This window comes from Mesorhizobium sp. BR115XR7A (assembly GCF_020165315.1).
In the GTDB taxonomy this organism is placed as follows: domain Bacteria; phylum Pseudomonadota; class Alphaproteobacteria; order Rhizobiales; family Rhizobiaceae; genus Mesorhizobium; species Mesorhizobium australicum.
In genome coordinates, this window is the sequence record NZ_JAIUHW010000008.1 from 112,545 (window position 1) to 343,230 (window position 230,686).

Below are 230,686 nucleotides of genomic sequence, written 5' to 3' on the forward strand. Positions count from 1 at the left end.
GATCACCAGCAGTCCGAGATTGGCGAAGCTGACGCTCTTGGCCGCCAGGGCCTGGGTACCCACAACCACCGCGACCTGACCGCTCCGCAGCCGCTCCTTCACCGCTCTCGCCTCCGCCGCTCCGACCATTCTCGAGAGGTGGGCGACGTCGAGGCCGGTTCCCGCAAATCTTCTGCTGAACGTCTCGTAGTGCTGACGTGCCAACACCGTTGTCGGCGCTATCACCGCCACCTGCTTCCCGCAGAGGGCCGCGGCGGCGCAAGCCCGCAGGGCCACCTCTGTCTTGCCGAAGCCGACGTCGCCGCAGACAAGGCGATTCATTGTTCTCCCCGACGACAGGTCGCCGAGCACGTCGCGGATGGCGGCAGCCTGGTCGGGAGTCTCGGTATAGGGAAACCGCGCCGCGAACCGGGCAAGGTCGGCGCGAGAGGGTTTTATGATCGCGGCAGGCTGGCTGGACCTGGCATTGGCAAGGTCCCTCAAGCGCTTGGCCAGCCTGTCGATATCGCGCAGCGCCGCCTTGCGTCGGTTGAGCCACCCATCGCTGTTCAAGCGATCGAGCGGCACTGCAGCGGGTTCCGAGCCGTAGCGCCATATCCGCCCAAACTCATCGACCGGGACCAGCAAGGAAGCTCCGTCCTGATATTCCAGCCTGACGACATCCTGCTGCTGACCGGCCAACTCGACCTGTTCGACCGCCACCAGCGTGGCCAGGCCATGGTCCTCATGGACGACGACGTCGCCAATGCGCAACTCGGGTTCGAGCATGCTGGTGGCCGCGCTGCCGTTTGCTTTCAAGGCGTGGCCAAACAGGTCGGCCGCGGCCACCACCGCGATGCCAGATTGCTCGTCGACAAAGCCTTCGTCGAGAACGATCTCGGCCTTGAGAAGAGAGCCCCTTGGGGCCGAACGGATCCGCGGCCAGTCCGCCACTTCCCCCATTCGCCGACCAAGCTTCCGATCGAGCAGACGATCGGCTCGCTGCAGTTCGGAGGCCTCGCCCGCGAATGCCACGGTGACACCCGACCTTGTCTGCCTTTCCGCAAATTCGGCGAACCGATGCCCGGATCGCGCCTGCTGGAAGAATTTGGGAACTCGCGCGGCAGAAACGGCGAGACTCGTGCCGTGGCGTTTACGGACCGCGACGTCCCATTCTTGACGCGACAGGTAAAACTGTTCCGGCAAGGGTTTGGCGGGCGCGGCAACCTCCTGCCTCGCACCACGAGCATCTTCGATCAGGCCCAGGAAGCGGTCGAGCGGCGCGCCTTCGAGAGCTTCCGCGATGGAGACACAGGCGCCGGATGCCACATCGAAGACCGACGGCATGCTGCCGTACAACGCGACGAGGCGTTCTTCCATCGACGTCGCGCGCATCGCTGCCAACTCAGGATGATCCCCCGTTGCGAAAATCAGCTCGGATGCTGGCCCAACCGTGACCGACTCGCGCGACTGTTCGCTAAGCTGGCTGATGGGGTCATAGGTCTTGAGTTCCCGGATGCAGCTATCTGTACCGATGACGACGCGAACCGGGTGATCGGCGCCAGCAGGGAATATGTCCATGAGGTCGCCCCGAAAGGCTATCTCGCCCGGTTCGTCGACCCTTTCGTCGACACCGTATCCAATCGCCTCTGCTCTCGTTCGGAAACCATCCGGGTCGAACTCTTGTCCGAGTTCCAGAATTGTAAAACCGCCAGCAATGACTGGTGCGGGCGGCACCCGCTGGAGAGTAGTCTCGATCGACAGAACCACGATGCGCGGACGTTTTGGCTCGCTCGCGATCTCACGCAGAGCGCGAAGCCTCCGCCCCATATTGGCGCGTGTCGGCCATACCCTGTCGTAAGGCAGGCAATCCCAGGACGGCAGGAAGATGACGTCCGCGCTCGGCAGAAACTGACGCAAAGCCGCAGCGGTCTCTTCGGCACTGCGTTCCGAGGCGGCTATATGGACAATATGCTTGTTTGGACCGCTCTCAAGGGAGTCGGCCAGCGCCGCCGCGATTGCGGCGGAAGGCGAGGCGCCCTGATCTCTCGCGAGGTCCCTGTCATTCGACGGGTGATCCATTTCTTCGATGATTTCCGTCCGCGAAATGGGTCTGTTCACTGAGGTCTCACCTTGCCACCGTCGAGAACGTCAGTGGGACCACTCCGTTCCTGAGGCGCGGATTAAAGTGTTGCAGGCAGTTGGCAGCGCGCGCGGTCTTGCGTTCTATGGAGCAACGCGCCAACGATGCGGCTCTCGATGAGCCGCTTCTGTTGGAAACGGTCACCGCCGCCGACGATGGCCGTTTAGCCGGCCATGCTTCCAGAATCTCCACAACTTTGAACGAGCTCGTAATGACGCGGGCGCTACGTGTCAGCCTTTCCGACCAGCGGGCTAGAATGGCCGCCTTGCTCGGAGACCTGGTTAGAATTCGTTTGGAAATCAGAGACGCCGCCGCCGTCCACGCTCATATAAGAGGCACCGTGGGCCTGTGGCTTCAGGAGCTTCGCTTCCCGGACCAAGGACGACCAATTGAGCCCTAGCAGGGCTATCAGTTCGCGGGCGTCTTTTTCGCTGACGCTGGTTTCCTTGATCAGGCGATCAATGAAAGCTGTCTTAGGCTCATCCATGGCGAACTCCCCGAAGAGTCCGACGTAACCGCGAATGCCTACCCTACGTTCCGGCGGAGCGGCGTTAGGTATGAAAACGTACAAAGCCGTGGGTGCGTTTGTTCCGTGGGCTGCGGTTTTGATCGCGCCTTTGGCAAACCAGGTTCTGCTCATTCGGATTTCACCGCCATCCGGAACTTTTGGCTGGGATAAAAGTTCGGTGGGCAACATCAGCTAGGTAGCCATTTTGTCCCCCTCTTCGTCCTCGGATGTACTTATCCGCAAGCTTCAGACCATCTCGGACATTCGAGAAGCCGAAATCGCGGTTTTGAAAAGCATACCGATTCAGGAGAAAGATTTTTCGGCCAACCACGACCTGGTGCGTGAGGGTGACCATCCTGTTTACTCGTTTGTCGTCCTGGATGGTTTGGTCGGGTCCACCAAATACACAAGCGAAGGAAAGCGACAGATCACGTCTTTCTTCGTGGCCGGGGACATTCCCGATCTGCACGGGCTGCATCTGTCGGTCATGGATTGTAATTTCTCGACCATGACGCCGGCCCGAGTGGGCTTCATGCGACACGATGTTCTACGCAGCATCTGTGACCAGCACCCTCGCATCGCCACCGCTTTCTGGCGGTCGACGCTGATCGACGCCGCGATGTACAGGGAGTGGGTCACCAACGTTGGAAGACGTGAGGCTTACACCCGCATGGCTCACATTTTGTGCGAACTCATATTTCGCTTGCGGGCGGTGGGACGCATTCAGGATCACATTGCGGATATTCCCATAACCCAAGCCGCACTTGGCGACGCATTGGGTTTGTCGACGGTCCACGTCAACCGAATGCTTCAGGAACTACGACGTGAAGGCCTGATCGCCACCACGGGGTCGAGAATGCATGCAATCGACTGGCCCGGCCTCACTCACGCAGGGGATTTCGACACGACTTACCTGCATCAAAAGAACCCGGCAGATTAGTGGTGACGGAAGCTCTCCCATGGCACGATTTTTCTTTGACACCGGCGATCGCGATTTGGTCTTGCAGGATGAGATAGGTGTCGAATGCGCTGGCCTAGAAGAGGTGCGCCGAGTCGGATTCGAGGGCCTTATCGATCTTACGAGAGACGCATTGAAAAGCGTCGACGGCCAGAAATTGTTTGTCGAGGTGCGTGATGAAAATGGCGACAAGGTTCTGCGGCTAAGCCTCTCGCTTCAGATCAAATTGATGAGATGAATTCGGCCGATTTTCGCGCCATTATCGGATCAGCCCCCCACCCAACCAGCTTCAACATGGCCATCGGACTGCATCGAGCGAGAACTCTCGAAGGGCCGCGAGCCATAGGATGACTCAGGGCTCGGTCATGGAGTGGATCCATCGATGCAAGCGGGTGGGCGCTTTAATCTATGTAAGTGCGCCTAGTCGGCGACCGGATTAATTGGGTCTGTGCGTGCCGGGGGACAATGCACCCTTGCTCGCACGCAGGACCCTGCTGATGACGGGCCCGAGTATCAGCCTGGAGCAAAACATGACAATTGTCGCTTCTTGGACCCTTCACCCCACCAGATCAGACCGACACGAACCAGGTCCCATGTCCCTGGAGGATCGGTGTGATGGCTGACCACCGTCGCAAGCTCAACGAGTCCGATCCGGCGCTTGCGGAGCAGACACAGCCCGCTACCGACCCTGGCGGATCGTCCTTGCCAGGTTCTGGCGAACAGACGAACCTGGTCGACCTTGTTCCCGCATTGCGGGCATTCGCACGTTCGCTCAGCGGCAGCATCGACGAAGCTGACAATCTTGTCCGAGAAACACTGGTCAAAGGGATTGCAGATCTCGATGGTCTTGACGGAAGCCGGGTAAAGCCCTGGATCTTCGCCACCATGCGTAGGGCTTCCTTGGCCAGGCTTGAAGGCACAGCCCCCCAGCCTCGAGGACCGGCGAGCTGCCTGTCAGAACCTTTTGCCACGGACACACAGGAACAGATGGAAGCCGGCCCCAGGGTGGCGCGTGCCATTGACCTCCTGGCGGATCCGGAGCGGCAGGCCATCGTTCTGGTTTGCATGCTCGGACTGTCCTATGAAGACGCCGCCGACATCTGCGATTGCGACACAGCCACCATCAAGGGCCGGATACAGGATGCGAGGACAAGAATGGCTGTCCTGTCGGGTGTCCCGGCGGAAGCCACGCCTGAAATATCGAATTGATGGTGAGCAAAGCGCGGCAGTGTTCAACGCAAAAATTCGGAATGCCTGTCAGGCAGCCACGCACCACTTGCCCTGAGATAGCCTATAGCTCAACCGCCGGTTTGTTATCCATGACAGGGAACCATGAGGGGATCCGCCGAGTTCGACCCTCGGACAAGCTCGGGTTCCCAACATGGAAGAAATCGGCAAGGCGCAACAGAAGGCCATAGCCCGTCTCATACGTCAGTGGATTGCATCGGACGCCAGCCGTCGCCAGCTTCGCCAGTTGCTGGACTTACCGACAGACGCTGACATGCCGCGCGAGCATCGGTCATTGCTCGACGAACTCGACCGAAAGCTCGACGAATAAGTGCATGCTTGCCGAGACACGGACGCTCAGTCGTCATCTTCCCAGCGGCTGCCGGGACAGCTGTTCAAGCTCGTTCTCGTCCGTGATCCCGGCTTGGTAGTAAGCAAGGATGCGCGATGCGCGCCGTTCTCTCTCGGCTTCAGTCTCGTTCTTGAGATTGCTGCGTGCAAGGACACGGCTCAGTACGGCAAGTTCCGATGGGGTATAGGCATCCCTATGCATTTCATCCCGCCCATGCACTGCAAGAAACCTACAATAAGGATTCTCCGGCGCGCCCTAACGCTGGTCGGGACAGAATGTTCCATGGGTTTTCGTGGAAGGAGAAAAAGCTTATCAGCGCTAGATGTGAGTTTCTGGGGCTTGCCGAGCGTTTAAAAGCTGCGAAACGGCGGTTATGATTTGCGGCAGAAAGAAGGGCTTGGTGATCATAATGCTGTTGGGCACTCCTTCCGCGCCCCAGTGTACCGCGCTGTCGCCGCTCATATAGACAACTGGGATGGTCGAGTTGGACCTACGCAAATGCCGGGCGATCTCCCACCCGGATTGTCCCGGCCCCAAACGGATGTCGGTGAGCACGGCCTTGAACCTGGTGGGATCGGGGTCGAAGGCCGCCAGCGCCTCGGCAGCATTTCGAACGCCGACGACCTGAAAGCCAGCCTCTTCCAAAGCTGACTCGAGGTCGAGCAGTATCATCGTCTCATCTTCGACGATCAGAACAACGCCATCGCTCATCCGGGATATCCCCAAGTCGCCACCGCTACTACGATCTCGGCGTCAACTTGGTTCCATATGACACGCATCGGCCTGTTGTCACCGCGACCTCGCGGCGGAGTCATGAGAAACCCGCCTCGGAAAGCCGAGACGGGCTGAAGCTGCTTCGACAGCCTCGAAGGCCAAGACAAGGGAGGATTGTAGGCCCGCGACCGAACCTTGAAGTGCAGCGAATGTTCCTCTGGATGTAGGCTCTTATTCGATTAGCCTCCGCGGCAGCCCGCCTCCAATGCGGGGCATTTCGTTTTTGCTCAAGATTTCTCCTGATCTCCAGAAGCTTGCTGGATTTCCGTCATCACCTGCCGGGGATCGACATTCTCGGCCAGTTGCGGCAGCTCCTGATCGGCCGGTGTGGAGACATTGAGGCGCTCCGTCAAAGCAGCCACCATTTCGATGAGCCTCGTGGTTTCGTGCTCGTTGAGAAGGCTGATCTGCAGATCCAGCTCCGCTCGGCGCTCGCTGTGTTCGGCCATTCTGTTTTGGTTGATCAGCACGAAGGTGGACAGGAAGATCGCCTCGACCGAAGCCACCATGGCCAGGATCACAAAAGTTGGGTCCCAGGCTGGGACGGCCGGTATCAGGCCAAGGTTCGCAAGGATCCAGGCGATCAGAATTGCGAGATGCAAATAGACAAAAGGCATGCTTCCCGCGAAGCGCGAAATGATGCCGGCAATTCGCACCTGAACGCCTTGGTGCTCCTCCTGTTGTCGCCTGTGGTCGACCAGAGCCTGTATGTTCTGCTGAAGGACCGACTGCATGTCGGCGGGATGCTGATCGTTCATCTTTGAAAGCCCGGTTTGGCGGCCAATGTCATCCGAGCGTTGCTCATCGCCCGCCTGGCACGTCCGGCGAGGCTGCACCGCCTGAACTCGCGGGCTCATGGCCGCCGGTCTCTTCAGACGAGGAGTGCCGTCCTGCAATCGTGTCCACCATGGCGATCACCGCCCCCGGGGCGCTCTGATGAACCATATGGCCGGCGCCCTCAACGACGTCGAGGAGGGACCCACCGACCTCCGCATGCAGGCGTCGTGCCTCCCCCTCGGCGTCGAACAGCCGGTCTCCAGAACCCGCCAGGATGCCGGTCGGGACGGCAATGTCCGTGTAGCTGGCCTTCGTCAGCAGGGCCGCCGCCAGCATCGATGCCGATTCCGAACACACCGCCCGCAGTTGGGAAGGGCGGCTGGCGATATCTTTTGCGAGAACGGCGAAGTCGGCAGCGACATCCGCTGGGTGGAAGATCTTCTGCATCGTCCAAGGCCAGGCAAGCCTCACAAGCACCGGCAGCAAGGTGTGGCGAAACGCGGTGCCGACGAATGGCAGAGCCGGGAGGGCGGCCAGCGCAAGACCAAGCCGCGGCGGCGGATAGTAATAGCCGGAGACCAGCACGACGCCGGCAACCGAAGGAGAATGCCTGCGCGCCAATTCGAGGGCTACCCAAGCGCCCCACGAATGTCCAAGCACGATGTAGTTCTCGATACCCAGCCTGCCGGCGGCGGCATGTATGAGATCGGCTTGGTCGCGGGCAGACCACCGCCGGCCGCGCGACCGCGTGCTTCGCCCGAAGCCCGGCCGATCAAATGCGAGTACCCGATAGGTTTTTGCCGCCTGATCGAAGATGCCGCTCGACTTGAAATCCTGTGCCATGGATCCGTTTCCATGCAGCAGAATGAGCGGCATGCCGGTGCCGGCTTCGATAAAATGCAGGCGAAGACCGTCAACCTCCATGACATGGCCGTGCGCCCGGCCAACAAGCGCACGTTTGGCGCGGGCGTGATTGTACCCGGCAAGTGCCGATAATGCGGCGATGAGCAGCACGGTCGATAGCTTCGGTCCATCCCTGTCGAACGCCATGCCCATGCCTGCCAGCAACTGCCCTGCCCGGTGCCCTGCCTGCCCAAACCTTCGGAGTGGCGGCTTGTTCCGCTGGACAAAGACGACGCTTTGTAGCCGGCTCAAACGGCCTAGGCGGTAAGCTCTCTATGGGCATGGGACGCGGCGATGGCAGCTTGTCCAAACGCGACCGCAATCTGATTCAGCGCTTTCACAACGTCGCCGATGGCGTACATGCCGGCGACGGAAGTCTGCTGGTGCTCATCGACCGTGACGTAGCCCTCGGCGCAACATCTCGCGCCGACGGCCAGGGCGAGGTGCGAGCGCACCTTGCATCCCAAGGCCGCGTAGACTGCATCGAAGCGGCAGGTCGCTCCATCCTGCAAAATCGCCGCACAACCGTCAACAGCCGGGCTGAGCCTGTCGAGAGTGTGACGGATGACTATCCCTCTTTCGCCCGCCGCGCGACGCGTGCTGGTTGAAAAGTCCGATGCGTGGGTCCCCAGCATCGTTACGTGTGGTGTGAATCGGCTGAGGAAAATGGCCTCGTGCAAGGCGCTGTCACCCTGCCCCACGACCGCTATCTTCCGGTCGATCACCTCATATCCGTCGCACACCGGACAAAGCCGAACGACACCGGCCGCAATTGCCTCCGCCAAGCGGGGCAATTCGGGTGTCGTGTCGACAATCCCGGTCGACAGGAAAACCTTACGCGCGCGGATTGCGCCGATCGAGGTCTCAGCATCAAAGCCTCCCTCGCCAGCGGCCAGCGAAAACACCTGCCCCCGCATCAAGGTTGCTCCGTACAAGCTCGCGTGGCGGCCAAGCCGATCGAGAAGGTCGGGGCCAGTTATCCCTTCGGGAAAGCCCGGACAGTTATGGCTTTTCGGGATCAGAGCGGCACGGGGCTGGCCGGCATCGACCACCAGCACGCGATGGCGAAAACGGGCGAGATATTGGGCCGCAGTCAGTCCCGCTGGCCCGCCTCCGACGATCAGCACATCTTCAGCGTCGGCGAGCGGGTGACCGGCATGGCTTTCACCGCAGGTTTGCTCCATCAGCGGCGAACTATCTGGTTCGTTCGATGTTCCAGCACGACACGCGGAGAGACCGCATAAGCCCGGCCGGCTTCAGCCGCAGCCAGAGAGCTTCGATCTCGTTGTCACACCGGTCCTGCTCGGCGTCGAAACCTTCTTACCGCTTCGGGGTTAATCCTGACGGACGAGGTGAGCACCTGCGAAACACAACCGCTGACCTCGTCCTCAAACGACGTCGGGCGGCTGGCAGGCCATGAATGATATGAGTGAAGAGCTGAGGCCGCCGACAAAGGACGATGCCGAACTCGCTCAAACGGGGAGCGCCATTTTATGAATGGATGCCTCAAGGCTTCAGATGATCCGGGTCGCTACCTTTAACGTAAACGGCGTCAACGGTCGATTGCCGGTTCTGCTCAAATGGCTGGGTGAGACGCACTACGACATCATCTGTCTCCAGGAATTGAAAACATCGGACGAAAAGTTTCCTGCCGATGCCATCAGCAACGCCGGCTACGGGGCGATATGGCACGGACAGAAGTCGTACAACGGCGTAGCCATTCTCGCTCGGGGCAAGCAGCCGCATGAGCGTCGGCGCGGGTTGCCCGGTGACGCCGATGACACGCATAGCCGTTACATCGAGGCGGAGATCGACGGTCTCGTCGTTGGTTGCCTATACCTGCCCAACGGCAACCCGGCGCCTGGTCCGAAGTTCGACTATAAGCTCCGCTGGTTCGAGCGGCTGATCGACTACGGACGGCTCCTGATCAAGGACGCGCCCGCCAGCCTGCTTTGCGGCGACTACAACGTGGTGCCGGCGCCGATCGACGCCGCGGTTCCGGCACGATGGCTGGGCGACGCCGTCTACTTCCCGGAGAGCCGACAGGCTTACGCCGACCTGCTTGCCGATGGCTGGACCGACGCCGTCAGGCTGATCCGTCCCGAGAGAGGCGTCTATACCTACTGGAATTTTTCCTATCGGGGCGGTTACGACCGCAGTTCCGGCCTTCGCATGGACCATCTTCTCGTGAGCCCCTCGCTCACGAACAGGCTGGCCGGCGCGGGCGTGGATGAGACGGTACGGGGATGGGACAAGCCAAGCGATCACGCGCCAGCCTGGATCGAACTCGACTGGCCCCGGTGAACCGAGACATCGGGCTTCAGCCAGACCGCATGACGCCAGGTTCGTCCGCCTCTCTTAATCGTTGCGAATCCTCGGGGGCGGCGACCAGATCCTGGAATCCAAGTGTGACGACGAGATAACCCGCCTCGTCGTAGACTTTCGTCACCCAGTTGGTCGGGTCCGCGCCATCGATAATTCCGTCAAGCATGGCCTCCTTGGCTGCGCGCTTCGCCTCTTTGATGGCCTCATCCCGATCAGCCATGTCGGCGAAGATTGCAGGCTGGGACATGCCTTCGATAAACTCGAAGCGAAATTTCGGCATCGATCCCTCCTGTCGGTGGTGATAACGGATCGGCCATTGCTGGCAGGGTGACGGTCAACGCCACCGTTTCGAAAAGGATGCACCGATTGTGCGTGCCTGAACCGGAGGTCAGGCAGCGTTGCTGGCTTCCGTTTGCCAGTCGTCCTGCCAACGCGCGCGCACGGCAATCATCAGCATGGCCGATTCCGTGATCCCGGTCTGGAACAGCCTGATCAGCTCTCTCGCGATGGAGTGAGCCGCCGCGGTGTCCGGCAAAATGGCAAACTCCTGGCACATCGCGTCGAAGACCGCGCGAAGCGTGTCCAGGTCATTCGGGTAGAGGGTATCCGTGCGAATGGGTCGGTCAAGCATCAAGCGTCTCCAAACGAGCGAGAGTGCGATGGTCTCCCAAGCAGCGGAGCCCGTTACATGCCCGCTGACCTCTCGCTTATGCGGCACAGCGCACGACGTGTCGCTAACCTATGATGGACCGAGGCAAGTTCGCGCACAAAAGATCCAATTGCGTATAGCGACGCGGCTAGCGCCACGCCCAATGGAAGCCGCACGACCGTTGGAGCCGCGAGTGTTCTAAAGTTCAAGGCGACCAAAGGGACATCGTAGATGTTTCTTGCCGTTCAAGCCGCGTCTCGTCGTGTGTCACTCAAGGTGTTCGCGCGAACCGCCGGCCTGCCCGTCAAAGAAGCGTGCGGGCCGCAATGGAACTCTTGGCCGTCAACTGCATTATCCAGTCCGGGCAAAACGGGGGCGATATGGGGGTCACTTCAGGCGATCGTCAATCTGAACTGCAGCGCTTCGAGCTGTTGGCGGCGCTGGGCGACCGGATTCGCGAGATTACTGATCCTGCCGAACTGGCCCACGCTGCCGCGGAACTGGTAGGGAGACATTTCGATGTCAGCCGAGCCGGATACGGCACGATCGATCTTGAGAAAGAAACCATCACGATCGAGAGGGATTGGAACGCGCCAGGCATCAAAAGCCTGGCTGGGACCCTGAATTTCAGGAACTACGGCTCGTATATCGAGGACTTGAAGCGGGGCGACACCGTTGTCTTCGAAAATGCCGAGACAGACCCGCGAACAAGGGATCATGCAGAGGCTCTCAAAGCCATCAGCGCCCAATCCGTCATCAACATGCCGGTTACCGAGCATGGCGGTTTGGTGGCGCTGCTATACCTGAACCACTCCGCGCCCAGACGCTGGGCCAAGGAGGAGGTTGCCCTTATTTCGGAAGTGGCGGACCGGACGCGTACCGCCATCGAGCGGCTTCGCGCTGAGCGAGCGCTGCGTGAGAACGCCGAACGCCTGGCTTTTCTCGACCGTCTTGGAAGGGAGATTGCCCTCGCGGCCGACGCCGACGCCGTCATGGCGATCACCACTCGTCTGTTGGGCGAACATCTTGCCGTCTCGATTTGCGCCTACGCCGACATGGAGCAGGATCAGGACCATTTCACCATCCGTGGCGACTGGAGCGCACCCGGCTCGCCCAGCATCAGAGGGTATTACAGTCTTACCGATTTTGGTCGCCTGGCGGTCACCAATCTCAGCGCCAATCGGCCGCTCATCATCAACAACAACCTCGAGGAAATTGCACCCGAGGAGGCAAAGACCTTTCAGGACATCGGCATAACGGCAACCATCTGCATGCCCTTGGTAAAACAGGGCCGGCTGACCGCCCTGATGGCCATTCACGACAAGCAGCCCCGCGTCTGGTCACAGCGCGAACTGTCCTTGCTGACGGAGGTGACGGAGCGGTCCTGGGCTCACATCGAGCGCGTTCGCTCGGAACAGGCGGCCCGGGCCAGTGAGGAGCGCCTCCGGCTCGCCACGGACGCAGCCGCTATCGGGACCTGGGACTACGATCCCGTCACCAAGGCGCTGCGGTGGGATGACCGGTGCAAAGCCCTTTTCGGCCTCCCGCCAGACGCGGAGGTAACATATGAAAGCGCGTTCCTGGCGGGTATTCATCCAGAAGATCGGGCCCGCGCCGACGAGGCCGTACGCCAGGCGCTCGCGCCGGGCACGTCTTCCCGCTACGACATCGAATATCGGACGGTCGGCTTGCACGACGGCAAGGAACGCTGGATTGCGGCAGCGGGCGAGTCGCTTTTCCAGTCAGGGCGCGCGGTCCGCTTCATTGGTACCGTCATGGATATCACCGCGCGAAAGCGGGTGGAGCATCAGCTTCAGATGATGAACGTCACCGCTGCCGCGGTAGCGGCCGAGCTCGACGTGGAGCGGATTGTTCAAACGGTAACTGATGCCGGCGTAGCGCTGTCGGGCGCACAATTCGGAGCTTTCTTCTACAATGTGATCGACGACAAGGGCGACAGCTACATGCTCTACGCCCTGTCGGGCGCACCTCGCTCCGCGTTCGAAAAATTTCCAATGCCTCGCAACACGGCGGTGTTCGACCCCACTTTCCGCGGGACAAGCGTGGTGCGCTCCGACGACATCCTCGCCGACCCCCGCTACGGCAAGAACTGGCCCCGCAAGGGAATGCCGGAGGGCCATCTGCCAGTGCGTTCCTATCTTGCGGTACCGGTCGTCTCGCGTTCGGGAGAGGTGCTGGGCGGCCTCTTCTTTGGTCATGCAGAGATCGGCGTCTTCGCCGAACAGCAAGAGAAGGCCTTGCTGGGGCTTGCGGGCCATGCCGCGACGGCAATCGACAATTCTCGACTGTTCAAGGCGCTGCAGACGCTCAATGGCACCCTTGAACAACGTGTCATGGACGAAGTCGCCGAACGCACCAGAGCAGAAGAGCACCTGCGGCAGGCCCAGAAGATGGAAGCTGTCGGACAGCTTACCGGTGGCATCGCGCACGACTTCAACAATATGCTGGCTGTCATCATCGGCGGACTGAACCTTGTGCAGCGCAAGCTCAGAAACGGCGATACCAACGTCCACCAGTTCGTGACCGGCGCGATCGATGGAGCCCAACGTGCTGCAGAACTTACCAAGCGGCTGCTTGCCTTCTCTCGCCAGCAACCTCTGGCGCCCAAGCGCCTGAATCCAAATCGCCTCGTCTCGGATATGAGTGAATTGCTGAGCCGGACGCTTGGGGAGACAATCCAAATCGAGACCGTGCTCGCCGCGGGACTTTGGCATGTGGAAGTCGACGCAGGGCAGCTGGAAAGCGCGTTGCTCAACCTTTGCGTCAACGCGCGGGATGCCATGCCCGCTGGTGGAAGGCTGACCATCGAGACATCCAATGCCCATGTCGACGACCGGTATGCGAGAGAAAACGCAATACCCTCCGGCCAGTATGTGATGATAGCTGTCACGGACACCGGAACCGGCATGACCGCTGACGTGTTGGCCAGAGCCTTCGATCCGTTCTTCACCACAAAGGGGGTTGGCAAAGGCACCGGGCTGGGGCTCAGCCAGGTTTATGGATTTGTTCGCCAGTCCGGCGGCAGCGTCAAGATCTATTCCGAGCAGGGTATCGGAACCACTTTGAAAATCTATCTGCCACGCTCGCACGGCGACGTGGTCGACAGCCCGGCCGAGTCCGTGGCGGGCGAGCACCCCGGCAGTGAGGACGAGATCATCATGGTTGTCGAGGATGAAGATCGCGTCCGGCTGATGGCTGCGGAGGCGCTGCGGGAACTGGGCTATTCCGTGTTGGAAATGCAAGGGCCGCGGGACGCGCTGGCGGCCGTCGCAAGCGGGCAAGTGCCGTCGCTTCTGTTCACTGACGTCGTCATGCCGGAGATGTCCGGCCGGGAACTGGTGGATCAGGTCAAGAGCATGCACCCGTCGCTAAAAGTGCTCTACACCACCGGCTACACACGAAACGCGATTGTCCACAACGGCACACTTGATTTTGGAACGGAGCTTTTAACCAAGCCCTACACGATTGACGAATTGGCAGAGAAGATCCGTAAGGTGCTGGATCGCAAGTGAATGGTCACTGTCCGAGGCACACCAATCCCTCTCCGCTTCAGTTACTTTACGGGACGCCGCGCTTGGGCGGAATTGATGCCTTCGGCAAGACAACTGCCGTAGCGCAGAGGCTATTGGGGCTTCGTGCACCCAACAGTGAAACCTTTTCCCTACTCGCAGCTTGTTTGCGACACCGGAGGAAACGATCGTGTCAAGGCGAGATGGAGAAATGGGGGATCAACCGACCAAGAGGCGTCGTACACGTCCCTTGAAGGGCGAGGACGCGGAGGTCCGGCATGTCGTCGAAACGCATGACCTGTCGCCCGCTCAGGCAAGGGAGCTGGTACGTCGCCACGGCAACGATTGGCGCAAGATCGATGAGGCGGCGAAGTCATACAAGGACAGCACCTGACGGAAGCCTCCAGGTCTCTCGGGAAGACGCTAAATCCTATTTACAGCAGCGGCTCATCTCGCCTGACAGGCTTGTTCGAGAGCCCGCGATTTCCAATTGAAAAAGAAAGCCCACTGCCTCGGGGGAGTGCAGCGGGCGATCGGCTAGGAGTTGAGGGGACATCTCCACGCTGGGTAAACAACAGATCAACAGCGGATCGGTTCCAACGCTGCGCCCGTGGCAAGGAAACCCGACGCCTAATCTCTTTCCGTGCCTTGTTCATCATCAGAATGATCGATGAATTCCCCCTCTTGCAAGCTCATAACCGGGTATCAACCGTAAACCCAGGCAAGCCATGCTCCCGGCGTATTTGAATGCACCAGCAGCGGATCAGGACCATCACCAGGATTCTCGGCCCTCCCGCAGATGGATAGACGTCCCGGCCTACGCCCTGGATCAAGGTGGCCCGGCGCTGCGCCTTCATCAGAAGTTGGGCCCGGCATTTGCAGATGTCGGGATTGCCGATCAGCTCAAGAAAGTCACGGCCCAATATTCCGAAAAAGCCGCTGTGCATGACGGCGTGAATCAACTGTCGTACTTCGAGCTTGCAACTGCCGTCGAAGTCCTGTCCCGCCGGATCGCTGCCGTCGTTCCCGTGGGGCAGCCGATCGGAATTTATCAACCAAACTCCGTCTGGTACATCGTTGCTGTCCTGGCGAGCATGGCGGCGGGAAGGATTTCGGTTCCCCTCAACGCCCGGGACCCAATCGCCCGTGTCAACGAGATTGTCGGCGTCGCGCGGCTCCGCGCCATTCTTGGCGTTGGACACCGGCATGCGGGTTTACCCGAGGACATCCGGTGGATCGATGTGACTGCCAGCCCCGAGTCGACGGCGCCGCTGTCATCGACGCAATTGCCTGCCGTATCCGTCGATGCACCGGCGATGGTTCTTTACACGTCTGGCAGCACCGGATCTCCAAAGGGCATAGTCAACAGCCAGCGCAGCCTGCTCTGGCGGGTGCACCAATATGCCGATGCGTGTCACATCAATTCCGACGATGTCTTCCTCCCCTTGACCGGGCCGGCCACCATAGCCGGATGTCGAGAAATCCTGACTTCGGTCCTGTGCGGCGCCACTTTGCATATGGTCGACGTGGAAGCGATCGGCCTGCGTGCGGTTCGCGAGCGAATGCAGCAGGTTGGCGCGACGCTTACTTACCTCGTGCCCGCGCTGCTTCGCGCCCTCATGGCCAATGCCCCCGCCGATGCGTTCGGATCGCTCAGGGTGGTCCGCGTCGGCGGCGAGAAAGTGCTTTGGACCGACATTGCCCTTTTGCGAAAGGCGATTCCTGCTCATTGCCTCGTACAGATCGGCTACTCGTCAACCGAGACGACCGGGTCACAATGGTTTCTGCCTCGCGTTCAACCAAAGAACCAAACGTCCGTGCCGGTCGGCCGGCTCTTGCCAGGAATAGCTTTTGCGATCGTCAACGAGGACGGTGACAGCGTACCGCGGGGCGGAAGCGGGGAACTCGTCATCAAGAGCCCCTATGTCTTGCTCGGCCACTGGGAAAACGGCACCGTCATCCCTGCCGAGGCGGATCCCGATGATCCAAGTCAACGGATATTCGCGACCGGCGATCTCGTCCAATTGGACAATCGGGGCCTGCTGAGGATCGTCGGCCGCAAGGGGCGGCAGATAAAGATCAACGGTCGGCGCATCGAGCCGGCCGAAGTCGAGAGGATCCTGCGCTCCGCCTCGTCAGTCGAGGATGCGGTGACGATCGTGACCGAGGCCAACGAACTGGTCGCTTTCGCGATCCCCAGGAATTCCGCCGGTCCGGCCTTCGCCGACGACCTTCGCCAGCTGCTTGCAAAGACGCTGCCGCCGCCACTGCGGCCGCTGCGGCTCCACAGGGTAGAGGACATTCCGCGCCTGGCGGGCGGAAAAATAGATGTGGCGAAACTCGGGAAAATGGATCTTCTGGCCAAGAAGCCTACCCAAGTTGCCGATCCACCGATTTCAGGCAGCAATCTCAAGGCCCATCAAGCAGTGCAGAATGCCTGGACCAGGGTCCTCAACACGCGGGCAGCCGTCGGGCGATGGGATGAAGCGGGAGGGGACTCGCTGAAGCTGCTCCACTGCGTCATGGAGATCGAGAACGAAATCGGCCAGGAACTGGATCTTGAGGCATTTACCGTCGGGATGAGTGCCGAGGCGATGGTCAACGCGGTCGCGTCCGCACAAGCCGGCAATGCGCCCGGTCATGTGCTGGAGCATGATCGGCCTTTTCTCTTTCTGTTTCCCGGCTCCGTGGGCTATGGGCCTAGTCTTGCAGCCTTCGCCTCAGCCATGGGCAAAGTCGCAACGGTCCGTCCGATAAGATATCCCAACCTCGCGACCATTCTCAGCGGCCAGAACGATCTTGCCGCCATGGTGGACGCCGCGCTTGAACAGATCAACCGCATCCAGCCGTCAGGCCATGTAAGGCTACTCGGCCACTCGCTCGGCGGAGCCGTCGCATTCGAAGTTGCCGTGCGCCTGCTGAAGGAGGGAAGGTCCGTGAAGTTTGTCGGTATCCTCGACACCAGCCTGGCTGGCGAGCGGAGCCGTCCCTGGGAGACAATCACCCGCACCTTGCGCCGGGTCCGATCCAACCGCATGTCACCCTATCGAATGGCTTGCCGTGTTTTGGCGAAGCTCACGGTCAAGGTCGGCCAGGAAGCTCGTCTTGCCCAAGCCATCGACCACTTTTCCCGAGGACAATTCAACGCAACCAGCTTCCGCATCAAGCTGGAGCTGCAGGAAGTCTTGCGTGCGCAGGCCTTCTTCCGTTGGTTGGAGCAGCCAAGAACGGTGCTCCCGATCACCGGAACGCTGTTCCGTTGCGCGCGACCGGGAATGCCTCTTGCCATCGGATGGGATCGGGTGTTCGCGGACCTGCAGGTCATCCCGATTGCCGGCAACCACATTGATCTGGTCGTCGAGCCTCACATCGGCGTCAATCGTCCGCTGATCGAGGAGGCGGTCGCTCGCACTTATTCGCCGGCCGAGTCTTCAACCATGAAAGGCAGCTTCGCGTGACTTCGCGGTTCGGCAAGGATGTTCTGGCACTGGATGCGGCCGCGGAGGTCGACCGCATCGTAGCATCCGTGCGCGAGCAGGTATTGGTCACGCTCCGCCGGCGCGGAGTGGTGGTCGGGCTCTCAGGCGGCATCGACAGTTCGGTGGTCGCGTCGTTGTGCGTGGCTGCCTTCGGCAAGGACAGGGTACTCGGGATCTTCATGCCGGAGCGTGACTCGTCCGGGGACTCGCTGAGGCTGGGGCGCGTTATCGCCGGTCAGCTGGGCATCGACACCATCGCCGAGGACATTGCGCCGGCGCTCGACGCCATCGGTGCCTATAGCCGGCAGATAGAGGCCATTCGCACCGTTGTTCCGGACTACGGCGAAGGGTGGAAATGCAAGCTGGTGCTGACCTCGGTGCTGGAGAGCAAAGGCCTCAATATCACCCGTCTCACCGTTCAGGACCCCCAGGGGAAGATCGATACCGTGCGCCTGTCAGGAGCGGCCTATCTGCAGATAGTGGCCGCGACCAATTACAAGCAGCGCATTCGCAAGATGACTGAGTACTATCACGCGGACCGACTCGGCTATGCGGTGGCGGGCACGCCTAACCGGCTCGAATATGATCAGGGTTTTTTCGTCAAGCAAGGCGACGGAATCGCTGACCTGATGCCGATCGTCCACCTCTACAAGACGCAGGTCTATCAACTGGCGGAATATCTCGGTGTGGACGGGGAGATCCGGCGCAGGCCGCCGACGACCGACACCTTCTCCATGGCGCAGAGCCAGGAGGAGTTCTACTTCGCCCTGCCCTATCATCAGACGGACCTATGCCTCTACGGCGTGAACCATGGCATCTGCGCCGATGATGTCGCTGATGTTGCCGGGTTGTCACCAGACGAGGTCCAGAAGGTCTTCAAGGATATCGAAGCCAAGCGTCGAGCGGCGCGCTATCTGCACGCCCAGCCTTTGCCTTCGGTGCCAATGACGGTGGACTGACGGATGTGCGGGATCGCCGGAATTGTCGCGCTGAGCGCCACTGCCTCACCTCCGTCGCGGGAAGCGCTGTTGCGTATGGTGGGCGCGCTCGCACACCGCGGACCCGACGAGCGGGGGCTGTACCGCGACCGACGCGCGGGTTTGGCGCATGCCCGCCTGTCCGTGGTCGACCTGCTGCACGGCCAGCAGCCACTCGCCGACGTCAGCGGCCTGACATGGATCGTCTTCAACGGTGAAATCTTCAACTACGTCGAATTGCGCGACAAGTTGATCGCGCTTGGTCACCGCTTCCGCACGCATAGCGACACGGAAGTCGTGCTCCACGCTTACCAGGCCTGGGGCCAGGCCGCCTTTGAACGGATGAATGGTCAATGGGCAGTCGCGATATGGGACTCTGCTGCCGGCCGCCTGATCCTGTCGCGTGACCGCTACGGCATCTGCCCGCTGTATTATTGCGAGCACGGCGGCCGCGTCTTCTTTGCAAGCGAAGTCAAAGCCATTTTCGCTGCGGAAACAGCGATTCCTCGCGCCTTTGATCCGACAGGAATCGATCAGACGTTTACATTCTGGACGGTGATCCCGCCGCAGAGCGTCTTCGAAGGCGTCAAGGAACTGCAGCCTGGACATATCCGGCTCTATGAGGGTGGCGTGGCCCGGGAGACGGCTTTCTGGGAGCCGCATTATCCGCGAATTTCCGGTTCCGAGCCTGAATGGTTCACCGGCTCGTGCGACGATGCCGTCGAGGCGGTCCGCGGTGCGCTCGAAGCCGCGACGGCGCTGCGGATGGTGCAGGCCGACGTGCCGGTGGGCTGCTATTTGTCCGGTGGGCTCGACAGCTCACTTGTCGCGGCGCTTGGGAGACGTTTCGCGGGGGAGCGCTTCCAGACATTCTCCTTGCGTTTTGCCGACGAGGAATACGACGAGACCTATTTCCAGCGCCTGGTTGCCGCCGCGACCGCGAGCGAGCACCACGAGGTGGTGATTTCCCGCCGCGACATTGCAGCGGTTTTTCCCGAGGTCGTCTACCATACCGAGCGGCCAATCCTGAGGACGGCCCCGGCACCGCTCTTCCTTCTGTCCAAGTTGGTCCGCGAGCGCGGCATCAAGGTTGTGCTGACAGGGGAAGGCGCCGACGAGATGTTCGCCGGCTACGACCTTTTCCGCGAAGGCAAGGTTCGCCGCTTCTGGGGGCGTCAACCTGCTTCGAGCCGGCGTGCGCGACTGCTCGAGCGTCTCTACCCCTATCTGTCGCGCTCACCGGTGCACCAACAGGCCATGGCGCGACAGTTCTTCGGGCGCGATCTTCATGCCTGCGACAGGCCCGGCTTTGCACATGACACGCGCTGGCGCACCACAAGCGCCATCAAGCGCCTATTCTGCCCCGACATGCGCGGCGCCTCGCAGCACCGCAATGCGGTCTCCGAACTGCTCGCCCCTCTCCCCGCCGAATTTTCGCGATGGAGCTTCCTTGCCCAGGACCAGTATCTCGAAATCCGAACGCTGATGTCGGGCTACCTGCTCTCCTCGCAGGGCGACAGGATGCTGATGGCACACTCGGTCGAGGGGCGCTTCCCCTATCTCGACGACGATGTCGTGGCGCTCGCGAATTCGCTTCCGGATGCTTACAAGCTGCGCGTCCTCGACGAAAAGCACGTGCTCAAGCGAGTGGCGCAGCCGATCGTGCCACCGCAAGTCGTTGCCCGCACGAAGCAGCCCTACAGGGCGCCAAACGCGCTTAGTTTCGTTGGTCATGATGCACCAGATTACATTCGCGAAGCACTGTCGGACACGGCATTGCGCGCGGCAAATGTCTTCGATCCGAAATCGGTGGCTTTCCTGCTTGGAAAGTGCCGGTCCAAGGCCGGCGACGGCGATCTCTCCAACTCCGACAACATGGCACTGGTCGGCGTGTTGTCGACCCAGCTTCTGCATCAGCAGTTCATCGCGAGCCGCCCACGCGGAGCGGACAAAGCCGAGCTCAGGATCGACGTTGATCACGAACAGCGGGAAAGGGTCCTGGCATGATCCACGGCGCCGTACCACTCCTGCAGGACTACCTCATCCATTCCGCCGGCCGGCTTGGCGGCAAGGTCGCGTTGGTGGCCGGCAAGCAACGCGTCACCTACGCGGAGATCGATGAGCGCTCCGACAGGATCGCGCATTTCCTGGCCGCGGCCGGCGTCGAGCGCGGCGACCGCGTCATGATCTTCGCCGACAATACGGTCGAAACCGTCGTCAGCTTCTGGGCGGTGCTCAAGGCGAACGCCGTGGTCTGCATCGTCAACCCGCTTACGAAAAGCGAGAAGCTTCATTACCTGCTCAACGATTGCCTGCCAGCGGCGCTGATCACGGACAGCCATCTGCACTCGATATTCTCCCAGCCGTCGCGCGACTGTCACTCGCTGCGGGCGGTGATTGTCTCTGGGCCGGTCGACGAGGCCGAGTTCAACCGATTGCCGCACGCCGTGCGTTGGGACACGATCATCGAAGGACCTTCTGTTGCGCCGCCGCGCAAATCGATCGACATCGATCTCGCCGCCATCGTCTACACCTCCGGATCCACCGGCGAACCCAAGGGGGTCATGTTGACGCACGGCAACATGACTGCCGCGTGCGCATCGATCGCCTCCTATCTGGAGCTGCGTGAGGATGAGGTGATCCTCAACGTTCTGCCCCTCGCCTTCGACTACGGGCTCTATCAGATGATCATGGCCTTTCGCACCGGCGCACGGCTCGTCCTCGAGCGCTCCTTCGCCTTTCCGGCGCAGATCCTTCAGGTCATCAAGGACGAGCAGATCACAGGTTTTCCGGGCGTGCCCACGATCTTCGCGGCCCTTGCGGAACTCAGATCGCTGAAGAGCAACGATTTCGCGAGCATCCGCTATGTCACCAATACCGCGGCCGCCCTGCCGCTCAAGCAGATTGCCATGCTCAGGGAGCTGTTTTCGGGCGCACGCATCTATTCTATGTACGGCCTCACCGAATGCAAACGCTGCAGCTATCTGCCGCCCGACGATCTCGGGCGAAAGCCCCTCAGCGTAGGCATTGCCATTCCCAACACAGAAGTGTGGATCGTCGACGAGGGTGGCAGGCGGGTCGGTCCGGGCGTCGTTGGCCAACTTGTAGTCCGCGGCGCAACGGTGATGAAAGGCTATTGGGGCAAGCCCGAGGCAACTGCAAGGAAGCTGAAGCCGGGGCCGCTGCCGGGCGAGCAGGTCCTCTACACGGGCGACTACTGCCGGATGGACGCTGAAGGCTATTTGTACTTCGTCGGCCGTGGTGACGAGATCATAAAATCACGAGGCGAAAAGGTCGCTCCCAAAGAGGTGGAAAGCGTGCTGATGGACGTCCCTGGGGTGAAGGAAGCCGCGGTCATCGGTGTTCCCGACGACCTCCTCGGGCAAGCGGTCAAAGCATTCGTCGTCATCGAGCAGGGAAGAATTGTCGGCGAAAGGCAGCTCCTGATGGAGTGCCGGAAACGGCTGGAGAGTTTCATGGTGCCAAAGACCATCGTCATCGTGCCCAGCCTGCCGATGACCGATACCGGAAAACTCAAGAAAGCGGCCCTGTCGTAGATTGTTTCAGAAGCGCGATCGCAAGTCGCCTTTGCAACGGAGGATGGATTAGATGGATTCCATGATATCGGCCGCGGAAAGCGACGACATTCATATCAACCAGATCCGCAGCTTCCTGGCCTCGAATTTCTACATCGCGGACGTCAAGGCGCTATCCCTCACCGCATCATTGCTCGATCAGGGGATCGTCGACTCGACCGGAGTGCTCGAGGTGATCGGGTTCATCGAAGAGACTTTCGGCATCACAGTGGAAGACAGTGAACTCCTGCCGGAAAACCTCGATTCGATTCAAGGAATCGCGCGGTTCATCGTTCGCAAGAAGAAATGATCTGGCGCAAGAAGCAATGATCTGGACGGTCGGCCCGATACCGGCCGAACGCGGTCATGCCTGCCGCCTGGCCCCTGCCAGGACCACCCGCACTTCACCGGCATGGTTGGCGAAGGTGCGTATCTGCTCGTAGCCCTTGCTGCGCTCCAGAAGACTTATGACCTGGCGGTCCTGACCAAGCCCCACCTCGAACAGCAGGACGCCGCCTGGTCGGAGGTAGCGCAGCGCGTCCTTGACGACCCGCATATGAATGCTGAGCCCATAAGGACCGGCCGCGAATGCCTCTCGCGGCTCAAGCACGACCAGATGGCGGCGATCACCCTCGAGCCGCTTCTCCGAAATGTAGGGCGGATTGCAGACGATGGCATCAAGCGTGCCGTTGAGCTCCAGTCCGGACACGCCTTCGAACAAATCACCCTGATGCACTGAAATCCGGTCAGTCAAGCCATGATGAACGACATTTCGCCGCGCCGCGTCGATACAGCCGTCGGTAAGATCGCAGGCCCAAACTCGGGCGGATTGGATATGGCTAGCGATCGCGCAGGCCAGGTTGCCGGCGCCACAGCACATGTCGACGACACGCGGCGCCGGCAGGTCCATTGCGCGCAGGACATCTACGGCAACGGAGCCGAGCAGCTCTGTTTCCGGCCGCGGCACCAGTGCACCGGGCGCAACCAGGATCTTCATTCCCATGAAGATGATGCTGCCTTTGTTGTAAGCGCCGGCGACGCTGATCTCTTCGCTCACGACCGTTCTCGCAACGACATCGAAGATATTGCCGCTACCGGCGACGCCGGCAGCGATTGTCTATTGCACCGCCGCGTTTTCGAGCGCGCTGCTGAACCTGACCTCGATCGTATCACCCGGCGCCACCGCGGTATCCTGGTCGGCCGGCTGCTTGCGCCATTGCGCATCGACGGAGCGGATGATCGTCACCTGGGCCCGCACGGTTTCGCCGCCGATCGGCTGCGGCAAGGCGGATGCTCCCTGCGGCTGCAATTTCTGGCTGACCGCGTGCAGCCTTGCGGTGATGTCGGCAAGGCGCGCCTGTGTATCCCGCAACTCGTTCAACAAACCGGCACGCCTCTGGTTGTCATTGCGCTCGATCTGCCTTGCAAGATCATCCTGTTGGCGCCGAGCCCTCATGAGTTCGACCGAAGTTTCAAGCGCACGGCTCGAGGACAGAAGCACCGCGCGCCGGACATCGGCGAGCCGGTTGTTGGTCAGGTTGCCAGCCTTGAAGAGCTTGGTCACCTGCGCCAAATCCTCTTCATCGGCCTTGACTCCATCGGCTTCGTCCTGCTCGCGCTGGAGCAACGCCTGGACCTGGGTCGCTGCATCCTTGGCGCCCTTCTCCAGAAAGCTCTGCTCCTGCCCGAAATTGTCCAGCGAGAGCTTCAGCCCTTCTGCCTCGGCCTGCGCGATTTCGGTTGCGAGGGAAGAAGACAGCGGAAAGCCCTGGGGGGCCTTCATGTCGAAATCGGGCTGCTTTTGAAGTTCGGCACGTATGCGCGCACTGTGGAAATAGTCCTTGATGTATTCTCCCCAGATCGTCTCATAATCGCGCTGCAGGTCCGTTGGGTCCGGCCCAGCCTGGTTCGCCCGTGCACGCAAGAGGCTGAAGCCGCCGGCGACGGCTATCGCCTGCCGAACCGTCATGAGCGGACGAAAGGCTTGCTGCCCAGGAGCGAGCACTTCGCCAGTCACGTAGATTGGACGGTATTCAGCGATGATCGCCGTCACGTCGCCGGGCCTGACGACCGCCACCTGCTCACGGCCGTCCGGCATGCGTATGTGGTAGATCTTGGTCGGCAGGATCGCCTGCAAGCGCGTCTGAAGTTCGGACGGGGTCAGGCCGGCGACAGGCACCGTGCCTGCCTCGGCGAGAACGATGGTGCCGTCCATCTGCACCACCGCACGCTGCGTCCGCTCGGGAAGCGAGGTGATTGCGATCTCGATGGTGTCTCCGGGCGAAATTCGATAGATCGTCGCATCGGCTGCCGCAGCCATCGGCAGGGCGCAAAGCATCGCAAGTGTCGCAAGGAAGAATCGGCTAAGGTTGACCATTCGCGACAATCTCCTTCTTGTCCTGGTTTTCGGGCCAGTCGACGCGGGTGACGAAGTCGTAAACCGGTCCACCGGCCACGCCCCAATTGCTGGACCAGATCACCTGTGTGCCGTCCGGCGAAGGTGACGCATGCGTCTCGCTCCAGTAGTCGAAGGGCGCGTTGCGGGTCTGCACGATGCGCCGAACTTCGCCGCTGCCGTCGATGCGCAACGCGATGACTTCCCGTGCATATGGTGCCCAGCCTGGATTGGCCGATATCTCTTCCGGGTTGCCGCCATAGGTCAGGAAGACCCAGCCGGGCCGCTTCAGAGCACGCGACGATGCATGCTCTGCTTCGCCGTATCCGGTCAGGGAGGTCACCTTCCCATCGGACAATCTTCGCTTGATCACGTGATACTTGTCGGGGCCGGATTTGCTGATGCCAACATAGACCTCGCTGCCGTCGTCATCGAGCGTAAGGTCTCCGTGGCCGGGGCGGTGATGGTCCGTCCACCTCTGTCGCAAGGTGCCATCGACACTGAAAATGGCCCTCTGCTCGGTGCCGTCGGCCAGGTTTTGAAAGCAAAGGATGTTCGTCCCGAGCGGGGAGATGGTGCAGGAGCTGGTGGTCCCAGGAACCTGAGCGAGATCGATGTCCGGGAATTTGAATCGATCCGCGAGATCGAAGGCGAACACCACGGCTTTTCCATCCGCGCGGACAGCGCGGACGGCTATACGTTTGCCGTCACGGCTTGGATTGCCCTTCGACGGCCCGAACTGCAGATCGTGGTATTGAGCCGTGACGAAGACAACGTCTTCGTGGTTTGTCCTTGGCGCCCATGTCGAGATCTTCCGATCCTCAACGCAGATCATCACGTCAGCGTTTCGAGGATTCCATTCGCATTCACCGCCTTTGTCGCGGTGGAATAGCGGAGCATATGTCTTGCCGTCGAGGAAGCACAGCCCGTTGCAGCCATTGGCCAGCACGAGCAGGCTCTGGTCCGCATTCCAGGCTTGAGCGCTCGAATAGCGATGACTGCAATATTTCGTCCCACACACGACACCTCCCCCAAGTGCGCCGGGTTTGGTGATGCGCATGAAATTCGTGCCGAATGCCGGATCTGTCGCGGGATGCAGATAATCTGGGAGATCCATCGGCATTGGCGCGACGAACGTCGTGGACATGCTGTTTCCCTGGCTGTCGGCCGCCCGCAGCAGGACGGCAAAGGCGATCAGGAGCAGTGCCAATGGAAATGGGTAAAACCTCATGTCATGTAGCTCATTTCGCGACGTACCCGACCTTCGCCGAGGCGCGCCCGCCACCAATCGATGGTTCTGGCCAAGCCGTGGCGCAAACTCGTTTGCGCAGTCCATCCGGTTTCACGTTCGAGCCGTGATGAATCGGCCAGCAGAGCGCGAACTTCGGAGTTTTGCGGCCGCAATCGACTCTCGTCGCGGTGAACGGGCTTCTTGCAGTTGCTCAGTTCGCGCACGAGATCGAGCACGTCCGATATGGTCACGGCACGCTGGCTTCCAGCATTGTAGGCATGGCCGAATTCGAGTGTGGCTGAACCCGCGCTCAGGAAGGCAGCCGCTGTGTCCTCGACGAAGGTCAGGTCGCGGACCGGGCTGGTATCTCCCACCATGATCGAAACACATTTTGGATCGAGCGCCTGCCGGATGATTGTCGGTATTATGGCTCGTTCGCTTTGCCGCGGCCCGAATGTATTGAACGGCCGGAGGATCACGACGGGCAGGTCGAACGATCTGGCATAGGACTGCGCCATCATGTCGGCGCCGATCTTGGACGCCGAATATGGCGATTGTCCCTGAAGAGGATGGGACTCGCTGATCGGCATGCTGAGCGCCGTGCCGTAAACCTCACTGGTCGAGGTGTGAATGATCCGTTCCGTCTCCCATTGGCGGGCCGCTTCAAGGACATTCAGCGTCCCCATGATATTGGTTTCCACATAGGACTGGGCGGCCGCGTATGAGTACGGGATCGCGATAAGCGCAGCGAGATGAAACACGACGGCTTGGCCGCGCACGATCCGGTTCAGGAATGCACCGTCGCGTACATCGCCTCGAACGAGTTTCAGATGACCTCGGATGTCGTCTGGCAGATCATCCAGCCATCCATGACTGTCGAACGAATTATAGAGGGCCAATGCGGTCACCTCGGCACCGTTGCGGACGAGTGCCTCGGTCAGGTGCGATCCAATGAACCCATCCGCGCCAGTGACCAGAACTCTCTTGCCATTGTAGCTCATAACCAGGTGTTCCTTCTTTCACCTGAAGCGCTCCGGTTGCCGAGCGCGCACACAGAAACAGCCTTCAACGCCTGAGTAGCCCGACAGGCACCCAGCCGATTACCGCCAGAAAACCGAGGATCATCCACACAACATCCGAAGCGATGGTTCGTCGGGGATAATAGGAAAGATCGAACTTGGCTTTGATCGGAAACAGCGCCTCCCTGTAGAAGGACGACAGGTCTCCTGAGGCCGGGTAGAGAGAGGCTTCGTGACGGAAAAGAACTTGCGTCGGGCCGACCAAGCCGGGTTTATATCTTAGGACCGCCTCGAAGCCGCCATGGAAGCAGTCAGCAAAGGCGAGGCTTTCCGGCCGTGGCCCGACGATGGCCATGTCGCCTCTGAGCACGTTCCAGAGTTGCGGCAACTCATCCAGTTTGGTGCTGGCCAAAATGCGCCCGATCTTCGTCAGCCGATGGTCGCCTATGCTGGTCAACGCAGGACCCTGAGGATCACACAGAACCTCGAATTTGCGGAATTTATAGATATGAAACATGCGGCCCCCTGCACCGATGCGAGGCTGCCGGAAAAGCACGGGGCGTCCGCCCTCGAGAAATAGGGCAAATGCAATCAGCAACATCAGCGGCGCGAAAACGATCGCGGCCAAGGATGCGGCCACGACATCCATCGCCCGTCTGCCAAAACCATGGCTCACGCCTGACACGACGGGCGGGTGTATGGACAGATCAAACGCGTTCATGCGGCGGTTCCCGCGTGGATGCCGCTATTGAGCGCGGTCGCCAGGACGTCCACCACGGCTTCAACCGCGGGCGCGGTAATCTGAGGATGCAGCGGAATGGTCAACTCGCGTTCCGCGAAATCCTCGGTGCGCGGCAGGTGGGTACCCGGGTAAAGCTCACGGTAGAGGGTCATCTGATGAACGGGCGGGTAATGGACCGTGGTTTGTATGTCCTGCGCCCGCAGCTCATCGACGACATGCTGCCTGTTGACGTAGCGCGGCAAGAGGATCGGCATGATGTGGTAAGCCGAGGCTCGCGGTTCTTCGAAGGGTATTGTGACTGCCGGACAACGCAACGCGATGAGGCGCCGGTACAACACGACAAGAATGCGCCGTATCTCGTTCCACTCCTGCAGGTTCTGGAGCTGAACCAAGCCGATCGCGGCCCGCATTTCATCCATTCGGTAGTTAAAGCCGAGCATGGTCACATCGTAGTGCGCGGTGCGGCTGTTTAGTCGCTGGCGTGTTCCGGTGGTCATGCCGTGCGCGCGAGCCTGGCGAATCCTGTCCAGCAGTTGGGGGTCCCGGGCAATTACGGCCCCACCCTCCGCCGTCGTCATGTTCTTGTTGCCGTAGAAGCTGAAGGCGGCGCCCGCACCAAAGGTGCCAACCGCTTTTAGGCCGGGAGCATGTGCCGCATCCTCGATGATCGAGAGCCCGCGTGCGCTGGCGAATGCTTGCCAGGCGTCCTTGTCGGCAAGATAGCCGGCGAAATGAACCAGGATCACGGCCCTGGTGCGAGGGCTGCAGCGTGCTTCTGCTTCTTTGAGCGACATCAGAGGGACGTCTGCCGATTCTATGTCGACAAAGACAGGAGTGGCGCCGACATAGAGCACTGCGTTCGCGGTAGCCACGAAGGTCAGCGAAGGAACCAGCACCTCGTCGCCCGGACCAATCCCCAATCCGTGAAGGATAAGATGAAGGGCTGCGGTGCAGGAACTAACCGCTACGCAGTCCTCTGCCTCGTGCATCAAGGCAAACGCCTCTTCGAAAGCCCGGACCCGTTCACCCATCGTCAGCCAACCGCTGTCGATCACTTTCGCCAAAGCCGCTTTTTCTGGCACTCCCAGGACCGGGGAACTTACCAAGAGCATCGTCACCTCCTCGATGATCCTCGCGCCTGGCCGTTACGCTGCCGCGGCGGCCACTTCGATGGACGCCGACTGCTCTTCCCAGGAAACTGTCTGCGCGTTCTGGAAGTCCTCGACGCGTCCGATGTCGAGCCAAAGACCTTCGTGCTTGTAGACATGCACGACGCGTCCGGCCTGGAGCATCTGCAGCATGAGGTCGTCGAACCCAAACGGTATCCCGGATGGGATGAAGTCGAGGACGTCCGGGTTCATGCAGTAGATGCCCATGCTTACCAGATGCGACAGCGCAGGCTTCTCGCGGAAGACCTGGACGGTGTTGTCAACCTCGTCGATCACACCGAAATCCATCTTGGTAAGCCGCAGCGAAGTCGCTATCGTGACGGAGTCTTTGTGCAGGCGGTGCGCCGCGGTAAACCGGCTGATGCTCAGGTCGGTCAGCACATCGCCGTTCAGGACAATGAAAGGCTCATTCAATTCGTCTCTGATCAAGGAAAGCGGCCCGATCGTTCCGAGCGGTTCCATTTCCTGCGTGTAGCGGATCCTCAGATTCCACTGCGAGCCGTCGCCGCACACGCTCCGGATCAGGTGCCCGAGATAGCCGGTAGTGACGTAGACGTCTTCGATTCCGCTACGCCGCAGCCATTTCAGCAGCAACTCGAGGACTGGCCGCGCGCCAATTGGCATCAGCGGCTTCGGCAAAACCGATGTAAATGGCCGAAGGCGCGTTCCCATGCCACCGCATTGAATTACCGCTTTCATTCGATCCTCCCTACGCACATGGCCAGAGTTGGCCTTGACGGCTGAAACTGCATCCGAAGCCAAGACGGCGAACCGCCTCGCGCAGCAGGGTTTCAGTTGTCCGAACCTGCGAGAGATTAGGGAGCCAACCGGGATATTGTCGTCGTGCGTTTGAATGGCACGGACGAATTTCTCTGATCCCGGAACCGTAGGGGACGAAACATATCCCGCGGACCTGACGGGAGTGGCCGAGACGCGCAACAGACCAAGGTCCCACTTGAATTACGATCGAAGGTAAACATTTTCCTAAAACCGAGCTACATTAGCGTACGGTAATTAGCAGGACGGGGTTGTAGGACGTCGGGGTCCACCTTTCTGGACGTACCGGCGCTCCTACAAGGCGCGGCCAGGTAGTGCGGGTTGTTTGTGCGTGGGGGTTTCTATGTACAAGATCGTCATAGCCGATGATCATGGCCTTTATCGACGTGGCTTGCGCATGGCGCTGACAGCCGGAATCCCTGGTGTCGAAATAATCGAGGCGACCTGTTTTGATGCCGTGGTTGGGCTCCTGGCCGAACACGAAACAATTGATCTTGCGATCCTGGACCTGAACATGCCCGGGCTGCTCACCCAGGAAGTGCTCGGCGACGTTCTCGCCGCCTATCCCAAAAGCAGGTTTGCGATTGTGTCAGGAAACGATTCACGATCGGAAATTTTGTTGGCCCTTTCAGTTGGCCTCCACGGCTACATCGTGAAGTCGCAGCCGGATGAGGAGGTGGTGCTGGCCGTCAAAGAGATCTTGTCAGGCCGCATCTATGTACCAGCCCTCCTGTCGCGAAGCTCTGGCGCAGCCGCGCCTCAGACGCATAGATCTCCCGTGGAGGCTTCGCACCAGGCCTTGGCCAGCCCAGGTTCTCTGGGAAGGCTCACGTCAAGGCAAAAGGACGTGCTCAAGCTTATGGCCGAAGGTTATTCGAACAAGGAGATCGCCCGCGATCTCGACATCGCCGAGGCCACGACGAAGATCCATGCCGCCGCAATCTTGCGTGAACTGGGAGTCCGAAACCGCACCGAGGTCGCTGTTTTGATGAGGACATGGCTTGGAACGATCTAAGTTAAGGCTGAATCTCGCCCTGGGATAGGCGTAGCTGATATCGCAATCCACCAGCCGACATTTCCAGTTTCGAAGAGTGACCGACCAAGGGCGTTCCATCGGCGCCAAGGACAATCGACCCAAAACCTTTCCGCAGGACAGGCTTGGCATTTCGGCCGCCTCGTTCGATCCAGTCGAACACGATGTCGCCGTCCGAGCCCTCGGGTGCGACGCCCCACCTTACCTCCACCTGGCCTTGGGAGTTCCCGAGCACCCCGTGCTTGACCGAATTTGTCGTGAGTTCGTGGACGACCATTGCGAAACTTTCCGCAGCGCCTCCGACGATTCTGACATGAGGCCCTGTGATCGTTGCTCTGTGTGCCTCCGCGTAGGGGCGAAGCGCATGTGCGACAATATCGCGGATCGTAGATGATAACTCTGCATTGTTGATCAACAGCAGGTGCGTGGATTCGAGCGCCCGAATTCGCTCTAAAAGATCTCCTCTGTACTTGGAAATATCCTGGTCTGAAGCAGGGATCATTTTCACGACAGCCGTGATCACGGCAAACAGATTACTGAGCCGGTGCCGCTGTTCAAGTATAAGCCGCTCCTGTCTTCTCACCGCAGCCCGCAACAGTGTCGTCTGCCGCCGCTCGGTAAGGTCAGCCGCGATCCCGAACCGCTGATGATAGCCATCGCGGATGTCCTCACGGCCGCGCAGGGCAATCCAGCGGAACTGTCCGTCCGACCGCCGAACTCGGACCTCTGCGTCGTAGTTGGCGGTTGCCGCGATGAATTCTGAATGGGCCCCGAGTTTTGGCCAGTCCGCCGTATGAATGATCGCCGACAGCTCGTCCAGAGGACGGGAAGCGGCTGGCGGCAAACCAAGAATTTCCCAAAATTGATCTGAACCGGAGACAATTCTCTCCTTGTAGTCCACGCGCCATGTGCCAAGCCTTCCGGCGAGCAGCGCAAGGTCCAGCCATTCCTTTTGGCTCAAGAGCGCTTCGCTTGCAGCCCTGCGTTCAGTGATATCCTCGAAGACGACAAATATGCCCATCGGCAGTTGTTTCTCCGGACCAGACCAAGAGAGGGTCACGCGAGCCCAGAAAACAGTGCCATCCTTCCTTCTCAAGCGCATTTCCAAGCCAAACGACGGCGCCTCCGCGCTTAGACCACGTCCAAGCCTGGCGAACAGATCGCGTTCGTCAGGATGAACGAGCGTTTCGATATGCTGGCCGACGAGCTCTTCCTGTGCGTAGCCGGACATACTGCACATGCACATGTTGACCTGCAGCAGCTCACCACGGTCATTTGCGGTCGCAAATCCCAAGGCGGCCCGCTCGAAAGCCCAGCGATATCGCGCTTCGGTCGTCTCGATGGCGGTAAGCCTGTTCTCGGCGACATCGAGCGCGCTCCTCAACTCCTGCCTTGAACGATGGAAAAGAAAGGCGATCATCCCGCCGGACAAGGCGAGGAGAATGGCCCCGGAAAGATCATCGCCGACCAACTGACCGTTCGCCGCCAGGCGAACTGCCAAGCCGACAGCCACCATGGCAAACGTGGCAGCCATCGCAGGCCAGCGGTCCTCCAGGAAGGCGATGATGACAATCGCCGGCACACATTCCAGAAAGGCCGCACTGCCACCACCTGTCAGCGACGATTTCATCTCGATAAAAAGGGTAGCCAGCAGGACGGCCGACGAAACCAGATGTTGTCGTAGCCTGTCCGACAGTACGGGACCGCCTATCCGCAATCTCATCCTGACTACCTACAACTTTTGGCTTAGCCAATGCGGCTTAGAGCCTTTGGTTATCGGACCTAGTGCTGCTGCTCGCTTTCGCGCGCCGAAATGTCAGCCTATCAGAATCATCAGAAGAAAGTTCCAACACTTAGCCCATGCGCTGGCGCCGATCTGACAGCGAAACCGGAAAGTGGTGACGACAATGAACCTGGTCGAACGGCCGAGAAGTACTGTTTTCCAAGTGCAACGTGCGATGGCGGCCATGGGGCCTGGCAGCAGGCCGTCTCCCTTGCGCCATGCCCAAAGCTCCGACCGGCAGGTTGAAAGGCCTGCTGCCGCCACCGAAGGTGACCAACCGCCGCTGCATTCTTTCCCGGGTATGCTTGATCGCCTTGGCTACGGATGTCTCGTGCTCAGCGAAACCAGGAAAGTCCTCAAGTGGAACGCCACCGCGCGCGTCATTCTCAGCGGTTATGGCAGCCAGGTGAACAACGCCGACGGCCTTTCGGGAGCGCTCAGAAGCCTGATCGCGAACGTGCCGTGCCACCTGAATCCCGGATCGTTTGCATGGATTGTGGTCCGCAGCAGCGGAGATCGTCCCGTTGTCATCAACGAGCGCGGCCTCTTCGCAGCCGACAACACGATCGTCGTCGCCCTGTTGGACCGAGAGACGAAATCGGCGCCCAATCCTCAAACCCTGCAGCGAATGTTCGGTCTAACCGGAGCCGAGACACATCTGGCGGTGCGGCTGGCAAAGGGCTACACCCCGTTGGAAATCGCTGAAAGCTGTGCGCTCAGCCGGACGACCATCCGAACCCAGCTCGCATCACTGTTCGCCAAAACTGAAACCAGGCGTCAGGCAGAATTGGTCACCCTTCTCGCACGCGTCTCGGTGTTGCCCTAGTTCCCTGAACATCCGGGGATGATCGTGTCCAGCCTTGCCGCCACCGCAGGGGCGGCCGCCGTGTTCCGTGTTCCATAAATTGTTCGGCGCGTGCCGCGTCCGTGCGCGGCCTTGAACGGATGCGCGAACGGCGCCCAACTGGTCAGCTCCATCACTGTCTTCGGGTATACCAAGGCCCTAGGACCGGGCGGATCCTGAACAGGTATTCCACGAGGTACTGGCTTGCGATCTTCATCACTGATGGGCGAAGAATTTGCAGCGTGTCGCGGATAGTCACGGGCAAGGACTGGTGATGAAATCTGGCGGGTACGCGTGCAACCCGCAATGCTCGCAAGAGGCTCTCGGGGTCAGGAAGATTCCTTCTGTTTTCGAGCAGCTGCCAATTAAGCTGCTTAACCGCAAGCGTAACTTCGTCCACTTCCGTGTAGCTCTTCGATGTGGTGATGCTCGGATGGTTGGTCGCGTCGTAAAAAATCAGACCCTCATTAATCGCAACCATGTCTCCGTGACCGGCCAGGTCCACGAAGAACAGTTGGTCAACGCCGGCGGGGATCGATTTGTGTGCACGCATTCGGCATCCAGCCTGAAGAACCTTGCTGTTGATCAACAGTGTCGAGGGGATGATGCCGAGGCTCCTCGTCGTCCGGACAAGGTAAAGATCCCTGAGGCATTGCTGGCTCGAATAGACTGAAACGCGGTTTTCCTCCGATGGCGTCGAGCGGAGCATGATCCTGCCGTCTTCCACGATATTGGCTGCACAGGTCATGAATGCGGCCGAGGGATGCTCCTTGGACACCTCGGCAAATCGCTTGAGCGCGCCGGGCGCGAGCCAGTCGTCGTCATGCAGCAACTTGATCCAGGTGCCGGTGCAAGCGAGCATGGCGTTGTTGGTATTCTCGACCTGGCCTCGCCCCCTGCCGTTCTCGACCATCCGTATGCGACCGTCGGCACGCGCATATTCGTCGACGATCCTCCAGGACAGCCCTCCTTGCCCCTCGTCGTCGCTAACCACCAGTTCCCAATTCGCAAAATCCTGCTGGAGGATGCTGTCGATTGTCCTTCGAATGGTATCTGGCCTGCGAAAGGTCGGGATGGCCACTGAAATGAACGGCCGCAGTGTCACCAACTCCGCCGACCCCTCATCTTGCGAAGGTCCGACCCCTGTTGGCAGGGCTGCGGAAGGAAGGGCGTCGCGACTGTCCATCTGCGTCATGTTATCTTTCCTCCAAGGCGATGCACCGGCTGCGAGGCGACGTCTCGTCCGGTTGAACACTTTGCTTCAACAGATAGAGAGAGGCTGCCGTCTTGATGAAGAAGCCCCCGGCGCCGCCGGCAGCCATGAGATAAATGACAGTGAGAGGTTCCCAGCCAGCTCTGGCGCCGGCTAGAAGCGGACCAAACACGAGCACCGTCCTTACGGCATCGACGACCAGGCGCACCTCCTGCCGTCGCAGGAGAGCCGGCACATCCTGAAGCGGCGTCGACAAAGCTTGCACCGCGCCCATGAAAGCCAGCGCCGTCATGATTTCGGCGGCGGGCAGCCATGGCCGTCCCAATAGGGGTACGACGAGCTGCGGTGCGGCGAGGCCAAGAGCCAGAATGGGCAGTGAAGTGAGCCCGCCGGCAAGGATCAGCAGGCCTCGTGCGAGGCCGAGCAGATGCCTGCGGCCGCCGCCCTTGTTGGCTTCGGCGACAAAGACATTGCTGAGCGGCGTGGCTATGAGCGTGACGGGGCCGGTGACGAGCCGCGACGCGACGCCCAGATAGCCCGCATAGGCGGTCCCGAACATTGAGCCGACGAGTATCGCCGGAAGGTTGTTGATGGCGAAACTTGCGACCGTTGCCGGGATGTCGAACAGTGGAAATTTGTATTCGCGCCTGGCCTTTTCAAAGACCGTTTGCCACGGCGCGCGGGCAATACCGCACACGTCCTCCCAGCGGAAAATCCGAACGCCAAGGAACCCAATGAAGATGAATTGGCTGAGAATGTGAGCGTGCACCATCGCCTCTCCTCCGAGATGGACGATGCCGAACATCAGTTGCAACAACGCCATCGTCGCGGGCAAGATCAAGCGGCCGAGCGCGAAGTCGCGCAGCAGGCCGGCACGCAGGCTCCAGCAATTCATGGTCTCCACAAGACCTGCGCCTGCCATGCCGATCGGAACCAGCCACACAAGGTCAACAGCGCGGGCCGGAACGGTGCTCGACAACATAACCCCCGCCGTCAAGGCAAGAACGCCGGTTGCCGACACGGCCAAAAGAATGAGCTTAACCGTGACGTATGCCTGCGCGTCGCTCTTGACGCCGTACAGCGAAGCCTCAAAGCGCAGTGCCGCGACCGCCCCCAGTATGTTCACGGTCGAAAGATAGATCGTGAACAAGCCGAAATCAGCAGGAGAATAGAGCCTGGCCAACACCGGAATGGTCGCGACAAGAATGAGCTGACCGGCAATCGCCATGGCCGACACGCCACCGGCCGCTCGAAGGACCTTGCCGATCGGGCTTTGCGGAAGTCGGATCATGGCGAGCCTTGCTTACGGCCGGTGCCGGTCGAATTCATGAGATCCTCTCGCGCAAAAGATCGGCACTGTCGCCAAACCGATACCTGCCGTACCGGGTGAGGTTCACCCGGGTAAGGACGCTCGCCACCGGAACCGAGAGCGTTCCGTCGCTCAGGAGCTGCTCCACCACCCCGCGCGCGACATGCCGCGAGGTTCTTGCCCAGCGAACGGTAACGAGAACCGCGTCCGCCCAGCTCTTGAGGAACATGGCTTCTGGCCCAGCCAGCCCCGATGGCCCGTTTATGATGACGAGGCTGTACGCCGAGTGCAAATCTTCCCTGCACTTGGAGGTGTCGACACGCGCCAGGAGAGCCAAAAGATCTTCTGCAGGTGCCATGGTCGTCAGGTCGATGCCAATTTCGGGAATGCTGGCGACCGCGTCATCCAAGGTACAACGACTGCTGATGTAATCCGCGAAGGAATGACGAGCCTTGGGTCCGTTGAACTGGCGCAGAAACTCGGGCGTAAGTTGGGAGCCCGCCCGCTGGAGATCCACCAGAAGAACACGATTGCCCAGTCGGGTGGCCGCCAAGGCCAGGCCCCACGCAAGCTCGGTCGCTCCGTCAGCCCGGACGCTTGGCGTGAGCAGGATCGTGTGCGGAGCACGACCCCTTGCCTGATTTGGCGCGGCCGCGACCAGCAGCGACGTCACCGCACGGCTGTAGGCCGACTTGGGCTGGCCCAAAACCAAGTCACGCAACTGTTTGGCGTGCATCCTGCCCGGTTCGGGCACGAGCCCCACGCACGGTATCCTGAGCACGGCTTCCGCCTCCGCTTCACCGCGCAAGGTGCGATCGAAGCGATTTCGCATGAGGACCAAAACGGCGCCAAGGAGGCCGAACGCAATCATTCCCGGTGGAACCAAAAAAACCGGCGGCAATGTCTGCGGAATTGTCGGCGGCCATGCAACGGAAAGGACCGAGACCCCGGCGGACGGAGCTCCGATGCGCCGCTTCAGGTCCTGCTGGCGGCCGAGAAGTTCGTTGTAGCGTTGCGTCAGGAGGCTGACTTGAGGTTCGAGCGCCCGCAAACCGGCGAGCCGGTTGGCCGTGTCGGCCGCGACCGCATCGAGCACACGCATTCGATTTCCCAGAGCCTCGACCTGGGCACGATAGATGTCCGCTTCAGCGACGATATCAGCGATTGCCTTTTCGATCGCGGCGGAAAAGGCATTGGCCAGATCCTTGTCCGCTGGCGCTCTGGCCACGCGAGCCGAAAAGTCGGCCAACTCCTGCGTGCCGGCGGCCTCGGCCAGGGTCGCGGCCGGCGCGCCCTGCTTTCGAAGCTCCTGGATACGCTGGAGCCGGGACTCCAGCGCCGCCAGATCCGCTTTGGACATCGATATCTGTTGGCTGAGATCCGCCCTCTCCCCGGCCACCTTGTCAGCCGAGCCTTGATCGACCGCGCCATGGCTCAGCCGATACTCCTCGAGCCGATTGGACGCATCCACCAGTTCATTCTGCAGTTTGGGCAAACTGGCGACGACGGCGTCAAGTTCCTGCATGTTCGACGCCTGACTTTTCTGCGCGAGGTCGTCGACATAGATCTTGGTGAATGTATTGGCCACCAGCGCCGCGCGCGCCGGGTCATCGTCCGAGAAGCCGACGGAAATGACCCGGGACCGGAGCTCTTGTCCGACCCTTACCCCTTTGCGCAGCGCTTTCATCTCGGCGGCCTCTGCTGCTTGCGGCGCATTGGTGGATACAACATCGCGGGGCCAAAGCCGCTTCAGCAGATCGCCAGCGAAAGAGTGCGATGTCGGCGGATCGGCGGGCGTTGGCCCCTGGCTGGAGCTTCCCTTCCCGGCTTGCGGTTGTGCGGTCGCGTTGGCCGGGCTCGGTTGACGCAGCGCTGCGGCGACTCGACGAAGGTGGCTCTCCGACGAGAGCATCGTGATGTGGTCGTCAATGCTTGAATCGATCATGTCCTGCGCTGAGCCTGGGCTGGCGGGAAGGGCCGCCCTGGCAGGAGCGTCTATGATAAGCTGGCTGGTGGCTTCGTACATGGTAGGGCGGGTTATTCCCGCCAAGGCCGCCAAGATGCCGCCGACAACCGCGAAGAGCAGAATGATCCATTTCCTGCTCGCCAATGTCACCAGCAGTTGGCGAGACGGGGTTGCTGAATTCGGGGCGCTTCTGGGAGGCCGTACGCGGGCCCTGCTTTCAGGAACCGGGGCAGCCACCGGGGTGGCTCGTGGCAATTCAATTCGGCTGACTGCGGAACCCGCCATTTCATACTCCTGCCAGATCGAGTTCACGGGATGAGTTCGATGCCGAAGCCTGCCGCTTGGCCTCGTTGCACCAGGCTTGAAACATCAGCACCGACCACAGTTCACGGGAGCGGTCCTGTCCTGTAACGTGATCGCGCCAGCAGGCGTCCACCTTTGTGCTGTCCAGCAAGCCTTCGCCCTGGTTGCGAACATCGGACAGAATATCGGTGGCCCAGCTGCGCAACGGGCCCCGCAGCCAAGCCGCGATCGGCACGTCGAAGCCCTGCTTCGGCCGGTCGATCAGCCGTTGCGGAAGATAACGACGCAGCACATTTCGAAGGATCCACTTGCCTCTGCCGTTGCGAACCTTCATGGCAGCCGGAAGGCGCCAAGCGAATTCGACGGCGCGGTGGTCCAGCAGGGGACAACGCGCCTCGAGGCTGTTGGCCATGCTGGCTCGATCCAGTTTGACGAGAATGTCACCAGCGAGGTAACCGGACATGTCGTCGTACAGGAGGCGAGACAACAGCCCGTCGAGCCGCGGTGCGGAGACTATGGATGCAGGAGTCTCGTGCCGGGTGAGGTTTTCGGCCGATGATCCCGTCAGCCGGCTGTGCAGCTCGTCTTCATCCTTCGCGGCGAGAAGCCAGGCGAAGCGAGTGAGCCGATCGCTGCGCAGCGCATGCCGCACATGCGACGGAAGTGGCAGGTTGCCAATGAAATCGTGACGAGCCGCCCTGGACAGCATCCCTGCGCCGGCCGCCACCGTTCGTCGTGCACTTGCGGGTAGACCTTGGTACCGTTTCAGCCGGTCCGCCATGAAGTGGCGGCCATAGCCTGCAAAGCACTCGTCTCCGCCGTCCCCCGACAGCGCCACGGTCACGTGCTGGCGGGCCAGCCGCGCCACCAGCAGAGTCGGTATCTGCGATTCGTCGGCGAATGGCTCATCCCACACCGTTGGCAGTTCGGGGATCACGTCACGCGCGGCGGCGGCCGAAAGGTGTAGTTCCGTGTGGTCGGTGCCCAGATGGCGCGCTACCTCGGCGGCGTAAGGGGCCTCGTCAAAGCCGCTCTCCGCGAAGGCGATGGTGAAAGTGCGCACGGGATTTGGAGATTGAGCCTGCATCAAGGCTGCAACGGTAGAGCTGTCGACGCCTCCCGACAGGAAACCGCCCAACGGAACGTCGGCGATCATGCGCTCGCGAACGGCAAGCCGGAGCAGATCATCCAGTTCATTGGTCAAATCGTCGTCACTGCCGGCGATCTGGTGTTCTCGCCCGTTCTTGGCGACTTCGGGCAGCGACCACCAGCGACTTGCGCCCTGCGAAAGGGAGGCGGCCCCGCGCCCCTCCGCCACAGTCGCGGCCGTGAGGGTCAGGACCGAGCCGGGTGGCAGCTTGAAGACACCTCGCCAGATGCAACTCTGATCCGGGACCCACCCCTTGGAAAGCATTGCGGTGGCGGCATCCAGATCGATCTCCGGAGAGTAGCCTGAAAAGCGGCTGATTGCTTTCAGTTCGGAAGCAAAGACCAGCGCATGCCTGGCTGAAGCGATGTAGAGGGGCTTTTTGCCCAGTCGATCCCGCGCGAGATGCAGGGTCCTCGTCTTCAGGTCCCACAAGGCGAACGCGAACATGCCAGCAAAACGCTGGAGTGCGGCCTCGAGGCCCCAGCTCTCGATCGCACACAACATGACTTCCGTGTCGCTGGTGCCGCGGAAATGGTGCCCGACGCCTTCAAGCTCGAGACGCAGGTCACGGAAATTATATATCTCGCCGTTGAAGGTGATCGCATACCGACCGCTTGTGGACAGCATGGGCTGTTGCCCCGTTTCCGACAGATCGACGATCGCCAGCCGCCTGTGGCCTAAGGCAATGCCTGCTTCGCGATCCGTCCAGAGTCCTTCGCCATCCGGACCGCGGTGACGAAGCGCCATCATCATTTGCCCGATCTGATCGAGCGACTTGGGGTCGGCAGCATTGGACGCGAGAAGTATCCCGGCTATCCCGCACATCACATCACCTCTGAAGGCTCAAGCTCGCGCCGGAAAACGCTTGGCGTTCCCGCGACGAGGCAGAAGGTCAATGCAAACCACACGATCGGATGACGAATGATGAGGTGCGGTATGCTGAACACGGCTGCGGACGCCACGAGCACCAAAAGCGCGTCGTAGCGAGCGCGCCAGGCGGACATGGCCGCCAATCCAACGATCCACAGCAAGGCGATGACCGCGACCAGCCCGCCCTGCAGATAGAGGTCGAGAACCGTATTGTGCGCTTCGAACGGCCGCTCCAGAAATTGCATGTCGGCCGTCGGCGGGCGCTCCAGGTGGGGGCCAGGACCGAGGCCGAGCGATGCCGATTGCAGCCCCTTCTGAAGCGCCTCATCCCACAGATAAACCCGAAGTTCGAATGTTTCAGCCGTGGCCTCGCCGCCTCCGTCCTTGGTGAGGCTCTTGGCAAAATTCGCCGCAAAGCTTTCCTCGCTAAGAAGATAGGGGGTCATCGCTATCACCAGGGGGACAGCGCCGACCATCAGCAGAAGTGCGATCTGCCTGGGCAGGCTGGTTCGATTGCCATCGGATGCCAACCATGCCTTCAACCGCAACCCGAGGAAGGCGACGCCGCTTACAATCGTGGTGTAGAGATAGGCATCGCTCCTGGTCAGGCGGCCGACAAAAAAGATGAACACGAGGCTTGAGAGCGCAAGGGCCTGACCCCACCGGTTGCGAGTAGTGGTTGCAAGGTGCAGCGCCAGCGGACCAAGAAGCGCGCAATAGAGCGCGAGCTGGTTCGGGTTTTCAGACCAGCCGCGGAAGCGGTCCCAATACCAGGGATCGACGCCGGGCTGATGGAGCCAGCCCCACGCGATGGCGAGTTGGATGGCAAATATCGCGTCGGCGAACGCGATCGCCCACCAACCGCTGCGTCGAAGACGACGCCCCGCGTCCGGCTCAACACTCGCCAGGCAAGTGATGCTGGCCAACAGCACGTAGGCCATTGTGTCGTGCAACAACCCTGTCGGGTAAAGCAGGGTGGTCAAGTAGCCGACGATCGTGCCGATCCCCAATGCGAGAGAAAGGAGCAGCCAAAAAGTCGCGAGTTGCGCGAAGGCTGGTGTCGCTTCGACGCGCCCGCCGACCAACATTCGTCCGGCCGACAGCATGATCCAAAGCGCCAGGAGCAGTTCGCCATAGCCGAATGGCATGCCGGGGACGGAGAGCTGCGACGCGGCTGACAGGATGACACCGCCGGCAAGCAACGCGTCGCGCATCATTGCCGCGCCCCGTCCAACCGGCGGTTCGCAATGCCGCTCTCCAGAGGCGATGGAGCAAGCAAGCCGCGAGATTTGGTCCTGAGATTGCTCTTATAGACATCGCAGTACTGGTCGACGATGCCCGGCAGGGCAAAACGCTCCCTGACAAGCGAGGCGGAGCGCTGCCCCATGGCCGCTCCCAAGGTGCGGTCCGACAGTATGTCGACTATCCGGTCCGCAAGGGCGCGAGCATCGCGCGGCGTGACCAGATAACCGTTCCACCCATCTTCGACGACGTCGCTGCAACCGGGCATTCGCGATGCGACTATCGGCAATCCAGCGAGTCCGGCTTCCAGCAAGACGCGCGGAACGCCCTCCCGATATTGTGTTGGGAAGGCGAACAAATCAGCCATGCCAAGCAGACTGGGGACATCATGCCGTTTGCCCAGCACGGTTACATGAGAAGCAAATCGTTGGATTTCGGACTTTTCGACGGCGAATGGTCCTTCCGATTCCCGTGGGCCAACGAGCACGAAACGCGCATGAGGTCTTTTGGAGAGAATGTGCGGAATCGCCTCGAGAAGGGTCGGAATGCCCTTAAGGCGGGTGAGCCGGCCGACAAAAATGACGATCTCGGCCGATTCCAGTCCGAATTCCCGCCGCATTGCCGCTGGTGATGAGGCAAGACGTCTTGCCACCGCGAATGCATTGACGTCGATGCCCGACCCCTGAATAAGGCGTCCGCTGCCGCGTGGGATCAGCCGATAGCGCTCAAAAAAGGCTTGGTCGTCGCGATTTTGGAAAACCGTGGCAGCAGTCCAGAAGGAAGCAACCCACTGCAGACCGCAGAAGGCGGGCCGCATGGCCAAGGCTCGCGGCTCCAGCGATGAGAAGGTCCAGCCCAAGCCGTTGATCGTGCGGACGACCGGGACTTCTCCCCGCACCGCCAGCGGGGTTAGCAAATTGGGTTTCGTATCGAAGCTTTGGACGATGTCGGGGCGGAGTTCCCGCAACAACCTTCGCAATGTCCTGATGGTCCCGGCTTTGCCGCTGCCATTGGCAAAGCGATTGAACTCGTAGCGGCGGTGCGGAATGCCGTGCCGTAAAAACAGAGCTTCATCGCCGGTCGAGACCGCGGTGACCCGAAAACCCCGCTCACGGAGTTCCATCAGAAACGAGATCCTCAGGGCGTGATCCTCGCCGCCGATGCAGACCAGGTGCGGGTTCATCGTGCCGCTCCCGAAATCCAGCGGGCCTTCGGCTCCCATAAGCGGCTCGAACTTGGATCGTTTCCCATGGCCCGATTTCGTTGCGATTTACACCAGCAATTCAGGCTACGGGCAGGGCTGGCCGTTGTCCTCGTCCGTTCGAATGACGCAACTAGAACCATGCTTGCGTGCCAACGGCGCAAGGATCAGACCGCGGGCTGGACTGTTTGGATCGAGACGCCGTGCGCTATGGGATCAGCCGCGCGAATGCGCATTCATCGCGAACGGGTGATCGGACTATCAAGATTGCTCGTTGGGGTGGGTTGAGGTCGATCCGAGAACGTATATTCATAGGCTCGGCGGCGGCCGTCCTGCTCGAATACCCGGATCCAGCGGACCTCGGAAGCACGAAGCGTGATTTCCCGGTTTGTCGCGAGCTTGGCTGCTCGAAACGGAGTTGGTGCGACTACCTTGTGGGTCACCACGACTTGGCCGGCGAAAATCTCCTCGACTTCGTAGCTTGGCACGTCATCCATCCCCTGCGCGATGGCACCAAACCACGATCAAGGCAGAATGTTCCCGCAATGCCTCGGACGGCAGCCGTTTTTAGCCCAAAAAGCGGCGTGCGCGCTCAACTCGACGGCGAGCGGAGAAGCCGACCGGCAGGAGCGCTCAGCTCCTGCCGGAAGCACAACCGCGCGCGTCAAACCACGAAAAAGGAGCTCGCGCCAATTGAGAGATGCGGAGCAACGGTCGCAAACTGCGTCTGAGCATGGCCGCCGATACCGTCACTGTCGAAAGAGAGCGCGCCGGTCGAACTGTTATAGATGATGTGGTCGCTTCCATCATGCGCACCTTTGCCGATGTGGAAGTTCGCGGCCGAAAGGGCGCCCTGCTGGAGTCCGGTGAATACGCTGTGATCAAGTTGGATCTTGTCCTGGGAAACCTTGAAGTCGGTTATCTTGTCGATATTTCCAGAGCCAAGCGCGGTGTTGAACACGAAGACGTCCTTGCCGCCAAAGCCCGTCAGCGTATCGGAACCACCCCCGCCATTGATCTTGTTGGCGCCGGCATTTCCTTGGATCGTCTGGGCAAACTCGTTGCCGGTCAGGTTGATTTGCCCCGTTCCCGAAGCCTGCGTGGTCGCAAGTTTCTCGACGGATGAGCCCGCCGAGAGAGCATAGCTCACCGAGGCGAACACCGCGTCCTTGCCGTTGCCTGGCTGCTCCACCACCTTGTCATGCACATTGTCGACAAAATAGGTGTCGTTGCCGCCATAGCCTTTCATTGTATCGGCGCCGCCTCGACCATCGATCTTGTTGGCGCCGTAATTGCCATTGATCGCCTGGCCGAACTCGTTGCCCGTCAAGTTGATCGTATGTGTGCCGCCCGTCTTGTCGGTCGAGAGTTGCTCGACATGCGAACCAGCAGACAATGCGTAGCTGACCGAGGCGACCACCTTGTCGAAGCCGCCGCCTGATGCCTCCATCACCTTATCATGTGCATTGTTGACATAGTAAACGTCGTCCCCGCTGGTCGAATGAAATACGTCCGCGCCAGGGCCGCCATGGAAGATGTGATGGGTCGACTGCGTGGGATCGGGGACAGTCGGCGTGGTGGGCGTAGGCGTTGTCGGCTCGGAACTCGGAGGCGGTGTCGACGGACTAGGGCTGGCGAGGTTGTGCTGGCGAAAAACGGCCTGCAACTCAGGGGAGTTCTCCAGGGCGGTGTCGCCATTCTGAGAACCCCAGGCATACGCATAGTCGAAGGCTGGGGACGGAACCAGCTTTGCCCAGTGATCGATCATCGTTTGCATTTGGGTCGACGTTGGCATGACGTGCTTGCCGCCGGTGTCCGTCTGCCAACCGCCGCCGCCAAATGTCTGATATACAGGAACGATCTTGTCAGCCGGAATGCCTGATTTCACGGCCGCTGCCACGGCTCTGTCGATCATGTTGTAGTCGACGCTGCTTATCCCCGTGCGAACCGGGTATGGGTCCAGTCCATAGTAGTCGATCCCGGTGTTGGCGGGATTATAGGTGTTGGAAAAGTCCGGGTTGGTGGACGACCCCATATTCATCATGGTGATGAAGGTCTTGGCGCCCGGGAAGTGGGAATGGATCCAGTCGGATTCAGCCTTCAGATTTGCCGCACTCGCGTAGGTGCCCCATCTGCCGGTAGGATCCGGCTCGTCCATCAGGAAAAATCCAAACACTTTTGGATTGTTGAGGAAGGGCGTGACTTTTTCGATGAACGACGAGGTCACCCCGTCATGAGCGCTTAGATAGACAAGCCCCTTCATTCCGCTGGGCAGCTCATTGACCTGCGAAAGATACTGAACGTCCGCCAGGTTAAATCCGGCGCCCGCAACTTCGGCAGCCGAACCGCCTGATGCATAATGGAGAGTCGCCATGCGTTTTCCTTCTTGTTTGGCAACACCCCGCCCTGGATGGGGGTTAGACCGAAAGCTACATTAGATGAAAATCACATACCAACATCTTTGAACGAAGTTTTTGATCGCTGTGGGGATGGCCACATCAACGGGTCAGTGCAATTTGCTGTAAAGTCAGTGGCTTGCAGCGAAATCTGCGGGTTTTCCACTGACGACCGCATGCACAGTTCTCCACTGTTTTCACAGGCACCCCTCTCCCCACCCCGACTCCCGGCCACGATTTCGCTTCATTTTGCATAAAGTTCGCCATATGTTAGCTAGCCATCATGTCCGGGGGGCGCATGTGATATGGTGGAATCAGAAAAGGTTACCCATCGGATGAACAAAGAAAGACACGCGACAACGTCGTGTCATAGCAATAAGCTATGAATAAAGAGCCACAAAGCGCCTCTCCGCTACGCTCCGCAATACTAGACTGCCTGCCTGGAATAGCTGGCATCGGACTCTTTTCCGCAATGATAAACATCCTTGCGTTGACCGGATCCGTTTACATGCTGCAGGTCTATGATCGCGTCCTGCCGTCGCAAAGCGTCCCGACCTTGGTCGGGTTCACCATCGGAATGCTGGGCCTCTATGCGGCCTACGGTCTGCTCGATTTCGTGCGGCTTCGTCTACTGGTCCGAATCGCCAGTCGATTCTACTGCAGTTTGCAGCAGAGAACATTCGCAATTTCGTTGCTTCTCCCGCTCAGGGCCGGTCGAGAAGCGGACCGGGTGCTTCCGTTGCGGGACCTCGATCAATTGCGCGGATTCCTTTCGGGAACGGGGCCGACGGTTCTTTTCGACGCGCCGTGGATCCCGTTTTATCTGCTCATTATCTACATGTTGCATCCGTCGCTCGGCGTGCTTGCGACCCTCGGCTCCGTCGCCGTCGTCGTGCTGACCATCGTGGCTGAGATCATCAGCCGCCGCCCTGCGGCGCTGGCGTCCGAAGCGATCCTGACACAGCGCGCGCTTGCTGATTCCGGCCGTCGGAATGCCGAGGTGGTCCACGCGATGGGCCTCTCCGAACGGCTGGCGGGGCGCTGGGGCGAAGTCACTCACGCTTATCTCTCCTATCAGGAGCGGCTCTCCGACATCGTGGGTGGAATCAGCTCGCTGTCGAAGGCGCTTAGGATGGTGCTGCAATCTTCGGTGCTAGGGCTCGGCGCGTATCTCGTCATCGGAGGCGAAGCATCCCCTGGCGTGATCATCGCGTCGTCGATATTGCTGGGTCGCGCCCTAGCCCCGGTCGATGCGGCGATTGCGAACTGGCGGGGTTTCCTGTCCACCCGGCAGAGCTATTCCCAGTTGAAAGCGGCGCTCCGTGCGTTCGAGAGTCCAATCGAATCCATGAAGTTGCCGCCGCCAGAGGCCCGCCTGGCGGTCGATAGTTTGGCGGTAGCGCCTCCGGGTACACCCAGGCCGACGCTCGTCGATGTAAGCTTCCAGCTTTCGAGCGGCGCGGGAATGGCCGTTATCGGCCCAAGCGGCTCGGGAAAGACAACATTGGTGCGCGCGCTGGTGGGAGTTTGGAGCCCTCTGCACGGCACGGTGCGGCTGGACGGGGCCTCTCTCGACCAGTGGGACGCGCAACGGCTCGGCGCCCACATTGGCTATCTGCCGCAGGATGTTGAACTGTTCGACGGGACGGTGGCGGACAATATTTCGAGATTTGGCGGCAAGAGCGACCCCCAGGGCGTGCTCGCCGCGGCGAAAGCCGCGGGCGTCCACTCGATGATCATGCATCTGCCGGCAGGCTTCCAGACGCGCATCGGCGAGGGAGGCAGAGCGCTGTCGGCAGGGCAAAGGCAGCTTATCGGCCTTGCCCGGGCGCTCTACGGCAACCCGTTCCTGGTCGTGCTGGACGAGCCAAACTCAAATCTCGACGTTGAAGGTGACGCCGCCCTGGCCGGAGCCATCATGGCCGTCCGCCAGCGTGGAGGTATCGTGATCGTTGTTGCACACAGGCCATCTGCCCTCACCAACATCGATCAGGTCATGGTCCTGGCGGATGGCAGGCTGCGCACCTTCGGCTCGCGCGAGGAAGTGCTTGCCGGCATGCGGCGGCCGCCCTCGCCTGCCGCGCAACGTCCATCTTCGATCGCGCCCATCCACTCGGGAGTGACCGGACATGCGTGACATCTTGCCCCGCGTGCTTGCGTTCATGCCGACACTTGCCCGGTTCGGAACTCGATACCAGCCCGCCGAAACCGACTTGCCCAAGGTGCCAGACAGCATCCTTGCGCCAGGGACCCTTTGGCCAAGCATGACGCTGGGGCTCGTTGTGACTGGCCTGCTGGTGGTCGGCGGCGGAGCATGGCTTGGCTTGACCAAGATAGCCGGCGCCGTGATCGCGCCCGCCACGGTGGTGGTCGAAAGCAACATCAAGAAGGTCCAGCACCAGACCGGCGGCACGATCGGCGGCATCTTTGCGCAAGACGGCGACCATGTTCGGGCCGGTGACATATTGGTCCGGCTGGACGGCACGCTGCCACGGGCCAATCTGCAGATCATCAGCGAAGATCTTGATCGGACCACGGTGCGGCTTGCGCGACTGGAGGCCGAACGCGGCGGTTTGCGTGAAATGCAGCTTCCAGCCGGCCTTGAGGCCGGGATGCCAAAGCCGGAGCTGGCCGCCCTTGTCAGCGGCGAGCGCGCTCTGTTCGAAACCCGTGCCTCGGCATTGGCCGGGCAGAAGGCGCTCTTGTCGAGCCAAACAAAGCAACTCGAGCGTCAGATCGATGGCCTGAAGGCCCAGCAGGTTGCAGCCGATGAATCAGCGGCGCTGCTGAGCACTGACCTTACGGATGTCGATGCTCTCTATTCGAAGAAACTGGTGTCCAAAGAGAGGATTAGCAACGTCAGGCTGGATGCGACCCGTGCCAAGGGCGAGTCGGGACGACTGGCAGCCGCGGTAGCAGAGGCACAGGCCAAGATCAGCGAGATCGAGTTGCAAATCCTGCAGCTCGACGAGCAACGGCGAAGCGATGTGACCGGTGAACTGCGCGAGACTGAAGCCAAGCGCACCGAACTCAACGAACGCAAGATCGTGGCGCAAGACGAACTGACCAAAACCGAGATCCGCGCTCCGCAATCCGGCACAGTTCAGCAGTCGTCCGTTCACACTGTCGGCGGCGTGGTCGCCCCGGGCGAACTGCTGATGACGATCGTTCCCGAGGCCGACAACCTTGTCGTGGACGCGTTGATCCCTCCTTCCCGCATAGACGACGTCAACCCGGGACAGAGCGTTTCGATCCGGTTTCCAGCTTTCGATGCCGGGACTACCCCTGTTTGCAACGGCTCCGTCAAGTACATCTCGGCGGACCTGATCAAAGATCCGCAACGCCAGCTTTCGTACTTTTCGGCCCGTATTAAGGTCGACAGTCAGTCGGAGTGCTTGAAGGAAGCCAGGCAACTCAGACCGGGCATGCCGGCGGAAGTTCACATCCGCACGGATGAACGCAATGTCTGGTCGTATATGCTGAAACCTCTCACGGACCAGATTTCCAGGGCTTTCCGCTAAGCAGGCCTGGAGTTCGCATGCCGGCAGTCCAGCCCGAGAGCCATGGGCTGGACATATCATGCGTCCGCAGGATGCCGGCTTCACGGCGCAACCTATAATGCCTTCTGATGAAGGTACTGGTCACCGGCGCTGCCGGCTTCATAGGCTATCATGTCGCCAGGCGGCTCCTGGAGCGCGGTGACGAGGTCGTCGGCATCGACAACATCAACGATTACTACGACCCGCAAATCAAGCAGGCGCGGCTGCGGCTCCTGGACGAGGCGAGCCGCAAGACCAATGCCGGCTATCATTTCATCCACGGCGATCTCGCCGACAGGGGCGTGGTCGACGGCTGCTTTGCCGACCATGCGTTCGACCGGGTGATCCATCTCGCCGCCCAGGCCGGCGTGCGCTACAGCCTGGAAAACCCGCGCGCCTATGTCGAGAGCAACATCATCGCCTACACCAACATGCTCGAGGCCTGCCGCGGCAGCCGTGTCGGGCACCTGACCTATGCCAGCACCTCGAGCGTCTACGGTGCCAACACCGACATGCCGTTTTCCGAGCATCGGCCGGCCGACCATCCGCTGCAGTTCTACGCCGCCACCAAGCGTGCCAACGAACTGATGGCGCACAGCTACAGCCACCTGTTCGGCCTGCCGACCACGGGGCTGCGCTTCTTCACCGTGTACGGCCCCTGGGGACGCCCTGACATGGCGCTGTTCCTGTTCACCAGGAGCATCCTGGCCGGTGAGCCGATCAAGCTATTCAACAACGGCAACCACACGCGCGACTTCACCTATGTCGAGGACATCGCCGAGGGCGTGATCCGTGCCAGCGACAGCCCCGCCGCAGCCAACCCGACCTGGGATTCCGGCCGTCCGGACCCGGCGACCAGCAGCGCGCCCTGGCGCATCTTCAACATCGGCAACAACAACCCGGTGAAGCTGACCGCCTATGTCGAGGCGCTGGAAAACGCGCTCGGCCGCAAGGCGGTGATCGAGCTGCTGCCGCTGCAGGCCGGCGACGTGCCCGACACCTTCGCCGACACTTCGGCGCTGCAGGCGGCGGTCGGCTATCGCCCCCGCACCTCCGTCACCGAGGGGGTGGGGCGGTTCGTCGAGTGGTACCAGGATTTCTACAGCTGACGGGTCGGGTTCGCGAGGCCCGGGCCGCAGCCGACGGTTTAAGAGCGGGGCGTGGTTTTGCGGGTCGAGCCATCACTTACTGATGCGCCGGAACACCGCGAAAGTTGCGGTGCGCGAGAGCAAGGGGCGCAGCATCGAAGGCGATGCAATCAGGAAAGGACCCGCTATTGGAAAAACCTTCTCCAATAGTTTCGACCGGTTATGGGGAGAGTGCTAGTGGTACCGTTGGCTGGGATCGAACCAGCGACCTCCGGATCCACAATCCGGCGCTCTAACCATCTGAGCTACAACGGCACGTCTTAACGTTGGTAGCAGGATCGGGGTGGAAGGTTCACTCTCCGCGATCCGCTCTTTCGTTCGGCGATGCGTCCTTACGGGCTTATGAATTCTAATTCAAGGCTTTTGCAAAGCAAAGGCCACTTCCCTACAGCGGCGCCCCTTTCGCCGGGCAAAGAAAAAGGCCGGCGGGAGGAGGTGCCGGCCTTTTCCTGTTACGAGCCAGCGGGAGGAGGTGCTGGCTGGTCACCCCGAAGAGCAGAGGGAGGAGGTTCCACTCGCCGGGTATTCGCTCGGTCGCCACTATCTCACATCTATTTGTCCGACAAAATGCGACCTTTTGTTGCATCCGCGGACGATGCGCACTTGTTAGGCGGCCTTGATTTCCTTGATCGCCTTCTCGAAGGCGGTCTTGATCGGCTTCGAGACGTCCTCGGCCGCCTTGGAGGCAACGGCCTGGAAGTCCTTGGCCTGCTCGACGGTCAGTTCGACGCGCTTACGCAGGAACGCGGTCTGCAACTCGATGACTTCCGACAGCGACTTCGCGCCGATCAGGGCTTCGAGATGCGAGAAGCCGGCCTCGGCGTTGGCGCGCAGCGCGGTGATGGTCTTGAGCGACAGGTCGCTGGAAACAGCCTTGGCGGTTTCGTAGGTCGACTCCAGGGCCTTCTGGGTTTCCTCGGCACCGGTCTTGAGCTTGGCGTAGGCCTCCTTCGACTGCTCAACGCCCTTTTCGGCGAAAGCGCGCATCTGGTCGGTGGCCTTGGAAGCGTCGAAGCTCGGGAATTCAACGTTTTCGATCGTCTCGGCGGTCTTGGTCCTGGACATTTTCCATCCTTTTCAGCGGCAGCGGCTTTGACAGAAAGCCGTCTCGTTCATGTATGATGGCAATATAAAGGCAAATCTTGTGCATTGCAATATCTTTGTTGCAGTGCACAAAAAAATGTTTTCGGCCGTTAACCAAACGGCCAAAATTCAGCCTTTGCACGTTCTGGCTTGTGGACCTTCGTGGCTGCGGCTTTTATTAACAAAGCGTTAACTGCAAATTCGCCGCTCCGTGAGGGTTCGCCAAGCGCATGCCGTCCGAATATTCCTTCCTCGACGTCGCCGTGCTTGACGCGGTCCGCCAGCGGTTTGCCGCCGGCGACGCAATCGCGATCCTGTCGGTGGACCTCGAGCAGGTGATCTGGGCCAACGGGCCGGGCGCCGCCATGTTCGGCTATCCCGACATCGAAGCGATCATTGGGGCCTCGGCGCGGCTGCCGCTGGTCGCACGCCGCCAGATCATGGCGACCAGCGGTTTTCCCCAGATCGGCGTCGATCGATCGATTACCGTGCGCCTGGCGACCGGCATGACCAGTCGCGCCGTCGGCTTTCTTGCCAGTGCCGTGACGCTACCCGACGGCGAGAATGCCATCATGCTGGCGGTGCCGGCCGCGCAGACCGGCTCGCGCAGTGCCGCCGAGATCGCCGGCCGGGCAATCAGCGGCTTTACCGAAGACGGCCATTTCATCGCCTTCATCGATGCCAAGGGCAATGTCGAGGCCGCCTCGGAGGGATTTTCGGCGCTCGGCATCCAGCCCGCGACACTGGCGGCCCTGGTGGCAGACGTCGCGGCCGAGGGCGAGCGCATCGTCAAGCGCCTCGTTCCGGGCGGCAGGACCTCCTACCCCGCCGGTCTCGCCCGGCTGACGCCGGAGCGGCATCTGCTGGTGGTGATAGACGAGGACCAACTCGAGGACAGCGCGGCTCCGGCAGACGGTTCGCCCGCGACCACGGAAAGCCCTGCCGAGGAGGTTGGCGTTCGGATGGTGGGAACCGCCGCGACAGAGGCGAGCGAGCAGTTGCCCGTCGCTGCCGCGACCGAGCACGAACACGTCCCTTCCGAACCCATGGCTGGCGAGATGCCGGAGCCGACAGCGCGGGAAATCGAGGAGCCGGCCGGGCCGACACCCGCTGCCGCCGACAATGATCAGCCGGCGGCCGGCACGCCGGGGCAGCACGATCATTGGTATTTCAATGCCGGAGAAGACGACGCGCCAGCCGCGCCGGAACCGAAACGCGTGGCAGAGGCGGTCGGCACCGAAGCTGCGGCGCACAGCGTAAAGCAAGACGAGGCCACCTCGCCCGTAGCCCCGACCGCGACCGTGGTCACCCGGACGATAGACCGCTCGGCCGCACCGCTGCGTTTTGTCTGGCGGACCGACGCCGAGGGTAAGTTCAGCGCCCTGTCGCCGGAATTCGCCGATATCGTCGGCCATCCGGCCGCCGACGTGATCGGCCGGCGCTTCCGAGATGTGGCGGCGGCCTTCGGCCTTGATGCATCCGGCGAGATCTCCGGCCTGCTGGAGCGGCGCGACACCTGGTCCGGCCGCTCGGTGCTGTGGCCGGTCGTCGGTACCGACCTGAAGATCCCTGTCGACCTGGCGGCATTGCCTGTCTATGGGCGCGGCCGCGCCTTCGAAGGCTTTCGCGGCTTCGGCGTCGCGCGAAGCGGGGATGCGGTCGTCGATCCGGAAGCGATCGGCATGGCCCTGGTGCCCAATGGCGAGATGCCGGCGGCACCCAAGCCGAAAACCGTGGAGACAATGCCGGAAGACCCAAAGGCCGAAGAACCAAAAGCATCGGATCCGTTCAAGGGCGAAGTGCCGGCGCTGACCATCGTCCCGAAACCGGAGCGGCGCTTTGCCGACAAGGTCATCCGGTTGGCCGAACACCGGCAGCCGGCCAACGACAAGGGGCTGTCCTCGCTGGAACGCAGCGCATTCCGCGAGATCGGCGAGCGGCTGAAAAGAGATAGTTCCACGGCAGAGCCGCCGGCGGGAGCCGAGCGGGCAAGGCAGGCGGAACAAGGTGCCGGAGCAGGGTCTTTGCCCGCGCCGCTCGACGCGGCCAAGCCGGAGGCCGATGCGAAGCCGCGGGCGGATATCGCCAACCCGAATGCCGGACCAGCAGGCTCGAGCCAGGAACCGGCGAGCGGCCCGGCGCATGAGATACCAGCGCCCGATGCGGAAGACGAGCCGGATGCGGGCGAATTTTCCCCAAGCGATGCCGAGGATCAGAGGGATCTGGCGCGGCTCGACGGTGCGCAACCGGACCAGGCCGAACAACAGGCGCCGGCCTCCGGATCCCCGCCGCCGGAGGCCTCGGGCTCCCTGCTCGACTATGCCGCCCACGATAGCGACAAAGAGGCGACGACGGCCGAGGATGGCGAGGCTGCGGCGCAGGCAGAACCTGCCCAGGCACCGGCCGATGACGACAGCATGACGTCAGACGATTTTCGCGACGCCGAGGATGACGAGGATTGGGCCGGCGACGCAGCAACTGCATCCGGCGATCAAGCGATTGCGGCCACCGGCGGAACCGGCGGCACGCATCACGCGGCCGAGACGCTCATCCAGCCGCCACGGCTGCAGGTACCGCCGCTCAAGACCGAAGGGTTCATGCCGTCGGCTTTTTCCGTCGGCACAGAAAACAAGACGCCGGATACATCGCTGCTCGGCAAGCTGCCGGTGCCGCTGATCATCCATTCAGGCGACCAGTTGCACTATGCCAACGAGGAATTCCTCGACCTGACCAGGTACGCGACGCTGGAGGACCTCGAGGATGCGGGCGGCCTCGGCGCTTTGTTTGCCGATCCCTATGCCGATGACGGCGCCTCCGACGGCAGCGACCGGGCGCTGCGGCTGAAGACGCGCGACGGGCAGGAATTCCCGATCGACGCCATCCTGCGCTCCGTGCCCTGGCGCGACGGCAAGGCCCTGATGCTGGTCGTTCGCCGTTCCGGCGAGGATGATGCGCCCGCGGCAGCGCATGCGATCGGCGAGGAGCCGACGCAGCCCGACATTTCCGAGCTCAAGGCACGCATCGCAGAGATGCGCACCATCATCGACACAGCTACCGACGGGGTCGTGCTGATCGGCAGCGACGGCACCATCCGTTCGATCAGCCGCCCGGCCGAGGCGCTGTTCGGTTTCGACAGCGACGAGGTGACCGGCAAGCCCTTCGCCTCGCTGTTTGCCATCGAGAGCCAGCGCGCGGCGCGCGACTATCTCACCGGCCTGTCGGAGCCTGGTGTGGCGAGCGTCTTGAATGACGGCCGCGAGGTGATCGGCCGCGAAGCACAGGGACGCTTCATCCCGCTGTTCATGACCATCGGCCGGTTGCCCAACGACAGCGGCTTCTGTGCCGTGGTGCGCGACATCACGCAGTGGAAGCGAGCCGAAGAGGATCTCACCCAGGCGCGCGCGGTGGCCGAACGCGCCTCCTCGCAGAAGACAGATTTCCTCGCCCGCATCAGCCATGAGATCCGCACGCCGCTCAACGCCATCATCGGCTTTTCCGAACTGATGGTCGACGAGAAGTTCGGGCCGGTGGCCAACGACCGCTACCGCGATTATCTGCGCGACATCAACCGCTCGGGCAACCACGTGCTCGATCTGGTCAACGACCTCCTGGATATCTCGAAGATCGAGGCCGGCCAGCAGGAAATGGCTTATGAGGCGGTGTCGCTCAACGATACACTGGCCGAAACCGTGGCGATGATGCAGCCCCAGGCCAACCGCGAACGCGTCATCATCCGCTCCAGCTTCGCCTCGCGGCTGCCGGAAGTGGTGGCGGACCTGCGCAGCGTGCGCCAGATCGCGCTCAACATCCTGTCCAACGCCGTGCGCTATACCCAGGCTGGCGGCCAGGTGATCGTCTCGACCGCCTACGAGACCTCGGGCGACGTCGTCATGCGGGTGCGCGACACCGGCATCGGCATGAGCCAGGCCGAGATCGAGCAGGCGCTGAAGCCGTTCAAGCAGATCAATGCGCTGAAGCGCGGGCGCGGCGACGGCACCGGCCTTGGCCTGCCGCTGACCAAGGCGATGGTGGAAGCCAACCGCGCCCGCTTCACCATCAATTCGACGCCCGGCGAAGGCACGCTGGTCGAGGTTGCGTTCCCCTCGACCCGGGTACTCGCGGAGTAGCAAGCCAAGAAAAAAGGCGCCCGGTAAGGACGCCTTAGGAAATTGGATTGCTGTCACAACGGGGGCTTGAGCTGAATTCAGATCCTCGGGGCTGAGGAACGGGATTTCTCCCTCAAGTTACGTGCGACTATCGACGCCGGGCCTTAACAAGTCCTTACCGGGGCGCCAAAAAATTTACGAATGTGTACCACTCGTGAAATCTAGGTAAATTCGTGCGACATATTTCGTTAACCATGGCGGTCGTGGTCACTGCGCGAGCTGCGGCAAGTCGCGGAACAGTTCCAGCGCTTCCGGGTTGGCCAGCGCTTCCTTGTTCTTGATGGCGCGGCCGTGGACCACGTCGCGCACCGCAAGCTCGGTGATCTTGCCCGACTTGGTGCGGGGGATGTCGGAGACGGCGACGATCCTGGCCGGAACATGGCGTGGGCTGGCGCCGCTGCGGATCTTGGCCCGGATGCGCTTTTCGAGATCATCATCGAGCTTGACGCCGGCGGCAAGCCGCACGAACAGCACGACGCGCACATCATTGTCGAAATCCTGGCCGATGCACAGCGCCTCGAGGATTTCCGGCATCTGCTCGACCTGGTTGTAGATCTCGGCCGTGCCGATGCGCACGCCGCCGGGGTTGAGCGTCGCGTCGGAGCGGCCATGGATGACCATGCCGCCATGATCGGTCCATTCGGCGAAATCGCCATGGCACCAGACATTGTCGAAACGCTCGAAATAGGCCGCCTGGTATTTCCTGCCGTCGGGATCGTTCCAGAAGCCGATCGGCATGGACGGGAAAGCCCTGGTGCACACCAGCTCTCCCTTCTCCTGCCGGACCGGCTTGCCGTCATCGTCCCAGACGTCGACGGCGAGGCCGAGGCCCGGCCCCTGGATCTCGCCGGTCCAGACCGGCTGGGTCGGCACGCCGAGCACGAAGCACGAGACGATATCGGTGCCCCCGGACACCGAGGCAAGGTGCACGTCCTTCTTGATGCCATCATAGACGAAGCGGAAATCCTCGGGCGAAAGCGGCGATCCGGTGGAGGATATGGCGCGTATCGTCGACAGATCATGGCTGCGGATCGGCTTGAGGCCGGCCTTGCGCACTGAATCGATGAACTTGGCCGAGGTGCCGAAAAAGGTCATCTTCTCAGCGTCGGCGAAATCGAACAGCACATTGCCGTCGGGATAGAAGGGAGAACCGTCGTAGAGCAGCAACGTGGCGCCGGAAGCGAGGCCCGAAACCAGCCAGTTCCACATCATCCAGCCGCAGGTGGTGAAATAGAAGAAGCGATCGCCATCGCCGAGGCCGGCATGCAACCGGTGTTCCTTGACATGCTGAATGAGCGTGCCGCCGGCCGAATGGACGATGCATTTGGGAACGCCGGTGGTACCGGACGAAAACAGGATGTAGAGCGGATGCGAAAACGGCAGCCGCTCGAAGGTGACGGGCCTGACGGCAAAGGGCGACAGGGCCTCTTCCATCGCCACCGCCTTGTCGATGGTATCAGCCACGTCGGCGGAGGTGCCGAGATAGTCGACGAGCAGGACTTTGCGGACGCCGCCGAGCCTGGCCGCGACCGCCTTGATCTTGTCGGCGACCTCGATCGCCTTGCCATTATACCAATAGCCGTCCGGCGCGATGAAGATGACTGGCTCGATCTGGCCGAACCGATCGAGCACGCCCTGCTCGCCGAAATCGGGAGAACAGGATGACCACACCGCCCCGATGGAGGCCGCCGCCAGCATGGCGGCGACGGCTTCGGGCATGTTGGGCATCATCGCCGCTATACGGTCACCCTTCTTCACCTTGAGCGACAGGAAAAGCTGCTGCAGGCGCGAGACCAGGCCATGCAGTTCATTCCACGACAGCCGCCTCTCGACCTTGTCCTCGCCGCGAAAGACGATGGCCTCGCCAGCGCCGGTCTTTTTCAGAAGGTTTTCGGCGAAATTCAAAGACGCGTCCGGAAAGAAAGAGGCGCCGGGCATCTTCTCGCCGTCGAGCAGCAGTCGTTCACCCTTGTCGCCTTCAAGACCGCAGAAATCCCAGACGAGACCCCAGAACGCCTCCCGGTTCTCGACCGACCAGAGGTGGAGGTCGGCATAGGACGAGAATGGACTGCCGGTACTCGCTGCCGCGGCCTTCATGAAAGCGGTCAATGGCGAGGCATCAATCTGGTCTTGCGTCGGGGTCCAGAGCGGTAGTTCGCCAGCCATGATCGATCCTCCCACGGTCGCCATCGCTTATGCATATCGCTGCGCGGCAGAGCAAGATTTTGTTGGGTCGATGCGGTCAGGTGTGCGCAAATGCCATCGCCGGGCCATAAAGACTTGAAATGCGTCGGCCCTAAGTCGTAGTGACGACAGGGGTTATACCCGTCGGACGCTCGTTTTTGTCGGAATGGAAGCATACGGGGCTATATGCCATCATCCTTGATCCGCCGCGGAGTATGGGCGATCGGCGCTGCTGCGATCGTCATCGCTCTGGTGGTCGCGGCCCTGCCGCTGATCGCCTCGACGCGGATCGTGCGTGACCGCATCGCGTGGGAATTGAGCGCCTGGAGTGGCTTTCGGGTTGCCATCGAGGGGTCGCCACGAATCGAGGTCTGGCCGAATTTCCGCGCGATCCTGACCGATGTGACGCTGTCAAAATGGACCGACGGCGATGCGCCGCCGGTCGTCGAAGCCGAACGGGTCGAGGTCGACCTCTCGGCCATGGCGGCATTGCAGGGCGATGTGGTGTTTTCCACGGCACGGCTGGTGCGGCCGACGATCCGGGTCCAGCGCACGGCGGACGGTCTGTTCCTGCCCACGGCGCCGACCGGCGGGCGCATCGCGCGCTCCATCGATGCGGCCCGTGGCCTGGTCAACGCCGACCCCGCCAAGCCCGACCTCGACAAGCTGCCGGCCGACACGTTCGGCACTGTGGAGTTCAGGGACGGCCGCATGGTGGCGTCCGTCAACGGCAAGGATGAAGAGATCCTGAGCAGTCTTAGCGGCCAGGCCAACTGGGCGGCGATGAACAGCAATGCAACACTGTCCGCGACCGGGATCTGGCGTGGCGAAAGCGTGACCGTGGATGCTGCCTCGCCGAGGCCGCTGGTGCTGTTTGCCGGGGGCATGGCGCCGCTGACCCTGTCCTTCAAGGCGGCGCCGGCCACCTTCTCCTTCGACGGCACGGCCAGCATGTCCGAAAACGCCTATTTCGACGGCCAGGTGAAATTCGCGGCACCTTCGCTGCGCCGCGTACTGGAATGGTCGCAGGCGGGCATCGCGCCGAGCGCCGCGATCGGCTCAATCAGCATTTCGAGCAAGGTCACGGCATCGGCCGGACGCGTCAAGTTCGAGAACACGGCGCTGGCGCTGGACAACAATCCGGGCATGGGTGCGCTGGACGTGTCGCTTGGCGAGGCACAGCCGGTGATCTCGGGCACGCTTGCCTTCGACACGCTCGACCTCAGGTCGTTTCTATCCGCCTTCACGTCGCTGGGACCGGCGAGCAGCGGCGAACCAGGTCAGATCGACACGAGTTTCGCCGACCGGGTCAACCTCGATCTCAGGCTATCGGCGGCGCATGCCACGGCGGGGAGCATCCAGCTTGCCGATGTCGCGGCCACCGCGCAGGTCAAGGACGGCCTTTCCGTCTTTGACATCTCCGACGCCTCCGCCTTCGGCGGCAACATCCAGACCAGCCTTCGTTTCGACCGCAAGCCCGAGGGCACTCAGGTCGAGATCCGGCTGCTGGCCTCCGATGTCGATGGCGGGGCGTTCGGGACCGCGGCCGGGATGACCCGGCTGGTGCCGGTCGGCACGGGCACCGTCTCGGTCATCCTCAAGGGACCAGGAAGGACCTGGGATTCGGTTTTTGAGAACGCCGACGGCTCTGTCTCGGCGACCTTTGGCCCTGGCGCGCTCAGCAAGTTCAACCTGCCGGCCTTTCTCAAGCATACCGAACAGGGCGGCTTCTTCGCGCTCGACGATGTCTCGGACGGGACGCTGCCCATCGATGGCGCCGAAGTGAAGGCAACCATTTCGCGAGGCGTGGCCAGACTGGACAAGGCCGAGGCCAATTCGGCGAAATACAAGATCTGGCTTTCCGGCATCGCATCCTACGCAGGACGCGGACTGGCGCTGTCGGGCGGTGTCATCCAGCCGGATCAGCCAGCAACGCAGAAGAGCGGCCAGCAGGGACCCAACCAGTCGTCGTTTTTCGTCGGCGGAACCTGGAGCACGCCGTTCATTTCACCCATCAGCCGCGGCGTTTCGGGCGAATAAGGCCTGGCCCCTCAGTTGAAACGCTTCTAACCGCGTTGCGCGGCCCGCTCGTCAAGCTGCCGCTGCACCTCGCGCCGCTTATTGGCGACGGAAGCGATGATGACGCCAACCGTGACGATCGCGATCAGAAGGGTGCAGGCGGCATTGATCTCCGGCGTCACACCGAGGCGGACCTGGCTGTAGATCTTCATCGGCAGCGTGGTGGCGCCAGGGCCGGAAGCAAAGCTGGCGATGACCAGGTCGTCCAGTGACAGCGTGAAGGCCAGCATCCAACCAGACACGATCGCCGGCAGAATGACTGGCAGGGTGATCTGGAAAAAGGTCTTCACAGGTGGCGCGCCAAGATCCATGGCGGCTTCTTCCAGCGAGCGATCGAAGCTGACAAGCCGCGACTGCACGACAACAGCGACAAAGCACATCGTGAAGGTGATATGCGCGAGGATCACGGTCGTCATGCCGCGATCCATGCCGATGGCGACAAACAGCAGGAGCAGCGACAGGCCGGTAATGACGTCAGGCATGACCAATGGTGCGAAGATCATGCCGGAGAACAGGACCCTGCCCCGGAAGCGTGTGTAGCGGGTCAGCGCCAGGGCCCCCATTGTGCCGAGAACGGTGGCCACGGTCGCTGAAATCAGACCGACGCGGATGGTCACCCATGCGGCGTCCATCAGGCCCTGATTGTGGAACAGCGATACGTACCATTTGGTGGAAAAGCCGCCCCAGACGGTGACGAGCTTGGACTCGTTGAAGGAGAAGACGACGAGCAGCACGATCGGCAAATAGAGAAAGGCAAAACCGAGCGTGATCGAAGTGATGTTGAAGCGGCTCCAGGTGGTATTCATTTGCCCTGCTCCTGCGCGCGGGCCTGGGCATGCTGGAACAACACGATCGGTACGATCAGCAGCAACAGCAGGATGACGGCAACGGCCGACGACACCGGCCAGTCACGATTGGCGAAAAACTCGTTCCACAGCGTCTTGCCGATCATCAGCGTCTGCGAGCCGCCGAGCAAATCGGGGATGACGAACTCGCCGACGGCCGGGATGAACACCAGCAGGCAGCCGGCTATGACGCCGGGCAGCGACAGCGGAAAAGTGATCTTCCAGAAGGCTGACGTCGGCGGGCAGCCGAGGTCCTTGGCTGCCTCGATCAGCGAATAGTCCATTTTTTCCAGCGACGAATAAAGCGGCAGCACCATGAACGGCAGGTAGGAATAGACGATGCCTATGAAGATGGCCGTGTAGGTGTTGAGGATCACCAGCGGCTGGTTGATGATGTGCAGCGACAAGAGCAGCTGGTTGAGCAGGCCCTCGGGCTTGAGAATGCCGATCCAGGCATAGACGCGGATCAGGAACGACGTCCAGAACGGCAGGATGACCAGCATCAGCAATGTCGGGCGGATTGTCGCCGGAGCGCGCGCCATGCCATAGGCGATGGGATAGCCAACCAGCAGGGTCAGCACCGTCGAGATGGCAGCGATGACCACGCTGGTGAGATAGGCCTTGAAATAGAGTGCGTCCTGCGTCAGCCAGACATAATTGTCGAAGTTGAGGTCTCGAAAGCCGGCGAAGAAACCGGAAACGCCGTCCCTGAAATCGAGCACCGGCGTATAGGGTGGCATGGCGATAGCCGTCTGCGACAACGAGATCTTGAAGACGATGACAAAGGGGACAAGAAAGAAGAACAGCAGCCAGAGATAGGGAACGATGATGACGAGCCGGCTGACGAAGCCGGCACCGAGCCGCGTCAGGAACGGATTGGCGGCGGTCGGTGGCGCGGCGGCATCGGTAACGGCGATGTTGGACATGGCCGTCCCCTACCGTGCCAGCACGACGCCGGCGTCGGGCCGGAAAGACACCCAGGCACGGTCGTTCCAGGTCAGTGGATCCTCGGTCACACGGGCCGCGTTCAAGGCGCTTGCCCGCACGATCTGCCCGTCGTCCAGCCTGACGTGATAGACAGTCATGTCGCCGAGATAGGCGATGTCGTAAACCTCACCTTCCAGCGCGTTGACGGCATCGGCCGGCTTCTTAGACGAGACCCTGATCTTCTCCGGCCTGACGGCGAAGACGATATCCGCATTGGCCTTCGCAGCCGCGCCACCATTCTCGACGACGATCTGAGCCCCGCTTGGACCTGTAATGCGGGTCGTGTTGGCCGCCTGTTCGGCAACCTTGCCCTCGAACATGTTCACGTTGCCGACGAAATGGGCGACGAAGCGCGACGTCGGGGCTTCATAGACTTCCGGCGGCGTCGCCACCTGCATCACCTCGCCCTTATCCATGATGGCGATGCGATCGGCCATCGTCATCGCCTCTTCCTGATCATGGGTGACGACGACGAAGGTGAGACCAAGCTCCTGCTGCAGATCCATCAGTTCGAACTGAGTTTCCTCGCGCAGTTTCTTGTCGAGCGCGCCGAGCGGCTCGTCGAGCAGCAGCACCTTCGGTCGCTTGGCTACCGAGCGGGCAAGCGCGACGCGCTGGCGCTGGCCGCCGGAAAGCTGGTGCGGCTTGCGCTTGGCGAACTGCTCGAGCTTGACCAGCTTCAGCATGTCGGCGACGCGTTTTTCGATATCCGGCTTCGGCATGCCTTCCTGCTTGAGACCGAAGGCGATGTTCTTCTCGACGGTCATATGCGGGAACAAGGCATAGGACTGGAACATCATGTTGACCGGCCGGCGATAGGGCGGAATGCCGCGCAGATCCTGGCCGTCGAGCAGGATGCGCCCGGCCGTCGGCTCCTCGAAGCCGGCAAGCATCCTGAGCAGCGTCGACTTTCCGCAACCCGATGCGCCAAGCAGAGCGAAGAATTCACGCTCGAAAATGGTCAGCGACAGATTGTTGACGGCGGTAAAGTCACCAAACTTCTTGGTGACATTGTCGAACTGGATATATGGCTTGGCGTTCGGGTCGTTCCATGGCGCGAAGTCCCTGCGGATGCTGCCAAGCGATTTCATATCCCCACTCCGTGCTTTTTTATTCCCCAAAAGAAATCGACCCCGGCAGTTGGCTGCCGGGGTCGCGCCGGATTGCCTACTGGCCGGTGACGATCTTGGTCCAGCTGCGCGTGACGATGCGCTGGGTCTTGGGATCGTAAGGCTGGGTGGTATAGAGCTTCTGCAAGGTCGCGGCGTCCGGATAGACCGAGGGATCGTCGAGCAGCGCCTTGTCCACGAATTGCTGCGATGCCTTGTTGCCGTTGGCATAAAGGACATAGTTCGACGACTTGGCGATCACTTCCGGCGTCATCATGTAGTTGATGAATTCAAGCGCCTCGGCGACGTGCGGCGCGTCGGCGGGGATCGCCATCTGATCGAACCACATCTGGGCGCCTTCCTTCGGCACGGAATAGCCGATTTCCACGCCTTGCTTGGCCTCGACCGCGCGGTTGCGAGCCTGGAACACGTCACCCGACCAGCCGACCGCCAGGCAGATATCGCCATTGGCAAGTGCGTTGATGTATTCGGACGAGTGGAACTTCCTGATATAGGGACGGACCTTGAGAAGAGCTTCCTCGGCCTTGGCGATATCGTCGGGCGACGTGCTGTTGGGGTCGAGACCGAGGTACTTCAGCGCCGCCGGCAGGATGTCGGATGGAGAATCCAGCACATAGACGCCGCAATCCTTCAATTTGGCCAGGCTATCGGGGTTGAAGAAGGTATCCCAGCTGTCGATCTTGTCGGTGCCGAGCGCTGCCTGCACTTTCTTGGTGTTGTAGCCGATGCCGACCGTGCCCCACATGTAATTGACCGAGTATTCGTTGCCGGGATCGTATTTGGCGGTGCGCTCCGTAACCGTGTCCCACATGTTGGAGAGGTTCGGCAGCTTCGACTTGTCGAGTTTCTGGAACACACCGGCCTGGATCTGGCGGGCCAGGAAATTGCCGCTCGGCACGACGACGTCGTAGCCGCTGCCGCCGGCGAGCAGCTTGGTTTCGAGGATCTCGTTGGAATCGAACGTATCGTAAACGACCTTGATGCCGGTTTTCTTGGTGAAATCATCGATGATCGAACTGTCGATGTAATCCGACCAGTTGAAGACGTTGACGACGCGGTCCGCGGCGTGACCGGCGGGCGTCAAAAGCGCCAGAAATACCGAGGTTGCCGAAAGCCAGAGCGCTTTGCGGATCATGCTATTCTCCTTTGGTGAGTGTTCCATTGCCGGCGCGTCGCGACATGCTCGCGCGGCCGGGCATTTGCTTTAGACTGTTGAGCTTTCCAGAGGTCGACGACCGCCATTCGGCACGCTGCCGACGGCCGCCCACTCGGTCGGGGCGGGAAGGAATTGCGATGCCGTCAGAAGCTTTCGCCGCCGTACGGTCAGAGATACTAGAATGTGGTCCGGTCTCGATCGGGCCGCCGGGGAGACTTGGCAAGATACGCCTGTCTTGTTGTTGCCGTGTTCCCAGCCTGCCCGGGTGGCAGCGACATTGTCAATGGGCAAAGCTTCGGCGCCCGCATCAATTAGGCGAAGGCACCCCGGTGACCCCAGCCCGCTGAGGCCGCGCCTGGCGCTTGAATTCGAGCCCGATATGGACAAGCAGCGCCGTGACCACCACCGCGCCGCCGACGATGGTGCGCCCGGACGGCACCTCGGAATGGATGAGCCAGACCCATATCGGCCCCAGGATCGGCTCGAACGTGCCGAGCAACGCCGCGATAGCCGCCGGGATCAAGCGCGCGCCAGTGGCGAAGAATGCAAGGCCAAGGCCGAGATTGACCACGCCGAAGACGAGGAGAAGGCCCATGTCGCCGGCCGACACCGCGAACGTCGAGGCCTGCGAGGCAGCGAAGCCCGCCGCCAGAATCGTGCCGAGACAGGTCGCCGGCGTCATGCGGACGCTGGAGAAGCGCCGGGTGATGACGGTGGCGATCGAGAACATGAACGCGATCAGCAGCGCCAGTCCATCGCCTATGGGCGAGACGGCGCCGTCAACAGATTCAGACACCATGATGGCGACGCCGGCGATGACGGCGACGATTGCTATCCAGGTCGCGACGGTTACCTTTTCGCGGAACAGCGCCCAGGCAAACAGGGCCGCCAGAAGCGGCACGCCGGCTTGCATCAAAAGAATATTGGCGACGGTGGTATAGGCAAGCGCCACCACGAACGAGGTCGACGCAATGGCGAAGCAGAACCCCACCGCAATGCCTGGCAGGCCCATGTCGCGGAATGATTTCAGCATGCCGCGCCAGCCGTCACGCCAGACCATGAAGCAAAGCAGGAAGACGGCAGCCCACGCGGAGCGCCAGAATATCACGGTCCAACTGTCGCCGACCGTGATGAACCGGGCGATGGTGCCGCCGAAACTCCACATCAGTGCCGACAGGAACACCAGAAGGAAGCCGATGCGCTCCTCGCGCGGCGGGATGGCCGCGGACGTGGCGATCTGCCTTGATGTGGTGTCGGTCATGGGCGCGACTGTCGAGATTTTGAGGACGGCACGATGCGCAGGAGACGACAAGAACGTACCCTGTTCGCGTACCGCAAAGGCATTGGCGAGGCGTGATCCAGTGCAGTGTTCCGTTTGGCGCACTGCCGGCACCCTACCGGCGCGCCCGACAACAGTCAGCAGCGCTTGGGCGACGCCTACGACGTGCGCTTGTTGCCGCGAATGAAGCGCCAGACTCCGGCCAAGGGAACCAGCAAGATCAAACCGAATTTCTTCAGCGCAATGAGCGCCACGGCCAGAAGGCCCGCCTTCGCCGCCAATTTTCCCGCTATGAGGCCACCAATGCCAACTGCCGCAACTGTATCGGAGCCGGGTATGAAATCAGTGTATTTCTTGCCGGTATTGAAGGCGGCGAGGCCAAGGACTTCGTCCAGGCTTTGCCTTATCTCCGGCAATTGCTCCACCGTAGCGATATAACTCATCACAAAAACGCCCTCCTTACCCAGAAAACGGACGTCGTAGTTGAGCGTGTGGACGGTATCGTCTCCGAATTGCAGTTCCTTTGCCCAGTGCAAACGCTTGTTGACCGAGTCGTAGACTGGCGGCGAGGCCCAGCCGATCAAGGTAATGGGAGGAAAGCCATCCTTTGCCCTTTGATCGTTGCCTGACAATGTGTCCGCCTGCATGGTGCGCAGCAACTCGCCGTAGTCGATGGATGCGGCGTCGCCATCATCGACATAGCCTATCTTCTCCCATCGCAACTCTATGCCCCAATTGCCATCGGCAATGGGATCATATTTGGCCGGAAAGATCATGCCGACCGAATCGGCAGCGGAACTGGCAGGATTGCCCCAGGCTTCTGTCAAAACAGAGGCAGTGTCTTTCTTGTTAAGAAAATAGAACTTATCGCCGAGGGTCAGGTGTACACCTTCGGCAAGGTCCACCGTGCCGATCTTCGGCTCGATTTTGTCCAGGAAAGCCTTGCCGTCGTCATTGTACCCTTGGTAAGATTTAAAAAAATCCGAGGATTTTTCCGCCTGAGCGGGCCAGACCGAAAGGGCAAGGCCCAAACCAAGCCAAAGAGCTATCCGGCTCATCAATCCCCCCGATCGCTGCACAGATTGTCGTTGATATCTTAACAGCAACGCTTAATCAATATTGCATCCGCTATATTTAGCGTGAAGGCTTATTGTCTTCCTGAGTAGGAAGCAGTCTTCTTCTTCGCGCGGCAAGTCACCACGACATCACTGGAAGTCGAAGGCACTCAAGCCGGTGACCATCTCGTCGAGGCCGAGCGGTCGCGTCACCGGCGGCTCGGCGCGCGCCAGGCAGCCGGCGCGCTCGCAAAGCCGGCAGGCGGGGCCGACAGGCGTCGCCGCGACGGTGCCCGCCCCCATCTTCGCGCCGGTCGCCGCGCCAGGCAGCACCGTGCCATAGACGATGTCGTCGCGAAAGCCGATGTCGCAGCCGAGCAGCAGTGCCGTGCGGCGGGGTCGTTCGGAGAACGCGCCTTGCGGCCCCTCCAGTGTGCGGGCGATGCACAGGAACTCGGCGCCGTCGGGCATTTCCACCGCCTCGACGAATATCTGGCCCGGCTGAGTGAAGGCGACATGCACGGGAAGCTTGGCACAGCCCCCGCCGAAGCGGCTTTGCGGAAAGCCCTGGCTGCCGGCCTTGCGGAAGCGGTTTCCCGCATTGTCGATCTCCAGCATGAAGAAGGGCACGCCGGAAGCAACTGGCCGCTGCAGCATGGTCAGCCGGTTTGCCGCCTGCTCGAAGGAAACGCCGAAGCGCGAGCGCAGGACATCAATGTCGTAGCGTGAGCGAACGGCCGCCGCGTGAAAGGGCAGATAGGGCATCATCAGCGCATGGGCGGCGTAGCGGCCGAGTTCGAAGCGGGCAAGGCGGCGCGCCTCGTCCGTGGTCAGCCTCAGTGCCTGGATCTCACCGGCGATCGCAACCGACATGCGGATCAGGCAGGCCTCCATCGCGACTTCACGCAACTGGTCGAACGGCGACAGACGCTCGGACAGAAACAGGCGCTGCGAGTGGCGGTCGTAGCGGCGGCGCCAGTTCGGCATGGTGGCGACCGGCAGAACCTTGATCACGATGCCGTATTCGCGCTTCAGCCATGCCTTCAAGGCGCCAAACAGGTCGTCGCCGGGATCGAGCACCGACGTGAACGCCTCGGCCTCTTCCTCGAGCGAGGCGAAATGGTTCGGTCGCCGCTCGAAAATCTCGCGCACCTCGTCGATCGGCAGGCGGGCGCCAGAGAGGGCGGTCGCCCGGCCCTCGCGGGCCAGAAGCTCGTTGAGATCGGACAGCCGCTCGGCTTGCTCGCGATAGGCGCGGAACAGTTTTATCACCGCGGCGGAGGCGTTGGGCGCCGCCTCGGCAAACTCGATCAATTCCTGGTCTCCCGGCAGTTCGCCGACCAGCAGCGGATCGGTGAACACCTCCTTGAGGGCAGCGACCGATCCCCTTGCCTCGCCCTGAAGCTCATGCGGATCGACTTTGTAGACGGAGGCGAGCTTCAGGATCAATTGCACCGTCAGCGGCCGCTGGTTGCGCTCGATCAGGTTGAGGTAGGACGGCGAGATGCCGAGCCCCTCGGCCATCGCCGTCTGGGTCAGGCCCTTGGCGCCACGGATGCGGCGGATGCGCGGCCCAGCGAAAATCTTCTGGTCAGCCATCGCCAATTCTTGACAGGAGTTTACACGCCGCCCGCTGCATCCCGCCTCTCTTCGCTTTACAGGATTGACAAATTTACAGTGCCTTGCTGTCAAACACAACACAGATTTTCCGTTATATCCACTCGGTTCTGCTGATTTTTCTAGCTCATGCGGCGCCAAAATGTAAATTCAGTCACATAGAAGCCGCCCGAGAATTGGCTGTGCAGAAATCTTCGGAGTGACCAATGACTGATTTTTACAACCTCGTCCCCTCGGCGCCTGAAGGTCGCTTCGACGGCATTGAACGTCCCTATTCGCCGGAGGACGTGAAGCGGCTGCGCGGTTCGGTGCAGATTCGTCAGAGCCTTGCCGAAATGGGCGCCAACCGGCTGTGGAAGCTTATCCACGAGGAGGACTTCGTCAACGCGCTCGGCGCCATGTCCGGCAACCAGGCGATGCAGCAGGTGCGCGCCGGGCTGAAGGCGATCTACCTGTCGGGCTGGCAGGTCGCTGCCGACGCAAACACCGCCTCGGCGATGTATCCGGACCAGTCGCTCTATCCGGCCAATGCGGCGCCCGAACTGGTCAAGCGCATCAACCGCACGCTGCAGCGCGCCGACCAGATCGAAACCTCCGAAGGCAAGGGGCTTTCTGTCGAGACCTGGTTCGCGCCGATCGTTGCCGACGCGGAAGCCGGCTTCGGCGGTCCGCTCAACGCCTTCGAGATCATGAAGGCGTTCATCGAGGCCGGTGCCGCTGGCGTCCATTACGAGGACCAGTTGGCGTCGGAGAAGAAGTGCGGCCATCTCGGCGGCAAGGTGCTGATCCCGACCGCGGCGCATATCCGCAACCTCAACGCGGCGCGGCTCGCGGCCGACGTGATGGCCACGCCCACCTTGGTCGTGGCACGCACGGACGCGGAAGCTGCAAAGCTGCTGACCTCCGATATCGATGAGCGCGACCAGCCCTTCGTCGACTATGATGCCGGCCGCACGGTGGAAGGCTTCTACCAGGTCCGGAACGGCATCGAGCCTTGCATCGCGCGGGCCATTGCCTATGCGCCGCACGCCGACCTGATCTGGTGCGAGACCTCGAAGCCCGACCTGGCGCAGGCCAAGAAATTCGCCGAGGGGGTGCGCAGGCACCATCCAGGCAAGCTGCTCGCCTACAATTGCTCGCCGTCGTTCAACTGGAAGAAGAATCTCGACGACGCCACGATCGCCAAGTTCCAGAGGGAACTGGGCGCCATGGGCTACAAGTTCCAATTCATCACGCTGGCCGGCTTCCACCAGCTCAACTACGGCATGTTCGAACTCGCCCGCGGCTACAAGGCGCGGCAGATGGCGGCCTATTCCGAGTTGCAGGAAGCGGAATTCGCGGCGGAAGCCAATGGCTATACCGCGACCAAGCACCAGCGCGAGGTCGGCACCGGCTATTTCGACGCGGTCTCTATGGCGATCACCGGCGGCCGGTCGTCGACCACGGCCATGCATGAATCGACCGAGCACGCGCAGTTCAAGCCGGCCGCGGAATAGCGACCAGGAAATACAGAGGAAACGCCCAACAGGGCCTCAGACACAGGAGAAGACCAATGGCATCGATAAGCCGCGTCAAGGAACGGGCCGAAGAGCAATCGACCACGATGAGCGTCGACCAGCAGGCGACAATCCGCATGCTGGCCAACGACCTGCACAGGCTCAACCAATCGGTGATGAAGGCGGTCGAGGCGGGCGTCTCGGTGGAGCTCGTGCGCTCCGCGAGGCACCATGGCGGCGACGGCAATTGGGGCGACCTGCTGATCCCGGTGATCGTTACACAACAAAGCCATGGCTGACCCGGAAGCGCTACAACCGGCCATTTGCCCGCGCCGCGTATGCGTAGGTGAATTTTATTTTCACGCAACCAAGCTATGGACAGGGCAGTACAGTACTGTTGCTTGAATCCACTGTGTGGGAGACGGTTTCAGAAGTCTTTTATTTCAACTTGACATAGGGTGCAATCTCACGCCAATTGTCCGCAGATTCAACTCTGCATTGAAATAGAGGTGAGATTCTTGGCCGACTTGGGTGCCCAGTGAGTGGCGAGGACGAGAGTACAACGCATCTGAATCGGGTGACCCGGGGTTCAAACATTGCGACGATCCGAGATCCTTCGCGGGTGCTTGTTGTCGGGAAGTCGCCGATCAATCGCGTCGTGGTGTCTAAAATCGTCGAGCGTTCCGGGCTCAAGCCAATCTCGGAATCGCCTGAAATGGCGGTGAAGACCTTACGTTCGCTTATCCCCGGGGCGGTTGTCCTCGATGGTGGCCCCGACAACGAAGACTGCGACGCGCTGATGTCCAGTATCGACACGTTGCGGCGAGCCGGGGGCAAGGCACTTCCTCCCGTGATCCTGCTTTCAACCAAGAATGACACGCCGGAGAGCCTGGGCCTGGCGCATGTCGTCGACGCGGTGGTGGCCAAGCCGATCACGCCCGAACGGCTGCAACCGGTCATCGATCGCCTGACCGGCCGCTAAAAACGAGTCCAAAAAGGCGAGATCCGTTTTTCCATCCAGAATTGCGCGAAAAAAAGCAGTCGGAGGTCTACGATCAAACTCTGTTGTTGATGCTTTCGACCAGCGCGGGCAATTGGCTGAGATCCGATGTCTGGCGGAAACGCGGCTCGGCGACCGGCGCCTCGACATGTTCGAGCACCCAGGTCAATTCGTGCGGCACATGGACACCCCAGCCGCCGGCCTCGATGGCGGGCAGCACGTCCGACTTCAGCGAATTGCCGACCATCATGCTCCTTGCCGGGCCATCGCCATGGCGGTCGAATAGGCGCGCATAGGTCGCGGCGGTCTTGTCGCTGACGATCTCGACGGCGTCGAACAACTCGCCCAGCCCGGAGCCGGCCAGCTTGCGCTCCTGATCGAACAGATCGCCCTTGGTGATCAGCACGAGGCGGAAGGTGCCGGCGAGCTTCTCGACCGTCTCGCGTGCATGCGGCAAGGGCTCGATCGGATGGCCCAGCATCTCGCGGCCGGCGTCGAGAATCTCCGATATGACGGAAGCCGGCACGCGCCCGTCGGTGACCTCTATCGCCGTCTCGATCATCGAGAGCGTAAATCCCTTGATGCCGAAACCGTAGATCGCGAGATTGCGCCTCTCGGCTTCCAACAGTCGAGCCGAGATCTGCTCGCCCTCGCCATGATCGGCCAGCATGGCGGCAAAGCGCTTTTCCGTCATGCGGAAGAACCGTTCGTTCTGCCAAAGCGTGTCGTCGGCATCGAAGCCGATCGTGGTCAGTTCGTTGCTGGATCTCATCGCCGGCTTCTCGAGTGCGGGAAGACGCCAACCTATGCCGACGGGCAAGCGGTTTTCAACCCGCAACGGCAAATGCCCGCGGCGGCTCCCCTTCCCTTCGGTCGCACGGCACGGCTATACTTGAAAATCCGCAACCCAATCTGGTGAATGATGCCGCCTGCAAAAAAGGAAGTCCGTCCGTCGAGCCGCGGAGGACGGGCGCGCACGCCTGCCTTCGTGAAAAACCTGCGAGGTGTGAAGAACTGGAAGGAAGTCAGCGATTGGCTGGAATGGCGCGGCATCGAGGATATCGAATGCATCACGCCTGATCAGGCCGGCGTGGCGCGCGGCAAGATGATGCCGTCGAAGAAATTCACTTCCAACACCTCACTGGCGCTGCCTTCGGCGGTCTTCATGACGACGATTTCCGGCGGCTATCCGGAGGACGGTAACGGCTTTCACTATCCGGAAGACGACGGCGACCTCAAGCTGATGCCGGACCTGTCGACATTGACCGTGGTGCCCTGGGAGGAAGACCCAACGGCCGCCGTCATCTGCGACCTCGTCCACCAGGACGGCCGCTCGGTCGAGTTCACGCCGCGCAATGTGCTGAAGCGCGTGCTGGCGGCCTATGACAAGCTTGGGCTGAAGCCGGTCGTGGCACCCGAAATCGAGTTCTACCTCGTGCGCAAGAATCCGGACCCGGACTATCCCCTGACCCCGCCTGTCGGCCGCTCGGGGCGCGCGATCGGCGGCGGCGCCGGCTATTCGATCGCCGGCGTCAACGAGTTCGACGAACTGATCGACGACATCTACCATTTCTCCGAAAGCCAGGGCCTGGAGATCGACACGCTCATCCACGAAGAGGGCGCCGGCCAGCTCGAGATCAATCTGCGCCACGGCGACCCGATCGAGCTCGCCGACCAGGTGTTCATGTTCAAGCGCACCATTCGTGAAGCCGCGCTCAAGCATGAGATCTACGCGACCTTCATGGCCAAGCCGATTCAGGGCCAGCCGGGCTCCGCCATGCATATCCATCAGTCGATCGTCGACAAGAAGACGGGCAGGAACATCTTTTCGGCCGAGGATGGTTCGGAGACCGAGGATTTCTTCCATTTCATCGGCGGCATGCAGAAGCATGTGCCGAATGCGCTGGTTATGTTCGCGCCCTACGTCAATTCCTACCGGCGGCTGACGCAGGCGGCCTCTGCCCCGGTCAACAACAAATGGGGCTACGACAACCGCACCACGGCGTTCCGCGTGCCGCGTTCCGATCCAGCGGCGCGGCGCGTTGAAAACCGCATCCCGTCCTCCGATGCCAATCCCTATCTGGCGCTGGCGGCTTCGCTTGCCTGCGGGCTGATCGGCATCACCAGGAAGATCAAGGCCGAGCCTCCCGTACTGACCACCGCCAACGCGCACGAGATCGACCTGCCGCGCAGCCTGCTCGAAGCCGTCGACCTGTTCGAAGGCGACGAGGAACTCTGCGCATTGCTGGGCAAGTCCTTCGCCGCCACCTATGCGGCGATCAAGCGGGCGGAATTCGAAACGTTCATGGAAGTGATCAGTCCGTGGGAGCGGGAATATCTGCTGCTGAATGTTTAGGGGAGTAAGGCAGTAGGGCAGTAAGGCAGTAAGGCAGTAAGGGGGGTGGCAGACGATGGCGAAGATCGAATCGTACAGGGATCTGATCGTCTGGCAGCAGGCCATGGACCTAGCAGTATCAGTCTACGAGGCGACAAAAGCCTGGCCGAAAGAAGAACTCTATGGCGTGACGGCTCAGCTACGCAGGGCAGCCACCTCCGTGCCCGCCAACATAGCTGAGGGTTACGGACGGGAAAGCCGGGCTTCCTATCAGCAATTTCTCAGGATTGCGCAAGGATCACTCAAAGAATTGGAGACCCATCTGCTGATCGCGCAACGCGTCGGCATCACCTCGCATGAGATAGCCCAACCGCTGATGAACCGCAGCGAGAGTGTGGGAACGCTCTTGCGGCTTCTAATCCGCAAATTGTCACCCGAGTAGTTTATCTACTGCCCTACTGCCCTACTGCCCTACTGCCCTACTGCCCTACTGCCCTACTGCCCTGTGAGCATCATGAACTACCAATCCCCCATTTCCCCCGGCCGGTCCTGGTATGAGGACACGGCTGGGCCGCGGCCCGAATATCCAACGCTCGACGGTGATCGGACCTGCGACGTCGTTATTATCGGCGGCGGGTTTACCGGCCTGTCGGCAGCGACGCATTTGGCCAAGGCCGGTACCAGCGTTGTCCTGATCGAAGCATATCGTTTTGGCGACGGCGCTTCCGGGCGCAATGGCGGCCAGCTCGGCACCGGGCAGCGTGCCTGGGCCGAGGACCTGGAGGCAGAATACGGTCTGTCCCGCGCCAGGGCGCTGTTCGATCTCGCCGAAGAGGCGAAAGCGCATCTGCTCGACTTCGCGGCCCTCAACCAGATCGATATCGACTACATGCCGGGCCAGCTCTCGGTCGCGCACAAGCCGCGCTATGTGGACGACTACAAGGCGCATGCCGAAATCATGGCCGGCCGCTTCTCGTACCCGCACATCTCCTTCATGGATGCGAAGGAGACGGCGGATCGGCTGGGCTCGAGCGCTTATTTCGGCGGCACGCGCGACACCGGCACCGGGCATATCCATCCGATGAAGCTGGTGATCGGCACGGCGCGGGCGGCGGCACAAGCTGGCGCCCACTTGTTCGAAGGGACGCCATCGACCGGCATCGTCTCGGCAGGCGGCAAGGTCAGGGTCTCCACGCCGAGAGGGACGATCTCGGCGCAAAAATGCCTGATCGCGGTCAACGCCTATGGCGGCACGCTCGAGCCGGTGAGTGCCGCGCACATCATGCCGATCGGATCCTTCATCGGCGCGACCGTGCCGCTGAGGTCGGATTCGAACGTGTTGCCGGGGGGCGAATCGGTCGACGATTCCCGCTTCGTCGTGCGCTATTTCCGCAAATCCAGGGATGGACGGCTGCTGTTCGGCGGACGCGAGGTCTATGGCGTCAACGATCCCAAAGATATCCATATCCACATTCGCCGCCAGATCGCGGAGCTCTATCCGGCGCTCAGCGATGTCGAGATCACCCATGGCTGGGGCGGCTATGTCGGCATCACGGTGCCGAGGAAGCCATTCGTGCGCGAAGTGATGCCGAATGTGATCTCAGCCGGCGGCTATTCCGGTCACGGCGTCATGCTGTCGAACTTCTTCGGCAAACTCTATGCCGAAACCATCACCGGCAACCGCGACCGGCTGAAGCTGATTGAGGACCTGAAAATCCCGCCATTTCCTGGCGGCCGCCGGTTCCGGGCGCCGCTGCTTTTCCTTGCGCTCAACTGGTTTGCGCTGCGGGACAGGATCTAATGCGTCGCGCAAAGTGACCTTTGGGAAGAACGACATGCACAACAAGATCCAAGTGCGTTGTGGAGACTTTTCGACACGACGTGCTTAGGCTGCGATCGGATCACCGCTATCCCTGCGATCACGAACTCATGTAATATTGTAATATCCATGTAATATTTGTTGCCCGGGCGACACATTGCGGAATTGCGGGCAAAAGCGCAGAATCCTTGCTAATGGCGTACTGACGCCACAATCGCGGGCGAAAGGTCCGCATCTGGGCGATTGTTCGGGGATTGTTGCGGGCCCGCCCGCGTTTTGGGACCGATGCTGATCGAACGCGTGACTTGCGATATTTGATCGAAAGAACACCGGCCCGCTTATGGAGGTGGCAAGAGTGAGAGAGCCCTTCAGTTTCGGTGCTCCGGAACGTCGGCGCTTCGCCATGCAGTTCGGCTATGACATGCGCCCGTCATTCTGGCAGGGAGTCCGTTCGAACTCGCACCTGGTTATCGCGGCAATAGGCACCGCGGCACTGCTTGGCGTTGCCGCAGTGGCGCTCTGGCTGGCGTTGCCGACCGGCGAGAGGCAAGCAGCCGCCAGTCCCGAGCAGAGCATTCCGACCATTCCGGTGAAGACGACGAAAGTTCCCTCCTCGGGGACGACGGTGACGGCGGCGGCCGTGACGCCGCAGATGGAGCGCAAGTCCAGCCAGGTGTCACCGACCAAGGCAGCGGCGGCGGTGGACATACCAGCGCTTGCTGCCAATGATCCCCGCTGGACAGGGGCGCAGCCGAAGGCTGCCGCGGCAACTGATCCCGATCAAACGGCGGCTCCCAGCCAGGTAGCCAAGCAGCCCGAGCCGGCGCCAGACAAAACAGCGGCGGCATTCGCCCAATCGCCTACCGATACCGATGCCACCGACGAGCTTGCCAAGGTCGCCGCGCCGAGCCCGCCTGCCAATAGCAGCAATCCCGATGGCGCGCAGACCGCCGCCATTCCGGAGACGCAGCCGCAAGCACCGGACCAAAAACCCGCGAATGCACAAGGCGAGGACAACGCAGCCAAAGCGAAGCCGCGCAAGGTGGCGGCGACAGGCAACGGCCGTATTCTCAGGGCTGTGACCATGCGCAGTGCTCCGAAGAAGGGGGCCACCCCCATCGGCACGGTCCCTGCCCGGACCTCGGTGCAACTGATGGGCTGCAAGCAGTGGTGCGAGATCGTCTACAACGGCAAGCACGGCTGGGTGTACAAGAGCTACGTCAAGCCCGGCACGTAATATCCGACGATCGCCGCGTTCAGATGCAGCGCCCGCCATCGACCTCCAGCGCGACCCCGGTGATGAAAGCGGCCTCGTCCGAGGCCAGCCATAGAGCCGCGTTGGCGATATCGAGCGGGGTCGACAGCCGCCCGAGCGGGATCGAGGCGCGGAATGCCTCGCGGATCTCGGGCGTGTCGGCGCCCATGAATTTTTCAAGCATGCCGGTTTCACCGGCGACCGGGCAAAGGCAGTTGACGCGGATGTTCCTGGGCGCGAGTTCCACCGCCATCGACTTGGTGGCGGTGATCGCCCAACCCTTCGAGGCATTGTACCAGGTGAGGCCGGGCCGCGGCCGCAGGCCCGCGGTGGAGGCCGTGGTCAGGATGACACCACCACCTTGCCGCTCCATGATCGGTACCACCGCAAGGGCGGCGTGATAGATCGCCTTCATGTTGACTGATGTGATCAGGTCGAAGGTTTCCTCGTCGACCTTGAGCATGTCGCCATTGCGATGGGTGAACCCGGCATTGTTGACCATGATGTCGACACGGCCGAAGGCGCTTTTGGCGGCATAGACCATCTCGTCGAACTCGGAGCGCAACGAAACGTCGGTCTGCGTCCAGATTGCCGCCTCGCCGATCTCATCGGCGACGCGTTTCGCACCCTTGGCGTTGAGATCGGCGACAACGACCCTGGCGCCCTCTTCCGCGAAGCGCTTGGCCATGCCTTCGCCGAAGCCCGATGCCGCACCGGTGATAATGGCGACCTTGTTTTCCAGACGCATGCTTTTCCCGCTCATGGACTTCCTCGATATGACTGCACAGCTTGCACAAGGGCTGGCGACCGATGCAATCGATGCCGCAAGGCGCGCCGATTTCTCCCTTAGCTTTCGTCACATTCACGTTCTATGCTGCAACTGCGAAAGCTTCCGGAGTCTTCGTTCACCGACAAGCCTCCCGGCGGCGCCAGTGTCAAGCGCACACGTGGACCGACGCAAAATCCAGCAGTTGGTCCTCGATGTGACACCATGGCACTGGAAAATTTAAATCGATTAGAATATATCAGCCGCGTATTTGCGACCGGCGTCAAAGCGGACAGACCATGACCAGCCAGATCATCCCCGTCGACCCTTTCGACTTCATCATTTTCGGTGGTACCGGCGACCTGTCGGAACGCAAGCTGCTGCCGTCGCTCTACTATCGCCAGCGCGACCATCAATTCTCCGAGCCGACGCGCATCATCGGCACGTCGCGCTCGAAAATGAGCGACGAGGAGTTCCAGGCTTTCGCCAAGCAGGCGATTTCGGACCATGTCAAGCCGGCCGATATCGATGCCAAGGAGTTGAAGACCTTCCTCGCCCGGCTTTCCTACGTCCCGGCCGATGCAACGAGCGGCGCCGGCTTCGACAAGCTGAAAAAGGCGATCGGCGAAAGTGACCACATCCGCGCCTTTTACCTGGCCGTGGCGCCGGCGCTGTTCGGCGACATCTCGCACAAGCTCAAAGAGCACAATCTGATCACGCCGAATTCGCGCATCGTGCTGGAGAAGCCGATCGGCCGCGATCTTGCCTCAGCGCAGGCGCTCAACGACCTGGTCGGCGACGACTTCCACGAAAGCCAGATTTTCCGCATCGACCACTATCTCGGCAAGGAGACGGTGCAGAACCTGATGGCGCTGCGCTTTGCCAATGCGCTGTACGAGCCGCTGTGGAATTCCGCCCACATCGACCACGTGCAGATCACCGTCGCCGAGACCGTGGGCTTGGAAGACCGCGTCACCTACTACGACAAGGCCGGTGCGCTGCGCGACATGGTGCAGAACCACATGCTGCAGCTGCTTTGCCTCGTCGCCATGGAAGCGCCCTCGTCGATGGACGCCGACGCGGTGCGCGACGAGAAGCTCAAGGTGCTGCGGGCGCTGAAGCGCATCAACGGCAACGAGGCGCCGAAGCACACCGTGCGCGGCCAGTACCGCGCCGGCGCCTCGGCCGGGGGACCGGTGAAAGGCTATGTCGAGGAACTCGGCAAGGACAGCAACACCGAGACCTTCGTCGCCATCAAGGCCGAGATCGGCACCTGGCGCTGGGCCGGCGTTCCGTTCTATCTCAGGACCGGAAAGCGGCTAGCGACCCGGGTTTCGGAAATCGTCATCGAGTTCAAGCCGATCCCGCATTCGATCTTCGGCGACAGCGGCGCGGGGCCGATCTTTGCCAACCAGCTGGTCATCCGGCTGCAGCCGGACGAAGGCGTCAAGCAGTTCATCATGATCAAGGACCCAGGCCCGGGCGGCATGCGGCTGCGCCAGATCTCGCTCGACATGAGTTTCGCGCAGTCTTTCGACGGCCGCGCGCCCGACGCCTATGAACGGCTGATCATGGATGTCATCCGCGGCAACCAGACGCTGTTCATGCGCCGCGACGAGGTGGAAGCCGCCTGGAAGTGGATCGACCCGATCCAGAATGCCTGGGAAGGCGCCAAGCAGGAAGCGCAGGGCTATACGGCAGGCACATGGGGGCCGTCGGCCTCGATAGCACTGATCGAACGTGACGGGCGGACATGGCACGAGAGCAATTGAACAGCGCCAGCTACAACTGGAACGCTTTTCCCGACCGTCCGCAACTGGCCTCGGCGCTGGCTGGCCGCGTCGCCGATACCCTGACCAAGGCGATCGCCGGGCGCGGCACGGCACTGCTGGCGGTCTCCGGCGGCACGACACCAGCAAAGTTCTTTGCCGCGCTCTCCGCGGCGCCGATCGCCTGGGATAAGGTGATCGTGACGCTGGTCGACGAACGTTTCGTGCCGGCCTCCTCGCCGCGATCCAATGCCGGGCTGGTTGCCGCCAACCTGCTGCAGAACGCGGCCAAGGCGGCCCGCTTCGTTCCGCTCTACCACGAGGCGGTCGGCATCGAGGATGCTGCGGCATCCGACGATGCGGCCCTGCGATCCCTGCCCTGGCCGCTCGATGTCGTGATCCTCGGCATGGGGCCTGACGGCCATACCGCCTCCTTCTTTCCCGACGCCGACGATCTGCCGAAGCTGCTCGACCCCGCCTCGGACAGGATCATCCTGCCGGTTCACGCCGCAAGTGCGGGTGAGCCTCGGCTGACCCTGACCCTGGCGCGGATCATCGACGCCGGTTTCATCGCGCTGCACATCGAGGGCGAGGACAAGCGCACCGCCTTCGACGGCGCGGCCGCGTCCGGGCCGCGAAAGCCGATCCGTGCCGTGCTCGACGCATCGCCCAAGCCCGTGGAGGTTTTCTGGGCGCCCTGATTTCAAGTTTACAAGTGGTCCCGGCAACGGCGGGAGGATGTTTCCGGGACCTCGCCTGAAAGGACCTGATCCCATGACCGCAAGACGAGACATCGAAGCCATCACCGAACGGATACGCCAGCGCTCCAAACCGGGCCGGGAGCGCTACCTCAGCCGTATCGCCGAAGCGTCGAACCAGACCGCCAACCGGTCGGTGCTGTCCTGCGGCAACCTTGCCCATGGCTTCGCGGTCTGCAGCCCCTCGGAAAAGCTGGCGCTCGGTGCCGACAAGGTGCCCAATCTCGGCATCATCACCTCTTACAACGACATGCTGTCGGCGCATCAGCCCTTCGAGACCTTCCCTGCCCTGATCAAGGAGGCCGCGCGCGAGGCGGGCGGCATCGCCCAGGTCGCGGGCGGCGTGCCGGCGATGTGCGATGGCGTGACCCAAGGCCAGCCCGGCATGGAGCTGTCGCTGTTTTCGCGCGACGTGATCGCCATGGCAGCCGCGATCGGCCTGTCGCACAACATGTTCGACGCCGCCGTCTATCTCGGCGTCTGCGACAAGATCGTCCCGGGTCTGGTGATCGCCGCACTAACCTTCGGCCATCTGCCGGCGGTGTTCATTCCTGCCGGCCCGATGACGACAGGCCTGCCCAACGATGAGAAGGCCAAGGTCCGCCAGCTCTATGCCGAGGGCAAGGCAGGACGCGCCGAACTCCTGGAAGCCGAGTCCAAGTCGTATCACGGGCCGGGCACCTGCACCTTCTACGGGACGGCGAACTCCAACCAGATGCTGATGGAGATCATGGGCCTGCACACGCCGGGCGCGTCCTTCGTCAACCCCGGCACGCCCCTGCGCGACGCCTTGACCCGCGAAGCGACGAAACGGGCACTGGCGATCACCGCGCTCGGCAACGCCTATACGCCGGTCGGGCGGATGATCGACGAACGTTCGTTCGTCAATGGCGTCGTCGGCCTGCATGCCACCGGCGGCTCGACCAACCACACCATCCACCTGATCGCCATGGCCGCCGCCGCCGGCATCGCGCTGACCTGGCAGGATATTTCCGACCTCTCGGAAGCGGTGCCTCTGTTGGCACGGGTCTATCCGAACGGACTTGCCGACGTGAATCATTTCCATGCAGCCGGCGGCCTCGGCTTCCTGATCCGCGAACTGCTCGACGAAGGCGTCCTGCACGAGGATGTGCAGACGGTGTGGGGCGAAGGCCTGCGGCCGTACGCGGTCGAGGCAAAGCTCGGCGCCGACGGCGGTGTGCTGCGCGAGGCTTCGCCGCGCGCAAGCGGCGACGAAAAGGTGCTGGCGCCGTTCAACAAGGCCTTCCAAGCGACGGGCGGTCTGAAGGTGCTGGCGGGCAATCTCGGCCACGCCGTCATCAAGACATCGGCGGTCAAACCGGAGCGGCGTATCATCGAAGCGCCGGCCAAGGTGTTCGACAGCCAGCAGGGGCTGAACGACGCCTTCAAGGCGGGCACACTCACCGGCGACTTCATCGCCGTCATCCGCTTCCAGGGTCCGAAGGCCAACGGCATGCCGGAACTGCACAAGCTGACCACCGTGCTCGGCATCCTGCAGGATCGCGGCCAGCGCGTGGCGCTGGTCACCGATGGGCGCATGTCGGGTGCCTCCGGCAAGGTGCCGGCGGCAATCCATGTGACGCCGGAAGCGGTCGAGGACGGGCCGATCGCGCGGATCCATGACGGCGACATCATCCGCCTCGACGCCGATGCCGGCACGCTGGAAGTGCTGGTGCCAGGCACCGAATTCGCGCTGCGCCGCACAGCCGAAGTCGATCTCATCGGCAATGAATTCGGCTTCGGACGCGAGTTGTTCGCCGGCTTCCGCCAATTGGTGGGCCGCGCCGATCACGGCGCCAGCGCGTTCGGCACTGCCTGACGCATTCTGTCCGGCATGAAAAAGGGCGGCTCGTGGCCGCCCTTTTTGCCGGTCGAAATCGCAATCCTCATTGCACCGTCAGTTCAACCCGCTCTCCGGCCTTCACGGTCACGGCGCCTTCCTTCTTGCTGTTGTCCGACTTCTCCGAAACCACGGCGTAATCGCCGGCCGCTATCGCGGCCTGATACTTCTCGTCATAGGCATAGCCGATCGACTTGCGATTGCCATTGATGTCCTTCTTCGTCTCGAAGATCTCGATCTTGGAGGTGCCGGGCGCCGTGATTGCCAGCACGCCGGCATTCATGGCGACCTTGAGGTCCTGGAACTCGCCGACCTTGACGCTGAAAGGCTGTTCCACGATGGCGAGATCGACCGTCGCGATCAGCACATAGTCATCGGGCGGCAGATCGAACTTGCTGTCGGGGCCATAGGCATAGGTGACCTCGTCGCGGGTGCCATCGATCTTCTTCTTGGCCTTGAGCACCTTGAAGCCGGTGCCTGAGCCGTCAGCCTTGTCGCCGCCGGCCACATAGTATGCGTTGGCAACGACATGGCCGACGCCGACGATGATGTCCTTGTCGATCACCCTGCCCGCGGCAAGCAGGATCGTTTCGGTGACCACGCCCTGTCCGATCGTGACGGTCACTTTCTCGTCGCCGGCCGGCAACACGACTTTCGTGTCTCCATAATAGGTTGGAGGGTTGTCGACGCCCGGATAGGCGATCACGACAGCCGCCCCGCTGGCCACATCGGCACCCTGGCTCGGACGCGGATGCAGGATGAGCGTGCCGGCATTCAAGGTGAACAGCGGCTTGTAGACCTGGCCCGAGACGATCTTGATCTTCTGCTCCGTCTTGGCCTCACCGTCGCGCGCGACGACGATGTAGTCGCCCGGTTCCAGATTGGCTTTGTAGTCGCCGTATTCGGTGGTGAGGTTGTCGCCGCGCGTGCCGTCCGATTTGGCCTTGTAGACTTCCCAGGCATTGCCGTCGGTGACAGGATCGCCGCCCTCGGCCAGCACCACTGTCGGCATGAAATTGAACTCGGGCTTTGCCGGCTCGGGCGCTGGCGCCAGAGCGGGGGCTGGTGCTGGCTCGGGCGCCGGTGCCGCGACGGTCTCGACCAGCGCCTCCTGCAGCGCCTTCTCATCGGAAGCCTGGATGTATTTGCCGCCGGTGTTGTCGGCGAGGCACGCAATCTGCTTGCCTTCGTCGGCGGTCAGGCCGAAGCCGACGACGTCGGCGGTGAAATCGACGCCGGAGGCTTCGAGTTCCTTGCCCAGCGCACAAGGGTCGCCGCCGCACGTTTCGAGCCCATCGGTGATAAGAACGACAGTTGCCTTGTCCTCGGTGTATTTCAGCGCTTCGGCCGCCTGCTTGACGGCTGCCGTCAGCGGCGTCTTGCCGAGGAACTTCATGCTGTCGGCGGCTGCCGAGATGGCGCTTGCCGAGCCCGCCTGGGGCGGCACGATCAGTTGGATGTCGTCGCAGCTGCCTTTTTCGCGATGGCCATAGGCCATGAAGCCGATCTCGTCGTCGGCGGGAACCGATTGAAGCACGGTCCTCAGCGATTCGCGGGCGATTTCGAGCTTGGGCTTTCCGTCGATCTGCGCCCACATCGATCCCGACGCGTCGAGGATGATGATGACCTTGTTGGCGGCAAAGCCGAACGTCGTCATGAAAAACAGGAGGAACGCCGCAGCGACGCTCCGCGCAAGTATCGCCATCGAAATCTCCTGAGTTAGCCACCCCGTCCGCTGGCCGAAGCTATTTGAGCGCGTGCAGGGACACAAGCCACCGCTATCAGCGATAGCTCGCATAGGGCCCGTGCGTACCCAATTCAGTATGTCGTGCGGCGCTCTTCCGAGGGCGGGCGGCCAAACTGCAGCCGATAGCTCTGGGCAAAATAGGAATGCGAGGTGAAGCCGGTCGCGATCGCCACGTCGAGGATCGGCATGTTGGTCTGGCGCAGCAATTCGCGCGCGCGCTCCAGCCGCAGCCGCATGTAGTAGCGCCCCGGCGTGACGTTGAGATGGCGCAGAAACAGCCGCTCCACCTGGCGCACCGAGAGGCCCGCCGACTTGGCGAGCTGTACCGCCGACAGCGGCTCGTCGAGATGGTCGGCCATCAATTCGACGATGCGTCGCAACTTCTCCGACTTGCCGGTGAGGTCACGCTCCGGCCCGACGCGCTGGCGGTCTCCAGCGGAGCGGATGCGCTCGTGCTGGAACTGGTTGGCGACGCCATTGGCGAGGTTGGAGCCGAAATCGCCACGCACGATCTCCAGCATCAGATCGATCGAGGTGGTGCCGCCGGCGCAGGTGTAGCGTTTGCGGTCGATCTCGAAGACGTTGCCCGTGCAGTTGATGTCGGGAAAGCGCTCGACGAAGCCGGCGCGGTTTTCCCAATGGATGGTGCAGCGATAGCCTTCGAGCTGGCCGGCCTCGGCCAGCAGGTAGGATCCGACCGACAAGGCACCAAGCGCGTTGCCGCGCCGGCCCCAGCTGCGCAAGGCGGCCAGAACCTTGCTCTTGCCCGGAAATTCCGTCGTCAAGCCGACCGAGACGAAGAGAATATCGACCGGCGGCAGGTCGGCGACGGCGTAGTCGATCTTGAGCGGCAGGCCGTTGGAAGCCATCACCGGGTCACCATCGGCCGACACAGTTGTCCAGCCGTAGAAGTCGCGGCCAAGCAGGCGGTTCGCCGATCGGAACGTATCGATCGCGGCGGCCAGCGAGAACATGGAAAACTTGTCGACCAGCAGGAAAGCGAACTGCCGGCCGCCTTGAACGGGATCATTCGTGACCGGCCGTTCCGGGGAAATAGTGGGGTTCGGCAAAGCTGCGGCTTTCAGGGTCAACCCGGGCTCAGAAGGAAGGCCGCTTCAATCCGGCCGCCAGGTAGGCCGAAGCTAACGTATTGGCCATCAACATGGCAATGGTCATCGGCCCGACACCGCCGGGCACCGGGGTGATCGCGCCGGCCGCCTTTGCCGCTTCGGCATAGGCGACATCGCCGACGAGACGCGACTTGCCCTCGCCTTTCTCAGGCGCGGGAATGCGGTTGATGCCGACATCGATGACGGTGGCGCCAGGCTTGACCCAGTCACCCCTGATCATTTCTGGCCTGCCGACAGCGGCGACCAGGATGTCGGCCGTGCGGGCAAGCGCCGGCAGGTCCTTGGTGCGGCTATGCGCGATGGTGACGGTGCAGTTGGCGGCAAGCAGCAGATTGGCCATCGGCTTGCCGACGATGTTGGAGCGGCCGACGACAACGGCGTTGAGGCCGGACAGATCCTTGCCGCGCACGCGCTCGATCAAAAGCATCGAGCCGGCGGGCGTGCAGGGAACGAAGGCCGTGTCGAGTTCACCAGTGCCCAGCTTGCCGACATTGATGAAATGGAACCCGTCGACGTCCTTGTGCGGTGCGATCGCCTGGATGATCTTGCCGGCATCGACATGGGCGGGCAGCGGAAGCTGGACCAGGATGCCGTTGATTTCAGGATCGGCGTTGAGTTCGGCGATAAGCTTGAGCAGCGCCTCTTGGGACGTTTCCGCCGGCAGCGTGTGCTGAAGCGAATGAAAGCCGCATTCCTTGGCGGTACGGGATTTGGAGGCGACATAGACCTGGCTCGCCGGATCCTCGCCGACGATGACGACGGCCAGGCCTGGCTTGGCCTGGCCCTTGGCGACCAGCTCGGCGGTCAGCGCCTTGACCGTCCGCACCACGTCTTCGGCAACGCTTTTTCCGTCAATCACTTCGGCCATGCCACCCTCAACATCGTTCCGCCCAACGCCGCTTCGAGAACATAATGCCGCAGCGCAGGCAATCTGCAGCGCGGCATTGTCACGAAAATACAAGCTCGCAATCCCGTCAAAGCGCCTTCCCATGCCGTTTACGCGAAACCGGCACGGTTTTGTTCGGCCTCCGCAGCCTATCTGATGGTTCAGAAGTAGCGGCGGCGGGTGCGGTTTTCCGTGAGTTCGCGGACCGCTTCGCGGAATTCACGCAGGCTGGCGCGAATCTCTTCGACCGATGCTTGTTCGCCACCCTCCTCGACCGGGGTCGGCCTCGCGGGCGGGGCGGCCGGTGGCTGCGCCGGAGCGGGCGGCGGCGGATACGGCATCTGCGCCGCATAAGGTCCCGCTGAGCTTTGCGTGGAGGGATGGCCCGCTTGCGACCAGGGCTGCGCCTGGGGGTAGCCCAACGGCTGTGCATAGGGAGAGGACGGAAACGGGGGAGCCGGGTACGTTGCCTGTTGCGGCATCAGGGGCGAGCGCGAAGGCAAGGTCATCCGCTGCCCATACCCCGCATCGGGGCCCGGCTGGAAGGGTGACTGCGAATAATCCAGGCCGGGCGCCTGCCGAGGCCCGAAACCGGACTCCGGATGGCCAGGAAATAACGGAGCGTTGACAGGCCGTCCGTTGTCGGCGAAGGCGGGCAGGCCGAACCCGCTGGAGATGTCGTCGTCGGCTTCGGCGGACGGCTTGCGGGACATGGCCTTGCGCAGTCTCGACATAAGTGCGCCGATCCTCCCGGAGCTTTCGGCGGGAGCGGCCTCGGTCCGCGTGACCGGCGGCGGTGGTGCGGGCGGCGGCGGCACAGGCGCTGCCGCCATCGGTGGCTCTGGCGGAGGCTCCGCCCGGAATGCCTGCTCCTCGCGAGGCGCTCTCTGGTCACCCAACTTGCGTTCATCCACCTTGCGCTCTCGGCGTGAGCGCGCGCTTGCCGTCTCGCGCAGGCTGTCATAGGTGCCACGCAGAGCGCCGAGGCCAACCCCGGCGGCAAGGCCAAGCAGCAGGCCGGCCAGCGCCACCAAGGCCCGTGAGGGTCCATTTGGCTCGAGTGGAGCCTGGGCGGGAGTGATCACATTGATGTTGGTCGTGTTGATGCCCGTCTGTTCACCAGTCTCCTTGGCGCGCAAGAGATATTGTTCGTAGACGGAACGCTTGGCTGTGGCCTCGCGCTCCAGCTCCCGCAGGGCAACCAGGTCGCTGTTGACCTCGCCGCTTTGGACCTTTGCCTGGGCCAGCCGGGAAGCGAGGTCCTGTTCGAGCTGAACCGCGCGCTTCAAGTCGACCTGCAGCGAAGAGGCGATACGGCGCAGTTCAGCCGCGATGCGCTCGCGCGCGCCGGCGATCTGGGCGTCGAGGGCCTGGAGTTCTGGATGACGCGGTCCCAGCCGGACCGCGGCACGATCGGCCTCCTGCTTCAGCGTTGCATATTGCGAGCGCAGATCGCTCATGGCGTTGGAGTTGATCTCTTCCGGCAACGTGCCGGTCAGAACGGAATTGACGTCCAGCGAACGCGCCGACGCTGCCCGGGCATTGAGTTCCAGCGTGCGGGCGCGGGCGACCGAGAGCTGCTCGTTGAGCTTCAGCATTTGATCGTCGCTGATCAGATGGCCTTGCGCGTCGACCAGGCCATGCGTGGCCCTGAAATCCTCGACCTTGCGCTCGGCCGCCTCGACCCCCTTGCGCAGATCATCGAGCTTGGACGTCAATTCGTTCGTCGCGCGTCCGGCCATGTCGGACTGGTATTTGGCGGCTTCCTGCTGGAAGACGGTCCTCGTCGTATTGGCAATGAGCGCCGACTTGTCGCCGTTCTGGGTCACGGCGCTGACGGAAATGACAAAAGTCTTGCCGCTGCGTTCGACCGACAGGCTCTTGGCCAGATTGCCGACAGCCAGAGCCTGGCGGCGAACCTCATCGACGCCGCCCGGCCCATCGTTGCGCGACACGATCGAGCGGATGAGCGACATGACGCCGAGGCCGCCGGAGCCCTGGCCATTGAATTCCGGATCGTTGACGAGGTTGAGATTCTTGACGACCTGATCGAGAACGGTGCCCGAGGTGAGCATCTTGATCCGGGTTTCGACGACGGCCAGCGCGGCATCGGGCTGGCCTACCGGTTGGGTGAGATCGCGGTCGGAGAGCTTCAGGTCGCCCGGCTCGATGATCAGTTCGGTCGTGGCTTCGTATTTCTTCGGCATCGACAAGGCGATGGCAACGCCAAGTCCAGCGCCCAGTATCGTGGTCGCAACGATCAGCAGCTTCGACCTGGCAACGCCGCGAACGACCAGCATCGGATCGATCAGCGGCTTCCATTGCTGACTGTCGGCCCCGCCATTGGAGGACGGGTCGGCTCCGCCCGTAGCGCGGGACCCGATTGCATCATGGGCGCCACCCGTGCCCGAAGGTCCCTCCGGGGCGGGCCTTGCTTGCGGCATGTCGGGTGGCAAATCGCCAGTGCCGGTTTCCCCCCGCGAACGCCAGGCGCCGTCGGATTCAGACGGCTGCTCCTCGTCCAGGCGAGACCGTTCGGCGTTCTCAGCTGCCGACCGAGGTGGGCTCGCCTTCGTCTCGCGACGGGAACGAGCCAGGCGATGGCGCGTGGCGGCATCCTCGCGCCATGAGGGGTCCGCGCGATCTCCAATCGACACCAGCGAAGCATCGTCCTCGCCACGCACGGCTTCGCCAAGCGCCAGCAAGGAGCGCTCGCGCTTCCAGTCTTCACGGTTTTCCCTGTCGACCATGTCGTGGAGCTTTACTCTTGGCCGCTTGGCAGCGGCGGTCGGCCATTCGTTAAGTCACGCTAAACAGGCATAGGAAACAAAAGGTTAATTTTCGAAAGAGGACGGCAAGAATTCACGCCATGGTTGCAACAATTTTCAACACTACTGAAAGCTTCAGAACGGCGCGTTAAACTTTCCAGCCTATGCATTTTCCTCGACGTATGACTGAGGCCAGCGACATACCGCAAAGGCGGACCTTCGCGCGGATCGGCACCTTGATGGCCGAACGGCGGGGGCTGGTGCGCGACTATTTTTCGGCGATCAGCGGCGCCGGCGGGCGACTGGTGTTTTCACTCGCCTATTTCATCGCGCTCGCCAATACGCTGTCGATCGCAGAGTTCGGCATGTTCGCCACCGCCTCGGCGGCCGGCGTCATGCTGTCGAGGCTTCTCGCCTTCGGTTTCATTTCGGCACTCTACCGCACCGCCACCATCCGCCCCAATCTGATCGGCACGTTCACAGCGGGTTTCCTGCTGCTCGGCGCCGTCTCGCTGCCGCTTTTGGTCCTGGCCTCGTTCGGCGTCTACCTGATCTTCTTTGCCGGCACTGTGCCGCTGTCGGTATTCACGGCCATCGTTTTTGCCGAGGCACTGCTGTGGCGGCCGGTGGAAGTGGCGCTGATCGTCAACAACGGGCTGGGCAAATTCGGCCGTGCAGCCGTGCTGGCGATCCTGGCCACCGCACTGCGGGCGCTTGGCGCGGTGTTGTTCATGGTCTCGCCACAGCATGGCATTTGGATGTGGTCCTGGTTCTACATAGGGGCCAACGCCGCCTCGCTGCTTTTGGCTTTCGGCTGGTTCTATCCACGCCAGCGGCTGCGGCTGCGCATCGAACTCTATCTGCGGCGGCTCGCCGATTCCATCTATGTGGCCGGCGCCGAGGTGTTGTTCTACCTGCAATCGGAATTCGACAAGCTGCTGGTGCTGGCGATCGGCGGCCCGCATTTGGCCGGCATCTATGCCATCATCATGCGGCTCGTCGACCTGACGGCGATCCCCATCCGTACCTTCTCCATGATGCTCGTGCAGCGCATGATGCGCGCGCCGGAGCTGCTGTCGCGCCTTGCGATAAAGAGCGGCATCGAGGGCGGCGTGTTCCTCGTTTCAACGCTGGCGCTGGCAGCGCTTGGCATCGTGCTGCATTTCTTTCCCAACGCGCTCGGCAGGAATGTTTCCGAGGCCTCACCCCTGGTGGCGCTGGCGATCTGTGTGCCTGGACTGCGCAATCTGGTCGAATACCAGGCCGAGCTTCTTTTCGCGCGCGGCCAGACGCTGGTGCGAGCGCTCAATCTCGGCCTGCTCGCCGCCCTCAAGGCGCTGCTGCTGATCTATGTGCTGACCACCATTTCCGAAACATCTGATCTGGTGCTGTCGCTCAACATCGTCTTCCTGCTGCTCTACCTCGCGTCCATGCTGCTGACCTATTCGGCGCTGCGCAGACCGGCCAAGGCAATCTAGGACAAATCAGCGATCAAGCCCGATCAGGCGTCGGATCCGGCCTATATCGGTGCCGATAAAGGACTGCATGCCGATTGCCACCTGCTCTGGCACCATGCTGGCAACGAAGCGGCGGAACTCGTCGTCCGACAGCGCCTCGCCCGTCCAGTGGACGCGGCAGAATTCTTCCGAACCGTGGAAGTGGCCGGCTCCGTCCAGCAGATCGTCGACATAGCGTCCGTAGATCATGCATTCGGAGAATTTGCGCGCCGAGCCGATGACCTCGACCCAGTCGCGGCCATGGACCTTTTCGATCCGGCCGCACATGGCAAGCACCGTGTCGCGGCGCCAGGCGATCAGCGTCGAGATATAATCATGGACCGATCTCCGGGACGAATCGATGCCAAGTGCCGTTCCGGCATTGCGCGACCACAAGCGATGCTCGTCATGGCCGTCATCGGCGAGCACACCATCCCGGCGAAACAAACGCGCCTTGCCATCTCGCCAAAAGGCACCGCAATCGAAGGCCTTCAGGAAAGCGACGTCGGAATCGCAGAAGATCAGCACATCTTCCCCCGCGTGCGCCGATATGGCGATACGGCGCAGCTGCTGCACGTGCCAGCCACGCAGCGGCTGGGTCTTCAGGCTGAGCCAGACGCGGCGGCGAAACAGGCTGAGCGGATCGTCGAAGGCGCGCAGCCAGCGCGGCAGGAGATCCCGCTCATCGACGACCGAACGGCGGCTGGTCTGCAACTGACGGAAAAGCGCAAGGTCGCGATGTTCGACCAGAATGTAGTGGTGCGCGGCACCCGAGACATGCCGGTCAAGCGTTTCGCACAGCAGTCGGCAGCGTTCGAAATCCGGGGCGTAGCTTGCCGTCACAACCGCTGCCGTCGGCGTGTTCGGCAACAGGCGTGGGCCGGCCAGCGGGTCTGGGACGAACCGCATGTTCAACGAAACTCTCCGGGAGCATCTGCGACGGCTTCGGCGCCGCGCGCCCATTTCTGCTTGACGACCCGCCACAGGAACAGGGGGTTGCCGACCACGTAGCGGCGCCAGAGCCGGCCGGGCTCGACCGCCAGACGGAACAGCCATTCCAACCGCAGGCGGCGCATCCACAGCGGTGCGCGCGGCACCGAGCCGCTCAGGAAATCGAGCAGCGCGCCGACCGCGATCGGCAGCGTGCAATGGCGTTCGTCGATGTGACGTTCAATCCACAATTCCTGGCGCGGCACGCCCATCGCGACCAGCAGCATATCAGGCCGTAGCTTTGCGATCCGGTCGATGATCTCCGGCTCCTGCGCGGGGGAGAAATAACCGTCGTGAATGACCACGAAGTTGTGCTGTACGGCAAGCGCCGCCAGCTTCACGGACGCCGCCTCGGCGTTGACACGGGTCGCTCCGAGCAGCCCCACCGTCAGCGGCCTCTTGCAAGCCTGCAGGAAGGCCGGCACGAAATCGGTGCCGTTGAGATTGTCGGGAAACGGCGCGCCGTAGAGAAGCTTCGCGGCGAGATCGACGCCAATGCCGTCCGGCAGGATGAGGAAATCGTCGAGCGCCTCGGCGAACACCGGGTCGGTGTGGGCGATATTGGCATTGTGGGCGTTGAGGAAACTGACCTTGGTGAAGCGCCGCTCGGCGATCAATCGGTTCAGCAAGGCAATCGCATCGTCCCAGCGGATCGCCAGCACCGGGATGCCGAGGATTGCCTTCAGGCTGTCAAAGCCGAACGCGGCGCGGGCGGCGTGCATGTTCATGCAAACACCTCCTCCCGCACGGCGCCGATTTTTTCGAGACCGACACGAACCGCGGCGTCGAGCGCCTTGACCTGCCGGCGATGGAAGGTGCTGCCATCGACATCGTGAATGTCGGCCGCGGCTGCCTCCAGGGCCCGGGCGAAGCCGGCCGGATCGTCGGTGACGACGCAATTGTCGGGGCGATGGTCGATGCCGCGCAGCGACCGGCTGGTGGCGACCGAGGGCAGGCCAAGCTCGAAGGTCTCGATGGTCTTCAGCTGTACGCCGCTGCCCGCGGTGCTGATCAGCGGGATGACGGCCGCGCCGCGCACGAAAGCCCTGGCATCCGCGACACGGCCGACAAACTCGACGCCCGGATGCGCGGAGGTGACGCCGGAAGGCATGTGACCCGCTATGCGGATGCGGAAACCAGGCCGCAGATGCGGCACCACCTTGCCCAGGAACCAGTCGAGGCCGATGCGGTTCGGCTGCCAGGTCCAGGTGCCGATCAGGGCCGCGTCACAGTCGATCGCGCGCCGGCCGTTCCGAACTGGCGCCGTGGCGCCGGTCACCAGCGGCAGCACCGCCGAACGATCATCCGAGGCGACGCCAAGTGCCCCGCGATCCTCCTCGGCCAACGTGAAGACAAAACGCGCGCGGCGGCAGAGGCGCTCTTCGACCAGTTTGAGCAGCCTTGCCTCGCGCCGAAACAGCAGGCGCTGGAAAATGCCGGCGGCGGCAACGGCGTTCTCCCGCGCCGAGAGATGCTCGACATTGTGGGCGACGAAAATCGAAGGCCGGTCTTCGAAGACCCGTTCGAAAGCACCGGCGAACTGCACGGAATTCAGCACATAGCCATCGAACGGACCGGCTCGTTCGAGGGCGGCCTGAACATCGTGGCTGGACACCGCACGCAACTTGACCGACGCGAAGGTCAGGCCTGAAAACATCGCCTTGCCGACCCAGACAAGCTTTTGCAGCGGCGAAGCACTTTCGGTGCGCACGTCGACCGCCCCCAGCACCACGGTATTTTCGGGATCGGCCGCGGCTTTCCCGGGCCAGGTGAAGCCGATGACCGTGACGCGCGCGCCGGCGCGCCGCAGGGCGGCGATAATCGCGGCGTTGGCTATCTCGTAGCCCGAGGCGAGAGCACCGTCGGGCACGATCGATGTGGCGAACAGCAGATGCATCTTACCTATCCTGTGGTGTAGCCGGTAGCAAAGCGCGGTGAACCCTTGATTAAACGAGCACGATCAACGCCCCAAAACCCATGTCTGGCGGGCCTCTCCGTGCAAGGTGATTAACGAAACCTTATCATCGTGGTGCTACCAGAACGCGACTCACGACGCGGCTGGACACGGATGATCCCTTTGCCATTGGACGGTTCGGTATCGATCGCGGGACGATCTCGCCTGCTCGACGTGGAGGCCGTCGAAGCGATCGTCACCTTGCCGACGTTCAAGCGGCCGCAGCAGGTGCTGGAGACACTGGCGTCGCTGCGCGCGCAGCAAACCGACAGGCGCTTTGCCGTCATCGTCATCGAGAACGAGGCCGAGGCGCGGGAGGGCGCCAAGGCGGTACTGCCGCTGTTCGAGCGCGGCGAGATACCGGGCATGGTCATCATCGCGCATGAGCGCGGCAATTGCAGCGCCTACAATGCCGGCTGGCAGACGGCGATCCTGCAGTTCCCGTACTTCAAGCACCTGCTGGTCATCGACGATGACGAGACCGCCGATCCGCAATGGCTGGAGCGGATGTGCCACGCCGCCGAAACGCTCGCCGCCGACATCGTCGGCGGCCCGCAGGTGCCCGTTTTTGCCGATCCTGCCCATGCCAAATGGGCCGAGCATCCCGTCTTCGCACCCCCCTACCGGGAGACGGGACGGGTGCCCGCGCTCTATTCGTCCGGCAATCTTCTGGTCGGGCGCAACGTGCTGACCGCGATGGGGCCGCCCTTCCTCGATCTCAGATTCAATTTCATGGGCGGCGGCGATTCCGACTTTCTCAGCCGGTCGGCGCAACGCGGCTTCGTGCTGGGCTGGTGCGCCGAAGCCAAGGTGCGGGAGACCGTTCCGGCCCGGCGCGTCGAGACCGACTGGATCCGCGCCCGCAGCCTACGCAACGGTGTCATCTCGACACTGGTGGAAAAGAAGAGGCGCGCCGGCATGCCGTTCGCCGGCGCCAAGGTATTCGCCAGGAGCCTGGCGCTGCTTGCCGCCTCGCCGCTTCGCGGCATCATGCGGCTGGCGCGCACGGGATCCCCGGCGGCCGCCATCTACCCCGTCCATGTGGCGCTGGGCCGCGTGCTGGCCGAATTCGGATATGCCAATGAGCAATACCGCCAGCCTGAGAAGAACTGAGCGCGCGCCGCTCAGCGCCGCGTTCACGCGCGGTGGCGTGGCGACCGCGATCGCCGCGCTGCTGTTCACCGTCATCATGGTGTCCTTCCGCCCGTTCCAGCCGGCCGGCGCCGAACTCACCGGCGAAGGGGGCGACATCGTTAATCAACTCGGCTTCGGCTCGCTCGGCGGGATTTCGATCTTCGCGCTGATGGCCTTCGCCGATCCGCGCGTCGTACGCTCGCTGCTCAGCCCGTCCTGGATACTGATGCTGGGCTTCTTCTTCCTGTCGGTGGTGCTGGCGACCGATCCGCCCTCGGCAATGCGCGCGGCGTCCTTCACCATGATCGGCATCCTGACGATGGCGACGATTCTGGCGCTACCCCGCGACGCGGAGTCCTTCTCCAGGGTCATCATCTTCACCGCGGTCGTGGTCATGGGCCTGTCCTATCTCGGCCTGATCGTCTTTCCGCACGAGGCGATGCACACGGCTGACTCGCAGGAGCCCGAACATGCCGGCTTGTGGCGCGGGGTGTTCACCCACAAGAACATCGCCGGCCCGATCATGGCCTGCTTCAGCTTCGCCGGGCTCTATCTCTACCGGCGCGGCCAGCGCTGGTGGGGCGCGGGTCTCTTCTGCGCGGCGATGATCTTCATGCTGCACACCGGCTCCAAGACCACCGCCGGGCTGGTGCCGTTCTCGATCCTGATCGTGATGTTTCCGAGTCTGATGGGCATGCGGCTCGGTACGCCGATCCTGTTCATGCTGGCGATCATCGCCACGGCGGTCGGCACGCTGGGCATCGTCTTCCTGCCGCCGGTGAAGCATCTGGCGGCCATCTACTTCCCCGACCTCACCTATACCGGCCGGACGACACTGTGGGAGTTCGCCGGCTCGATGCTGGCGAAGAAGCCGTGGACCGGCTACGGTTATGAGAGCTTCTGGGGCACGCCGCTGCTGCTCAACCAGGACCAACCCTTCGATCGCCCGTGGGACATCAGGACCATCGTGCACGGCCATGACGGCTATCTCGACATCGCGGTGCTGATGGGCATCCCTGCCCTTTGCGTGGCGGTCTACACCTTCCTCATCGCACCATTGCGCGACTATATGCGCATTCCGCAGCGCAAGGAGAACATCTATCTCGGCGATTTCTTCATGATGGTAGTGCTGTTCACCGCACTCAACGCCTTTCTCGAGAGCTTCTTCTTCCATCGCGGCGATCCGGTCTGGTTGTTCTTCGTGCTCGGCGTGCTGGGCCTCAGGCAAGTGTCGTTGCGGCCGATCGCGGTGCGCACGCCTGTTCAGCGGTCCTGAGAGGGCTTCCCCACCGACCCGCGAGCGTCTATGTCATGGCCTTTCCTCGGAGGGCTCTCGATGACGATCAGGCTTGTTCTCGCCGGTTGCGGCAATATGGGTTACGCCATGCTCTCGGGCTGGCTGAAGTCCGGCAAGCTTGCACCCTCGGCGGTTTTAGTGGTCGAGCCCAATGCCGAGCTGCGCGATCGCGCAGTGGCTCTTGGCTGCGGCTCGGCAGCGGATGCCGGGGCCATTCCGGCGGATGCCGTGCCCGATCTGGTCGTCATCGCGGTGAAACCTCAGGTGATCCGCGACGTCACCGCCGCGTACAAGCGCTTCGGCGATGGACGCACCACTTTCGTCAGCATCGCCGCCGGCACGCCGTCCGCCACCTTCGAGGGCATCCTCGGCAACCGCGCCCCCGTTGTGCGGTGCATGCCCAACACGCCGGCGGCCATCGGCAAGGGCATGATGGTGGTGTTTTCCAATCCCCTGGTTTCCGCCGACGCCAAGCGCTTCGTCGCCGACCTTCTGTCGGCCAGCGGCGAAGTGGCCACTATCGACGACGAGGGTCTTATGGATGCGGTGACCGCCGTGTCCGGATCGGGTCCGGCCTATATCTTCCATTTTATCGAAGCGCTGACGGTGGCCGCAGAGAAGGCCGGCCTGCCGGCGGCGACCGCCAGGCTGCTCGCCATGCAGACCGTCTACGGCGCGGCCTCGCTCGCCGCCGAAAGCCGCGAGGACCCGGCTATGCTGCGCAAGCAGGTGACCAGCCCCAACGGCACAACGGCGGCGGCGCTTGGCGTGCTGATGGGCGATGACCGGTTGACCAATCTCCTTACGCAAGCGGTGGAAGCGGCGCGGCTGCGGTCGATCGAACTAGGGAAATAGAGCAGACTCCCTAGGCCAGATCGGTATGCGAGAAGTCGTTGCCTTTGTAGAGCAGAGCAGAGCCGCGGCCCTTTGCGCAAGCATAGGACAGGCAATCGGCCAGGTTGAGTTGGGCGGGATGCCCGCGTCCTTTTCCATAGTCTGAAAAAGCTTGGACCGCGAGCTTGGCGTCGCCGGCGTCGATGGGAACGATTTCGATTTCGGCCTCGCGCAGAAAAGCCTCTATCGCCACTTCAGCGACGAGCGGCTCGACCGCCAGCATAGTTGAAAGCCGCATAGCCGCTTCGAGCACCACCAGCGCGGAAGTAATCCTGCGAGGTGCTACCGCGATGCGGTTGCTCCACTCGCCAGCATCTCCTTCTCCCGAAAGAATTGCGACGACCACCGAGGTGTCGACAAACATCAGGAGTGGCCCCACATCTCATCGATCTCATCCTTGTGTACGGGCCGGCCGCCCTGGCCAGCTCTGGCTTTGAGTTCATCGGCGATGGCAGCCAGCCGCTGCGCCAACGGAGCGCGTCCACTTTCCCGTTTCAGTTCGGACTCAAGAGCTTCGATCACCGCCTCGGTCATCGAAATCTTGCGTTTGGCGGCGAGCCGCTGTGCCAGTTCACGTGCACGCGGGTCCCTGATCTGGAGGTTCATTGGTCGATCCTTGGCGTCATCTGCCATTACAATATAGCGCATCTGTCATGACAGCGCCACAACGGGCTTGTTTCCGTACAGCATCTCGTCCTGCAGGCGGCGCAGCGCGAACAGACTGGTCGTCCGGTCTGGCGCTGCATTGTCGGTGGTCAGCAGTGCACCTTTCCTGACCGGCTTCAGCACCTTGCCGCCCTCAAGCAGGCCGACCGGCACGGCGCGCTGGGAACGCGCGTCGCCGACGGTCATGGTCCAGGAGCGATAGCAGATCTCGCCGATCGCATCGAAGGTCTCGCCGGCGGCGAGATCGCGCTTGGCGACGGCGCAGACCTCGGCAACCGGCCGCGGCAGCGGCACCATGTCGGGCTTGCCGAACAGCACGATGCGAGCGGCCGTCAGCGGCACTTCCAGTGAGGTCAGATGGTAGGGCCGGAACAGGCTGTAATAGGGACCGCGGCCGATATGCAGGTCGTCCATGCGTTCGATGATGCGCGGATGCGTCGCCTCGACGATGACGAAGACACCGGGCGCCACACCCTTGCCGATAGTGTAGTCGACGACGCCTTTTTTCAGCAGGAGGCCACCATCCTCGCGCGGGATCAGCACCTTGACGAGGTCATCGCGGTCGGCCTTGGGACCATGCATGCCGGGCACGTCAGGCACCAGCCCGGTGGCGTTGGCGATGGCGCACATCTCGACCATGGTCTTGGAGCCGTCGACGAACTCGACCAGCATGCGCGGGTTCATGTTGCGGCGGGTCGCTTCCTCGCGATAGTCGTCAGGCACGGCATCGTGGTTGAGCGGGTTGTTCTTGCCCTTGCCAGCCGAGACGATGGTAAGGCCGAGTGCGGACGCGAACTCGATCAGTTCCATGCAGCTCGACGGCTCGTCGCCGGCGCCGACCGAATAAACCACGCCAAGCCGGTCGGCCTGCTGCTTGAGGTAACAGCCGATAGTGACGTCGGCCTCGACATTCATCATCACCAGGTGCTTGCCGTGCTCCATCGCCATCAGGTCGAAATCGGCGGCGACGCCCGGCTTGCCGGTGGCGTCGATGACGACATCGATCAGTGGGTTGGTGACCAGCATCTCGTTCGAGGTGATGGCTATTTTTCCAACCTCGATCGCCGCGGTGACTTTCGACGCGGTGTCGGCTTCGACCGCCATCGCCTCGTCACCGTAGGCGATGCGGATGGCGTCACGCGCGGTGTGCGGGCGCCGGGTCGAGACGGCGCAAACCGCAACGCCGGGCATCAGCATGCCTTGCGTGACGAGGTCAGTGCCCATTTCGCCGGAGCCGATGATGCCGATGCGCACCGGGCGGCCCTCGGCGGCACGTCTGGCGAGATCGCGGGCAAGCCCGGTCAAGGCGACATTGGTCATGCGGGATGTCCACAGCTTCTTGGTCTGGACGCGAATTAGCAGGGACCATTCCCCTGTGCCAACAAAACCGCTCGCGACCGGCGATTTCCAACGAAAATGACCCGTGACAAGCGTCGTCGCCTTGGCCGATTGGCCCAAAGGCTTGCCAATTGACATTGTCGCGAACAGTCTCAATAAAACATTCGTTTGCCAACAAAGGCAAATGTTCATCGAGACAACCGCTCGGAGGGGCACTCGTCTCGCGGCATCTGGGGAGTGCCTTTGCGCTAAGGTGGCGGCAGAGGCTGAGAGAAAGGAGCACCGCGAAGCTTTAGGCTCGGGGCTCCAGGGGAGGAAGAATGGATACTCTACTCGCTGGCCTCAAGGGGGCCATCGACACGCTCGGCGCGACAATCCTGCTGCCGATCGTCATTTTCATCATTGCCGTGGTTTTGGGCGCCAAGGTCAGCAAGGCCTTTCGCGCCGCCGTCACCATCGGGGTCGCCTTCATCGGTATCAACCTTGTGCTTGGCCTGATGTTCACGTCGATCGGCGACGTCGCCAAGGCCATCGTCACCAACACCGGCATTCATCGCGACATCATCGACGTCGGCTGGCCCTCGGCGGCCGCCATCGCCTTTGGCTCCTCGGTCGGGCTTTGGGTCATCCCGGTCGGCATCCTGGTCAACATCGTGCTGTTGCTGACGCGCATGACGCGCACGCTCAATGTCGACGTCTGGAATTTCTGGCATTTCGCCTTCGTCGGCTCGCTCGTCGTCGCCGCCACCGACAATCTGGCCTACGGCATTGCCATCGCGGCCCTGGTTGCGGCGCTGTCGCTGCTGTTCGCCGATTGGTCGGCGCGCGCGGTGCAGCAATTCTACGGCGTTCCCGGCATTTCGGTGCCGCATCTCGCCTCGGCGCAAATCCTGCCGATCGCCATCATCCTGAACTGGATCATGGACCGCATTCCCGGCATCAACCGCATCAACATCAACACCGAAACCATCGAGCGCCGCTTCGGCGTGTTCGGCGAACCGGTCGTGCTCGGCCTGATCATCGGCCTCGTGCTCGGCGCCATCGCCTTCTACAATGCCGGCGATCCCGGCACGGTGCTGGCCAAGGTGCTGGGCACCGGAATGACACTTGCCGCGGTTATGCTGCTGCTGCCGCGCATGGTGAAGATCCTGATGGAGGGCCTGATCCCGGTTTCCGACGCGGCGCAGGAGTTCGTGCGCAAGCGCACCGGCGATCGCGAGCTTCTCGTCGGCCTCGATTCGGCGATCCTGATCGGCCATCCCGCCGCGATCTCGTCGTCGCTGATCCTGGTGCCGATCGCGATCATCCTGTCGGTGATCCTGCCGGGCAACCGCGTCATCCTGTTCGCCGATCTGGCGGTCATCCCGTTCATCGTCGCCATGACCGCGCCGCTGGTCAAGGGCAATGTGTTCCGCATGGTGGTGATCGGCACGGTGACCTTGGCGATCGGCTTCTATGTCGCCAACGCCCTGGCGCCGCTGTTCACCAGTGCGGCCGTCGCGTCGGGCTTCAAACTGCCGGCGGATGCTTTGCAGATCACCTCGGTGGTCGACGGCTTCCTGTGGGTACCCTATGTGATCATCGAGGCGATCCAGGGACTTGGGCTGATCGGCATCATCGTGATCGCCGTGGTCATAGCGGCGCTGTTCGTGCTCTATCGCCGCAATCCGCTCGGCTGGGAACGGGCGGCGGGCGCCGAGGACGAGCCGGCCGAAGGCACGGCCTGAACGCAAGCGTGCCTTCATCTGAAACGATCGTGCGCCTTCGCCGGGCGCACGATTTATCGACGGAGCAAGACATGTCCGACGCCCTCATGCAGCTTCTGGATCCCGAAGCGATCGTGCTCGGGTCGGACGCGTCGACCAATGAGGAGATCATCCGCGTCCTGGCGGGACGGCTCGAGGCCCTTGGCTATGTCAAGAGCTCCTATGCCGACGCGGTCGTTCGCCGCGAAATGACCATCCCGACAGGATTGCCGCTGGAACGCGCCGACAATGTCGCGGTGCCCCACACTGATCCCGAGCATGTGCTGAAGCCCGGCATCGCAATGGGCACGCTGAGAAAGCCGGTGATCTTCGCCAATATGGAAGACCCCGACGAGAAGCTGCCGGTGGGTTTCGTCTTCCTGCTTGCGATCAATGACAAGGACAAGCAGATTGAAGCGCTGCAGTCCGTCATGGCAACGATCCAGAATCCAGATGCATTGGACGGCTTGAGGTCGGCCAGGACGCTTGACGACGTGCGCACCGTGCTCGGCTGCTAATCAAAGGAAAGCAAAGATGGCCAGACAGAAGACAATTCTCTTTGCCTGCGGCACCGGCATCGCCACCTCGACGGCGGTCAACGTCGCCGTTACCGAGGCGATGAAGATGCGCGGCCTTACCTTCAACGCGCAGCAGGCCAAGGCAACCGAAGTGCCGGGGCTCGCCGATAGCGTCGACTTCATCGTCGCCACCACGCCGATCTCGGCTTCGGTGACCAAGCCGGTCATCAAGGGCCTCGCCTTCCTCACCGGCATCGGCAAGGACAAGGTGCTCGACGAGATCGAGGCGCAACTGCGCAAGTAGGCGGCTTTCGGTGGGCTTGGCTCAGACCACTCTGACGTAACTCGTCATGCCCGATTTCTGGTGCTCGATGATGTGGCAATGCAGCAGCCAGTCGCCGGGATTGTCGGCGACGAAGCCAAGGCTCACCTTCTCGTTGGGCTGGATGAGATAGGTGTCTGAAATCAACGGCCGCACCGGCCGCGTCGAGGATGACAAAACCTTAAAGCTCATGCCGTGCAAATGCATCGGATGCGATTGCGGCGTCAGGTTCTCCATGTCGATGACATAGCTCCTGCCGAGCTTCAGCTCGGCGAGCGGCGCGGTTGGATCGGGCGTATCGCCCGGCCATGGCACCTTGTTGATTGCCCAGAAACTGTAGCCGAGAGAACCGCAGATGCTGTCGCTCGGGACGTTCTCCGCCGTGGCGCTGAGCGACAGGGAGATATGCTGGGCCGAGCCGAGATCCACTTCCGCCACCGGATTCACTTCCAGCGGCGCAACGTCGCGAACGTCCCGCTTGAGCGAGTTGCCCGTCGCGCGCAGCGTCGCCAGCACCTTGGGCTTGGTGCCCCTGACGTCCCGCAGGCTGACGATCGCGCCCTCATCGTCGGGCATGCGGATGGCGAGTTCCATGCGCTGCCCCGGTCCAAGCAGCAAGGCATCGGGCGCAAAGCGCTCCGGCACCGGATTGCCGTCCAGCGCCATCACCATCGCTTCGGCGCCGTCGACGCGAAAGGCATAGATGCGGGTGACATCGGTAATGGCGATGCGCAGCCGCACCAGCCCGCCGGCAGGCGCGTCGTATTGCGGCTGATCGAGCCAGTTGGCCGTACGCACCGTGCCGTAGGTGCCGGTTCTCGCCGCATCGCGCGGCCGGAACTGGTCGATGAACTGGCCGTCGTCGCCAAGGCGCCAGTCGCGCAGGTTGAGGACAAACTCGGCGTCGAATTTCGGATCGTTCGGGTTTTCAACCACGATCACGCCGGTCAGGCCGTGCCCCATCTGCTCCAGCGTGTTGCAGTGCGGGTGATACCAGAAGGTGCCGGCATCGGGCGGCGTGAAGGCATAGTCGAAATGATCGCCGGTGTAGACGTAAGGCTGCACCAGGAAGGGCACGCCATCCATCTTGTTCGGCAGGCGAATACCGTGCCAGTGGATGGTCGTCGGATCGTCGATGGCATTGTCGAGGCGCGCGGCAAAGGGTTCGCCTTTTTTCATCCTGAGCACCGGCGGCATTCCCGCTTTGCCGTAAGTCAGCACATTGTTGGTCTGGCCGACATCCATCAGCTTCGCCTGGATTTTCGCCGTCCGCAGCACCACCGGCTCAGGCGCGGACGCCGCCCAGCCGCCAATCCTGCCCATGGCGGCAAGCCCGAGCCCGCTCGCACCGGCAACGGCGGCAGTTTTCAGCAGTCCGCGGCGTGTAAATACGGTCATGTCGCACTCCAACGGAAAAGCTGACTGCTCTTCGCAACTTTGCCGTCATAGCCGGACACGCATGCCTTGCCAACGGCCCGGTCGCGGCCGCCCTCCTCCTGTCAGTGCAATGAGGCCAGCAGAGCTGGACCCATTCCGGTCGATGGCGGCTGGTCGGTGGCCTTGCGGCGACTCTATGCCTGATCCACGCTTTCCAGGAAGCGGGCGAAGATCGGGTTGAAGCGGTCGGGAGAATCCCAGAACGGCGCATGGCCCGATTTGTCGAGCAGATGCGCCTTGCCTTCCCACAGGTTAGAGAACTTGACCGCTGAGACAAAATCGGTGTTCACGAAAGGCTCGTCGATGCCATTGAGAACGGCGATCGGAGGCGTCTTGCCGGCGACGATCTCGCGCTGGTTGCGGCCTGTGCCGGCGGCGAATTTCTCGAACATCAGGCGCCGCGCCCGCCCGTCGGTGCGCGCCACCGTGTCGAGGAGGAACGGTTCGAACGGTTCCCCGCAAGTGCTGCGCGCATAGGCCTCGACATCAGCGGCGGTGAAGGCCTCTTGTCCGGCAAGGTGCATATGCGGACTCGACTTGAAGCCGTTGCCGACCTCCTCGGGCGCTACCGGCGGAGTGCCCGATATCATCAGGCCAAGCAGGCCAGGATAACGGTCGATCATCTCCAGCCCGATATGACCGCCGAGCGACCAGCCGAAGACGATGCCCTTGTCGATACCGAGCAGGCCGAGCACTTCGGTCATCGCATCGGCATAGCCTTCCATACTGTAGGAGCGGTCCGGATCGATCGCATTGCCGGAAGCGCCGTGGCCCGGCAGATCGGGGGCGATCATGTGGTAGCGCTCGCCCAGCGGGCTCTCGAGCTGGTTGCGGAAAACGGCACCGGAAGACGAATTGCCATGAATCAGCAGGACGGCGGTGCCTTTGCCGCCGGTCTCGCGAACGGCGATCCTGCCGTGACTGGTTTCAAGGGTCTTCTGCGCGATCGTCATCTTTGGCTCCGTCTGGAATCGCTCTGTTTCGAAGCAGTTGCACAACAAAGCGCCGCCGCCTCCCCTAGCCCTGCCATAACATTTTCCCGGTCTCGTGCCGTTGAAAAATCCTTTTCAAATAACATCAATTGTGCGTAGATTGTCAATTATCCAACTCCCGATGAACGGGAGGAGAACAGGGAACGGCACGATGAAATCCAAATTCGCAGGCAACAGACTCCGCCATATGCTGATGACCACGGCCCTGATCGCGGCGTTTGCCACGGCAAGCGCCCCCGCTTTCGCCGATGTCGTCAAGATCGGCCTGCTGGCGCCGATCACGGGCCCTGCCGCGGCGGACGGCCAGGAATTCCAGCGCGGCGTGCAGATGGCAATCGATGAGGCGAATGCCGCCGGCGGCGTTGCCGGTAACACATTCGAACTGGTGGTCGGCGACGTCAAGGATCAGTCCGCCGGCAACGTCACCAGCGCGGTCGAGCGCCTGCTTGGCGATCCCGGCGTGCAATTCATGCTCACCGGCTACGCCAGCCTGACGAATTTCGAGATCGACAACATGGCCGAGGCCGAGATGCCCTACATGCTGGCGGCCACCTCGCAGCAGACCAGGGACATCATCGCGCCGAGTCCAGACAAGTACATGTGCTGTTGGTCGCTAACGCCGTCCTTCGACGCCTACAACACCGACGTCACCTTGTTCGTCGAGAAACTCGCGGCCGACGGCAAGATCACCTTGCCGACCAAGAAGGTCGCCATCATCTCCTCCGACAACGCCTATTCGAAGACCATCTCGGAGGGCATGAAGAAGACTTTCAAGGAGAAGGGCTGGACTATCAGCGTCGATGAGATCGTGCCCTTCGGCGAAGTCACCGACTGGCGTTCGATCCTGGCCAAGGTGCGCGAGAATGTTCCCGATGTCGTCATCAACACCGATTATCTGCCGGGCAATTCGGCGTCTTTCCTGAACCAGTTCCTCGAACAGCCGACCAAGAGCCTTGTCTTCCTGCAATATGCGCCGAGTGTTCCGGAATTCGTCGAACTCACCGGCAAGAAGTCGAATGGCGTCATCTACAATCTCCTCGGCGGGGCGCTGACGACGCCGAAGAACCCGCGCGCCGATGAGGTGGCGGCCAAGTTCAAGGCCAAATATGGCGTCGAGAGCGGCACCTATGGCGTCGGCCTCTATGAAATGACCAACGTCTATTTCGACGCGGTCAAGAAAGTCGGCGGCGCATCCGACCACGCCGCGATCATGAAGGCGCTGTCGGAGACCGACAAGCAGGTCGCCGAGGGCCGGCTGAAATTCGATTCCGCCACGCATCTCGCCACGCAGGGCGACGACTATATCCCGATCACCTTCTTTCAGATCTGGGACGGCCAGCGCACGCTGATCTCGCCGGAAAAATACGCCACCGGTGCCTTCAAGCCGCAGCCCTGGATGCAGTGAGGCATGGCCCTGCTTGAACTGGACGACGTATCGAAGGCCTTCGGTTCGCTGAAGGCCGTCGATGGCGTGTCGTTCAAGGTCGAGGCCGGCGAGATCTTTGGCATCGCCGGCCCGAACGGCAGCGGCAAGAGCACGCTGTTCAACATCATCACCGGCATCCCGTTCGGGCCGGACAGAGGCCACATCCGCTTTGACGGGACCGCGATCAACGGCAAGTCTGGACATGCCATCGCGCGCCTCGGCCTTGCCCGCACCTTTCAGCGCGAAACCAGCTTCGACGGCCTGACCGTATTCGAGAACGCGCTGATCGGCGCCAGCTACGGCAGAAAGGAGAAAGCTGCAGCGGCAGCCGCCCGCGAGGCGGCCGCAGAGGCACTGGAGTTTGTCGGCTTGGGTTCAGTGTCCTTCGGGCGGCTGGCCGGCGAGCTTTCCGTCTTCGAGCGCAAATGCCTGATGCTTGCCACCGCGATCGCCATGCAGCCACGTATGCTGTTGCTCGACGAACCGGCATCGAGCTTGACCAAGCCCGAGATCGAGACGTCGATCGGTTTGATCCGCCGCACCGCCGAACGCGGCATCACCATCCTCCTGATCGAGCATGTGCTGACCTTCCTGATGAGCCTGTCGCAGCATCTGCTGGTGCTTAACAATGGCCGCGTGCTCGCCGCTGGCGAGCCGGCAAGCGTGATCGCCGACCAGCGCGTCATCGAGGCCTATCTCGGAACCAGGAGGGCGGTGGCGTGATTCCCATCCTCACCGTCGAAGGCGTCACCGCCGGCTATGGCCGCGTCACCGTGCTGCACGACATTTCGCTGGAAGCTGGCCGCTTCGGCAATGTCGGCCTGTTCGGACCCAACGGTCATGGCAAGACGACCCTGTTGCGCACCGTCTCCGGCCTGCTCCGGCCGAAGAACGGCCGCATCCAGTTCGACGGGCAAGACATAGCAGGCCTCAGCGCCCGCGCCATCGTCGGCGCCGGCCTGATCCACGTGCCGCAAGGCAACCGGCTGTTTCCCGACCTCTCCATCGCCGACTGCATGGCGCTGGGCGCCTATTCGCCGCGCGCCCGTCCGCATGAGGCGGAGAACCGCGAGAAGGTGATCAAACTGTTCCCGAAACTGGCGGAACGCTGGCGCCAGCGCGTGCGCACGCTGTCGGGCGGCGAGCGCCAGATGGTGTCGATCGGCACGGCGCTGATGAGCCATCCGCGCCTCCTGATCCTCGACGAGCCGACGCTTGGGCTGGCCCCCAAGATCAAGGACGAACTCTGCGCCTCCGTCATGGACATTTCGCGCGGCGGGGTGCCGCTGATCGTCGTCGAGCAGGATATCGAGTTCCTGCTGGAACTGACGCAGCAACTCTACCTCGTCAACCACGGCGCGGTGGCGACCGAGATCAAGCCGGGCGAGAGCCTCGACCACGGCGAGATCATGTCGATGTATTTTGGCCACTAGGAACTCGGTATGAGCGCATTGGCGGAAATCCTGTTCGGCGGCCTGTTCCAAGGTTCGCTCTACGCCATGATGGCGGTCGGGCTCGCTTTGGTCTGGACGACGATCGGCGTGTTCAACTTCAGCCATGGCGTGTTCATGATGCTGGGCGCCTATGTCGCCTGGCAATTGGTGGAACTCGGCCTGCCGGCGGCGGTAGCCTTTCCCGTCGCCGTGGTCGTCATGGCCGGCGCCGGCTGGATCCTGCAGGCAAGCGTCGTGCGGCCGCTGATCGGCCGGCCCAACATCGTGCTGGTCGTCGTCATCACCACGCTTGCCGCCGGATCGCTGATCGAGAACGGAGCGCTCACCATCTGGGGGCCGCGCTCCAAGCAGATTCCGGCGCTGGTCGACGGCAACGCCATCATCGGCGGCGTCGGCGTTTCGCTGCACCAGATCGCCATCATCGTCATCACGCCGCTGATCCTGGCGGCGTTGTGGATGTTCCTCAACCGTTCGCGTCTCGGGCTGGCATTGCGTGCGGTCGCGCAGAACGAGGATGCCAGCCATCTGGTCGGTCTGAATGTCACCGCGCTCTACGGGCTGGCCTTCGCCATCGCCGCTTCGCTGGCGGGGCTCGCCGGCATCTTCATGGGCGGCTATCGCTTCATGTCGCCCGTGATGGGCTCAGACCCGCTGCTCAAGGCGCTGATCGTCGTCGTCTTCGGCGGCATATCGAGCATATCGGGGCCGATCTTCGCCGCCTATCTGATCGGCTTTTTCGAGGCCGCCTGCAGCTATTATTTCGGCCTCTACTGGACGCCGGCATTGCTGTTCGGCGTGCTGATCCTGACCCTGATGGTACGTCCCGAGGGCATTTTCGCCAGCCGCTCGCGAGGCCTCGCATGACCGACACGACCTCGCCAATCACCCAGATCCGCACAGCGGCGGCAACCCCGATCGCACCTGGCCGCACGCCGTGGAAGCACGAAGCCATCGGATTCGTGCTCGGCTTGGCCGTGCTGGCGCTGCTGCCGCTCGTCTTCGGCGACACCTATGCCCGCCACATCCTGATCATGGCCTTTATCTACGCCATCGTGGCGTCGAATTGGGACCTCAGCCTCGGCTATGGCGGCGTCTTCAATTTCGGTCATCTGGCGCTCTTCGGCATCGGCGTCTACGCCTACAGCCTGCTGACCAAGCTGGCCGGGCTCGATCCGTGGATCGCGCTGTTTGCCAGCGGCATCATCGCCACGCTTGCCGCGATCGTGGTGACCATCCCGATCCTGCGCCTGAAGGGCATCTATATCATCCTGGTCACCTTCGGCTTCGCGCAATTGGTCATGCAAGTGATCCTCAGCCAGTCCGACATCACCGGCGGCACGCAAGGGATCGTGCGTATCCCCGGCCTCTACTGGTTCGACCACAATATGGTCCGCGACGCCAAATTCGCCTATTTCTACATCGCGCTGGCGCTGCTGGTGGCGAGCACGCTGTTCCTGCGTGTGTTCGTGCGCTCGCGCGCCGGCGCCAGCATCGTGGCGCTGCGCGACAATGAGGAATACGCCGTCAGCCGCGGTGTCTCGATCGTGCGCCAGCGCATGCTGACGCTTGCGGCAAGCGCCTTCTTTACCGGCATCGCCGGGGCCTTCTATGCCGCCTACCAGCGCAACGCCTCGATCGACGTGTTCGGCATGAGCCTGGCGACCATCATCCTGTCGATGGTGCTGCTGGGCGGCACCAGCACCATCTACGGCGCCATCGTCGCCTCTTTCGTGCTGACGGTTTTCGCCGAGTGGATGGCTGATTTCGGCGCATGGCGCCCAATGATCACGGCGGTTCTGATCATCGGCGTGATGCTGGCCTATCCCAGCGGACTGGCCGGCATGATCAAAGCGGCTTGGGGTGCCGTCGCCGGGCGGATCAACCGCCCGGCGTGACCACCTGAAAAGCAAGCTACTCAGCGCACGCCGCACCAGTCGATGACGGATGCCGCGATCACCTTGGCGGTCTCGACCACCGATTCCACTTCGACACATTCGTTGGCGCCATGGAAGCCGTCGCCCGACGGACCGAAAATGACACCGTCGACACCGGCGCCAGCATAGTGCGCTGCATCACACACGGCGACGAAGCCGCTTGTCTGAGGCGCCTTGCCGATCGCCGCCTTGCGTTTCATCAGCGACGTCACCAACGGATGGTCGACCGGCGTGTTCATCGGCGGGAAATGCAGCCCGCCGAGCTCCCACTGGATGGCAGGCGGGTTGTCGCGCAACCAGGCGTCGGTTTGCGCGAAATGATGGACGAACGCTTCGAAGTCGCGGCGGTATTCGGCTGAATTCTCATCCGGCAGAAACTTCATGTCGAGATCGAGCACGGCAACATCGGGGATGATGGCCGGGTTGGTCATCACCGTCGGCAGGCCGTGTTCGCCAAGGCCCGTTCCGCCATGCATGACTCCGATGTTGATCGTGTTCATGCCGACCGGCAGCAGCGGATGGGACTTTGCCCGTGTCCGGTCGAGCTCGTATTGGCGGACGGCGGCAATGAACCGCGCCGCGATCTCGATGGCGTTGACACCCGGCTTCAGCCGGTCCTTGTCGTGCCGTTGCGGGTAGATTTCGTTGTAACGCAGCGCCGAATGCGCGTTGCGGCCACGGATCGTCACCCGCGCCCATTCGAGCCCGCCCTCGACCGGGAGGACATCGCCCCAGGTCGGCTCGGCGACAAGCACCGCCTTGGCGAGTTTGCCCTTCTTGACCGCATCCATGGCGCCGAAGCCACCAGCCTCCTCGTCGACGACGGAGTGGACGGCCAACCGGCCTTGCAGTGTGATGCCCGCCTTGCGGATCGCGTGCGCGGCGGCGACGCAAGCCGCGACGCCGCCCTTCATGTCGACCGCACCCCGACCATAGAGCCGGCCATTCGTGATCTCACTGCCGAACGGATCGACCGACCAGTCCTTCATCTCGCCGACCGGCACGACATCGATATGCCCACACAGGATCAGGCTGCGCTCCTCGTTTCCAGCCCATTCGCCGACCAGATTGGGCCGGCCGGGCAAGGCGTCCCACTGTTCGGTCTTGAAGCCATCGTGCTTGAGGATCGGCTCCAGCAGAGCCTGGACATCCGCCTCGCGGTTGATCGCCGGATTGGCCTCGAATTTGGGATTGACCGAAGGGATGCGGACCATGTCGCGGACAAGCCCGATCAGCCAGTCGCGGTCTCTCTCGATTTCAGCCTGCACGGCATCGATGATCGTCTGGGCGTCAGCCATGATTATTCCTTCCTCGCACCGCCGCGCCGGGCGCATCGGTGCTATTTCCTGGTGGTTCTTGGTTTGACGGTTTCGTTGTCGGACGGCGACAAGGCGGCATCGAGGGTGACGGCATTGGCGCTGCGGATCTTCTCGATGTCCTCGATGCGCTTGCGCACCCCGGCGCCATGGCCTTCCAGCGCATGGGCGAAAACCGTCTCCATCTGAGCCACGGCGGTCGCCAGCGTGTCGAAGGGCGAGTTGGCGTCGATCGCCGCGACCATCGTCAGGTCGGCGATGTCAGCGATCGGCGACAGCCATACATCGGTGAACAGCAGTACGGAGACGCCGCGTTCCTTCGCCTGCCGCGCAAAGCTCACCACGTCCGACTGGTAGCGCCGATAGTCGAACACGACGAGAAGGTCGCGCTTGCCGAGGTCGATCAGCAAGTCGAAATCCGCCGGGCTCAACGAGCCGATGTCGCGCACGCCGGAGCGGAATTGCAGGAGATAGCCGGCGAGCATGGAGGCGATGTGGCGGCTGAAACGGCCGCCCAGCAGGACGACCTGGCCCTTGGTCTCGAGCAGCAAATTGACAGCGCGTGTATAGGCCTGCAGGGGGACCGCCGTGCGCGTGCGCTCCAGACTGTCGGAAACCGAATGGAAGTAGGCCAGTGCCGTGCCCTCGCTGGAGCCGCCGGGACGCTTGGCCTCCATCATCAGCAACGGCGAATGCAGTCTGGATTCGACTTCCGTCAGCAGCCGCGCCTGGAAATCGGCAAAGCCGACATAGCCGAGCTTGGTCATCAGGCGGGTCACGCTCGGGTCGCTGACTCCGGCGCGTCGCGCCAGCCGGGTCGCCGTTCCCAGCCCCGACATCGGATAGTCGGCGAGCAGGACCTGAACGATCTTTTCTTCCGCCGACGTGAAAGCCAAGGTGGTGTTGGCCAACTCTTCGCGGATCGACATGGTCATCGCCTCTCGCCAACGGAAAGACGATTACCTTACAATTTCATACAAGATTGTCAAATTTGGAAAATATCTTACAGACTTGCGCGTCGACCTATCTGAACCTGGCGGTGGGCAGGAATTTCACAGCGGAGCCGGTGAAGCGGCGGTGATCGGACGTCTGTCCTCGTGGCTGGAAGCCATCGAGATAGACCTGCTCCGGGGCCGTGCGGATGAAATTGGCGGCAATGACGGTCGCCGCTGTCGAGCCGGTTCCGGTGATGCGGCGCCCGGTCTCAAGCGATTGGGCGGTCGGCGCCGCTGGCAGAATGACGGCGGTGGCTTCGGGATCGAGACGTGGCTGGACACGGTCGGCCTTGGGGCTGGTCCTGACACGGTCTTCAGGTTTCGATGCAGGGACTGCAATCCGCTGTCCAGCCAGCGAATCGAGGCTGTCATCGACGTGATGCGTGGCCAGCAAGGCACCGATTGCATCGGCGGATTTGGCCGCCTCCGGTTGACGCGCGGGGCCCGTCTGGTCTTGCGGTCGCCATGTCGGGACAGGGATGTTGAGCGCCAGCATGTCCGGACCGGCAATCGCGGGGGCGGCATTCATCCTGGCCACGGGATTTTCGGCACCGGTCGCCGCCGGTTCAACCCGCGCGGTGGATGCGCTGCTGGCTACGCCGAACGGCACGGCTTGCGGGGTTGGAATGGTGGCGGCGAACCCGGTGCGCGGTGCGAAAGCGGGTATCGGCACCGTGCCGGGCGGCATCGCCATGACGATCGCTTCAGGCGTCTTTGCAGACGTTTCTTCGGCCGGATCGGCGGGGTCGACCTGAACGTCCGCCCGCTGGGCTGCCCCCGGCGCCACGATAGCAATGCCCTGGCCAGCCGTCTTGGAGTCGCCAGGCATCTTGGGTTCACCGGCCGTTTTAGGTTCAACTGACTTGGTCGGCTTGCGTGGCGCAGGCGCCGCTTCCGCGGCATCGTCCGCTTCATCCGCGCCGCGCCCGCCCAAAAGCGTCGCCAGCAGGCCGCGCGCCGGCCTGCGCTGGCCGCCGTCGGCGCTGGCCAGTTCGATGTCGTGCGTGCCGGCGGCCTTGCGTGACTTGTAGGCGGCAAACGCCTGCTCGTAGCCAGGCAACGGTTTGCCGTCGCTCGGCACATGCAGCGTGTTGCCGTTCGGGAAGACCCTGGCGAGCTCCTGGCGGCTGATGCCGGGCCAATGCCGCACATTGCCGACATCCATATGAATGAACGGCGAACCGGAGGTCGGATAATAGCCGACGCCGCCGCCCTGCATCTTCAGGCCGATGTCGCGCAACTTCTTCAGCGGCACGTCCGGCAGGAAGAAGTCCATGGCGCGGCCAACCATGTGCTGGCTTTCGCGGGCCACGCCCTTCGAACGACCGCGCAGCATGGCGTTGGTCGCCGGCGAGCGATAGGCGCTGACCACATGGATATAGGCCGTCGAGCCGCTGGCGCGGTAAGCCTGCCAGACCAGGTCGAGCAGGCGCGGGTCCATCCTGGTCGGCTCGTTGCGGCGCCAGTCGCGCAGCATGAAGTTGATCTTCTTCAGGCCTGCCTGATCGTAGCGCCCATCGCGCTTGAAGACGATCTCGGCCTTCTCGCCCGTATGAAGATGCTGAATCCGCAGGGCGCGCGTCTCGGCGAACGCATCGGTGACACACATGCAAAGCAACGCCATCGCAATGGCCGGCAACCATGTCCAACGACGGGAAGCGCCGAGCGGGTTTTGTTCGCTTTCAATCCCATTCATGCCTTGCACATCGTTCCTGTTTCAGGCGATTTGACGTCTTCGCTCAGATGAGGAGCTTTCGTTCGGCACTCTCCCCGGCCATGACTTGACCAGCCGGACAGGTAGCCGTCCGACAACCCGACATTTCGAAGAACAGCATCTTGGTTAACGAATCGTGTCATGCCGAGCATGCGTTCGACCGATGAGGGCGCGCCACCGGCAAGCACTATAGGCCTGTTCACATTGCCGGCGGCCATCGATTGGTGATGAAATTGTGCTGCCGCGCCTTGTCGATCGGCCTCGCGGGGACGCCGACCGCGGTGCTCCCCGCCGGAATATTCCTGGTGACAACGGCACCCGCCGATAAGCGAGCGGCTGCCGATCGTGACCTCTTCTACGATGCACACGTTCGGGCCGATATAGACCTCGTCCCCTATCGACGCGGATTTGCCAAGCGTCGCCCCGATCGTCACATACTGGGATATATTGCAGTTGTTGCCGATCGTTGCCGTATGATGGACCACGCAAGGGCCGCCATGGCCGATGTAAAAGCCAAGGCCGATGCTGGTCTCCACAGGGATTTGTATGCCGAATTTCCTCATCTTCAGCGAGAGGAAGAGACGGGCTGTCCGGCACACGACGGAATTGTCCGACTGCGCGATCCGGTGCCAGACCATGTAGTTGAAGCCCCGATTCGGGAGGTACTGCCGGCACAAGTCACGATGTCGATGCTGCGCGTATAGCGATACAGATCGCTCTTGATGGCCTCGAATATCTGCATTATGGCCTCGGCACCCATGCCCGGAATGGGAACGGGCACTAGATCATCCCGGTAGCGCAAAGGGAACAACGCCGTGGGCAATCCACGGATTCCAGCGCATGCCGTGACTTCATCGCCTGTCCGTGCCGGAAAGACGGTGTCACAGGCGTTGTTTGCAGGGTGTCTGGTGCTGCGAGAGAGGATTGAACTCTGGCTAACGTTAATAAAATCAGTGGCTTAGATGCCATTTTGTAACATTGTGACGACCGCCAGAATGACCGCGCATAGCCTTCGAATCAATGGGCATGTTTGCCTCCACGAGGCGCTCTTCAACCTCTAGTATCGTCGGCTGAATAGAAGCTGGGCGCGCCGCCGACGTGCTCGTAGACTTCCGCGACATTGCCAGAGGTCACTGCTACGCCCGGGAGCACAATCCACGGCGGCACAGCATTGCCGGTCAGCCCGACAATCGCCGCCGTGGCCGCTATCTCGCCCTGTTCGAAAGGCCGTTGCGCCGCAACGCCCTTGACGATCGTTCCTTCGAGAAGGGCCTCAGCGATCGCGCTACCAAGATCCACCGTGGTCATGACCGGGATCCGGGAGCGGCCCGAAAAAACCGGCAGCGATGCGACTGCTGGTTCGTCCCAGACGACGAACATTCCGTCAAGATCGGGATTGGCATCGAGGTAGGGGCCGACTGCGCCACCGGCATTTGCTGGCACGTCGAATTTCAGCTGCGTCAGCGTGATGTCCGGGCGCTCGTGCCGCATCCACTTGCCGAAAGCGATCTCACGCTGCGCCGTGGCGAAGAAGTCGACGTTGTAGGCAACCACGCAGACTGTGCCGTTCTGCCGGATGTGCGGCGAAATCAGACTGGCGGCGATCTGGCCAAGGCCAAAATTGTCCGACGATATGACGCTTACATAGTCGGTCTCCTGAAGCAGGCCGGAAGGCGCGTTGTCGAGTAGGACGAGCTTGATCCCGGCGACCGCCAGTTTGCGGAAAGCTGCGGCCACGGCCGTGCTTCCGACGGGGATACTGATCACGGCATCGGGTTTCGATTGCACCAACCGTTCGATCGCTGCGATCTGGGTGGCTGCGTCGTAGCCGCAATCGACGATGTCGACGACGACGGCGCCCGCCTGCTCCAAGCCTGCCTTGATGCCCGCGATCTGACGCTGCGCCCAGTCCGAAGCGGTCGTGTGCAGCACGATTGCCACGTGGAAGGCCCTTTCCCTGGCGCGTTCCAGCATGTCGGCAGACGGGCGCAGCAATTCGGGAGATGCCGGCCGTTCGCCATGTGGTCCCAGGCCTGCAACCAGCGGACGCGCTAGGGACGAAACTGGCAACACACATCCGGGTGGCATTGCCGCATCAGCTCTCTGCATCCCGTTGCTCCTCCCATCCGCGACCTCTGCGGGCAGCTGTATTGAATCAAACCTACCGCAGGGGTTCGGGTTTGCAAGCGCCACGGCTTATCGCGGCGACTGCGCGACAGCTGGTCGGGCGGGCCGCACGCTCAACCGCCTGTCGTCGCCGTCTTCTCGACCCCAGCCAGCAAGTTGGCAACCCCGGCGTGGGCAAGCGGCGTGCCCGATACGATCCATTCGCTGAGGAACGCGGGGGCGAACAGTTCAGTCACGGCGACGGCTGCGGCGCCAACAAGTCCAGCCGACCTTCCCATGCGCGAATGAACAATACTGATATCGCGGCTGATGAGCGGCTGCGCGTGCCCGTAGATACCCTCGCGGATCGCCGCCAAGCAGATGTCGCCCGTTTGGGACAGTTCGCCGCCGAGAACGATCATCGACGGGTTGAGGATATTGGCCAGCGTCGCCAGGACGGTGCCGATCAGCCGTCCGGACTGCGCCAGCAGATCGGCCGAGAACGGGTCGCCGAGGCGGGCCGCCGTGCCAATGTCGGCAGCCGTCACCGTCCCGGTTGCGGCAAGCGTTTCGCCGAGAAGACGGCTTCGCCCCTGTTCTGCCGCTAGTAGGCCGGCCTGGGCGATAGCATCGCAGCCGGCGACGGTTTGCAGGCAGCCAACATTGCCGCAACCGCAAATGCGCTTGTGCGGCTCGCCGGCGTAAACATGCCCTATCTGTCCCGCTATGCCTTGCGCGCCACGATGCAGGCGGCCGTCGACAACTATGCCGGCGGTGATATCCGAGCCAAGGTCGACATAGAGCATGTCGCGGCTGGCTTCCGCTGACAAGGCGCTGAGTTCACCCATGGTTTCCATCTGCACGGCGCCCCGCACCCAGACCGGCGCCTGGAAACGATGTATCAAACGTTCCAGAAGCTTCGCCTCGTCCCACGCAGGCATCGCGCTAAGCTTAGGGATCGCCAGGCTTTTCGAGTCCTTCTGCTCTACCGCACCCGGCGCTCCCAGCCCAATCGCCCACAGCGGAGCACCATCCTTGCCGAGCGACCAGTTGAACAGCGCTTCGAGCCGATCGAACAGTGCCTGTGCTGGGGAAGCGGCGTCGAAATCCTCGTAGTGCTCAAGGATGAGCCGCCCGTCCAGATCGGCGAGACCAAGGCTGATGGTGCCGGCGTCGATATTGGCAACCAGAATGCGCGCGGCCTCCGATCGAAACCGCACCAGACGCGGCGCGCGCCCGCCTATGGAGCGGCCGACACCGCCTTCGTCGACAAGGCCGAAGGCAGCAAGCGTCGACAGGCGGTCCGTGACCACGGCGCGGCCGAGCCGGGCCTCTCGTTCGAGGTCGAGGCGAGTGCAAGGTTCACTGGATCGCAGAATGTTGAGAAGCGAAACAAGACTCTGGCGTTCGGCTTCGAGGGCTTTTACGCGGTCCGTCGTCGCCAGAGAGCCCGTCTCTCCGGATCGATCTGCATCCGCAACTGCGGTGCGTCCCAAGCCAGTCCTAGCCACAGCCGATTGCTCCTTCGTCGTCCAATATGGACGAGCGCTTTCAGAAGACGCAATGCCTAATTTTGTCGCTAACACAGAAAAGTAAATTGACTTTTGATTTTTATCAACTAAAGATCCGTTTTCAAATGCAAAAGCATATCGGGCCGTGTCGGAGGAGACGCCATGACTGCTTGGAAGCTGGCCTATCATGCCAATTGCTGGGGTCCACTTGGGGGCGACGCCGTTGGCGTTACCTCAATCAACCGATTGACCTACCGGACGTTCGGGGACATGGCCGTGGCCGCGCGCGATATTGCAGCAGCGGGCTATGATGGCATCGAGTTCTTCGACGGCAATGTAGTCGAAAGCGCAGGCGACGATTACGCCGCCATCCGCAAGATCCTCGCCGACACCGGGCTGTCTCTGGTCTCGGTCTATGCCGGCGGCAACTTCATCTTCAAGGACATCCTTGACGAAGAACTGGCACGCGTCACCAAGGCAGCGGACGCAGCGCGGGTGCTCGGCGCCGAGCACCTGGTTGTTGGCGGCGGCGCGCGGCGCCACGACAGGACGCGGCAAGGCGATTACGATGCCTTGGCTTCAGCGCTCGACAAGGTGATGGCAATCGCTGCGGAGCACGGCCTGAAAGCTCACTACCACCCCCATCTGTCCACCATCGTTGAGAACCCCGACGAAGTGCGGACGATCTTCGGCAAGACCGCGATCGGGTTCTGTCCGGACACGGCGCATTTGGCCGCTGCCGGAGGCGACGTGGCAGCTATGGTGCGCGAGCACGCGTCACGCATTTCCTACGTCCACCTCAAGGGTTGGCAGCGCGACCCGTTCGCCTTCGTGCCGGTCGGCCGGGGCGATTGCGACAACGGCGCCGTGATCCGGGCCCTGAAGGACATCAGTTACACGGGTTGGATCTGCAACGAACTCGACGCTTGGGCCGATCCTGCCGCCGGGGCGCGGGAAAGCCATGCCTTTGTGCAAACGGAACTGGCGAAAGCCTGAAGTTACCGACCGGCATTGACGCCGGAAGCGCCTGTAACTGCAAGAACGAAAACCAAACAACATCAGGGAGGAAACACCATGCGCATGAACACCTTGCTTCGGTCGACGGCAATCTGTCTGACGCTCTGCCTCGGCCTTGTCTCGAACGCGGCCTATGCCACTGATCCCGCCCAGGCGCTGACCGAGATCGGCCAGCATGTGATGAGCCTCGGACCGAACGGCGAGAAGCCGGAAGCCGCCTCGACCGTCAAGCTCACCGATGAGGAACTGGCCAAGATCAAGGAGATGCATGCCAAGGCCGCCATAGTCATGCACTATGCCGGCAACGACTGGTCGCAGGCGCAGATCGAAGGCCTCAAGGCGCAGTTCGCCACCATGGGGATCGAAATCATCGCCGTCACCGACGCAGGCTTCAAGCCCGACAAGCAGGTGTCCGACCTCGAGACCGTCATGGCGCAGAAGCCCAATATCATCGTGTCGATTCCGACCGACCCGGTCGCGACCGCAGCGGCCTACAAGGCGGCCGCCGACGCCGGCGCCAAGCTCGTGTTCATGGATAACGTGCCGAAAGGCTTCGTGGCCGGCAAGGACTACGTCAGCTCCGTTTCCGCAGACAACTACGGCAACGGCGTCGCCACAGCGCACCTGCTGGCGCAGGCACTTGGCGGCAAGGGCGATGTCGGACTGATCTTCCATGCAGCCGACTTCTTCGTCACCAAGCAGCGCTACGACGCAGTCAAGAAGACGCTGGCCGAGAACTATCCGGACATCCACGTCGTCGCAGAGCAAGGTATCGGCGGTCCCGACTTCTCAGGCGATGCTGAGAAGGCCGCCGGCGCCCTGCTCGTCGCCCATCCCAGCATCAAGGGCATCTGGGCAGTGTGGGATGTGCCCGCGGAAGGCGTCATCTCCGCAGCCCTCACCAATGGCCGGGACGACCTGGTGATCGTCAATTGCGACCTCGGTGAAAACGTCGCCATCAACATGGCGGCCGACGGTCCGGTAAAGGGCCTGTCGGCGCAGCGGCCCTACGACCAGGGCGTGACCGAGGCAATGCTGGCCGGCTATGGCCTGCTCGGAAAGCAGGCGCCGGCCTATGTCGCGCTGCCGGCGCTGCCGGTAACCAAGGCCAATCTCGCCGATGCCTGGCAGCAGGTCTACCACAAGCCGGTCACCGACAAGATCAAGCAAAGCATGCAGTAGACTTCGCACACAGGTCCTCCCGGTGGCGATGGTTCGGCCTAGTTCGAGCAGAAGCGCAGCGTTTCTGTCCGACAGGCCGAACCATTCCTCCTACCAGACGCAAACCTTTGTTTTGCCCTAGGTGTTGTCATGAACACTGCCAATGCAGCCGAAGCCGTCCGAATGCGAAATGTCAGCATGCGTTTCGGCGGTGTCCGGGCGCTCGACGACGTTCATCTCGACGTTAGCCCGGGCGAAGTGCACGCACTCCTCGGTGAGAACGGCGCCGGCAAGTCGACAATCCTGAAAATTCTCCGCGGCGTGCAGCCGCCAACCTCCGGCACGGTCGAGATCGGCGGCGTGCCGCTAGCCACCTTCACCGCCGAGGCCGCGCGCAATGCCGGTGTCGCTATGGCGTTCCAGGAAATGAGCCTTATTCCGACGCTGACGGTGGCGCAGAACATCTTCCTCAACCGTGAGATCATGACCAGCTCCGGGCTCATCGACGACAGAACCGCTGTAGCCGAATCGCGAAAACTTTTCACGCGCATGGGCGTCGAGATCGACCCCAGCGCCAAGGTCTCCGACATTCCGGCTGGACACCGACAGCTGACCGAGATCGTCAAGGCGACCTCGCAACCGTGCAAGGTTTTGGTGCTGGACGAGCCAACCACCGCGCTGTCGCAGAACGAGGTCGAGCGGCTGTTCGACTACGTGCGCCAGCTTCGCGGCCAGGGCGTCGCAATCGTCTATGTCTCGCACCGCATGGACGAGATCTTCCGCATCGCGGACCGCGCTACCATCTTGCGCGACGGCAAGCACATCATCACAGCGCCGATGTCAGAATTTACGCTGGAATCGATGATCGCCCATATCATCGGCCGACGCTCTCGCGGCTTCTCCGACGTGGTGCGCGAGACGGCGACTATCGGCGAAGTGCTGCTCGAAACACGCGACCTTTCGGGCTCCGGCAAGCCGATCGGTATCGATCTGACGCTTCGCCGCGGCGAGGTGGTCGGCGTCGCTGGCCTGCTGGGCAGTGGCCGCTCGTCGCTGGCGCGCGTGCTGGCCGGGGTCCAGCCGATGGCTAGTGGCGAGATCCTGATCAAAGGTAAGGCAGTTTCGATCGCCAGGCCGCGAGATGCCATCGACGCCGGCATTGCACTGGTGCCGGAAGACCGTGCCCGGCAGGGGTTCGTCGCCTTCCATTCGGTGGAAAACAACATCGACCTGCCCAACCTTGATCGCCTTTCGACGAAGACATGGGTCGATCGAAGCAAGTCGGCGGCACTGGCCGAAAGCTCGATCCAGCGCCTGCGCATCAAGACCGACTCGCGCAAGGCGACCATCAGGACGCTGTCGGGCGGCAATGCGCAGAAGGTCGTCATCGCCAAATGGCTGGCGACCGAACCGGAGGTGCTGATCCTCGACGAACCAACCGCCGGCATCGATATCGGTTCGAAATCGGAGATCGTGACGCTGATCCGCAACCTCGCCAAATCTGGCAAGGCAATCCTGGTTCTGTCGTCGGAGCTTCAGGAACTGCTCGCCGCTTGCGATCGCATCCTAGTGATGTCGGAAGGCCGCATCGTGCGCGACATCGCCCGTCACGACCTCGACGACGCCACCAAGGCGGACTCGATCGACAGCCTTCAGCACGCCGAACAGAAACTCAACAAATTCATGCAGGAAGCCCGCGGAGGAACCATCCAATGACCGACAGGGCCGCATCAGCCAGCAAATTCTCGGCACTGGCCAACTGGCGTGAATACATCATCTACATCGGTTTCCTGGTGATCTTCCTCGTCTTTGCCGCGACGCTGGGCGACAGGGGCTTTCTCGACCCCAACAACCTGTTGAACATCATCCGTCAGACCGCGATCATTGCCGTGGTCTCGGTGACGATGACCTTTGTGCTCAGCACCGGCGAGATCGACCTGTCGGTCGGTGCTGTCGCCGGCCTCGCTTCCGTCGCCACGGCAATGGGCATCGACCAGTTCGGCATCGCTGGCGGCATCCTTTACGGCCTGGGCACCGGCGTCGTCGTCGGCGCCGTCAATGGCTGGCTGACCACCGGCATCGGCATTCCTTCGTTCCTCACCACGCTGGCCATGATGGGCATCGCACGCGGCGTCGCCATGTGGATCAGCGGCACGGCGGCGATCCCCATACTGAGCAAGCCCTACGCGGCGATCTTCGGCGCCGGTAACCTCGGCCCGATACCAAGCCTGCTGATCTGGGTGGCAATCATCGGCATCGCGGGCCACATCGTGCTTCGCCGCACCACGTTCGGACGGCGCGTGCTGGCCACCGGCGGCAACGAGACATCGGCACGCTACTCCGGGGTCAACACCGGCTCTATCAAGTTCCGCGTGCTGATGCTGTCGTCCGTGGCGGCCGCCTTTGCCGGCATGCTCTATGCAGGCCGTCTCCATTCCGGCCGCTTCCAGTTCGGCGAAGGCGACGAGCTTTCGGTGATCGCCGCAGCCGTGCTTGGCGGCACCAGCCTGTTCGGCGGTGCAGGCACAGTGGTCGGCTCTATCATGGGCGCGCTGATGATCGGCCTGATCAACAACGGTCTCGTGCTGATGGGACTGGAATTCAGCCAGCAGCTGATCGCTCGTGGCGCCATCATCATCATTGCAGTCGCCATCAGCCAGACGCGCAAGCGTTAGACGGAGCGCAGGAGACCACAGGCTGGGCCTTGCCAGGCATCAGGCTTGTAGCGCGCTGGCCCGAAGCGTCGACCCCGAAAAGATAATCGCAGCAAGGGACATGCCATGTCTGACACCTTCCTCAATCCGCATCAGCGCGCCACGGTGGAGGCCGCGATGGCCCGCATAATTCCAACCGACGACACGCCGGGCGCACGCGAAGCCGGCTGCGTGGACTTCGTCGACCGCTATCTCTCCGGCATCGGCTATATCTTCGCCAAGCCCGACGGCTCAGGCTTCGAAGTTCTCGAAGGCGCATCGGCCAAGGCCTGGATGCAGCGCGTCGAAATCATGCGCGAACGCTATGTCGCCGGACTGCTCGACCTCGACGCCCGCGCCCAAGAGAGATTTTCGGCCAACTTCGTCGCGCTGGCGCCACAGCAGCAGGACGATATTCTTCATGAGTTGGAGCAAGCCGGCACGGGTGCGCCGACGACGCTCGCCGTCAACGATGCGCTCGCTGGTCCGGTTTCGCCCCAACCCGCGCTGCAGCAGACCTCAACGGAGGTCGATCTCGATTTCCTGCCGCTGCTGGTCACCCACACCCGCCAGGGTTTTTATGCCGACCCCATCTATGGCGGTAACAGGAACCGGATCGGCTGGAGGGTGATCGGCTTTCCAGGCCCCGCCTCGCTAAAGGATGTCCACACCGGCCGCTACACCACGCTGCAGTATTTCGCCGACGGCGAAGCCGAAAAGGTCGGGGAGTTCCACGATGGCCTATAAGAGAAAACCCGCGAGAACCGACGTCGTCATCATTGGCGCCGGCGCATCCGGCGCCGCCGCCGCCAAGGTGCTTTGCGAAGCCGGTGTCAAGGTCGTGGCCCTCGAAAAGGGGCCGTGGCGGAAGAAGGAAAGCTTTGGCGGTGACGAGCTCGCCAACATCAATCGCTACAATCTATGGCCGGACCCGATCCTCAATCCGCGCACATGGCGCGAGACCGCCGCCGACGACGCGCGTTCCGAAATGTTCTGCCCGGTGCCGCAGATGGTTGGCGGCGGCACCGTCCACTGGCAGGGTTGGTTGCCGCGCTTCACCGAGAACGATTTCCGCCTGCGCACCGTGGCCGGCGACCTGCCGGGCACCAGCCTTGCCGACTGGCCGATCACCTACGACGAGCTCGAGCCTTACTATCTCAAGGTTGAATGGGCATTTGGCGTGTCCGGCCAGCCCGGCGCCAACAAATTCGAGTCGCACCGCTCGGGCGGCTATCCGTGTCCGCCAATGCCGATGTCGCGCTATGCACAGAAGTTCATCAAGGGCTGCAACGCGCTTGGCTGGAACGCCTTCCCGACGCCGCAGGCCGCCTTGTCGCGCCCTTTCAACGGTCGCAAGGCGACAGTGGTCAGCGCTTTTGCACAACAGCACGGGGACCCGACCGGAACGCGCTCGTCGGCGCTCAACGTCTTCATCCCGGAAGCCGTTGCAACCGGCAATTTCGAGTTGCGGCCGGATTGCGTGGTTCGCGAACTCACTTTGGACAGCCAAGGCAACATCAAGGCAGCGATCTACCAGGACGCTGACGGCGACACCATCGAGCAAGAGGCCGATCTGTTCATCCTTGCCTGCGGCGCGATGGAAACGGCACGCCTGATGCTGTTGTCGAAGTCCGGACGCTTCCCGACCGGCGTAGCCAATGGCAGCGACATGGTCGGGCGCAACGTTACCTTTCACGAATACTCGGCTGCGGTCGGGACCTATGAGGATCCGGTCTATGCCTGGGCCGGCGGCGGCTATGTCAGCGCTTCGACCTTTCAACATTACGAGCACGACGCATCGCGCGGTTTCGTCTCCGGCGGGCACATCGCGGTGGCTGGCGTCGGCATCCCGCTGCCGATCAACTGGCGCATGCCAGGCACGCCATCATGGGGCGCTGAGGCCAAGAAGAATGACCGTGACCACTTCAGCCATTCGCTGGCAATTGCCATGGTGCTGCACGACATGCCCCAGCACGACAATCGCATAGACCTCGACGAAACGGTGGTCGACGCCTGGGGACTGCCGGTCGCGCGCGTGACACTGAAGCCGCACCAGAACGATCTCGACCAGGGACGCTACCTGATCGATCGCGGCGCCGACATTCTGGAGGCCAGCGGCGCTTTGACCATCCGCAAGGTCTATGCCGACCGCGTCACCGGCAATTGCTCGCACCAGCATGGCACGGCGCGGATGGGCGACAACGGGGCGACCTCGGTGCTCAACAGATGGTGCAGGGCGCATGAAGTCGAGAACCTCTACGCAGTGGACGGATCGCCTTTCCCGACCGGCACAGGCGCCAACCCCACGCTGACCATCATGGCCAATGCCTGGCGCGTCGCCGACAAGATCATCGCCGAGCGGGGCGCGGCTGCGTGATGGCCGGCGGGAGGCCGCCAAGGTCTGCCGCCTGCGACGTCTCCGATCGACCGCAGCAATGGAGAGCGCCATGAGCGGCAACCGTTTCGCTGGAAGGCGTGGCCGCATCCGTCTGGGGATGGTAGGCGGCGGCGAAGGAGCCTTCATCGGCGCGGTGCACCGCATCGCCGCCCGCCTCGACGACCGTTACGACCTGGTCGCGGGAGCGTTGTCCTCGGACGCGGCGCGCGCGGCACGATCCGCTGCGCTGCTCGGTCTCGACCCGACCCGCAGCTATGCCGATTTCACTGGCATGGCGCGCAGCGAGGCCTCCCGACCCGACGGCATCGAAGCGGTCTCGATCGTCACCCCCAATCACATGCACGCGCCGGCTATCCGCGCCTTTCTCGATGCGGGCATCCATGTCATTTGTGACAAGCCGCTGACGACGACGCTGGCCGAGGCGCTGTCGCTGCGGGAGGCGGCGCGGGTTTCTGGGCTGGTCGTGGCGCTGACCCATACCTATACCGGTTATCCCATGCTCCGGCAGGCCCGCGCCATGGTCCGCAACGGCGACCTGGGCGACATCCGCATCGTCCAGATCGAATACACGCAGGACTGGCTGGCGACGAAACTCGAGGACGGCGGCAACAAGCAGGCCGAGTGGCGCTCGGATCCAGCACGCTCGGGTGCGGGCGGCTCAATTGGCGACGTTGGCACCCATGCTTTCAATCTTGCCGGTTTCGTCACCGGGCTTGAGCCTGACGCACTATGTGCCGAGCTTACCACCTTCGTGGCAGGACGGCGGCTTGACGACAACGCCCAGATAATGCTGCGCTATGAAAACGGCGCGCGCGGCAGTCTCTGGTGCAGCCAGGTCGCTATCGGCAACGAGAATGAGGTCAGTCTTCGCGTCTATGGCTCGAAGGGAGCGCTGGAATGGAAGCAGCGCGACGCGAACCAGCTGGTCTGGTCGTCGCTCGGCCAGAACCGGCAAATCATTACCCGCAACGGCGCCGGCGCGGATGAATCAAACAGACGTGCCTCGCGCGTTCCGGCTGGCCACCCGGAAGGTTACCTAGAAGCTTTCGCCACCCTGTATCGTGAAGTCGCCGAGGCGATTGTCGCCATGCGCCAGGGCAGGTCGCGTGTGCCCGAAACGCTGTTCCCAACCGTCGACGACGGCGTCAAGGGCCTGGCTTTCATCGACGCCTCCATTCGTTCGTCGATTGCAGGAGGCGTCTGGACAAGATTGTGATGAGTGCCCTGCGGATCACGGTCGATCTGGGCAGCGATGCAAGAAAGGATTCAATTATATCTTATCTAAGTAATTTCAATGACTTATATACAATTTGTAACATTGGGACGACCCAACAAATGGTCCAGAAAGGAGACCAGTTCACTAAGGAATCTCGCTCTGAGCGACTTCCGAGAGTCTATGTCGTGGCGATCCGCGTTGGAAAGACCGCCGAGAAAAAATTGGGGAATGGCTCGATATTTGTTTCTGGGAGCAGGAAGGGATGGTCTCCCATGGAAGTCCGACGAAGTCCTAGGGTGAACATGCATATGTGAAGGGGATGCCTTCCGTCACCACCAGCTTTGGGAAACCAATCCTCCTCTGTGCCTTTCGAGCCAGTTCCTCCAGCCTTTGTGCTTGGCGAGAATGCGTCTAGGTAGCCAAAGCGCCACGGAATAGATCGCAACGGGCCGACGTGGAAATCTCCTCGGAACCGGCAGCAGTTCGATGGCCAACCTCGCTATAATGCAAAATATGACCAACAAGGCACTCACGCAGGAAATTCTTCTGGAGATCCTGGACTACGATCCGGTGACTGGCGAACTCAAGAACCGGATCAACCGCGGCCGCGCGAAAGCGGGCTTCGTTCACCGGACGAAGAACTCCAACGGCTATATCGTCATTCACCTCAAGGGCAAGCTCTGCCTCGCCCACCATGTCATCTGGAAGATGGAGACTGGCGAGTGGCCCGTCGACACCATTGACCACCAGGATCTCGACCGCACTAATAACCGCTGGGACAACCTGCGCGAGGCAAACCAGTGGCAACAGAAGACCAACCGCAAGGTCTTCAAGAACAATCGCCTTGGCATCAAGGGCGTGAGGCAGCGCGGCAATCGGTTCGGCGCCCACATCCGGCTCAATGGCAAGCTGCTACATCTGGGCCACTACGACACGGCGGAGGAGGCGTCTGAAGCCTACACTGAGGCCGCCAATATGGCCTTCAGACAATTCGCGCGGTCGGCATAATACAACCGGAAGCATGTTGCGCATGTTGTCACCACAACCTCGCATCGACAACATCAGCACCTAAACTGCCAACATTCGGGCCGCCGACAGACCGAAATGAGCGCCGACACCAGGCCAGGTGACAACATGGCCGACAACCAAAAGCCCCGAAATCGGGCGCTATGTTGCATTTAGTTTCCCCGTTGTTGTCGCTTTTGGAGCCAAAACCAGCTTTTTGCTCCGCTCATCAACATCGCAAACGGCTAATAAACCGAGCGAGAAGGCACACCGACGCTAAGAGGCACGCGGAACACAAGCGCCGTACAACAAAGTCCGAAAGCAATCGGAACGCACGGGTAAGACGCCTCGTGCGAATGATGAGACTGCTTGCCTCACAAGCTCCAAAACATATTCTGCTGACATGACAGCGCAGCGTGATCATCGTGGTACAGGATTGAAGACATCGGACCAGCCATATGGAAACACCGCAAGGATGATGGTCGCAATGCTAGTAGCTTGTAAGAAGAAATAGATCGGCATCGGCAGAGCGGAGGCTTCCACGCACGCCGTCGTTATCTTCGCCACTGCTCCTGCCCCCATTACCTCCCTTCGGCATAGTTCAGCATGCCTTGGTAACGGTGGTCCTTGGGAAGCTATGGAGCGCGTAGGCGAACCTTACCTCTCGACGGGGAAGCTCTCAGCGTCGTTCCCCGGGTGCAGCAGTCACTGACTGCGACGAGAGCTTCGGAACGCACCGGTGACGACCTGCGTGTCACCTGACAGCATCCGTATTGTGTTCAGCGACCTATGTCTTAACTCGGGAGCATCGGTCAGCCCTGAGCATCCGGTTCGCTCAAGATCCGAAGGTACCTACTCACGGAAACCCGAGACCAAGTGCCGGCGTTCGGACCCTTGATGCCGAGCGCGTTTAAGTGGTGCATCACGGCTGATGGCGATAGGTCCTGATCGTGTGGCAGCTCTGCCTTCATTTCTGCCACGATAGGTCGGATGCTTTCTGCGAGACGCCTGGCTCGCAATTTGTTCGCCTCCGCACCCTTCGCTTGCCCAAGAGTGACGTCTCTCGTTGGCTTTTTGCCGCTTTTCTGTCCAGTCGCAATAGCTTGCCTGGCCTGCGCACGAACAAATGCCGCGTCGCGGATCGTACGCCAAGCGCGCTTATCCATCTCGCGCGAGAGTTTGCCGGTCGAAGCGTCCAATAGATCGATGTCCAAAGCGAGGATGCGGTTCACACTTTTGGAAAACTGTTCCGCAGGAACTCGACTAAGAAGATCTCCAAGGTCTCCGACGATAAGAGGAACTCCATTGCCGCGGGCATCGGCTACAGCCTTGTGAAACGTCGGGTGATCTACGAACGCACGACGTCGATATGTCGTGACCGCGACGAAGCACTCGCCTGGAGTCCATCCGGTCTTTAACAGAAATCTGCCAATCCGCCCCAACTGCCGCTCGATAAGCGGCGCCTTCAGCTCCTTGGATGGGCGGGATCTTCCAGCAACATATCCGAACACAAAACAAGGACAGGATCGAGACGAAGGCATGTATCAGGACTCAGCTAGGCTTAGAGATGTTACAGTGAGGTGGCTTATGCGAGGAGCCGGTGCAGCTCGCAAGAGGCAAATGCAAGCCGCAGCCACGCACTAGGGAGTGGATCCGGAGCAGCTTCATTCCCGTCCGCATCCCGTCTTTTTGTAAATACATAGCTACATAGATACATACATAAACAATAGACGCGCTACGGACGGGAATGAGGGTTCCGGTTCCACCCGGATTTTCGTGGTAGAGCGTCACCAGAGAGCGTTCCGGTACCCCTGCACTCCTCGTACTTTTAGTGATGCGGCGCTCACCGGTGGCCGCCCCTGCGTCGCGCAGAGCATGTTCCTGCTGCTACAGCTTCGCTGAGTTTCAGAGATAGCTCGCCAATGCCGATCAGCAGTGAGCGAGCCTCACTTTCCTTAACCGACCGACGTGATCCCGACTTCCCGCAGAGGCGACGATTGAAGGCCCTCGACAGCGACCGGCAGATTGTGTTGATCCTGACGGCGACGCCGTCGGACGGGGTCGAGGCTGCAGCAGGCCCTCGACGCCGATCCGGGGCAGTTTCGCGCGCCGATTGTCAAACTCCGGTGCTCGGTCGCACGGCGCCCACTAAGGACCACCCCTGAGACGCGTAGCCGCATCCGCAGATGCTGATGCGTCTTGCTGAGAGACGTTGGAGAGCCGTCTTTGTCTTCTCGCCAGCGACTGCTTCTCCCCGGCGGCCATAATCTGCAAGGGATCATGGATGCTGCCGTCAGGTATGGAGCCGGGCTGTCGAGGACGATTAAGCATGCCGTCTGCGGCATGGCTGAGCCCTCTGACGGAAAATTCCAAGGAGCGAGAGCAGTCCAGATGACACCTTGTCTATAATGGAGGGGAAAGCAGAAAATCGGAGATTGGAAATGACGACTACGAGGCGGCGGCCCACCAAGTTTTCAATGGACCTGTTTTGCGTCTGGCCCAACTTTGATGTGCGCAAGGCCTCATATTTGAGGATTCCCGGTATAGTTTCCGGCGTGGACTACCAAGCACCCGGACGGGAAATGTCTGAAAAAGTGACCATTGGCGCAGATGCGTGGGAGGCGCTGGTGACTGGCTTGGAGATCTTTTCGCTCCCGGAGGACCGGCATGAGACCTGGCTCCGCCGTGGCAACGGCGAGCGCTACGAAACCAATACCACGCTGTTTCTTTGTAGCTTCTTTTTCTGCCGCGAGAGGATCCGGGCGATCGTTGACGCACTGCTTGGATTGGAGCCATTTCCTTCGACTCATCCCATCACGCGCAGTGCCATCAAGATGGTGTTAACGAAGGCCGGAGGTCTAATTCCTGCTGGAGACGAAGGTAATGGGGCCAAGAATATGGCATACTTCGAGGAAGTTGACCGATAGCAGTGACGTCGTGGCCAACTGTAGCCACGCAGTCATCCATTTCTCGACCCCTCGTTGCGATCTCCCGGCACGATCATTTTGATTGAATACCGCGCCTCCCCGGGCTATCCAACCTCTGACAGACCAAAACTGGGCGCGCCTGGCAATTGGGGTGGGTCATGTCACTCGGGGTGCACTGTGGGGACGGAAAAAGCGAGTCTTCGGTGGAACGTCGAGAGTTGGCACCCGATAACATTATCCCGTGGCGCGCCCCACTATCTTCGTGGCTCACAGTCTAAGCCACTTCCTGAAATCTGATGCCAGCCACTATCTCTCGCAGCTTCAGTCTGCTGCCGACGGAATCCCGGATCGTGCCACAGGGTCAGCAGATCGTCCTTCGGAATGCCAGTGAACCGCCGGGCATCCCCTTCATTGGCGATGGAGGGATAATATGCTGGAAGCGTTGAACCAGCGGGTAGACGATGTCGCGAGTCTGAACAGCAAGTTGATCATTGTGATTGGTCCGCCCCGGTCTGGAAAGACCAGACTGCTGAACGCGTTGGCGAAACAGCGCCAGGTCGGCGCGGTCAATGTCGGAGCGGCCCTAGGGCACATGTTGCTGGAGATTCCGGGGACCCGACGGCATGTTGAGGTGGGCGACCTGTTCAAGGATGTGGCCGCCGCTCACGCAGCAGACGGGCTCGTCCTGCTCGACAATATCGAGCTGCTGTTCGATCGCTCCCTGCGGCTCAATCCGCTTGATCTGTTGAAGCGACAGGCGCATGTGCGTCGGGTCGTGGCGGTCTGGCCTGGCGAAATCAACGGCAGTCGGCTCATCTACGCGGCACGGGGGCATCCGGAATATCAGGACCACGGCGTCGAGGGCCTGGTCCCATTTGAAATCAATTGATGGGGGAAGGCGAGATTTCAATGCGTTACAGTGATCTCATTCAGTTTGAGCCGATCGAGTCGGTGATCCAGCTTCTGGACGCCAATCGTCCGGATGAGGCCAAGAAGCTCGTCGCAACCTATGTCATTTCCGACGATATGGCTGAGCGGATTGGCAAGCAGATCATTCCCCAACTGTCGTTCGACGAGTCGGTTGATCACAAGGGCATCCTGATCGTCGGCAACTACGGCACTGGCAAATCACACCTGATGTCGGTGCTGTCGCTGGTGGCAGAGGATGGGGCCTATGCGTCGATGTTGCACCATCCCAAGGTCGCGGAAGCCGCAAGCGCGATCGCCGGGAAGTTCAGGGTCCACCGCATCGAAATCTCGAGCCAAATGTCGTTGCGGGACATCGTCACCCAGCAACTCGAACTGTTCCTTGAGAAGAGCGGCGTCACGTACCGCTTCCCGCCGGCCGACAGGGTGATCAACAATAAGGCCGCCTTTGAGGAAATGATGGCGGCCTTCACAGAGGTTCATCCAAACCAGGGCGTATTGCTCGTCGTCGACGAGTTCCTCGAGTATCTCCGGTCCCGCAGGGATCACGAGCTAGTTTTGGACCTCTCGTTCCTGCGCGAGATCGGCGAGGTGTCCAAGCATCTGCGCTTCCGTTTCGTCGCCGGTGTTCAGGAGGCGATCTTCGACAGCAGCCGCTTCCAGCACGTCGCGGACAGCCTGCGTCGGGTGAAGGATCGTTTCACCCAGGCGCTGCTTGCGCGACAGGACGTCAGCTTCGTGGTCGCCGAGAGGCTGCTCAAGAAGTCCGCCGATCAGCAGAGTAAGATCCGGACCTATCTCACACCGTTCGCCAAATTCTATGGCTCGATGAACGAGCGGATGGACGAGTATGTTCGGCTCTTCCCGGTGCATCCCGATTATATCGGGACGTTTGAGCGCCTCATCTTCACCGAGAAGCGTGGCGCGCTGGTGACGCTACGGGACCAGATTCAGGCCATCCTTGGCGATGAAGTGCCGACCGATCGGCCAGGCCTGATCGGCTACGACAAGTTCTGGGACACGGTGACGTCTAACTCGGTGCTGCGGGCCGATCCAAACATCGGTCCGGTCCTCAAGGTGGCGGAGGTTCTAACCGAACGAGTCCAGAAGGCATTCACGCGTCCCGCATACCGGCCGATGGCGCAGCGCGTCATCAATGGTCTCTCGGTAAACCGGCTCACGACGGGAGGGGACATCTACGTTCCGATCGGTCCGACGGCCGAGGAGTTGCGAGACACGTTGTGCCTCTATCAACCGGGCATCGAGGACATGGGCGGCGAGCCGGCCACGGATCTTCTCTCGCTGGTGCAGACCGTACTGCGTGAGACGATCAAGACCGTGAACGGGCAGTTCATTTCGAAGGCGCCCGACACCGAGCAGTTTTATCTCGATCTGAAAAAGGACGTCGATTACGACGCCCAGATCGAGAAGCGTGCCGAAGCCTTGTCTGACGATGCGCTTGATCGCGCCTATTACGGCGCGATCCGTCAGCTGATGGAACGCACCGACGAGACGGCTTACGTCACGGGCCATCAGATCTGGCAGTATCAAATCGAATGGCAGGATCGTCGTGTTGACCGCAACGGCTATCTGTTCTTCGGCGCGCCCAACGATCGCCCCACGGCCCAGCCCGAGCGTGATTTCTACATCTACTTCATCCAGCCTTTCGAACCACCGCGGTTCCGCGACGAAGCCAAGTCCGACGAGGTGTTCTTCCGGCTGAGGGGTCTGGACGACGCCATCAAACGTCACTTGTCTTTCTACGCGGCCGCCCAGGATCTCGCGTCGACCGCCAGCGGAGGCGCCAAATCCATCTACCTGGACAAGGCCAAGGAAGCCCTGCGCGACATGAGCAAGTGGCTGCAGGAAAAGCAGATGACGGCCTACGAGGTCACCTATCAGGGCAAGACCAAGACCTTGCAGGAATGGACCAAGGGCATCTCACTGCGCGATAAGGCTCGTCTCGGGTCGGAAGAGCGGATCAATTTCCGCGACGTTGTGAACGTCATCTCCGGCCTGGCGCTCAACAACCAGTTCGCCGATGTCTCGCCGGAATATCCAACGTTCTCGGTGCTGGTCACCGAATCCAACCGCAAGCAGCTCGTGGGCAGTGCGCTGAAGGCACTGGCCAGCGGCGCACGGACCAAGGACGCCATCGCGATCCTTGACGCGTTGGAGATGCTTGACGGCGATCGCGTTGATCCTACACGATCCCGTTATGCCCAGGAGGTGCTGTCCCGGCTGAAGGCCAAGGGCCACGGACAGGTTCTGAACCGCGGCGAATTGCTGAGCGGGACGACGGACGTCGAATATTTCGTACCCGTCAAGTTCCGCCTTGAGCCGGACCTGTTGGTGACCGTGTTGGGCGGGCTCGTCTATTCCGGCGACATCGTTTTGGCGATTACGGGCGACAAGGTCGACTCCGGCAAGACAACGCTGCTCGCCGAGAGGTCGCTGGAGGAGCTGAAGCAGTTCAGGCATGTCGAGGCGCCCAAGGAGATCAACGTCGCCGTTCTGCGCTCGTTGTTCGAATTGCTGGGGCTTTCCCCGGGGCTGGCGCAACTGGCGACCCAGGGCTCCGAAGAGCCCGTCAAGCAGCTGATGGAAGCCGTAGGCGGGCTGGTCCGGCGGGTGCTTCATGCCACCGCCGATATGCAGAGCCGGCTCAGCTTCTGGGGGCAGCCGCTGCTTCGCGAGGACGAGATCCGCGAATGGCGCGGCCGTCTGGAAGCCTTGAAGACCTTCACCGAGAGCCTGTCACCCTACAACACGGTGGGCAAGCTCAAGAACCTTCGCATCGGCTCCGACCACATCGAGGCGCAGAAGAAGAACCTGGAGACGCTCGCCGCTGTCGAGCGGATGCTGGATTTGGTCGCCGAACTTGGCGGCACGGCGAGCTACCTGTCGCAAGCCGAAATGGTGCTCCCGTCGGAGCACCCTTGGGTCAAGCGGGCCAAGACTGCGCGGAAGGAGGTCTTCGACAAGCTCTCGCAGGACAAGACCGCTCAGCAAGGCGCCGAATACCGTCAAACGCTGGCTCAGCTGAAGAAGGATTACATCAACGCCTATGTCGGCCAGCACAGCAAGGCGCGCTTGGGTGTTGCCGAGGACAAGACGAAGGGCGCGCTGAGGAAGGATCCGCGGCTCATAGCGATGCGCGCGCTGGCGGGGATTTCACTGATGCCGACCAGCCAACTGACGAGCTTCGACGACAAGCTCGACAAACTGAAGAGCTGCGCCGCGCTGGTGGAATCGGAGCTTTCCGCCAGTCCGGTCTGCCCGCACTGTCAGTACCGGCCATCCAGCGAGCAGGGCGATCTGTTGCCCGCCGCCAATGTGCTCAAGCAGCTCGACGAGGAGCTCGACAAGCTGCTCGAAAACTGGGTTCAGACGCTCGTCGAGAACCTCGACGATCCGATCATCCAGTCGAACTTCGAGCTTCTGAAGGCCTCGTCCCGCGACATCGTGACCGGTTTCGCGGAGAAGAGGACCCTGCCGGAAATCGTGACGCCGGAGTTTGTCGCGGCGGTCCAGGAAGCCTTGTCGGGCCTCGAGAAGATCAATGTAACGGGCGATGACATCAAGAAGGCGCTGCTCCAAGGCGGCTCGCCGGCAACGCCCGACGATCTGCGGAAGCGCTTCGAAACTTTCCTGAACGACCGCTGCAAAGGCAAAGACACAACGAAGCTACGCTTCGTGGTGGAATGAGCGACCGTTAGCAGCAGAACGAACGAGACAGAACGTATGACCGACCTACTTCGATCCAATAAGCAAACTGCTGCCGGCGACGTCGAGTGCCTTGGGCACACGTTTCAGAGCGATCAAGTGCGGCGCGAGTATTTCCTGAACCTGTTGGCCGAGAAGCTGAAGGATCCGGCTTTCCGCCAGCAGGAAGGTTTCCCTCAAGGTACGGACGAGGCGATTCTCGCGATGTCTGATCCGCCCTACTACACGGCCTGCCCGAACCCTTGGCTTGCCGACTTCGTGGCGCACCACGGCAAGCCCTACGATTCTGCCGAGACTTATCGCCGTGAGCCGATGGCGGTCGACGTTTCGGTGGGCAAGAGCGACCCAGTCTACAAAGCGCATTCGTATCATACGAAGGTTCCGCACTTGGCTATCGTTCCGTCCATTCTGCATTACACGAAGCCAGGCGACATCATCCTCGACGGTTTTGCAGGCTCCGGGATGACCGGTGTTGCGGCTCAATGGTGCGCGGTCGCTCCGGCACAATACAGAGCAGCAGTTGAGAGTGAATGGAAATCGTCTGGACTTGCATCTCCTGAATGGGGCGCGCGCCCGACAATCCTCGCGGATATATCCCCTGTAGCTACATTCATCGCCGATAATTACAATCATTCCCTTGATATTGAACGGTTCCTTTCCGAGGCGCATCGGATATTTGCGGAGCTCGAGGAAGAATACGGCTGGATGTATGCCGTTAAGGATGGGGCGCGAACTGGAAAGATCGATTTCACTGTTTGGTCGGAGATATTCCATTGCCCAGAATGCGCGGGCGAGATCGTCTTCCACGACCATGCACTGGATAATTCCGGAAGGGTGAAGGATACGATCGTATGCCCGAGTTGCAGCGCCGATCTTGGAAAGAGTCAGCTAGACTTAGCATTTGAGACCATTTTTGATCCGGCTACGAAGACCCAAACACAGCGTCCTAAGCGCAAGCCTGTTCTAATCCGCTACACTCAATCCAAGAAGAAGCAAGAGCGGCTTCCAAATGCCGAGGATTTGCAGGTCATTAATCAGGTCGAAGCTCTCCCGTTTCCCACCAACGCACCGTTGAGCGAATTTCCCGATATGCAAATGACCCGTGTTGGTCGGATGCGCACCACCAAGATCAAGCACATTCATGATCTTTTCTTGCCGCGCTCGCTTCACGTTCTTTCTGGGTTCTTCTCGAAAGTTAATGAAATAAAAAACGCGGATATTAGGAAGGCGCTCGCAATCATCGCTCAGCATCAGTTTGTCAACGCATCTATACTTAACAGATATAGACCGGCTTCGTCCTTCGGGAACTCCCCTCTAACCGGTGTTTTTTACGTCTCATCTCTGGTTGCGGAAGCGAATGTCATAGACCTTCTTCGCGGAAGCATCAATAGAATAAAGAGAATGGAGAAAACTGCGTGGGGAAAAGGCAGGAATTGGGGTAAGTCGGTCTTCGTCACTACCGCCAGCGCATCGCAACTCAATGGGATAGACGATTGTGTCATAGACTATATTTTTACGGACCCGCCGTTTGGTGAGAACATTTACTACTCTGATCTAAATTTCCTTACTGAATCCTGGCACAGAGTGACCACTGATCCGACACTTGAAGCGATTGTTGACAGGGTGAAGAGTAAGGGCGTTCTCGAATATCAGAAATTGGTGCAAAGCTGTTTCGCCGAGTACTACAGGGTGCTCAAGCCTGGCCGCTGGATAACAGTGGTGTTCTCCAACAGCCGCGCTGCTGTGTGGAATGCAATCCAAGTTGCAATGCAGCAGGTTGGTTTTGTCGTTGCTGAGGTGTCCACTCTGGACAAAGTGCATTTGACCTTCCAGCAGGCGATGTCGCCGAATGCGGTCAAACAGGATTTGGTGATCTCGGCCTACAAGCCGAATGGCGGGCTTGAGGAACGGCTGTCAAAACGCGGTGCAGCACCGGAATCCGCTTGGGATTTTGTCCAAACCCATCTCCGTCAACTGCCGGTATCGAAATCGAGGAATGGCATCCTGGAGGTCGTGGTGGAGCGCGATCCTCGCCGGATCTATGATCGTATGATCGCTTGGTTTGTTCGCCACGACTTTCCGGTGCCACTCTCAACCGAGGACTTCCTAGAGGGACTTCGTAGCCGCTACCCCGAGCGAGACGGCATGATGTTCTTGCCGGAGCAGGTGGCTGAGTACGATCGGAAGCGCGCGCAAGCGGCTCAGGCACCCCAAATTGAGCTTTTCGTCTCGGATGAACGCTCGGCGATCGACTGGCTCACTGACTTCCTGCGTAGACGGCCATCGACTTATCAGGAGATCCATCCCGAGTTCACCGTTCAGCTTGGCGCGGGCTGGCGGAAACACGAGGAGAAGCCGGAGCTTTTAGCGCTGCTGGAAGATTGTTTTTTGCGCTACGACGGCAAGAGCGACGTGCCGAGCCAGATTCACAGTTACCTTTCAACCAACTTCAAGGATCTGCGCGGTCTGGAAAAGGACGATCTGAGGCTGAAAGCGAAGGCCAAGGATCGCTGGTACGTCCCCGATCCGAGCAAGGCCAAGGATCTGGAGCAGAAGCGTGAACGGTCGCTGCTGAAGGAGTTCGAAGGCTACAAGACCGCAACCGGTCGGAGGCTCAAGGAGTTCCGTCTCGAGGTGCTGCGAGCCGGATTCAAAACCTCTTGGGCGGCGCGGGACTACAGAACCATCATCGGCATCGCCCAGAAGATTCCCGAAGAGGCGCTCCAGGAAGACGAGAAGTTGCTGCTTTGGTACGATCAGGCGCTCACCCGCACGGAGGCCGATGCGTGACACGTGGGGGTGGCGGGCACGACGTCGGCGACTGGTGCTGGCATGAGCGTCACGCCGCACCTTGCCGCGTTGTTGATCGGCAGCAGATGTGGGGCGAAACCGCCTATCGGGTGTGGCTGCCGGCTAAAGATGCCGTCGTCCGCGCCCACACGGGAGATTTAGCGGCGCTAGGCTCTGTCCGACCCACAGTCGAGCACATCCTCCATACGGCCGCAGCTGCAAAGCTCCTCGATGCGCTGGAGGATAATCTCTTGCTCGCGCCGATTCAATCGAGCGTCGTGCCGCTACCTCACCAGCTCTATGCGCTGAACCGCGCTATGAGCCGTAACCGGATCCGCTACCTGCTTGCTGACGAGGTCGGGCTCGGCAAGACGATCGAAGCCGGACTCATTCTGCGCGAACTCAAGCTGCGTGGTATGGTCCGGCGGATACTTGTGGTCGCGCCCAAGGGACTGGTCCGCCAGTGGCAGGCCGAGATGCGGCTGCATTTCGGGGAGACTCTGCAGTTTATCGAGCCGACGGAGCTGTCGGCGTTCCGGCAGTGGCGGAATGATGAGGAAAATCTCTGGCGTTTACATGACCAGGTGATCTGCTCGCTGGATTCCGTGAAGCCGCTAGAAGGTCGCCGGGGCTGGACCCTTGAGAAGCTCAGTATCTACAACCGGGAACGCTTCGAGGATTTGGTCTCCGCATCCTGGGATCTGGTCATTATCGATGAGGCGCACCGCATGGGTGGCAGCACCGAGCAGGTGGCCCGCTACAAGCTGGGCGCAGCGCTGGCGGAAGCCGCGCCCTATCTACTGCTGCTGTCAGCGACTCCCCACCAGGGCAAGACCGACCAGTTCATGCGGCTGATGCAGCTCGTGGATCGGGATTCCTTCCCCGACGAGGGCAGCGTGAACCGCGATCGCGTCCGGCCCTTCATAATCCGCACCGAGAAGCGTTCCGCTATCGATGCGGAGGGACAGCCCCTCTTCAAACCGCGCATGACACGGCTATACGCCGTTGCCTGGGAGGATCGTCACGATGCCCAGCAGCGCCTTTATGAGGCGGTCACCGACTATGTGCGTCACGGCTACAACCAGGCCATGGCCGCCAAGCAGCGCCATATCGGCTTCCTGATGATCTTGATGCAGCGACTTGTGACATCGAGCACCGCAGCGATCCGCACTACGCTTGAGAGGCGCCAGGCCCTGCTCGATCAGCCACAGCTGCAACCGTCGCTATTCGAGGCGCCTGATGTCGAGGAATGGGCGGAGCTAGACGGTCAGGCACAAATCGATATCGCCGTGCAGGCGAAGGGCTGGGAGCAGGAGAAGGCCGAAGTCGACACGCTGCTGGAACTCGCGCGAGCAACCGAAGCGCAAGGCACGGACGCGAAGGCCGAGGCGCTGCTGGAGCTGATTTACAGGCTGCAGCAGGAAGAGAACGACCCGGCCCTGAAACTGCTGGTGTTCACCGAATTCGTGCCTACACAGGCGATGCTGGCGGAATTTCTTGAAACCCGCGGTTTCTCGATCGCTCGGCTCAACGGCGGCATGGATCTAGAAGCCCGTGCCAAGGCGCAGCAGGCGTTCGGCCGCGATATACGCATCATGATTTCGACCGATGCGGGCGGCGAAGGTCTGAACCTTCAATTTTGCCACGTGATCGTCAACTTCGACATGCCGTGGAATCCTATGCGGGTTGAACAGCGCATCGGTCGGGTCGATCGCATCGGCCAACCCAATGTCGTCCGAGCCTTCAATTTCGTGCTTGATGACACGGTCGAACACCGCGTTAGAGAGGTTCTGGAAACCAAGCTCGCGCTGATCGCCGAAGAGTTCGGCGTCGACAAGGCGGCCGACGTGATGGACTCGGTCGAAACCGAGCCCTTGTTCGAGGAGCTCTTCGTGCAGGGGCTCCAAAATCCGGGTGCGATCGACCAGGAATGCGACGCCGTTATTTCGCAGCTGCGATCGACGCTCGCGGAAAGCCAGAAGAGCAGCGACCTTATCGCTGATACCCATGAACTCGATGCCGGCGATGCCCGGAGGTGGCGCGATCACCCTGCCCAGTTCTGGCTGGAGCGGGCCATTACTGCGGGCTTGCCTGCGCGTGGCGGTGCTGCTGTCAAGGAGGGCGACGGCTGGCGCGTGCGCTGGGTGGACGGCAGTGAGTCCGCCCAAATCTGCTTTGATGCCCGCTCAGCAGAGGAGCATCCCCAACTCGAATGGGTCACGCTTGAAGATCCACGCGCTCGCGCCGTAATCAGTGAACTGCCGCGATGCGTAGCGGGACAGCCTCTCCCTTTGGTCCAGATCGGCGGATTGCCGGATACTGTCAATGGGATTTGGTCCCTTTGGGAGATCAGCCTGTCGGCCGAGGATTTCAGCCGCAGGCGGTTCCTGAGCGTCTTTGTTGCAGATGATGGCCGCACCTTCATGCCGACCGCAAAGCGTATCTGGGACCTGCTTTTGACGGAGCAGATAGATCTTGCGGCAGCACCGTCGGTGGATCGTGCGGTGCCCTGGTTCGAAGCGTCCCATGAGGCGGCACGCACACAAGGAGAGCGGCAGTTCTCGGAACTGGTGGAGGAACACAATGCTCGCCTGCGGGAAGAGCGGGAAAGAGCCCGCTATGCCTATAACGCCCGCCACCAGGCGATCGGACGCATCGGTCTCGCAACGGTGCGCGATCATCGACGCAAGCGTCTGCTGGCCGAGCATGAAGAGCGCATGGCGATGCTGGATATCGCCGAAGCTTACACACCTGACTTGAATGCGGTGCTGATGCTGCGGATCGGCCGGGACAAAACTGTCACATCATGAGCCTTTGGATCGAACGCATACTGAAGGAATTTCCGTCGGAGCTCTCGCGGTTTTGGATCGCGGCCGACCCCGATGACGTCCTTCTCGATGAGCGTATTCTCGCGAGCCTGCGCACCCAAGGCTTCGAACTGTTGCCGTTCGAGGATTCGGTCATGTTTCGGACCTATTATGAGGAACGATATCGCGCGGCTTGGGATCGGGGCGAACGCGGCCCGGCTGAGGCGCTGGTGCTTCATCTTCGAAGCGGCGCTACCGGCGACCTGCCGTGGGACTATCTCCGAGACGGCCGCCGCGTCAGCCTGGGTCTGGCCGACCTCTTTCCGAAGCTCAGCTATGGCGTCGTGCGCCAGATTGGGTCTGAGCATCTTGAGGCGCTATTCGATGCGCAGTTGAGACATGCGACGCAGACGTTCGGCGAGGCCGGCACAAAGGATTTCATCCTCACACATATCTTCGGCGTGAGCCCATATCTAATTTCTCGGCCTGAAGCGCTCTGGCGCGAGCTGCTCCGGCTGCATTTCAGCGACATGATGCTTCCGCCGGCGCTTGCCAGCCACGTTGCGAACATCCTTAATGGGCAAGGCGTCTTTAAAGGCTTGCCGCTCGAAAGCCTGCTCTCGTCGAAAGCCTATTTCCTAAGAGTGGTGCAGGACGCCTGGGACCAGTTCCTAGAGCAGAACGGCGTCACCGGCTCGCGATCAGTCGACCTCATTCAAAGTAAGCATGAGGCCGCGCCGATCATCCCGTTTGAACATCCTGACATCAGGGCGATCGTGGACTCGATGTTTCTAGACGGCACGCTTCACCCGCTGGCGATTGAGGGGCGCCCAACGGGCCTGCCGGGATGGGCGAAGATCGGCATCGTCGAGGATCCGGACTCCTTGGCAAAGCGGGTGGCCGAAGGCGCTTTGCGTCTCGCCGGCTCATTGCCTGGCACGGAAGCTTCCCATCGGGACTGGGCACAGATGTCTCGCCGTCTGGCCGAGGTGATCTTCCGCTTCCACAGTCTGCCGCCGGTTCAGGCCGAGCCGATCGGCGATCAAGTTCTCGAAGTTCAGAAGGCAGCCGACGAGCGGCTTCGTGAATGGGTGACCGCGCACTACGCCGATCTGCCATCCCTCCCGGCTGCCAAGGGACCGGTGATGGTACATCATGTGCTGCGCTTCCTGTCGATGCGTCGCGATGCTGGGGAGACCCGCGTAGCGCTGCTTGTATTCGATGGGCTGGCGATGGACCAATGGGTTCAGATCCGGGACAGCCTCGCGCAACGGGCACCTGAGCTGACTTTCGAGGAGAATGCCTGCTTCGCCTGGCTGCCGACGCTTACGTCCGTCTCGCGTCAGGCTCTCTTCTCGGGTTTGAAACCCCGGGAATTTGCAAACTCGATCGAAACGACGTCGCAGGAGCCGGTGCTGTGGTCGCGGTTCTGGCAGGATCACGGGCTACGCGCGAATGAAGTCATATACCGGAAGGGCATCAAGCGCACGGATCAGCTGTCGGAGATTGAGGCGGTAATCGCCGATCCCGCGATCAAGGCAGCGGGAATTGTTGTCGATACGATCGACGAGATCGTCCATGGCTCGGTTCTCGGAAAGCGCGGGATCGCGAATCAGATCGAGTCCTGGTGCGACTCGGGCTTTTTTGAGAGATTATTCGCCATGCTGCTCAACAAGGGTTTTCACATCTACCTGACCGCGGATCATGGCAACGTCGAAGCCGTGGGAATCGGCCGGCTTAATCAAGGCGTTGCGACCGAGCTTCGCGGCGTGCGTGCGCGAACATACCGAAGCGAGGCCATAGCCGCATCGACGCCTGGGGATATTGATGCGTTCCGCCTTGATATCGCCGGACTGCCTGATGATTTCTTGCCGCTGTTCGCCGGCGGCCGCGGCGCCTTCGTTCAGAAAGGCGAGCCGATTGTCGCGCACGGAGGTCTCTCCGTGGAAGAGCTCATCGTGCCGTTTGTCAAAGTATTCCATGCCAGCAAGAGTATATGAGTTCAGTGACCCCACAGATTGGATTTGACCGCTTCATCCAGCTCGATTGGGCAGCTGCCGCGCTTCGCGTTCGCGCCGGCGTTTCGAACATCGAGCAGCTGACCGAATTAATCGATGCAACCCATTCGGGCGCCGCCGCGAAGAAGAAAACCCGCACCGTGCTCAATCGCCTATGGCTGGAGCCCAGGCCCGACCTCGTGGACTTCGCCGATCGCGGGATTCGGATTTACCGGGAGGCTCCTGACACCCCGATTTCCGCGTTGACCTGGGGCATGGCCATTGCCACCTATCCGTTCTTCGGAAAGGTCGCGGAGATCGTCGGGCGGCTGACGGCGTTGCAAGGAGATTGTGCCTCTACGGAAGTTCACAGGCGTATGGCCGAGACATACGGTGAGCGCGAGGGAACGCGGCGGATGACCAATATGGTACTTCAATCGCAGGCTAGTTGGGGTGCCATTGAGCGTATGGAAAATAGCAAACGGCTTGTACGAAAAAGCAAGATGCGGCTAAACGGGTCACCCATCTCAGTGTGGCTGGCAGAAGCTTGCATGCGTTACATGGGCCGTGGATTTCCAGTCACAAGCCTGGAGACAAGTCCGATAATTTATCCCTTCGAACTCAGTAGCTCGATAACATATCTGCTATCGAAGTCGACTAGCTTGGAAATTCACACAGACAGCGCGGGCAACCAAATCGTCGCCTTGGCAAGCTAAAATAGGGTTCAATAGATTCTGATCTGGCGGGTGGTCTGCGCCTGATAGCCGTCCCGCGGCCACGATGTTATGGAGTATTTGGGAAAACTCGCTAAGGGCGAGAACAATGCTGTATCCGAAGCCACGGGTGAAAACGCCAGTGACGCTTGGGATGGATTTACCATTCCAACGGTCATCGAACCGTCTTCCTTTGGGATTCAAGACCATTCCACCCTCAATTTGTTGCACTCTGTTCCTTGCCTCAGTTCTTTGCAGGTGCAGCAGATGTTAGCGAATTCACTTCGGGATCGCCTCACTCGAATTACGGGTCCCTTGAAGGCTAAAGGATCCAGTCGTCGTGGACCTATCAGGCGATTGAGATCGAGTCTCGACGGGGAATAAGCGTAGGCCTCGCTGGGCAACGATTGCAAAGTGCAAAATTTCGTGCCACGGATACTCCAGAATGCGAATCTGGTTTCACTGGGCGCGGAGACACCAATGGTGGATGATGAACAGCGGGCACATATACTAGACGGTATCCGGCGCGACATACCCCGCGCGCTGCTTGTCGACATCCAACAGGACTTCCCGATAGGAGCTCGGCAGGCCGAAGTCTCAGTCAAGGTTTCGACTGAGACAACAACCGGGGGCGTCATGCTGTCCCGCAAGCGGGAGTCGAAAGCGGTCGGGCTCATCCGGCATCAGGTGTTCGACGAAATGTTTGAGAAGGCAATCGTCCGCAACGGTGGGGAGTTCGTAAGCCGGGTGAAGGTCGAATTCGGACCGGACGTGGTGCGGGAACTGCCGGTGTATCTCACTACCGGGCGCTTTGGCGGGACTTTGGTTGGATTCGCATCGCATCGAGATGCGGACGATGCTCCGGTGAAGAATGCAACGCGGTTGGCGCTCTGCGGCCAGAACCGGGGTCTGGACGTCGATCTGTTCCGCGCCCAGGAGAGCTTCACCGATCGTGAACGCTTTGTTGTGATTATGGTCCAGCGTGATCCTTTCGCCATCGGGAAGCTCGCCTCGATCTCGATTGGTGTTGCTGATACGAAGGTTGAGCAATTTATCGTTCTGGAGAAGATGGAAGAGTTTCTTGCAGGGTATGGGACATCGCGAGAGACTCCGAGGCGTGGAATCGCGCTGCGGTCAGTAGCCAGAAGCTTCAAGGATACAATTGCCGGGGCGGAGAGCGACCAGGCTAAGGGCTGAAAATATTGCGTAGCGGTGTAAGAGGATTTGACGGGCGGAAGCTCGCAGAGGCAAGGCTGGCGCGAGGGATCACGTCTCGCAAGGCCCTTGCCGACATGATGGGACGCGCGCCTAGCACAGTTATCCGCTGGGAAGACGGGGAGACCGCCCCGGAAGGCCCTGCATTGGAGGAACTGTCGAAAGCGCTGGCGGTCCCGGTCGATTTTTTCTTGTCGTCGCGCCCGGATATCGGAACCACTTTCTTTCGGTCCCTCGCGAGTGCATTGAAAGCGGATCGCTCGATGCAGCTCGCTCGATTGTCATGGCTTGAAGATATCACGGCAGTTGCCGGCCATTACGCATTTCTCCCGGAAGTCGACCTGCCAGATTTCCTCAACGGTGTAAGCTACCGAAGCCTGCGCGATGAGGATCTGGAGGGCATTGCCCAGGAAGCGCGGGACCACTGGGGGATCGGACTACGGCCAATCCCCAACGTGATCGCTCTTCTGGAGCAGATCGGCGTCGTAGTGGCCAGCGAGCCAATGGAGACTACCCAGTTGGATGGTCTGAGCAGGTGGGGATCTGATCGTCGGCCATACGTACTTCTCGCCACCGACAAGCAGTCGTTCGCGCGAAGGCAATTTGATGCCGCACACGAGTTGGCCCACCTCGTCCTACACCGTGCGGTATCTGAGGATGATCTTGTCGAGAACTTCAAGCTAATCGAAGACCAGGCTCATCGCTTCGCCTCAGCGCTGCTTCTGCCGGCCGGCCAGTTCTCCACGGAGGTCATTAATGCCTCACTTTGGGAGCTGGAGCGTCTGAAGGTTCGCTGGCGCGTGTCAATCAAGGCTCAGATCATGAGGCTCCAGCGTCTCTGCATGGTCGACGCCGAGGGAGCGACCCGTCTTTATCGGAGTTACAACGCCAAGGGTTACTCAGGATCCGAGCCCTACGATGACGTATGGCCGCTGCAGCAGCCGACGTTACTCGCTGACGTATTCCGCACCATGGTGGAGGACGGCGGGCTGTCCAAGGAGGAACTTCGGCGCGATCTGCCGTTGTTCGCTCATGATGTTGAGAGCCTGGCTGGACTTCCAACGGGCTGGCTGTCGCAAGAGCCTGCTCGTGTCGTGAAGCTGAAGCCTGTGTCGCCAACCCGCGGCGAGGGGCCGACCGGCCAGCTCGGCGAGGTCATACCAATGTCGCGACGACAATAGGCGACGCCGGTGGTAATGAAACAATCGGCGGATGGGCTCAAGCACTATGTTAGGATTTTCCAGCGGTGATATCGAAAACCACCACATCAATCAGTGCGCGGCGCGCTTGGGGAATCCGGGCGGTCAGCATATTGCACATCTCCCTCGCACTCGTAGGCGCAGGAAGCCCGTCAGGATGAACTTTCAGCCGCCGGTTGCTCACTGACGGCATATCGCCGAACCACAACACACAATAAATGCCGCGTTGTTCGGAGCGCCAGTCGACGAGATATTGCACATCGAGCTGGCCTGTCGCCGCGTCCCAGACATCCGTGTGCCACTGGCCCTTTACCTCGATCGGCAATTGCATAGCCCCCCGCGCGAAGGCGAGATCCGCCCGCTTGGTCTGGGGCATGTCCGCCTCGGTGATCCGCTGAATATCGTACCGAGCGAGTTCGGGCCCGATCATCGCCGCCAGCCGGTCGCGGCAGCGATTCTCGTCGCGCGGAATGCCCGCATCGGTCCAGAATTCGACAACTGAATCGAGGTCATCGCCGATCAGCTTGCGCCGCGCAACGTCCATCTCTTCGAGCACTAGCGCCTTCAAGTCCTCGATATTGCCGGGTGGTCCGTCGTCAAGAAGTGCTGCGAGGTCGTCCGGCGCCAGCCCCGAAAAATCCTCCTCTGTCCGCTTCTGCCGCTGCTCGGCTGCCATGTGCCGGATCAACTCGGCGTAGCTGTCGTTGGGGCCCGCACCGAGGCGCGCCATGGCTTCGCTTGCTTCGACGCTCGTGTCACCAGCGATCAGGCCGATCAGCGAGCGTAGAAAGTCGGTCGCGTCATAGTCGTTGGTGTCGCCCGAACCAGTGCCTTGTAGCACCGCATAAGGCCATTGCTCACGAAACTCCGTAATGATCCATTCGGCCTGCGCGAGAGTCAGCGGCAGCACACCGCCACGCCGTTCGAACTGGAGCCGGTTACGAAGGAACCAGATAAATTCGGGATGGTCTGTGCCGATTCCGCAGAGATTGGGGCGCACGACCTCAAAGCGCACCAGCACATCGATCGCCAGCCACGACAGCATATGATCGAAATTGCGAAACACCATCGCGGCGCGCGCCTCGGCGATGTCGCGCAGCGCATCGAGCGCGCCGCCATGGGTTAGGCAATCGACCAACCCTACCTCGACCGGCTCGGGAGCATTGGGAAACGCCGTCAGCCAGTCAGCGGCAAGTTCAGCCCCGGTCGTCTGCCAGGCTGGATCGTGGGCAAGCTTGTAGAGCCCGCTGACATGCTCGTTGCCGGCTGCCAACGCCGGTTCCATCCAGAGTCGCGCGAACGCGCGTTGGGATTCGGCAGTCGGGATGACCTCGGTCTCGAGCGCGGCGAGCAACCCCTCTTGTTCCTTCTCAATGCTCCAACCATGATCGTCATAGCTGAGCAGCAGCCCGGCCTGCTTGAGGGAATCTGAAAGGTCGGCCAAGCCCTTTTCTGTGCGCAGCCGCTCATAAAGTCCGGCCATGATCGGGAAGCTGTAGTTATAGAACGTTCCACGTGCGAAACCGTCGGCGATTTGAGTTGCGGTGGGCAGATCGGCGCGATGCAGAACGGCCTCGAATCCGACCAACGCGTCATCGCGCAGGGCCGGTCCGATCCACTTGGCCAAACGCTCGGTCGGCGGCAGTTCGCTCGGCAAATCGTGGAACTTGCCAAGATAGGCTTCGGCGGGCCCGAAGATTGCCGTGAGCTTACCCGAGCGCAGCTCGTCGCGAACCTTTTCTAACTTGCGGCGCACCACCTCGAAGGCCGCGTTTTGCTCGCGCGCCCACTTGGTATCTTCCTTCTCCTGACGGATCTTCCAGGCGGGCTTCTTGGGGTTTTCCAGCTTTCGCAAGAACTTCGCCAGTTGCTTGTCGCCGCGCCGGACCGCTTCGGCGGCCACCCGCACATCAGGATCGAGCCCGTTGGGTCCCCACCCGATCTGCACGAGGTCCTTCCAGTCCTCGCGCAGGTCAGCATCTTTGGTGTCGCTTTGGGCCAGGCGATCGAGCGCGCAGACGATGTCGCCGGGGCGCGTTGTGAGCCCGACTAACCGGCGTTGCAGATGGTGCTCGGTGGCCCACAGGCTGTCCTTGCGACGTTCGCTCACTAGCACATGCTCCTGGACCGCACGGCGCAACGCATCATGCGTCGCCAGTCGACCGGCGAGGCTTTGCTGCGCTTCACGATGATAGCGATGGGACCGCTCAATTATCTTGAGCCAGCGCCACAGCGCAGAGGCCTGGGCTGGCCCGACAACGCCTTCATCGATTGCCCGGACGATCAGCTGAGCCACGATGTCGGCGACTTCGCCGGCTTTCTGCCAATCGCCGTCGCTCAAGAGCGCTAAATAGTCGGTGATCAGATCGAGGATGCCGGGCAGTCGCGTCGCAGCTATCGTGTCGAACAGGCGGTGAAAGGAGCGGATTGTGTGGACAGGCCGTCCCTCGCGGCGTGGCAGCGGACAACTGGTCACACCCATTTCGGCGAACAAGGTCGCGACCAGCAGCGCGTCTGGGACGTCGGCATCGATGCTTTGGATAAGTTTGCGCGCCAGGCGCGGTGCATCGCCGCCCTGTTCCGCCAGGAACGCGATCGTCGCTTGCCACCAGGCGCGGTTGCGATATGGCAACAGAGCTTCTGCCGCGTCGTCGCGCTCGCGATAGAAACGCTCTCGCGACAGCACGACCGCCTCGAGCGTATTGGCCAGCTCTGCAGCAAGGGACGTGCCCTTCAACCCTTCGATAAGGAGCGAGCGGAGATGTACACTGCTCCTTGCCGAGGCGATGATCTCTTCGATCTTGGGCTTGAGCGCCGGAATCATCAGGCCCGCCGCCGTCTTGGTGTCCCAATCGACCGAGCGGAAATAGGGATCGTCTTCAGCGAGCATGCGCAGCGCCTCAAAAAGACAATCCGCCAGATGCGGGGTTAGCGCAGCGGTCTCGCCATAGCGCAGCACGCCATAAGGGTCTTCAGCAATTACCCGCTTGGCCATCGTCGGGCTGTGATAAGCGAGCCAGGCATGAAGGCCGCGCAGGCTCGCTGGAACGCCGCCGCTACCGTGCAATTGCGCGAGAACGCGCCGCTGCGCCCGCGGGAAGGCGGCCTGTCGTGCGAGCCAGCGTGCGCCGAGATATTCCGCGATGACGCGGTGAATCGGTTTGGCGCGCGACGGACCGACGCTGTGGAACAGCTTGGAGGAAAAGATCACCCGTGCGACCCCTGCCTTAGGCAGGTTCTCCAAATCGGCAAGTCGAAAATCGCCTTGCTGGACCTGCGCTGCGCCCGCCGCGCTGGCGGCCTCAGCGCCCGCGAACAATAGGCCAGCGGCGATCGCCCCGGCGGCATCGAGCGCTTCATCCTCTGTGAGTTGCGCTAGGCCCATATCCTGCCGATCGGGATCGTGCTCAGGCCAGACCAATGTACAGACGCGCTCGAACAAGGTCGCGCGCGTCCCCGGCAATTGCATGTCGGTCTCGGCGACCCGTCCCATGAGGCCAAGCGTCAAGGGATTTCGATAGAGCTCTTCCAACCTGTGCGCCGCGAGATGGTTGAGCACATGATCCGCGTCCACGCTCGAATGCCGCACGACGAGATAGGCGTGTGCCTCGACCCGATTGAAAGGTTCGAGCGTCAGGATTCTGGGATCGGTCCCGTAGAGCTGGCGCAGGCTGGTCGCGCTGCGCGCCTGCCACTCGCGTGAGCGGCACGACAGGATGAACGGCGGCGAATCTGCCTCTTCGAGCTGGGCGAGGATTGCATCGACCGCGTCGCCTTCGCGCCGCGACATCGCCTCATCGAGGCCGTCGATCAGCACGGGTTTGGCCGCCGGAACCAGCTTTGCCGGGTCCTTGCTATTGATGAACCGGATCGCGGTGATCGGTTCGACGCCGAACCGCCGTCCGAGCTCACGCATCAGCTCGCTTTTGCCCATGCCAGGTTCGCCAAGGACGACCTTGTTACCGGCAAGGGCGAGAAGCCCCGCCTCATCAACTCGGTTATCAAGAATCGAGGCATCGGTGAGCGTGAGCCGGCGGGGGAAATAAACTGCGGCAGGCGCAAGGCCCGTGTCTTCATCCTGCGTTTCAGCAGACGCTGGAGAAGCGGCGCTTGCCATGCGAACTGTAGGTCTCCTCTCCGACCCTATCTCGAGCCTAGGCATATGGCGGGGGCAATGCCAGCTGTCAGAATCGCCCAAAGTCGAGCAGAATAGCGTACAACAGGCGCAAGCCTTCGTTCAAGCAAGTGCATAAGGCCATAAGTCACTGAGCGTGTCCGGAAATTGCCGTTTCACAGGCACGATGGTTGCAATACGGCTGACCATCCCCAGACGAGCTGCTATGTAGCCTACATGGTTCATGAAATCGTGCCCGCAACGGAAGTGACAATGGCCGAGATTGAGGCATGGCTCGACGCCGAAGAAAGCATCTATCAGGCGGCACAGAAGACCTGGGAAGAAAGTGAGAGCTTTGCCAGCGACGAGCCGGTCCGCGGATTCCGCTGCAATTGGGACTCAGTCAAACGCGGCTGGCGCAGCGAAAATGCCCAGGTCTATGTTTTGCTAGTGGACGGCCGCGCGGTTGGCTTCTTGGATGGCTACGATATTATGGAGATTAGGCCGGACCTCCGGGGGGTAGGTTATGGGCGCATCTTGGCAGAGTTCATGCTGGGAATTGCTGCCCAGGAAGGCCGCTCGGTCGTCGAGATCGAGATAGCCCCGTCGACCGCGGAGCCTTTTTGGAAACACATGGGGTTTACGACGGTGCCAGAGCGCCTGAGCAACGGAACGGGCATCTACGCCTACAAAATCCTCCCGCAAGTATTCAGCCTTTCCGGCGGCGACAGGGCACCGTTTTCAGTTGAGTTTTTCACGGAAGAAGAAAAATACTCGGCCACCCCGAAGCCGTTCGCGAGATTCTCGGGCATTGGCGAGCGACTTTCCGGTGATCAGGTCCAGCTGCCACAACGGGTTTACTGCTTCAATCCGGCCGACAGTGGATACCACGACTACTTTGTCCGGATTGAGGTCGGCGGTTGTCAGGTGCAGTTTGAGAAAGTGAAACGCGCGTCAAGCCGGGCATGTGGGATTGAGCGCGACGCAGGCGACATCTACTTCATGGATCGCATAACTGTTGCGTAGCAACTAATCAGGCTCGGGGCTAGTAAGTCCGCTGCAGGGCGCAACTTTGACACCCCATCGGCGGCGACTCCTTCCAGGCTTTGGAAATAGCAATGCCGACCGGCTGACTTTGGGCGCCAATGTGGTCATCACTGGATTTCAGGACCTATGCCAAGATTGACCGTTTCGGATGCCGCCGAGCGGCCGCCTGCCTGAAATCGCTAGGGTGATTACTCAACCATGCGTGAGATTAGCCAGGCTTATCGAGAATCGAGTTGATTCGCCGTGCTATCCGGTTGACCCAGTTCAGGTAAACTTGCCGCCGTGTCGCGCCAAGCGGAGTTTCACTCCAGGCTTCCGCCAAGCACGAAGAATCTCCTGAACCTGCGGCGCAATGAACGCTCGCGCCTCCTCTCGCGTCATCATCTTGGATCGCAGGAGTTCGTCGTAGTCGGTCCAAGAGTGGCGGATATATTTCTGTAATTCGATACCAACGGCCGCGCCTAGCTTTGAGCCTTTCCAGTCTCTCGCGCTAACCCGCGCAGCGATCGTGAGGCGCGTCTTCTTCGGACAACCCGGGTGATGGATGCGCATGTGCTGCACCACGACCTCGAATGAAAATGCGCTTGGCGAATTCGGTTTCGGAGGGTCGCGATCTGACATCGACAATCAACCTTATGCTTTTGAGGAGAGCCGGAGGCACGGACAAGGGAAGTTGTCGGCCTGATGCGACGTCATGCTCACGGAAGTATCGACTGAAAAACCCGTCTCAGCTTCTGCGCCCTTTCGAGCGTGGGCGCCGGATCCGAATCCCAGGAGGCGAGCCTGATCACCTCGAGCCAGAAACGTTCGTTAGGGGTGATCTCACGGTCACGGACATGAGCGACATAGCGCCAGCCTTCGGCAGGGAAGTCCCGCTCGCCCCTCATTTGCCGAAGATCCCGCGAATCGCAGATCGAGCCTTCGTTGTGAGGCTGGGATTGGAATGATCGGACGCCCGGCGGATTTCCTCGAGCCAGGCCACTTCGTTCTCGGTGACCAGCGTCCCGAAGATCTGCTTGACGGCAAGCTCGGTGGTGTCGCCGCCAAGCTGTTCGATCGCCAACTGGAAGAGCATCACTGGATCGCACTCGAGGGCGGTTGCCAGGGCCGAAACCCTGTCGAGCGGCAGCTTGGCCGTGCCGGCCTTGATCATCGCGAGCATGTTCGGATTGACGAACCCCGCCTCGCCGGCGATCGCGATCTGGGTCTTCTTCGGCCTCAGCTCCAGGATGCGCTTCTCAAGATATTTGGCGAGCCTGGTGCCCGCGTAGGGTTTCCCCTGACGGTTGTTCATCGTCACTTCCTCTGAAATCGCAACTTCGATGCGCTGCTAATTTCTTTATAGCGACGGCCAGATGGGGATTTCGTGGGATGTGAAGAACGTTCGAGGCCTGCTCATCGGCAATGCACGAGTCTTCGACGTGTCCTCTTAAGCTCATGATGTTGGCATCAGGAAGGTGTTCTAGATCCCTACCTGCGTCTCACTGAGCTTGCGGATTTGCGCTGAGGTCGTAAGAAGGAAATCGATCGATGGCGGCCTTTCTGGCCTTCAAGGTAACGTCACCGTAGTTATCACCGGCGGTTGTCGAAGCATGACCTTGAATTGCATCAATGGCTCGCTTGGAAATCCCCTCTTCCTCACCCACCGTTTTGAAGCGGTGCCGCCAGCCGTGGTTTGGTTGAACTCCTTCCGGGATCAATCCTGTCTCCTGGAGCCATTCGCTGATCCTGCCCGCCGTCGCTCGCGCGGCCTTGATCGGATCCCGACCTTTGCCATTGCGATAGAATAGCGGCCCTGCCGGCGCTGCCTGGAGGAAGTTGAGGAAGCCCATCTCGATTAATTGTGAGTGCAGCGGCACGTCCCGATACCCGCCCGCCTTAACAGTGCCAGCGTCGGGGCTGATACGCATGACGTGTGCTCCGCCCTCCTCGCGAAAGTCCTCTTTTCGAAGCTGGGTGATTTCGGTCACTCGCGCGCCGCTGAATGCGCACAGAGCGGGCACCCAACGTTTCGCAGCTGTCGTTTGTCGGAGCTCCATCGTTGCCGCGTTGTCGGTGACGGCGGGAACGTGATCGCGGGCGGCGACAAGGATCGCTGCGGCCTCCATGCCGGTGAAGCCTTTTTCACGGTTGCGAGCACCCTTCGGCACTTCCTGCCGAACTTTCTCCACGGCGTTCGAGTCCAATCTATCGTTCGCCACTGCCCAAGTTAGAACCGAGCGCACAGCAGCCAGGTAAACGTCGGCAACCGTTTTAGGCGACAGGCTCTTCAGCAACTCGTCTCGCCAGTCCGTCAAATTCTTCTTCGTCAATCGGCGGGCATCATCGTGACGAACGAACTTCGCCAAATCAGTGAAAACCGGTCGCCAGCGCTTCTCGGTTCCCCTCGCCTTGCCGACCAGCTTCTTTGCTGCAATGTAGTCAGCAAAGAGATCCTTGAGGGAGACGGGCGGCAGCGGATCAGCTTCTGGCTGTGCGTTCGCCAGCATCGGGTGAGAGGGTGCGCCACTGAAGTCGCCTTCATCGCGCTCGGCAACACGCGCCAGGGCTTCGTATTCCGAAACGCAGATATAACGGGCCAGAGATCGCCATTCGTCGGATCCGAACGCGGCCATGGTGTTGCCTATTTGCCGGAAGCGCTCGATGCGATGCTCGACCAACTCAGCCAAATCATCATCAGATAGCTGGCCCGCAATGCCTTGCCGCAATCTGGCAACGAGTAGATCGTCGATGGAGACCGACGCCCATTGCGAGCCCGAATTGCGAAGTGCTTCGTCTTGCGCGAGACGGGTCTGGTAGTTACGCAAAGCGATCTGGTCAGCTGCGAGTGGATAACGGCCAACAGTGACCGATCTTTCGCCTGCAGCGGCCGCCCGGCGTTCCGCTAGCGCAATCTCGTGCTGAATGTCCGCGAGCGCGCCAGGAAGTTTCTTTAGAGCTGTCTTATAATCAGGCCCAAGCGCCTTTCGCCGCTCCACCTTGCCCTCCATAAAGGGTCGAAGGTCCTTCGGGATTGCTAGCCTGGCGAAATAGCGGCCGTCTCGATCTAGAAGATTTCGAACTTTCCCCGCCACCGATTCCACCCGTTTTGTTACATGATTTGTAACATCAGAATGGACAGAGAGCCTTGCATGCCAAGCGCTTGAACGATTTCAAAGGGATAGACTGGTGCTGCGAGAGAGGATTGAACTCTCGACCTCTCCCTTACCAAGGGAGTGCTCTACCACTGAGCTACCGCAGCCGCTGATGGCGGGGCTTCTGCCATATCGAACCGGCAAGCGCAAGGCCAAGAACAGCGCTTCTGTGAATGGCTTTGCCGGATAGCTTTTATTGACATGGCGGCGCCACAATGTTGGCTATCCCTGAAAGCGGGTTGGCCGGGCGCCAGCCGTGGCGGGACAATGAACGACAAGACAAATCCACCGAAGAACAGCGGAACAACCCGCAAGAACCGGCTCGCCGAGCAGTTGCGGGCCAACCTGCAGAAGCGCAAGGCGCAGTCGCGCTCGCGCCGGACAGGCGAGGCCGACCAGCGGCCCGACGGGCTCGGCGCGGCCAAGGAAATGAAGAAAGATTAACTCAAATCGGCCACTCTCAGGCCGGGGTGGGCGAAATCCTATTTCTTGAACCAAATTGGTCAATGGTCTAGACGGGCCGATACTCAAACGATTGAACCGGCCCTTTTCTGGCCGAGAGGGACAGTCTCCAATGGATCGCATCAGAATTGTCGGCGGCAACAAGCTTGCCGGAAGCATTCCGATCTCGGGCGCGAAAAACGCCGCCCTGCCGCTGATGATCGCCTCGCTTCTGACCGACGACACGCTGACACTGGAAAACGTGCCGCATCTGGCCGATGTCGAGCAGTTGATCCGCATCCTCGGCAATCATGGCGTCGACTATTCGGTCAATGGCCGCCGTGAGAAGCAGAATGAGGGCTATTCGCGCACCATCAACTTCTCCGCCCGCAACATCGTCGACACGACGGCGCCTTACGAACTGGTGTCGAAAATGCGCGCCTCGTTCTGGGTGATCGGCCCGCTGCTGGCCCGCATGGGCGAGGCCAAGGTGTCGCTGCCCGGCGGCTGCGCCATCGGCACGCGCCCGGTTGATCTGTTCCTCGAAGGCCTGCAGGCGCTGGGCGCCGACATTGATGTCGATACCGGCTACGTCATCGCCAAGACCCGGAACGGCCGCCTTGTCGGCAACCGCTATGTCTTCCCGAAAGTCTCGGTCGGCGCCACCCATGTGCTGATGATGGCGGCGTCGCTGGCCAAGGGCGAGACGGTGCTTGAAAACGCCGCCTGCGAGCCGGAGATCGTCAATCTCGCCGAATGCCTGAACGCGATGGGCGCCAGGATTTCCGGCGCCGGCACGCCGACCATCACCATCGACGGCGTCGAAGCCCTGTCGGGCGCGCGCGTGCGTGTCATCCCCGACCGCATCGAGACCGGCACCTATGCCATGGCGGTGGCGATGACCGGCGGCGACGTCGTGCTGGAAGGCGCACGGCCGGAGCTGCTGCAGACGGCGCTCGACGTGATTTCCCAGACGGGTGCGGAGATCACCCAGACCAATTCCGGCATCCGCGTGAAGCGCAATGGCGCCGGCATTTCACCCGTCGACGTGACGACGGCCCCCTTCCCGGCCTTCCCGACCGATCTGCAGGCGCAGTTCATGGGCCTGATGACCATGGCCAAGGGCAAATCGCGCATCACCGAGACGATCTTCGAAAACCGCTTCATGCACGTCCAGGAACTGGCTCGGCTCGGCGCCCACATCACGCTCTCGGGGCAGACGGCGATCGTCGACGGCGTGGCGAAGCTGAAGGGCGCGCCAGTCATGGCGACCGACCTTCGCGCTTCCGTCTCGCTGGTCATCGCCGGGCTGGCGGCCGAAGGCGAAACCACGGTCAACCGTGTCTATCATCTCGACCGCGGTTTCGAGCGGCTGGAGGAAAAGCTGTCCAACTGCGGCGCGGTGATCGAACGTATTTCCGCCTGACGGTCGGACAGCAGCAACTTCTGGCAAAGGGCGGCTCATAGCGCTGGCGCCCGTCTGCCCGCAGCGCAAACCCGAGGCAATGCCTCGGGCGGACGTCGTGGGGTGGTTGCACCGACCGGAAAGACCGCCTAACAGAGGCTGAAACCAACCTGTAGGTCGAAAATCCGGATGACCGCCCTCAAGCTTATCGCGCTCGACGACCAGGATCTGAGCATCGTCTCGGCCCATCTCCAGGACGCCGTGATGAAGGTCTCGGACCTCGAATTCCTGCCCAAGGCCAAACGCTTCGTCCTGACCATGAACCGTTTCGTGTGGGAGGCCAAATCCGGCCTGTTTCGCCAGCACAACGAACGACGGCAGGCCGTGCTGCATTTCGACCGGGTGCTGGGCGCCAAGACCAACGGCATCGCCCGCGACAAGCCCGCCGAAATTCTTTCCTTGCTGGCGATCAGCTTTATCGAGATCAGCAAGCCCGCGGGCATCGTCGAACTGATCTTTTCGGGCGGCGGCACGATCATGCTCGATGTCGAATGCATCGAGGCCCGCCTTGCCGATATTGGCGGCGCGTGGGAAGCCACCTCGCGCCCCATCCACAGGGCTTGAGCATACGATGGCCATCACGCTTGCCCAGTCCGACGCCGATTTCGAGCAGCGTTTCGCCGCGTTTCTCACGACCAAGCGCGAGGTGTCGGCCGACGTCGACGCCGTGGTGCGAGACATCATCGCGCGCGTGCGTGCCGAGGGCGATGCGGCACTGATCGACTACACGCGGAAATTCGGCGGAGGCGACCTCGCCAAGCTCGGCATTGCCGTCTCGGCGGAAGACATCGCCGGCGCCTATGCCGAGGCCGATCCCGCCACGGTCGAGGCACTGAAATTCGCACGCGACCGCATCCGGTCCCATCACGAGCGGCAAAAGCCTCAGGACGAACGCTACACGGATCCCGCCGGCGTCGAGCTCGGCTCGCGCTGGACGGCGATCGAGGCGGTCGGGCTCTATGTGCCGGGCGGCACGGCAAGCTATCCGAGCTCGGTGCTGATGAACGCCGTGCCAGCCAAGGTAGCCGGCGTCGAGCGCATCGTCATGGTCGTGCCGGCACCGCACGGCGTCGTCAACCCGCTGGTGCTGGTGGCGGCGGATATATCGGGCGTCTCCGAAATCTACCGCGTCGGCGGCGCGCAGGCGATCGCGGCACTCGCCTATGGTACGCAGACGATAAAGCCCGTCGCCAAGATCGTCGGTCCAGGCAATGCCTATGTCGCCGCAGCCAAGCGGCAGGTGTTCGGCACGGTCGGCATCGACATGATCGCCGGCCCTTCCGAAGTGCTCGTCGTGGCGGACAGCGACAACGATCCGGACTGGATCGCCGCCGATCTGCTCGCCCAGGCCGAACATGACGTGTCGGCGCAGTCGATCCTGATCACCGACGAACCAGCATTCGGCAAGGCGGTCGAACGGGCGGTCGAACGCCAGCTGCGGAGCCTGCCGCGCGCGGAAACGGCGGCCCAGAGCTGGCGCGATTTCGGCGCCGTCATCCTGGTTGCGACGGTCGAGGCCGCGCTGCCGCTGGTCGACCGCATCGCCGCCGAACATGTCGAGCTGGCCATCGAGGATGCCGAAGGCTTCCTGGCGAAGATGCGCAACGCGGGCGCGGTTTTTCTCGGCCGCCACACGCCCGAGGTCATCGGCGATTATGTCGGCGGCTCCAACCACGTGCTGCCGACGGCGCGCTCGGCGCGCTTCTCGTCCGGCCTGTCCGTGCTCGACTTCGTCAAGCGCACCTCGGTCCTCAAACTCGGACCGGAGCAGTTGCGCGTGCTGGCACCGGCGGCGATCGCACTCGCGCAGGCGGAAGGGCTTGACGCGCATGGCCGCTCTGTCGCCATACGGCTGAACATGTAGGCCAGTATGACGGGCTCCGGTCAAACCCGCGCAAAACTGATCGATGTCGAACTCGATGAGTCGATCGGCCGTTCGACGCCCGATGTCGAGCATGAGCGGGCGGTGGCGATCTTCGACCTGATCGAGGAGAATAGTTTTCAGCCTGTCAACGACAGCGGTGCGGGTCCCTACCGGCTGAAGCTGTCGCTGGCCGAGTCCCGCCTGGTCTTTGCCGTGGCACGCGAGGACGGCACCGCCGTCGTCACCCACATCCTGTCGCTGACGCCGCTCAGGCGCATCGTCAAGGATTACTACATGATCTGCGAGAGCTATTACGACGCCATCCGCTCCTCGACGCCGAGCCATATCGAGGCGATCGACATGGGCCGCCGTGGCCTGCACAATGAGGGCTCGCAGACGCTGATGGATCGGCTCTCCGGCAAGATCGACATCGACTTCGACACGGCGCGACGGCTGTTCACGCTGGTCTGCGTGCTGCACTGGCGGGGCTGATCCTGGCCCCCGGCGCCCTGCCCCGCTCGGTTCTGTTCCTGTGCGGCATGAATGCCGTGCGCTCGCCGATGGCCGAGCAGCTGGCGCGCCGGATGCTGCCCGCCACCGTCTTCGTCGCCTCGGCCGGCGTGCGCGCCGGCGAGCGCGACCCGTTCGTCGATGCCGTGCTTGCCGAGGACGGGCTGTCGCTGGGTGAGCGTCATCCAAGGACGCTGAACGATCTCGAGGACGACTATTTCGACCTGATCGTGACACTGGCGCCGGAGGCCCACCATGCCGCGCTCGAACTCACGCGCTCGCTTGCCGTCGAGGTGGAATACTGGCCGACGCCGGATCCGACCGATGCCGGCGGCACGCGCGAACACATCATGGCCAGCTATCGCGACGTGCGCGAGCGGCTGAAAGCCCGGATCTACAGCCGGTTCACCGTTCCGAGGCCTGGCGATTAAGCGTGTTCACAAGCGACAGATTATCATATAGGTTCCGCCGAAATTCCAGCCGGGGCGCTGGAACTGCCATCCAAGCAAAGGTATCGAATGCCGAAGGAAGAAGTCCTCGAGTTTCCGGGTATCGTCACGGAATTGTTGCCCAACGCGATGTTCAGGGTGAAGCTCGAAAACGAACACGAGATCATCGCCCATACCGCCGGCCGCATGCGCAAGAACCGCATCCGCGTGCTGACCGGCGACAAGGTTCTGGTCGAGATGACGCCATACGACCTGACCAAGGGCCGCATCACCTACCGCTTCAAGTAAGATCAAGACCCGGCCGGTAAAGCGATGAGCATTTTGCAAAAGCTGGTGCTTGCCTCGGGTTCGCCGCGCCGCATCGAACTCCTGCAGCAGGCCGGCATCGAGCCGGACCGCATCCTGCCAGCCGATATCGACGAAACGCCGCTGCGTGCCGAGCATCCGCGCTCGCTGGCCAAACGGCTGTCGAAGGAAAAGGCCGAGAAGGCGTTCGCGTCGCTGAAGTCCGAGACGGACCATGCGCCGAGCTTCGTGCTGGCGGCCGACACGGTGGTCGCCGTCGGGCGGCGCATCCTGCCCAAGGCCGAGACGCTGGATGACGCCGCCAACTGCCTCGGGCTGTTGTCCGGACGTTCGCACCGGGTCTATTCCGGCATCTGCCTGATCACGCCGGGCGGCAAACTGCGCCAGCGACTGGTCGAGACGCGGGTGCGTTTCAAGCGGCTGCCGCGCGAGGAGATCGACGCCTATGTCGCGTCCGGCGAATGGCGCGGAAAGGCCGGCGGCTATGCCGTGCAAGGATTGGCCGGCGCCTTCGTCGTCAAGCTCGTCGGCTCCTACACCAACATTGTCGGCCTGCCGCTCTACGAGACGGTGGCGCTGCTGTCGGGCGAAGGTTTCAAGACGCATCAAAACTGGTTGTCCGCGCGACCATGAGCCTCGACGACAAGGTCACGCCCCTGCGGCCCAAGCGCCCGTGCCCGGAATGCGGCAAGCCATCGGCGCGCGAGACCTATCCATTCTGCTCGACGCGCTGCAAGGACATCGACCTCAACCGCTGGCTGAAGGGTGCCTATGTCATCTCGGCCCGCGACGACGAGGAAGAACCGGACGCCGACGAGCCGAAGTAGACGAGCGCCGGTCAGGCGGCTTCGTTCTTGCGTTTGACGCGCGCCCAGGCCGGCAGCCAGTCGCCATGTGCGGCCAGGAGATCATCGACCAGTGACCAGATCTGGTCGAGATCGAGTTCGGCCGCGGTGTGCGGATCCATCATCGCCGCGTGATAGATGTGGTCGCGGTTTTCGCTCATCAGCGCCCGCACCGTCAGTTCCTGTACGTTGATGTTGGTGCGGATCAGCGCCGTCAATTGCGGCGGCAGGTCGCCTATATAGGTCGGCTGGATGCCGGACGCATCGACCAGGCACGGCACTTCGGCGGCGCAATCACGCGGCAGCGAGGTGATGCAGCCATTGTTGCGCACATTGCCGTAGATGACCGACGGTTCGCCGGTCCAGACCGAATTCATGATCGAGGAGGCATATTCCTTCGACTCTTCGACCTCGATGCGCTGGGCCGAGCGGTAGGCCTGCGCCTGGTCCTTCCAACGCTCGATCTGCTCGACGCAGCGCTTGGGGTATTCATCGAGCGGAATGCCGTATTTCTCGATCAAATCGGGGCGGCCGTCCTTGATGAAATAGGGCGTGTACTCGGCGAAATGCTCCGAGCTCTCGGTGACGAAATAGCCCAGCCGCGTCAGCATCTCATAGCGCACCTTGTTCGGACAGCGCGGATTCCAGCCGGGTTTCGGCGCGCGGCCTTCGCGATAGGCCCGCACGAGATCGGGATAGAGGTCGCGATAGGATCCGTCCGGCTGGCGATGCTCGAACTGCAGGTAGAAGGCCATGTGGTTGATGCCGGCCGAGCGGTAGCGGATCTCGTCATAGGGAAGGTCGAGATCGTGTGCCAGCTCCATCGCCGTCCCTTGCACCGAATGGCACAGCCCGACCTGCCTGATCTCGGGATATTTCTCCGAGATCGCCCAGGTGTTGATCGCCATCGGGTTGACATATTGCAGCATGATGGCCCGCGGGCAGACGGCAAGCATGTCCTCGCAGATCTTCCACAGATGCGGCACGGTCCTGAGGCCGCGCATGATGCCGCCGACGCCGAGCGTGTCGGCGATGGTCTGGCGCAGGCCATATGTCTTCGGCACCTCGAAATCCGTGACGGTGCAGGGCTCATAGCCGCCGATCTGGAAGGCGACGACGACGAAATCGGCGTCCGCCAGCGCCTTGCGCTGGTCCGTGTAGGTCTCGGCCATCGCCTTGACGCCGAGTGTGGCGATCAGTTTGTTGACGACGACGGCGCTTTCTTCCAGCCGCTGCGGATTGATGTCCATCAGCGCGATCGTGGCGCCCGAAAGTGCCGGGCGCTGCAGCACGTCGCCGACGATGTTCTTCATGAACACCGTCGAGCCGGCGCCGATGAAAGTGATCCTGGGATGTCTTGCCACGTTAACCTCCGGCATCTGTTCAGGCCACGTCGAAAGCGGCCCTGACGAGCCGTTCGGTGTAGGCGGTCTTGGGATTGGTGAGGACCTGGTCGACGGGTCCCTGCTCGACGATCTTGCCGTGCTGCATGACGATGACGCGGTGGCACAGCGCGCGCACCACCTTGAGGTCGTGCGAGATGAAGAGATAGCTCAGGCCGCGCTCGTCCTGCAGCTTGCGTAGCAGGTCGATGATCTGCGCCTGGACGGAGAGATCCAGCGCCGACGTCGGCTCGTCGAGCAGGATGAATTCGGGTTCGAGCGCGATGGCCCGGGCGATGGCGATGCGCTGCCGCTGGCCGCCGGAAAATTCATGCGGAAACCGCGACAGGATATCGCCCGGCATGCCCGCGCTGACCAACGCCTCGCGCACCCGTTCGACCCGCTCGCGGCGCGTTGCGCCGATGCCGTTGACGACCAGCCCTTCCTCGATGATCTGGCCGATCGTCATGCGTGGGTTAAGCGAGGAGAACGGGTCCTGGAAGACGATCTGCATGCGCGACCGCAGCGGCCGCATCTGCGTTCGCGACAGGCCATGGATCGGCTGGCCATCGAAGCGGATCTCACCGCGTTTCGCTTCGGTCAGCCGGAGCAGCGCCTGGCCGAACGTGGTCTTGCCGGAGCCGGATTCGCCGACCAGCCCAAGCGTCTCATGGCGGCAAAGCTTGAGGTCGAGGTCGTCGACCGCGACCAGTTCACGCCAGTCCGGCTTCAAGAACGTGCCGTGGCGCAGCATGAAGCAGACGCGCACGCCATTCGCTTCGAGGATGGTGCCAGAGCCCGCGGGCAACGGTTGCGGCCGTCCTCTTGGTTCGGAAGCAAGCAATCGCCTGGTGTAGGGATGCCGCGGATCGGCGAACAAGCGTTCAGTGACGTTGTGCTCGCACATTTCGCCATGCTGCATCACATAGACGTAGTCGGAAAACTTGCGCACCACGGTGAGGTCGTGGGTGATCAGGATCACCGCCATCCGCAGCTCTTTCTGCAGATTGCGGATCAGGTTGAGGATCTGCGCCTGCACCGTGACGTCGAGCGCGGTCGTCGGCTCATCGGCGATCAGCACGTCGGGATCGTTGGCGAGCGCCATGGCGATCATCACGCGCTGCCGTTGCCCACCCGAGAGCTGGTGCGGATATTGCTTGAGCCGCGCCTCGGGCTCGGGAATCTGCACATGCCGCAGCAGTTCCAGCGCCCGCGCCCAGGCTTGCTTGCGGCTCACCTTGCGATGCACCCGGATTGCTTCGACGATCTGGCTGCCGACTGTGTAAATCGGGTTGAGTGAGCTCATCGGCTCCTGGAAGATCATCGAGATGCGGTTGCCGCGCAGCTTGCGCCGGGCGCTCTCGGGAAATTTCAGAATGTCCTGTCCGTCATAACAGACGCTCGATTTCGGTGACACCGTTGCGCGGCGCGACAGCAGGCCCATGACGGTGCGCGCCGTCACCGACTTGCCGGAACCGGATTCGCCGACGATCGCGATCGTCTCGCCGCGATAGAGCTGGAACGAGATGTCCTTGACCGCCTCGACGGTACCGTGCTCGACCTTGAAGGCGACCTCGATGTTGCGGGCGTCGATGACGGGCTCTCCCTGGCGCCCATCATGATCGAGGCGAAAGGCTGGTGCGAAGGGCTCGGCGAGTACGACGGTCATTCCTGTCCCCTCAATACGGATCGACGGCATCGCGCAGGCCGTCGCCGAGCGCGTTGAAGGCGAAGACGGTGACCAGCACGAAACCGACCGGCGACAGGATCCAGGGATAGGTACCGATGACGGAATAGGTCGCGGTGTCCTGAAGCATCAGCCCCCAGGAGATCAGGGGCGGCTTGACGGCAAAACCGAGGAAACCGAGGAAGGATTCGAGCAGCACAACCGTCGGGATGGCCAGCGTCACGGCGACGATCACGTGGCTCATCACATTGGGGAAGATGTGCTGCAGGATGATGCGCCGGTCGGTGGAGCCGACCGCCATGGCGGCGCGCACATATTCGATGCGCGCCAGCGCCAGTGTCTTGCCGCGCACCTCGCGCGACATCTGCGCCCAGCCCAACGCCGACATGACGATGATGACAAAGCCGAGGAACACATTGGTCGGCGCGGTGACAGGGATCAGCGTCGTCAGCGCCAGATAGAGCGGCAGTTGTGGGAAGGCGAGCACCAGTTCGACGAAGCGCTGCATCCAGACGTCGAACCGGCCGCCGAAATAGCCCGACACCATGCCGACAGTGGTACCGATGACCGTGATGATGAAGACCACCGTCAGCGCGATCATCAGCGAGACACGCGAACCATGGATGGCGCGCGACAGCACGTCCCGGCCGAATTTGTCGGTGCCGAGGAAATGCACCGGCTGGCCGTCCGTCGAGGCGAACAAGTGCCGGTTCGCCGGGATCAGCCCGAAGAGCTTGTAGGGCGCGCCCTCGACGAAGAAGCCAAGCAGCCTCGGGTGGTCGTAGTCGGGGCCGACGATGGGCTGGAAGGTGACCGGATCGAGATCGGCCGAATCGGCCAGCGCATAGACCCTAGGCCGCGCGACGAAATTACCATCCTTGTCGTGGAAGGACGGCAGCTGCGGCGGCGCGAAGCCGACATCGGTCGCCTTCGGATCCATCGGGGCCAGGAATTCGGCGAACACGGCCATCACCAGCAGCAGCACGACCAGCCAAAGCCCAGCCATCCCGGTCCAGGAGCGCTTCAGCCGGCGCCAGACAAGCGCCATGTAGCTCTCATTGCCGCGTGCGGGCGCTACTGTGGCTCGCTCGGCCGGCAGTGGCGGTGGTGAAGGCTCTCGCGCCAGCATCTAGCCCTCCCCGAACTGGCGCACGCGCGGATCGAGCAGGACGAGCAGCATGTCGGCGATGATGTTGCCGACGATCAGCGTCGCCGACAGCACCATCATGAAGGTGGCTGTGACATAGACGTCGCCGACCGCCATCGAACCGACGATCGCCGGGCCGACGGTCGGCAGCGCGAAGATGATCGCCGTCTCGATCTCGCCCGTCAGCATGTATGGCAGCACCACGCCCTGGTACATGACGAGCGGATGCAAGGCATTGGGCACGGCGTGGCGCATGACGACGGCACTGCCGGTCAGGCCCTTGGCTCTCGCCGTCTCGACATATTGCGCGTTGAGCGTGTCGAGCAGATTGCCGCGCATGACGCGCATATTGTAGGCGAGGCCGCCGAAGGTGGCGATCGCCACCACCGGCCAGACATGCTTGACCAGGTCGACGAATTTGGCCCACGACCATGGCGCGCCGCCATATTGCGGCGAGAAGAATGAGCCGATTTCCGACACGTTGAACTGGAAGACCAGGAGATAGACGATGATCAGCGCCATCAGGAAGCGCGGCACCGTCATGCCGAGGAAGGCGATGGCCGACAGCGTGGAATCGATCCAGGTGTATTGCCGGGTCGCGGCCCATATGCCGAAAGTGATGCCGAGCACCGAGGCGAGCAGATGGCAGACCAGCGCGAGCAGCAGCGTGCGCGGCAGGCGCTCGCCGACGACCTCGGCCACCGGCTTGTTGTAATAGAGGCTGTAGCCGAAATCGCCGCGGGTGACGACGCCGCCGATCCAGTTGAGATACTGGACGGGCAGCGGCTTATCGAGGCCGTGTTCGACGCGATAGGCCTGGGCCTGTGCGTCGGCCTCCGCGAAGGAGGCTCCGCCCTGGTTGATCAGCTGCGAGCGGATGTAATCGGCATAATCGCCAGGCGGCGCCTGGATGATGGCAAAGGTGACGAGACTCAAAATAGCGAGAACCGGGATTGCCGACGCTATGCGCATGAGCAGGAATCGCAGCATGGACGGTCCGCTTCCTCATCTCGCCGGACGCTCCCCTGGAGGGGCGTTCGGAGGGTTGGTTTGTCCCGGCCGCGCCATCGACGCGGCCGGGTGTCTCTCAGTCAGGGAGGGTAAACTTGCATCGGCCCTTAAACTTACATCGGGCCCTTGTCTCCAGGCTTGCCGGGAAGCTCTTCGGGGAACAATTCGTATTTCGCCTGTTTGTCGGCCGCGACGAAGACCCGTTCGCGGATGATCGAATCCTCGGCCCAGTTGAACATGAAGATCGGCGTGCCCTGCGGGATGTTGGAGAAGCGCTTGTTGACGATCAAGGCGCCGGGATATTCCGTCAGGCCGACATTGTAGACGTGCTCGGTCGAGATCTTCTGGAAGTCCCGCATCAGACTGGCGCGCTGGTTGTTATCCGCCGACGAGACGAACTTGTTGACGATGTCGACGAGGTCCTTCTCGAAAGGCATCAGGTCGACCTCGCCGCTTTCCGGCGCGCGGTGATCCCAGCTGGTCTTGGGGCCGACCGGAGCGAGTTGCACGGTGTTCTGCACCACGGAGGTCAGCTCCTGCTCATTGCGCCGGATCAGCCAGTCGAAGCGGCCTGAATATTGCGTGGCATCGCGCTGGGTGCCGTTAAGCCCGTTGAGCACGATCCGGAGGCCAAGCTTCTCCATCTGCGCGACCACGCCTTCGGCGAGGCTCTTGTCGGTCGTGTAGTCGTTGTTGACCAGCATCACGATTTCGACGTTCTTGCCGCCGGCGGTACCGGCCGGAAAGTTGACGATGCCGTCGCCGTCTGTGTCCTTCAGACCGGCCTTGGCGAGTTCGGCCTTGGCGCCCTCGAGGTCGAAAGGATAGTAGACGGTGGATTTGCGGTCATAAAAGCTGGTGCCCGAGGAAAGGCCGCCTGGATAGATCGCGGTGAACGGCCCCTTGACGAGGGAATCGCCCAGCGCCTTGCGGTCAAGCGCCATGGTGACGGCCTTGCGGAAATCCTCGTTGCGGTTCAGTTCGCGGATCGCCTGGCCGCGCTCGTCCGGATTGCCCCAGCCATTGGCGGAGAAGTTCAGGCGCAGATTGTAGCCGATCAGCCGCGGGCCGAAGGCAAGGCGCGCCGGCGCGTTCGCCTCCGCCGCGCGCTTCAGCGAGGCGACGAAGTTTTCCGGCTGCTCGAGGTTGGAGAAGTCGCCGGCGCCGGCGACCGCCTGAACGTCGCGGTCGGCCCAGGTCGACAGTTTGTAATGCAGCTCGTTGAGATAGGGCAGCTGGTTGCCATTCTCGTCCACCTTCCAATAGTAGGGATTGCGGCGCATGACGATGATGTCGTCGGCCCGATAGTCGACCGGCACCCAGGCGCCCATGACAGGCATGTTCATATATTCCGGCGGGAAGGCGTTCTTGAACTGGTCGTAGGTGTTCTTCGAATATTTCGGGTGCTGCGGCTTCAAGATATGCGCGGGACCGGGGCAGAAGGTGCCATAGGCCATTGCGTAGAGGTGCTGTTTCGGGAAGGCGTCCTTGAAGGTCCACTCGACGGTGTAGTCGTCGATCTTCTTCAGCGTCGTGCCGACGCCGAAGGTTTCCTGGGTGGCGCCATTGAGCGGCGAGACGTTGGGATCCATGACCTCGTCGTCCCAGTAGAACATGACGTCGTCGGCGTTGAATGGCACGCCGTCCGACCATTTGGCGCCTTCGACGAGATGCATGGTCAGCTTGTGGCCATCGGCTGACCAATCCCAGCTTTTGGCGAGGTTGGGCAGCGGCTCGGTGTCCTTCGCCTCGACCTGGAACAGTGGCGCTGTGCGCGTCAGGCATTCGGAGAGGCCGATGTCGATGCCGCCCCACCCTTGGGTCTGGCCGGCGCCGTAGTTCCAGCCTTCCGGCCTTCCGCCGATGACATGGCGCATCGTATCGCCATAGACGCCGACGCCGTCCGGCATGTTGGCGGTCTTGAAGACAAGTGGCTCTTTCGGCAGCCGATCTTTCACCGGCGGCAGCTTGCCGGCCTTGACGTATTTTTCCGTGACCCAATCGGGCTCGTGATAGTCGGGCAGCGCCTTGAACTCTAGGATGGAGTCGCGCGGCACGTACTTGATCTTGCCCTCGGCCGGAAACGTCGCCGGAACCGGTGGGACGGTCGGCTCGGAAGCGAAAGCGTTGAGCGCCGGAACGGAGACGCTCAGCGCCAGTCCGGCGGCAATGCCAATGCTGCGTAGGTTGCTCATTGTCTCCTCCCTCGTTTTCAGACGTTTGCTGCTGCTCGTATTTGGCCTGGACGGCAGGCTGCGGTGGATCCGCCTCCCGTGGATCCGCCGCCGCGCCCGGTTCTCAGACGGCCTGCTTCAGCGCGGCCTTTTCGGCGCGCAGTTCCTCGATCGAGCGCACGCTTCGCCGCGCGGCTCCGGCCCATTCCCGCGTCTTGACCGTGGATTTCGACAGCCTCTCCTTGGCTGCCGGAACCGCATGGGCATATTGCGGCAGCCATTGCGCCTGGGCGACGACCATTTCGTCGACCATCTGCCAGACCTCCTCCGGCGTCGACACCGCGCCGACCAGCGGGTCATGCAGCACGGCAAGCTTCAGAAGATCGATGTCGCCAGATATCGCCGCGTGGACCGACATGCGCTGGACGTTGATCGAGGCCATGCAAGTAGCGGCACAGGCTTCCGGCAACGTGATGCCGGCGGCCATGTTGATGCCGAAACGATCGACGAAACCGGGTGACTCGATGATGGCGTCCCGTGGCAGATTGGTGATGACGCCGTCATTCCTGACGTTGAAGTGGCCACGATAGACGCGGTTGGTTTCCAGCGCCTCCAATATGTGGCTCGCATGCTCATTCGAGCGCCTTGATGCGTCGATCGGTTTCGACGCCGCTTCGAGGAATTGCGGATATTCGGTCTCGAACCAGTTGCGGGTTTCCGTGGAATAGCGGAGGTAGCCGCCGGTCTCGCCATGGATCCAGTCGGACATGTCGATCCAGCGCGTGATCTCGTCGGGGCGCTTGCGGTACCAAGGCAGATATTCGGAGAGATGGCCGTTGCTTTCGGTCGAATAGACGCCGAAGCGCTTGAGCACATCGATGCGCAGCTTTTCCTGCTGGGAATAGACCGGATGTGCCTCGAAGGCGGCAATTAGCTCATCCCTATCAATCTTGCGGCCGTTCAGCCGCAAATCGATGAACCAGGTCTGGTGGTTGATGCCGGAACAGACATAGTCGAGTTCCCGCGGCGATTTCGCGCCCAGCACCTCGGCGATCTGTTCGGCTCCGTGCTGGACGCCATGGCAGAGACCGACCGTGTCGACCTTGCCGTATTCGATCGCCGCCCAGGTGTTCATCGCCATCGGGTTGGCATAGTTGAGGAATTTGGCGTTGGTATCGGCGACTTCGCGGATGTCCTTGCAGAAATCCAGGATCACCGGAATGTTGCGCTGACCGTAGAGAATACCGCCGGCGCAGATCGTGTCGCCGACGCATTGGTCGATGCCGTATCTCAAGGGAATGCGGATATCATCGGCATAAGCTTCGAGGCCGCCGACCCGCACGCAGCTTATGATGTAGCGCGCGCCCTCGAGCGCCTTGCGGCGGTCGGTCGTCGCGGTCACCCTCGTTGGCAGATTGTTCGCCTCGACGATCCTGTCGAGGATCGCCTTGATCATCGCGAGATTGTGCTCGCTGATGTCGGTCAGCGCGAATTCGATGTCCTTGAATTCCGGCACGCACAATATGTCGGTGAACAGCTTCTTCGTGAAACCGACGCTGCCGGCGCCGATAATAGCGATTTTGAAACTCATCACCTTCACCTCGGTCCAATCGAATGCTAGGCAAGGAGCAGCAAGGGAAGAAAGATGGCCACACGCCTTTGGGCGCATGCCATTCAAGCCGGAATCCGGCTTTTCTCTCCTCCCGCCCGCTCCTCGTTCGCAGGCTATTCGCGTTCTTCGAGGCGCGATTATGCGCTTATTCGCGGGCGCGGCCAGAGAAGGATTATGCTTTCAGGGGTAATTTTGTGCTGCGGGATTTAATCGCCAACGGAGAGTCAATGCGGACCGTCTCGCTGCCGCGCGGCCGCCAGCGCCTGCATGCCATGCCGACGAGCACGGGCTATGAGGTGCGCGAGGACGTGACCTATGACTGGGACGGGCGAAAGCGCGGTCAGACACCGTTCACCGTCCTGCAGCATACGATCGGCGGTACCGGCCGGTTGCGCTACGAAAACCGCGATTACCGCCTGCAGACGAACGACACGCTGCTGGTGCTGGTGCCGCACAACCACCGCTACTGGCTGGCCAGGGGCGAGCGCTGGGAATATTTCTGGATCTCGATGAACGGCGAGGAGGCGTTGCGCGTCCACAAGTCGATCCTCGACGTGTCGGGACCGGTCTTTCGGCTGCAGTCGGCGACGATCGATCATCTTGCCGATTGCAGTCTGCGTCTTATCAAAGGGGCCGCTACTCCAGGCGCTGCTTCGGCGATCGCCTACGAGGCGGCGATGGCGCTCTACGACGATGTGTTCGGCTCGCACGCCTTTGCCGAAAAACAGAGTGCCATGCAGCCGGTCATCGATCATATCAACGCCAATCTCGACAAAGCCCTGCCGGTGGCGGACCTTGTCCAGATCAGCGGACTGAGCCGGGCTCATTTCTCACGCTGCTTCGCCGAGAGCGAAGGCCTGCCGCCCGCCGAGTTCGTGCTGCAGCAGCGGCTGCAGCGGGCGGCGAAATTGCTGACCAAGGCCGATTTCCTGCCGGTGAAGGAAGTGGCCATCCTGTGCGGGTTCGAGGATGCGAATTATTTTTCGAAGGTCTTTCGCCGCCTCTACGGCACGACGCCCAGCCAGTTCCGCACCACCGGCATGTATGCCAGCTTGCGAACGCCGGCCAGGCGCGGCGCCAAGGTGTCGGACGACGAGACCTGACGCCGCTTGAGACCTAATCAGGCCGCGTGCAGGCTGCCGCCGTCCAGCCACTCGAGTTCGGCCGGCGAAAGCGCGATGTCCAGCGCCCGCAGGCTGTCGTCCAGTTCGCCCAGCGTGCGCGGCCCGATCAACGGGACCGATGGGAAAGGCTGGTTGAGGACATAGGCCAGCGCAATATGGATCGGGCTCTTGCGCAGCCTGGCGGCGAGTTCGATCGCCCGGTCGCGGCGGCCGAAATTGCGCTCGGAGTACCAGACCCGCACCAGTTCCTCGCTGTCCAGCCTGTCGCGCCCGGCGCGGTCGGTGAAGAAGCCGCGTCCCTGGCTCGACCAGGCGAAATTCGGCATCTGCCTGGATGTCAGCCAGGCTTTCCAGTCGTCGGTGGAGGAGGTGATGCAGCCGGCCCAGATCGGCTCCAGCATTTCGGCCAGCGAAAAATTGTTGGAGAGCGCGCCGGGCTTCTGCTTGCCAGTGCGCTCGGCATAGGCAATGGCCTCGTCCATGCGCTGCATCGTCCAGTTGGAGCCGCCGAAGGGACCGCGAATACGCCCGGCCTTGACCTCCGCGTCCATGGCGTCGACGAACTCGCCGACCGGCACGTCCGGATTGTCGCGATGCATGAAATAGATGTCGACATGGTCGGTCTGCAGACGGTCGAGCGACTGGGCAAGCTGCTTTGCGATCACGTCGGGATAGCAGAGCGGCGAGTGCGCGCCTTTGGCGATGATCACCGACTGCTCGCGCACGCCACGGTTTCTCAGCCATTGGCCGAGCAGCGTCTCGGTGTAGCCGCCGCCATAGACGTAGCCGGTGTCGAACAGATTGCCGCCAGCCTCGAAAAAGGCATCGAGCAGGATCGACCCGGAGGAGAAGGTGCGGAAATCCTCGAAGCCGAGCGCCACCACGGAGGTCGGTTTCGGCAGGCCCGGAATGGTGCGCTTGCCGATCGCGGTGCCGCCGGGCCGCAGAGGTCGGCCGGAGATGGTGTTGGTGCGCAGCGAGGCCTTCTCGATCTCATACTCCAGCCCCACCGCCGCGCGCCATCTGTCTAGCACGCGCAAGGTGCCGAGGCTGTCGGCCCAGCCCATGCCCGGCCAGGCGAATTCCTGTCGCCCGGCGCGGATCGCCTCGCCGGCGGCATCGACCTCGAAGGAATAGACATGGCGCTTCTCGTTGACGCTGATGGTCTCTTGCGCGCCGTCGGCGCCGATCACGTCGATCCGGCCGAGGCCGACATCGCGGTCGCCGCCGGCGAACCAGAAGTCCGGCACCTCGATGCGGCCCTTGGTGCCGAAGATGCGCAGCACGTTGTCCTGGTTCAGCGAGATACTGCAGGAAACCTCGGCGACGATGCCACCGGGGAAATGCAGGACAGCGGAGGCCCATTCGTCGACGCCGGACTGGCCAAGGTGGGCGGCGCCCACCACCTTGTCGGGTTCGGCGAATGGCTCTCCCGCGGCAGCGCCGGCAATGAGACGCACCATCGACACGGGATAGCCGCCGACGTCGAGGATGCCGCCGCCGGCGAGGTCGTTGGCGTAGAGCCGGTGCTCCGGCATGAAATCAGGCATGGCGAAGCCGAAGCTCGACTTGATCATCCTGATCTCGCCGATGACGCCGGACTTGACCAGGCCTACCAGTTGCAGCGTCTGCGGATGCAGCCGGTACATGAAGGCTTCGCCGAGAAAGGTGCCGGCCTTGCGCGCCGCATGCATCATGGCGTCGGCCTCGAACGCGGTCAGCCCCAGCGGCTTTTCGCAAAGCACATGTTTTCCGGCTTCCGCCGCCCGGATCGCCCATTGCGCGTGGCCGGGATGCGGCACCGCGATATAGATCGCGTCGATCTCCGGATCGGCGAGAAGAGCGTCGTAACCGTCGAGGATGCGGGCGCCGGGAAAGCTCTCGGCCAGACCCGGCTTGCCGGGGTTGCGCGCGCCGATGGCGACCAGTTTCCCGGTGCGGGAACCGGCGACGCCGCCGGCAAAGGCCTTGGCGATGCCGCCCGGCCCAAGAATCCCCCAGCGAATGGGCGTTGATGCAGTCATGTCATTCTCCTTGCGGGCTTGGAAAGGGGCGGCCGGTCAGCGCAGCCGCAGCCCCTTTTCGTCGAACAGGTAGGATTTGCGGATGGAAACGGTGACCTCCGAGGTGTCGGGAATCTTTGCCGCGTCGCGCTGGATCACCACATCCTCGCCATGGGTCGTTCGGGCATAGAGGAAGCTCGTGCCGCCGAGGTGCTCGACCACGTCGATGGCGGCGGTGAGGTCGGCGTCGCCTTCACCGGCGCTGCCAAAATGTTCCGGCCGCACGCCGACGATGACTTTGCTACCCAGTTCAGGCCCTGCGCATTTCAACGGTTGCGTGATGCGGGTTTTCTCCTCGCCGGCCAGCTCGACCACGACCCCTTTTTCATCACGCCCGACAATATGGGCCTTGATGAAATTCATCTTCGGCGAACCGACAAAGCCGGCCACGAACATATTGTCGGGATTGTCATAGAGCTCCAGCGGCCTGCCGATCTGCTCGATATGGCCGGCGCGCAGCACGACGATCCGGTCGGCCAGCGTCATCGCCTCGGTCTGGTCGTGGGTGACATAGACCATGGTGGCGCCGAGTTCCTTGTGGAGCCTTGAAATCTCGACCCGCATCTGGACACGCAGTTCGGCATCGAGATTGGAGAGCGGCTCGTCGAACAGGAACACTTGCGGCTCGCGCACGATGGCGCGGCCGATGGCGACACGCTGGCGCTGGCCACCAGAAAGTTTTTTCGGACGACGATCCATCAATTCGCTGATGCGCAGGATCTCGGCCGCGCGCTTCACCCGCCGCTCGGTGTCGGCCTTGGGGTTGCCGGTCATGCGCAGCCCGAAGGAGAGATTCTGCTCGACGCTCATATGCGGATAGAGCGCGTAGGACTGGAACACCATGGCGATGCCGCGGTCGGCCGGCTCGACATCGTTGACCACCTTGCCGCCGATGGCGATCTCGCCGCCGCTGATGTCCTCCAGCCCGGCGATCATCCTGAGCAGCGTGGACTTGCCGCAGCCCGACGGGCCGACGAAGACGACGAACTCGCCGTCGGCGATGTCGATGTTGGCGCCGTGGACGACTTCGAACGCGCCGAAGCGCTTGGCGACATTGGTGAGGATAACGGTTGCCATTCTGCCCCTTACTTGACCGCGCCGGCGGCGATGCCGGCGATGAAATGACGCTGCAGGAGCACGAAGACGACGAGCATCGGCACGGTCAGCATGACCGCGCCCGCCATGATGCCGCCCCACGACACTTTGGTCAGGCCGATCAGCGTGCCAAGCGCCACGGGTGCTGTCATCGAACCCGGCTGGCTGTTGATCAGAAGTGGCCACAGATAATTATTCCAGGAGGCGAGGAACAGGATGATGCAGAGCGCCGCCAGCATCGGCCGCGCCAGAGGCAAGGCGATGAAGACGAAGATCCGCCACTCCTTGACGCCCTCGACGCGGGCCGCATCGAACAGATCGTCCGGCATCATCGAAAAACTCTGGCGCATGAACAGCACGCCCAGCGAATTGAACAGCGGCGGCACGATCAGCGCCACCCAGGTGTTGGCAAGCTTGAAGTCGCGCGCCACCATGATGAATTGCGGGATCAGCACCACCGCATAGGGCAGCGTGATGGTGCCCAGGATGATGGCCACGACCACGCTTTTGCCGAAGAACTGGTAGCGGGCCAGCGCCCAGCCGGCCATCGAGGTCAACAGCACCGACAAGACGGTGTAGGTCACCGCCACGCAAACGGAGATGACGATGGCGCCGACGAAGTCTGTGTCGCGCTGCAAATTGTTGAAATTGTCGATGAAATTGCCGCGCGGCAACAGTTCGATGCCCGGGCTGAATATGCCATTGTCGGGCATGGTCGAGAACACCACCATCATCCACAGCGGAAACAACCAGATCAGCGCCAGCGGCGTCAGGAAGAGGTGCAGTGCGATGCTTCGTTTCAGTCTTGCCGACGAGAGCGAACTCATTTCGGTTCCCTCGTCAGCCATAGCTGCACCAGCGTGATGGCGATCGCCAGCCCGGCCATGGTGTAGGCGACGGCAGAGGCATAGCCGAAATTGAGCGAGCGGAAGCCCTGGCGGTAAAGCAGCAGACCGAGCGTCTCGGTGCCGCCGCCCGGCCCGCCGCGCTCGGTGATCAGGAACGGCTCGGTGAACAATTGCATGGTGCCGATGATCGACAGCACGGCGCAGAAGACGATGACCGGCTTCAACAGCGGCAGGGTGATGTAGAAGAATTGCTTGAGCTTGCTTACCCGGTCGAGCGTCGCTGCCTCGTAGACATCCTCGGGAATGGACTGCATGCCGGCCAGCAGGATGATGGCGTTGTAGCCGGCCCAGCGCCAGGTGACCGCGATCATGATCAGCGCCATGGCCGGCGTGACATTGGAAAACCAGTCGACCTTGGGCAGGCCGATGCTGTTCAGCAGCTTGTTGACGATCCCGAAATCGAGGCTGAACATCAGCCGGAACACCGCCGAATAAGCGACCTCGCCGACCACCACCGGGGCGAAGAAGGCGAAGCGGTAGAGGCCGCGCGCCTTGAGCAGCGGCGAATTCAGAAGCACCGCCATCACCATGGCCAGCGCGATCATCACCGGAACCTGGATGACGAGGATGAGCAGCGTGTTCTTCAGCGCGTTGAAGAAGGCGGGGTCGCCGATCAGCCGGCCCCAGTTGAAACCGGGCGCGAAGCGCCACGGCACGGTGCGCGTCGCCTGGAACGAGATCAGGAACGAGGAGATGATCGGCCACACCCAGAAGATGGCGAAGATCAGGAGATAGGGCGTAAGGAAGCGATAGGCCGTGGCATTGCGTGCGCGCATCTTTTGTCCTCCTTCATCCCTGGCGTTGAAAGCAAGCGTGCAAGCGGCGGGTCCAGGACGACATAGCTGCCGTCCCGGACCCTGTCCTGGGAGTTCAGGACTTGACAGGCAGCCCAGTCGCCGAGGCGATCTGGCTGGCGGCATCGTCGAGTGCCGCCTTGGCGTCGGGATATCCGCCGGCGAGATATTTGGTCTGCACGGCGCGCACGATGATCTCGGCATCGCTCTGGAACTGCGTGCCGCGGCTCGGAACGACCTTGGGCAAGGTGCCCAGAATATCCTTCCACACCGCCTGGCCGCCCCAGTAGGGCTGGCCCTGGCTGACATAAGGGTCGTTCAGGGCCGAGACCAGCGATGGGACGAGGCCGAACTCCTTCAGCATGGTGATCTGGCCTTCATTGGTGCCGAGCGTGTATTTCAAATACTCGTAGGCCGCTTCCTTGTTCTTAGACGCCGAGGTGATGGCGAGCGACGAACCGCCGAGATTGGCGGCGTGCGGCCCGTCCGCGGTCAGGCTCGGCATCAGGTAGACGCCCCATTTGCCGTTTTCGCCGGCCGATTCGGTGCGGATGGTGCCTTCGTACCAGCCGCCATAGACCTGGGTGGCGACGGTTCCGGCGGTGTTGTTGGTGATCTTGGTGCCCCAGTCGGCCGACGAGACGATGCCCGCGTCCTTCATCTCCTTGACCTTGGTCATGGCGTCGACGCATTTGGGCTGGTTGACCGTGATCGACTGGCCGTCCTCGGCGAAATAGGCGCAGCCCTGTTCGTTGGAGATCATGCGGAAGAATTCACTGTCGCCGTTGAAATCGGCATTGGTCATCGAGACCCCTGGATTGGCGGCCTGGATCTTCTTGCCGGCGGCGATGAAATCGTCCCAGGTCTTGATCGATGCCGGATCGACGCCAGCCTTTTCATAGAAGTCGCGGCGATAGAAGGCGGCGACCGGGCCGGAATCCCACGGCATGGCATAGGCCTTGTCGCCGACTTCGAGTTCGGTACGCTTGAAATCGGGGAATTTCTTCTGGTCTTCCGCTGTGTAGCCCAACGTGTGCAGGTCGACGAAACAGTCGGGGAACTGGCTCCAGTAATTCTCGGCCTCGCCGTTCTCGATGGTCACGATATCGGGCAGGCCGACGCCGCCGGCCGCGCACCCGGCGATCGACTTGTCATAGGTCGGCTGGTTGCCGAGATCCTGGACCGTGACCTTGATGTCGGGATGGACCTTGTTGAAACCGGCAACCGTTGCCTTCAGCGACGAGGCGGCGATGTTCCAGCTCCAGATGGTGATTTCGCCGGATTGCGCGAAGGCCGGGGCTGAGCCCAAGGCAAGCGCGAGCGCGGCGCAGGACAGTGTGATGCGCATTGAAATCCTCCCATTTCATTTGCTCTCTCTGCGAGCCTGGCTAGACTAGGCACCGGCAAAGGCCTGTCCCGGACAAAGGGAATACGAAATTGGCGGAAAGTAAGATGCCCGAACGGCCGTTTTACCAGCCTGGTGCCAGCAGTGTGGAAGGCCTGCCGCTGCTGTTGCAGATGTTCCACACCAATCCGCTGGTGATGCTGAAGCCGCATTGGCATGCCCAGGTCGAGGTGAATTTCATCGTCCGCGGCTCCGTCCACTACCGCATGAACGAGCACGAAATCTCGCTCTCGGCCGGCGAGATGTGCCTGTTCTGGGGCGGCCTGCCGCACCAGATGGACGATTTGAGCGACGACGCCGTCTATGCCGGCGCGCACCTGCCGCTGGTGCATTTCTTCCGGCTGCACCTGCCGGCGGATATACGCCACCGGCTGATGACGGGCGCGACGCTGGTGACCAGCGCCACCGATCAATCCGACAATGACAATTTCGCCCGCTGGAACCGCTACGCCCGTTCGGGCGACCCGGCCAAGACCGAGCATGCCGTCAACGAACTCCTGCTGCGGCTGGAGCGGGTGCGGTTCGAGCCCTATCGGCTGGTGCCGGAAAACGCCGCCGGGCAGGAGGCGGGCAGCCCCTTCGACCAGCAGTCCTCACGCAATGTCGGGCGCATGTGCGATTTCATCGCCGAAAATTTCCTCTACGAGATCGATTGCATGAACATAGCGGCCGCCGCCGATATCCACCCCAAATACGCCATGAGCCTGTTCAAGAAATCAACCGGCATGACGCTCAACGAATACGTCAACCTGTTGCGGCTGAGCTACGCGCAGGCGCTTCTGATGCATCAGGACGCCAATGTGCTGCGGGTCGCCATGGACTCGGGCTTCGGCTCGCTCAGCGCCTTCAACAAATCCTTCCGCAAGCTGGCCGGCATGACCCCATCCGACTTCCGCAAGGGGCTGCCAAGCGCCAGATAGGCGGGCGCACGGCATGGAAACCGACCCATCGGGCGACATTTCTTTTCCTGCGGGAAATCCACATCTGGGCGCTGGACAGGCCGGATTCCCATGCTATAACCCACGCGCTTTCAAGGGGCGCCCACGGTGCCTTCATGAAATCCGGAGCGCGAGTTTTCGTTAGCCGGAACAGGCCCAGATAGCTCAGTTGGTAGAGCAGCGGACTGAAAATCCGCGTGTCGGTGGTTCGAATCCGCCTCTGGGCACCATCCCCTCTTCTCCCGACAGTCTCTTTCGCCGAAGCCTCTACGCTTCTGTCTCGGCAACTAGCTGAAATCCTTACTGATTTCGGCGCGCAAAGCGCGGATGGTCGGGTTTTGTGGAATTTCGGCGCAGTTGGTCCAACGAGGCGGGGGGCTGGTATTTTCGGTGGTATTGGAGATGCTGATGGTATCGCTGCAGCCAAATGGAGGTCCCGAAAATGGCCCTTTCCGACGTAAAATGCCGAAATGCCCGACCCATTTCTAAGCTCGTAAAATTGTCTGACGGTGGCGGGCTCCAGCTTTGGGTGCAGCCTACCGGATCTCGCCTATGGCGCCTCGCCTATCGTTTTGGCGGCAAACAGAAGCTTCTGGCGTTGGGCAGCTATCCCCTCATCTCCCTCGCTGAGGCACGCGAGGCGCGCGATGCCGCCAAACGTCTCCTCCTACGTGGCATCGACCCCGCACAGGAGCGTAAGTCGCAAAAGGCTTCGGCGGAGGACACCTTTCGCTCAATCGCGGAGGACTATGTCGACAAGCTGAAGAAGGAGGGACGTGCCGACCGGACCATCACCAAGGTCAAATGGTTGCTCGACTTTGCCTATCCAACGTTTGGGAACAAAAGCGTTCGGGAGATCGATCCGGCCACAATTCTTGTCGCTCTCCGCAGCGTGGAGGTTCGCGGTCGATACGAGTCGGCAAGGCGACTGCGCTCCACCATCGGCAGCGTGTTTCGATATGCAATCGCAACCGCACGCGCCGATGTAGATCCGACGATCGCCCTGAGGGGCGCACTGGTCGGTCCGACGGTCACCCCGCGTGCCGCAGTTACCGATCCTAAGGCCTTGGGAGGCTTGCTGAGGGCGATTAATGCATTTGACGGACAGCCTACCACCCGAGCCGCTCTGAAGCTGATGGCCCTGCTGTTTCCCCGCCCCGGCGAGCTGCGCGCGGCCGAATGGGACGAGTTCGATTTCGAAAGCGCAGTGTGGAGCATCCCTGAAGGACGCATGAAGATGCGACGGCCGCACCGCGTACCTCTTTCCAGACAGGCCGTCAGCGTCCTGACCTCACTTAGAGAAATCTCTGATGGTGGAGCACTGGTGTTTCCCAGTGTTCGGTCGCGTTCGCGTCCGATTTCTGACAACACGCTTAACGCTGCCTTGCGCCGTATGGGCTACGGCAAAGAAGAAGCTACCGCGCATGGTTTTCGAGCAACGGCATCAACTCTGCTAAACGAATGTGGAAAGTGGCATCCGGACGCCATAGAACGGCAGCTGGCCCACATTGAGAGCAACGACGTTCGTCGGGCCTACGCCCGGGCGGAGCACTGGGAAGAGCGCATCAAGATGATGCAATGGTGGGCCGATTATCTGGATGAACTCGAGAGCAAAGACGCGGGGGTAATCTCGATTGGGGGACACGGCAAATCCACCGTCCATACGCCGTCGCGAGATCTACGTTGAATCCAACATCGACGGTCGACCAAACGCCGAGACAAATCTCCAACCTCCGAAAATCACACTGAACCCCATCGAAAAACCGAAAGTGGGCGACCAATGTGACAGAACCGGATGGTCATCGTTTTCCACATTAAATCAATATTTTAGCGTCTGGTTCGCCACACATTTCCTTCGTATTCTCTCGTATGGTCTGGCGAACCTAAGGACCAGGAGGAGGACTAGTATTCCCTCCGCGGCGTCTCGTCGGCCCACAAGAAGGGTCGATTAACCGTGACGAACGTGGCTGGTTTGGGGCCGAGACCGGAACGGCGACTTTCGAAAGGCGAAAACGAGTAACCAGCCATTCCGGTGGTTCAGCCTCCAACGGGCCAGCATGATCATCATTCGGTGTTATGTTGCCGCCGTCACTGCTGCCGACGCGGTGGCTGGAATCGGCTCCTCCCATTCCCCGCGTATCCACAACGAGTGAAGTTCAAAATCGGCAGTTTCAGCATTTTGCTCGGGATCTCCATATACAGCTGTCTCGACATAGGGGATGCCTACGTCAAAGCGGTCGCTAGAGCCCTTTCCAAACTTATGATCATAACACGCGAGCAACACGCCAATCGAAAGCAGCTTTGATGAGAGAGGCGACACAAACAGCTTACAGCCACCCATAGGTTTGAGAGCTTTTTTGTATCGTTCCATGGCCGTAAATATTTGGCGGTAAGCCTCGAACGGATTGTATTCGCTTGCTAGCAAGATGTTTGCCGGCTCCACCTTGAAGTCGTCGAACAGAGTGTCACGGTGCTCACCAACCACCTCGTCCCCTCGCCGTGGCTTTCTCGTAGGAAAAGGGATAACCGGGCAAATCTCATCCGGGTTCACATGGTCTTGTATGAGATGCAGTCGGTCACGCTGACCCTCACCCAAAACAGGAAACCACACCCGCGGCCAATTCTGAGTAGTCTGCTCTTCAAGATGTCCGGAGAAGCCAAGGACGAAGGTTACGCTGTCCCTGAGACTGCCTTTTGCCGCGCCGAGATCCGCAGAAACACTCTCGGATGTGGTCACGTGAAGATTTACGCTTGGGCCGTTGGCTTCGGCCAGCTTATCAAGTTTGAAGAGAAGAACGCTGACAGCGGTAAGTGCCACCATGCGCGGCATAGCGCTGATGTCGACAATGACATCGTCAAAGTCGCGACAATCTCCCGCTCTGTCCAATGAAGCTTTGGTATTTCGTGGAGTTACAGCAGCGCCTACGGGGCCTCCAATCTCGATCGGCACTGCAACGATCTTTTCCGCGGGAACGAGTTTCAAGAGTCCTTCGTGGTTGGTCGCCGTGAGTTCCGATCGCTTCGGGCTGTCGCCCAATCCGTTGTCGAACACCAACTGCCAGACCGATATATCGGCGTCCAGGGCATGCAAGCGTCGAGCAGTTTCAAGAGTTCTGACGTCGAAACCGCGACCAATCACGAGAAGGACCTTACGCTTCTTGGCCGACAAGCGCCGTCGCCAGAACATGGTGAAATCGGAGTCGAGTGTGAGGGAGTAGGGATCCCATCGCATTGCCGGGCTCGGACTAGACAAGAGTTGCCTCCTCGGCCACGGCGATTGCCTTCGCTCCTGCTTCTTGCCAGTGAAGCAAGCTCTTCAGTGTTTGATGTCTCCAGCCGCCGTAACCAAGTGGCAGGCCAAAATGTACGCAGAGAAGACGGTTCAGATAGAACACGACATATTCCCGACCATTATTTCTATGGTCGAGACGTGGCATCAGTAGGTTATGCGACACGAGAGACGTCATGACGTCTCGAAGTCGAATAAAATGCGAGATTTCAGCGTCCTCGCTGTCAATTATCAGTTTTCGATCGTCCATCGTGATCGCAATTCCGGTGACGCCGGGTGCGTAGGGGGCGCTGCTTCTGAAAGTCTGTTGGCGGCAGTATTCGCCGATTGCTTCGAGCAGGCGGCGCGCCTCGACACCACGCGGAAGGCGGCGCGGAAGCCCGTCCCACCGATCCTTCGCAACGCCCCGGATCAGTGCGTCCTGTCGCGCTGCCGTGAGTGGCACCGGCTGATCTCGGTGAAACCGGATTTTCGCAGAGATTTCTTCAAACAATGCGCCTGCCACCTCCAGATACTGGTCCACATTGGAGGATGATACGGCGCTCAAAGACTCACGGCCGAAATAGATTGGCGCTCCCACATCTGTTCGCAGAAAGTGTTCTGCTGCTCGGTCCGTGCCGCTGCCTGATCGTGCTCCGAACTCATCCAATGTCAATGAATCGAAATCGAAGCTTGTCTGGGTTCGTCTCGTATCTCTTATGACCAGAATTTTGAGCAACTGCCATTTGAAGGCGCGTTCGAGAAGGTTGCCGCTTAGCCCGCGAGCATTGGCAAGCCAATTCGAATAACGAGGGCCAACGCCGGCCATCTTAACAACTTCGGCCTCGATCTCCGCCGTACGGCCAGTGAGAGCGGTCTCCAAGCTCGGTATGTCGTCGGTTTCACCAATGAGCGGAAACAGCTCGCGCCCTTCGAAACCATCAGCCTTGGCCGCCCGAAGATTGGCGATCGTTTCCACAAATTTGGTATAGGACTTGGTTCTTGTTCCAGACCAACGTTCTTCCAGTTGCACGACGTTCTCGTAATCTCGTTTGCGAAGCGCGCCCTCGGAGAGCAGATCCTTATGCGTAAGAGCCTCTAGCCTTTCAGCGATCCATACTCCGCACTGCTCCCGCGCATTGGTTATGAATTCAATCAGGCTTGCACGCTGTGGAGGAGCCAGTGTCTGGAGTTCGTCCATGAGAAGGACGCGCTTGACGTCCATATCACCCTGCGCGTCGCTTATGCGAACATGCGCAAACCACTTGAGCCCGTCCAAGCGCGCGTGCCCACCTTTTATCGACGCAGGCGAACCGAGATCGTCCATTCGATCGTAGAAATCTCGTTCGATGCGCGACGCCCAGGTAAAAAGCTCCTTTCCTGTAGCGCGGCCCGGAATAGTCGCGTCTGATTCCGGCTCCCATTCGAAGCTGTATTGGTCAAGATCGTCGGGAAATTGACGTTCCGCTCGTTCCAGCACCGACCTGAGTGTCGCGACCACAATTCGAGAATTCAATAGCTCTCGAAAGAGTATATTGCCGCGGTCAAAGGCACTCAGTTCCTTGTACTCACTGGTGAAGACGACCATCGCACCAAGCAATTTCGGTCCGTCGCGACCGATGGCGCCCACCTCCCTCAGCGCGTCGCGCGTCGCCTTCACCTGCTGGTGCTGATCAGCGAGGTTGTCAGTGAGCTTCAGCGGACGCGGCGTAAGAATACGCAGAAACGTAGTCTTTCCGCCACCAGGTGCACTTCGAAGAAAGACGAGACCGTTCCAAGGGTCATCGAAGGACTTGATGACCTCCAAAGCACCCACGCCGAAGAGACGAACAAACTCATCGTCACTCGTCGAGCGCTGGGATGCGCGCATTCGGAATGGATTTCTCACCTACTGTAGCTTTCTGTGGCGGCTAACTCTCGGAAACAGGCCACGAACCGATTGGTCGTCCTCTGCCCAGAGCAGATAGATCGAGTTGTTGGGAGTGTTGTGAGCTAGCACGAGCGGGAGCCTGCAATTCGCGAAACCGTAGCGCTTGCTTGTACCGCCTACTTTAGAATGCTCATCGTCGGCATCGTCGTCAAAATATCGATCATCTGCGACGAGCCCCAGGATTGGGCTGTCGCTTGCATCATCGAGCGGCGTCGTTTCGCCCAGTTTGTGAACCACCTCGAACTCGACTGTGCCCTTGCCGAAGGTCAACTTGGGCAAACGGCTTTCAATGTGCTCGATTGCCTGATCGCCGGCGACATAGAGAATGATGATTATCTTGACGCCGGAATTCGCTATCGCGTCTCCAAGGTTTCCTGCTTTCATTAAGCCGCTAACGATCTTCGCTATCTTCCCGGTCCATCCACCTTGCCCATCCTCTCGAATGAAACTCGTACCACTGCCAGTGAAATCATCGAGCAGTACGATGTACCGGAACCGGGCCTCATGATCGTGGGGTTCTCGACCCAAGATCTTCGTTAGGTGCTTCCGAAGGTCTTGGACCATGCCCTCGCTTTTCGGATCCGAAACGTCATAGGCATGAAAGACTTGCTCATTGGACATCTCTTGCGGATTCGCGCGACGAAACCAGTCTGTTCGCGCACCGTCGCTCAGGCCTAGGACCAGTGTCTGGCGAAGTCGAGTTCGATACTCCACCGTGTCGACGATTGCCTTCACTTTATGTGGATCGACCCCAAGTTCGGTCGCAGTGTCAGCGATTAGGATTGGGCGAATGATCGTCGGGAAGGTAAGCTCCACCAGATGATTCATTTCATCTGTGGATATGAAAAGCAGCCTCTTTCGCACGAAGTTGTAAGCCTCGCGACGCTCTTCACCCCCGGTGAACTGCCCAAGCCAGAGCGCCAGACTCTCGATGAACCGTTTGCCTGGCGAGAACTGCTGATATTCGTCGTATTTGTAACTGGCAAAGCTTTCGAGATAAGCGCGTTCCGCTGCCTTTTCCTCGTCAGACCATTCCATGATTTTTGCCAGCAGGCTTTCCGCCAAATCCTTCCTCATCAGAACTCCCCATGACACCTCTACCCGACCGCAGCGATATACCGCAGGGAGGAGTGCGTTCGTCCAGCGAAATCAACCTGGTCCTTACCTTAATTCACGGGATTCACTTGCGGGTGATTTCGCCAACCGCAGCTATGACTTTTGCAAGCCGCTCCGCACCGGCCGGTGTATTATCCCAAGCACGCCGAATTGAGCGCTCCAGCTTTGCCCAGTTCGGATCGGATGCGTGCCGACTGCGTTTCCATGTCGTTCCTTCACCCTGCGTATTTTGCAGCCCGAGGGTCGTGCAAATTCGCACGACGCTCGCTCCGAACGTAATGAATTGCCCCCGACAAATACGCGAAACTTGGCTAGCGTCGACATCAGCAATGTCAGCCAGTTCCGCGTAAGAAAGGCCTGCTTCTAAGCGCTTTTCATTGATATGGCGGACCAACTCCGCCCTTTCAATTTGCTTCGGCTTCATGTAAATTTGCATGCACTAAACGATGCAAATTTACAATGGAGTTTTTCGTGACGGATGTTGGCCAGGAAATCCGGTTCTATCGTGCCAGCGAGAAGCCTTACGGGGCCTTCAGCAATCTATTCCGGCGCGAGATTGAATTCGAAGGCGAGCGCTTTGCGACGAGCGAGCACGCCTATCAGGCCGGCAAGGCGCGTAAGCCGGAAGTCAAAGCATGGCTTATGGCGGCACCGTCTCCCGCGCTTCTGGCGATGGCGGCGCACGGGCTATATTACTGGGATGTCAGCCCAGGCTGGTCACGGACAAAGTTTGACAGGATGAGGTGCGTGCTCCGAGCCAAGTTCACTCAGCATGAAGATCTTCGCGAATTGCTGGTATCGACGGGCTCAGCTCGACTGATTGAAACTGCGACCGTCGACAATGAGGTGAATCGGCTCTGGGGAGAGGTGAATGGTCAGGGTCGCAATATGCTTGGAGAGCTACTGATGGAACTCCGTGCAAAGCTTCAGAACGACGACGTCTCGAAGGCGGCGTAAGAAGAGCCAATGCAAATCTGAAACTGCCGACATCGGGTTTACCCCCGCAAGACAGACCGCGCGTATTCTGCACCACGCTCGCGGAAGATGCCGCGAGCACCGACATAGGCGCAGTTCTCGGCAGCCAGGCGTTGTCCAGCTTCGATTCCGACAACGAATTCGTCAATTGAAATCTTCCGGGTCGCGCGGTCGCGGCGGCTCAGCAGCCAATCAATCACGCCAACGCTTACCATATCGCCAGAACCACAGGTGTCGCGCAATTCGGGCGCCGGGTAGGATTTGCACCACGCCTTCTCAGCTCCCCGTCGTACCTCCAGACCAGCTTCTCCGTGCGTCACGATTAGGAAAAGGGCGTCGTGGGGGGCGACCTGCCCCGCCAGTGTTGCCAGACGCTCTGCTGAGAACTTGAGAACGGACGCTGCAGCGACTGCGCGTCTGAAAAGCTCTTTATCGCCAAGCGCGGATGGCTCGAAATAGACGGTGGACCCTGCGTCGGCCGCAGCTTCCATCGCATCGACGATCGCTCCGGATAATCGATCCGTATAGAAGACATTGCAGTTCTTGATCGCCGGCAGAGCCCGGCTCACATCTTCCCAGTCTATCGGCTCATATCGCGGAAGATCGATGGAAGTTTCTGGACACCTAAATTCGAATGTATGTACCCCGGGCCCATGCAGACGCTGAGCAAGGATCGGCGAGCGGATGTGTTCTGTTTGTCGGATGTATCGCGTCTCGGCTCCCGCGTGCCGGAATGCGACCACAAGACGGATGCCAACCTCGTCTTCACCGAGGCTCAACACCGGCGCCACATTCCGCTGAAGCATGGCGAGCGAAATCAAAACGTTCCCGCAAGAGCCACCAAGATCCTCGGACGACACCGCCAACGAGTCCGCGTAGATGCGGTCGAGAACAGTAAATCCTGTGCCGACCACGTCGACTGCACTCATCGGACTCTCCCGGTCATAAGCTGGCCCACTCTGTTTTTTCTCGGTCACCATTTCAAGAGTGCTGATCGAGGGTCAGAGCAGAAAGATCAATCATCATTTCGCATCCCTTCGCACGAGCGGCCTGCAAAATGCGCAGGAGAGCATCCGGACCTCGCAACTTTGATCCAAACAGCGTCCAAGCGCCGCCTGAAGCGCCGCAAACACTGCCAACGCTTAGACAATGCGGTCCGGATAATAGCTCCCGATCATTTCCCAATGGCGAGCCACTATCTCCGATGCCGAGAACGGCCTTGCTCGCATCGCCGGATCGACGGGCGAGCTCCTCTACAACGCGGAGCTTTGACGTAGATGCCAAGACGATATCGACGCTATGGTGAGATCTCAGCACCTTCACGCTACCTTCGACTATCTGAGGGCAAGCAGCCAAGCCATCCGCAAAACGCTCGACGTCGATGACATCGGCACAGTCAATCGACACCTGAATTGGACGCGTCTTGATCTCGACTCCGTCGCGAAGCAGGCCTGAGCCCGTTAGCCACCGGGTAACCTCGGCAATGTTCGGATTTCGTTGCGGGGGGTCCTCAGCTATGTCGACGTCGAGCGTTCGAATGTGGGCGCCGTTATAATAACCCATGAGGACATTTCTATGTATCCGCTTCGGAAGGGCGTCTCGCAATTTTTCGCCAGCGGAGCCGCCGCGTCCTGTCGCAAAGCCCACCTGGATGCCGTCATCAACAAGCCTGACCAGTTCGTGCATAATCGCTTTGGGAGGAGGACCGAGCCGGGCTTCACGCGGATCGTTCGGGACGACCGTCCCATCATAATCGAGCGCGAGACCGACAAAGCTCGCGCCCCCCAAACTAAGCAGCCTCTCTCGCCCAACGGAACAAAGTGATGCTGATCGCTCATCGATAGGATCAAAGTACATCCGCGCGGACGTCTTGTGTCGAACCGATGAAGTCAAATCTCGCGAAAGCGTGTCGAGCGCGGGATTGTCATATATCGCCTCGGCAAACGCGCCTCTCCCCGGGCGTCCCGGATCGATACTCGTAGCGTTTCCGAGGTGCTGAACGAAGGATAGACCCCACAAAATGCTGACCGCGTTGGCCAATCGGCCACCGTGATCGAACTCAGCATCTTGAATCCTGGTCTGGGAAGGAAGTGCTGCACGGATGGGCTTCCAAACATCGCCACTTTCCGCGGTTGTCAAAGCCAGCACGTACATGGTCTCTGGATGCTTCGCCGCCCAAACATGACGACCGTGAGCGAAGTTTCTGAAATCAGTCCTCTGTACTGGCGCTATTCCGGTCTCCCAAAGAGAAGTTTCAATCAACGTTGCAGCTGCTGCGTTTTGCGGATCGTGCAGAACGAACAGAGTATCCCCAACCTGGAAATCGAAGTCTGGGCTTTGAGGTGCACTTAGCACCTCTTCCGCGCGCTTTCGGAGTTCTTCGGCCAATCTCCCGCGTTGCGGCTGCTCAGTGGTGAGATCTGACGCCATCAACAAGGCGGTCACCATCGAAATCATTGAATGCGTCGCTAGAAACCCATCCTTGGGATCGGCAACTGGCGTAACAATCACTTTGGCGCGAGGACTATTTGAGGCCACAATGGTTGTCGCGCCTTCCGATTGAACTGTCATCAACTGGAGCGATTTGCAGCTGGATGCATTTGCGACACGGAAGGCTGCCGCGATGTCAGGATTGTTCGCTCCGGCGCTGAACAGCCAGATATCGCATCCATCCCAATTTTCCATCGATAGGACGAACTGCATGGGTGTCATCACCATCGTCGGACCCAATTGCAATGTTGTCCGGCACCGCGAGAAGAATTCTGCTGTAACTACGGATCCCCCCGAGGCAATAGCGACGGCGAGCCGTCCTTTCCCTTGTGAAAGAGCGAAAGCAATGTCGCCAGCTCCGTGCGCGCTCGCCAACTCGATTGTCTCAGGCAACCGGCGCAATTTTTCGGAGAAGACAGTCATTCTGCTCGCCTAACTTCAAACGGACTCGGAGCAAGCGGACGCTGTAGTTCACGAGAACGGATCGTTCGCGAACGCGGCGGGGCAAGCAATCTCACCGGCCCGTGCCTAAGAAACATCGCATATCCAGAGCCGGGCCGCACGCTATTTTCTGCCAACGTATGATGGCACCCATCTTCCAGATAAAGCGCATAAAAACACCAGCTTCCTCACACCACTGCACCAGTTTGTTCCTGTTATGTTCGGTTCAGCGATGATTCTCAAGCCTACCGATCGCAAATTTGTACATGCTATCAATGCGCTGAGCATGGCGAATATCGGCCATCATCGGCATCGACATTGGCGTCATCGATCAACCGTCTCGGTGAAGCTGAGGTAGCGCCTAACATCGGCCAAATGATCGGCCAGTTATGGGCGCTCAGCTAAAATTTCTGTTGACACATATGTACTTAGCGCAATCTAGCATCGGCCAATCATGGAAGAGACCGTACAGCGCATCGAGCCGGCGCGCCTGGCAGACGTTGCGGAGCCTATCTCCGACGCGCTGGCTGAGCTGTCAGCAAGCTCGGCGGTTCTCGGCGCCAAGCTGCATCCGCGCACGCGTATGCATCGACCAGGTCAGTTTCATGTCCAGCCTTTTCGATTTTAACCAACTTGCCCGGCGCCTGCAGCGGTTTGTTCAACGCTACGACCTGAAGCCGGAAGCTTTCCGGCTGCTCGAGGAGGCGCTTCTGCGCGGCGAGTTCGATCGCGGTGAGGCCTCACGTATCGCTGGCTTGCCGGAACGTAGGGCCCGCCGCGTGTTTACCGAGGTGCTCGAGCTTGGCCTGCTTGCGTCCGATACCCCGAAAGGACCGGTATCGCTACGCTTCCCGGTCGACACGTTGGACGAACTGTTTCCTAAGCTATTTCCGGAAACTTAGCGTCGCATAACTGCGCCTATAGTGTTGCCGATGCCCTTGTCACTCCCACGAGTCCAGCCGCGGATAGATTGGGAACCGAAACAATCCGCAGAAATATTTTGGTATCTATGTTGGTAGCGCTGCCGCTGCGCAAATCACAACTATTTGGAAACAAAGAATCTTCTTGGACCGGATTGGGCCTCTGACGGTGGCGGGCTCCAGTTTTGGATGCAGTCCTCCGGATCCCGCCTATGCCGCCTCACCTATCGATTTGAAGGCAAGCAGAAACTTCTGCCGCTAGACAGCTATCTTCTCATTTCTCTCGCCGAGGTACGCCAAGCCCGCGATGCCGCAAAGCGCCTGCTGCTGGTTGGCATCGACCCGGCACGATCGTTATTCCGAGTCGGCTGAGGGCCGGCGTCAGCACAGCGTCGGGAATAGCGCTCTGGCTCAGCGTTCCGGCTTGTCGTCCCGGAGGATGCGCTCAGCGGCTCCGTCAAGATCCTCATATTGGCCACTCTTCAACGCCCACAGAAAGCCAGTCAGCCCCAGTGCGCCAAGAAATAGGGCGACTGGCATGAGGTAGACGAGTATCGTCATGATGACCGCGCTGATGGGTGAATGCCGGAATGTGTTGCCGAAGAAGCCCTCGTCAGCTCGGCGAGCATAAAGCCCTGCAGCCGCAGCCCGTTTCCGATCACCAGCAGCGATGAGGCGGACATCGCGACCGCCGCGACCAACGGCGTGACGTTGCCGAAGATGGCGATCGGCACGGCAACGGCGTTGTAGATGATCGCGATGGCTATGTTCTGGCGGATAAGCCGCCCTGCCTTCCGCGAGACGTCCAGCGCAAGGGTTACTGCCGAAAGGCTTTCACGCAGGAACACGAAATCAGCCGCGTTGCGACCAATATCGGCGGCGGTGGCTGGAGCGATCGAGACGTGCGCAGCGCCCAGCGCTGGCGTGTCGTTGAGCCCGTCGCCCACCATCAGGACCTTGTGGCCGGCTTTGGTCAGCACTTCGATCCGCTCAACCTTCCCGGACGGCAGCAGCGCCGGAACAAAACGGTCGATGCCCAATATTCTTGCGACATCGCCACAGGCGTCCGCGGTATCGCCCGACAGCATTTCGACCGCGACCCCTGCATCGTTCAATTGCGCCATGACGCTCCCGGCATCGGCCTGCAACGCATCCTCGAAAGCGAAGGAAGCGACAATCATCCTGTTCTTCGTCAGAACCGTGCCGTAGCCATGTTTGCCTTCGCCGCCGGTTCGAGCCTTCCATCCAGCCCATCCGCGTCGACCGAGCCGCCAGGTGCTGTCCGCGGTTGTGGCTTCGATCCCGAAACCGGGGTGCTCGCTGACGGCCTCCAATTTCGGTTGACCGACAAAATTCGCGAAACCGGCTATGGCCTTTGAGAACGGGTGGCGGGAGTGCGCGGCCATGTCGGCTGCGATCGCCAGCATCGTCGGATCGATCGACGACGCATTGACCAGTCGGGGCTGGCCGAGCGTGAGCGTTCCGGTCTTGTCGAACACCGCTGTATCAATCGTCGCCAGGCGCTCCATGGCCGAACCATCCTTGACCATGATGCCGTTTTCGAACAGGCGCCGCGCGGCGACTACCTGCACGATCGGCACGGCGAGGCCGAGTGCGCATGGGCATGTGATGATGAGAACGGCGATGGCGATGGTTATCGCCCGGTGCCAGTCGCCGGTCGCCGCCATCCAGCCAAGGAACGTCGCGAAGGCTGTGAGATGAACCACCGGGGCATAGAGCCCTGAAACGCGATCGGCGATCCGGCGATAATGCGCGCGGCCGCCCTCTGCGGCTTCCATGAGCCGAACCATTTCCGCCAGAAACGAATCTTTCGCGGCGGCTGTGGCCTCAATCGTCAGCGAGCCGGTCAGGTTGAGGACACCGGCCTGCACGGCTTCACCTGCCGCCACGTTTCGAGGCGTGCTCTCGCCGGAAACCAGCGAGCAGTCGAGATCCGAGGCCCCTTGAATGATCTTGCCGTCGACGGGGATTCTTTCGCCGGCCCCGATCAACAGCAGCATGCCGGGTTCGATCTCGCCAACCGGCAGATAGTCGCGCGCGCCGTCGCCGCGCAGCACCATGGCGCCACGTGCGGCCAACTGGGACAGGCCTTTCACGGCGGTCCGGGCCCGCTCGCGCATCACGTGATCCAACGTGCGACCGATCAACAGGAAAAACAGCAGCGAAACCGACGCGTCGAAATAGGCGTGATCGCCGTGGTTGATCGTCTCATAGAGGCTCATGGCATAGGCGAGGGACACTCCGACCGCGATCGGAACATCCATGTTCATGCGGCCGTGACGCAGCGCGTTCCAGGCCGAGCGGAAGAAGATGCCGCCGGCGAAGGCCAGTGCCGGGATCGCAATCAGCGCCGAGACCCAATGAAACAGGTCCCGCGTTGCGCCTTCGGCGCCGGACCAGACCGAGACCGAAAGCAGCATGATGTTGCCGGCGGCGAAGCCGGCGACCGCGACCGCGCGGATCAGCTCGGCAAGCGTCTTGTCCTTTTCATCGATCTCGGCGGCGAAAAGGTGCGCCTGATAGCCCAGCCTTCCCAGCGCGGCGACGAAGGGTGGCACCTCGTCGCCACGCCACCGGATCGCGACCCGTTTCGTCGACAGGTTGACACGCGCGCCTTCGACATTGTCGAGCTTTGCCAGCGCCGTCTCGATCGTCTGGATGCAGGCCGCGCAGTGAACCGTCGGCACTGAAAGGTCGGTCTGCCAAAGATTGTCGCCAAGCGACCGGCTCGCCAACCTGATCTCCTGGCTAGACGGCAGGACCGATGTGGTACCGGTCAGATCCAGCGCCAGTTCCGCGCTGGGTGCACAACAGCTCATTGCAGCGCTCCTTGCGAAATTATGATCCGGCGAACGTCGCGATAGGGCTCCGCGAGACCGACGTCGGCATCGACTTCGACGATCCAGACGCCATCCTTGGGCACGTCCCGTGCTGCAAACTCCTGAGCCGAAGCAAGGGTAAGAGTGACGGACTTGTCCTCGGCCTCATAAGCGGGATGGCGAAACAGTATCTTGACGCCATGCAAGGGGACCGGCTTGCCGGTGGTATCGCTCAAGCTGTAGCGGACCTCACCCCGAGCGATCGTCAGTTTGCCGGTCCAGCCGAGTGCCGCCTGCGCGCGCCCTTCCTCGGCCTTTCGGTTGAATTGCTGGCTGGCCACATAGGTGTTCTCGACGACAAGGCCGGTCCAGCTCGTGCTGGCGAGTGTCGCCATCGTGAGATTGACCGCGATGATCACGCCGAAAAAGCCGAGAATGGTGAGCAGCATGTGCCTGCCGGTGAACTCACGCGTCTTTTGCGTATTGGTGCTCATCTGGCGATCTCCGGGGCGTTGAAGGTGGCGGTGTATTCGTCCGATTCGAAGCTCGCTCTGTCCTCGACGCGGAACTTGAAGGTTTGTGCAGCGTGCCGAACCTCACCCGCTGGCTGGCGCACGAAGACCTTCAGCATGTTTAGCCGGTCGGGTTCGACCGCGATGGCGAAGAAGCGAGCTGCCGGCAGATCACTGCCGACGACGCTCATTTCGGCTCCCTGCAAGCCCTGCATCGTGACGACGATCGTCCTTGGCTCGGGGATCATGTTAAGCAGCTTGACGGTGTAACCGTTGCGGATCGAGCCGTCGGACAGGGTCACGAATTGCGGATTGCGGTCGTGCAGGACGTTGATCTCGAGTCGGTCGCGCGTCAGCAGCGAATAGATCAAGGCAAGCCCGACCGCCGTCCACGCGCCCATGTAGAAGAAGGTCCTCGGCCGGAAGATCTTGCGAATATGGAAATGCGCCAACCTGGCGGAGAATGTGCTGTCGGCCGTTCTGACGAGTGAAGGGTTCACGGGACCGGAGCCGCCTGCGGTCGCCACCGCCATGTTGGCGTTGTAGTCGGACAGCGTCGCATAGGAGATCAGCCCGCGCTCCTTGCCGAGCTTGTTCATGACGCCATCGCAGGCATCAAGGCACAGCGCGCAAGTGATGCATTCGAGTTGCTGGCCGTCGCGAATGTCGATCCCCATCGGGCAGACTGCGACACAGGCATTGCAGTCGACGCAGTCACCGACCGGCTGCCCCGCAGCCTGGACCTTCTTGGCGTGCCGCGAACGAGGTTCGCCACGCCAGTCATTGTAGGTCACAGTGAGCGAATTCTCGTCGAGCATGGCAGCCTGGATGCGCGGCCACGGGCACATGTAGGTGCAGACTTGCTCGCGCATCAGCCCGCCGAACGTGTAGGTGGTCGCCGTCAGCACCGCGATGGTGACGTAGGCGACCGAAGCGGCGGTGCCGTTGAATACGTCGCCGATCAGCGTCGGCGCATCGGCGAAATAGAGGATCCAGGCGCCGCCGGTAGCTGCCGCTATGACCAGCCAGATGACGTGTTTCGACACACGCAGCACCAGTTTGCGCGCGGTCCAGCGGCCGGCGTCGAGCTTCATGCGAGCGTTGCGATCGCCTTCGATCGCCCGCTCGACAACTAGGAAAAGATCGACCCATACCGTCTGCGGGCAGGTATAGCCGCACCAGGCGCGGGCGACGGTGGACGTGATCAGGAAGAGGCCGATGCCGGCCATCATCAGAAGGCCGGCGACATAGTAGAATTCCTGCGGCCATATCTCGATGAAGAAGACGTAGAAACGGCGGTTGGCAAGATCGATCAGCACGGCCTGATCAGGAGCAAACGGACCTCGATCCCAGCGCAACCAGGGCATCAGATAATAGATGCCCAGCGTGATCGCCATCACCAGCCATTTGAAGCGGCGAAAGCTGCCCGAGGCGCGTTTAGGGAAGATTTTCTTGCGCGGAGCATAGAGCGGCTGTCGTGTCTTGGCGGAGTTGACCGCTTTTGCCTCGAGCCGCTCCATCTGCGTTTTATCCAGCACGTGCATCTCCACTCGCGCGCGGCCTATGACATCGTTGTGCGACGGACTTGTCTGCTTCGACAGACGTCCGGTCTGCAGTGAGCCCGCTTCGCCGTGTGGGCCGCGCCGCCTTGCTGCAGGTCAATCGCCGCATGCCGGAATGGTGTCGGGGCCCGACTCGTGCCGGGCCCCGTCGCTTGGCGGGGAGGGCCGAGAATAGGCTTCCGTTCCTATTCTCCGCCGCCAAGCGAATGGACATAAACCGCAAGTTCCTTAACCTTCGTCTCGCCGAGACGCCCGATCCAGGCCGGCATGACACCGTGCTTCGGCGCGCGGACTTGGACGGCGATGGCTGTCTCGCCGGGTGCGTAGAGCCAGATCGCATCGGTCAGATTGGGCGCGCCGAGCTCTTTGTTGCCTTTCGCATTATCGCCATGACAGGCGACGCAGTTTTCCACGAATACCTTGGCGCCGGGCTCGATAAGACTTGCATCCTGGACCTTGCCCGAGAGGCTGGCGACATAGGCGCCGACCTGTGCGATCTGTTCGGGCGTGATGATGTCACCGAAAGGGGGCATTTCCGACTGCCGAGTATCCGGGTCGGATGCGAAACGGATGCCGTGCGCGATCGTTTGCTGGATCTGCTCGGTCGTGCCGCCCCACAGCCAGTCATCGTCGTTCAGGTTTGGAAAGCCCTTCGACCCTTGGGCGCCCGAGCCGTGGCATTGCACGCAATTGACCTTGAAGGTAGCTCCGCCGGCCGCTATCGCGAATTCACGCAGCGCGTCGTCGGCTGCAATCTCGGATACGGTCTTCTGCTGGATGGCCGCGACATATTTGCCCTTGGCGGCTTCGGCAGCCGCCAGCTCAATCTTGACAGCGTTGCGGCTGGAATAGCCAAGCACACCCTTGGTCGCGGAAGACAGCATCGGCCAAGCCGGATACGCAATTGTATAAGCCACCGCCCAAGCGACGGTGATGTAGAAGGTTATCACCCACCATCGGGGCAATGGGGTGTTGAGCTCCCTTATCCCGTCCCATTCATGACCGGTCGTTGAGATGCCCGAGACTTCATCGATATACTCGCTGCTCATGATCAGTCGTCCTTGAGTGGAATCTGGGCGGCTTGATCGGCCTGTGTTTTGCCGCCGGGACGCAAGGCAAAGGCAATGCAGCCGACGAAGAAGAGCGCCATGGCAAGCAGACCCCAGCTGTCCGCGAATTCCCGCATCAAATTATAGCTCATTGCGTCCCCCTCAGCGGTAGCCGGCTGCATCGTCATAGGTCTTGAAATCGACCAGTGTTCCCAGCATTTGCAGATAGGCGACGAGGGCATCCATCTCGGTCACCTGCTGCGGATTGCCGTCCAGATCACCGACTTTGGCTTTCGGATAGCGTTTCTCGACGCCGGAGGCATCGGCATTCGGGTCGGCCTGGACCATCAGATCGGCATTGGCGTGCGCGATCATCTCATCGGAGTACGGGACGCCAACACGCGCGTTCGCAACCAGATGCGTCGAGAAGTCCTTCACCTCGATCGGAGCGTCCTTCAGGAAGGCATAGCGAGGCATGATAGATTCCGGCACCACCGAACGTGGATCCATAAGGTGCTGAACGTGCCATTCGTTGGAATAGCGGTTGCCGACTCGTGCAAGGTCAGGGCCGGTGCGCTTCGAGCCCCACTGGAAGGGGTGGTCGTACATGGACTCGGCGGCCAGGCTGTAGTGGCCGTAGCGCTCGACCTCGTCCCGGAAAGGCCTGATCATCTGGCTGTGGCAGAGGTAGCAGCCCTCGCGCACATAGATGTTGCGTCCGGCGAGTTCCAGTGGCGAGTAGGGCCGCATGCCTTCGACTTTCTCGATCGTGTTGTCGAGATAGAAAAGCGGCGCAATCTCGACGATGCCGCCGACGGTCACGACAAGAAGAGAGCCAACGAGAAGAAGCGTGGCGTTCTTCTCGATGATCGCGTGTTTGTCCATCAAGCCCATTGTCTGGCTCCCTATTCGGCAGGCCGGAGGGCGGGCTCGGAACCTGGCATTGGTTGCTCTTCGCGCTGGTGGCCAAGAATGGTCATGGTCACGTTCCAGGCCATGAGCAGGGCGCCGGTGAGGTACATCGCACCGCCGATGGCACGCATGACGTAGAAGGGATGCATGGCGGCGACGGTTTCGGCGAAGGAGTAGACGAGGAAACCCTGCTCGTCGTGTTCGCGCCACATCAGGCCCTGCATGATGCCGGAAACCCACATCACCGCGGCGTAGACGACGATTCCGAGCGTCGCCAGCCAGAAGTGCCAGGTGACGAGCCGCAGCGAATAGAGACGTTCACGGTTCCACAGTTTCGGCACCATGTAGTAGATTGCGCCGAACGAGATCATGCCAACCCAGCCGAGCGCTCCGGAATGGACATGGCCGATGGTCCAGTCCGTGTAGTGCGACAGCGAATTGACCGTCTTGATCGACATAATCGGACCTTCGAAGGTCGACATGCCGTAGAAGGCGACTGCCATCACCATCATGCGGATGATCGGATCGGTGCGCAGCTTGTCCCAGGCGCCAGACAGCGTCATCAGGCCATTGATCATACCGCCCCATGACGGCATCCACAGCATGATCGAGAACGCCATGCCGAGCGTCTGCGCCCAGTCGGGTAAGGCGGTGTAATGCAGGTGGTGCGGGCCGGCCCAGATGTAGAGAAAAATGATCGCCCAGAAGTGGACGATCGACAGGCGGTAGGAATAGACCGGCCGGTTCGCCTGCTTGGGCACGAAATAATACATCATGCCGAGGAACCCGGCGGTGAGGAAGAAACCGACGGCGTTGTGGCCATACCACCATTGCGTCAAGGCGTCCTGGACGCCGGAGAAGGCGGAGTAGCTCTTCGAGCCCAGGAACGACGCCGGCATCGACAGATTGTTGACCACATGCAGCATCGCGATTGTCACGATGAAGGACAGGTAGAACCAGTTGGCGACGTAGATATGCGGTTCCTTGCGCTTCAGGATCGTGCCGAGGAACAGGATGAGATAGGCGACCCAGACGATGGTCAGCCAGAGATCCACATACCATTCGGGTTCGGCGTATTCGCGGGCTTCGGTGATGCCGAGCAGGTAGCCGGTCGCCGCCATGACGATGAACAGCTGGTAACCCCAGAACACAAACCAGGCCAGTTTGCCGCCAAACAGCCGGGCGCGGCACGTGCGCTGCACGACATAGAGAGACGTGCAAAGCAAAGCGTTGCCGCCGAAGGCGAAGACGACGCCGGATGTGTGCAGCGGCCGCAGCCGGCCGAAATTGAACCAGGGTTGGATGTTGAGGTGAGGGTATGCCAGCTGCAGGGCAATGATCACACCGACGAGCATGCCGACGACGCCCCAGAATACCGTTGCAATGGCTCCGTAGCGGATCGGGCCATCCATGTAGGCGGAGGTGTCGATCGGAGCCGCCGGCTTGAAATCTGTGTTGCGCAGCAGGATCGCGGTAAAGCCAGCCACGGCGAAGAACAAAACCCCCATATGCTGGCGAAAAGGTCCTTCTACGCCGAAGCCGGCAGCCACCAGGGCCGCAAAAGCAAACAGGCTTAGAACGACGATCTCCGTGCCGAATTTCATGACATGTCCCCGACCAGGATTCCAATGCGCGGACGCCAAATCCGCGGTGCATTAATTCCGTAGTTGCCGCCTGCTCGCCCTGATCCATGTCAGAGCCGCACGATTTTGCTTCGGGCAGCATCGAGTTCGGTGCAATCAGAAGGTGGCGATTTGAACAAGGAAACGCAGCACGGGCCAACCCGCTCATGGACAAGTGCGGCTTTCTCGCGCCAGGCCGGCACAGAGGCGATTCCGGGCGAGGTCATGAAGCTTGCTCATCGGGAAAAGCTGGAGCTCTGCTTCTCGCTGGAAAGCATTGCCGATGCACTGCCGAACGTCGACCGCCTCAAATGTCTTGGAACGGCCAAGAAGATCGTTCCGCTGCTCCGTGACATTCATGGGTTTGAGGAGAGGGTGATTTTCCCTGCGTATGAGGCGCACTTGACCCCGGCCGAGGCCAAACTTGCCTCTACCAGCCGGTTGCGCATCGAGCACCTTGAGGATCAATGCTTCGCTGGCGAGGTGGCCGAAACGCTCCTAGCGATCGGTCATGGTGATCCGATAGAGAGCGCGGAAGCTGTCGGATTCATGCTACGCGGCTTCTTCGAAGGCTTGCGGCGACACATCGCTTTCGAACGCGAGCATGTCCTGCCGCGGATCGTAATAAGCGACGAAGGCCCCGACGCTTAGGTCTCATTCAAAGGCCGGTTGCCGCGCGCCTCGGCCGCCGCAGCGCTGCTCCAGCCGGCTCATGCTGTCGACCGTTACATGGCGTTTGTTCTCGATCCGGATCACGCCGTCAGCCCGCAATCGCGTAAGCTGGCGGCTCACGGTCTCGTTCGTCAGTCCAAGGAAATCAGAGATGTCGGCACGTGTCAGCGGCAGATCGAAGCATGCCGACCCAGCCGCCGGGTCGATACTGGAATCCATATTCCGGGCGATCATGAGGAGAAAGCTCGCCACCTTCTCCGGTGCGGTCTTGCGCCCGAGAGTCACCATCCATTCAAGTGCCTCGTCGAGTTCGTCCAGCGTCTGCTTGAGCAGGCGATGCTCGAGTCCCGGTGATTCCTTCATTATCCGTTCAACGGCCGCCTTCGGAAACGAGCACAGGGAGACGGAGGTTGCCGCTTCCACATTGATCGTGCTTTTCACCTTGAAGGGCCGTCCCAGAAAATCCGGTGCGAACCGAAGACCGACAATCTGCTGGCGGCCGTCCGAAAGGCACTTCGTCAGCTTCACAACGCCTGAAAGCAAGTTTGAATAGCTGTCGACGGCCTCGGCGTCGGTGATCAGTTCGACCCCCGGCTCGAGCTTGTGCCGCGACGAAGTTTTGGCTAGCCCAACCAAATGGTTTGGATCGAGCGCACCGCAGACGCCGCGATGTCGTGCTGCGCAAGACAGGCAAAGAACGGGAATGCCGGAACTGTGAATGTCTTGCCGTACTGTCATTACGCTCGCGCTACCGATCTCAAGTTTCGACAGGATAGCAAGCGATGGCAGAGAAATCCTTGCGGCAGTTTGTCCGTGCTGGAGGCTGACCGAAATCAGGGCATTGGCTCTTCGACGCGTCCAGACTTCCGGCGAGGCAAAAACGGCGGACCACCAAATGAGACCGGAATTAGCTGCCAGGCTTGGCGAGAACGTCCCGCGTTATACCAGTTACCCGACCGCGCCGCATTTCCATCCTGGCGTCGACGCTGATGTCTATCGAAGCTGGTTGAAGGCGCTCGAAAGCGGTGACGAGGTCTCGCTCTACCTGCACATCCCTTATTGCGACCGGCTGTGCTGGTTCTGTGCGTGCCATACAAAGCAGACCCGCCGCTACGAGCCGGTGGCTTCGTATCTCCGCTCGCTTCACGCGGAGATCGCGACTGTCGCCGGTCTTGTCGGCAGCAAGGCCCATGTCCGCGCCGTGCATTTCGGCGGCGGCTCGCCGACCATGCTGAAGCCCGAGGATATGATAGCCTTGGGAACTGTCCTGCGGGATAGCTTCGATTTTCTTGCCGATGCGAAGATCAGCGTCGAAATCGAACCCAACGACATGGACGAAGCCCGCCTTGATACACTTGCCGAGATCGGCATGGCGCGGGCGAGCGTCGGCGTTCAGGATTTCGATCCGAAGGTGCAGAAGGCGATCAATCGCGAGCAGAGCTTTTTGCAGACCAAGGCGGTTGTAGACGGCATTCGCTCTCGCGGCGTAGGGTCCGTGAACCTCGATTTGCTTTACGGCCTGCCGCATCAGACCAGGGAGAGCGTCTGTTCCACCGTGGCGCAGGCGCTGACTCTGGAGCCGGACCGGATGGCGCTGTTCGGCTACGCGCATGTGCCCTGGTTCAAGAAGCATCAGACTATGATCGACGAGGCATGGTTGCCGGGTCCGGCCGAACGGTTCGCTCAGTGGCAAATTGCCGCCCGTCTGATCATGGGCGCCGGATACGAGGCGATTGGAATAGACCATTTCGCCAGGCCGGATGATGCGCTTGCAGTCTCGGCTCGCGCGGGAACAATCCGCCGCAATTTCCAGGGCTACACCGAGGATCGCTGCGAAACACTGATCGGGCTCGGGTCGTCATCGATCAGCCGGTTTCGACAGGGCTATTCGCAGAACATGCCGTCGACAGCCGAATATAGACGCATGGTCGAGGGGGGACATCTGGCCACGGTCCGCGGCATCGCGTTTTCCGAAGATGACCGTGTTCGCGGCTGGATCATCGAGCGCTTGATGTGCGATTTCGGCTTTTCAGCAGCCGATCTGGTGGAACGCTTCGGGGAAGCCGGACAAAAGCTTCTTTTCCAAGCAAGCTCCATCGCCATTGGCGACCCTGCTCGACCGCTTGAACTCCAAGGTGACAGTTACGTCGTATCGGCGGAAAGTCGTCCCTTTGTAAGGAGCATTGCAGCGAAGTTCGACAAATATTTCGAAAGTGGAACGGCCAGGCACTCAGTGGCAGTCTGAGTGCCACAGACGAACGTCACCGTCTTCAGTCGATCGCGAACCTCCTCAAAATCGCCGAAACCAGCAGCTAACAATTCGATAGTGCATATGACGCCACTTTACGATGCTGTGACGACGCGGGTATTTCCCAAAGGGGGTCGCATGGCAGAGGGCTGGGACCCGCCGGAACCCTGCAGGCAGGGCTCCACTTCGTATCCGCCCAAGCAGGTTGGATTGTTCGGCCCAGTCTTTCACTGAATGTCAGCGACGCACCCCATTGCGGCTTTCGCTACTCAGCGCTGCGGCTCTTGAATGCCCCTTTGAGATGGGCTCATTCTGAGTAACAACCGCACGGCGTTCCCACGTGTCTGAAACCATGCATGAGTGCGGCTAGCACGCCCTGCGCCTTGTTCGCGGTTTCCGGGCCGCCCAGGCACTTACTTGACCTCCAGCTGCTCGAAGTTCGCGCATAGGCCTTACATGACGGATCGGTAGGCCGCGACCGCCGGGAAATTAGGCACCCGGGCGGCTGCGCCAATTGACCAACTTTATGCTTCGATTACTCGGAATCTGAACCTGACACGCGTCGCGATTTCTCTGACATGCCGGCGGCAGGCAAGCTTTCCTTTCTGGCCTTGGCAAACGCTCTGTCACCTTCCAGAAACCCTGCCAGCATGAAAGGTATGAGTTCCGCTACCGTTTCAGACTCGCCATAGGTCTGGCGGTAAAGCGCCGCATAGTCCTTGAGTGCTTGGTTCAAGTCCGCGCTAACGGTGATGGTCATCTTCGAAGGTGTCCGGTCTGGAAGCTTTCCAAGTTTCAGATCTGCCATGATTACTCCTGTTCAAGTCGGGTATGGGCGCAGCACAAGATCCTTGTGTACAATCACGCGGAGGGGCCAACCGGGGCGGACGATAATGGTGGGTTGAATATTCAGGTTCTTTTCGGTGATGCGCTGGCCGGCTTGACTGATGTTTTGCTGAGTGGATTCCCGGATCGCCTTAACTAGGTCGCTTTCGTTTTCCCCAAAGCTCAACTCGGTACCAACGCCCAGTAGCGTCGCTAGAGCAACTCCCTTGATCAGCTGCCAGGTGTGAAAATCGACCTTGTCTTCAAGCCCGGCATAGCCGGCAGTATCCGTCGCTGGCAGATTGTCGATTTCGATCGAGGAACCGTCGGGCAGGATTATTCGCTGCCAGACCAGCAATGCGCGCCTCTGCCCAAAAGCCACGACGCTGTCATAAGTGCCGATGAGGCGTGAGCCTTGCGGAATGAGCACAATGCTGCCGGTGACTGTGTCGTGCACATTCTCGGTGACCTGCGCGACGACAAGGCCAGGCAAGTCGGAATTTATGCCGGTGACGAGACTGGCCGCGATCACGCTGCCGGCCATCAGTTGGTAGGGCGAGGCCGGCGTCTGCAGCGCATGCGGATTGTAGATCCCGCTTGTGTTTCGCTGACTGACAAAATCGAGCTTGCGCTGTTGGTTGTTCTGGTCACCCTCGGCTGGGGCAACGGAAGCTGACGCGCGCGTCGCTCCGGATTGCGGAAGCGCCTCAGACGGCTGCTGCGCACTCGGCCCGCCGCCGGCGACATCTGTCTGTCTGGGTCGATTGTCGATCCGGAACAAGACTTGCGACTCGCGCGCCTCAATTGCTTGCTGGGCAAGGCGCTGCTCCTCGGCGGAGATATCCTGCCCTGGCGCGATGCCGAGCTGACGTTGGCGTTCAAGGATGGGGCGACCGAGGTCGCCGGGCAGTGGCGGTCCGAGCACAGGGGCCTTCGGCATGATCCCGGAATAGTCCTTGGGAAGCGCTTCTAGTCCCTCGGCGGGTGGCTTGCGCTCGGTGTTATAGCGGTCCTCTGCCTGGTGCTTGATACGCCATGCCGGTCCTTGAAGCGCCATCATCGTGACGCCCAGAATGGCACCGGATCCGACTGCAGCGATGGCGACGATCACACCGCGCCTGAATCGGACAGCGCGGCGGGGCGAGGCTCGCAATTGCAGCTGCTCGGGATCGAGTTTCGGCGGCGCATCGGATCGGGAAGTATCGGTCATGAGCGCTCCCCTCACCTGCTGGTCCGCGCAAAGAGCGGAATCCGCCGCGGCGGTTGCCGGCCGTCAGTCCTGGTGATGCGCACCACTTGCTGCTGTTTGGCGCCGAGGCGCAGTTCGGCGGCAGCAAAGAGGCGATCGACGATGTAATAGTTGCCGCGCATACGGAAGTTGACGAGCTGGTCATTGCCATCGGCGCCGACGATGAAGAGAGGAGGCGCTTCACCCTGATCAATGCGACGGGGGAATTCGATATAGACCTTGCTGCCATCGTCGAAAGCGCGCGTCGGCCTCCAGGGTGGTGTGTCGCCGGTGATTGAATACCGAAAGCGGATATTCTCGAGCGCCACATTCGAAGCTACCGGCATGGCACCCTCGGCTTGAGCGTTGCGCTGGCGTAGCGCGATGATCTGGTCCTCGCTATAGGTCCAGGAGATCGCCGCCATCGAGGTTTTCTCGGTGCTTTGAAGCTGCAAATGGTAGGTGCGTCGTTCCGTGGTGATCACCAGATTGGTGGTAAGCCCCGGCGCGAAGGGTTTTACCAGCACATGGGTGCGCTGATTGTCACCGGTGCCGCTGACAGTATCGCCGATCACCCAACGCACCGTGTCGCCGGCCGACACGGCTGTTAGCTTCTCGCCCGGCTGGAGTGCGATATCGGTGACGCGCTCCGGTGCGGCGTAGAGCTGATAGAGCGCGCCATCGGCGAATGGATAAACCTGAACCGCATTCATGTACCCATACCTGGTAGGTTGCTGCGTCGCTGCTTTATTGGCATCGGAGACCCGTTCTTCAGGAGAGCGCTTGTCTTCGGCCACCCTGCCCGGATTGGGCTGTAACTGACCGGGTAGCGGCAGCGGCTTTGGCACCTCGACTATCTTGACCGGCTTCTCCGGCGGCTTCTCGATTGCGGCTGGTTTGAAATCGGCAGCATCATAGGAAATCTCAGGCGGCGGTACCGGCTTCGACGCGCAGGCGGAGAGGACTGCTGTAGAGGCCGACAGGATCAGCACGGCACGGACCGACGACATTCTATTCTTCATTGGTGGACTCCTTTTGGGGAAACGGACGTCGGCGCAGCACTGTCGAGCTCGCGCGACCAGTCGATCGCATTGATGAAGACGCCGAGCGGGTTGTTGCGCAGTTGGTCAGTATTACTTGGCGGGCGGATCACGATGGTGAGGATCGCGGTCCAGCGCGTCGTGCTGGCAAGGCTGCCGCGCTCAAAAACCTGCTCGGCCCACTTGACCTGGAACGAGCTGTCGGAAGCCCTGACCACGCTGGTCACTTGCACCGACACGCTGCGTGTGCCGATCTGGCCGAAAGGATCGTTCGCCTTGGCGTACTCGTTGAGAAAGAGCGCCGCGCGGTCGGTGGCGAAGTCATAGGCCGAAAGCCAGTTCTGCCGCACCAGCACCGGATCGGTGGAAACGGAACGGACATTCTGAATGAAGCGGCCGAGATGCCACGCGATCTGGGCATCGGAGGGCTCGTAGTCCCGGATTGCCGGCGCAACGGCGCGTGCCTCGCCGAAGCCGTCGACCTCGACGACGTAAGGCACGACGCGGCTCTGCATCGACTGCCACACGAGTCCGCCGGAAAGTCCGGCCGCCAAGGTCAGACAGCCAAGAGCCATGAACCGCCAGTTGCGGGCCTGCACTCGAGATGAGCCTATGCGCTCGTCCCAGAGCTGCGCGGCCTTCTGATACGGCGTGACCGGCTCGGGCGTCTTGCCATAACGTTGAATGGGTCGCTTGAATAGCATTTAGTCGTCCTTGTCGTTGAGAGAGGGATTGGCGCTGCCTCCCGGCCTGTCGCCTTCACGGACGGCCTGCATGGCGGTGTGACGGTGGGCACGGGCTGTCTGTTCGGAACGCAGGCGCCTGGCCCAGCCGGGCGCGGCATCAGCGACCGGACCAGTAGGGCTTCCGGTCATGGATGCGGTCGGCGCACCACCGGTCGCGGTCCAGGCAGCTTCGCGCCCGGCATCAACGCTGCGCCCGAAGCCCCCTGCGGCAGATCGTGCCGCCCGCATTGCGGCGCCGCCGGCGGCGCTGGTCACACCATGCATTCCAGCAGCTACACCGGACAGGCCGGACTCGGGCGATGTTGCGCGCCCGATCTGCCAGGCCGTAGAAGCCGCTGACCCCATGGTCGTGCCGGCACGGAGTGCGGTGAGACCGCTGCCGGTTGCCGTGCGCGCGCCGGCAAATGCTGCGCCTGCGGCAACGAGCGATGCACCGGCTGCGGCTGCCGTGGTTCCAAGTGCGGCGCCCGCGCCAAGCTGCGGCGCGCCCGAGACAAGACCGGAGGCTATCCCAGGTCCGAAAATGCCGAGACCAAGGAGCGCCAAGGCGCCCAGGACCTGTGACATGGCGGCGGCCAGATCCGGCTCCTTGCCTTGCAGCGCGGAAGCGAACTCGCCAAAGAGCGTGGAGCCGATGCCGATGATGACGGCCAACACCATCACCTTGATGCCCGACGAGATGACATTGCCGAGCACGCGCTCGGCGAGAAACGCTGACCGGTTCCAAAGCGCGAAGGGCACAAGAATGAATCCGGCCAGAGTGGTGAGTTTGAATTCGAGGATGGTGATGAAGAGTTGGATGGAGAGGATGAAGAAGGCGATGATGACCAGGAACCAGGCCACGAGCAGCACGAAGATGGTGAGCGCGTTGCCGAAGATTTCTGGGAAGCCGAGAAGCTGGCTTGCCTGATCGAGAAGCGGCCAGGCGCCCTCGAAACCGGTTGCGGCAATGCGCCCCGGATGCAGGAGATTGTCGGCGGAGAGATTGCCTGAGGACGCATTGATGCCGAGGCCAGCGAAGGACCGATAGATGATGTCGGCGAGGTTCTTGAAGTTATTCAAGATGAAGGCAAAGACGCCGACATAGAGCACTTTGCGGATGAGCCGGCCGAATATGTTGGGTTCGCCGCCGAATGCCCAGGCGAGGCCGGCAAGTGTGACGTCGATGCCGATCAGGGTCGTGGTAAGGAAGGCGACATCGCCCGAGAGCAGACCGAACCCGCTATCGATGTAGCGGATGAAGGTCTCCATGAAGCGATCAATGACCCCAAGGTCGTTCATGCCGCCTTCCTCGTCGTCAAGAGATTGGTGATCAGTTGCTGGGATAGGCCGTGCCTGTGCCGAGGAAGCGCTTTGTCGTCTCGCGCGCGGCCTCCTCGGACTGCGCCTTGCGCGCCGCATCCTCGGCCTCAGCGCGGAACTGCGTTGCGAGCAGCGTCTGGATCTGCATCTGCTGCTTGGTCGAAAGCGCAAGGAGCTGGTTAGTGGCCTGACTTGCCTGAAGCGCACCGGCCGCGCCTTGGCTGCGGTTGACGAGATCGGCAAGCAGGTCGCCATCACCGCGAACATTCTCGACGATCTGCGACTGAACACCCATGGTCTGACGGAATGCCTGCATTGCGCTTTGCCAGCGGTCACGTGCGGCGCTCGCTACATCGCTGACCTTGATCGTGGCGTCGTAGCTTTCCGGATATTGATTACGCCACTGGTCCTGAAGCTTGTTGAGATCAAAGCTCAGGCCACTTGCCTGGTCCATCAGACTGTCGATCCGTTGGAGCGAGCCGGTAAGCTGACCCACCGAAGAAAAATCCAGACTCTGAAGATTGCGTGCCATGTTCTGCAGCACGGTCGCCTGGTTCTGGAGCGACTGGATCTGGTTGTTGATCTGCTCCAGCGAGCGCGCCGCCGTGAGCACGTTCTGTGCGTAGTTCGACGGATCGAACACGATGAGCGCGTAGGCCGGCTGCACGTAGTCGGCCATCGGCTTGGCGATCAACGAAAGGGTGATCAGGCCCGAGAGAAAGCGGCGCCGCATCATGACGATTGCTCCTTGGTTGGTTGAGGGAATTGCTGGAGAAGCTCGGCCCCCCAATCGAGGCCGCGGGCGCCGAGGAAGCGAAAGACAAAGCTGTCCTGCCCGTGCTCGGACAGGACCCTGTCGATCAGGCTTTGCGCGGCTGGACCCGAGGCGCCGCAAAGTGCAAGCGCGATGGGGCCGAGCCCGAGCTCGAAGAGACGGTTGCCGCAGCGCGACTGCAAATAGTAGTGCCGCTTCGGCGTGGCCCGGGCGATCAGTTCAATCTGCCGGTTGTTGAGACCGAAGCGCTCATAGGCAGTCCGTGCCTGCGGTTCCACGGCACGATCATTGGGGAGAAAAATGCGCTGTGGGCAGCTCTCGATGATCGCCGGCGCTATTGCAGAGCCGGCGATGTCGGCAAGCGACTGCGTGGCGAAGATCACCGATACGTTCTTCTTTCGCAGCACCTTCAGCCATTCGCGGATGCGGGCAGCAAAAAGCGGATTGTCGAGATAGACCCAGGCCTCATCGAGCATGAGCAGCGTCGGTCGCCCGTCGAACCGCTCCTCAAGGCGATGGAAGAGATAGGTGAGCACAGGCAGCACAGCGCTTTGGCTATGCATCAGCTCCTCGGTCTCGAAGCACTGCACATCCGACAAGGCCAGCCGATCGTCATCGGCATCGAGCAATCGGCCGAAGGGACCGTCGAGCGTGTAGGGCATTAAGGCGGACTTCAGTGCATTGGACTGAAGCAGGACCGACAGACCGGTCAGCGTGCGCTCCTGCGCCGGCGCGGTGGCGAGGCTGTTGAGCGCCGACCAGATCGCCTCCTTCACCTCCGGCGTGAGGGTGACGTTCTCATGGGCAATCAGGCCGGCGATCCATTCAGCTGCCCAGCTGCGCCTACCCTGATCACCGATATTGCGCAGTGGCTGGAAGGCAAGCGCACCGTCCGAACCCAAGACATGATGCTCTCCACCCATGGCGAGCGTTGCCGCGCGCGCCGAATTGCCTTTGTCGAAGACATAGACCTGCGCGCCGGCATAGCGACGAAACTGCAGGGCGATCAGGGCAAGCAGCACCGATTTTCCGGCGCCGGTCGGTCCAACGATCAGCATGTGGCCGACATCTTCGACATGAGAAGAAAGCCGGAACGGAGTCGACCCGCTGGTTTCGGCGATGAGGAGCGGCGGGGCCTCTCGTCCAGTGACTTCAGCCAGATGCTCGTTCGCCGCAGGACCGGCCCACACCGAGGAAAGCGGCATGAGATGGGCAAGGTTCAGCGTGTGAACGAGCGGCTGACGAACGTTGGCATAGACATGACCCGGCAGCGAGCCGAGCCAGGCTTCGACCGCATTGACGCTTTCGCGGATGGTGGTGAACCCGAGCCCATTGATGATGCGCTCGACCGCGCGAAGTTTCTCAGCGGCGGCTTGGCGATCCTCGTCCCATACCGTCACCGTTGCAGTGAGATACCCGAAGCCGACATGATCGCCGCCCAACGCCTGAAGTGCTTCATCGGCGTCGAGCGCCTTATTGTCGGCGTCGCTGTCGACGAGCGGAACGGGTTCGTTGCTTACAACCTCGCGCAGGATTGCGACGATCGATTTGCGCTTGGCAAACCACTGCCGGCGCAAGCGGGTCAGCGTCTTGGTGGCCTCGGTCTTGTCGAGCGGAATGAAGCGCGTCATCCAGCGATAGGCGAAATCCTGATGATTGAGGGCATCGAGGATTCCGGGCCGGGTGAGGTTCGGAAAGCCGAGGATGGTAAGTGTGCGAAGATGTTGCTCACCCAGCATCGGCTCCAAGCCGCCGGTAAGCGGCACATCGACCAGGATGCCGTCCAGATACATTGGCGTTTCCGGCACGGCGACCGGATGGCGGCGGGTCGAGATCGTGTCGTGCAGGTATGTCAGCGTCTCGGCGTCATCGAGCGGACGCACTTCGGGCATGAAGCCCGACAGAAGATCCAGCACACGGTCGGTCTCGTCACGGAACCGCGCCATCTCCTGGCGCCAGTCTCTTTCGCCTTCTGAATGATGCGAGTCGACGAGCGCGCTTTCCGCCCGCGCCTGGGCGTCCGGTGGCGGCATGGACAGCAAGGTCAGGTGATAGCGGCTCTCGAAATGCGCGACCTTGCCTTCGAAGGCAGCACGCCGTTCTTCATCAACCAGCCATGACGCCGCGTCCGGGAAACGCGAGGACGGATAGCCCAGCGCTTCGATGCGCTCGGCCTCGAAAAACAATGTCCAGCCGGAGCCAAGGCGTCTAAGCGCATTGTTGGCCCGGGCGCAGATGCCGAGGAGTTCGGCTTCGGTCGAGCTTTCCAGATCGGGCCCGCGAAACCGAAGAGTCCGCTGAACGCTGCCGTCCTTGTTGAGCACGATGCCGGGCGCCACCAGTGCTGCCCAGGGCAGATGGTCGGCAAGCCGGTCGGCCCTGCCGCGATATTCCGAAAGGTTCAGCATGCGAGCCATCCCCTCAGGCGAAGGTGACGGACAAGCACGCTGGCAAAGTCGGGATCGCGCCTTGCGGCAAAGACCGCGAGCGTGTGGCCGCCAAGCCAGAGCACTAGCCCGGCAATCCATTGCTGCAAGCCTAGTCCGATGGCCGCAGCCACCGTGCCGTTGAGGATCGCCACCGCCCGCGGCGCGCCGCCCAGCAGGATCGGTTCAGTCAATGCCCGGTGAACGGGAACCTCGAAGCCCTCGATATGTTGCACTCCGGCGGTCATCAGACGAGCGCCCCGCCGCCGAAGGAGAAGAACGAGAGGAAGAAGCTCGATGCGGCGAAGGCGATCGACAGGCCGAAGACGATCTGAATCAGCCGGCGGAAACCGCCTGCAGTATCGCCGAAGGCAAGGGTCAGGCCGGTGGTGATGATGATGATCACCGCGACGATTTTGGCGACCGGTCCCTGCACCGATTCCAGGATCTGCTGCAGCGGCTGTTCCCAAGGCATGCCGGAGCCGGCAGCGTGCGCCGGAACTGTGAGAAGAAACGCGAGCGCGGCAAACGAAAGAAAGCGGAGCTTCTTGCGCATAAGGGGGCCTTTCAGAGTTGCTGGAGTTGCGGAGGCGTGAGTGGGGAGACGGCGTAGTCGCCGCTGCCGTCGAGACCTGTGACCTCAGCGATTGCATCGATGCGGCGCGACGAGCCGCGCCCCGCGATGAAGACGATGAGATCGATGGCATCGGCGATGAGGCGGCGCGGCACGGTGACGACAGCTTCCTGTGCAAGCTGCTCGATGCGATAGAGGGCAGAGCGCGCCGAATTGGCATGAACCGTGGCGATGCCGCCGGGGTGCCCGGTGTTCCATGCCTTGAGCATGTCCAGCGCTTCCGCGCCCCTGACTTCACCGACGATGATGCGGTCGGGGCGGAGCCGGAGCGTCGAGCGCACGAGATCGGCGAGTGTGACCGAGCCCCGCCTGGTTCTCAGGGCAACGCAGTCCTTTGCTGCGCATTGCAGTTCGCGGGTGTCCTCGATGAGGATCACTCGCTCGTCGCATTCGGCGACTTCGGCCAGCAGCGCATTGGCAAGCGTCGTCTTACCCGACGACGTGCCTCCGGCGACAAGGATGTTGCGCCGTTCTCGGACTGCCTTTATCAACGCATCGGCCTGCAGCGGCAACATGATGCGATCGGCAACATAGTTGGCCAGCGTGTAGAGCTTTGCGGCTGGTTTGCGGATGGCAAAGCAAGGCGCCAGCACGACAGGCGGCAGCAGTCCCTCGAAGCGTTCGCCCGACGGCAATTCGGCGCTGACAATCGGATTGTCCGCATGCGCCTCGGCACGCACGTGGGAAGCGACCAGGCGGATGATGCGTTCCGCCTCGGAAGGATGCATATGCACGGCCGTATCGATTCGGCCTTCTCCCAGCCGGTCGAGCCGCAGCGCGCCATCGGGATTGACCATCACCTCGATGACCAATGGATCGGCCAGCGCCTCAGTGATCGTCGGACCCATGGCGGTGCGCAGCATGGCGCGGCGTCGGTGGTCGGCCTCTGGATGAGCGCTCATCCTTCCCCTCCTCCGCCATTGTCTTTGCCAAGCGAGCGTTTCCCCGATGCGATCTGGCGACCGACCTGCTCGACGAATTTGTCGAAACGCTCCTGAGCAATCGCCTGTGTCGCCTTGTCCGGAACAGGCGTGTGGGCATGAAGCGTGATCGAAAAGCGGATGAAGAGCGCCAAGCTTTCCAATGTCATGTCGACATCGCGCCTGACGTGACTGAGGTCGCGGGAAAGACGGTCCAGCCTCATGCCATAGCGCCGATCGAGTTCATTCTCGCCACGCCGCTCGATGAAAGCTTCTACGGCCTTCGCGACGACCGCGGATTTTGTGGTCGAGGGATCGCGGCTGAGGTTGTCCAGCTTCTCGCTCAATTCCGGTTCGAGCAGAAACTGGTGACGAATGCGGTGGGGCTTCATGCGCTTGTTCCAACTGGCCGGCGCTGGCGGGCCGGCGGCGGAACAAGCATTATCGAGATGCCCAAAATTGCTTACGGCCGTTATCTACGCTGAGATACGCCCGAGCTGCGGAAAGCGTTCAGAAGCCGGGGACGATATCCTTATCATCGCCCCTTCCCTCGTTGATGCCATAGGCACCTGCGACGGTGGAGATCCGGTCCATGACGCGCTTGTCCGCCATCGCCTCGCTATCATCGTCTGCGGGTCTGGACAGATCGTCCTGGTCCGGTTCCTGGGTGACGGCGGTATGTTCTTCGGGTAGGCCAGGATGGCGCTGCTGCTGAACACCTCCCTCGTCCGCAAGCGCGGCGCCAGCGCTTTCATCGTCGGACGCAAGACGACGGTCGACGCCGCGTACTTGCCCAGTCCAATCGTCCGGCCGCGACATCGGGCAGTCCGCGTAGGGTCCGTCGCGCAACACCGGCGAAGGCAGCACCCGCTCGGTGAAATTGTGATCCTCATAGTATCGCAGCTTTTTGGCCCGGATGGGGGGCAATCCCGAAACCAGCACCAGTTCGTCCGCGGGCGGCAATTGCATCACCTCGCCCGGTGTCAGCAGCGGGCGGGCGGTTTCCTGGCGGCTCACCATGACATGCGAGAGCCAAGGTGCCAGCCGGTGGCCCGCATAGTTGCGCATGGATCTGAGTTCCGTGGCCGTGCCAAGCGCGTCCGAGATTCGCTTGGCCGTGCGCTCATCATTGGAGGAAAAGGCAATTCGCAAATGGCAGTTGTCCAGAATGGCGTTGTTGTCGCCATACGCTTTGGAGATCTGGTTCAACGATTGCGCGATCAAGTAGGCACGAATTCCGTAACCGGCCATAAACGCGAGCGCGGTCTCAAAGAAGTCGAGGCGACCGAGCGCCGGAAACTCATCCAGCATCATGAGCAGTTGATGCTTGCGGCTCTTCTTTGGGTCACCCTCGAGGCGCTCCGTCAGCCGCCTGCCGATCTGGTTCAGGATCAGTCGCACCAAGGGCTTGGTGCGCGAGATGTCCGATGGCGGCACGACCAGATAGAGCGACATCGGCCACTCCGCATCCATCAGATCGGCAATGCGCCAGTCGCAGTCCGATGTTACCGCCGCCACGGTCGGATCACGGTAGAGGCCGAGAAAAGACATGGCGGTCGAGAGGACGCCTGAACGTTCGTTCTCCGATTTGTTCAACACCTCTCGTGCCGCCGAGGCCACGACGGGATGGACCTGAGGCTTATTGGCCGCGCCGAGATGGTTGGTCGTCATCATTCGCCGCAAAGTCGCGGCAAACGAGCGTTGCGGGTCCGACAGAAAGGTGGCGACGCGGGCAAGAGTCTTTTCCTCTTCGGCGTAGAGCACGTGCAAGATAGCGCCGACCAGGAGTGAATGACTGGTCTTCTCCCAATGATTCCGCCGCTCCAGCGCGCCTTCCGGATCGACTAGAATGTCGGCGATGTTTTGGACATCGCGAATCTCGTCCGAACCTTTGCGTACCTCCAGCAGCGGGTTGTAGCGGGCCGATCGCGGATCAGTCGGATTGAACAAAAGGCAATGCGAGAACCTCGACCGCCAGCCGGAGCTCAGCTGCCAGTTCTCGCCTTTGATGTCGTGAATGACGGCCGAGCCGGACCAGGAGAGAAGGGTTGGGACAACCAGTCCGACGCCCTTGCCGGAACGTGTCGGCGCAAAGGCCATGACGTGCTCAGGCCCGTCATGACGCAGATACCGGTCCTTCAGTTTGCCGAGGAAGACGCCTGCCGGCTGAAACAGCCCTGCTTTCTCGATCTCCCGCGTCGCCGCCCATCGAGAGGAGCCATAGGTGGTGACCAAGCCGCGCTGGCGCGCGCGCCAGAGGGAACCAGCGATCGCAGCGGCACAGCCCATGAATCCACTGGTGCCCGCAAGCATGCCCGCCTTGTCGAATACCTCGGGCGCATAGGCATCGAATTGGAACCACCATTCCAACAGTTTCCACGGCTCGTAGATCGGCCAGCCAGCCGCGACAAACCATGGCGCGCCGAGTTGTTCCTGAAAGGCTAGCATATGAGCGCACCATTGCGTGGCAGCCCACACGCCGAGGAGAACGATGGCGAACACAATGGCGATCTGCCCAATCAGAAGCTTCGTGGGCGTCACTGGCTTGCTCCGCTGTTCTGGAGAGATGGATCGAGCATCGCCCGGGACGGCCGGAACAGGAATGCGCCCTATGTACGACTTGGTGCGATGAGAGGCTGTTTGGCGCGCCGTTGCTCTCCTTCGAGGTGTATCAATATTCGCGCATTCCCGAGGACTGCTATGTCGGAGGGGACTCATATCGTTCGTGCCTATCGTGAGCACGTGGTCGGGGAGCTGGCGGTGGCATGCGGGCAAGCCGCTGAGGAAATTCGTAACATCGAGTCCGGTCTGAGGTACAACAAGCCTATCGAGATCGGATCGCGAGGTAGCCCTGCCCGCCATGGGAATTCCTCAGGCGAGTACCGACATATTGGGCGCTGCCTTATAAGTGGAAGGCGCCTTCCCGTTGCCTCTATCGCAGATAAGTTACCTTCCGGCCTTCGCGCTGGGTTTCCCAGCTGGACTGCGTTTCAGTCTCAATTCGCTGTGCTTCTCGTGAGCCAGACACCATTTCTCGGACTGTGAATTGACGACATTCATTGTTCGACAAGCCCTCGCCGGCGATCTGTTGGGCAGAGGCGGCTATCACCCCGGCCGTGGCACATCCGCGCGCTGCAGAACCTCGATGAGCCGCCTGCTCAAACGCCCAGGCGGGTGCAAAGATCCACAGACGCGTTCCGCCCTAGTTGCGAAGCATATGACCGGCATTTCGCAACGCGCCTAGGAAGAGGCCGGCATGGTGAGTGACATCGATTTTGGCCTGCATTGATACCGGCATGTTGGTCCAATTCTCCAACGGTGCAATGAAGCGGGAGAAGGTACCGTCGACGACGCAGTAGCGGCTAATAAGGCCTTGTCTGTCCAACGTCACCACACCAATCTGCCCACCTCGATATCGGATGGCTGCGAGCCGTTGGACCTCGGCGTCATCATCGATCCGCACATCGAAAAGCAGGTTTCCGCGGCTCCTCGCGGCTATCTCCGCCGCTTTGTCATTGAAGCTCAAGCAGAGTGAGCGGACGCTTTCCACTGCCATCTGGAAAACCAACAAATCCAGTTCATTCACGGCCATGTGGGCAGTTGAGCCAATAAATGGATGATTGCAATGTCGCACACGGCTTGTTCACAGGTGTCGGCGACTGATCGTTCGTGGCTTTCTGTCCGCTGCCGGCGATGGAATATTTGAAGGACGGCGGGTCCCGTATTTCCTGTCGCGTTGGCAACCGCGGCGGCCACCTGCCGGGCGGCAGCGGCAGAGATAATGTCATAGACAGGTGGAAGCGTGGGCTTTCTGCCCTTCAATAGTTCCCTGACCCTACAGATTTGCACGCGCGGCCGCAGCTTGCCGCCCGCCTCAACGGATTCGGCTTCTCTGGCAGCACGTTCCATTGCTGCGGTCGCCTTGTTGAGCGTCACCAGAACGCCAAGCTTCGTGGCTGGCAAGATCGCCAACTCGCTCAAGCTCACGACCTCTATTCGATGGACGGGCACGGCCGTGCATCGCCGCGGCAGGGGACAACATCGTCGTGACCGACCCTCAAGCCCTATATCGTGTCGGCGGGATCGTTCACCAGGAACGGCGAGATCGCCGTGGAGGGCAAGCCCTTCCACATCGTGGCCGTCGGCGGGAGCGGCAAGATCCACGATCAAGCAGCTGAGAAAGATCACGCATATAGCCACGATCCCGCGGTCCAGCCGATCTACATTTGAGGACGACCAGATCAAGCAGCGCGCCCTGTCGAATTTGGGTCCGGGATTGGCAGTTGGTCTATCCCTTCCTGACCATGGAACGCTCGATCCAGTCATGGCTTATAAGGCGGAGAGCGGCGACCAGAGCGCAGATGAGTACGCGCTACGAGATCGGCTATCGCACCAATTCGAGCGGATCACGATCGATGGCGACACCGTGGCTTTCTTCGAGGGCGGGAAGCCGCTTGAGGCCTGCTACGCCGGCGACGGCTGTGAAATCCTGACCTCGAAGAAAGGAAACCGCATGGGCGTCAAATTTCGCTTCGGCGTCGCCTTGGCCTCCTCACACTTGTTTGGCTGACTCAGCGGGCAACCCGGTCGAGAAAAGCGTCGAATGCGGCAGCGACAACGCGCATCGCAAAACGATGCTGCCGCCGTACGCGGACAAAACCCTTTTCGATGTCCACAATCCCGTCCTTGGCAAGCATCGCCAAGCGTTCAGCTGAATCGAGAAAATGGATTGGATCAGATCCGTGGGCGGCACAGATTGCCGGCACATCGGCCTCGAGATCGCACATTAGTCGCTCGATGATTGCGGCTCGCGCGCGGTCTTCGTCGGTGAGACGGTAGCCCTTTGACGTCGCCAGACGGCCAGCTGCGATGTGCCGGCAGTAGGAATCCCGTGTAACCTCGTTCTGGACGTAGCCCTCGCCGACACGCCCGATAGCCGACGCGCCGAAACCGATCAGGGTTTTGCAGGTGTCGGCCGAGTAGCCCAGCGAGTTGCGCCGCAGGCGACCGGTTTTCTGTGCCAGCGCGAGATCGTCGTCCGGCAAGGCGAAATGGTCGAGCCCGATCTCTCGGTAGCCGGCGGCAATCAGCGTCACGGCAATGGCCGCATCCTGTTCGGCGCGGGCAGCGCTGCCCGGAAGCGATGCCTCCTCGATGAGGCGCTGATTCTTAATAAAGGACGGAATGTGCGAGTAGCCGAACACCGCAAGCCGGTTGGGGCGCATGGCGACCGCCGCCCTCGTGGTCTCGACGCAAGACTGCACCGTTTGATGCGGGAGACCAAAGATGAGGTCGAAGTTGATGCTTGTCACTCCATGCCGACGCAGCATTTCGACGGCAGCCGCCGTCTGCGCCTCACTCTGGACCCGGTTGATCGCTTTTTGAACAATGGGATCGAAGCTCTGCACGCCGAGGCTCGCGCGGTTCACGCCGGCTGCTTGCAAGGCTTCGGCCATATCGGCCGTGAACGTGCGTGGATCGATCTCGACGGCGATCGTAGCTGTTTCCGCAAGCGCAAAGTGGCGGCGCAGGAATTCCGTCAGGGCGAGGAACTCAACTGGCCCCATGAGAGTTGGCGTTCCGCCGCCGAAATGCACATCGCTCACGGGCAGCGCCTGCGGCGCGTGCTCCGAGACCAAACGTATCTCGTCACGCAGCGCCGCCAGATAATTAACGATCGGCGCATCATGGCGGGTGATGGTGGTGGGGAAGCCGCAATACCAGCACTTTGATCGGCAGAACGGAACGTGCAAGTAGAGTGACGCCGGATCGTTAGCCGGTAGGTTCCTGAGCCATTCCTCATAAGCGTCGGCGCCGACCGCCCCAGAGAACTCCGCGACAGTCGGATAGATGGTGTACCAAGGCAGGCGGGCTTCGCGATGTTTTGTGGTCTGCAACAGTTACCGTCCCATGTTGTTGCCTTCCATCCTTACCACTGCGCTCTCCTGTGTCTTTGCGCTATATCAGTCCGGTCCGCTTTGGGCCTGATTATTTCGCAGCGATAGCCCCATTCAGCCTTGGCTGGACAGCGATGGTATGAGCACGCGCTGGTCAGCGACAAGCGCCATGGGTTTCCCGTCGAGACTTTCCCGCACACCGTTTGGTGCTACTATCCTATCCTATCCCCTCCCTTCAGCGTCCGATGGAACGCAGCATGCCCCGTCCGACCAGTCGATTCGGCGTTGGGACCAGACTTTTGCTCGCCGGCTGGTGCGTAAGACGGCGTCACGTAGCGATACCTGGCATCTCGATGAGTTCGTCGTATTAATTGCCGGCACGAGGCTTTGGCCGTGGCGCACCGTCTGTCAGAGCGGGAATTGTGCTCGAGGAGACCGTCCAGCTCCGCCCCTGCCAAGGCTGCAAGCCTGATGAACCAATTTAGAAAGTAGCGCTACGCCAGGCGCATGATCACCGACAAATCGCGCTCCTGTGGCCCGGCAAAGCGCCGGGGTGAAGCGCAACTCAAGCATCGCTCGCAACTGACAATCGAGCGAATTCGCATGTGCTTCCGTAAAAACAAAAATGGCCCATGCACGGCTTCCGATTCAGAGAGGGCCTTACAACGGCTCGTCTCGACCTTCCCGCCTTTCGGAACCACTTTGTCCGGACTAGCTGGAAAGCTGGTGCACCTCGCCACCGCCGAGGTGTGGCCCTTCGCCCTAACGAGGACGCTTACGCCTAGGCATGTCGGCATCAGTGGGGCATCTCGGCTGACGTACCGAGCGGTGCACTCGCATGATGTCAACAATGTCGAGGCTCAAAACAAACAAAAGCTATCGCCATTGAACGATACTGTCACGAAGCGAACAGACGAACCATGTCCGAAACATTTGCTTTTCGTGCTCAGCTTGACCCTCAGAGCAAAAAAGGAAACGCAAACCAAGGTCCGACGGCAAACTTGAGTGTCAATCGTAGCTTGGTCGTGAGGTTGGCACGTCATTTGCGGGGTGATTTTCGAAGCCGTTGTGACGGTACGCCCGCAGCTATCGGAGATCATCATGGCGATCGACTCGGAAGTGTTTGATTCCTCCCCGGGCATTTCAAGCAAGTAATATTAGAACAACCAACTTATTGTGTTGAAGTATGATTCAGCTTCATCGCCCCTGTTGTTGGATAATTATTATGATCCGTGTGTCACACTGCGATAGGCGCAGCGCGATGTGCATCGTTTTCGATTGTGGGGACAGGAAGGGCTGGCTCGTTCGTTGACGTCCCCTTCTTCAATATTTGAACGGAGATCAAGAATGAACATCAGGAGCCTCCTGCTCGGCTCAGCTGCGGCCCTGATCGCCGTTTCCTGTGCCCGAGCCGCCGACGCCATCGTCCTGGCCGAGCCTGAGCCCGTTGAATACGTCAAGATCTGCGACGTTTACGGCGCTGGTTACTACTACATCCCCGGCACCGAGACCTGCCTGCGCATCGGCGGCTATGTCCGTTACGACATCGGCCTCGGCGATGTCGTATCGTATGACAAAGCTAGAACCACGGATGTGAAGACTGGCGAGGCCCAGGGCATATGGCAAAACCACACGCGCTTCACATTCAAAACTTGGACCGGGCAAGAGTCCGAACTCGGTACATTGCAGACCTACATCGAGACCCGCATGAACTACGGCAAGCACACCGCCTATTCCGGTTCGGACAGTCCTCGATACTATGCCTTCAGCCAAGGCATCACGTTGACTTTCGCCTGGGTTCAGCTTGGTGGCCTCCGAGTTGGCAAGGACTGGTCCGCCTTCGACATGTTTATTGGCTACGCGGGCGACGTGCTCAATCAGATGCTTATCCCGTACGGCGCCTTCGATACTAATGTGGTTCAGTACTACTTTGACGCCGGTAACGGCTTTACGGCTGTGGTTTCACTCGAAGAAGGCTCGGGCCTGGTCGGCACCATCGACAGCTACGTTCCGCACCTAGTCGGCGGAGTGAAATACACACAACACTGGGGCGCGATCACCGGCGTTGTCGCTTATGATAGCAACTACGAATCGGTCGCCGGCAAGGTCCGCATCGACGTCGATGTTACCGACCAACTCTCGCTATTCGGAATGTTCGGCTATGGCTCCAGCGGCAAGCTCAACGATGACGTCACTAACGCAATCGACGCTCATGGTCGCGGTTTCTACAAAAGTTGGGGCGGTAACTGGGGTTTCTGGGCCGGCGCCACTTACAAGCTCAATGAGACAACTTCGTTGAATCTTCAGCTCTCGGGTGATCAGCTCAGGAACTATGGTGTCGCTGCAAACGTTGCCTATGCGTTTCTTGCAGATTTCACAATTACAGCCGAACTCGACTATGACCGCTACGGCGACTTCGCCGTCGGCAAGGTCGACCCTTCCATTAGCTGGGCTAATGCCAACAAAAAGAGCAGTGTCGGCGGCATCCTCCGTTTCGAACGTTCATTCTAACGGGAGGAAGAGCTTCATCTCGGTGGCCTCAGGCGGCGAATGACGATTATGCGGGGGACCTGCCACGCCTGCGGCAGATAAGCCCTGACACGTTTGCAATCGGATACAGCTGCGATTAGGGCGCGGCCGATGCCCCGCTTGCCGGGATGTGACAGCTGGTAAAGCGTTGCGGCAGGTTTGCTGGCGGTCCCGGCGCTTGCGCTGACGCGTGCGGCGCAGTCCGGCGACACGGTGGAGGCCGCCGGCAGATGGGTGGGCGCGTGATCGCCGAAGCAATCGCCGAACTCGCCCAGTATCCCAGCTTCGATAACGACTGAATCGGCGTTGACTCAATGCAACCTTGGCTTCCGGAGACCGCGCTGACCGCCGCCGGCCTGACCGCGCTCGCCGCGCAGGATGCCTTCGGACAAGCAAATCACCTGCGTCAAGGCGCCCTTTAAGTCGCTGATCGACCATGTCTTTATCTCGCCCAATCTCGTGCCGGGCGGCCACGATTTCATGATCCTCGCGCTCGACCGAACCATCGAGCGGTTCCTGGAAGTGTCCGATCATCGCCCGGTCCTCTTCCGACTGGCCGGGCCTATCGGTGAGCGTTAGATCCAGAACGAGGTTACACGGGATTCCTACAGCCCGCACATCGCAGCTGGCCGCCTGGCAAAGTCAAAGGGCAACCGTCTCACCGACGAAGACCGCGGCGAGCCGCAATCATCGAGCGAGGACGAAATAGGGACAGCGAAGGGTTTTATCCGCATGCGGCAGGAGGATCGCTTTGTGGTTAGCGCTATTGCTGCGTATTCGATGCTTTTCTCGACCGGGTTTGCCAGTAGGCACAGCCAAGCAGCGTGAGGGGAGGCCAAAGGGATAACCAATCGTCGCTAAACGGCATGCTCCAGCAAATAACGGCAAGGCGGTAGCGGCGCGCTTGAGCCCCGGTTGAAGTGCTTGGAGTTTTTTCCGAATGGGCGAGCGTTGCGACTAATGAAGGCGTCACATCATTCGACGGTGACTGATTTTGCCAGGTTGCGTGGCTGGTCGAGATCTGTGCCCATGAAGAGCGCCGTGTGGTACGCAAGAAGCTGTATCGGCAGCGAGAAGATCATCGGCGCGATAATCTCGTCGGTGGCCGGCAGCACGATCGTGTGCATCGTATCGAGTTTCGATGCGGCTGCCCCTTTTCCATCGGTGATGAGGATAATGCGCCCTCCGCGGGCGGCCACTTCCTGCATGTTGGAGAGGGTCTTGTCGAAAAAGCGATCATGTGGCGCGATGACGATCACTGGCATGTTCTCGTCTATCAATGCGATAGGACCGTGCTTCAATTCACCCGCCGCATAGCCTTCGGCGTGGATGTAGGAAATCTCCTTGAGCTTCAGCGCACCCTCCATCGCCAGTGGGAAATTTGTGCCACGGCCGAGATAAAGGACATGATGACACTTTGACAGTTCGCGCGACAGAAGCTCAATCTCCGGCTGGATGCTGTCCAGTACCTGCCTCATGACGCCCGGCATTTCGGCGAGGCTCTCGACGAGCGCCTGCACCTCATCTTCGGTCACGGTTCCGCGGGCCTTGGCTGCGTGGATGGCGAGTGCGGCAAGAGCGGCTAGCTGGCAGGTGAAGGCCTTGGTGGAGGCGACGCCGATCTCTGGGCCGGCAAGGATCGGGAAGACCACATCGGCCTCCCGAGCGATGGTCGATTCGCGCGCATTGACGACAGCGCCAATTTTCAGCCCAAGCTGCTTGCAGTACCTCAGCGATGCCAGCGTATCGGCGGTTTCGCCCGACTGTGAAATGAACAGAGCCGCAGACTGCGGCGACAACGGAATCTCGCGATAGCGGAATTCGGATGCAACATCTATTTCGACCGGCAGGCGCGCATAGCGCTCGAACCAGTATTTTCCGATCAGCCCGGCGAGATATGCGGTGCCGCAGGCAGAGATCGCCAAGCTCGGGATCTTGGCGAAGTCGATGCCAAAAACCGCATCGGCACCATTTTCGATGAAATTGATATAATGACCGAGCGCATCGGCGATGACCTCGGGCTGCTCGAGGATTTCCTTCTCCATGAAGTGGCGATGGTTGCCCTTGTTGGCCAGAGTGGCCACGGCCACGGAGGTCTGGCGCGGACGCGCGACGGGGTGGCCGTCGTAATCAAAGATATCAGCGCCCGTCCTGCCGACAACTGCCCAGTCACCGTCGATGAGATAGGTGATTTCATTCGTGAATGGAGCAAGCGCGATCGCGTCGGAGCCCAGGAACATCTCGCCGTCGCCGTGACCGATCGCCAGCGGTGGTCCATTGCGCGCCGCAATGATGGTCGACGGATCATCCTCAAAGAGGATGGCAAGCGCGTAGGCACCCCTGACGCTTTTCAGCATGGCATGCACCGCCTCACCACGCCTCATGCCCTCCCGGCGGTGCCTTGCCAAGAGATGCGCAAGGACCTCAGTGTCGGTGTCGGTCTGGAACTCGGCTCCCGTCGCCGCCAATTCGTCCTTCAGTTCGGCGAAATTCTCGATGATGCCGTTATGGACGACGGCCACACCATCCGTGAAGTGCGGGTGTGCATTGCGTTCCGTCGGTGGCCCATGGGTTGCCCAGCGGGTGTGGGCGATGCCGATGGTACCACCCAGCGGCTCTTCCTTGAGTCTCCTCTCGAGATTGACGAGCTTGCCCTCCGCGCGCCGGCGGTGCAAGGTGCCCTCGGTGATCGTCGCAATGCCGGCCGAATCATAGCCGCGGTATTCCAGACGCTTCAATGCGTCGACCAGGCGTTCCGACACCGGCTGTTGCCCAACGATGCCAACAATTCCGCACATGTTCTTCTCCGAATTCTTCCCGGCAGCCTTAGCCGACGCAGACGAGGGACGCCGCCCGGCATGCGCTCAGTTAGAGTCTTCTAATGGAATCCAGTAAGTTCGGTAAAATTGATTGTTGGGATAACCATCATCCACGCCATGGATGAACTAAACCTCAGTCCAATGCGGGTGATGTGAACCGGGGCGTACGCTTCCGCCTTCAACGGGCTGCGCATGTCATGGCCGGCGCCCTCACCTGCGTTAATAGCATGCAAGCCGGCCGGAGGAGACGTGGAATACTTGGGCCGAGTGCGAATGGGTAGCCCCAGCGCACTCTTTGATCTCGCCGTTCAATTGTGCGGACGCTGCTTCATGCATCATTCCTCGGCTTGCTTCTCCAGGCCGGACGCAATGGCTCCTTTCGGCGACGAGAAGCAAACCCTCTTCCGATCCCTGGGGCCACGCACCACGTCTTGGCTATCCGCATGGGCCGTGCGGCAGCCCGAGAATCGGTTGCCACAGTACCGGCCCATTCAGACGTCCCCTCCAGCGGATGCGCAACAGGCTGGCGTGAGAGATCTCGAGAAACCCGGCCACCGCCTCCGTTTTGCCGACGGGCTGCGGCTTTCCGATGCGCGACAATGGCCACGTTGCGAGGCGAAGGATCCGTTCCATACGCGTATCGGTCACCGTCACGATCCGGGTGAGATTGTTGGCCAAGCCGAATTCGATCATGCCGGCGAAGAGCTCGTAGGTTGCTTGGGCAAGGCCGCCTGCCGCCTTGGGCGTTGATGGGGGCAAATCGAGCGCGAAACGGCTGCTTTCCCATATGTCGGGACTCGCGGGCGCCACAGCCTCACCCAGCAGCGCCGGGAATGTGTCGCGCAACATGGTCGGCCCAGTGGTTGGCAAGAGGCGCACGCAGCCACGAATTCGCCAATCGGATCCCTTGAGCAGCAGATAGACAGGCTTCAAGTCGTCAAAGGTGTCTGTTTCCATTTCGCCTCCCGTCTGAACTTCCCAATCGAGCCTCTCCTTGAAAACCCGATATCTGAGCCCGTGCATCTCTTTGAGCTCGCCTGCGAATTCGCTGTAGAGGCCAGGTGTGATCAGCTGAATCATTCGTCGCCTCCGTGCGGGTTGTGTTCCCGCCATCGAAGGGCAAAGCGCACAGCGATGCAGCCTGTAGACGTTTACAGCTATCCTCGCGGAAGGATCCGGATCTCGCCTGACCGGAGGCAGCCAGCCTGGCAACCGCATGGATCGTCCTAACGCGAGCTTTGCTTGGCATTTTCCAGATGGAAGGTCCCCTTGGCCTTTGAGACCTGCTTTCCAAGGCGTATTCGCGAGTTTGATCCATGCCTTTATGGTCTTGGAGAGCGTGGCGGGCAGGCTACACAGTGGGTGGCCGAGAGGTCGGGAATCAGTTGGAATGGAGGAATTCGTCTCGCCAAAGAGGGGATCTTTTGCAATGCACTGCCTGCCCGACACTCCCGCTTCAACGTCACGCGCCACATACCGCCGAGTAACAGCCGGACCGGCGACGCCGGCTGTGCTGGTTGTTAGCCTGATCAGCGGCAGCACGGTGAATCTGAGCCACGTCGCCAGCCATTTCCACGGACCGGCGAGCGTAGCCTCCAACGATCGCCGGCGGCGACGCTTCTTCCAGTTTACCAGTTCGACGAGGACTGGCTGGCGTGTACGCTGGTGGCGCGGCTCAACCTACGCCCGCCCTTGCGGCTGTGCCTTGACTGCACCAATTGGAAGCAAGCACATAAGGTTCGCATCAAGGAGCGAGGCAATATGCATCGTCGTAACCTGATTAGAGGATTCATCGCGCTGGGCGTGTGCCCGATCTGCGCCCAGACCGCGCGTGCGGCCAGCGCCCATTGGGGATATGGCGGCTCGGTCGGGCCGGAGCATTGGGCCGATCTGGACACGAGAAATTTCGCCTGTTCGGCGGGCAGGCAGCAGTCACCCATCGACATCGCCGGCACGGTAAAGGCGGATATACCGCGCATCGACATCAGTTGGCTCAAGGGCGGCGGCAGGATGGTGAACAACGGCCACACCATTCAAATCAACATGCCGGAAGGCAGCACCTTGACCCGCGGGGATCGCGTCTACCAACTGGCACAGTTGCATTTCCACGCGCCGAGCGAGCATCACGTGGCGGGCATGAGCTTCCCGATGGAAGCGCATTTTGTCCATAAAGACACAAAGAGCGATACTCTGGGAGTGCTGAGCGCCCTTCTTACGCCTGGCGCGACAAATAAAAGCTTTGCCGGTCTCGCCAAGGTCTTTCCGGCCCGGCCCGGCGAGGAGATGGCAGTTGACGAGTTCGATCCCAACGGGCTTTTGCCGGCCTCGCTCGGCTACTGGACCTATGAGGGATCACTAACGACTCCGCCCTGCACCGAAAACGTGGAGTGGATGGTTGCAATGGAACCGGTCGAGGTCGACACCGCAGACATCAAGCGGTTTACGACGCTTTACGCATCTAACGCGCGGTCGATCCGTCCCTCCAATCGGCGCTTCATCCTGGGCCTCAGCTAAGGTCATCGCGCGCGTCAAGCAAAACCGCGGTAACAATCGGGGGGTTTCGAACAGTACGACGCCACCCTGGTGGCGCTGGCATCGACCATAATGCCCTAGGGTTCACAAAAGCATGACCGGATCATGGGGAACTTGTGGGCCGCTTGCTTGCGGAGAACTGGGTGGCGTCACCGACACCCGTACACTCCGGCCCGGATCTGCTTGATCAGGGATTGATAAATTCGACGCGTCGCTCCCGTGCTGCGAGAACCCTCCTTATACTGGACCAATTAAAATCTCCAAAAGTGGCAGTTTAGTTTGGACCAGTGAACTGCAATATTGGCTTGCAGTCAGGGAAGCGATCGTGACTGGTCGCGCCGGTCATGGATTGCTTGCGCTCGAACTGATGGAGTTGCCTGGATGTTTGAGGGTCCCATCATCGACGGTCGAATTAAGAATATTGCATCGGGATTTAGAGCCGTGAGCGTCTACGTCGATGCCACTTCAGCTGGAGAAGGACGTTTCGATCCCCGATTGCTTGGTGAAGCCTGCGATTGCGCGTTGGCGGATGGCCCGGCTTGGGCAGAAGCTCATCTGGCGAGTTGGTCCGACGCCTACGTCGTCTTTGGCGCGAAGCCTAACCGTACGCCGTGCTCAGCCCAGGCCCTCAGAAAGCGGGTTCTGAAAGACGGCACTCTTTCGACGATCAACCCGATCGTCGATCTCTACAACGCCATCAGCCTGAAATACGCAGTCCCGGTGGGTGGAGAGAATTTTGACGCCTATGTCGGAAGACCCCACCTGACGATCGCTGACGGGAGTGAGACGTTCGACACCATGATGAATGGAGAGGCGGTCAACGATCCTCCCTTGCCCGGTGAGGTCATCTGGCGCGACGACATTGGCGTCACCTGCCGACGCTGGAACTGGCGACAGGGCACTCGAACCCGCCTGAAGACCATAACAGGCCGGATGTGGTTCGTACTGGAGGCGTTGGAGACCATGCCGGACGATGCATTGGCAGAGGCGACGGATGCCATGGTCGGAGGGCTGAATGCCTTGATGCCTGGCTGCAAAATCGCGAGCCAAGAAATTGCCATCGCCGGATGAGGTTTCCGGTCGAGCGAGCGGATCGCTGGCCGCCCGGGGCATCCGGCGCGATCGATCCGATCGAGATTATCAAGGGCTGAGAGAATGAATGTCGATCTCCATCAGTTGCTCATCGTCTTTGCTGCATATGTCATTGCCGCGGGGAGCCCCGGCCCGAGCAACATGCGCATTATGGGGGTTGCGATGGCGCGCGGCAGAGGTGCTGCGCTCATGCTTGCCTCCGGCGTCGTCAGCGGCTCGATCTTTTGGGGTTTTATGGCCTCCACCGGCATCTCCGCCCTGTTGGCCAGGTACGCCCAGGCACTGCTCGTTCTGCAGGTTTTCGGGGGGCTTTACCTGCTATTCCTCGCCTTCAGGGCGGGACGGTCGGCGCTTACGTCGAACGAGAAGCTGGCGGTGCGCGCATCGACCGACCAAGTCGCTCTTTCGCGGGGTGAGCTCTATAGGAAGGGCCTCTTGATGCATTTGGCGAACCCAAAATCCGTGCTGGCATGGATCGCGCTCGTCACGCTGGGGATCGGTCCGAATTCATCGTGGCAAAGCATCGCGGCGATATTGGGTGGCTGCGCCATCCTAAGTGTCACGATATTCTGCGGCTACGCCATTGTCTTCTCCACACCGCCTATGGTGGCTCTATATCGCCGCTGCCGCCGCTGGATCGAAAGTCTGTTGGCGATGTTCTTCGCGTTCGCCGGGCTGCGTATGCTGCTTTCCCGTATGTAGTTTCGAAAGGAATGGATGATGACTTTGTTTCACGGCCTGTCGGCGTTCCCCCTTACGCCAACCGATGCGGAAGGGCATGTCGACACCGAGGGTCTGGCTCGTTTTCTCGAGCGTATTCAACGCGCCGGAGCGGACTCCATCGGCCTTCTGGGGAGCACGGGCGGTTATGCTTACCTCACCAGGGAAGAACGCAAGCGTGCCGTTCAGGCTGCCGTGGAATGCATCGGCGGCAAAACGCCTCTTGTCGTGGGTGTGGGTGCATTGCGTACCGATGAAGCTCAGGCTCTGGCGCGCGATGCCAAATCCGCTGGCGCTGACGGCCTGCTCCTGGCACCGATGTCCTACGTTCCCCTGAACGAGGACGAAGTCTTCCAGCACTTCGTCGCCGTGGCCGAGGCGGGGGAATTGCCTTTGTGCATATATAACAATCCAAGCACCACGCGCTTCACATTCAGCGACGCATTGATCGCCCGGCTGTCAGAGGTGTCCAACATCGTCGCTGTGAAAATGCCTCTGGCGGCGAATGACGATTACGCGGGGGAACTGGCACGTTTGCGGTCGATGACGACTGACACGTTCACAATCGGATACAGCGGCGATTGGGGCGCGGCGGATGCCCTGCTTGCCGGATGTGACACCTGGTACAGCGTTGCGGCAGGTCTGCTGCCGGTCCCGGCGCTTGCGCTGACGCGTGCAGCGCAGTCCGGCGACGCGGTGGAGTCCACTCGGTTGAACCGCGCTTTCGGGCCGCTCTGGACCTTGTTCAAACACTACGGCAGCTTCCGCGTTATGTTCGTCATCGCCGACTACCTCGGTCTGGCGCACGTCCAGCCACCGCGCCCTATTTTGCCGTTGCCGGAGGACGCCGGAGATGACATTAGGCAGGCATTGGAGAAGCTCGAATAGCCGAGCACAGGGCATGCCCAGTGCCACTGCTAGTTAGGCACCCGGCGCGCGGGCGTTCCGCGCACCGTTCGAGATGGAAGTTGGGCGGCGCAGAATTGGATCGGGTTGGTCGCGCTTTGGCTTTGCGGTCTCTTCGGTGGTGAAATGGTCGCAACGTTATCGTGCTCCGGTAGCGCCGGGAAGATGGGCGGCCATCGCAAACGCGTTCTGCAGCCGCATCGAACTTTCATCCGCGACCAAACGACCGGAAGTAGAATTTCGAGCTGATCGTAGGCCGCTCGCTGCCTGAAGAGGGTGCTCCGCGCTACATCGGTTTCGTCTATGGCTATGATCGCGAGCCGCAACGGCGCATTCTCGACCATCTCAAGAAGCAGCCCGTCCAAGCCAATCAGGATATCACCTTCATCACCGACGGTGGGGAAGAACGCCGACTGGTTCCATATCACCGTGCGCATCAGGGTCCTTCGGCAGTTCGTGCAAGGGCTCGAAAACCAGGATGAGCAGACCGGACAGGACCTGCTCGAAACTCTGCGCAGGATCAAATGGCATCTCTGGCATGTTGACGTCTATCGGGCCCGTCACGAAATCGCCGACCTGCAATTCGACGCGGAAGGTCTCGAAACAGGCTAGCCGAACATGCGCAAGTTCCTGACCGCCATCGGCGAGTTCACCAGGCCTACATCGCCTCCAACAGTGCCAGCCTGATTATTACGGCGAGCGTTAGCGGTCCGGAGATCGCATCTCTTCGGCCCTCGTCAAGGCCACCGTCAACGCCGTTCCAAGCGGTTCGCCAACAAGCGGCAGATGCAGTGGAGCAGGATCGGCGCACATCTTCTGCTGCAAACCCGCACGCAGATCCTCGATGACCGTCCCGACGCGCTTGGCGTGCAGCCCCTCACCTCGCCCGCGCCCCGCGGTGGTTCTTGCCAAGAGACGCTCGCTCGCATCTAACGAAAACCGCCGCTGCATTTAGCTGCATCCATTGTTCGGATGCGTGCGATCCAAACAATCAATTTGTTCAATCAGCTTCTTGAAAGCTAACCCTTGTTTGGTGGAACATGGGCTCTGGTCGTCGACGCTGGCTTAATGCAGGGGCTGCACGCAGGAGATACAATGCACAGAGATCGCAAGCGGGTTAGCGGCATAATGGCTGGCCGACCGGTGTCATCCCCAGGCTGCTGCAGCGTGCGGCTTGTCTGTCCCTCCATGATCTCTCGGAAGACAGTTCCGAATACTGCGACCGGTTGCCCGCCTTGTGTGTCGCCTCGATCTCATAACCGATGGTGAGCTGCTCAATGGGCTATCCTTCACCGGATAAGAGATGAAGTGCGAACGCTCCTCGGGGATCATGCCGATCGTACGTACGTCCTGCTTACTCTGGTCAAGCATAGAGCGCAATTTGTTGGCCCAGCTATGAAACTCTTGCCGGAAGTTAGCTCTGCCGCGTGCGTGATGGCTTGAGCGGACTGACGCAACGAAGGCTCACGAGTATTCGGTTCCTGCCGTCATTATGACGAGACTCAACGGTACCTTCAACATCGGCGTGGTTCGACTCGCCGCGCGAAAACAGGCAAATCTCGATTGAATCCGTCACGCGGTGTCAGCCTGGCATTGGTGCCTTCCCTTCTCAACAACTATCAAATCAGCATTCACGGATAGCCCAGTTTCTCACGTGCCGTAACGCCGTGCCTTCAGTTTCCACGTTCGCGTCGAGCTCGCGAGTGGCCAGAGTTCGGAACAGAACCGTCGAAGTCTAATCGCCGCGAAATTCAACGGAGGGTCAGCGGGGCCACGGGGGCAAAGTGCGACGGTGTCTAAGCCGTCTTTATGAGGGGAGAGGTATACATGGTTTTCCTGTTCCAGCAGCATCCGGCCGCACACCGAAGCAATGAGGAGCTAGAATTCAGATCAGACTTTCGCAAGGCGCGCACCGCGCATCAAACGCCGTTTCGTTGTGAAAAAAGGCTCAGTACCGACAACGTTTTTGTAATCGCCCTGGCGGCCTCGTTTGCGCTCTTGTTCGGGATACAGAGGCAGGACCCACAGGTCGACGAGGCGGTCCTAAGTGAACTGCGAACGATTCAGATCAACTACGCATTGCTCCAGCGCGATGTCGCCCGCGCTCGAACCGACATGGTATTGGACTTCCGCCCCGTTGATTCTACCCTCCAAGCATTGCAAAGGAACGTTACAAACTTGCAACGCCTTGCCGAGATTTCGCCCGATGAGAGCTCCGGAGCGCACTCCAGGTTGCTTGCACAGCTCAAAAAGTCCGTCGAGAACACAGAGGCTGCCATCTCGGCAGCGGCTGCGCAAAATGAGCTTCTGCAAAGCTCTCTCGTACGGTTTGCTCGCTCGGTTAATCGCCTTGAGGGGGCGCCGTCCAACAGGCTTGAACTCTCCAATTTGATCCTTCAGTTTTCGGCCAGACCGGGATTCAGCCTCGCATCACAGATCGATCAGTCTCTCAGCCGACTTCCTCCGAGCCAGGACCAAGCCACCCACGATGTTGTCCGCAACGGCCGCGCTATCCTGTCCGCGTTGTCGAGAGTGGACCGCGCAGCCGATCGGATCGCATCCTTTAACACGTTCGCCAAGGGCGCCGAACTGGAGCGCGAATATCTGAAAGACTACAGCTTGGCCAGCGCGCAAGCGCAGCGCACACGACTTTTCTTTGGCTCGGTGTCCATATGCCTCTGCTTGTTTGCGATCATTCGGGCCTTCAGGCTGCATGTGCGGACGAACCGGTTGGAAAGGCGGCTGGAGCTTGAAGAGGCAATGCGTGAGATCGAAGCTCGCTTCAACGAAAGTAAAGCAAAGAACGCGTCGCCGCGCTTTTCAACCGAAGCAGCGCTTAGACTTGTTCAACGCGCTTTCGACGCGGATCAATGCGCGCTTGCTCAGGTGGATCCGAGTCTCAGCAGGCATACCGAGTGCTTTGTGACGAACACGTGCATGCGTGTCTGGAACGTCGCGCTTCTTGATGAAGTCGTTTCACTTGTCCGCGCCGGACGGCCAGTGTTTCGCGTCGTTCCGGCGGCGGAAATGGTTCGCACCGCCCTAGACACTTCCGGTGTTTGTCAAATTGTTGCTTGCAGGGCCTCCGATCAGCAGGCTGTGGTTTGCATCCTTGTTTTTGAACGAGATCGCTCACTCCCCTCAGCAGGCGACCTGTGGGTTCTTGCCAGTGCCATTGGGCGTTTGAGCAACCATCTTGAAATGCAACGTGTAAATGCCGAACGCGACCTTCTGGTGAGTCGATGGGAGCAGGTGGAAAGGCTGAGGACCGTCGGCACGATCGCAAGCGGCGCCACACATGAGTTCAACAATATTTTAGGCGCAATAATCGGATATTCAGAAATTGCCCAAGGTCTGGTGCGTCGCCCCTCCAGAATACGGAACCACATCGACCAAATCATCTTAGCTGGACACCGCGCCAAGCTGATCGTTGACCAGATCTTGTCACTCAGCCGAAACCGCAAGCGCGTTGCATTGCCTTTCAACGTCTCCGAAATTGTCATGGATCTTGCGCCATTGCTGCGGGTTACAGTTCGTGCGGGTGTTCAGTTGAACTTCAAGATCAACGAGTGGCAAACGGTGGTCGAGGGCAGCCCAACCGAGATGCAGCAGATCCTCATGAATCTGTGCAAGAACGCGTCGGAGGCTGTCTTGAACGAGGGCCGCGTCGAGGTTAGCGTTTCTCGCGCCCAGGTGTGCCAAACCAAGCCGCTGGCTCAGGGCACCTTGAGACCTGGAGATTACGTCCTCCTCTCCATCAGCGACGATGGCCCAGGAATCGCAAATTCGATACTTCCGCATGTCTTTGAGCCCTTTTTTACCACGCGCTCTCTCGTCGGCGGGACCGGGCTGGGTCTTGCTGCGGTTGACAGGCACGTGAGCGCGCTCGCAGGATGCCTAGACGTCACCTCGGTTGTTGGCCGAGGTACGCGCTTTGATATCTACTTGCCAGCCTCCGAGGAGGAGCCAGTCAGCGCTGACGTCACTTTCGGCCCATACAACGGATCACCGGCCAACGGCGGAATCATTGCAGTCGTGGAGCCCGATCCAGCAGAGTTGGAGATTCACAAGGACAATATCGCCGCGCTGGGTTATGAGCCGATCGGCTTCGCGACCTTCGAAAGTCTTTGCGGCTGGATCGAGAGCGGGAAGGCAGCTGACCTGCTGATTTTGGCGAAGACGCCTTTCCTCGAGCGAGGACGGGCCGAGTCCGTATGCCCCACCATCATGGCGGTGCCTTTCATAGTCATCGGTGACATCGACCCCATGCCGGTCACATCTGACAATCAGGCCTTCGTCCTTCGGCTAGCGAGACCGGTCTCGTCCAGGACAATAGAGCATGCGATACGTATAATGATGATGGCGTGATGCCGCCGACTCGCTCATTCTATGCAAGTAATGTGAGAAGGCCTGGCAAAAGACATCGAAGCAGAACAAAACGACGCGTCGCATCACAATGGACTTATCGATCCCGAGACGTTGTTCTAGCCTTAGTGCTTGTTAAGGAGGTCGGCTACTGTCTCTCCCCGTCGCCGGGCATCGGCGGCGAGCCATACCTCTCCCACCTCGTACAGGTCACCTTGGGTGTGGAACGGCACAATGACGTCAACGGCAGCCGACAGCATGTCAAGAAGCGTTCGATCTTCCACAGCGGCTCCTTGCGGGCTGCTCTTGACGAGGGAAAAGAGCTTTTTGAAGCCCTGGACCGGATCGGCCCCATGGATCGTTGATATTGATCCCGCATGGCCGGAGACGACTTCGCTAAGGTAGGCCCATGCAGCATCATCGCGCATCTCGCCGAGCAATATTCGATCAGGGCGCATGCGCAAGCTCGCTTGCAGCAGTTGCTCGGCTGTCACCGCACCTACGCCGGCTCGGTCCTTTGGATAGAGTAACCGGACATGGTTCTCGTGCGGGATTACAAGCTCCAGCGTGTCCTCGATACTTATCAGTCTCTCTTGCGGGGGTATAGCGTTGATCAAAGTCTTGCTCATTGTCGTTTTGCCGCTTCCAGTAGGTCCGCAAAGCAGCATCGTGAGCCGTCCCGAAACACACGCTTGCAAAAACTTCTCCAAGTCACCATCGTCGTATTGCTGAAGAATAGTTTCGTCCTGCCGCTCTTGGCGCTGTTTTCGTGACCGCCATTGATTCCAACGTGAGTATTCGTAGCGAGAAGAAACTTCCTTCAGTTCGGTCACACGACTTGAAGGACGCCGTATCGTCAGGCTTACTGTTCCTGAGGGAACAGCGGGCGGCAAACAGATCTGTAGCCGCTCTCCGTTCGGCAGCTCAGTCGCACAGAGGGGGCTTTGCGGTCCGACATCTTGCTTGCGCAGCGCTCCAGCGAGAATCGCGATGTCCTCCAGATCGTTATAACCTAGCGGTAGCGGATGTTTCGTGAAGACGCCGGCTTGTCGCACAAACGCTTCCCCAGGCCGGTTGATAGCGACCTCTTCGGTCCTCGGCTCCTCAAGCCATTTCAGAACGGGGTCGAGAAGCAAACGCAATTGAGGGTCAGCCTCCGATCGCATTGTTGTCTCTCCGGCGTTGGCGATGTTGGGGGGCTGGCGCCACGACAGTTGCCGTGAGACCGTATACATCCGAGAAATCGAGGTCGCGAGCCACAAAGATGGATACAGCATCTCCCTGGTTTTTCTTCAGGGTTGGCGGAATGTTGACCGTCGCTCTCAATGTCGTCTCGACGGCTTGTCCGCCATTGCTCTGGAAGCTGTCGATGCCGCTTCCTCCGCCAGAGCTCGCCGCGTATTGACCGGCCGCCTGGAACGCGCCTTGAAGGACGCTCATCAGCATTGCTCCGCCAAAGCGTTCCCGGAAGTGATTATCCACCGTGCCAGGCACTCCGGAGCGGCCGAGCTCGTCAGCGCCCGGCGATGCTATCGAAACGAGGGCATGGTCAGGTGTTTCGATGCGCGTCCACAGCACGAAGACACGCGCATCCCCCTGTTCGAGACCGTGCTGGATCTCGCCAATCACCGTCGTCCCACGATCCAAGAGCACGACATTGTTGGTGGCGCCGCGGACGTCTTTAGGTAAGACGCACTTCACATAGCCGGGCAAATTTGTGTCGACCGCCGTTTGCAAAAGGCAAGGAATGATCGTTCCCTGAGTAATCACGAGATCAGGGTGCGGCAAAAGTGTGGCCCGGCTCGGCTCCTGTATATCTGGCTTCAATCGGCCTGACAGATCGCCACCGGTCGAGATCTCATCCGCGGTCGCGGGAGCATCCTTGTGGGCGTCTTCGCTCCGCTGAGCCACGTCGGGCTTTTGACTGCCGCTGCTGTAGGCGAAAATTGGTGATTCCTCGGGCGGCGGTTCAGCTGCTGCGGGTTGCGGCGTGGATGGCGCAGGATCTGACGCCTGCGCCGCCTTTGCAGGCGCTGGAGGTTCGGGAGCAAGCTCAATAGGCACGGGGCGGAACGGCTCGGCGTTGGGGGAAATTGGCGGGTTTGGCTGAGAGGGTTCGTCTTGTGTGCTGGGACGACTTCCGAGCCAGATGAGCGACAGAGATGAGATGAGAACAAGACCGGCGACGGCCAATTTCTGTGGTCCCGAAACATGCCGGCGGGCCGGCTCCGAGACCAACGATGCGGATGCATTTACATCGTGTCCCGACTGTGGGCCGGTTTCATTCATCGGCCCGAGCCTTTCAAAACGCGCCACACGTCGGGTCTCACTGTACCGGTGCCCGGCGCTCGTCCAACAGGATCATAAGCCCTGTTGAAAATCGACAATACCGTATTGCCATCTCTCAGACGCCATTCCCGGGCGACTGCGGATACTTCAACATAGTCGCCTTTGACTGTGAAGTTGGCAGCGGCTTCCTTGCCATCGGGATTGATGATGTAGAGGGAGGGTATACGGGAATTGCTTGCGAAGCCAAATACGGTGGTAAAGCCATTGTCGAAAACCTGCAGCGGCGCCAGCGATCGATCGCCCTTTGCGACGTAGTGAAAATTGCTTTCGTCGGAACTGGCAGTTGTACCGGGCCGATTCAACAAATCCTGAACCCTCTGTTCCTGCTGCACCTTTGCCCGGGCCTGACCAAGAATCGAGCGCTTTTCTGCTGCCTGTCTCAAAGCAGCGGCCTCATCACCGGGATAGGTGAACTGCACACTGTAGTATAAGTCAGGTTGCTGCTCATCTAATTTTGGCATCGCTCTCGTTGAAATGCTGAAGACATATCTGCGGGTACCGGACTCACTGTCGGCCAGAACGACGACCGGCTGCGGCGGCAGGATCCGGCTGGCCTTGAAGAACAGGTAGTTGGCGCGTGGGAGCGCAGCCAGGTCTTTGCTATTGGAAACGGCCACGGCTGCGACGGTCTCGTTGGCCGCGAATGTGACGACCAGCGTTGCCCCCACCGCGGTCGACAGGCGCACCACTTCGTCGGGACGGTAAGCCAAGTAGCGCATCCGTGCATCATGCTTGCCGGCAAGCGGGGTGTCTTCCGCGGAAGCCTCCAGCGTTAAGAGTAGTGAACAGGCCAGTGCGAGAAACGCTCTTTTTGTCATGGCTGCACGTCACCCAGGTTCGACACGCTATCTTCCGAGGTTTGATAGGAAGTGACGAGTAGACCTCCCGGATTGGTGAGCCTTGATTGGGCAGGCAGATCTGTCAGGCGCTCGTAGCGGATGGTTGCGGTCCAGGTGGTCACCAACGGCATCTGCCCATCGATGGAAAGGGTGCGTTTGTATCGGATCTGTTGAACGTCCGGACTGATGTCGTTTGAGGAAATATGCCCGACTTCGAGCTTGCCGAGCTTGCCGACTGTGACTTGCGGCGAGGTGGGATTCGGATAATTGAAGAAATCTTGATATTGCTGCCGCACAGCCGGTGCGCTGAAACTGGATACGAGGTCATAGCCGTATTGGGCGGAATCGGCTGTGTAGCTCTCGCGCAGGCGTACATATTCCCACAGCGAAGCATTTATGACGGCTCGCTCTTGGGTTGCCGGCAGTCGAGAGACTGACACTTCGCTGTCAACTGTTCCATCCGGGCGCACCCAGAGGAACACAGGTACGAGCTTGGCCAACGGGACCATGGCAGCGATGGTAAATGCCTGCGCAACATTTCCTAGGACCGCCGCTGCCGCAAAGGCTATGAGGGCCTTTGACAGGCGCCGCGCAGACTTCGCTCGTGAAGTTTGAAACGCTTCCACCTTCTTATAGTGGGCGGCTAGCGTTTCTCTCTCCACCAGAAGGGCATGTTCAGGAAATTTCACTTGGGCTCTTTCGCACATTCGACTTGAAGATCTTCAGGGGAGGTTTCCCATTGTCCCACGTTCAGTTGGAATGGCGAACCCGTGCAGGTCGCAAGCTTATCGGTTGTCTTGCAGGCCGCCAAAGCCAGTATTGACAAAAGTAGATAGTATTTCATGTTGAGGTACCGCGCTTGTCGATTGATTAACCACCTGCCGTTTTGGCAATGCGGCGATTGAGGCTGCTAAGAGATTGGTTCGCACCTGCCCAAGAACCGCCTGCTATGCTGCTGGCGATCGTCGGAAGCGCGACGATCA

189 protein-coding genes, 3 tRNA genes and 2 pseudogenes (2 of these 194 only partly in view) are annotated in these 230,686 nt (G+C 61.2%); 86 read left to right on the forward strand and 108 right to left on the reverse strand.

Going from position 1 to position 230,686, the window contains the following annotated elements; all coding sequences use genetic code 11:
- Both LB557_RS18335 and LB557_RS18340 read right to left on the reverse strand, forming a co-directional pair.
- A protein-coding gene (locus tag LB557_RS18335) for a DEAD/DEAH box helicase (RefSeq protein WP_015316418.1) crosses the window boundary here: on the reverse strand, positions 1-2,100 show its 5' portion. Its footprint begins 1,242 nt before the window's first position; only the first 2,100 of its 3,342 coding nucleotides appear in the window; the start codon lies at positions 2,098-2,100; its stop codon lies off the left edge, out of view.
- Positions 2,101-2,345: 245 nt separating this feature from the next.
- A complete protein-coding gene (locus LB557_RS18340; protein WP_041163349.1) occupies positions 2,346-2,762 on the reverse strand; it encodes a hypothetical protein in 417 nt (138 codons plus the stop codon).
- Positions 2,763-2,835: 73 nt separating this feature from the next.
- Here LB557_RS18340 and LB557_RS18345 point away from each other — a divergent pair, with 73 nt between their 5' ends.
- From LB557_RS18345 to LB557_RS18360, 4 genes are all read left to right on the forward strand, one after another.
- Complete coding sequence (locus tag LB557_RS18345; protein WP_015316416.1) at positions 2,836-3,570, forward strand: Crp/Fnr family transcriptional regulator; 735 nt, start codon at positions 2,836-2,838, stop codon at positions 3,568-3,570.
- Between the two features lie 19 nt (positions 3,571-3,589).
- Positions 3,590-3,826, forward strand: coding sequence for a DUF6894 family protein (locus tag LB557_RS18350; RefSeq protein WP_015316415.1), 237 nt, complete (start codon positions 3,590-3,592; stop codon positions 3,824-3,826).
- Between the two features lie 377 nt (positions 3,827-4,203).
- Entirely contained in the window at positions 4,204-4,797 is a 594-nt protein-coding gene (locus tag LB557_RS18355) for a sigma factor-like helix-turn-helix DNA-binding protein (RefSeq protein ID WP_015316414.1), read from the forward strand.
- Between the two features lie 172 nt (positions 4,798-4,969).
- Positions 4,970-5,146 (forward strand): hypothetical protein, encoded by a 177-nt coding sequence (locus tag LB557_RS18360; RefSeq protein WP_157163632.1) that lies wholly within the window; start codon positions 4,970-4,972, stop codon positions 5,144-5,146.
- Between the two features lie 339 nt (positions 5,147-5,485).
- Here LB557_RS18360 and LB557_RS18370 read toward each other — a convergent pair whose 3' ends face one another.
- From LB557_RS18370 to LB557_RS18385, 4 genes are all read right to left on the reverse strand, one after another.
- Positions 5,486-5,878, reverse strand: a complete 393-nt coding sequence (locus LB557_RS18370; RefSeq protein WP_015316412.1) for a response regulator — start codon at positions 5,876-5,878, stop codon at positions 5,486-5,488.
- Between the two features lie 290 nt (positions 5,879-6,168).
- Positions 6,169-6,699 (reverse strand): DUF1003 domain-containing protein, encoded by a 531-nt coding sequence (locus tag LB557_RS18375; protein WP_041163348.1) that lies wholly within the window; start codon positions 6,697-6,699, stop codon positions 6,169-6,171.
- Between the two features lie 43 nt (positions 6,700-6,742).
- Complete coding sequence (locus LB557_RS18380) at positions 6,743-7,732, reverse strand: alpha/beta fold hydrolase (protein WP_224643892.1); 990 nt, start codon at positions 7,730-7,732, stop codon at positions 6,743-6,745.
- A 146-nt stretch (positions 7,733-7,878) separates the two neighbouring features.
- Positions 7,879-8,805, reverse strand: a complete 927-nt coding sequence (locus tag LB557_RS18385) for an NAD(P)/FAD-dependent oxidoreductase (protein WP_224643891.1) — start codon at positions 8,803-8,805, stop codon at positions 7,879-7,881.
- A 334-nt stretch (positions 8,806-9,139) separates the two neighbouring features.
- On the opposite strand from LB557_RS18385, the gene xth reads away from it, so the two are divergent.
- Positions 9,140-9,925: an exodeoxyribonuclease III gene (gene xth / locus LB557_RS18390; RefSeq protein ID WP_140715894.1), complete on the forward strand. Its 786-nt coding sequence runs from the start codon at positions 9,140-9,142 to the stop codon at positions 9,923-9,925.
- Between the two features lie 16 nt (positions 9,926-9,941).
- Here xth and LB557_RS18395 read toward each other — a convergent pair whose 3' ends face one another.
- Positions 9,942-10,226, reverse strand: coding sequence for a DUF6894 family protein (locus LB557_RS18395; RefSeq protein WP_140614627.1), 285 nt, complete (start codon positions 10,224-10,226; stop codon positions 9,942-9,944).
- 108 nt (positions 10,227-10,334) lie between these two features.
- The gene (locus LB557_RS18400; RefSeq protein ID WP_015316406.1) at positions 10,335-10,577 is read right to left on the reverse strand and encodes a hypothetical protein; all 243 of its coding nucleotides are present in this window, start codon (positions 10,575-10,577) and stop codon (positions 10,335-10,337) included.
- A 344-nt stretch (positions 10,578-10,921) separates the two neighbouring features.
- Here LB557_RS18400 and LB557_RS18405 point away from each other — a divergent pair, with 344 nt between their 5' ends.
- The 6 genes from LB557_RS18405 to LB557_RS18430 all read left to right on the forward strand — a co-directional run bounded on the left by LB557_RS18405 (position 10,922) and on the right by LB557_RS18430 (position 22,466).
- Positions 10,922-14,128, forward strand: coding sequence for a GAF domain-containing protein (locus LB557_RS18405; protein ID WP_411970555.1), 3,207 nt, complete (start codon positions 10,922-10,924; stop codon positions 14,126-14,128).
- Between the two features lie 725 nt (positions 14,129-14,853).
- Positions 14,854-17,583 carry a non-ribosomal peptide synthetase gene (locus LB557_RS18410; protein WP_224713083.1) on the forward strand — a complete coding sequence of 910 codons (2,730 nt, stop codon included), beginning with the start codon at positions 14,854-14,856 and terminating at the stop codon, positions 17,581-17,583.
- A complete protein-coding gene (gene nadE, locus LB557_RS18415) occupies positions 17,580-18,563 on the forward strand; it encodes an NAD(+) synthase (protein ID WP_140614629.1) in 984 nt (327 codons plus the stop codon). Before LB557_RS18410 ends, nadE begins: the two co-directional genes overlap by 4 nt.
- A 3-nt stretch (positions 18,564-18,566) precedes the next feature.
- Positions 18,567-20,588 carry an asparagine synthase (glutamine-hydrolyzing) gene (gene asnB / locus LB557_RS18420; RefSeq protein WP_224643200.1) on the forward strand — a complete coding sequence of 674 codons (2,022 nt, stop codon included), beginning with the start codon at positions 18,567-18,569 and terminating at the stop codon, positions 20,586-20,588.
- Entirely contained in the window at positions 20,585-22,138 is a 1,554-nt protein-coding gene (locus LB557_RS18425) for a class I adenylate-forming enzyme family protein (RefSeq protein ID WP_181177763.1), read from the forward strand. Before asnB (LB557_RS18420) ends, LB557_RS18425 begins: the two co-directional genes overlap by 4 nt.
- A 52-nt stretch (positions 22,139-22,190) precedes the next feature.
- Positions 22,191-22,466 carry an acyl carrier protein gene (locus LB557_RS18430; RefSeq protein WP_015316399.1) on the forward strand — a complete coding sequence of 92 codons (276 nt, stop codon included), beginning with the start codon at positions 22,191-22,193 and terminating at the stop codon, positions 22,464-22,466.
- Positions 22,467-22,520: 54 nt separating this feature from the next.
- On the opposite strand, the gene LB557_RS18435 is transcribed toward LB557_RS18430, so the two are convergent.
- From LB557_RS18435 to LB557_RS18465, 7 genes are all read right to left on the reverse strand, one after another.
- A complete protein-coding gene (locus LB557_RS18435; protein WP_140660810.1) occupies positions 22,521-23,213 on the reverse strand; it encodes a N5-glutamine methyltransferase family protein in 693 nt (230 codons plus the stop codon).
- A 60-nt stretch (positions 23,214-23,273) separates the two neighbouring features.
- Positions 23,274-24,533, reverse strand: a complete 1,260-nt coding sequence (locus LB557_RS18440) for a polysaccharide biosynthesis/export family protein (protein WP_140660809.1) — start codon at positions 24,531-24,533, stop codon at positions 23,274-23,276.
- A complete protein-coding gene (locus LB557_RS18445; RefSeq protein ID WP_140660808.1) occupies positions 24,520-25,782 on the reverse strand; it encodes a hypothetical protein in 1,263 nt (420 codons plus the stop codon). The genes LB557_RS18440 and LB557_RS18445 overlap by 14 nt, the downstream gene beginning before the upstream one ends.
- Positions 25,779-26,783 (reverse strand): SDR family NAD(P)-dependent oxidoreductase, encoded by a 1,005-nt coding sequence (locus LB557_RS18450; protein WP_140614634.1) that lies wholly within the window; start codon positions 26,781-26,783, stop codon positions 25,779-25,781. The genes LB557_RS18445 and LB557_RS18450 overlap by 4 nt, the downstream gene beginning before the upstream one ends.
- Positions 26,784-26,847: 64 nt before the next feature.
- Positions 26,848-27,522 (reverse strand): sugar transferase, encoded by a 675-nt coding sequence (locus LB557_RS18455; RefSeq protein WP_224531209.1) that lies wholly within the window; start codon positions 27,520-27,522, stop codon positions 26,848-26,850.
- Positions 27,519-28,655 (reverse strand): DegT/DnrJ/EryC1/StrS family aminotransferase, encoded by a 1,137-nt coding sequence (locus LB557_RS18460; protein ID WP_224623119.1) that lies wholly within the window; start codon positions 28,653-28,655, stop codon positions 27,519-27,521. The genes LB557_RS18455 and LB557_RS18460 overlap by 4 nt, the downstream gene beginning before the upstream one ends.
- Before the next feature lie 33 nt (positions 28,656-28,688).
- Positions 28,689-29,411 (reverse strand): NDP-sugar synthase, encoded by a 723-nt coding sequence (locus LB557_RS18465; RefSeq protein WP_015316392.1) that lies wholly within the window; start codon positions 29,409-29,411, stop codon positions 28,689-28,691.
- A gap of 421 nt (positions 29,412-29,832) precedes the next feature.
- Between LB557_RS18465 and LB557_RS18470 the strand changes: the two genes are divergently transcribed.
- Complete coding sequence (locus LB557_RS18470; protein ID WP_140715619.1) at positions 29,833-30,504, forward strand: LuxR C-terminal-related transcriptional regulator; 672 nt, start codon at positions 29,833-29,835, stop codon at positions 30,502-30,504.
- Position 30,505: 1 nt separating this feature from the next.
- Here LB557_RS18470 and LB557_RS18475 read toward each other — a convergent pair whose 3' ends face one another.
- The gene (locus tag LB557_RS18475) at positions 30,506-32,245 is read right to left on the reverse strand and encodes a PAS domain S-box protein (protein ID WP_140660807.1); all 1,740 of its coding nucleotides are present in this window, start codon (positions 32,243-32,245) and stop codon (positions 30,506-30,508) included.
- A gap of 184 nt (positions 32,246-32,429) precedes the next feature.
- Between LB557_RS18475 and LB557_RS18480 the strand changes: the two genes are divergently transcribed.
- Complete coding sequence (locus tag LB557_RS18480; protein ID WP_224531203.1) at positions 32,430-33,131, forward strand: helix-turn-helix transcriptional regulator; 702 nt, start codon at positions 32,430-32,432, stop codon at positions 33,129-33,131.
- A 151-nt stretch (positions 33,132-33,282) separates the two neighbouring features.
- Here the strand turns inward: LB557_RS18480 and LB557_RS18485 are convergent, their stop codons facing one another.
- The 8 genes from LB557_RS18485 to LB557_RS18520 form a co-directional block, all read right to left on the reverse strand.
- Positions 33,283-34,344, reverse strand: coding sequence for a glycosyltransferase family 2 protein (locus LB557_RS18485; RefSeq protein WP_224643201.1), 1,062 nt, complete (start codon positions 34,342-34,344; stop codon positions 33,283-33,285).
- Between the two features lies 1 nt (position 34,345).
- Positions 34,346-35,590, reverse strand: coding sequence for a lipopolysaccharide biosynthesis protein (locus LB557_RS18490; RefSeq protein ID WP_224643202.1), 1,245 nt, complete (start codon positions 35,588-35,590; stop codon positions 34,346-34,348).
- 97 nt (positions 35,591-35,687) lie between these two features.
- On the reverse strand, positions 35,688-37,922 hold the full coding sequence (locus tag LB557_RS18495) for a GumC family protein (protein WP_411970556.1): 2,235 nt from the start codon (positions 37,920-37,922) through the stop codon (positions 35,688-35,690).
- A gap of 1 nt (position 37,923) precedes the next feature.
- Positions 37,924-39,915: an asparagine synthase (glutamine-hydrolyzing) gene (gene asnB, locus LB557_RS18500; protein WP_224643204.1), complete on the reverse strand. Its 1,992-nt coding sequence runs from the start codon at positions 39,913-39,915 to the stop codon at positions 37,924-37,926.
- A complete protein-coding gene (locus tag LB557_RS18505; RefSeq protein ID WP_140725775.1) occupies positions 39,915-41,177 on the reverse strand; it encodes an O-antigen ligase family protein in 1,263 nt (420 codons plus the stop codon). The genes asnB (LB557_RS18500) and LB557_RS18505 overlap by 1 nt, the downstream gene beginning before the upstream one ends.
- A complete protein-coding gene (locus LB557_RS18510; protein ID WP_041163711.1) occupies positions 41,174-42,385 on the reverse strand; it encodes a glycosyltransferase in 1,212 nt (403 codons plus the stop codon). Before LB557_RS18510 ends, LB557_RS18505 begins: the two co-directional genes overlap by 4 nt.
- A 254-nt stretch (positions 42,386-42,639) precedes the next feature.
- The gene (locus LB557_RS18515; protein WP_140660803.1) at positions 42,640-42,891 is read right to left on the reverse strand and encodes a hypothetical protein; all 252 of its coding nucleotides are present in this window, start codon (positions 42,889-42,891) and stop codon (positions 42,640-42,642) included.
- 176 nt (positions 42,892-43,067) lie between these two features.
- The gene (locus LB557_RS18520) at positions 43,068-44,777 is read right to left on the reverse strand and encodes a calcium-binding protein (protein WP_140715624.1); all 1,710 of its coding nucleotides are present in this window, start codon (positions 44,775-44,777) and stop codon (positions 43,068-43,070) included.
- Between the two features lie 404 nt (positions 44,778-45,181).
- On the opposite strand from LB557_RS18520, the gene LB557_RS18525 reads away from it, so the two are divergent.
- The 3 genes from LB557_RS18525 to LB557_RS18535 all read left to right on the forward strand — a co-directional run bounded on the left by LB557_RS18525 (position 45,182) and on the right by LB557_RS18535 (position 49,447).
- Entirely contained in the window at positions 45,182-46,936 is a 1,755-nt protein-coding gene (locus LB557_RS18525; RefSeq protein ID WP_140725778.1) for a type I secretion system permease/ATPase, read from the forward strand.
- Positions 46,929-48,320, forward strand: coding sequence for an HlyD family type I secretion periplasmic adaptor subunit (locus tag LB557_RS18530; RefSeq protein ID WP_140725781.1), 1,392 nt, complete (start codon positions 46,929-46,931; stop codon positions 48,318-48,320). The genes LB557_RS18525 and LB557_RS18530 overlap by 8 nt, the downstream gene beginning before the upstream one ends.
- Before the next feature lie 107 nt (positions 48,321-48,427).
- Positions 48,428-49,447, forward strand: coding sequence for an NAD-dependent epimerase (locus LB557_RS18535; protein ID WP_140725783.1), 1,020 nt, complete (start codon positions 48,428-48,430; stop codon positions 49,445-49,447).
- Between the two features lie 217 nt (positions 49,448-49,664).
- Here LB557_RS18535 and LB557_RS18540 read toward each other — a convergent pair.
- Both LB557_RS18540 and LB557_RS18545 read right to left on the reverse strand, forming a co-directional pair.
- Positions 49,665-49,741 (reverse strand) — tRNA-His (locus LB557_RS18540).
- Positions 49,742-50,092: 351 nt separating this feature from the next.
- Positions 50,093-50,551: a phasin gene (locus tag LB557_RS18545; RefSeq protein ID WP_015316319.1), complete on the reverse strand. Its 459-nt coding sequence runs from the start codon at positions 50,549-50,551 to the stop codon at positions 50,093-50,095.
- A gap of 248 nt (positions 50,552-50,799) precedes the next feature.
- Between LB557_RS18545 and LB557_RS18550 the strand changes: the two genes are divergently transcribed.
- Positions 50,800-54,696 (forward strand): PAS domain S-box protein, encoded by a 3,897-nt coding sequence (locus tag LB557_RS18550; protein ID WP_140725786.1) that lies wholly within the window; start codon positions 50,800-50,802, stop codon positions 54,694-54,696.
- A 246-nt stretch (positions 54,697-54,942) separates the two neighbouring features.
- On the opposite strand, the gene LB557_RS18555 is transcribed toward LB557_RS18550, so the two are convergent.
- Positions 54,943-56,901, reverse strand: a complete 1,959-nt coding sequence (locus LB557_RS18555; protein WP_224531397.1) for an acetoacetate--CoA ligase — start codon at positions 56,899-56,901, stop codon at positions 54,943-54,945.
- Positions 56,902-57,105: 204 nt separating this feature from the next.
- Between LB557_RS18555 and LB557_RS18560 the strand changes: the two genes are divergently transcribed.
- Positions 57,106-58,959 carry an AsmA-like C-terminal region-containing protein gene (locus LB557_RS18560; protein WP_140715801.1) on the forward strand — a complete coding sequence of 618 codons (1,854 nt, stop codon included), beginning with the start codon at positions 57,106-57,108 and terminating at the stop codon, positions 58,957-58,959.
- Between the two features lie 26 nt (positions 58,960-58,985).
- Here the strand turns inward: LB557_RS18560 and LB557_RS18565 are convergent, their stop codons facing one another.
- The 7 genes from LB557_RS18565 to LB557_RS18595 form a co-directional block, all read right to left on the reverse strand.
- Complete coding sequence (locus LB557_RS18565) at positions 58,986-59,804, reverse strand: ABC transporter permease (protein WP_015316315.1); 819 nt, start codon at positions 59,802-59,804, stop codon at positions 58,986-58,988.
- Complete coding sequence (locus LB557_RS18570; protein WP_140715803.1) at positions 59,801-60,769, reverse strand: ABC transporter permease subunit; 969 nt, start codon at positions 60,767-60,769, stop codon at positions 59,801-59,803. Before LB557_RS18570 ends, LB557_RS18565 begins: the two co-directional genes overlap by 4 nt.
- A gap of 9 nt (positions 60,770-60,778) precedes the next feature.
- Positions 60,779-61,921 carry an ABC transporter ATP-binding protein gene (locus LB557_RS18575; RefSeq protein ID WP_015316313.1) on the reverse strand — a complete coding sequence of 381 codons (1,143 nt, stop codon included), beginning with the start codon at positions 61,919-61,921 and terminating at the stop codon, positions 60,779-60,781.
- Between the two features lie 76 nt (positions 61,922-61,997).
- The gene (locus tag LB557_RS18580) at positions 61,998-63,095 is read right to left on the reverse strand and encodes a polyamine ABC transporter substrate-binding protein (RefSeq protein WP_023772832.1); all 1,098 of its coding nucleotides are present in this window, start codon (positions 63,093-63,095) and stop codon (positions 61,998-62,000) included.
- Between the two features lie 328 nt (positions 63,096-63,423).
- Positions 63,424-64,377, reverse strand: a complete 954-nt coding sequence (locus LB557_RS18585) for a DMT family transporter (RefSeq protein WP_140715805.1) — start codon at positions 64,375-64,377, stop codon at positions 63,424-63,426.
- Between the two features lie 176 nt (positions 64,378-64,553).
- Entirely contained in the window at positions 64,554-65,453 is a 900-nt protein-coding gene (locus tag LB557_RS18590) for a DUF2167 domain-containing protein (RefSeq protein WP_140660795.1), read from the reverse strand.
- 147 nt (positions 65,454-65,600) lie between these two features.
- Positions 65,601-67,049, reverse strand: a complete 1,449-nt coding sequence (locus tag LB557_RS18595; RefSeq protein ID WP_224593811.1) for a short-chain fatty acyl-CoA regulator family protein — start codon at positions 67,047-67,049, stop codon at positions 65,601-65,603.
- 224 nt (positions 67,050-67,273) lie between these two features.
- On the opposite strand from LB557_RS18595, the gene aceA reads away from it, so the two are divergent.
- The 3 genes from aceA to LB557_RS18610 all read left to right on the forward strand — a co-directional run bounded on the left by aceA (position 67,274) and on the right by LB557_RS18610 (position 69,545).
- Entirely contained in the window at positions 67,274-68,563 is a 1,290-nt protein-coding gene (gene aceA / locus LB557_RS18600; RefSeq protein WP_023772829.1) for an isocitrate lyase, read from the forward strand.
- Positions 68,564-68,619: 56 nt separating this feature from the next.
- Complete coding sequence (locus LB557_RS18605) at positions 68,620-68,862, forward strand: hypothetical protein (protein WP_006202762.1); 243 nt, start codon at positions 68,620-68,622, stop codon at positions 68,860-68,862.
- 239 nt (positions 68,863-69,101) lie between these two features.
- A complete protein-coding gene (locus LB557_RS18610) occupies positions 69,102-69,545 on the forward strand; it encodes a response regulator (protein WP_224643205.1) in 444 nt (147 codons plus the stop codon).
- Positions 69,546-69,618: 73 nt separating this feature from the next.
- Here LB557_RS18610 and LB557_RS18615 read toward each other — a convergent pair whose 3' ends face one another.
- Complete coding sequence (locus tag LB557_RS18615; protein ID WP_140821202.1) at positions 69,619-70,335, reverse strand: HAD family hydrolase; 717 nt, start codon at positions 70,333-70,335, stop codon at positions 69,619-69,621.
- A 147-nt stretch (positions 70,336-70,482) separates the two neighbouring features.
- Here LB557_RS18615 and LB557_RS18620 point away from each other — a divergent pair, with 147 nt between their 5' ends.
- From LB557_RS18620 to LB557_RS18635, 4 genes are all read left to right on the forward strand, one after another.
- Positions 70,483-71,919: a glutamine synthetase family protein gene (locus LB557_RS18620; RefSeq protein WP_015316305.1), complete on the forward strand. Its 1,437-nt coding sequence runs from the start codon at positions 70,483-70,485 to the stop codon at positions 71,917-71,919.
- 55 nt (positions 71,920-71,974) lie between these two features.
- Positions 71,975-72,340, forward strand: a complete 366-nt coding sequence (locus tag LB557_RS18625; protein ID WP_015316304.1) for a four helix bundle protein — start codon at positions 71,975-71,977, stop codon at positions 72,338-72,340.
- Between the two features lie 72 nt (positions 72,341-72,412).
- A complete protein-coding gene (locus tag LB557_RS18630; protein ID WP_224643022.1) occupies positions 72,413-73,699 on the forward strand; it encodes an NAD(P)/FAD-dependent oxidoreductase in 1,287 nt (428 codons plus the stop codon).
- Positions 73,700-74,072: 373 nt separating this feature from the next.
- Positions 74,073-74,954, forward strand: coding sequence for an SH3 domain-containing protein (locus LB557_RS18635; protein ID WP_224643020.1), 882 nt, complete (start codon positions 74,073-74,075; stop codon positions 74,952-74,954).
- Positions 74,955-74,973: 19 nt separating this feature from the next.
- Here LB557_RS18635 and LB557_RS18640 read toward each other — a convergent pair whose 3' ends face one another.
- Complete coding sequence (locus LB557_RS18640) at positions 74,974-75,720, reverse strand: SDR family oxidoreductase (protein ID WP_041163342.1); 747 nt, start codon at positions 75,718-75,720, stop codon at positions 74,974-74,976.
- 317 nt (positions 75,721-76,037) lie between these two features.
- Between LB557_RS18640 and zwf the strand changes: the two genes are divergently transcribed.
- The 3 genes from zwf (at position 76,038) to edd (ending at position 80,105) form a co-directional block, all read left to right on the forward strand.
- Complete coding sequence (gene zwf / locus LB557_RS18645) at positions 76,038-77,510, forward strand: glucose-6-phosphate dehydrogenase (protein WP_015316300.1); 1,473 nt, start codon at positions 76,038-76,040, stop codon at positions 77,508-77,510.
- On the forward strand, positions 77,492-78,208 hold the full coding sequence (pgl, locus tag LB557_RS18650) for a 6-phosphogluconolactonase (protein WP_224643019.1): 717 nt from the start codon (positions 77,492-77,494) through the stop codon (positions 78,206-78,208). The genes zwf and pgl overlap by 19 nt, the downstream gene beginning before the upstream one ends.
- 73 nt (positions 78,209-78,281) lie before the next feature.
- Positions 78,282-80,105 (forward strand): phosphogluconate dehydratase, encoded by a 1,824-nt coding sequence (gene edd, locus LB557_RS18655; RefSeq protein WP_140660789.1) that lies wholly within the window; start codon positions 78,282-78,284, stop codon positions 80,103-80,105.
- Between the two features lie 67 nt (positions 80,106-80,172).
- On the opposite strand, the gene LB557_RS18660 is transcribed toward edd, so the two are convergent.
- From LB557_RS18660 to LB557_RS18675, 4 genes are all read right to left on the reverse strand, one after another.
- A complete protein-coding gene (locus tag LB557_RS18660; RefSeq protein WP_224643018.1) occupies positions 80,173-81,831 on the reverse strand; it encodes a vWA domain-containing protein in 1,659 nt (552 codons plus the stop codon).
- 113 nt (positions 81,832-81,944) lie between these two features.
- Positions 81,945-82,943 carry a GlxA family transcriptional regulator gene (locus LB557_RS18665; protein ID WP_032922464.1) on the reverse strand — a complete coding sequence of 333 codons (999 nt, stop codon included), beginning with the start codon at positions 82,941-82,943 and terminating at the stop codon, positions 81,945-81,947.
- Positions 82,944-82,971: 28 nt separating this feature from the next.
- Positions 82,972-83,871: a bifunctional methylenetetrahydrofolate dehydrogenase/methenyltetrahydrofolate cyclohydrolase FolD gene (gene folD / locus LB557_RS18670; RefSeq protein ID WP_140876764.1), complete on the reverse strand. Its 900-nt coding sequence runs from the start codon at positions 83,869-83,871 to the stop codon at positions 82,972-82,974.
- Positions 83,872-84,050: 179 nt separating this feature from the next.
- The gene (locus LB557_RS18675) at positions 84,051-86,639 is read right to left on the reverse strand and encodes a GumC family protein (RefSeq protein WP_224643017.1); all 2,589 of its coding nucleotides are present in this window, start codon (positions 86,637-86,639) and stop codon (positions 84,051-84,053) included.
- A 200-nt stretch (positions 86,640-86,839) separates the two neighbouring features.
- Between LB557_RS18675 and LB557_RS18680 the strand changes: the two genes are divergently transcribed.
- On the forward strand, positions 86,840-88,135 hold the full coding sequence (locus LB557_RS18680) for a lipopolysaccharide biosynthesis protein (protein WP_224586087.1): 1,296 nt from the start codon (positions 86,840-86,842) through the stop codon (positions 88,133-88,135).
- 6 nt (positions 88,136-88,141) lie between these two features.
- Here LB557_RS18680 and LB557_RS18685 read toward each other — a convergent pair whose 3' ends face one another.
- From LB557_RS18685 to LB557_RS18695, 3 genes are read right to left on the reverse strand one after another with little or no spacing between them, the layout of a single operon-like run.
- Positions 88,142-89,068, reverse strand: a complete 927-nt coding sequence (locus LB557_RS18685) for a DUF6492 family protein (protein ID WP_411970557.1) — start codon at positions 89,066-89,068, stop codon at positions 88,142-88,144.
- Positions 89,065-89,871 (reverse strand): WecB/TagA/CpsF family glycosyltransferase, encoded by an 807-nt coding sequence (locus LB557_RS18690; RefSeq protein WP_224643016.1) that lies wholly within the window; start codon positions 89,869-89,871, stop codon positions 89,065-89,067. The genes LB557_RS18685 and LB557_RS18690 overlap by 4 nt, the downstream gene beginning before the upstream one ends.
- On the reverse strand, positions 89,868-91,040 hold the full coding sequence (locus tag LB557_RS18695; RefSeq protein ID WP_224586091.1) for a glycosyltransferase family 4 protein: 1,173 nt from the start codon (positions 91,038-91,040) through the stop codon (positions 89,868-89,870). Before LB557_RS18695 ends, LB557_RS18690 begins: the two co-directional genes overlap by 4 nt.
- Before the next feature lie 171 nt (positions 91,041-91,211).
- Between LB557_RS18695 and LB557_RS18700 the strand changes: the two genes are divergently transcribed.
- The 3 genes from LB557_RS18700 to proC are packed head-to-tail and all read left to right on the forward strand — an operon-like array spanning position 91,212 to position 94,383.
- Positions 91,212-92,210 carry a glycosyltransferase family 2 protein gene (locus tag LB557_RS18700; RefSeq protein ID WP_224531362.1) on the forward strand — a complete coding sequence of 333 codons (999 nt, stop codon included), beginning with the start codon at positions 91,212-91,214 and terminating at the stop codon, positions 92,208-92,210.
- Positions 92,179-93,507 (forward strand): O-antigen ligase family protein, encoded by a 1,329-nt coding sequence (locus LB557_RS18705; RefSeq protein WP_224643015.1) that lies wholly within the window; start codon positions 92,179-92,181, stop codon positions 93,505-93,507. The genes LB557_RS18700 and LB557_RS18705 overlap by 32 nt, the downstream gene beginning before the upstream one ends.
- A gap of 60 nt (positions 93,508-93,567) precedes the next feature.
- Positions 93,568-94,383 (forward strand): pyrroline-5-carboxylate reductase, encoded by an 816-nt coding sequence (gene proC, locus LB557_RS18710; RefSeq protein ID WP_224643014.1) that lies wholly within the window; start codon positions 93,568-93,570, stop codon positions 94,381-94,383.
- 10 nt (positions 94,384-94,393) lie between these two features.
- Here proC and LB557_RS18715 read toward each other — a convergent pair whose 3' ends face one another.
- Genes LB557_RS18715 through LB557_RS18725 form a run of 3 tightly spaced genes read right to left on the reverse strand, consistent with a single transcriptional unit; the run spans position 94,394 to position 96,408 of the window.
- Complete coding sequence (locus tag LB557_RS18715) at positions 94,394-94,786, reverse strand: type II toxin-antitoxin system VapC family toxin (RefSeq protein WP_015316286.1); 393 nt, start codon at positions 94,784-94,786, stop codon at positions 94,394-94,396.
- Positions 94,786-95,028, reverse strand: a complete 243-nt coding sequence (locus LB557_RS18720; protein ID WP_015316285.1) for a type II toxin-antitoxin system VapB family antitoxin — start codon at positions 95,026-95,028, stop codon at positions 94,786-94,788. The genes LB557_RS18715 and LB557_RS18720 overlap by 1 nt, the downstream gene beginning before the upstream one ends.
- Before the next feature lie 45 nt (positions 95,029-95,073).
- Positions 95,074-96,408 (reverse strand): NAD(P)H-dependent oxidoreductase, encoded by a 1,335-nt coding sequence (locus LB557_RS18725; protein WP_224643013.1) that lies wholly within the window; start codon positions 96,406-96,408, stop codon positions 95,074-95,076.
- Positions 96,409-96,746: 338 nt separating this feature from the next.
- Here LB557_RS18725 and LB557_RS18730 point away from each other — a divergent pair, with 338 nt between their 5' ends.
- The 3 genes from LB557_RS18730 (at position 96,747) to LB557_RS18740 (ending at position 98,993) form a co-directional block, all read left to right on the forward strand.
- Positions 96,747-98,153: a PTS galactitol transporter subunit IIC gene (locus LB557_RS18730; RefSeq protein WP_015316283.1), complete on the forward strand. Its 1,407-nt coding sequence runs from the start codon at positions 96,747-96,749 to the stop codon at positions 98,151-98,153.
- 71 nt (positions 98,154-98,224) lie between these two features.
- Complete coding sequence (locus LB557_RS18735) at positions 98,225-98,689, forward strand: PTS sugar transporter subunit IIA (protein WP_140725834.1); 465 nt, start codon at positions 98,225-98,227, stop codon at positions 98,687-98,689.
- A 16-nt stretch (positions 98,690-98,705) separates the two neighbouring features.
- A complete protein-coding gene (locus tag LB557_RS18740; RefSeq protein ID WP_015316281.1) occupies positions 98,706-98,993 on the forward strand; it encodes a PTS sugar transporter subunit IIB in 288 nt (95 codons plus the stop codon).
- A gap of 21 nt (positions 98,994-99,014) precedes the next feature.
- Here the strand turns inward: LB557_RS18740 and LB557_RS18745 are convergent, their stop codons facing one another.
- On the reverse strand, positions 99,015-100,409 hold the full coding sequence (locus LB557_RS18745) for a multicopper oxidase family protein (RefSeq protein WP_224643012.1): 1,395 nt from the start codon (positions 100,407-100,409) through the stop codon (positions 99,015-99,017).
- A 173-nt stretch (positions 100,410-100,582) separates the two neighbouring features.
- Positions 100,583-101,401 (reverse strand): alpha/beta fold hydrolase, encoded by an 819-nt coding sequence (locus LB557_RS18750; protein ID WP_140660775.1) that lies wholly within the window; start codon positions 101,399-101,401, stop codon positions 100,583-100,585.
- Between the two features lie 190 nt (positions 101,402-101,591).
- On the opposite strand from LB557_RS18750, the gene LB557_RS18755 reads away from it, so the two are divergent.
- The 5 genes from LB557_RS18755 to LB557_RS18775 are packed head-to-tail and all read left to right on the forward strand — an operon-like array spanning position 101,592 to position 106,215.
- The gene (locus LB557_RS18755; protein ID WP_140614674.1) at positions 101,592-102,845 is read left to right on the forward strand and encodes an ABC transporter substrate-binding protein; all 1,254 of its coding nucleotides are present in this window, start codon (positions 101,592-101,594) and stop codon (positions 102,843-102,845) included.
- A gap of 3 nt (positions 102,846-102,848) precedes the next feature.
- Positions 102,849-103,589, forward strand: a complete 741-nt coding sequence (locus LB557_RS18760) for an ABC transporter ATP-binding protein (RefSeq protein WP_140614675.1) — start codon at positions 102,849-102,851, stop codon at positions 103,587-103,589.
- Positions 103,586-104,299: an ABC transporter ATP-binding protein gene (locus LB557_RS18765; protein ID WP_140614676.1), complete on the forward strand. Its 714-nt coding sequence runs from the start codon at positions 103,586-103,588 to the stop codon at positions 104,297-104,299. Before LB557_RS18760 ends, LB557_RS18765 begins: the two co-directional genes overlap by 4 nt.
- A 9-nt stretch (positions 104,300-104,308) precedes the next feature.
- Positions 104,309-105,184 carry a branched-chain amino acid ABC transporter permease gene (locus LB557_RS18770; protein ID WP_224643011.1) on the forward strand — a complete coding sequence of 292 codons (876 nt, stop codon included), beginning with the start codon at positions 104,309-104,311 and terminating at the stop codon, positions 105,182-105,184.
- Positions 105,181-106,215 (forward strand): branched-chain amino acid ABC transporter permease, encoded by a 1,035-nt coding sequence (locus LB557_RS18775; protein ID WP_015316274.1) that lies wholly within the window; start codon positions 105,181-105,183, stop codon positions 106,213-106,215. Before LB557_RS18770 ends, LB557_RS18775 begins: the two co-directional genes overlap by 4 nt.
- Before the next feature lie 20 nt (positions 106,216-106,235).
- On the opposite strand, the gene LB557_RS18780 is transcribed toward LB557_RS18775, so the two are convergent.
- The 6 genes from LB557_RS18780 to LB557_RS18805 form a co-directional block, all read right to left on the reverse strand.
- Positions 106,236-107,552, reverse strand: a complete 1,317-nt coding sequence (locus LB557_RS18780; RefSeq protein WP_224643010.1) for a M20 family metallopeptidase — start codon at positions 107,550-107,552, stop codon at positions 106,236-106,238.
- Between the two features lie 41 nt (positions 107,553-107,593).
- The gene (locus tag LB557_RS18785; RefSeq protein ID WP_140615407.1) at positions 107,594-108,499 is read right to left on the reverse strand and encodes a MurR/RpiR family transcriptional regulator; all 906 of its coding nucleotides are present in this window, start codon (positions 108,497-108,499) and stop codon (positions 107,594-107,596) included.
- A gap of 94 nt (positions 108,500-108,593) precedes the next feature.
- Positions 108,594-110,261 (reverse strand): DUF882 domain-containing protein, encoded by a 1,668-nt coding sequence (locus tag LB557_RS18790; protein ID WP_224643009.1) that lies wholly within the window; start codon positions 110,259-110,261, stop codon positions 108,594-108,596.
- Positions 110,258-110,917 carry a hypothetical protein gene (locus tag LB557_RS18795; protein WP_224643008.1) on the reverse strand — a complete coding sequence of 220 codons (660 nt, stop codon included), beginning with the start codon at positions 110,915-110,917 and terminating at the stop codon, positions 110,258-110,260. Before LB557_RS18795 ends, LB557_RS18790 begins: the two co-directional genes overlap by 4 nt.
- A 412-nt stretch (positions 110,918-111,329) precedes the next feature.
- Positions 111,330-112,349, reverse strand: a complete 1,020-nt coding sequence (locus LB557_RS18800; protein ID WP_224643007.1) for a substrate-binding domain-containing protein — start codon at positions 112,347-112,349, stop codon at positions 111,330-111,332.
- Between the two features lie 170 nt (positions 112,350-112,519).
- On the reverse strand, positions 112,520-114,085 hold the full coding sequence (locus LB557_RS18805) for an ROK family protein (RefSeq protein WP_224643006.1): 1,566 nt from the start codon (positions 114,083-114,085) through the stop codon (positions 112,520-112,522).
- Between the two features lie 81 nt (positions 114,086-114,166).
- On the opposite strand from LB557_RS18805, the gene LB557_RS18810 reads away from it, so the two are divergent.
- From LB557_RS18810 to LB557_RS18890, 17 genes are all read left to right on the forward strand, one after another.
- Complete coding sequence (locus LB557_RS18810; RefSeq protein ID WP_224713084.1) at positions 114,167-114,892, forward strand: sugar phosphate isomerase/epimerase family protein; 726 nt, start codon at positions 114,167-114,169, stop codon at positions 114,890-114,892.
- A 78-nt stretch (positions 114,893-114,970) separates the two neighbouring features.
- Positions 114,971-116,095: a substrate-binding domain-containing protein gene (locus LB557_RS18815; RefSeq protein WP_224643005.1), complete on the forward strand. Its 1,125-nt coding sequence runs from the start codon at positions 114,971-114,973 to the stop codon at positions 116,093-116,095.
- Between the two features lie 162 nt (positions 116,096-116,257).
- Positions 116,258-117,790 (forward strand): sugar ABC transporter ATP-binding protein, encoded by a 1,533-nt coding sequence (locus LB557_RS18820; protein ID WP_224643004.1) that lies wholly within the window; start codon positions 116,258-116,260, stop codon positions 117,788-117,790.
- Positions 117,787-118,749, forward strand: coding sequence for an ABC transporter permease (locus LB557_RS18825; protein WP_140660763.1), 963 nt, complete (start codon positions 117,787-117,789; stop codon positions 118,747-118,749). Before LB557_RS18820 ends, LB557_RS18825 begins: the two co-directional genes overlap by 4 nt.
- Before the next feature lie 105 nt (positions 118,750-118,854).
- Entirely contained in the window at positions 118,855-119,514 is a 660-nt protein-coding gene (locus LB557_RS18830; protein ID WP_224643003.1) for a gluconate 2-dehydrogenase subunit 3 family protein, read from the forward strand.
- Positions 119,504-121,144: a GMC family oxidoreductase gene (locus LB557_RS18835; protein WP_224643002.1), complete on the forward strand. Its 1,641-nt coding sequence runs from the start codon at positions 119,504-119,506 to the stop codon at positions 121,142-121,144. Before LB557_RS18830 ends, LB557_RS18835 begins: the two co-directional genes overlap by 11 nt.
- Positions 121,145-121,214: 70 nt before the next feature.
- Positions 121,215-122,381 carry a Gfo/Idh/MocA family protein gene (locus tag LB557_RS18840; RefSeq protein WP_224643001.1) on the forward strand — a complete coding sequence of 389 codons (1,167 nt, stop codon included), beginning with the start codon at positions 121,215-121,217 and terminating at the stop codon, positions 122,379-122,381.
- A gap of 513 nt (positions 122,382-122,894) precedes the next feature.
- Positions 122,895-123,389, forward strand: coding sequence for an HNH endonuclease (locus tag LB557_RS18845; RefSeq protein WP_224643000.1), 495 nt, complete (start codon positions 122,895-122,897; stop codon positions 123,387-123,389).
- A gap of 2,438 nt (positions 123,390-125,827) precedes the next feature.
- The gene (locus LB557_RS18850; protein WP_224642999.1) at positions 125,828-126,313 is read left to right on the forward strand and encodes a hypothetical protein; all 486 of its coding nucleotides are present in this window, start codon (positions 125,828-125,830) and stop codon (positions 126,311-126,313) included.
- A gap of 430 nt (positions 126,314-126,743) precedes the next feature.
- Positions 126,744-127,202, forward strand: a complete 459-nt coding sequence (brxF, locus tag LB557_RS18855) for a BREX-3 system P-loop-containing protein BrxF (protein ID WP_224642998.1) — start codon at positions 126,744-126,746, stop codon at positions 127,200-127,202.
- A 20-nt stretch (positions 127,203-127,222) separates the two neighbouring features.
- Positions 127,223-130,948 carry a DUF6079 family protein gene (locus LB557_RS18860; RefSeq protein WP_224642997.1) on the forward strand — a complete coding sequence of 1,242 codons (3,726 nt, stop codon included), beginning with the start codon at positions 127,223-127,225 and terminating at the stop codon, positions 130,946-130,948.
- Positions 130,949-130,984: 36 nt separating this feature from the next.
- The gene (locus LB557_RS18865) at positions 130,985-133,756 is read left to right on the forward strand and encodes a DNA methyltransferase (RefSeq protein WP_224642996.1); all 2,772 of its coding nucleotides are present in this window, start codon (positions 130,985-130,987) and stop codon (positions 133,754-133,756) included.
- Positions 133,753-136,566, forward strand: a complete 2,814-nt coding sequence (locus LB557_RS18870) for a DEAD/DEAH box helicase (protein WP_224642995.1) — start codon at positions 133,753-133,755, stop codon at positions 136,564-136,566. The genes LB557_RS18865 and LB557_RS18870 overlap by 4 nt, the downstream gene beginning before the upstream one ends.
- Positions 136,563-138,563, forward strand: coding sequence for a BREX-3 system phosphatase PglZ (gene pglZ, locus LB557_RS18875; protein WP_224642994.1), 2,001 nt, complete (start codon positions 136,563-136,565; stop codon positions 138,561-138,563). The genes LB557_RS18870 and pglZ overlap by 4 nt, the downstream gene beginning before the upstream one ends.
- On the forward strand, positions 138,560-139,276 hold the full coding sequence (locus LB557_RS18880) for a hypothetical protein (RefSeq protein ID WP_224713085.1): 717 nt from the start codon (positions 138,560-138,562) through the stop codon (positions 139,274-139,276). The genes pglZ and LB557_RS18880 overlap by 4 nt, the downstream gene beginning before the upstream one ends.
- 477 nt (positions 139,277-139,753) lie before the next feature.
- Positions 139,754-140,470 carry a hypothetical protein gene (locus LB557_RS18885; protein ID WP_224642785.1) on the forward strand — a complete coding sequence of 239 codons (717 nt, stop codon included), beginning with the start codon at positions 139,754-139,756 and terminating at the stop codon, positions 140,468-140,470.
- 5 nt (positions 140,471-140,475) lie between these two features.
- Positions 140,476-141,669, forward strand: coding sequence for a helix-turn-helix domain-containing protein (locus LB557_RS18890; RefSeq protein WP_224642784.1), 1,194 nt, complete (start codon positions 140,476-140,478; stop codon positions 141,667-141,669).
- A gap of 49 nt (positions 141,670-141,718) precedes the next feature.
- Here the strand turns inward: LB557_RS18890 and LB557_RS18895 are convergent, their stop codons facing one another.
- The gene (locus LB557_RS18895; protein ID WP_224642783.1) at positions 141,719-145,804 is read right to left on the reverse strand and encodes an NACHT domain-containing protein; all 4,086 of its coding nucleotides are present in this window, start codon (positions 145,802-145,804) and stop codon (positions 141,719-141,721) included.
- 270 nt (positions 145,805-146,074) lie between these two features.
- On the opposite strand from LB557_RS18895, the gene LB557_RS18900 reads away from it, so the two are divergent.
- Complete coding sequence (locus tag LB557_RS18900; protein ID WP_224642782.1) at positions 146,075-146,827, forward strand: GNAT family N-acetyltransferase; 753 nt, start codon at positions 146,075-146,077, stop codon at positions 146,825-146,827.
- A 285-nt stretch (positions 146,828-147,112) separates the two neighbouring features.
- On the opposite strand, the gene LB557_RS18905 is transcribed toward LB557_RS18900, so the two are convergent.
- The 4 genes from LB557_RS18905 to LB557_RS18920 all read right to left on the reverse strand — a co-directional run bounded on the left by LB557_RS18905 (position 147,113) and on the right by LB557_RS18920 (position 150,089).
- Complete coding sequence (locus LB557_RS18905) at positions 147,113-147,469, reverse strand: DUF2293 domain-containing protein (protein ID WP_224642781.1); 357 nt, start codon at positions 147,467-147,469, stop codon at positions 147,113-147,115.
- Between the two features lie 262 nt (positions 147,470-147,731).
- Entirely contained in the window at positions 147,732-148,142 is a 411-nt protein-coding gene (locus LB557_RS18910; protein WP_224642780.1) for an XRE family transcriptional regulator, read from the reverse strand.
- 187 nt (positions 148,143-148,329) lie between these two features.
- Positions 148,330-149,838: a hypothetical protein gene (locus tag LB557_RS18915; RefSeq protein WP_224642779.1), complete on the reverse strand. Its 1,509-nt coding sequence runs from the start codon at positions 149,836-149,838 to the stop codon at positions 148,330-148,332.
- A 176-nt stretch (positions 149,839-150,014) separates the two neighbouring features.
- A tRNA-Thr gene (locus LB557_RS18920) sits at positions 150,015-150,089 on the reverse strand.
- Between the two features lie 160 nt (positions 150,090-150,249).
- Between LB557_RS18920 and LB557_RS18925 the strand changes: the two genes are divergently transcribed.
- The 9 genes from LB557_RS18925 (at position 150,250) to yacG (ending at position 155,844) form a co-directional block, all read left to right on the forward strand.
- Positions 150,250-150,426: a hypothetical protein gene (locus LB557_RS18925; protein ID WP_015316270.1), complete on the forward strand. Its 177-nt coding sequence runs from the start codon at positions 150,250-150,252 to the stop codon at positions 150,424-150,426.
- A 130-nt stretch (positions 150,427-150,556) separates the two neighbouring features.
- Complete coding sequence (murA, locus tag LB557_RS18930) at positions 150,557-151,849, forward strand: UDP-N-acetylglucosamine 1-carboxyvinyltransferase (protein WP_015316269.1); 1,293 nt, start codon at positions 150,557-150,559, stop codon at positions 151,847-151,849.
- Between the two features lie 168 nt (positions 151,850-152,017).
- Positions 152,018-152,452 carry a DUF2948 family protein gene (locus LB557_RS18935; protein ID WP_015316268.1) on the forward strand — a complete coding sequence of 145 codons (435 nt, stop codon included), beginning with the start codon at positions 152,018-152,020 and terminating at the stop codon, positions 152,450-152,452.
- A gap of 7 nt (positions 152,453-152,459) precedes the next feature.
- Complete coding sequence (gene hisD / locus LB557_RS18940; protein ID WP_224642778.1) at positions 152,460-153,752, forward strand: histidinol dehydrogenase; 1,293 nt, start codon at positions 152,460-152,462, stop codon at positions 153,750-153,752.
- Between the two features lie 6 nt (positions 153,753-153,758).
- A complete protein-coding gene (locus LB557_RS18945; protein WP_015316266.1) occupies positions 153,759-154,244 on the forward strand; it encodes a UPF0262 family protein in 486 nt (161 codons plus the stop codon).
- Positions 154,232-154,693, forward strand: coding sequence for a low molecular weight phosphatase family protein (locus LB557_RS18950; RefSeq protein ID WP_140614683.1), 462 nt, complete (start codon positions 154,232-154,234; stop codon positions 154,691-154,693). The genes LB557_RS18945 and LB557_RS18950 overlap by 13 nt, the downstream gene beginning before the upstream one ends.
- A gap of 87 nt (positions 154,694-154,780) precedes the next feature.
- The gene (gene infA, locus LB557_RS18955; protein WP_006329283.1) at positions 154,781-154,999 is read left to right on the forward strand and encodes a translation initiation factor IF-1; all 219 of its coding nucleotides are present in this window, start codon (positions 154,781-154,783) and stop codon (positions 154,997-154,999) included.
- 24 nt (positions 155,000-155,023) lie between these two features.
- Positions 155,024-155,650 (forward strand): Maf-like protein, encoded by a 627-nt coding sequence (locus LB557_RS18960; RefSeq protein WP_015316264.1) that lies wholly within the window; start codon positions 155,024-155,026, stop codon positions 155,648-155,650.
- On the forward strand, positions 155,647-155,844 hold the full coding sequence (gene yacG / locus LB557_RS18965) for a DNA gyrase inhibitor YacG (protein ID WP_023772777.1): 198 nt from the start codon (positions 155,647-155,649) through the stop codon (positions 155,842-155,844). The genes LB557_RS18960 and yacG overlap by 4 nt, the downstream gene beginning before the upstream one ends.
- Before the next feature lie 11 nt (positions 155,845-155,855).
- Here the strand turns inward: yacG and LB557_RS18970 are convergent, their stop codons facing one another.
- From LB557_RS18970 to LB557_RS18995, 6 genes are all read right to left on the reverse strand, one after another.
- Positions 155,856-157,226, reverse strand: coding sequence for an alpha-glucosidase/alpha-galactosidase (locus LB557_RS18970; protein WP_140614685.1), 1,371 nt, complete (start codon positions 157,224-157,226; stop codon positions 155,856-155,858).
- A gap of 19 nt (positions 157,227-157,245) precedes the next feature.
- Positions 157,246-158,913 carry an ABC transporter ATP-binding protein gene (locus LB557_RS18975; RefSeq protein ID WP_224642777.1) on the reverse strand — a complete coding sequence of 556 codons (1,668 nt, stop codon included), beginning with the start codon at positions 158,911-158,913 and terminating at the stop codon, positions 157,246-157,248.
- Between the two features lie 10 nt (positions 158,914-158,923).
- Positions 158,924-160,060, reverse strand: a complete 1,137-nt coding sequence (locus tag LB557_RS18980; RefSeq protein ID WP_015316260.1) for an ABC transporter permease — start codon at positions 160,058-160,060, stop codon at positions 158,924-158,926.
- Positions 160,061-161,068 (reverse strand): ABC transporter permease, encoded by a 1,008-nt coding sequence (locus tag LB557_RS18985; protein ID WP_224642776.1) that lies wholly within the window; start codon positions 161,066-161,068, stop codon positions 160,061-160,063.
- 134 nt (positions 161,069-161,202) lie between these two features.
- Positions 161,203-163,284 carry an ABC transporter substrate-binding protein gene (locus tag LB557_RS18990; protein ID WP_140715868.1) on the reverse strand — a complete coding sequence of 694 codons (2,082 nt, stop codon included), beginning with the start codon at positions 163,282-163,284 and terminating at the stop codon, positions 161,203-161,205.
- A gap of 103 nt (positions 163,285-163,387) precedes the next feature.
- A complete protein-coding gene (locus LB557_RS18995) occupies positions 163,388-164,854 on the reverse strand; it encodes an alpha-glucosidase/alpha-galactosidase (protein ID WP_140660718.1) in 1,467 nt (488 codons plus the stop codon).
- A 248-nt stretch (positions 164,855-165,102) separates the two neighbouring features.
- Here LB557_RS18995 and LB557_RS19000 point away from each other — a divergent pair, with 248 nt between their 5' ends.
- Positions 165,103-165,978 carry an AraC family transcriptional regulator gene (locus LB557_RS19000; RefSeq protein WP_224642775.1) on the forward strand — a complete coding sequence of 292 codons (876 nt, stop codon included), beginning with the start codon at positions 165,103-165,105 and terminating at the stop codon, positions 165,976-165,978.
- Positions 165,979-165,995: 17 nt separating this feature from the next.
- Here the strand turns inward: LB557_RS19000 and LB557_RS19005 are convergent, their stop codons facing one another.
- The 5 genes from LB557_RS19005 to LB557_RS19025 form a co-directional block, all read right to left on the reverse strand.
- Positions 165,996-168,023: an aldo/keto reductase gene (locus tag LB557_RS19005; protein WP_224642774.1), complete on the reverse strand. Its 2,028-nt coding sequence runs from the start codon at positions 168,021-168,023 to the stop codon at positions 165,996-165,998.
- A gap of 36 nt (positions 168,024-168,059) precedes the next feature.
- Entirely contained in the window at positions 168,060-169,139 is a 1,080-nt protein-coding gene (locus tag LB557_RS19010) for an ABC transporter ATP-binding protein (protein ID WP_224642773.1), read from the reverse strand.
- 8 nt (positions 169,140-169,147) lie between these two features.
- Positions 169,148-169,984, reverse strand: a complete 837-nt coding sequence (locus tag LB557_RS19015) for a carbohydrate ABC transporter permease (protein WP_224642772.1) — start codon at positions 169,982-169,984, stop codon at positions 169,148-169,150.
- Positions 169,981-170,841: a carbohydrate ABC transporter permease gene (locus LB557_RS19020; RefSeq protein WP_140614692.1), complete on the reverse strand. Its 861-nt coding sequence runs from the start codon at positions 170,839-170,841 to the stop codon at positions 169,981-169,983. Before LB557_RS19020 ends, LB557_RS19015 begins: the two co-directional genes overlap by 4 nt.
- A 94-nt stretch (positions 170,842-170,935) precedes the next feature.
- Entirely contained in the window at positions 170,936-172,207 is a 1,272-nt protein-coding gene (locus tag LB557_RS19025; RefSeq protein ID WP_140660714.1) for an ABC transporter substrate-binding protein, read from the reverse strand.
- Positions 172,208-172,311: 104 nt separating this feature from the next.
- Here LB557_RS19025 and LB557_RS19030 point away from each other — a divergent pair, with 104 nt between their 5' ends.
- The 3 genes from LB557_RS19030 (at position 172,312) to LB557_RS19040 (ending at position 174,889) form a co-directional block, all read left to right on the forward strand.
- On the forward strand, positions 172,312-173,184 hold the full coding sequence (locus LB557_RS19030; protein WP_224593732.1) for a helix-turn-helix domain-containing protein: 873 nt from the start codon (positions 172,312-172,314) through the stop codon (positions 173,182-173,184).
- 172 nt (positions 173,185-173,356) lie between these two features.
- A tRNA-Phe gene (locus LB557_RS19035) sits at positions 173,357-173,432 on the forward strand.
- A gap of 212 nt (positions 173,433-173,644) precedes the next feature.
- Positions 173,645-174,889 (forward strand): tyrosine-type recombinase/integrase, encoded by a 1,245-nt coding sequence (locus LB557_RS19040; RefSeq protein WP_051371565.1) that lies wholly within the window; start codon positions 173,645-173,647, stop codon positions 174,887-174,889.
- 387 nt (positions 174,890-175,276) lie between these two features.
- On the opposite strand, the gene LB557_RS19045 is transcribed toward LB557_RS19040, so the two are convergent.
- The 4 genes from LB557_RS19045 to LB557_RS19060 all read right to left on the reverse strand — a co-directional run bounded on the left by LB557_RS19045 (position 175,277) and on the right by LB557_RS19060 (position 179,940).
- Entirely contained in the window at positions 175,277-176,371 is a 1,095-nt protein-coding gene (locus tag LB557_RS19045) for a hypothetical protein (RefSeq protein ID WP_152536311.1), read from the reverse strand.
- Positions 176,372-176,447: 76 nt separating this feature from the next.
- On the reverse strand, positions 176,448-178,340 hold the full coding sequence (locus LB557_RS19050; RefSeq protein WP_027033472.1) for a hypothetical protein: 1,893 nt from the start codon (positions 178,338-178,340) through the stop codon (positions 176,448-176,450).
- 18 nt (positions 178,341-178,358) lie between these two features.
- Positions 178,359-179,477 (reverse strand): hypothetical protein, encoded by a 1,119-nt coding sequence (locus tag LB557_RS19055; protein WP_027033471.1) that lies wholly within the window; start codon positions 179,475-179,477, stop codon positions 178,359-178,361.
- 103 nt (positions 179,478-179,580) lie between these two features.
- Positions 179,581-179,940, reverse strand: coding sequence for a helix-turn-helix domain-containing protein (locus LB557_RS19060; protein ID WP_157279971.1), 360 nt, complete (start codon positions 179,938-179,940; stop codon positions 179,581-179,583).
- A 35-nt stretch (positions 179,941-179,975) separates the two neighbouring features.
- Here LB557_RS19060 and LB557_RS19065 point away from each other — a divergent pair, with 35 nt between their 5' ends.
- Positions 179,976-180,473 carry an NADAR family protein gene (locus LB557_RS19065; protein ID WP_032925939.1) on the forward strand — a complete coding sequence of 166 codons (498 nt, stop codon included), beginning with the start codon at positions 179,976-179,978 and terminating at the stop codon, positions 180,471-180,473.
- A gap of 38 nt (positions 180,474-180,511) precedes the next feature.
- Here LB557_RS19065 and LB557_RS19070 read toward each other — a convergent pair whose 3' ends face one another.
- A complete protein-coding gene (locus LB557_RS19070; protein WP_080680529.1) occupies positions 180,512-181,420 on the reverse strand; it encodes a carbohydrate kinase family protein in 909 nt (302 codons plus the stop codon).
- A 52-nt stretch (positions 181,421-181,472) separates the two neighbouring features.
- Positions 181,473-183,404, reverse strand: coding sequence for a hypothetical protein (locus tag LB557_RS19075; protein ID WP_027033468.1), 1,932 nt, complete (start codon positions 183,402-183,404; stop codon positions 181,473-181,475).
- A 623-nt stretch (positions 183,405-184,027) separates the two neighbouring features.
- Between LB557_RS19075 and LB557_RS19080 the strand changes: the two genes are divergently transcribed.
- Together LB557_RS19080 and LB557_RS19085 are read left to right on the forward strand one after the other, a co-directional pair.
- Positions 184,028-184,324 carry a hypothetical protein gene (locus LB557_RS19080; RefSeq protein ID WP_224713086.1) on the forward strand — a complete coding sequence of 99 codons (297 nt, stop codon included), beginning with the start codon at positions 184,028-184,030 and terminating at the stop codon, positions 184,322-184,324.
- A 144-nt stretch (positions 184,325-184,468) separates the two neighbouring features.
- A complete protein-coding gene (locus LB557_RS19085; RefSeq protein ID WP_407660584.1) occupies positions 184,469-184,714 on the forward strand; it encodes an Arm DNA-binding domain-containing protein in 246 nt (81 codons plus the stop codon).
- A gap of 39 nt (positions 184,715-184,753) precedes the next feature.
- On the opposite strand, the gene ccoS is transcribed toward LB557_RS19085, so the two are convergent.
- The 8 genes from ccoS to ccoN all read right to left on the reverse strand — a co-directional run bounded on the left by ccoS (position 184,754) and on the right by ccoN (position 192,821).
- The gene (gene ccoS, locus LB557_RS19090; protein WP_006329249.1) at positions 184,754-184,903 is read right to left on the reverse strand and encodes a cbb3-type cytochrome oxidase assembly protein CcoS; all 150 of its coding nucleotides are present in this window, start codon (positions 184,901-184,903) and stop codon (positions 184,754-184,756) included.
- A complete protein-coding gene (locus LB557_RS19095; RefSeq protein WP_027033466.1) occupies positions 184,900-187,182 on the reverse strand; it encodes a cation-translocating P-type ATPase in 2,283 nt (760 codons plus the stop codon). The genes ccoS and LB557_RS19095 overlap by 4 nt, the downstream gene beginning before the upstream one ends.
- Positions 187,179-187,676 (reverse strand): FixH family protein, encoded by a 498-nt coding sequence (locus LB557_RS19100; RefSeq protein WP_027033465.1) that lies wholly within the window; start codon positions 187,674-187,676, stop codon positions 187,179-187,181. The genes LB557_RS19095 and LB557_RS19100 overlap by 4 nt, the downstream gene beginning before the upstream one ends.
- A complete protein-coding gene (ccoG, locus tag LB557_RS19105; protein ID WP_080680419.1) occupies positions 187,673-189,238 on the reverse strand; it encodes a cytochrome c oxidase accessory protein CcoG in 1,566 nt (521 codons plus the stop codon). Before ccoG ends, LB557_RS19100 begins: the two co-directional genes overlap by 4 nt.
- Before the next feature lie 203 nt (positions 189,239-189,441).
- Positions 189,442-190,305 carry a cytochrome-c oxidase, cbb3-type subunit III gene (ccoP, locus tag LB557_RS19110; RefSeq protein ID WP_027033463.1) on the reverse strand — a complete coding sequence of 288 codons (864 nt, stop codon included), beginning with the start codon at positions 190,303-190,305 and terminating at the stop codon, positions 189,442-189,444.
- Positions 190,306-190,307: 2 nt separating this feature from the next.
- Positions 190,308-190,457 (reverse strand): CcoQ/FixQ family Cbb3-type cytochrome c oxidase assembly chaperone, encoded by a 150-nt coding sequence (locus LB557_RS19115; protein ID WP_027033462.1) that lies wholly within the window; start codon positions 190,455-190,457, stop codon positions 190,308-190,310.
- 10 nt (positions 190,458-190,467) lie between these two features.
- Positions 190,468-191,199 (reverse strand): cytochrome-c oxidase, cbb3-type subunit II, encoded by a 732-nt coding sequence (ccoO, locus tag LB557_RS19120; protein WP_027033461.1) that lies wholly within the window; start codon positions 191,197-191,199, stop codon positions 190,468-190,470.
- An 11-nt stretch (positions 191,200-191,210) separates the two neighbouring features.
- On the reverse strand, positions 191,211-192,821 hold the full coding sequence (ccoN, locus tag LB557_RS19125; protein WP_027033460.1) for a cytochrome-c oxidase, cbb3-type subunit I: 1,611 nt from the start codon (positions 192,819-192,821) through the stop codon (positions 191,211-191,213).
- 129 nt (positions 192,822-192,950) lie between these two features.
- Here ccoN and LB557_RS19130 point away from each other — a divergent pair, with 129 nt between their 5' ends.
- Positions 192,951-193,490: a hemerythrin domain-containing protein gene (locus tag LB557_RS19130; RefSeq protein WP_010914029.1), complete on the forward strand. Its 540-nt coding sequence runs from the start codon at positions 192,951-192,953 to the stop codon at positions 193,488-193,490.
- Between the two features lie 3 nt (positions 193,491-193,493).
- Here the strand turns inward: LB557_RS19130 and LB557_RS19135 are convergent, their stop codons facing one another.
- Entirely contained in the window at positions 193,494-194,249 is a 756-nt protein-coding gene (locus tag LB557_RS19135; protein ID WP_027033459.1) for a Crp/Fnr family transcriptional regulator, read from the reverse strand.
- Positions 194,250-194,406: 157 nt separating this feature from the next.
- Here LB557_RS19135 and hemN (LB557_RS19140) point away from each other — a divergent pair, with 157 nt between their 5' ends.
- Positions 194,407-195,756 (forward strand): oxygen-independent coproporphyrinogen III oxidase, encoded by a 1,350-nt coding sequence (hemN, locus tag LB557_RS19140; RefSeq protein ID WP_027033458.1) that lies wholly within the window; start codon positions 194,407-194,409, stop codon positions 195,754-195,756.
- Between the two features lie 538 nt (positions 195,757-196,294).
- Here the strand turns inward: hemN (LB557_RS19140) and LB557_RS19145 are convergent.
- The 14 genes from LB557_RS19145 to LB557_RS19210 all read right to left on the reverse strand — a co-directional run bounded on the left by LB557_RS19145 (position 196,295) and on the right by LB557_RS19210 (position 209,636).
- Positions 196,295-196,567 (reverse strand): DUF2274 domain-containing protein, encoded by a 273-nt coding sequence (locus tag LB557_RS19145; RefSeq protein WP_027033457.1) that lies wholly within the window; start codon positions 196,565-196,567, stop codon positions 196,295-196,297.
- A gap of 12 nt (positions 196,568-196,579) precedes the next feature.
- A complete protein-coding gene (locus LB557_RS19150; protein WP_027033456.1) occupies positions 196,580-197,794 on the reverse strand; it encodes a TrbI/VirB10 family protein in 1,215 nt (404 codons plus the stop codon).
- Between the two features lie 11 nt (positions 197,795-197,805).
- The gene (trbG, locus tag LB557_RS19155) at positions 197,806-198,834 is read right to left on the reverse strand and encodes a P-type conjugative transfer protein TrbG (RefSeq protein ID WP_027033455.1); all 1,029 of its coding nucleotides are present in this window, start codon (positions 198,832-198,834) and stop codon (positions 197,806-197,808) included.
- Positions 198,831-199,556, reverse strand: a complete 726-nt coding sequence (gene trbF / locus LB557_RS19160; RefSeq protein WP_010914023.1) for a conjugal transfer protein TrbF — start codon at positions 199,554-199,556, stop codon at positions 198,831-198,833. Before trbF ends, trbG begins: the two co-directional genes overlap by 4 nt.
- The gene (gene trbL / locus LB557_RS19165; RefSeq protein ID WP_027033454.1) at positions 199,557-200,879 is read right to left on the reverse strand and encodes a P-type conjugative transfer protein TrbL; all 1,323 of its coding nucleotides are present in this window, start codon (positions 200,877-200,879) and stop codon (positions 199,557-199,559) included.
- A gap of 31 nt (positions 200,880-200,910) precedes the next feature.
- On the reverse strand, positions 200,911-201,636 hold the full coding sequence (gene trbJ, locus LB557_RS19170) for a P-type conjugative transfer protein TrbJ (protein ID WP_027033453.1): 726 nt from the start codon (positions 201,634-201,636) through the stop codon (positions 200,911-200,913).
- Positions 201,633-204,083: a conjugal transfer protein TrbE gene (gene trbE, locus LB557_RS19175; RefSeq protein WP_027033452.1), complete on the reverse strand. Its 2,451-nt coding sequence runs from the start codon at positions 204,081-204,083 to the stop codon at positions 201,633-201,635. The genes trbJ and trbE overlap by 4 nt, the downstream gene beginning before the upstream one ends.
- The gene (locus tag LB557_RS19180) at positions 204,077-204,349 is read right to left on the reverse strand and encodes a VirB3 family type IV secretion system protein (RefSeq protein WP_027033451.1); all 273 of its coding nucleotides are present in this window, start codon (positions 204,347-204,349) and stop codon (positions 204,077-204,079) included. Before LB557_RS19180 ends, trbE begins: the two co-directional genes overlap by 7 nt.
- The gene (locus LB557_RS19185; protein ID WP_010914020.1) at positions 204,349-204,657 is read right to left on the reverse strand and encodes a TrbC/VirB2 family protein; all 309 of its coding nucleotides are present in this window, start codon (positions 204,655-204,657) and stop codon (positions 204,349-204,351) included. Before LB557_RS19185 ends, LB557_RS19180 begins: the two co-directional genes overlap by 1 nt.
- A gap of 11 nt (positions 204,658-204,668) precedes the next feature.
- Entirely contained in the window at positions 204,669-205,637 is a 969-nt protein-coding gene (gene trbB / locus LB557_RS19190) for a P-type conjugative transfer ATPase TrbB (protein ID WP_010914019.1), read from the reverse strand.
- Positions 205,634-206,047 carry a CopG family transcriptional regulator gene (locus LB557_RS19195; RefSeq protein ID WP_027033450.1) on the reverse strand — a complete coding sequence of 138 codons (414 nt, stop codon included), beginning with the start codon at positions 206,045-206,047 and terminating at the stop codon, positions 205,634-205,636. Before LB557_RS19195 ends, trbB begins: the two co-directional genes overlap by 4 nt.
- 118 nt (positions 206,048-206,165) lie before the next feature.
- Entirely contained in the window at positions 206,166-208,196 is a 2,031-nt protein-coding gene (locus LB557_RS19200; protein WP_006329207.1) for a conjugal transfer protein TraG, read from the reverse strand.
- Between the two features lie 661 nt (positions 208,197-208,857).
- Positions 208,858-209,247, reverse strand: a complete 390-nt coding sequence (locus LB557_RS19205; protein WP_027033449.1) for a hypothetical protein — start codon at positions 209,245-209,247, stop codon at positions 208,858-208,860.
- Positions 209,238-209,636, reverse strand: a complete 399-nt coding sequence (locus LB557_RS19210) for a hypothetical protein (RefSeq protein WP_006329204.1) — start codon at positions 209,634-209,636, stop codon at positions 209,238-209,240. The genes LB557_RS19205 and LB557_RS19210 overlap by 10 nt, the downstream gene beginning before the upstream one ends.
- A gap of 34 nt (positions 209,637-209,670) precedes the next feature.
- Here LB557_RS19210 and LB557_RS31775 point away from each other — a divergent pair, with 34 nt between their 5' ends.
- Positions 209,671-210,225: a ZinT/AdcA family metal-binding protein gene (locus LB557_RS31775; RefSeq protein ID WP_224713089.1), complete on the forward strand. Its 555-nt coding sequence runs from the start codon at positions 209,671-209,673 to the stop codon at positions 210,223-210,225.
- Position 210,226: 1 nt separating this feature from the next.
- On the opposite strand, the gene hemN (LB557_RS19220) is transcribed toward LB557_RS31775, so the two are convergent.
- Positions 210,227-211,552, reverse strand: coding sequence for an oxygen-independent coproporphyrinogen III oxidase (gene hemN / locus LB557_RS19220; RefSeq protein ID WP_010914012.1), 1,326 nt, complete (start codon positions 211,550-211,552; stop codon positions 210,227-210,229).
- 1,347 nt (positions 211,553-212,899) lie between these two features.
- Between hemN (LB557_RS19220) and LB557_RS19225 the strand changes: the two genes are divergently transcribed.
- Both LB557_RS19225 and LB557_RS19235 read left to right on the forward strand, forming a co-directional pair.
- Positions 212,900-214,063, forward strand: coding sequence for a porin (locus tag LB557_RS19225; RefSeq protein ID WP_027033446.1), 1,164 nt, complete (start codon positions 212,900-212,902; stop codon positions 214,061-214,063).
- A 396-nt stretch (positions 214,064-214,459) separates the two neighbouring features.
- Positions 214,460-214,660, forward strand: coding sequence for a hypothetical protein (locus LB557_RS19235; RefSeq protein ID WP_027033445.1), 201 nt, complete (start codon positions 214,460-214,462; stop codon positions 214,658-214,660).
- A 395-nt stretch (positions 214,661-215,055) separates the two neighbouring features.
- On the opposite strand, the gene glmS is transcribed toward LB557_RS19235, so the two are convergent.
- Both glmS and LB557_RS19245 read right to left on the reverse strand, forming a co-directional pair.
- On the reverse strand, positions 215,056-216,879 hold the full coding sequence (gene glmS, locus LB557_RS19240; RefSeq protein ID WP_027033444.1) for a glutamine--fructose-6-phosphate transaminase (isomerizing): 1,824 nt from the start codon (positions 216,877-216,879) through the stop codon (positions 215,056-215,058).
- A 456-nt stretch (positions 216,880-217,335) separates the two neighbouring features.
- Positions 217,336-217,980, reverse strand: coding sequence for an acyl-homoserine-lactone synthase (locus tag LB557_RS19245; RefSeq protein ID WP_027033443.1), 645 nt, complete (start codon positions 217,978-217,980; stop codon positions 217,336-217,338).
- 681 nt (positions 217,981-218,661) lie between these two features.
- On the opposite strand from LB557_RS19245, the gene LB557_RS19250 reads away from it, so the two are divergent.
- The 7 genes and pseudogenes from LB557_RS19250 (at position 218,662) to LB557_RS19280 (ending at position 226,518) form a co-directional block, all read left to right on the forward strand.
- On the forward strand, positions 218,662-219,414 hold the full coding sequence (locus LB557_RS19250) for a carbonic anhydrase (RefSeq protein WP_027033442.1): 753 nt from the start codon (positions 218,662-218,664) through the stop codon (positions 219,412-219,414).
- A gap of 399 nt (positions 219,415-219,813) precedes the next feature.
- The gene (locus tag LB557_RS19255; RefSeq protein WP_027033441.1) at positions 219,814-220,503 is read left to right on the forward strand and encodes a B3/4 domain-containing protein; all 690 of its coding nucleotides are present in this window, start codon (positions 219,814-219,816) and stop codon (positions 220,501-220,503) included.
- A gap of 84 nt (positions 220,504-220,587) precedes the next feature.
- Positions 220,588-221,226 carry a LysE family translocator gene (locus tag LB557_RS19260; protein WP_010914002.1) on the forward strand — a complete coding sequence of 213 codons (639 nt, stop codon included), beginning with the start codon at positions 220,588-220,590 and terminating at the stop codon, positions 221,224-221,226.
- Between the two features lie 18 nt (positions 221,227-221,244).
- The gene (locus tag LB557_RS19265) at positions 221,245-222,132 is read left to right on the forward strand and encodes a dihydrodipicolinate synthase family protein (RefSeq protein WP_027033440.1); all 888 of its coding nucleotides are present in this window, start codon (positions 221,245-221,247) and stop codon (positions 222,130-222,132) included.
- Between the two features lie 112 nt (positions 222,133-222,244).
- Positions 222,245-222,372 (forward strand): annotated as a pseudogene (locus LB557_RS19270) (IS630 family transposase); the annotation flags it as partial.
- 14 nt (positions 222,373-222,386) lie between these two features.
- Positions 222,387-222,996: pseudogene (locus tag LB557_RS19275) on the forward strand (ISKra4 family transposase); the annotation flags it as partial.
- 981 nt (positions 222,997-223,977) lie between these two features.
- Complete coding sequence (locus LB557_RS19280; protein WP_027033437.1) at positions 223,978-226,518, forward strand: two-component system VirA-like sensor kinase; 2,541 nt, start codon at positions 223,978-223,980, stop codon at positions 226,516-226,518.
- 122 nt (positions 226,519-226,640) lie between these two features.
- On the opposite strand, the gene virB11 is transcribed toward LB557_RS19280, so the two are convergent.
- The 6 genes in view from virB11 to LB557_RS19310 are tightly spaced (at most 26 nt apart) and all read right to left on the reverse strand, a layout consistent with a single transcriptional unit that may run on beyond the window.
- Complete coding sequence (gene virB11, locus LB557_RS19285) at positions 226,641-227,681, reverse strand: P-type DNA transfer ATPase VirB11 (protein ID WP_027033436.1); 1,041 nt, start codon at positions 227,679-227,681, stop codon at positions 226,641-226,643.
- On the reverse strand, positions 227,665-228,804 hold the full coding sequence (virB10, locus tag LB557_RS19290; RefSeq protein ID WP_027062883.1) for a type IV secretion system protein VirB10: 1,140 nt from the start codon (positions 228,802-228,804) through the stop codon (positions 227,665-227,667). The genes virB11 and virB10 overlap by 17 nt, the downstream gene beginning before the upstream one ends.
- Complete coding sequence (locus tag LB557_RS19295) at positions 228,801-229,682, reverse strand: TrbG/VirB9 family P-type conjugative transfer protein (RefSeq protein WP_027033434.1); 882 nt, start codon at positions 229,680-229,682, stop codon at positions 228,801-228,803. Before LB557_RS19295 ends, virB10 begins: the two co-directional genes overlap by 4 nt.
- Complete coding sequence (locus LB557_RS19300) at positions 229,679-230,392, reverse strand: type IV secretion system protein VirB8 (protein WP_027033433.1); 714 nt, start codon at positions 230,390-230,392, stop codon at positions 229,679-229,681. The genes LB557_RS19295 and LB557_RS19300 overlap by 4 nt, the downstream gene beginning before the upstream one ends.
- Positions 230,389-230,547 carry a type IV secretion system lipoprotein VirB7 gene (locus LB557_RS19305; RefSeq protein WP_080680416.1) on the reverse strand — a complete coding sequence of 53 codons (159 nt, stop codon included), beginning with the start codon at positions 230,545-230,547 and terminating at the stop codon, positions 230,389-230,391. The genes LB557_RS19300 and LB557_RS19305 overlap by 4 nt, the downstream gene beginning before the upstream one ends.
- A gap of 26 nt (positions 230,548-230,573) precedes the next feature.
- On the reverse strand, positions 230,574-230,686 hold the 3' portion of the coding sequence (locus LB557_RS19310; protein WP_027033432.1) for a type IV secretion system protein. The gene runs 775 nt beyond the window's last position; the window shows 113 of its 888 coding nt (coding positions 776-888); the start codon falls outside the window, past its right edge; the stop codon is at positions 230,574-230,576.

Coding starts and splice junctions, on each gene's coding strand:
- LB557_RS18900 (WP_224642782.1), top strand. CDS start 146,075: ATGGCCGAGATTGAGGCATGGCTCGACGCCGAAGAAAGCATCTATCAG.
- LB557_RS18615 (WP_140821202.1), bottom strand. CDS start 70,335: ATGAGATCCAGCAACGAACTGACCACGATCGGCTTCGATGCCGACGAC.
- LB557_RS18960 (WP_015316264.1), top strand. CDS start 155,024: ATGAGCATTTTGCAAAAGCTGGTGCTTGCCTCGGGTTCGCCGCGCCGC.
- LB557_RS18745 (WP_224643012.1), bottom strand. CDS start 100,409: ATGACCGTATTTACACGCCGCGGACTGCTGAAAACTGCCGCCGTTGCC.
- LB557_RS18595 (WP_224593811.1), bottom strand. CDS start 67,049: ATGGCTGACCAGAAGATTTTCGCTGGGCCGCGCATCCGCCGCATCCGT.
- LB557_RS18620 (WP_015316305.1), top strand. CDS start 70,483: ATGATGCCGCCTGCAAAAAAGGAAGTCCGTCCGTCGAGCCGCGGAGGA.
- LB557_RS19205 (WP_027033449.1), bottom strand. CDS start 209,247: ATGGCCGTGAATGAACTGGATTTGTTGGTTTTCCAGATGGCAGTGGAA.
- LB557_RS18510 (WP_041163711.1), bottom strand. CDS start 42,385: ATGAACCCGCACCTGGTCTGCATCGGCGGCGAGGATCACGCCCTGAGG.
- LB557_RS18680 (WP_224586087.1), top strand. CDS start 86,840: ATGACTGAGGCCAGCGACATACCGCAAAGGCGGACCTTCGCGCGGATC.
- LB557_RS18995 (WP_140660718.1), bottom strand. CDS start 164,854: ATGAGTTTCAAAATCGCTATTATCGGCGCCGGCAGCGTCGGTTTCACG.
- LB557_RS18720 (WP_015316285.1), bottom strand. CDS start 95,028: ATGAACCTCCAGATCAGGGACCCGCGTGCACGTGAACTGGCACAGCGG.
- LB557_RS18910 (WP_224642780.1), bottom strand. CDS start 148,142: ATGAACAACCGTCAGGGGAAACCCTACGCGGGCACCAGGCTCGCCAAA.
- LB557_RS18880 (WP_224713085.1), top strand. CDS start 138,560: ATGAGTTCAGTGACCCCACAGATTGGATTTGACCGCTTCATCCAGCTC.
- LB557_RS18780 (WP_224643010.1), bottom strand. CDS start 107,552: ATGGCTGACGCCCAGACGATCATCGATGCCGTGCAGGCTGAAATCGAG.
- LB557_RS18725 (WP_224643013.1), bottom strand. CDS start 96,408: ATGACCAATGTCGCCTTGACCGGGCTTGCCCGCGATCTCGCCAGACGT.
- LB557_RS18375 (WP_041163348.1), bottom strand. CDS start 6,699: ATGAACGATCAGCATCCCGCCGACATGCAGTCGGTCCTTCAGCAGAAC.
- LB557_RS18675 (WP_224643017.1), bottom strand. CDS start 86,639: ATGGTCGACAGGGAAAACCGTGAAGACTGGAAGCGCGAGCGCTCCTTG.
- LB557_RS18760 (WP_140614675.1), top strand. CDS start 102,849: ATGGCCCTGCTTGAACTGGACGACGTATCGAAGGCCTTCGGTTCGCTG.
- trbE (WP_027033452.1), bottom strand. CDS start 204,083: ATGCTGAACCTTTCGGAATATCGCGGCAGGGCCGACCGGCTTGCCGAC.
- edd (WP_140660789.1), top strand. CDS start 78,282: ATGACCGCAAGACGAGACATCGAAGCCATCACCGAACGGATACGCCAG.
- asnB (WP_224643204.1), bottom strand. CDS start 39,915: ATGTGCGGGATAGCCGGGATACTTCTCGCGTCCAATGCTGCCGACCCC.
- LB557_RS18810 (WP_224713084.1), top strand. CDS start 114,167: ATGGCCGTGGCCGCGCGCGATATTGCAGCAGCGGGCTATGATGGCATC.
- LB557_RS19250 (WP_027033442.1), top strand. CDS start 218,662: ATGCATCGTCGTAACCTGATTAGAGGATTCATCGCGCTGGGCGTGTGC.
- LB557_RS18605 (WP_006202762.1), top strand. CDS start 68,620: ATGGCATCGATAAGCCGCGTCAAGGAACGGGCCGAAGAGCAATCGACC.
- LB557_RS18530 (WP_140725781.1), top strand. CDS start 46,929: ATGCGTGACATCTTGCCCCGCGTGCTTGCGTTCATGCCGACACTTGCC.
- LB557_RS18790 (WP_224643009.1), bottom strand. CDS start 110,261: ATGAATGGGATTGAAAGCGAACAAAACCCGCTCGGCGCTTCCCGTCGT.
- LB557_RS18545 (WP_015316319.1), bottom strand. CDS start 50,551: ATGTCCAGGACCAAGACCGCCGAGACGATCGAAAACGTTGAATTCCCG.
- LB557_RS19225 (WP_027033446.1), top strand. CDS start 212,900: ATGAACATCAGGAGCCTCCTGCTCGGCTCAGCTGCGGCCCTGATCGCC.
- LB557_RS18405 (WP_411970555.1), top strand. CDS start 10,922: ATGGAACTCTTGGCCGTCAACTGCATTATCCAGTCCGGGCAAAACGGG.
- LB557_RS18505 (WP_140725775.1), bottom strand. CDS start 41,177: ATGATGCGCGACGCGTTGCTTGCCGGCGGTGTCATCCTGTCAGCCGCG.
- LB557_RS19055 (WP_027033471.1), bottom strand. CDS start 179,477: ATGAGGAAGGATTTGGCGGAAAGCCTGCTGGCAAAAATCATGGAATGG.
- ccoO (WP_027033461.1), bottom strand. CDS start 191,199: ATGGGCTTGATGGACAAACACGCGATCATCGAGAAGAACGCCACGCTT.
- LB557_RS18915 (WP_224642779.1), bottom strand. CDS start 149,838: ATGGAGGGCAAGGTGGAGCGGCGAAAGGCGCTTGGGCCTGATTATAAG.
- LB557_RS19040 (WP_051371565.1), top strand. CDS start 173,645: ATGGCCCTTTCCGACGTAAAATGCCGAAATGCCCGACCCATTTCTAAG.
- LB557_RS19180 (WP_027033451.1), bottom strand. CDS start 204,349: ATGACCGCCGGAGTGCAACATATCGAGGGCTTCGAGGTTCCCGTTCAC.
- LB557_RS18990 (WP_140715868.1), bottom strand. CDS start 163,284: ATGAGCAACCTACGCAGCATTGGCATTGCCGCCGGACTGGCGCTGAGC.
- LB557_RS18840 (WP_224643001.1), top strand. CDS start 121,215: ATGAGCGGCAACCGTTTCGCTGGAAGGCGTGGCCGCATCCGTCTGGGG.
- LB557_RS18585 (WP_140715805.1), bottom strand. CDS start 64,377: ATGACCGACACCACATCAAGGCAGATCGCCACGTCCGCGGCCATCCCG.
- LB557_RS18660 (WP_224643018.1), bottom strand. CDS start 81,831: ATGGCGATACTTGCGCGGAGCGTCGCTGCGGCGTTCCTCCTGTTTTTC.
- LB557_RS18905 (WP_224642781.1), bottom strand. CDS start 147,469: ATGTCAGATCGCGACCCTCCGAAACCGAATTCGCCAAGCGCATTTTCA.
- LB557_RS19150 (WP_027033456.1), bottom strand. CDS start 197,794: ATGACCGATACTTCCCGATCCGATGCGCCGCCGAAACTCGATCCCGAG.
- LB557_RS18400 (WP_015316406.1), bottom strand. CDS start 10,577: ATGCTTGACCGACCCATTCGCACGGATACCCTCTACCCGAATGACCTG.
- LB557_RS18785 (WP_140615407.1), bottom strand. CDS start 108,499: ATGTCGATCCGCGAAGAGTTGGCCAACACCACCTTGGCTTTCACGTCG.
- LB557_RS18455 (WP_224531209.1), bottom strand. CDS start 27,522: ATGAACGCGTTTGATCTGTCCATACACCCGCCCGTCGTGTCAGGCGTG.
- LB557_RS18820 (WP_224643004.1), top strand. CDS start 116,258: ATGCGAAATGTCAGCATGCGTTTCGGCGGTGTCCGGGCGCTCGACGAC.
- LB557_RS18470 (WP_140715619.1), top strand. CDS start 29,833: ATGTACAAGATCGTCATAGCCGATGATCATGGCCTTTATCGACGTGGC.
- LB557_RS19115 (WP_027033462.1), bottom strand. CDS start 190,457: ATGAGCTATAATTTGATGCGGGAATTCGCGGACAGCTGGGGTCTGCTT.
- LB557_RS18775 (WP_015316274.1), top strand. CDS start 105,181: ATGACCGACACGACCTCGCCAATCACCCAGATCCGCACAGCGGCGGCA.
- infA (WP_006329283.1), top strand. CDS start 154,781: ATGCCGAAGGAAGAAGTCCTCGAGTTTCCGGGTATCGTCACGGAATTG.
- LB557_RS18385 (WP_224643891.1), bottom strand. CDS start 8,805: ATGGAGCAAACCTGCGGTGAAAGCCATGCCGGTCACCCGCTCGCCGAC.
- LB557_RS18755 (WP_140614674.1), top strand. CDS start 101,592: ATGAAATCCAAATTCGCAGGCAACAGACTCCGCCATATGCTGATGACC.
- LB557_RS19000 (WP_224642775.1), top strand. CDS start 165,103: ATGCGGACCGTCTCGCTGCCGCGCGGCCGCCAGCGCCTGCATGCCATG.
- LB557_RS19145 (WP_027033457.1), bottom strand. CDS start 196,567: ATGGCAGATCTGAAACTTGGAAAGCTTCCAGACCGGACACCTTCGAAG.
- LB557_RS18885 (WP_224642785.1), top strand. CDS start 139,754: ATGGTGGATGATGAACAGCGGGCACATATACTAGACGGTATCCGGCGC.
- LB557_RS18570 (WP_140715803.1), bottom strand. CDS start 60,769: ATGTCCAACATCGCCGTTACCGATGCCGCCGCGCCACCGACCGCCGCC.
- LB557_RS18770 (WP_224643011.1), top strand. CDS start 104,309: ATGAGCGCATTGGCGGAAATCCTGTTCGGCGGCCTGTTCCAAGGTTCG.
- LB557_RS18690 (WP_224643016.1), bottom strand. CDS start 89,871: ATGAACATGCACGCCGCCCGCGCCGCGTTCGGCTTTGACAGCCTGAAG.
- LB557_RS19195 (WP_027033450.1), bottom strand. CDS start 206,047: ATGAAGCCCCACCGCATTCGTCACCAGTTTCTGCTCGAACCGGAATTG.
- LB557_RS19255 (WP_027033441.1), top strand. CDS start 219,814: ATGTTTGAGGGTCCCATCATCGACGGTCGAATTAAGAATATTGCATCG.
- LB557_RS19030 (WP_224593732.1), top strand. CDS start 172,312: ATGCCCGAACGGCCGTTTTACCAGCCTGGTGCCAGCAGTGTGGAAGGC.
- LB557_RS18575 (WP_015316313.1), bottom strand. CDS start 61,921: ATGAAATCGCTTGGCAGCATCCGCAGGGACTTCGCGCCATGGAACGAC.
- LB557_RS18715 (WP_015316286.1), bottom strand. CDS start 94,786: ATGTTTGTCGACACCTCGGTGGTCGTCGCAATTCTTTCGGGAGAAGGA.
- LB557_RS18695 (WP_224586091.1), bottom strand. CDS start 91,040: ATGCATCTGCTGTTCGCCACATCGATCGTGCCCGACGGTGCTCTCGCC.
- LB557_RS18700 (WP_224531362.1), top strand. CDS start 91,212: ATGATCCCTTTGCCATTGGACGGTTCGGTATCGATCGCGGGACGATCT.
- pgl (WP_224643019.1), top strand. CDS start 77,492: ATGGCACGAGAGCAATTGAACAGCGCCAGCTACAACTGGAACGCTTTT.
- proC (WP_224643014.1), top strand. CDS start 93,568: ATGACGATCAGGCTTGTTCTCGCCGGTTGCGGCAATATGGGTTACGCC.
- LB557_RS18795 (WP_224643008.1), bottom strand. CDS start 110,917: ATGGTCTGGCACCGGATCGCGCAGTCGGACAATTCCGTCGTGTGCCGG.
- ccoG (WP_080680419.1), bottom strand. CDS start 189,238: ATGCACGTGCTGGATAAAACGCAGATGGAGCGGCTCGAGGCAAAAGCG.
- LB557_RS18830 (WP_224643003.1), top strand. CDS start 118,855: ATGTCTGACACCTTCCTCAATCCGCATCAGCGCGCCACGGTGGAGGCC.
- LB557_RS19295 (WP_027033434.1), bottom strand. CDS start 229,682: ATGACAAAAAGAGCGTTTCTCGCACTGGCCTGTTCACTACTCTTAACG.
- LB557_RS18535 (WP_140725783.1), top strand. CDS start 48,428: ATGAAGGTACTGGTCACCGGCGCTGCCGGCTTCATAGGCTATCATGTC.
- LB557_RS18445 (WP_140660808.1), bottom strand. CDS start 25,782: ATGAGGTTTTACCCATTTCCATTGGCACTGCTCCTGATCGCCTTTGCC.
- LB557_RS18590 (WP_140660795.1), bottom strand. CDS start 65,453: ATGAGCCGGATAGCTCTTTGGCTTGGTTTGGGCCTTGCCCTTTCGGTC.
- LB557_RS18340 (WP_041163349.1), bottom strand. CDS start 2,762: ATGAGCAGAACCTGGTTTGCCAAAGGCGCGATCAAAACCGCAGCCCAC.
- LB557_RS19245 (WP_027033443.1), bottom strand. CDS start 217,980: ATGATTCAGCTGATCACACCTGGCCTCTACAGCGAATTCGCAGGCGAG.
- brxF (WP_224642998.1), top strand. CDS start 126,744: ATGCTGGAAGCGTTGAACCAGCGGGTAGACGATGTCGCGAGTCTGAAC.
- LB557_RS19265 (WP_027033440.1), top strand. CDS start 221,245: ATGACTTTGTTTCACGGCCTGTCGGCGTTCCCCCTTACGCCAACCGAT.
- LB557_RS18580 (WP_023772832.1), bottom strand. CDS start 63,095: ATGATCCGCAAAGCGCTCTGGCTTTCGGCAACCTCGGTATTTCTGGCG.
- LB557_RS18925 (WP_015316270.1), top strand. CDS start 150,250: ATGAACGACAAGACAAATCCACCGAAGAACAGCGGAACAACCCGCAAG.
- LB557_RS18490 (WP_224643202.1), bottom strand. CDS start 35,590: ATGGCGATTGCCGGTCAGCTCATTCTTGTCGCGACCATTCCGGTGTTG.
- ccoP (WP_027033463.1), bottom strand. CDS start 190,305: ATGAGCAGCGAGTATATCGATGAAGTCTCGGGCATCTCAACGACCGGT.
- trbB (WP_010914019.1), bottom strand. CDS start 205,637: ATGAGCGCTCATCCAGAGGCCGACCACCGACGCCGCGCCATGCTGCGC.
- LB557_RS19050 (WP_027033472.1), bottom strand. CDS start 178,340: ATGCGCGCATCCCAGCGCTCGACGAGTGACGATGAGTTTGTTCGTCTC.
- LB557_RS18430 (WP_015316399.1), top strand. CDS start 22,191: ATGGATTCCATGATATCGGCCGCGGAAAGCGACGACATTCATATCAAC.
- LB557_RS18480 (WP_224531203.1), top strand. CDS start 32,430: ATGAACCTGGTCGAACGGCCGAGAAGTACTGTTTTCCAAGTGCAACGT.
- LB557_RS18845 (WP_224643000.1), top strand. CDS start 122,895: ATGACCAACAAGGCACTCACGCAGGAAATTCTTCTGGAGATCCTGGAC.
- virB10 (WP_027062883.1), bottom strand. CDS start 228,804: ATGAATGAAACCGGCCCACAGTCGGGACACGATGTAAATGCATCCGCA.
- glmS (WP_027033444.1), bottom strand. CDS start 216,879: ATGTGCGGAATTGTTGGCATCGTTGGGCAACAGCCGGTGTCGGAACGC.
- LB557_RS18825 (WP_140660763.1), top strand. CDS start 117,787: ATGACCGACAGGGCCGCATCAGCCAGCAAATTCTCGGCACTGGCCAAC.
- LB557_RS18350 (WP_015316415.1), top strand. CDS start 3,590: ATGGCACGATTTTTCTTTGACACCGGCGATCGCGATTTGGTCTTGCAG.
- LB557_RS18465 (WP_015316392.1), bottom strand. CDS start 29,411: ATGAAAGCGGTAATTCAATGCGGTGGCATGGGAACGCGCCTTCGGCCA.
- LB557_RS19260 (WP_010914002.1), top strand. CDS start 220,588: ATGAATGTCGATCTCCATCAGTTGCTCATCGTCTTTGCTGCATATGTC.
- LB557_RS18370 (WP_015316412.1), bottom strand. CDS start 5,878: ATGAGCGATGGCGTTGTTCTGATCGTCGAAGATGAGACGATGATACTG.
- hisD (WP_224642778.1), top strand. CDS start 152,460: ATGGCCATCACGCTTGCCCAGTCCGACGCCGATTTCGAGCAGCGTTTC.
- LB557_RS18450 (WP_140614634.1), bottom strand. CDS start 26,783: ATGAGCTACAATGGCAAGAGAGTTCTGGTCACTGGCGCGGATGGGTTC.
- LB557_RS19015 (WP_224642772.1), bottom strand. CDS start 169,984: ATGAGTTCGCTCTCGTCGGCAAGACTGAAACGAAGCATCGCACTGCAC.
- LB557_RS19305 (WP_080680416.1), bottom strand. CDS start 230,547: ATGAAATACTATCTACTTTTGTCAATACTGGCTTTGGCGGCCTGCAAG.
- LB557_RS19010 (WP_224642773.1), bottom strand. CDS start 169,139: ATGGCAACCGTTATCCTCACCAATGTCGCCAAGCGCTTCGGCGCGTTC.
- LB557_RS18740 (WP_015316281.1), top strand. CDS start 98,706: ATGGCCAGACAGAAGACAATTCTCTTTGCCTGCGGCACCGGCATCGCC.
- LB557_RS19060 (WP_157279971.1), bottom strand. CDS start 179,940: ATGAAGCCGAAGCAAATTGAAAGGGCGGAGTTGGTCCGCCATATCAAT.
- virB11 (WP_027033436.1), bottom strand. CDS start 227,681: ATGCGATCGGAGGCTGACCCTCAATTGCGTTTGCTTCTCGACCCCGTT.
- LB557_RS19235 (WP_027033445.1), top strand. CDS start 214,460: ATGCCTTCGGACAAGCAAATCACCTGCGTCAAGGCGCCCTTTAAGTCG.
- trbG (WP_027033455.1), bottom strand. CDS start 198,834: ATGAAGAATAGAATGTCGTCGGTCCGTGCCGTGCTGATCCTGTCGGCC.
- LB557_RS18805 (WP_224643006.1), bottom strand. CDS start 114,085: ATGATAGGCCAGCTTCCAAGCAGTCATGGCGTCTCCTCCGACACGGCC.
- LB557_RS18835 (WP_224643002.1), top strand. CDS start 119,504: ATGGCCTATAAGAGAAAACCCGCGAGAACCGACGTCGTCATCATTGGC.
- LB557_RS18395 (WP_140614627.1), bottom strand. CDS start 10,226: ATGCCGAAATTTCGCTTCGAGTTTATCGAAGGCATGTCCCAGCCTGCA.
- LB557_RS18985 (WP_224642776.1), bottom strand. CDS start 161,068: ATGCTGCGATTCCTGCTCATGCGCATAGCGTCGGCAATCCCGGTTCTC.
- LB557_RS19185 (WP_010914020.1), bottom strand. CDS start 204,657: ATGCGCAAGAAGCTCCGCTTTCTTTCGTTTGCCGCGCTCGCGTTTCTT.
- LB557_RS18460 (WP_224623119.1), bottom strand. CDS start 28,655: ATGCTCTTGGTAAGTTCCCCGGTCCTGGGAGTGCCAGAAAAAGCGGCT.
- LB557_RS18705 (WP_224643015.1), top strand. CDS start 92,179: ATGAGCAATACCGCCAGCCTGAGAAGAACTGAGCGCGCGCCGCTCAGC.
- LB557_RS18410 (WP_224713083.1), top strand. CDS start 14,854: ATGCTCCCGGCGTATTTGAATGCACCAGCAGCGGATCAGGACCATCAC.
- murA (WP_015316269.1), top strand. CDS start 150,557: ATGGATCGCATCAGAATTGTCGGCGGCAACAAGCTTGCCGGAAGCATT.
- LB557_RS19070 (WP_080680529.1), bottom strand. CDS start 181,420: ATGAGTGCAGTCGACGTGGTCGGCACAGGATTTACTGTTCTCGACCGC.
- yacG (WP_023772777.1), top strand. CDS start 155,647: ATGAGCCTCGACGACAAGGTCACGCCCCTGCGGCCCAAGCGCCCGTGC.
- LB557_RS18735 (WP_140725834.1), top strand. CDS start 98,225: ATGTCCGACGCCCTCATGCAGCTTCTGGATCCCGAAGCGATCGTGCTC.
- LB557_RS18860 (WP_224642997.1), top strand. CDS start 127,223: ATGCGTTACAGTGATCTCATTCAGTTTGAGCCGATCGAGTCGGTGATC.
- LB557_RS19135 (WP_027033459.1), bottom strand. CDS start 194,249: ATGACAGTACGGCAAGACATTCACAGTTCCGGCATTCCCGTTCTTTGC.
- LB557_RS18495 (WP_411970556.1), bottom strand. CDS start 37,922: ATGGCGGGTTCCGCAGTCAGCCGAATTGAATTGCCACGAGCCACCCCG.
- LB557_RS18520 (WP_140715624.1), bottom strand. CDS start 44,777: ATGGCGACTCTCCATTATGCATCAGGCGGTTCGGCTGCCGAAGTTGCG.
- LB557_RS18425 (WP_181177763.1), top strand. CDS start 20,585: ATGATCCACGGCGCCGTACCACTCCTGCAGGACTACCTCATCCATTCC.
- LB557_RS18895 (WP_224642783.1), bottom strand. CDS start 145,804: ATGGCAAGCGCCGCTTCTCCAGCGTCTGCTGAAACGCAGGATGAAGAC.
- LB557_RS18850 (WP_224642999.1), top strand. CDS start 125,828: ATGACGACTACGAGGCGGCGGCCCACCAAGTTTTCAATGGACCTGTTT.
- LB557_RS18815 (WP_224643005.1), top strand. CDS start 114,971: ATGCGCATGAACACCTTGCTTCGGTCGACGGCAATCTGTCTGACGCTC.
- LB557_RS18360 (WP_157163632.1), top strand. CDS start 4,970: ATGGAAGAAATCGGCAAGGCGCAACAGAAGGCCATAGCCCGTCTCATA.
- ccoS (WP_006329249.1), bottom strand. CDS start 184,903: ATGACGATACTCGTCTACCTCATGCCAGTCGCCCTATTTCTTGGCGCA.
- LB557_RS18625 (WP_015316304.1), top strand. CDS start 71,975: ATGGCGAAGATCGAATCGTACAGGGATCTGATCGTCTGGCAGCAGGCC.
- LB557_RS19020 (WP_140614692.1), bottom strand. CDS start 170,841: ATGCGCGCACGCAATGCCACGGCCTATCGCTTCCTTACGCCCTATCTC.
- LB557_RS19095 (WP_027033466.1), bottom strand. CDS start 187,182: ATGAGCTGTTGTGCACCCAGCGCGGAACTGGCGCTGGATCTGACCGGT.
- folD (WP_140876764.1), bottom strand. CDS start 83,871: ATGGCCGAAGTGATTGACGGAAAAAGCGTTGCCGAAGACGTGGTGCGG.
- trbL (WP_027033454.1), bottom strand. CDS start 200,879: ATGAACGACCTTGGGGTCATTGATCGCTTCATGGAGACCTTCATCCGC.
- LB557_RS18525 (WP_140725778.1), top strand. CDS start 45,182: ATGAATAAAGAGCCACAAAGCGCCTCTCCGCTACGCTCCGCAATACTA.
- LB557_RS19075 (WP_027033468.1), bottom strand. CDS start 183,404: ATGACTGTCTTCTCCGAAAAATTGCGCCGGTTGCCTGAGACAATCGAG.
- zwf (WP_015316300.1), top strand. CDS start 76,038: ATGACCAGCCAGATCATCCCCGTCGACCCTTTCGACTTCATCATTTTC.
- LB557_RS18355 (WP_015316414.1), top strand. CDS start 4,204: ATGGCTGACCACCGTCGCAAGCTCAACGAGTCCGATCCGGCGCTTGCG.
- LB557_RS19025 (WP_140660714.1), bottom strand. CDS start 172,207: ATGCGCATCACACTGTCCTGCGCCGCGCTCGCGCTTGCCTTGGGCTCA.
- trbJ (WP_027033453.1), bottom strand. CDS start 201,636: ATGATGCGGCGCCGCTTTCTCTCGGGCCTGATCACCCTTTCGTTGATC.
- xth (WP_140715894.1), top strand. CDS start 9,140: ATGATCCGGGTCGCTACCTTTAACGTAAACGGCGTCAACGGTCGATTG.
- LB557_RS18440 (WP_140660809.1), bottom strand. CDS start 24,533: ATGGTCAACCTTAGCCGATTCTTCCTTGCGACACTTGCGATGCTTTGC.
- trbF (WP_010914023.1), bottom strand. CDS start 199,556: ATGCTATTCAAGCGACCCATTCAACGTTATGGCAAGACGCCCGAGCCG.
- LB557_RS18975 (WP_224642777.1), bottom strand. CDS start 158,913: ATGACCGTCGTACTCGCCGAGCCCTTCGCACCAGCCTTTCGCCTCGAT.
- LB557_RS18730 (WP_015316283.1), top strand. CDS start 96,747: ATGGATACTCTACTCGCTGGCCTCAAGGGGGCCATCGACACGCTCGGC.
- hemN (WP_027033458.1), top strand. CDS start 194,407: ATGAGACCGGAATTAGCTGCCAGGCTTGGCGAGAACGTCCCGCGTTAT.
- LB557_RS19280 (WP_027033437.1), top strand. CDS start 223,978: ATGGTTTTCCTGTTCCAGCAGCATCCGGCCGCACACCGAAGCAATGAG.
- LB557_RS18980 (WP_015316260.1), bottom strand. CDS start 160,060: ATGCTGGCGCGAGAGCCTTCACCACCGCCACTGCCGGCCGAGCGAGCC.
- LB557_RS19005 (WP_224642774.1), bottom strand. CDS start 168,023: ATGACTGCATCAACGCCCATTCGCTGGGGGATTCTTGGGCCGGGCGGC.
- LB557_RS18640 (WP_041163342.1), bottom strand. CDS start 75,720: ATGCGTCTGGAAAACAAGGTCGCCATTATCACCGGTGCGGCATCGGGC.
- LB557_RS18935 (WP_015316268.1), top strand. CDS start 152,018: ATGACCGCCCTCAAGCTTATCGCGCTCGACGACCAGGATCTGAGCATC.
- LB557_RS18630 (WP_224643022.1), top strand. CDS start 72,413: ATGAACTACCAATCCCCCATTTCCCCCGGCCGGTCCTGGTATGAGGAC.
- LB557_RS18550 (WP_140725786.1), top strand. CDS start 50,800: ATGCCGTCCGAATATTCCTTCCTCGACGTCGCCGTGCTTGACGCGGTC.
- LB557_RS18945 (WP_015316266.1), top strand. CDS start 153,759: ATGACGGGCTCCGGTCAAACCCGCGCAAAACTGATCGATGTCGAACTC.
- LB557_RS18555 (WP_224531397.1), bottom strand. CDS start 56,901: ATGGCTGGCGAACTACCGCTCTGGACCCCGACGCAAGACCAGATTGAT.
- LB557_RS18485 (WP_224643201.1), bottom strand. CDS start 34,344: ATGACGCAGATGGACAGTCGCGACGCCCTTCCTTCCGCAGCCCTGCCA.
- LB557_RS19080 (WP_224713086.1), top strand. CDS start 184,028: ATGTCCAGCCTTTTCGATTTTAACCAACTTGCCCGGCGCCTGCAGCGG.
- ccoN (WP_027033460.1), bottom strand. CDS start 192,821: ATGAAATTCGGCACGGAGATCGTCGTTCTAAGCCTGTTTGCTTTTGCG.
- LB557_RS18750 (WP_140660775.1), bottom strand. CDS start 101,401: ATGACGATCGCGCAGAAGACCCTTGAAACCAGTCACGGCAGGATCGCC.
- LB557_RS18560 (WP_140715801.1), top strand. CDS start 57,106: ATGCCATCATCCTTGATCCGCCGCGGAGTATGGGCGATCGGCGCTGCT.
- LB557_RS18865 (WP_224642996.1), top strand. CDS start 130,985: ATGACCGACCTACTTCGATCCAATAAGCAAACTGCTGCCGGCGACGTC.
- LB557_RS19065 (WP_032925939.1), top strand. CDS start 179,976: ATGGAGTTTTTCGTGACGGATGTTGGCCAGGAAATCCGGTTCTATCGT.
- LB557_RS18475 (WP_140660807.1), bottom strand. CDS start 32,245: ATGAGATTGCGGATAGGCGGTCCCGTACTGTCGGACAGGCTACGACAA.
- asnB (WP_224643200.1), top strand. CDS start 18,567: ATGTGCGGGATCGCCGGAATTGTCGCGCTGAGCGCCACTGCCTCACCT.
- pglZ (WP_224642994.1), top strand. CDS start 136,563: ATGAGCCTTTGGATCGAACGCATACTGAAGGAATTTCCGTCGGAGCTC.
- LB557_RS19100 (WP_027033465.1), bottom strand. CDS start 187,676: ATGAGCACCAATACGCAAAAGACGCGTGAGTTCACCGGCAGGCACATG.
- aceA (WP_023772829.1), top strand. CDS start 67,274: ATGACTGATTTTTACAACCTCGTCCCCTCGGCGCCTGAAGGTCGCTTC.
- LB557_RS18565 (WP_015316315.1), bottom strand. CDS start 59,804: ATGAATACCACCTGGAGCCGCTTCAACATCACTTCGATCACGCTCGGT.